The 230,686-nt window shown below is 31.5% G+C and carries 175 protein-coding genes and 3 tRNA genes (1 of these 178 cut by a window edge); 82 read left to right on the top strand and 96 right to left on the bottom strand.

Annotated features, from left to right (window positions below; translation table 11 throughout):
* The 6 genes from BTO06_RS02095 to BTO06_RS02070 all read left to right on the top strand — a co-directional run bounded on the left by BTO06_RS02095 (position 1) and on the right by BTO06_RS02070 (position 9,924).
* Positions 1 to 690 (top strand): hypothetical protein, encoded by a 690-nt coding sequence (locus BTO06_RS02095; RefSeq protein WP_100923741.1) that lies wholly within the window; start codon positions 1 to 3, stop codon positions 688 to 690.
* Between the two features lie 6 nt (positions 691 to 696).
* Complete coding sequence (locus tag BTO06_RS02090; RefSeq protein WP_100923740.1) at positions 697 to 2,670, top strand: hypothetical protein; 1,974 nt, start codon at positions 697 to 699, stop codon at positions 2,668 to 2,670.
* A 36-nt stretch (positions 2,671 to 2,706) separates the two neighbouring features.
* Entirely contained in the window at positions 2,707 to 4,632 is a 1,926-nt protein-coding gene (locus tag BTO06_RS02085; RefSeq protein WP_100923739.1) for a hypothetical protein, read from the top strand.
* 19 nt (positions 4,633 to 4,651) lie between these two features.
* A complete protein-coding gene (locus tag BTO06_RS02080; RefSeq protein WP_100923738.1) occupies positions 4,652 to 6,106 on the top strand; it encodes a M12 family metallopeptidase in 1,455 nt (484 codons plus the stop codon).
* 18 nt (positions 6,107 to 6,124) lie between these two features.
* Complete coding sequence (locus BTO06_RS02075) at positions 6,125 to 8,476, top strand: DUF7452 domain-containing protein (protein WP_100923737.1); 2,352 nt, start codon at positions 6,125 to 6,127, stop codon at positions 8,474 to 8,476.
* A gap of 74 nt (positions 8,477 to 8,550) precedes the next feature.
* Positions 8,551 to 9,924, top strand: coding sequence for a hypothetical protein (locus BTO06_RS02070; protein WP_100923736.1), 1,374 nt, complete (start codon positions 8,551 to 8,553; stop codon positions 9,922 to 9,924).
* A 2-nt stretch (positions 9,925 to 9,926) separates the two neighbouring features.
* Here BTO06_RS02070 and BTO06_RS02065 read toward each other — a convergent pair whose 3' ends face one another.
* Complete coding sequence (locus BTO06_RS02065) at positions 9,927 to 11,462, bottom strand: YifB family Mg chelatase-like AAA ATPase (protein ID WP_100923735.1); 1,536 nt, start codon at positions 11,460 to 11,462, stop codon at positions 9,927 to 9,929.
* Between the two features lie 176 nt (positions 11,463 to 11,638).
* On the opposite strand from BTO06_RS02065, the gene BTO06_RS02060 reads away from it, so the two are divergent.
* Both BTO06_RS02060 and BTO06_RS02055 read left to right on the top strand, forming a co-directional pair.
* Complete coding sequence (locus BTO06_RS02060) at positions 11,639 to 14,362, top strand: TonB-dependent receptor (RefSeq protein ID WP_232731499.1); 2,724 nt, start codon at positions 11,639 to 11,641, stop codon at positions 14,360 to 14,362.
* Positions 14,359 to 16,152: a YfiR/HmsC family protein gene (locus tag BTO06_RS02055; RefSeq protein ID WP_100923733.1), complete on the top strand. Its 1,794-nt coding sequence runs from the start codon at positions 14,359 to 14,361 to the stop codon at positions 16,150 to 16,152. Before BTO06_RS02060 ends, BTO06_RS02055 begins: the two co-directional genes overlap by 4 nt.
* Positions 16,153 to 16,658: 506 nt before the next feature.
* On the opposite strand, the gene BTO06_RS02050 is transcribed toward BTO06_RS02055, so the two are convergent.
* The 3 genes from BTO06_RS02050 to BTO06_RS02040 form a co-directional block, all read right to left on the bottom strand.
* Complete coding sequence (locus tag BTO06_RS02050) at positions 16,659 to 18,248, bottom strand: hybrid sensor histidine kinase/response regulator transcription factor (protein WP_100923732.1); 1,590 nt, start codon at positions 18,246 to 18,248, stop codon at positions 16,659 to 16,661.
* 674 nt (positions 18,249 to 18,922) lie between these two features.
* Positions 18,923 to 19,693 (bottom strand): hypothetical protein, encoded by a 771-nt coding sequence (locus tag BTO06_RS02045; protein ID WP_100923731.1) that lies wholly within the window; start codon positions 19,691 to 19,693, stop codon positions 18,923 to 18,925.
* A gap of 368 nt (positions 19,694 to 20,061) precedes the next feature.
* A tRNA-Leu gene (locus BTO06_RS02040) sits at positions 20,062 to 20,143 on the bottom strand.
* A gap of 148 nt (positions 20,144 to 20,291) precedes the next feature.
* Between BTO06_RS02040 and BTO06_RS02035 the strand changes: the two genes are divergently transcribed.
* Entirely contained in the window at positions 20,292 to 21,680 is a 1,389-nt protein-coding gene (locus tag BTO06_RS02035) for a dipeptidase (RefSeq protein ID WP_100923730.1), read from the top strand.
* Between the two features lie 31 nt (positions 21,681 to 21,711).
* Here BTO06_RS02035 and BTO06_RS02030 read toward each other — a convergent pair whose 3' ends face one another.
* Entirely contained in the window at positions 21,712 to 22,365 is a 654-nt protein-coding gene (locus BTO06_RS02030) for a DUF2490 domain-containing protein (RefSeq protein ID WP_157811710.1), read from the bottom strand.
* 4 nt (positions 22,366 to 22,369) lie between these two features.
* On the bottom strand, positions 22,370 to 22,939 hold the full coding sequence (locus BTO06_RS02025; protein ID WP_157811709.1) for a hypothetical protein: 570 nt from the start codon (positions 22,937 to 22,939) through the stop codon (positions 22,370 to 22,372).
* 103 nt (positions 22,940 to 23,042) lie between these two features.
* Here BTO06_RS02025 and BTO06_RS02020 point away from each other — a divergent pair, with 103 nt between their 5' ends.
* The 10 genes from BTO06_RS02020 (at position 23,043) to rimM (ending at position 36,227) form a co-directional block, all read left to right on the top strand.
* Entirely contained in the window at positions 23,043 to 24,953 is a 1,911-nt protein-coding gene (locus tag BTO06_RS02020) for a DUF3857 domain-containing protein (RefSeq protein ID WP_100923727.1), read from the top strand.
* 10 nt (positions 24,954 to 24,963) lie between these two features.
* Positions 24,964 to 26,991 (top strand): transglutaminase domain-containing protein, encoded by a 2,028-nt coding sequence (locus tag BTO06_RS02015; protein ID WP_100926686.1) that lies wholly within the window; start codon positions 24,964 to 24,966, stop codon positions 26,989 to 26,991.
* 7 nt (positions 26,992 to 26,998) lie between these two features.
* The gene (locus BTO06_RS02010; protein ID WP_100923726.1) at positions 26,999 to 28,948 is read left to right on the top strand and encodes a DUF3857 domain-containing protein; all 1,950 of its coding nucleotides are present in this window, start codon (positions 26,999 to 27,001) and stop codon (positions 28,946 to 28,948) included.
* 79 nt (positions 28,949 to 29,027) lie between these two features.
* On the top strand, positions 29,028 to 30,272 hold the full coding sequence (locus tag BTO06_RS02005; protein WP_100923725.1) for a DoxX family protein: 1,245 nt from the start codon (positions 29,028 to 29,030) through the stop codon (positions 30,270 to 30,272).
* A gap of 107 nt (positions 30,273 to 30,379) precedes the next feature.
* A complete protein-coding gene (locus tag BTO06_RS02000; RefSeq protein ID WP_100923724.1) occupies positions 30,380 to 30,751 on the top strand; it encodes a BlaI/MecI/CopY family transcriptional regulator in 372 nt (123 codons plus the stop codon).
* A gap of 77 nt (positions 30,752 to 30,828) precedes the next feature.
* Positions 30,829 to 33,525 carry a M56 family metallopeptidase gene (locus BTO06_RS01995; protein ID WP_157811708.1) on the top strand — a complete coding sequence of 899 codons (2,697 nt, stop codon included), beginning with the start codon at positions 30,829 to 30,831 and terminating at the stop codon, positions 33,523 to 33,525.
* Between the two features lie 95 nt (positions 33,526 to 33,620).
* The gene (locus BTO06_RS01990; RefSeq protein WP_100923722.1) at positions 33,621 to 34,721 is read left to right on the top strand and encodes a DUF4407 domain-containing protein; all 1,101 of its coding nucleotides are present in this window, start codon (positions 33,621 to 33,623) and stop codon (positions 34,719 to 34,721) included.
* Between the two features lie 82 nt (positions 34,722 to 34,803).
* Positions 34,804 to 34,995, top strand: coding sequence for a cold-shock protein (locus BTO06_RS01985; RefSeq protein WP_100923721.1), 192 nt, complete (start codon positions 34,804 to 34,806; stop codon positions 34,993 to 34,995).
* A 189-nt stretch (positions 34,996 to 35,184) separates the two neighbouring features.
* A complete protein-coding gene (locus BTO06_RS01980; protein ID WP_100923720.1) occupies positions 35,185 to 35,685 on the top strand; it encodes a 30S ribosomal protein S16 in 501 nt (166 codons plus the stop codon).
* 14 nt (positions 35,686 to 35,699) lie between these two features.
* Entirely contained in the window at positions 35,700 to 36,227 is a 528-nt protein-coding gene (gene rimM / locus BTO06_RS01975; protein WP_100923719.1) for a ribosome maturation factor RimM, read from the top strand.
* Here the strand turns inward: rimM and BTO06_RS01970 are convergent.
* Genes BTO06_RS01970 through BTO06_RS01955 form a run of 4 tightly spaced genes read right to left on the bottom strand, consistent with a single transcriptional unit; the run spans position 36,224 to position 38,001 of the window.
* On the bottom strand, positions 36,224 to 36,646 hold the full coding sequence (locus tag BTO06_RS01970; protein ID WP_100923718.1) for a c-type cytochrome: 423 nt from the start codon (positions 36,644 to 36,646) through the stop codon (positions 36,224 to 36,226). The two genes, rimM and BTO06_RS01970, sit on opposite strands and share 4 nt — an antisense overlap.
* 25 nt (positions 36,647 to 36,671) lie before the next feature.
* The gene (locus BTO06_RS01965) at positions 36,672 to 37,091 is read right to left on the bottom strand and encodes a c-type cytochrome (protein ID WP_100923717.1); all 420 of its coding nucleotides are present in this window, start codon (positions 37,089 to 37,091) and stop codon (positions 36,672 to 36,674) included.
* A 16-nt stretch (positions 37,092 to 37,107) separates the two neighbouring features.
* A complete protein-coding gene (gloA2, locus tag BTO06_RS01960; RefSeq protein WP_100923716.1) occupies positions 37,108 to 37,494 on the bottom strand; it encodes an SMU1112c/YaeR family gloxylase I-like metalloprotein in 387 nt (128 codons plus the stop codon).
* Between the two features lie 3 nt (positions 37,495 to 37,497).
* Positions 37,498 to 38,001 carry a GNAT family N-acetyltransferase gene (locus BTO06_RS01955; RefSeq protein ID WP_100923715.1) on the bottom strand — a complete coding sequence of 168 codons (504 nt, stop codon included), beginning with the start codon at positions 37,999 to 38,001 and terminating at the stop codon, positions 37,498 to 37,500.
* Between the two features lie 68 nt (positions 38,002 to 38,069).
* Between BTO06_RS01955 and BTO06_RS01950 the strand changes: the two genes are divergently transcribed.
* The 3 genes from BTO06_RS01950 to BTO06_RS18365 are packed head-to-tail and all read left to right on the top strand — an operon-like array spanning position 38,070 to position 39,480.
* Positions 38,070 to 38,495 carry a nuclear transport factor 2 family protein gene (locus BTO06_RS01950; RefSeq protein WP_100923714.1) on the top strand — a complete coding sequence of 142 codons (426 nt, stop codon included), beginning with the start codon at positions 38,070 to 38,072 and terminating at the stop codon, positions 38,493 to 38,495.
* Between the two features lie 43 nt (positions 38,496 to 38,538).
* Positions 38,539 to 39,117 (top strand): PhnA domain-containing protein, encoded by a 579-nt coding sequence (locus BTO06_RS01945; protein ID WP_100923713.1) that lies wholly within the window; start codon positions 38,539 to 38,541, stop codon positions 39,115 to 39,117.
* Positions 39,118 to 39,123: 6 nt separating this feature from the next.
* Entirely contained in the window at positions 39,124 to 39,480 is a 357-nt protein-coding gene (locus tag BTO06_RS18365) for a hypothetical protein (protein WP_157811707.1), read from the top strand.
* A 25-nt stretch (positions 39,481 to 39,505) separates the two neighbouring features.
* On the opposite strand, the gene BTO06_RS01935 is transcribed toward BTO06_RS18365, so the two are convergent.
* Positions 39,506 to 40,555 (bottom strand): nucleoid-associated protein, encoded by a 1,050-nt coding sequence (locus BTO06_RS01935; protein ID WP_100923711.1) that lies wholly within the window; start codon positions 40,553 to 40,555, stop codon positions 39,506 to 39,508.
* Positions 40,556 to 40,614: 59 nt separating this feature from the next.
* Here BTO06_RS01935 and BTO06_RS01930 point away from each other — a divergent pair, with 59 nt between their 5' ends.
* A complete protein-coding gene (locus tag BTO06_RS01930) occupies positions 40,615 to 41,142 on the top strand; it encodes a hypothetical protein (protein ID WP_100923710.1) in 528 nt (175 codons plus the stop codon).
* A 147-nt stretch (positions 41,143 to 41,289) separates the two neighbouring features.
* Here BTO06_RS01930 and BTO06_RS01925 read toward each other — a convergent pair whose 3' ends face one another.
* Entirely contained in the window at positions 41,290 to 41,892 is a 603-nt protein-coding gene (locus BTO06_RS01925; protein ID WP_100923709.1) for a ribonuclease HII, read from the bottom strand.
* Positions 41,893 to 41,962: 70 nt separating this feature from the next.
* Here BTO06_RS01925 and BTO06_RS01920 point away from each other — a divergent pair, with 70 nt between their 5' ends.
* Both BTO06_RS01920 and BTO06_RS01915 read left to right on the top strand, forming a co-directional pair.
* A complete protein-coding gene (locus BTO06_RS01920; RefSeq protein WP_100923708.1) occupies positions 41,963 to 43,930 on the top strand; it encodes a putative porin in 1,968 nt (655 codons plus the stop codon).
* 6 nt (positions 43,931 to 43,936) lie between these two features.
* Complete coding sequence (locus BTO06_RS01915; RefSeq protein WP_100923707.1) at positions 43,937 to 44,182, top strand: hypothetical protein; 246 nt, start codon at positions 43,937 to 43,939, stop codon at positions 44,180 to 44,182.
* On the opposite strand, the gene nhaC is transcribed toward BTO06_RS01915, so the two are convergent.
* Positions 44,183 to 45,667: a Na+/H+ antiporter NhaC gene (gene nhaC / locus BTO06_RS01910; RefSeq protein ID WP_100923706.1), complete on the bottom strand. Its 1,485-nt coding sequence runs from the start codon at positions 45,665 to 45,667 to the stop codon at positions 44,183 to 44,185.
* Positions 45,668 to 45,748: 81 nt separating this feature from the next.
* On the opposite strand from nhaC, the gene BTO06_RS01905 reads away from it, so the two are divergent.
* Positions 45,749 to 46,777 carry a metal-dependent hydrolase gene (locus BTO06_RS01905; RefSeq protein ID WP_100923705.1) on the top strand — a complete coding sequence of 343 codons (1,029 nt, stop codon included), beginning with the start codon at positions 45,749 to 45,751 and terminating at the stop codon, positions 46,775 to 46,777.
* Between the two features lie 38 nt (positions 46,778 to 46,815).
* Here BTO06_RS01905 and BTO06_RS01900 read toward each other — a convergent pair whose 3' ends face one another.
* Complete coding sequence (locus tag BTO06_RS01900; RefSeq protein ID WP_100923704.1) at positions 46,816 to 48,033, bottom strand: aminotransferase class I/II-fold pyridoxal phosphate-dependent enzyme; 1,218 nt, start codon at positions 48,031 to 48,033, stop codon at positions 46,816 to 46,818.
* 157 nt (positions 48,034 to 48,190) lie between these two features.
* Here BTO06_RS01900 and BTO06_RS01895 point away from each other — a divergent pair, with 157 nt between their 5' ends.
* Complete coding sequence (locus tag BTO06_RS01895) at positions 48,191 to 48,649, top strand: Lrp/AsnC family transcriptional regulator (RefSeq protein ID WP_100923703.1); 459 nt, start codon at positions 48,191 to 48,193, stop codon at positions 48,647 to 48,649.
* A gap of 48 nt (positions 48,650 to 48,697) precedes the next feature.
* On the opposite strand, the gene BTO06_RS01890 is transcribed toward BTO06_RS01895, so the two are convergent.
* The 4 genes from BTO06_RS01890 to BTO06_RS01875 form a co-directional block, all read right to left on the bottom strand.
* The gene (locus BTO06_RS01890; protein ID WP_100923702.1) at positions 48,698 to 51,031 is read right to left on the bottom strand and encodes a sodium-translocating pyrophosphatase; all 2,334 of its coding nucleotides are present in this window, start codon (positions 51,029 to 51,031) and stop codon (positions 48,698 to 48,700) included.
* 110 nt (positions 51,032 to 51,141) lie between these two features.
* Complete coding sequence (locus BTO06_RS01885) at positions 51,142 to 51,669, bottom strand: inorganic diphosphatase (protein ID WP_100923701.1); 528 nt, start codon at positions 51,667 to 51,669, stop codon at positions 51,142 to 51,144.
* 96 nt (positions 51,670 to 51,765) lie between these two features.
* Positions 51,766 to 54,303, bottom strand: a complete 2,538-nt coding sequence (locus BTO06_RS01880) for a DUF5686 family protein (protein ID WP_100923700.1) — start codon at positions 54,301 to 54,303, stop codon at positions 51,766 to 51,768.
* Positions 54,304 to 54,383: 80 nt separating this feature from the next.
* Positions 54,384 to 55,364 carry a pyruvate dehydrogenase complex E1 component subunit beta gene (locus BTO06_RS01875; RefSeq protein WP_100923699.1) on the bottom strand — a complete coding sequence of 327 codons (981 nt, stop codon included), beginning with the start codon at positions 55,362 to 55,364 and terminating at the stop codon, positions 54,384 to 54,386.
* 192 nt (positions 55,365 to 55,556) lie between these two features.
* On the opposite strand from BTO06_RS01875, the gene BTO06_RS01870 reads away from it, so the two are divergent.
* The 10 genes from BTO06_RS01870 (at position 55,557) to gldA (ending at position 63,332) form a co-directional block, all read left to right on the top strand.
* Positions 55,557 to 56,297: an electron transfer flavoprotein subunit beta/FixA family protein gene (locus tag BTO06_RS01870; RefSeq protein ID WP_100923698.1), complete on the top strand. Its 741-nt coding sequence runs from the start codon at positions 55,557 to 55,559 to the stop codon at positions 56,295 to 56,297.
* A 71-nt stretch (positions 56,298 to 56,368) separates the two neighbouring features.
* A complete protein-coding gene (locus BTO06_RS01865) occupies positions 56,369 to 57,322 on the top strand; it encodes an electron transfer flavoprotein subunit alpha/FixB family protein (protein WP_100923697.1) in 954 nt (317 codons plus the stop codon).
* Positions 57,323 to 57,471: 149 nt separating this feature from the next.
* A complete protein-coding gene (locus BTO06_RS01860) occupies positions 57,472 to 58,077 on the top strand; it encodes a bifunctional nuclease family protein (protein WP_100923696.1) in 606 nt (201 codons plus the stop codon).
* 14 nt (positions 58,078 to 58,091) lie between these two features.
* Entirely contained in the window at positions 58,092 to 59,816 is a 1,725-nt protein-coding gene (locus BTO06_RS01855; protein WP_100923695.1) for a NupC/NupG family nucleoside CNT transporter, read from the top strand.
* A 31-nt stretch (positions 59,817 to 59,847) separates the two neighbouring features.
* Entirely contained in the window at positions 59,848 to 60,207 is a 360-nt protein-coding gene (locus tag BTO06_RS01850; RefSeq protein ID WP_157811706.1) for a hypothetical protein, read from the top strand.
* A 281-nt stretch (positions 60,208 to 60,488) separates the two neighbouring features.
* Complete coding sequence (locus BTO06_RS01845) at positions 60,489 to 60,677, top strand: hypothetical protein (RefSeq protein ID WP_100923693.1); 189 nt, start codon at positions 60,489 to 60,491, stop codon at positions 60,675 to 60,677.
* 91 nt (positions 60,678 to 60,768) lie between these two features.
* The gene (locus tag BTO06_RS01840; protein WP_100923692.1) at positions 60,769 to 61,593 is read left to right on the top strand and encodes a thymidylate synthase; all 825 of its coding nucleotides are present in this window, start codon (positions 60,769 to 60,771) and stop codon (positions 61,591 to 61,593) included.
* Between the two features lie 83 nt (positions 61,594 to 61,676).
* On the top strand, positions 61,677 to 61,859 hold the full coding sequence (locus BTO06_RS01835) for a hypothetical protein (RefSeq protein WP_100923691.1): 183 nt from the start codon (positions 61,677 to 61,679) through the stop codon (positions 61,857 to 61,859).
* A gap of 16 nt (positions 61,860 to 61,875) precedes the next feature.
* On the top strand, positions 61,876 to 62,364 hold the full coding sequence (locus BTO06_RS01830) for a dihydrofolate reductase (RefSeq protein WP_100923690.1): 489 nt from the start codon (positions 61,876 to 61,878) through the stop codon (positions 62,362 to 62,364).
* 74 nt (positions 62,365 to 62,438) lie between these two features.
* A complete protein-coding gene (gene gldA, locus BTO06_RS01825; RefSeq protein WP_100923689.1) occupies positions 62,439 to 63,332 on the top strand; it encodes a gliding motility-associated ABC transporter ATP-binding subunit GldA in 894 nt (297 codons plus the stop codon).
* On the opposite strand, the gene BTO06_RS01820 is transcribed toward gldA, so the two are convergent.
* The gene (locus BTO06_RS01820) at positions 63,329 to 64,150 is read right to left on the bottom strand and encodes a hypothetical protein (RefSeq protein WP_100923688.1); all 822 of its coding nucleotides are present in this window, start codon (positions 64,148 to 64,150) and stop codon (positions 63,329 to 63,331) included. The genes gldA and BTO06_RS01820 overlap by 4 nt on opposite strands.
* Before the next feature lie 3 nt (positions 64,151 to 64,153).
* The gene (dnaE, locus tag BTO06_RS01815; protein ID WP_100923687.1) at positions 64,154 to 68,488 is read right to left on the bottom strand and encodes a DNA polymerase III subunit alpha; all 4,335 of its coding nucleotides are present in this window, start codon (positions 68,486 to 68,488) and stop codon (positions 64,154 to 64,156) included.
* 129 nt (positions 68,489 to 68,617) lie between these two features.
* On the opposite strand from dnaE, the gene BTO06_RS01810 reads away from it, so the two are divergent.
* Positions 68,618 to 69,622, top strand: coding sequence for a TlpA family protein disulfide reductase (locus BTO06_RS01810; protein WP_100923686.1), 1,005 nt, complete (start codon positions 68,618 to 68,620; stop codon positions 69,620 to 69,622).
* A gap of 31 nt (positions 69,623 to 69,653) precedes the next feature.
* On the opposite strand, the gene BTO06_RS01805 is transcribed toward BTO06_RS01810, so the two are convergent.
* From BTO06_RS01805 to BTO06_RS01785, 5 genes are read right to left on the bottom strand one after another with little or no spacing between them, the layout of a single operon-like run.
* Positions 69,654 to 70,496 (bottom strand): biotin-dependent carboxyltransferase family protein, encoded by an 843-nt coding sequence (locus tag BTO06_RS01805; RefSeq protein ID WP_100923685.1) that lies wholly within the window; start codon positions 70,494 to 70,496, stop codon positions 69,654 to 69,656.
* On the bottom strand, positions 70,489 to 71,217 hold the full coding sequence (pxpB, locus tag BTO06_RS01800) for a 5-oxoprolinase subunit PxpB (RefSeq protein WP_100923684.1): 729 nt from the start codon (positions 71,215 to 71,217) through the stop codon (positions 70,489 to 70,491). The genes BTO06_RS01805 and pxpB overlap by 8 nt, the downstream gene beginning before the upstream one ends.
* Positions 71,210 to 71,938: a 5-oxoprolinase subunit PxpA gene (pxpA, locus tag BTO06_RS01795; protein WP_100923683.1), complete on the bottom strand. Its 729-nt coding sequence runs from the start codon at positions 71,936 to 71,938 to the stop codon at positions 71,210 to 71,212. The genes pxpB and pxpA overlap by 8 nt, the downstream gene beginning before the upstream one ends.
* Positions 71,928 to 73,154: an Nramp family divalent metal transporter gene (locus BTO06_RS01790; RefSeq protein ID WP_100923682.1), complete on the bottom strand. Its 1,227-nt coding sequence runs from the start codon at positions 73,152 to 73,154 to the stop codon at positions 71,928 to 71,930. Before BTO06_RS01790 ends, pxpA begins: the two co-directional genes overlap by 11 nt.
* Positions 73,147 to 74,286: a DUF2891 domain-containing protein gene (locus tag BTO06_RS01785; RefSeq protein ID WP_100923681.1), complete on the bottom strand. Its 1,140-nt coding sequence runs from the start codon at positions 74,284 to 74,286 to the stop codon at positions 73,147 to 73,149. The genes BTO06_RS01790 and BTO06_RS01785 overlap by 8 nt, the downstream gene beginning before the upstream one ends.
* Before the next feature lie 111 nt (positions 74,287 to 74,397).
* Between BTO06_RS01785 and BTO06_RS01780 the strand changes: the two genes are divergently transcribed.
* Positions 74,398 to 77,190 carry a T9SS type B sorting domain-containing protein gene (locus BTO06_RS01780; protein WP_100923680.1) on the top strand — a complete coding sequence of 931 codons (2,793 nt, stop codon included), beginning with the start codon at positions 74,398 to 74,400 and terminating at the stop codon, positions 77,188 to 77,190.
* Positions 77,191 to 77,298: 108 nt separating this feature from the next.
* On the opposite strand, the gene ahcY is transcribed toward BTO06_RS01780, so the two are convergent.
* The gene (ahcY, locus tag BTO06_RS01775; protein WP_100923679.1) at positions 77,299 to 78,615 is read right to left on the bottom strand and encodes an adenosylhomocysteinase; all 1,317 of its coding nucleotides are present in this window, start codon (positions 78,613 to 78,615) and stop codon (positions 77,299 to 77,301) included.
* A 62-nt stretch (positions 78,616 to 78,677) separates the two neighbouring features.
* Between ahcY and BTO06_RS01770 the strand changes: the two genes are divergently transcribed.
* The 7 genes from BTO06_RS01770 to BTO06_RS01740 all read left to right on the top strand — a co-directional run bounded on the left by BTO06_RS01770 (position 78,678) and on the right by BTO06_RS01740 (position 84,928).
* The gene (locus BTO06_RS01770; RefSeq protein WP_100923678.1) at positions 78,678 to 79,304 is read left to right on the top strand and encodes a 4'-phosphopantetheinyl transferase family protein; all 627 of its coding nucleotides are present in this window, start codon (positions 78,678 to 78,680) and stop codon (positions 79,302 to 79,304) included.
* Positions 79,305 to 79,375: 71 nt separating this feature from the next.
* Entirely contained in the window at positions 79,376 to 80,365 is a 990-nt protein-coding gene (locus BTO06_RS01765) for a hypothetical protein (protein ID WP_100923677.1), read from the top strand.
* A 31-nt stretch (positions 80,366 to 80,396) separates the two neighbouring features.
* Positions 80,397 to 80,657: a hypothetical protein gene (locus tag BTO06_RS01760; protein ID WP_100923676.1), complete on the top strand. Its 261-nt coding sequence runs from the start codon at positions 80,397 to 80,399 to the stop codon at positions 80,655 to 80,657.
* Entirely contained in the window at positions 80,641 to 81,270 is a 630-nt protein-coding gene (gene pnuC / locus BTO06_RS01755; RefSeq protein ID WP_100923675.1) for a nicotinamide riboside transporter PnuC, read from the top strand. Before BTO06_RS01760 ends, pnuC begins: the two co-directional genes overlap by 17 nt.
* Positions 81,234 to 81,887 (top strand): AAA family ATPase, encoded by a 654-nt coding sequence (locus BTO06_RS01750; RefSeq protein WP_100923674.1) that lies wholly within the window; start codon positions 81,234 to 81,236, stop codon positions 81,885 to 81,887. Before pnuC ends, BTO06_RS01750 begins: the two co-directional genes overlap by 37 nt.
* Positions 81,888 to 82,295, top strand: a complete 408-nt coding sequence (gene arfB, locus BTO06_RS01745; protein ID WP_100923673.1) for an alternative ribosome rescue aminoacyl-tRNA hydrolase ArfB — start codon at positions 81,888 to 81,890, stop codon at positions 82,293 to 82,295. It begins immediately after the preceding gene.
* Positions 82,296 to 82,594: 299 nt separating this feature from the next.
* A complete protein-coding gene (locus BTO06_RS01740; RefSeq protein ID WP_100923672.1) occupies positions 82,595 to 84,928 on the top strand; it encodes a TonB-dependent receptor in 2,334 nt (777 codons plus the stop codon).
* 53 nt (positions 84,929 to 84,981) lie between these two features.
* Here BTO06_RS01740 and BTO06_RS01735 read toward each other — a convergent pair whose 3' ends face one another.
* The 5 genes from BTO06_RS01735 to ruvB all read right to left on the bottom strand — a co-directional run bounded on the left by BTO06_RS01735 (position 84,982) and on the right by ruvB (position 89,942).
* Positions 84,982 to 85,281, bottom strand: coding sequence for a hypothetical protein (locus BTO06_RS01735; protein ID WP_100923671.1), 300 nt, complete (start codon positions 85,279 to 85,281; stop codon positions 84,982 to 84,984).
* Positions 85,282 to 85,289: 8 nt separating this feature from the next.
* The gene (locus tag BTO06_RS01730) at positions 85,290 to 85,553 is read right to left on the bottom strand and encodes a heavy-metal-associated domain-containing protein (protein ID WP_100923670.1); all 264 of its coding nucleotides are present in this window, start codon (positions 85,551 to 85,553) and stop codon (positions 85,290 to 85,292) included.
* A 222-nt stretch (positions 85,554 to 85,775) separates the two neighbouring features.
* Positions 85,776 to 87,179: an MBL fold metallo-hydrolase gene (locus BTO06_RS01725; RefSeq protein WP_100923669.1), complete on the bottom strand. Its 1,404-nt coding sequence runs from the start codon at positions 87,177 to 87,179 to the stop codon at positions 85,776 to 85,778.
* Between the two features lie 12 nt (positions 87,180 to 87,191).
* The gene (locus BTO06_RS01720; protein ID WP_232731498.1) at positions 87,192 to 88,883 is read right to left on the bottom strand and encodes a solute carrier family 26 protein; all 1,692 of its coding nucleotides are present in this window, start codon (positions 88,881 to 88,883) and stop codon (positions 87,192 to 87,194) included.
* 36 nt (positions 88,884 to 88,919) lie between these two features.
* Entirely contained in the window at positions 88,920 to 89,942 is a 1,023-nt protein-coding gene (gene ruvB, locus BTO06_RS01715; protein ID WP_100923667.1) for a Holliday junction branch migration DNA helicase RuvB, read from the bottom strand.
* Between the two features lie 182 nt (positions 89,943 to 90,124).
* Here ruvB and BTO06_RS01710 point away from each other — a divergent pair, with 182 nt between their 5' ends.
* Entirely contained in the window at positions 90,125 to 92,815 is a 2,691-nt protein-coding gene (locus BTO06_RS01710; protein WP_100923666.1) for a GEVED domain-containing protein, read from the top strand.
* A gap of 34 nt (positions 92,816 to 92,849) precedes the next feature.
* Here the strand turns inward: BTO06_RS01710 and BTO06_RS01705 are convergent, their stop codons facing one another.
* The 9 genes from BTO06_RS01705 to BTO06_RS01665 all read right to left on the bottom strand — a co-directional run bounded on the left by BTO06_RS01705 (position 92,850) and on the right by BTO06_RS01665 (position 104,847).
* Entirely contained in the window at positions 92,850 to 93,170 is a 321-nt protein-coding gene (locus BTO06_RS01705; RefSeq protein ID WP_157811705.1) for a hypothetical protein, read from the bottom strand.
* Between the two features lie 119 nt (positions 93,171 to 93,289).
* On the bottom strand, positions 93,290 to 95,068 hold the full coding sequence (locus tag BTO06_RS01700; RefSeq protein WP_100923664.1) for a cytochrome c oxidase subunit I: 1,779 nt from the start codon (positions 95,066 to 95,068) through the stop codon (positions 93,290 to 93,292).
* 33 nt (positions 95,069 to 95,101) lie between these two features.
* Positions 95,102 to 96,118, bottom strand: coding sequence for a cytochrome c oxidase subunit II (locus BTO06_RS01695; protein ID WP_100923663.1), 1,017 nt, complete (start codon positions 96,116 to 96,118; stop codon positions 95,102 to 95,104).
* Positions 96,119 to 96,148: 30 nt separating this feature from the next.
* Positions 96,149 to 97,807 (bottom strand): quinol:cytochrome C oxidoreductase, encoded by a 1,659-nt coding sequence (locus BTO06_RS01690; RefSeq protein ID WP_232731497.1) that lies wholly within the window; start codon positions 97,805 to 97,807, stop codon positions 96,149 to 96,151.
* 49 nt (positions 97,808 to 97,856) lie between these two features.
* A complete protein-coding gene (locus BTO06_RS01685; protein ID WP_198517122.1) occupies positions 97,857 to 98,405 on the bottom strand; it encodes a c-type cytochrome in 549 nt (182 codons plus the stop codon).
* Positions 98,406 to 98,414: 9 nt separating this feature from the next.
* The gene (locus BTO06_RS01680; RefSeq protein ID WP_100923661.1) at positions 98,415 to 98,942 is read right to left on the bottom strand and encodes a DUF3341 domain-containing protein; all 528 of its coding nucleotides are present in this window, start codon (positions 98,940 to 98,942) and stop codon (positions 98,415 to 98,417) included.
* The gene (nrfD, locus tag BTO06_RS01675) at positions 98,932 to 100,332 is read right to left on the bottom strand and encodes an NrfD/PsrC family molybdoenzyme membrane anchor subunit (protein WP_100923660.1); all 1,401 of its coding nucleotides are present in this window, start codon (positions 100,330 to 100,332) and stop codon (positions 98,932 to 98,934) included. The genes BTO06_RS01680 and nrfD overlap by 11 nt, the downstream gene beginning before the upstream one ends.
* Positions 100,333 to 100,354: 22 nt before the next feature.
* Positions 100,355 to 103,513: a TAT-variant-translocated molybdopterin oxidoreductase gene (locus BTO06_RS01670; RefSeq protein WP_100923659.1), complete on the bottom strand. Its 3,159-nt coding sequence runs from the start codon at positions 103,511 to 103,513 to the stop codon at positions 100,355 to 100,357.
* A 32-nt stretch (positions 103,514 to 103,545) separates the two neighbouring features.
* The gene (locus tag BTO06_RS01665) at positions 103,546 to 104,847 is read right to left on the bottom strand and encodes a c-type cytochrome (RefSeq protein WP_100923658.1); all 1,302 of its coding nucleotides are present in this window, start codon (positions 104,845 to 104,847) and stop codon (positions 103,546 to 103,548) included.
* A gap of 215 nt (positions 104,848 to 105,062) precedes the next feature.
* Here BTO06_RS01665 and BTO06_RS01660 point away from each other — a divergent pair, with 215 nt between their 5' ends.
* Positions 105,063 to 105,428 (top strand): SPOR domain-containing protein, encoded by a 366-nt coding sequence (locus tag BTO06_RS01660; protein ID WP_100923657.1) that lies wholly within the window; start codon positions 105,063 to 105,065, stop codon positions 105,426 to 105,428.
* Between the two features lie 533 nt (positions 105,429 to 105,961).
* Here the strand turns inward: BTO06_RS01660 and infB are convergent.
* From infB to BTO06_RS01630, 6 genes are all read right to left on the bottom strand, one after another.
* Positions 105,962 to 108,823: a translation initiation factor IF-2 gene (gene infB / locus BTO06_RS01655; protein WP_100923656.1), complete on the bottom strand. Its 2,862-nt coding sequence runs from the start codon at positions 108,821 to 108,823 to the stop codon at positions 105,962 to 105,964.
* An 88-nt stretch (positions 108,824 to 108,911) separates the two neighbouring features.
* Positions 108,912 to 110,168, bottom strand: coding sequence for a transcription termination factor NusA (gene nusA / locus BTO06_RS01650; protein ID WP_100923655.1), 1,257 nt, complete (start codon positions 110,166 to 110,168; stop codon positions 108,912 to 108,914).
* 10 nt (positions 110,169 to 110,178) lie between these two features.
* Positions 110,179 to 110,640, bottom strand: coding sequence for a ribosome assembly cofactor RimP (gene rimP / locus BTO06_RS01645; RefSeq protein ID WP_100923654.1), 462 nt, complete (start codon positions 110,638 to 110,640; stop codon positions 110,179 to 110,181).
* 176 nt (positions 110,641 to 110,816) lie between these two features.
* A tRNA-Gln gene (locus BTO06_RS01640) sits at positions 110,817 to 110,887 on the bottom strand.
* A gap of 83 nt (positions 110,888 to 110,970) precedes the next feature.
* Positions 110,971 to 113,412, bottom strand: a complete 2,442-nt coding sequence (locus BTO06_RS01635; RefSeq protein WP_100923653.1) for a DUF4114 domain-containing protein — start codon at positions 113,410 to 113,412, stop codon at positions 110,971 to 110,973.
* 160 nt (positions 113,413 to 113,572) lie between these two features.
* Positions 113,573 to 113,643 (bottom strand) — tRNA-Gln (locus BTO06_RS01630).
* 194 nt (positions 113,644 to 113,837) lie between these two features.
* Here BTO06_RS01630 and BTO06_RS01625 point away from each other — a divergent pair.
* The 3 genes from BTO06_RS01625 to BTO06_RS01615 all read left to right on the top strand — a co-directional run bounded on the left by BTO06_RS01625 (position 113,838) and on the right by BTO06_RS01615 (position 120,655).
* Complete coding sequence (locus BTO06_RS01625; protein WP_100923652.1) at positions 113,838 to 116,972, top strand: glycosyltransferase family 117 protein; 3,135 nt, start codon at positions 113,838 to 113,840, stop codon at positions 116,970 to 116,972.
* Between the two features lie 187 nt (positions 116,973 to 117,159).
* Positions 117,160 to 119,586, top strand: a complete 2,427-nt coding sequence (locus BTO06_RS01620; protein ID WP_157811704.1) for a LodA/GoxA family CTQ-dependent oxidase — start codon at positions 117,160 to 117,162, stop codon at positions 119,584 to 119,586.
* A 4-nt stretch (positions 119,587 to 119,590) separates the two neighbouring features.
* Positions 119,591 to 120,655, top strand: a complete 1,065-nt coding sequence (locus tag BTO06_RS01615) for an NAD(P)/FAD-dependent oxidoreductase (protein ID WP_100923650.1) — start codon at positions 119,591 to 119,593, stop codon at positions 120,653 to 120,655.
* Positions 120,656 to 120,717: 62 nt separating this feature from the next.
* Here BTO06_RS01615 and BTO06_RS01610 read toward each other — a convergent pair whose 3' ends face one another.
* The 3 genes from BTO06_RS01610 to BTO06_RS01600 form a co-directional block, all read right to left on the bottom strand.
* Positions 120,718 to 121,011, bottom strand: a complete 294-nt coding sequence (locus tag BTO06_RS01610) for a thioredoxin family protein (RefSeq protein ID WP_100923649.1) — start codon at positions 121,009 to 121,011, stop codon at positions 120,718 to 120,720.
* 86 nt (positions 121,012 to 121,097) lie between these two features.
* Positions 121,098 to 122,321, bottom strand: coding sequence for a metallophosphoesterase (locus tag BTO06_RS01605; protein ID WP_100923648.1), 1,224 nt, complete (start codon positions 122,319 to 122,321; stop codon positions 121,098 to 121,100).
* A gap of 122 nt (positions 122,322 to 122,443) precedes the next feature.
* Complete coding sequence (locus BTO06_RS01600; protein WP_100923647.1) at positions 122,444 to 123,577, bottom strand: serine hydrolase domain-containing protein; 1,134 nt, start codon at positions 123,575 to 123,577, stop codon at positions 122,444 to 122,446.
* 122 nt (positions 123,578 to 123,699) lie between these two features.
* Here BTO06_RS01600 and polA point away from each other — a divergent pair, with 122 nt between their 5' ends.
* From polA to BTO06_RS01585, 3 genes are all read left to right on the top strand, one after another.
* Positions 123,700 to 126,513, top strand: coding sequence for a DNA polymerase I (gene polA, locus BTO06_RS01595; protein WP_100923646.1), 2,814 nt, complete (start codon positions 123,700 to 123,702; stop codon positions 126,511 to 126,513).
* Positions 126,514 to 126,942: 429 nt separating this feature from the next.
* Positions 126,943 to 127,173: a hypothetical protein gene (locus BTO06_RS01590; protein WP_100923645.1), complete on the top strand. Its 231-nt coding sequence runs from the start codon at positions 126,943 to 126,945 to the stop codon at positions 127,171 to 127,173.
* Between the two features lie 78 nt (positions 127,174 to 127,251).
* Positions 127,252 to 128,523, top strand: coding sequence for a DUF6734 family protein (locus tag BTO06_RS01585; protein WP_157811703.1), 1,272 nt, complete (start codon positions 127,252 to 127,254; stop codon positions 128,521 to 128,523).
* Between the two features lie 772 nt (positions 128,524 to 129,295).
* On the opposite strand, the gene BTO06_RS01580 is transcribed toward BTO06_RS01585, so the two are convergent.
* On the bottom strand, positions 129,296 to 129,661 hold the full coding sequence (locus BTO06_RS01580; RefSeq protein ID WP_100923643.1) for a Na(+)-translocating NADH-quinone reductase subunit F: 366 nt from the start codon (positions 129,659 to 129,661) through the stop codon (positions 129,296 to 129,298).
* Positions 129,658 to 131,016: a DEAD/DEAH box helicase gene (locus BTO06_RS01575; protein WP_100923642.1), complete on the bottom strand. Its 1,359-nt coding sequence runs from the start codon at positions 131,014 to 131,016 to the stop codon at positions 129,658 to 129,660. The genes BTO06_RS01580 and BTO06_RS01575 overlap by 4 nt, the downstream gene beginning before the upstream one ends.
* Positions 131,017 to 131,081: 65 nt before the next feature.
* Here BTO06_RS01575 and BTO06_RS01570 point away from each other — a divergent pair, with 65 nt between their 5' ends.
* Positions 131,082 to 131,543 (top strand): Na(+)-translocating NADH-quinone reductase subunit F, encoded by a 462-nt coding sequence (locus BTO06_RS01570; protein WP_100923641.1) that lies wholly within the window; start codon positions 131,082 to 131,084, stop codon positions 131,541 to 131,543.
* A 70-nt stretch (positions 131,544 to 131,613) separates the two neighbouring features.
* On the opposite strand, the gene tig is transcribed toward BTO06_RS01570, so the two are convergent.
* Entirely contained in the window at positions 131,614 to 132,936 is a 1,323-nt protein-coding gene (gene tig, locus BTO06_RS01565; protein ID WP_100923640.1) for a trigger factor, read from the bottom strand.
* Between the two features lie 109 nt (positions 132,937 to 133,045).
* Entirely contained in the window at positions 133,046 to 133,390 is a 345-nt protein-coding gene (locus tag BTO06_RS01560) for a phage holin family protein (RefSeq protein ID WP_100926684.1), read from the bottom strand.
* Between the two features lie 485 nt (positions 133,391 to 133,875).
* On the opposite strand from BTO06_RS01560, the gene BTO06_RS01555 reads away from it, so the two are divergent.
* The 4 genes from BTO06_RS01555 (at position 133,876) to BTO06_RS01540 (ending at position 136,329) form a co-directional block, all read left to right on the top strand.
* On the top strand, positions 133,876 to 134,070 hold the full coding sequence (locus BTO06_RS01555) for a hypothetical protein (protein ID WP_100923639.1): 195 nt from the start codon (positions 133,876 to 133,878) through the stop codon (positions 134,068 to 134,070).
* A 25-nt stretch (positions 134,071 to 134,095) separates the two neighbouring features.
* Positions 134,096 to 134,650 (top strand): hypothetical protein, encoded by a 555-nt coding sequence (locus BTO06_RS01550; RefSeq protein ID WP_100923638.1) that lies wholly within the window; start codon positions 134,096 to 134,098, stop codon positions 134,648 to 134,650.
* A gap of 85 nt (positions 134,651 to 134,735) precedes the next feature.
* Positions 134,736 to 135,539 carry a TerC family protein gene (locus tag BTO06_RS01545; RefSeq protein WP_100923637.1) on the top strand — a complete coding sequence of 268 codons (804 nt, stop codon included), beginning with the start codon at positions 134,736 to 134,738 and terminating at the stop codon, positions 135,537 to 135,539.
* 109 nt (positions 135,540 to 135,648) lie between these two features.
* A complete protein-coding gene (locus tag BTO06_RS01540; RefSeq protein ID WP_100923636.1) occupies positions 135,649 to 136,329 on the top strand; it encodes a hypothetical protein in 681 nt (226 codons plus the stop codon).
* Between the two features lie 54 nt (positions 136,330 to 136,383).
* On the opposite strand, the gene BTO06_RS01535 is transcribed toward BTO06_RS01540, so the two are convergent.
* Together BTO06_RS01535 and BTO06_RS01530 are read right to left on the bottom strand one after the other, a co-directional pair.
* Positions 136,384 to 137,154 (bottom strand): alpha/beta fold hydrolase, encoded by a 771-nt coding sequence (locus BTO06_RS01535; protein WP_100923635.1) that lies wholly within the window; start codon positions 137,152 to 137,154, stop codon positions 136,384 to 136,386.
* Between the two features lie 2 nt (positions 137,155 to 137,156).
* Positions 137,157 to 137,870 (bottom strand): pyridoxine 5'-phosphate synthase, encoded by a 714-nt coding sequence (locus BTO06_RS01530; RefSeq protein ID WP_100923634.1) that lies wholly within the window; start codon positions 137,868 to 137,870, stop codon positions 137,157 to 137,159.
* Between the two features lie 82 nt (positions 137,871 to 137,952).
* Here BTO06_RS01530 and BTO06_RS01525 point away from each other — a divergent pair, with 82 nt between their 5' ends.
* The 8 genes from BTO06_RS01525 (at position 137,953) to murI (ending at position 145,917) form a co-directional block, all read left to right on the top strand.
* Complete coding sequence (locus BTO06_RS01525) at positions 137,953 to 138,612, top strand: CBS domain-containing protein (RefSeq protein ID WP_100923633.1); 660 nt, start codon at positions 137,953 to 137,955, stop codon at positions 138,610 to 138,612.
* Positions 138,613 to 138,634: 22 nt separating this feature from the next.
* Positions 138,635 to 139,534 (top strand): NAD kinase, encoded by a 900-nt coding sequence (locus tag BTO06_RS01520; RefSeq protein ID WP_198517121.1) that lies wholly within the window; start codon positions 138,635 to 138,637, stop codon positions 139,532 to 139,534.
* A gap of 109 nt (positions 139,535 to 139,643) precedes the next feature.
* Positions 139,644 to 140,315, top strand: a complete 672-nt coding sequence (locus BTO06_RS01515) for a type IX secretion system protein PorG (protein ID WP_100923632.1) — start codon at positions 139,644 to 139,646, stop codon at positions 140,313 to 140,315.
* 3 nt (positions 140,316 to 140,318) lie between these two features.
* Entirely contained in the window at positions 140,319 to 141,071 is a 753-nt protein-coding gene (locus BTO06_RS01510; protein WP_100923631.1) for an isoprenyl transferase, read from the top strand.
* Positions 141,064 to 143,616: an outer membrane protein assembly factor BamA gene (bamA, locus tag BTO06_RS01505; protein ID WP_100923630.1), complete on the top strand. Its 2,553-nt coding sequence runs from the start codon at positions 141,064 to 141,066 to the stop codon at positions 143,614 to 143,616. The genes BTO06_RS01510 and bamA overlap by 8 nt, the downstream gene beginning before the upstream one ends.
* Before the next feature lie 61 nt (positions 143,617 to 143,677).
* Complete coding sequence (locus BTO06_RS01500) at positions 143,678 to 144,493, top strand: OmpH family outer membrane protein (protein WP_100923629.1); 816 nt, start codon at positions 143,678 to 143,680, stop codon at positions 144,491 to 144,493.
* Positions 144,494 to 144,542: 49 nt separating this feature from the next.
* The gene (locus BTO06_RS01495; RefSeq protein WP_100923628.1) at positions 144,543 to 145,052 is read left to right on the top strand and encodes an OmpH family outer membrane protein; all 510 of its coding nucleotides are present in this window, start codon (positions 144,543 to 144,545) and stop codon (positions 145,050 to 145,052) included.
* Between the two features lie 70 nt (positions 145,053 to 145,122).
* Entirely contained in the window at positions 145,123 to 145,917 is a 795-nt protein-coding gene (gene murI, locus BTO06_RS01490; RefSeq protein WP_100923627.1) for a glutamate racemase, read from the top strand.
* Here murI and BTO06_RS01485 read toward each other — a convergent pair.
* From BTO06_RS01485 to BTO06_RS01430, 11 genes are all read right to left on the bottom strand, one after another.
* Positions 145,914 to 146,885: a PorP/SprF family type IX secretion system membrane protein gene (locus BTO06_RS01485; RefSeq protein WP_100923626.1), complete on the bottom strand. Its 972-nt coding sequence runs from the start codon at positions 146,883 to 146,885 to the stop codon at positions 145,914 to 145,916. The two genes, murI and BTO06_RS01485, sit on opposite strands and share 4 nt — an antisense overlap.
* Positions 146,886 to 147,622: 737 nt before the next feature.
* The gene (locus BTO06_RS01480) at positions 147,623 to 151,252 is read right to left on the bottom strand and encodes an InlB B-repeat-containing protein (RefSeq protein WP_198517120.1); all 3,630 of its coding nucleotides are present in this window, start codon (positions 151,250 to 151,252) and stop codon (positions 147,623 to 147,625) included.
* A gap of 101 nt (positions 151,253 to 151,353) precedes the next feature.
* Positions 151,354 to 152,109, bottom strand: a complete 756-nt coding sequence (locus tag BTO06_RS01475) for a LytR/AlgR family response regulator transcription factor (protein ID WP_100923624.1) — start codon at positions 152,107 to 152,109, stop codon at positions 151,354 to 151,356.
* A complete protein-coding gene (locus BTO06_RS01470; protein WP_157811702.1) occupies positions 152,106 to 155,009 on the bottom strand; it encodes a sensor histidine kinase in 2,904 nt (967 codons plus the stop codon). Before BTO06_RS01470 ends, BTO06_RS01475 begins: the two co-directional genes overlap by 4 nt.
* A gap of 230 nt (positions 155,010 to 155,239) precedes the next feature.
* A complete protein-coding gene (locus tag BTO06_RS01465; protein ID WP_100923622.1) occupies positions 155,240 to 160,579 on the bottom strand; it encodes an InlB B-repeat-containing protein in 5,340 nt (1,779 codons plus the stop codon).
* A 221-nt stretch (positions 160,580 to 160,800) separates the two neighbouring features.
* Positions 160,801 to 161,877: a hypothetical protein gene (locus tag BTO06_RS01460; protein WP_100923621.1), complete on the bottom strand. Its 1,077-nt coding sequence runs from the start codon at positions 161,875 to 161,877 to the stop codon at positions 160,801 to 160,803.
* Between the two features lie 175 nt (positions 161,878 to 162,052).
* On the bottom strand, positions 162,053 to 162,799 hold the full coding sequence (locus BTO06_RS01455; RefSeq protein ID WP_100923620.1) for a LytR/AlgR family response regulator transcription factor: 747 nt from the start codon (positions 162,797 to 162,799) through the stop codon (positions 162,053 to 162,055).
* Position 162,800: 1 nt separating this feature from the next.
* A complete protein-coding gene (locus BTO06_RS01450; RefSeq protein WP_100923619.1) occupies positions 162,801 to 164,636 on the bottom strand; it encodes a sensor histidine kinase in 1,836 nt (611 codons plus the stop codon).
* A 102-nt stretch (positions 164,637 to 164,738) separates the two neighbouring features.
* Entirely contained in the window at positions 164,739 to 165,485 is a 747-nt protein-coding gene (locus tag BTO06_RS01445; protein WP_100923618.1) for a LytR/AlgR family response regulator transcription factor, read from the bottom strand.
* 38 nt (positions 165,486 to 165,523) lie between these two features.
* Complete coding sequence (locus BTO06_RS01440) at positions 165,524 to 168,469, bottom strand: sensor histidine kinase (RefSeq protein WP_100923617.1); 2,946 nt, start codon at positions 168,467 to 168,469, stop codon at positions 165,524 to 165,526.
* A gap of 339 nt (positions 168,470 to 168,808) precedes the next feature.
* Positions 168,809 to 169,030 (bottom strand): hypothetical protein, encoded by a 222-nt coding sequence (locus BTO06_RS01430; RefSeq protein WP_100923615.1) that lies wholly within the window; start codon positions 169,028 to 169,030, stop codon positions 168,809 to 168,811.
* Between the two features lie 909 nt (positions 169,031 to 169,939).
* On the opposite strand from BTO06_RS01430, the gene BTO06_RS01425 reads away from it, so the two are divergent.
* Positions 169,940 to 170,107, top strand: coding sequence for a hypothetical protein (locus BTO06_RS01425; protein WP_157811701.1), 168 nt, complete (start codon positions 169,940 to 169,942; stop codon positions 170,105 to 170,107).
* Between the two features lie 86 nt (positions 170,108 to 170,193).
* Here the strand turns inward: BTO06_RS01425 and deoC are convergent, their stop codons facing one another.
* The gene (deoC, locus tag BTO06_RS01420) at positions 170,194 to 170,859 is read right to left on the bottom strand and encodes a deoxyribose-phosphate aldolase (RefSeq protein WP_100926682.1); all 666 of its coding nucleotides are present in this window, start codon (positions 170,857 to 170,859) and stop codon (positions 170,194 to 170,196) included.
* A gap of 891 nt (positions 170,860 to 171,750) precedes the next feature.
* On the opposite strand from deoC, the gene BTO06_RS01415 reads away from it, so the two are divergent.
* The gene (locus BTO06_RS01415) at positions 171,751 to 173,115 is read left to right on the top strand and encodes a TlpA family protein disulfide reductase (protein ID WP_100926681.1); all 1,365 of its coding nucleotides are present in this window, start codon (positions 171,751 to 171,753) and stop codon (positions 173,113 to 173,115) included.
* Between the two features lie 15 nt (positions 173,116 to 173,130).
* On the opposite strand, the gene BTO06_RS01410 is transcribed toward BTO06_RS01415, so the two are convergent.
* The 3 genes from BTO06_RS01410 to BTO06_RS01405 all read right to left on the bottom strand — a co-directional run bounded on the left by BTO06_RS01410 (position 173,131) and on the right by BTO06_RS01405 (position 174,907).
* Complete coding sequence (locus BTO06_RS01410; protein WP_198517119.1) at positions 173,131 to 173,361, bottom strand: DUF2892 domain-containing protein; 231 nt, start codon at positions 173,359 to 173,361, stop codon at positions 173,131 to 173,133.
* Between the two features lie 159 nt (positions 173,362 to 173,520).
* Positions 173,521 to 173,679, bottom strand: coding sequence for a hypothetical protein (locus tag BTO06_RS18360; RefSeq protein ID WP_157811700.1), 159 nt, complete (start codon positions 173,677 to 173,679; stop codon positions 173,521 to 173,523).
* 595 nt (positions 173,680 to 174,274) lie between these two features.
* Complete coding sequence (locus tag BTO06_RS01405; protein ID WP_100923613.1) at positions 174,275 to 174,907, bottom strand: Crp/Fnr family transcriptional regulator; 633 nt, start codon at positions 174,905 to 174,907, stop codon at positions 174,275 to 174,277.
* A 341-nt stretch (positions 174,908 to 175,248) separates the two neighbouring features.
* Between BTO06_RS01405 and BTO06_RS01400 the strand changes: the two genes are divergently transcribed.
* Complete coding sequence (locus BTO06_RS01400) at positions 175,249 to 177,618, top strand: TonB-dependent receptor (protein WP_100923612.1); 2,370 nt, start codon at positions 175,249 to 175,251, stop codon at positions 177,616 to 177,618.
* A 3-nt stretch (positions 177,619 to 177,621) separates the two neighbouring features.
* Complete coding sequence (locus BTO06_RS01395) at positions 177,622 to 178,440, top strand: DUF4249 domain-containing protein (RefSeq protein WP_100923611.1); 819 nt, start codon at positions 177,622 to 177,624, stop codon at positions 178,438 to 178,440.
* A gap of 64 nt (positions 178,441 to 178,504) precedes the next feature.
* Here the strand turns inward: BTO06_RS01395 and BTO06_RS01390 are convergent, their stop codons facing one another.
* The 5 genes from BTO06_RS01390 to BTO06_RS01370 form a co-directional block, all read right to left on the bottom strand.
* Positions 178,505 to 179,371 (bottom strand): N-acetylglucosamine kinase, encoded by an 867-nt coding sequence (locus BTO06_RS01390; protein ID WP_100923610.1) that lies wholly within the window; start codon positions 179,369 to 179,371, stop codon positions 178,505 to 178,507.
* 22 nt (positions 179,372 to 179,393) lie between these two features.
* On the bottom strand, positions 179,394 to 181,466 hold the full coding sequence (locus BTO06_RS01385; RefSeq protein ID WP_232731496.1) for a beta-N-acetylhexosaminidase: 2,073 nt from the start codon (positions 181,464 to 181,466) through the stop codon (positions 179,394 to 179,396).
* 3 nt (positions 181,467 to 181,469) lie between these two features.
* Positions 181,470 to 183,404, bottom strand: coding sequence for a glucosamine-6-phosphate deaminase (nagB, locus tag BTO06_RS01380; RefSeq protein WP_100923609.1), 1,935 nt, complete (start codon positions 183,402 to 183,404; stop codon positions 181,470 to 181,472).
* Between the two features lie 153 nt (positions 183,405 to 183,557).
* Positions 183,558 to 185,147: a SusD/RagB family nutrient-binding outer membrane lipoprotein gene (locus BTO06_RS01375; protein ID WP_100923608.1), complete on the bottom strand. Its 1,590-nt coding sequence runs from the start codon at positions 185,145 to 185,147 to the stop codon at positions 183,558 to 183,560.
* A 5-nt stretch (positions 185,148 to 185,152) separates the two neighbouring features.
* Entirely contained in the window at positions 185,153 to 188,227 is a 3,075-nt protein-coding gene (locus BTO06_RS01370) for a SusC/RagA family TonB-linked outer membrane protein (RefSeq protein WP_100923607.1), read from the bottom strand.
* A 206-nt stretch (positions 188,228 to 188,433) separates the two neighbouring features.
* Here BTO06_RS01370 and BTO06_RS01365 point away from each other — a divergent pair, with 206 nt between their 5' ends.
* The 4 genes from BTO06_RS01365 to BTO06_RS01350 all read left to right on the top strand — a co-directional run bounded on the left by BTO06_RS01365 (position 188,434) and on the right by BTO06_RS01350 (position 192,698).
* Positions 188,434 to 189,492, top strand: a complete 1,059-nt coding sequence (locus BTO06_RS01365; protein WP_100923606.1) for a sensor histidine kinase — start codon at positions 188,434 to 188,436, stop codon at positions 189,490 to 189,492.
* Complete coding sequence (locus tag BTO06_RS01360; RefSeq protein ID WP_100923605.1) at positions 189,489 to 190,196, top strand: LytR/AlgR family response regulator transcription factor; 708 nt, start codon at positions 189,489 to 189,491, stop codon at positions 190,194 to 190,196. Before BTO06_RS01365 ends, BTO06_RS01360 begins: the two co-directional genes overlap by 4 nt.
* 105 nt (positions 190,197 to 190,301) lie before the next feature.
* The gene (locus BTO06_RS01355) at positions 190,302 to 191,600 is read left to right on the top strand and encodes a sugar MFS transporter (protein WP_100923604.1); all 1,299 of its coding nucleotides are present in this window, start codon (positions 190,302 to 190,304) and stop codon (positions 191,598 to 191,600) included.
* 6 nt (positions 191,601 to 191,606) lie between these two features.
* Positions 191,607 to 192,698 carry an acyltransferase family protein gene (locus tag BTO06_RS01350; protein ID WP_100923603.1) on the top strand — a complete coding sequence of 364 codons (1,092 nt, stop codon included), beginning with the start codon at positions 191,607 to 191,609 and terminating at the stop codon, positions 192,696 to 192,698.
* Positions 192,699 to 193,239: 541 nt separating this feature from the next.
* On the opposite strand, the gene BTO06_RS01340 is transcribed toward BTO06_RS01350, so the two are convergent.
* The 8 genes from BTO06_RS01340 to BTO06_RS01305 all read right to left on the bottom strand — a co-directional run bounded on the left by BTO06_RS01340 (position 193,240) and on the right by BTO06_RS01305 (position 207,287).
* A complete protein-coding gene (locus BTO06_RS01340) occupies positions 193,240 to 193,899 on the bottom strand; it encodes an META domain-containing protein (protein ID WP_100923601.1) in 660 nt (219 codons plus the stop codon).
* Between the two features lie 440 nt (positions 193,900 to 194,339).
* Positions 194,340 to 194,813 carry a hypothetical protein gene (locus BTO06_RS01335; RefSeq protein WP_100923600.1) on the bottom strand — a complete coding sequence of 158 codons (474 nt, stop codon included), beginning with the start codon at positions 194,811 to 194,813 and terminating at the stop codon, positions 194,340 to 194,342.
* Positions 194,814 to 194,815: 2 nt separating this feature from the next.
* Complete coding sequence (locus tag BTO06_RS01330; protein WP_100923599.1) at positions 194,816 to 199,492, bottom strand: DUF6443 domain-containing protein; 4,677 nt, start codon at positions 199,490 to 199,492, stop codon at positions 194,816 to 194,818.
* Positions 199,493 to 199,499: 7 nt separating this feature from the next.
* On the bottom strand, positions 199,500 to 202,907 hold the full coding sequence (locus tag BTO06_RS01325) for a hypothetical protein (RefSeq protein WP_157811699.1): 3,408 nt from the start codon (positions 202,905 to 202,907) through the stop codon (positions 199,500 to 199,502).
* 167 nt (positions 202,908 to 203,074) lie between these two features.
* Complete coding sequence (locus BTO06_RS01320; RefSeq protein WP_100923597.1) at positions 203,075 to 203,593, bottom strand: hypothetical protein; 519 nt, start codon at positions 203,591 to 203,593, stop codon at positions 203,075 to 203,077.
* Positions 203,593 to 204,771: a hypothetical protein gene (locus tag BTO06_RS01315; protein ID WP_100923596.1), complete on the bottom strand. Its 1,179-nt coding sequence runs from the start codon at positions 204,769 to 204,771 to the stop codon at positions 203,593 to 203,595. Before BTO06_RS01315 ends, BTO06_RS01320 begins: the two co-directional genes overlap by 1 nt.
* Before the next feature lie 2 nt (positions 204,772 to 204,773).
* Positions 204,774 to 206,891, bottom strand: coding sequence for a type II secretion system protein GspD (locus BTO06_RS01310; protein ID WP_100923595.1), 2,118 nt, complete (start codon positions 206,889 to 206,891; stop codon positions 204,774 to 204,776).
* 42 nt (positions 206,892 to 206,933) lie between these two features.
* The gene (locus BTO06_RS01305; protein WP_100923594.1) at positions 206,934 to 207,287 is read right to left on the bottom strand and encodes a hypothetical protein; all 354 of its coding nucleotides are present in this window, start codon (positions 207,285 to 207,287) and stop codon (positions 206,934 to 206,936) included.
* A gap of 84 nt (positions 207,288 to 207,371) precedes the next feature.
* Here BTO06_RS01305 and BTO06_RS01300 point away from each other — a divergent pair, with 84 nt between their 5' ends.
* Positions 207,372 to 207,770 (top strand): type IV pilin protein, encoded by a 399-nt coding sequence (locus tag BTO06_RS01300; protein WP_100923593.1) that lies wholly within the window; start codon positions 207,372 to 207,374, stop codon positions 207,768 to 207,770.
* On the opposite strand, the gene BTO06_RS01295 is transcribed toward BTO06_RS01300, so the two are convergent.
* From BTO06_RS01295 to BTO06_RS01270, 6 genes are read right to left on the bottom strand one after another with little or no spacing between them, the layout of a single operon-like run.
* On the bottom strand, positions 207,771 to 208,898 hold the full coding sequence (locus BTO06_RS01295; protein ID WP_100923592.1) for a type II secretion system F family protein: 1,128 nt from the start codon (positions 208,896 to 208,898) through the stop codon (positions 207,771 to 207,773). It lies immediately after the preceding gene.
* A gap of 2 nt (positions 208,899 to 208,900) precedes the next feature.
* Positions 208,901 to 209,353: a PulJ/GspJ family protein gene (locus BTO06_RS01290; RefSeq protein ID WP_100923591.1), complete on the bottom strand. Its 453-nt coding sequence runs from the start codon at positions 209,351 to 209,353 to the stop codon at positions 208,901 to 208,903.
* Entirely contained in the window at positions 209,343 to 209,678 is a 336-nt protein-coding gene (locus BTO06_RS01285; RefSeq protein WP_100923590.1) for a hypothetical protein, read from the bottom strand. The genes BTO06_RS01290 and BTO06_RS01285 overlap by 11 nt, the downstream gene beginning before the upstream one ends.
* Complete coding sequence (locus tag BTO06_RS01280; protein ID WP_100923589.1) at positions 209,666 to 210,916, bottom strand: hypothetical protein; 1,251 nt, start codon at positions 210,914 to 210,916, stop codon at positions 209,666 to 209,668. Before BTO06_RS01280 ends, BTO06_RS01285 begins: the two co-directional genes overlap by 13 nt.
* Before the next feature lie 5 nt (positions 210,917 to 210,921).
* On the bottom strand, positions 210,922 to 211,371 hold the full coding sequence (locus tag BTO06_RS01275) for a hypothetical protein (RefSeq protein ID WP_100923588.1): 450 nt from the start codon (positions 211,369 to 211,371) through the stop codon (positions 210,922 to 210,924).
* Positions 211,372 to 211,373: 2 nt separating this feature from the next.
* The gene (locus BTO06_RS01270) at positions 211,374 to 212,783 is read right to left on the bottom strand and encodes a GspE/PulE family protein (RefSeq protein WP_100923587.1); all 1,410 of its coding nucleotides are present in this window, start codon (positions 212,781 to 212,783) and stop codon (positions 211,374 to 211,376) included.
* A 1,210-nt stretch (positions 212,784 to 213,993) separates the two neighbouring features.
* Between BTO06_RS01270 and BTO06_RS01260 the strand changes: the two genes are divergently transcribed.
* Positions 213,994 to 216,180, top strand: coding sequence for a T9SS type A sorting domain-containing protein (locus BTO06_RS01260; RefSeq protein ID WP_100923585.1), 2,187 nt, complete (start codon positions 213,994 to 213,996; stop codon positions 216,178 to 216,180).
* A 1,454-nt stretch (positions 216,181 to 217,634) separates the two neighbouring features.
* Here BTO06_RS01260 and BTO06_RS01255 read toward each other — a convergent pair.
* From BTO06_RS01255 to BTO06_RS01235, 5 genes are all read right to left on the bottom strand, one after another.
* Positions 217,635 to 218,483, bottom strand: a complete 849-nt coding sequence (locus tag BTO06_RS01255; RefSeq protein ID WP_157811696.1) for a hypothetical protein — start codon at positions 218,481 to 218,483, stop codon at positions 217,635 to 217,637.
* A gap of 67 nt (positions 218,484 to 218,550) precedes the next feature.
* Positions 218,551 to 219,120: a hypothetical protein gene (locus tag BTO06_RS01250; protein WP_100923583.1), complete on the bottom strand. Its 570-nt coding sequence runs from the start codon at positions 219,118 to 219,120 to the stop codon at positions 218,551 to 218,553.
* Between the two features lie 1,540 nt (positions 219,121 to 220,660).
* Positions 220,661 to 221,137 (bottom strand): hypothetical protein, encoded by a 477-nt coding sequence (locus tag BTO06_RS01245; RefSeq protein ID WP_100923582.1) that lies wholly within the window; start codon positions 221,135 to 221,137, stop codon positions 220,661 to 220,663.
* A gap of 234 nt (positions 221,138 to 221,371) precedes the next feature.
* On the bottom strand, positions 221,372 to 221,971 hold the full coding sequence (locus BTO06_RS01240) for a hypothetical protein (protein WP_100923581.1): 600 nt from the start codon (positions 221,969 to 221,971) through the stop codon (positions 221,372 to 221,374).
* Positions 221,972 to 222,740: 769 nt separating this feature from the next.
* The gene (locus BTO06_RS01235) at positions 222,741 to 222,926 is read right to left on the bottom strand and encodes a hypothetical protein (protein ID WP_100923580.1); all 186 of its coding nucleotides are present in this window, start codon (positions 222,924 to 222,926) and stop codon (positions 222,741 to 222,743) included.
* Positions 222,927 to 223,014: 88 nt separating this feature from the next.
* On the opposite strand from BTO06_RS01235, the gene BTO06_RS01230 reads away from it, so the two are divergent.
* Positions 223,015 to 223,227, top strand: coding sequence for a hypothetical protein (locus tag BTO06_RS01230; protein WP_100923579.1), 213 nt, complete (start codon positions 223,015 to 223,017; stop codon positions 223,225 to 223,227).
* Between the two features lie 135 nt (positions 223,228 to 223,362).
* Here the strand turns inward: BTO06_RS01230 and BTO06_RS01225 are convergent, their stop codons facing one another.
* Together BTO06_RS01225 and BTO06_RS01215 are read right to left on the bottom strand one after the other, a co-directional pair.
* Positions 223,363 to 224,259, bottom strand: a complete 897-nt coding sequence (locus BTO06_RS01225) for an extracellular catalytic domain type 1 short-chain-length polyhydroxyalkanoate depolymerase (RefSeq protein ID WP_100923578.1) — start codon at positions 224,257 to 224,259, stop codon at positions 223,363 to 223,365.
* 1,362 nt (positions 224,260 to 225,621) lie between these two features.
* Positions 225,622 to 226,554, bottom strand: coding sequence for a class I SAM-dependent methyltransferase (locus BTO06_RS01215; RefSeq protein ID WP_100923577.1), 933 nt, complete (start codon positions 226,552 to 226,554; stop codon positions 225,622 to 225,624).
* A 1,513-nt stretch (positions 226,555 to 228,067) separates the two neighbouring features.
* On the opposite strand from BTO06_RS01215, the gene BTO06_RS01210 reads away from it, so the two are divergent.
* The 4 genes from BTO06_RS01210 to BTO06_RS01195 all read left to right on the top strand — a co-directional run.
* Entirely contained in the window at positions 228,068 to 228,745 is a 678-nt protein-coding gene (locus BTO06_RS01210; protein WP_100923576.1) for a hypothetical protein, read from the top strand.
* A gap of 85 nt (positions 228,746 to 228,830) precedes the next feature.
* Complete coding sequence (locus BTO06_RS01205) at positions 228,831 to 229,307, top strand: hypothetical protein (RefSeq protein WP_100923575.1); 477 nt, start codon at positions 228,831 to 228,833, stop codon at positions 229,305 to 229,307.
* Positions 229,308 to 229,375: 68 nt separating this feature from the next.
* Positions 229,376 to 229,885: a hypothetical protein gene (locus BTO06_RS01200; protein ID WP_100923574.1), complete on the top strand. Its 510-nt coding sequence runs from the start codon at positions 229,376 to 229,378 to the stop codon at positions 229,883 to 229,885.
* A gap of 244 nt (positions 229,886 to 230,129) precedes the next feature.
* Positions 230,130 to 230,686, top strand: partial view of a hypothetical protein gene (locus BTO06_RS01195; protein WP_157811694.1) — the 5' portion only. The gene runs 112 nt beyond the window's last position; 557 of the gene's 669 nt are visible here — the first part of the coding sequence; the start codon lies at positions 230,130 to 230,132; its stop codon lies off the right edge, out of view.

Below are 230,686 nucleotides of genomic sequence, written 5' to 3'. Positions count from 1 at the left end.
ATGAAAACAAATCTATTTTTTTTGATTATAATTTTTCTAGCATTTAAATGTCACTACAATAATGCACAAACACTTGATCCTAATGAAGAATTATTGATTACTCTTTCAGACCAGTCGACCATAAAAGTATATAAAAAAGCCCAAAAAATCGAAGAATGCTCCAACGAATATTATAGTTTACCTTCACATTTAAAATTTTCATTGAACCATGATCAATGCCAAGAGTTTTCATTCATTACTTATCATGATGAGAAAGGGAATCAAAGTTCAATTTTACACTTCCTAATTTCATGGGGATTATCACAATCTCAAACAAATGAAACTCAAAAATCACTAGTGAAAAAAGTTGGTGAAAATGCTCAATTTATGGGACCAATCGTTCCTGAAATTGATCAAAACCATCCCGAAGTCAAAATCTCTGGAGATTCAAACTTGGTCCACATACTTCGCAATTCAGGAACCATAATTGGACGCACAACAACGTTTCCAAATGTAAAATCAGCTTCTTCTTTCAAACTCAACAAAAATGATTCCAAAAGTTTTGAAGAAGTATTAAAAAATAACAAAAATGAACTAAAAAAGCTTTTCCTATCAATGAATTTCATCATTCAATTCAAAGGAAAGAAAGGAAAGGAAATAACTAAAGAACCTTATCAAATACAAGAGAATTTATACACATTATTAAATTAACAACCCATGAAAACAAAAATTCAATATGTTATACAAAAGGTAATTTTACTTTACCTATTAGTCAATTTAACATCGTCCTTCACACAAGTTATTGACGATACAAATAAGCTAAGTTTAACACTTAGCGATGGAACTCAAGTTATACTTTATGGAGAAGCATCAAGCTTGTCAGATAGAAAATCAAAAAATTATTACTATTTACCTGTTTCTTTAAGATTGGGGGTAAAACCTGATAAAACACCTGAGTTTCTTTTCTTAAAATACATTACAGAAGAAAAAGAAGAAGATGGTGGAATTGGTGGAGCTTTATTACATATGCTAATGGAATGGGGATTAACTGAAAAACAACAAAAAGAAGTGGAACAAATTTTAGCAAAAGGAGAACAAGGAGCAAGAAAAAAAAGTAAGCTTAAAGGTGCTCTTGATGTCAAACCTGACGGAGACAAATCTTTAAGAATTATATCTGCAACCTTATCTGATGATAAATTAGCTCCTTCTGTGATTCAATCATTAAGTGCACCTGTTTTACCTGGTGCAAAAATAGCTGTTGCTACAAACTTGAGTTCTAATGGAGCTCAATTACTTGCTGCAACCTTTGAAAAAACAAGATCTATCACTGACCTATCAATAGAAATGGGATTTAAATACACTACTCGAATTCCCGCAGCGAAAGGACGGGTTATTGTAAACTGGAGTGAAGTTCAAAAACATATGGAAAGAGACTACGCTAAATATTCAGAAGTTCGAGGAAAAAAAAGTCGTGGTGGACTTTTTGGTGGTGTTGCTGATGTTTTATTTGGTAAAAAAAGTGAAGTGAAAAGTAGGTCATATGACGAGGTACGAAGTGTAATTGATCAAATGGTTGAAAAAGAATACATCAAAGTAGATTTTGATGAAAATATTTCTGATGATAGAGTGACCAAAATTAGGGAAGCTTTCTTCGATTTCTTTTTACAGAAAATGACAGATTCTGGCGATTCAGATGCCTTAACTCCACCTACCGAAAAAGAAAAAGCAGCAATGCCAAATATTAAGTATGGAAAAAAATATACATATAATAGAAGATTCTTTGAAAGTAGCTTTAAAAAGAAAACTGAAACCTATTATTTAAACTACAGATTAGCTGTTGAAAAACCATTCACCCTAACGGCAAATCTGGCAAGCTGGTATAATGGTTTAAAAAACAATAGAAAATGTGTGGGAACTGTATTAATGAATGATAAATTCTTTACACACAGAGACATCAATTTAATTCTTGATTTACAAGCTAAAGAAATGTTCGATAAAGAAATAAACTATGTTACCGTAAATGTTAGAAAAAAACGAAGCTCTGGAAAACATTTCAATGATTCAAAAACTATCGATGCTGATCATTTAAAAAATAAAGGGTTGAAAGCTACAATTAGTTATGCCAGAGGAAACGATAAAAACTCAGAAGTTTATGAATACAAAACTCAATGGAGCTTACGCGGAGGAAATGTATTTCCAAAAAAACCAAAATGGAAAAAAGGTGATTGGCAAGGAGTAACTCTTGAACCGCCAATAGTTCCAAGAACTATTGAGTTTGAAGCTGATCTTGAAGAGCTGAGTTCGTTGGGAGTTGTTCGTGCAACCTTATTATTAAGATACTACAGGTTTGGAGAAGAAGTAGAAACAAATATTCCTCTTACAATTTCAAAAGATGAACCTCTTGTGGAGAAAATGATCTTTACTGATAGAAATACACAAGGCTATGCTTATCAACTTGTATTAACGCATAAAGAAAAAGGTAAAATGGCTTTAGGATGGGATGATAAAATTAACGATGACTATATCTATGCTTCTATCCCAGAAGAATTAAAAGATGAAAATCCAGATTATTTAGATAAAATTATTGAAGCTGGTAAAGTTATTGTAAAACCGGGGTCTGATGGAAAAGTTAGTAAAGAAGCTTCAATACTTGACAAATTCAAAGACGTAATTGGAATTGTGAAAAACTAATATTAAAAGGTTTTTAAAAAATGAAAAACTAATAAGATGAGAAAATTATATAAAACCATATATGTGTTTTTTGTTGTGTTTAGTTACTTAAATACAACCCATGCACAGCAACAAATTTTACTAGATAAACCAGTAAGGGCAGGAGAACTTATTCTTTTCCCTGATTTAAACAATAGAAGCAATTATTACTATCTTCCTGATAAACCTCAACTTGCTTCGCATACTACGGGAGATCCAATATTTTCCTTTTTACGTTACGTAAAAAATGAAGAATCTACGGTTGACTCAAATGATGGAATTTCTGAAAGCTCTGTTGGAGGAGGAATTGTTCATGCCTTAGTTGAGTTAAAAGTTCCTAAAAAAATGGTTAAAGATGCTGAAAGAGCTTTGGGCCGTATAGACAGCAATGGTAAAATAATTGGTCCAGTTGTATTCAAATCAGGAACCGTTTCTTTAATCTCTTCTGTTGCAAAACCGAATGGTGAATTTGAAGCAAAAGTATGTGGATTAGGTAATGCGCCAATTTTAGAAAATCAACGTTCTGCAGTTTCTGTCCACATCAACAAGTTAGGTTCAAAAATTCTTTGGGAAACCTTTAATACTCCTACTCCTGATTTTAGTGCTCATTTCGAAATGGAAGTTGAAGGATATCAATCGCCGAAACGAGTAACAATTGAAGCTAACTTTGATAGAATTTATAAACACCAAACTTTTGAGGCTGCTCTTGCAGCTCCTGTCTTATCAGCTGAAATTAAAGCAAGTTTCGACGACCTTTTCGATTCGGGAGCAATTCAACTAACGCAAATTGGAGATGATGAAGAGCTTAACAAGTTAAAAGAAGCTGCTTACACTCAATTAATGAATTTAATGTTTGATAAAGTTGGTGGTACAGGTGTTCCTCAACTAAATCAATTAACACCTAACGCACAAAAAAGTATGTTAGATCGAGCTACTGAACAACTGCAAAAAGCTCGAAAAGAAGCAAGAGATGAAAATAGAAGATTAGATGTATTAGAGCGATCGAGAGCTGAAAGAAATAGAGTGACTCAAAGAAGAGCACAAACAAGAGCTGACAGCATAAGAACTGTAGGTGGTCATCAACCAATTATAAGAAATCAAGACACCGCAGATAACAAAGACAATAATGAAACAGAAACACTTAAAAGAGAACCTATTCCGAGTTTAGCTGTTACTGTTTCCTATCAAATGAAACAAGTTAGAAGACGTGGAGTTTATAAGATTGACTTAAATAAATATACGCAAACAACCAAAACATTGCCTTTTGATTACAATTTAGGAAATGTAAAAATCAAATGTCCTTCTTGTTTTAGAGAAATCAATGCCGACGATCCTCTAATGAAACAGCGACAAATTAATGCAACTCTTGGAGGAATGAATGCGGATGATTTTAAACATGTAAACTTCGTAAATGTGATTATGCGCAAAAAACATGGAAATGATCAAGAAACTGTAGATGAAATAAAAATTGATAAATCTGAATTTAACAAGCAAGGAAATTTCTTCAAGATGTTATACGGTTGGAAAGGTGATAATGATAGAGACAAGTGGTTAGCTTATGATTTTAAAACTTTATGGAGTTTTAGAGGAAACCACAAAGTAGAATCAAATTGGGAAACCACAAAATTTGGCAGCATTGCCTTAGAACCACCTTTAGTTAAAAAACCAATTTACATAGAAGTTGATGAAGATTTCACACTCGAGAAAAACATAAAAGCTGTTGAAATTAAAGTGTACAGTAAACTTGGAGAAAAGAATGAAGTAAGGAGTACTAATCTTCGTGTAAACAAATCAGAATTATCAAAAACAATTGAAATTTTACTACCGAGAAACTCTGAAGATTACGAATATGAAATTACTTATTTCATAAGAGGAGAACGTCCTAAGAAATCAGGTTTACAAAAGTCAGACTATGGTAGAATAGATGTAGACAGATTTATGTAATCCTTAAAAAATTGAAATCATGAAATCAAACAAACACATCAAAAAAATAATAGCGATGCTATTCGGTTTCTTAGCTCAAGTAACCATAGCACAAGAAGGGTACCCAAACAACACTTCAGGTACAACTAAAGAAATTCGAGTAACGCTGCCATTTACGTCAGGAGAAACTACAATAAAAGTAACAGAAATTAATAACGAATACCTATTTGAAGGTGACATTGTGTTTCCTAAATCTGGAGGTCGTGGCGGAGCTACTTTAGCCTCTTCTAGTAGTAGATGGAGTGGTTCAAAAATGCCTTATGTGATTGCAAGTGGTCATCCAAAACAAGCAGATATACTTTGGGCTATTAATCATATCAATACAAATACTAATGTTTGTGTAGTTCCAAGAACTGCGGAATCAGATTATGTTGAATTTGTATATCAAGCAGGAATTTGTGGTTCTTCTAGAATAGGGAAAGTTGGAGGAAAACAAACAATTAGAATTGGTGACAGTTGTGGAAACACAAGAGGAAGTGCTGTTCATGAAATGATGCATGCTCTAGGTTTTTATCATGAGCAAAGTAGAGATGATAGAGATCGATATGTAACTATTAAAGATTCAGCTATGATACCAGGAAAGTCTCACAACTTCAAAAAGTACAATCAAAGTTGGTATCATCTTTTCTGGCCAGAGGGAAGAAATATGGGCAATTATGATTATGGTTCAATTATGCACTATGGCTCAACTGCCTTTGGTAAACCAAAAATAGGAGGTGGACGTATGACAACAATTGTTCCGAAAAGAAGTGGTGTTACTATTGGTCAACGAAATAGAATGAGTGCAACGGATATTGCAAGTATCAATGGTATCTATCCAACTGCTTGCGGGGCGTTATCATCTACAAGTACTGCTTCAAGCGATGATTCTGGAACTAGCGACACAGGTACAAGCACTTCAACTTCAAATAGTAGCTTTGATATTTCATATCCAATCAGATTAATCCCTCAAACTTCTAGAGTTTCTTGCTGGGCTACAGCAGCTGCAATGATTGTTGCATGGAGAGATAATGTTAGAAGTATCAGCCCAGAAGATATTGCAAATGGAGTCAACGGTTGGAGAACCTATTTCTACAAAAATGGACTCCCTCCAGACAATACAGAAATGTTCAGTGTATGGGGATTTCAATACGATCAGCCACAAAGTTATACAGTAGAAGGTTTCGCATCTCTTTTAAAAGGTGGACCATTATGGGTTGCTACTGATCTACAAAACAAAGCTCATGTGGTTGTAGTTGCAGGTATTAGAGGTGATGGAACACCAAATGGGACAATACTAAAAATTTATGATCCATGGGAACAAGGAATGACAAGCTTTAGAAGTTCAAATAGAGGTTCTGTATACGAATTAACTTATCAAGAATTTGTGAATCGACAAGAAACATTGGCTTTCAGGGAACTTAGCGAACCAAGTGCTTTTTATGTTGCTTACTAAAAACTTAAATGAAACATTATGAAAACCTACTTTGACAAAAAATCATTGTTATATCTAAGCTTTTTAGTTGCATTACTAATAAGTGTAACAATGGTAAAAGCTCAAACTGTATTTAAACATACAGTCAGCTCATCGAACACGAAACAACATATATCGTCCATAAACCATAGCAGTTCTAATGGAAAGAAAGATAAGATTCTTATTGTAACTCACGATTATGGAAAACTAGGACCCTATCAAACAAAAGCTGTTGGTGTTTGGTACAATGGAAAAAAATGGACTGTTTTTAATCAAGATAGAACTCCCATAAAAGCAAATACTAAATTCAACGTATTGGTAACGAACAAATCAAATAATGCTTTTATTGTGAGAGCAAAAACGAACACAAAATCAGTAGTTGTTTCACATCCAAAACTTAATAGAAACCCTAATGCTACATTTTTAGTGACTCCAAATTTGGGTTCTAGTGGTCCATATAACAAAAGTCCAATTGGTGTTTACTATTCATCTTCAAAAAAACAATGGAATATTTTTAATACCGATGGCAAAACAATACCAAAAGGAGCTCAGTTTAATATTTTAGTAAATTCTAATATATTCAAACACAAGGTTAATAGTTTGAATAAAAAGGGACATATTACTTATATAAACAACAGCAAAACAAACAAGAAAGATAAATCTTTAGTTTTCGCCACATTCAATTCTCAAACTACTATTAAGAATTTTAAAAATCCGATTGGTGTTTGGTACAGCAATAACAAATGGTGCGTTTACAATGAAAATAGAAGTCAACTAAAAGGTAACGAGGCCTACAATGTAATCTCTCTTTCTTCTAAAAAAGGTTTATTTCCCTTAATTACGAAACCTCCGGTTTTGGTAAAAACAGATACGAAACCTAATAGAATTGACAGCAAAGGCTTAAAAAATATTGGACTGGTAAAATATATTCCTTTTAGAACTTCAGGATCAAATACTGCAAACAACAAGGAAAGAAACGGACCAGATATTACAAAATATGAAGATATTGAAACATTGTTAGATGGAGACTCTTTTATTTCATTTATTGAAAAACTGAATGTATTCCGTAAGATTTATAAAGATAAAAATAATAACTCTAATGTCTATTATTATTTCCCATCTGAGTACACCTTAATGTGGAATAAAGAAACTAATGAATATGCTTTCAATATTTATTACATGTCGGCAGAAGGAACAAGAGGGAGTGTGTTAGTTAATGCGGAGTTAACTCCACAAGTTAGTAGTGAAGATATAAAACTTGCAGAAAAACTATTAGCGAGTAAACTTAGAAAACCTGTAAAATTAATGCCTATGGATTTAAGAGATGTTCCTAAAGTAGATTTTGGAGCAACACTAACGAATTTCAATGTGAAACCTGAAAGCATTAACACAAGTATTCCTTCTGATTATCATAAACCTATCATACTAGATTGGAAAATGGATAGTAATATAGATGATTTTGTGGGTGCAATGTTAAATAATATTGGAGTAAATATTAATCTAGAATTTAGACCTTACGGAGATGAAACTACAGTGATTAATGTTCCTGTAAATCTAGAAGTAAATTCTCCTTTAACTTTTGGTAAAATTGAATTTTCAAATACAAACGAACTTCTTGACGACTGGATTAATCCTATTGACTATCCAATTGTTCCGAAAAGTATAGTTTTATTAAGAAAACAAGGAAGTCGTAACTATTTTGAAACTATTAATTTAGAAAGCGAAGAAATCGCAACTGGTGAAACTCTAAATATTCCTTATGAAATAAGCAGTATACTAAACAGTAAAAACAATATCGTTAAACTCTGGTTAGATTATACTTTAAATAAAGATTGTAATACATGTAACCAGAATGTGAAAAAGAAAATTATCAAAGGTACATCTCATAATGAAATCACCAACCTAAGTGTTCAAATACTAAATGCATTATCATATTCTAATGCCCATTCAATGAAACTTATAATTAAGTCTACTCAAGCAGATCCGAATGGGGTAAATGAAATTACTTTTCCTGCATTTAGTATAAAAGAAGACGATCAAGAATTCGAAGGAATTCAATTATTTGTTCCTGAAAACAAGGAACTTTCTTATAGTTATCAACTTATAACTATTATGAAAGATGGAGAGGTTAAAACCAGTAAATGGGAAACGAGCAATTCAAGTTTATTGGTTATTGGTGAAAGTCAAATTAAAAAATTATACGACCATAAAGAAAAATCTGAACTTGAAAGACTCAAAGACTCTCTTCTTTCTGATCATAAAGATAAATTGATTGAAAAAGGGAAAGAATTATTAGACGAGATTCTAGAAAAAAAAGATAAAGAGGACACCCCTAAAGAAGACGAGGAATAAATAAAATTTTCATTCAAAGATAAACAATCATGAGGATCGGTAAGTTTTTAGTAAACATATTTAATTTTGTTTTCATGGCTAATACTTTTCATCTATTTGCACAAGTTGATTTCAGCTCAAAACAGATAATTGATGGTGTAGCAATTTTTCGTGATACCGCCGATCCTCTATTGTTTTATTATGAGCCTGGTAATTTAATTCTAAATACCACTGCAAATGGAGAGCCAGATTTCAACTTTTTAGATCTTCGTTATACAGGAACCAAATGTTCAAGTGATAGTGGAGAAAAGAAATTTATGAGTATTGTTCAATTTGGAGTAGCTATGCAAAAAATCCCTACTGAAAAACTCAAAAATATAAAGTCAGTTTTAAAGAAAAACGGAATTTATGCTCTTAGGCCTTTACCTATTTCGCACATTAATACAAGGCTAATTATTCCTGTTGAAAAAAACAACCAGAAAAGACATGAGCCAATTGAAAATGAAGGAGTTTTAGAAGCTAGTGATAAATCAGGTTTTAGTAGTTCAAATTCGTTTTGGACCAAAAGAACCTATACAATTCGTTTGAATCAATATGAATCACAATTATTAAACCAACAATTAAAAGATAATTTACTGGGTGTTAATTTAAACTATGTTTATCATTCGAATGTATCGGTTAATAACGAACAAATAATTGGGTCAAAAGAATTAGTTGAGAAATTTGAAAAAGACAGTTTAAATGACACATCTAAAAACATTCAAAATCGAGTTATTAAGAGTAATACATTGACCATAAATGTAAACACAAAAAAGTATCCCGACATTATTAAACAAATTGATTTAAACGAAGAAATACCTCCAACTTATGCAGCTATTGAAGTGAAATGTTATGACTTCAAGGAAAATTTACGTCCAGAATTATATATGAAAACCATTGAAATAGAAGCAACAAGTGTTTCCAATAATAAGAGAATCAAAATCAAAACTAAATTCAGAAAAAAGTATTCAGATTTATATGGTCAGTCAATTAACTTTCCTTATGCTATAAACATGAACGCTCCTATGCGCTATCGAATTACTGAAATAACTACAAATGGAAATCGAACTATATCAGAATGGATTGATAAACCAGAATGCAGTTCAATTATCGACATTACTTCCTCACAAAATGAGCAAAACATCAAAAACGAGATTATTGATATTGAAATGAATCCAACTATTTTTGAGGATGAATCCATCACAAAAGTTAAATTTAATCTACATTATTTTCAGCAAGAAAAGCAAAAAACAAAAACGTTAACCTTTTCAAGTAATGACGATTTACCCTTAAAATCAATCCGATTTGCACATGATAAAAACAGTTCTATTGCTTATTCAATTTCAAAGTACACTTCTTCAGATGAAGAGCTAATAATAGTTGATAAGGAAGAAATAAAAGAAAACTACATTTATTTCAACGATATATAATATTATCCTAGCCAACCTTCTCTATCTAAGCTTCTATATTGAATTGCTTCTGCAATATGAGATGTATTCACTTCTAAAGAGTTATCTAAATCTGCAATTGTTCGGCTGACTTTTAAAATTCTATCGTAAGCTCTTGCAGATAAACTTAATTTTTCCATTGCATTCTTTAACAAGGATTTACTTTCCTCAGATAATTTACAAAACTCACGAATTTGTTTGACAGTCATCTGAGCGTTATAATGAATATTTTCAAATTCTTTAAATCGCGCTGATTGAATTAACCTCGCTTTTATTACTCTCTCACGAATTGTAATACTATTTTCACCTTTACTTTCTTCTGATAATTTTTCGAAAGGAACTGGTGTTACTTCAATATGAATATCTATTCTATCTAACAACGGACCAGAAATTTTACTCATGTATCGTTGCATTTCTGCTGGAGAAGATAAAAACTGATTATTTTCATCATTAAAAAACCCAGAAGGACTTGGATTCATGCTTGCTACTAACATAAAACTACTTGGATAGGTGATTGTAAATTTTGCTCTAGAAATAGTAACTTCCCTGTCTTCTAAAGGCTGGCGCATTACTTCTAAAACCGAACGCTTAAACTCGGGTAGTTCATCTAAAAATAAAACACCATTATGTGCTAATGATATTTCTCCTGGTTGTGGATATTGTCCACCACCTACTAAAGCAACATCAGAAGTTGTATGATGTGGAGAACGAAACGGACGTTGATACAATACTCCAGAATCTTTTACTTTTCCAATAACAGAATGAATTTTTGTTGTTTCAAGGGCCTCTTCTAATGTCATTGGAGGTAAGATGGATGGTAATCGTTTTGCTAACATTGTTTTCCCTGCTCCTGGTGGTCCTATAAGAATAATATTATGTCCTCCTGCAGCCGCAATTTCCATGCATCTTTTAATCGATTCTTGTCCTTTTACATCAGCAAAATCAAAATTTAAATCATTACTGTTGGAATTAAAAACTTCAAAAGCATCAATTTTTGTTGGAACTAAAAAAACCTCTTCATTAAAATGATCAATTACTTCTTTGATATTTTCAACTCCAAAAACAGTCAATCCATCAACTATAGCAGCTTCTTTTACATTTTCCTTTGGTAAAATCAAATACTTAAACCCTTCTTCTTTGGCTTTAATTGCAATTGGCAATGCTCCTTTTACAGGCTGCAAGTTACCATCAAGGGAAAGCTCTCCCATGATAACATATTCGTCAATTGTTCTTGATTTTATCTGTCCAGAAGCTCCTAAAATCCCCACTGCAATAGTTAGATCATAAGCGGCTCCTTCTTTTCTAATATCAGCAGGCGCCATGTTAATAATGATCTTTTTCCCAGGTAATTTATAATGAACATTTGTTAAGGCTGCAGAAATTCGATATGAACTTTCACGTACTGCATTATCGGGCAAACCAACCAAATGATATCCGATTCCTTTGTCAATATTTACTTCAACGGTTATGGTAATAGCCTCGACACCGAAAACGGCCGAGCCATGCACTTTTACTAGCATATTTTTTCTTTTTACAATTTTATGCTAATTAAATAGTTTTTAACTTAACAAGCAAAAACATTGGGAAATTCATTAACACTTCACTTATATTGTTTAACAAAATTTTAAATATATTTGTCACTAAGTCTACCCCAAAATCAATAAAAAACCCTGTAAATTCAATTAAACAATTCTATTTGAAAAATATTTCATCCAAATATATGTTAAGGTTTTCCTTAATTGTTAGTGCATTAATTCATTTTAATATGTACTCACAAAATAGAGCTTCAATTTCTGGCACAGTTTCGGATGAATTTGGAGGGACGATTCCTGGAGCGAAAGTGAGCATTGAAGGAACTTCACTCTCAACATCTACTGATATAAATGGATATTATAAATTTAATGTTGAGGAAGGGGAATATGTTTTAAACGTGAGTTTTATAATGTATAATACTTTATCCAAAGCAATTAAAGTGAATGTTGGAGAAAATGCTCATTTAGACTTTACATTATCTGCAGGATTTTCAATTGATGAACCTATTTCATTAGGATCAAGAGCAAAGCCAAAGTCACTTTTAAAAACCACAGTACCTGTTGATATTATTTTTCCGGAGGAAATTTCAAATTCTTCACATATAGAGATTGGTCAAATTCTACATTATTTAGTTCCGTCATTCTATTCCACCCATCAAACTATTTCCGATGGTACGGATCATATTGATCCTGCGAGTCTAAGAGGATTAGGTCCAGATCAAGTTTTAGTTCTTATTAATGGAAAACGAAGACATTCAAGTTCTCTTTTAAACGTAAACGGAACTGTAGGAAGAGGAAGTGTTGGAACAGATTTTAATGCCATTCCAAAATCAGCGGTGGATAGAATTGAAATTTTGAGAGATGGCGCCACTTCTCAGTATGGTTCCGATGCAATTGCTGGGGTGATTAATATCATTCTTAAACAACAAACTGAAGTTATTAATTTAGATGGTCAAGTTGGTACTAACGATGCTGGAGACGGAAAAACACGATATTTTGGAGCGAATTTAGGATTAGAAATAGGAGAGAAAGGGTTTTTAAATATTACCGCGGAGTATAGACGAAGAGAAGCTACCAATAGAGCAGGAAAGTATACTGGTGAAGTATATAATAATGATCCTAGTGTAGACTCTCAATTGATTAATCAGAATAACTTTTTTAATTTAACAGGATTTACTGATCGCAGAGTAATGGAAATTGGTAATGCAGGAACACAAAATCTTAGTTTTTTCTTTAATGGTGAACTTCCTATAAGTGAAAAGACAAAATTTTATTTCAATGGAGGTCGAAATAATCGCCAAGGAAATTCAAGAGGTTTTTACCGTTTTCCAAAAGATGAAGACAGGGTTGTACTCGAGTTAAATCCAAATGGATTCTCTCCAAAGATCTTAACTGATATTCGAGATGATGCCATGACTGCTGGAATAACAGGAGTTAAGAATGATTGGAATATTGATTTTAGTCAATCTTTAGGAATTAACACTATAGGTTTCAATGTTGAAAACTCAAATAATGCTTCATTAGGCATTTCATCTCCGAGAGCTTTTAATTCTGGTGGATTTAGATATCAGTTGAGTACTACAAATTTAGATTTAACAAAAAACTATGATTATTTAAAAGGATTGAATCTTGCAATTGGAGGAGAATTGAGACTTGAAAATTATCAAATTATTGCTGGTGAAGAAGCTTCCTATATTGATGGTGGAAGTACATATATTGATAATAACGGAATGGAACAGCCAAGAATTCCTGGCGCCCAAGTATTTCCTGGAATTAGACCAGAAAATGCATTAAGTAGATTTAGAACAAATGCTGCTGCTTATTTGGATGTCGAATTAAATCCAACCGAAGCTTTACTTCTTAAAACCGCTGTGCGTTATGAATTTTATAATGATTTCTCTGGGCAAACTATATGGAAACTTGCTTCGCGATATAGCTTTTCTAACAACTTAAGTGCTCGTGCTAGTTTCTCAACAGGATTTAGAGCGCCTTCACTTCATCAGGTATATTTTCAAAATGTCAGTAATCAATTTATCGATGGTGAAATTAAAGAAGTTGGAACTTTTAATAGCGAAAGTGCTATTGTTAATGATGCTTTTGAACTAGATGATTTAAAACCTGAATTATCCAATCATTTTAGCTTAGGAGTTAGTGGTAAAATTGATAATACGTTTACCTTTTCTTTAGACGTTTATAAGGTTTCTATTAAAGATAGAATTGTTTTATCGGCAAGGCTAGAAGATGGTTTTGAAACCATACTCGAACCATTTAATGTAAGTTCAGCTCAATTCTTAACTAATGCAATAGACTCTAGTACAGAAGGTATTGATGCAGTGATTAATTTTAGAGATAAAATAGGGGAAGGAGAATTGTATGCATCATTAGCTGCAAACTTTAACAACACTAAAGTAGATAGAATCAACATAGAAAGTGGACAAATAGGAGGCATTAATGAAAATGCTATTTTCAATCGTGAAGAAGTCGCACGTATAGAATCAGCTCAACCTAACTTTAAAATAAACTCATTTTTCTCTTACGACTGGCGTAATTTTGGTTTTCAAATTCGTAACACGTATTTTGGTAAGGTTACTTATATACATCCGAATGATGGTGATCAAAATAACTGGGTACTAAATGAATTTACAGGAAATATAGAATCTAGAGATCAAACTTTTACTCCTAAAGTTTTGACAGACTTATCTATAAGCTATAAATTCAAAAATTGGATAAACCTTAGTTTTGGTGCAAATAATGTTTTCAATATATTACCAGATAAACACAAACATTCCGCAAATACAAGCCAGGGTAATTTTACGTATAGTAGGCGAGTTCAACAATTTGGAGTACAAGGAGCTCACTACTTTTTACGTTTAGATTTCAAATTATGACACAAGTAAGAACAAAGCTTCTATTTTTTGCACTAATCGCCCTTTTACACACCATAAATTCTTTCACTCAATCGGAAGAGGTAAAAAGAAGACAAAGAGCTTTGTTTATATTTAATTTTGCCGAACAAATTGGTTGGGTAAAAAATTTTAATAGTGATTTTACCATTGGTATTTTAGGGAAAGATCAGGTTTACTCAAACTTAAAAGACCTATCAAAATGGAGAAAAATTAAAAACAAATCTGTTAAAGTTAAACAGTTCTCTTCTATTAAAGACATTAAAAATGTTCAACTAGTTTTTGTAAACCGAAAATTTAATTACGACATTCTTTATCTTCTTCAAAAAATCTCAAATAAAAATATTCTATTAGTTACCGAAGATTATGGTTATAATACCTCAATGATTAACATCATGAGCGTTAACAATTCTTTTTCTTACGAAATAAATGAGCAATTACTTTCTAAAGAAAATTTTAAAATTGCCCCTTCATTAAAAAAATTTGCAATATCATCTTCGGAAAAATGGAAACAACTGTACAAGACGACCGAAAACGAATTAACGAAAGCAGAAGAGACAACCTCAAAACAAAAGGAGGTTATTGTAAATAAAGAACGAAAAATTCAATCTCAACAACAAACCATTAAAGTTCAGAAAAAAGAACTTACTGTTAAGGATGAATCTATCCAAGAACAAACAGAAGAAATTGAAAAGCTTTTTGATGAAAATGAGTTTCAAAAGAAAAAGTATAAAGAAAAGTTACTGATTGAAAAGAAACTTGAGAAACGAATACAAAAACAATTAGGGTCGATACAAAAACAAGAAAAAAACATTCATTTAATTAACCGTAAGATAAAGGAACAACGCAAAAAATTAGTTGAACAATCAGAAGACATTGACCTTAAAGAAACCATATTAAAAGAGAAAGATCATAAATTAAACACTCAAAAAACAATCAATTATCTTCTCATAGTTCTAGTTGGATTTATCTTATTAATTAGCTTTTTAATTTATAGAAGTTACGATACATTAAAACAATTTAACAAACAGCTCGCGATAAAGAACAATCAAATTCATAAACAGGCAGTCCAATTGGCAGCTAAAAACAAAGAATTAGAGCAATTTGCTCATATTACAAGTCATGATTTGAAGGAACCTTTAGCTTCTATTTTTAGTTTTGCTAACGAATTAGAAGAAAATCATAAAGAAGAACTAAGTGAAGATGCTAGTACGTTTGTAAGCTTTATAACCAGAGCTAGTAATCGTGGATTGCAATTTATTGATGCATTACTAGGTTACTTTAAACTCGGAAATTCAGAATCAACTGCGGATTTAATTAATTGTAACCAACTTATTTCAGATATAGAAACAGATTTATCGAGTCTTATATCAAGAAATAATGCTACGATAAATAAAGTAGAATTACCGATTATTAAAGGTTCTACAATTGAACTACGATTATTGTTTCAAAATTTAATTAATAACGCTATTAAGTTCAAAAAACCTGATACAGATCCTGTTATCAATATCTCTTATCAAAAGATTTCACCTGATAACAACCATTCATTTTATTGGAAGTTTTCGATTTCAGATAATGGCATTGGCATAGCAGAAGAACATAGAGAGCGAATATTTGTAATTTTTAAAAGACTTCATTCAAAAGAACATTATGATGGCACTGGAATAGGTTTAGCATATTGTAAAAAAATCGTAGAATCTATTGGAGGTAAAATTTGGCTTGAATCTGAAAAAGCCATCGGAACAACATTTCATTTTACTATTCCTGTTCTGTAAAATGTAACATAATTATAAGAAATCCCCATAAAACACACAGTAGCAAAAACTTATCTTAAAAGAGTTTTTGAAACAAATTTGAAACTACTATACATTAATAGACTATAATTTCGCGCTTGTAAAAAATGAGAATCTTAAGAGTAAAATATGCATTAAAATTACATTGGGGGATGAAGTTTTATGCGCAAATTAAGATTTAAATAACTAGAACAACAAGGCAGTTATGCTTTGTTGTTTTTTTATGAATTACTTTTAAGAAATAAAAAAAGTGCGATTTATTCACATCGCACTTTAAAATCTTTCGTAAAATATAATGAAGAATATATAATCCCCTAAAAAATCTTCACTAGTATTTCAATAAACCCCAAAAGACATTTTAAAATTATATAGATAGAGTCTTTTTCCCTTTCAAAATTGTTACAAATAAAAAAACCATTTTAACTCTTGAAAATCAATATCTTAACAGATTTTAATTCAATTAAGTTACATCAATAAAACTTTAGAACCTATGATCTTTTAAACTCATTTGGAGTTTTTCCAAACTTATTTTTGAATGCAGTAGAGAAATAATTTGGAGATGAAAAACCAACAGAGTAAGCAATATCAGCAATTGATAAGTCTCTATTTTCAGACAAAAATACCTTACTTTTTTCTAATCTTATGTTTTGAATATAATCGCTTATAGTTATTCCAAGTAAGGCTTTCGTTTTCCTGTATAACTGTACGCGAGATATATGTAACTCATCTGCTAAAATTTCAACAGAAAAACTTGAATCATCGAGATTAGCATTAATTAACTTGTTTATTTTATTGACAAATACAACTTGCTTATCTGACGCTTTGTCCTTTTCTTTTACAACATTCTGATTTGATTCATTAGAATTTAACTGAGAAAAGTATTTTTGAAGTTGCCTTCTATTATTTAGTAATGTTTCCACTGATTGTGATAAAACAGAAAGATTGAAAGGTTTGGTTAAGAACATATCAACTCCAGATTTCAGTCCTTTTAGATGAGCCTCATCAGTATTTAAGGAAGTCAACATAATAATTGGAATATGTGAAGTTCTTTCATCATTTTTAATAAACTCACAAATTTCAAAGCCATTTTTATCTGGTAAATTTAAATCGCTAATAATTATATCCGGAACAATTTCTAAAACCATATTCTCTACCGAAATTCCATCTGACTCAAACACATTGTAGTTTTTCTTCAGTTTACTTTTCAGAAAGAATCTTAGGTCATCATTATCTTCTATCAATAAAACAATATCTCTAGTATTTACTTCAAGTTTGTCTTCTATTTGACTTTTTGATTCTTCATTTTCTTTGAAAATATCGTCAGCTCTTAAGTCTTCAGTAATTATTAACTGATTTTTGTTGAAATGTGTTTCCCCTTTTGGTAATTTTATTGAAAAAATAATTCCTTTTTGCTCACCAGCTTGTACTTTGACTTCTCCTTTATGAAGTTTAACATATTGTTCTGTTAAATACAACCCAACTCCTGAAGTAGTTTTATTATAACTACTTTGCTGGTACAAGGGTAAAAATATTTGGTTTAAATCAACTTCGGAGATTGCTATCCCAGAATCCTCTACGCTTATAAAAACGAAATTCAAATCTTCTTTTATTGAAATTTGTATGACTCCTTCAAAAGTTGTCAACTTTATCGCATTTATGAGTAAATTATATATTCCTTTATAAATTAAATCTCTATCAATAAAAACACAGCTATCTATCTCATTATCAGTAAAAATAAAGTCAATCTTTTTCTTAGCCGCAGTACTTTTTAATTCACTGAAAATTTCTTTTACGAAATCGACAATATTTGTTTTCGAAATTTTTAACTCAAGTTCATCATTATACAATTTTCGCAAGTCTATTAAATGATTAATCATTTTAAGAAGTAACTTAGAATTATCTCGAATTAAATGAAGCTCTTTTGCATTATTCTTATCAGCTGACTCCAGTAAAAAGTCTGTAGATGAGAGTATTAAAGACGCAACTGTCTTAAAATCATATGAAATAGCATTAAAAAAATTAGATAAATCAATATTACGATACTTCTCTACATCCCCATGATACTTTATTTCTTTCATTCTATTTAATACTAGAATTAACTAAAAAAATTATATAAATATAAATTTGATTATTATTAATTTAATAATTACTTAAATTATCCATAAAAGTAAATCAATTTCGTTGTTCGCATATTGTTAGTATAAGAATTTTGTTTTATTCTTATGCTTGTGTAGGTCTAAAAAACACCTAAATAAATCTGATCCATAAGCAGAAACATCAACAAAGTTAATTCAATAAGTCTACAGAAAATCAATAGAATTAGCCTTAAAGTTAATACTATTAGTTCTTACACTTAGAACTATATTAATAAACTATCCACATAGAAAGTACATCTTTAAATTCATGCAAATTAAAACAAGGACATTTATAATACTTATTCAAAAATTAGTAATTAATAAAAGAGTACGTTTAATATTAATAATCTTGTTTAGTTCAAATTAAACACAAATAAACAAATGAGCTCAAATTGAATTAATTTTATGAAACAAATCAATCGTTGAAGTCATCATATAGTTGCTTTTGTGATTAATTATATAATAAGCTTGACGATCTAAATGGGACTATCAATAAAATCACCATACCTAAGTAAATTGCAAAACAACCAATTGATTAGATTATAAATTGACTTTCAAAAACATCATAACTCAAAATAAGAAATTATGTCACCTTCAGTATTTATATCTCCATAATCTTAATTAGATTTTTTGACACTACCGCGAGATTGTTTACTCCCACCGTTAAAACCTGATCCTCCTGAACCCGAATGCCAGTGAGCAGTATGCCAAGAACCATTGTGAAAGTATCTTCCATTAAAATTACTCGGTAACCTACTATGCCAACCACCATTATAATAATATCTTCCTTGATTTGACTGCCAACCGTTAGGAAATCCATTATTGTTGTTGTTAGAGTTTCCATGAGCAGTATGCCATGAGCCATTATGGAAATAAGAACCACTATAATTACTCGGAAGTCTACTATGCCAACCTCCCTGATAATAGTACTTTCCTTGATTCCATTGCCAACCCGAAGGAAAAGATCCGTGATTACCATTATTAGAGTTTCCATGCGCAGTATGCCATGCTCCGTTATAAAAATAGGTTCCTCTATAATTACTTGGTAATCTGCTGTGCCAACCTCTGTAATAGTAATATTTCCCTCTATTATATTGCCAATTAGGCGGATAACTTCCTTGATTATTATTTGAATTTCCATGAGCAGTTCTCCAAGTACCATTATGGAAATAGGAACCGTAGTAATTATATGGTAATCTACTATGCCATGCTCCTTGGTAATAATAATTACCTTGATTCCATTGCCATCCATCTGGATATGAGCTATTACCTCCATGAAAACCTTGTCCGTGGTCTGAGGAATTAGTCGTGTAAAGAGAACAGGAATTCAACGATATAATTATTAAAAAAGAGCTAACAACTATTTTAAGTGCATTTTTGTAATTCATAGTTAATATAGATTGTTTAAAGGAAAGTACTATAATATTTTGATAATTACAAGATATATTTTTAAATGTTAAAAGAATAGATTTTTTTAAACAAACTCATAATAAGCAACTATCTCAGTCGTCTTCTTGCATCTAATTAATTTTGAACTTGACTAGTAGATAGGTTTCTAACTCAAAAAAAATAAAACCGCACTTGTACAATTTTATTATAATTAAGCTATGTACTCAACTTTAAAATTACAATTCAAGAAATTAATTGTAGAGGTTTTTTTACTAATTAAAAATAGAATAAAAATTAAAGTAATCACTCACTAACTGTAGTATAAAAAAATGCAACGAACCAATTAATAGTTTGTTGCATTTTATAGTACGGGTGAAGGGAGTCGAACCCCCACGCCTTGCGGCACTAGATCCTAAGTCTAGCGTGTCTACCAATTCCACCACACCCGCATTGCTTAAATTTGGTCTGCAAATATACATAAAGAATTCAAAACACAAACGGAAATATACATTTTGTGTTATTTTTTTTATTCACTTAGAAATTGAAACATAAATTTCTTTAAAAATGAATTAACTTAGCCTGAAATAAATATTTACAATGCAAACCATTAAAGAATATATATCAACACATAAAGACAGATTTATTCAAGAACTTATTGATTTATTGACGATTCCTTCTATAAGTGCAGACACGGCTTATTCTCAAGATGTTTTAAATACTGCTGACGCAATCATGGAATCTTTAAAAAAAGCAGGATGTGATAAAGTTGAATTGTGCGAAACCCCAGGATACCCTATTGTTTACGGGGAAAGAATTATTAATGAAAGTCTTCCGACAGTTTTAGTATACGGACATTACGATGTTCAACCGGCAGATCCAATTGATTTATGGGATTCACCTCCTTTCAGTCCTATTATAAAAAAAACTGACATTCATCCAGAAGGAGCGATTTTTGCCCGTGGAGCTTGTGATGACAAAGGACAAATGTATATGCATGTAAAAGCATTAGAATACATGACTTCTCAAGGAAATCTTCCTTGTAATGTTAAATTCATGATTGAGGGTGAAGAAGAAGTTGGCTCTGAAAGCTTAGCATGGTTTGTTCCAAGAAACACCGAAAAATTAGCAAATGATGTAATATTGATTTCAGATACAGGGATGATTGCTAAGGATATCCCTTCAATTACTACTGGTCTTCGAGGTTTAAGTTATGTTGAAGTTGAAATAACAGGACCGAATAGAGATTTACATTCTGGTTTATATGGAGGTGCAGTGGCAAACCCTATTAATATTCTCTCAAAAATGATTGCTTCATTACATGATGAAAACAATCATATTACAATTCCTGGATTTTATGATAAGGTTGAAGAACTTTCACGTGATGAAAGAAATGAAATGGCTAAAGCTCCTTTTTCTTTAGAAGAGTATAGGAATGCTTTAGATATAGATGCTGTTTATGGTGAAAAAGATTACACAACTAATGAACGTAATTCAATTAGACCTACCTTGGATGTTAATGGGATTTGGGGAGGATACACAGGCGAAGGGGCTAAAACTGTAATTGCTTCAAAAGCATATGCTAAAATCTCTATGAGATTAGTTCCTAATCAAAATTGGGAAGAAATTACTCAGTTATTTAAATCTCATTTTGAAAATATTGCTCCAGCAGGTGTAAAAGTTAAAGTTACTCCGCATCACGGTGGACAAGGATATGTAACTCCTATTGACAATATTGGATATCAAGCAGCGAGTAAGGCTTATCAAGAAACATTTGGTGTTACTCCTATTCCACAAAGAAGTGGTGGAAGTATTCCAATTGTAGCATTGTTCGAACAAGAGTTAAATAGCAAAACTATTTTAATGGGATTCGGGTTAAACTCAGACGCTATTCATTCTCCAAACGAACATTTTGGTGTCTGGAATTATTTAAAAGGAATTGAAACCATTCCATTTTTCTACAAATACTTTGCTGAATTAAGTAAATAATAATCAAAAGGCACCAGATTATGGTGCCTTTTTATATCGATATATACCAAGTGGTTCGAAACCAAAGATTATTTTTCTTTTCTAACTCTAAAAGTGAACCCAAACGATAATCCAAACCAATTTCTATTTTATCTCTTTTGCTTAGTTTATATCCGAGATATGGACTAATCCTAGCTTCTAAATCCTTCTCATTAAACTGATATAGATATTCATTTGAAATTTTTAAATACCATTCTTTAACATCTACTTTTAAACCTTTCAGAGGTTTTTCAAAAGTAGCTCTATATCTTGTTCTATATTGAGGTTTCACAGTATTCTGAAAAAATTGTTCCATTCCTAAACGATGACCGATTTTCAAACCATCTAAATTTTGTACCATATTAAAGTGCTGTAATAATCGATGAATTATTTCGTCTCCCTCAATACGAATTATATAGCCCAAATTAAATGACTGATACACATTTGTTTTTATTGAAATAATTGAAGAAACATCTACTAAGTGATGAGAAAACATAAATGTATCCTTGTATAAATCTTCACGAGCTTCAATACTATTAACCCATTTGATAGAGCTAGATATTCTATTAGAAAAAGTTACTTTTGGAAGCCATCCAAAAGAGAAAGTACTTTGAGCCTTTAAACTTAATACTATTAGCAATAAAATAATTATAAAGATTTTTTTCACCTGTCTAAAATTGTAAATTGTCGAAGTTGTCTGGAGTAAATTTTAACTCTTTCAATATCCTTCCTCCCTTTTCATCAATTAATAATTCGTAAAGTTTATATGAAGAGTCCGTTTTACCCTTTAATACAATTTCATAATTAGGTTTTACAGAACATTCTTTCTTTATACAATTGGTAAGGTTTTCTAACTCTCTTTTATATTGTAATTGAATTTTTCTAATCTTAAATTTTCGAAAGCGTTTTTTCAAAGTTGAATTAATCTTATTCTGCGTTTCTTTTTCAATTTTAAAAAGTTTTGTTTCAATCTCCACATCTAAAATATTCCCTAGTTGATCAAATTCTAAACTGTGCTTTCTTCCATTAAAACACACTTTAGCTTCGAATGTTTTTCCATCTTGACTCTCCTCTAAATACCATTTAATCTTTTTCTTAAAGTTAACTTTACCCACAAATTCAATTGCTTTAAAAGGAACTTCGTGGGCCTTAATTCTTCGTTCCTTCTCAAATTTATATTGACCAGAAATTGAATTGACCATAAAAAATATAACTACAGTACAAATTTGAGTGAACCTCATTATTCTTCAGTTTATCACACAAATCTAAGAGAATATTGACTGATTTTCATGTACTTCTAGCCCATTTTAATTTTTTTTATAAATTTGCGTCAAAATTTATACTATGAGAAATAAAATTGCTTTTTTATCAGTATGTCTTTTGGCGTGTTTTTCTGTTTCGTTTGCACAAGATACCAGTTTAATGTATTTAACACTTTCTCCAGAATTAAAGAAAGATGCTAATGCCGTAATTCGAGACAATTACACCGAGATAACAATTGATGCAGTTGACAAAATGACTATCAAAGAAAGACGAATTACAACTGTTTTAAACAAACTTGGAAATAAACATGTAGACGCTTTTGCGAATTACGATAATGACACAAAAATTATAAATTTATCTGCTAAAGTTTATAACGCTTTTGGTAAAGAAATTAAAAAATACACCAAAAGTAAATTTACCGATGTAAGCGCTGTTGACGGAGGAACTCTTTACTCTGACTCAAGAGTAAAATACATTGAATACACTCCAACTGAATATCCTTACACCGTTGTATTTGAAGCTGAATATAAAACCTCTTCTACAGGTTTTATTCCAAAGTGGTACCCAATAAACTCTTATTATTTATCGGTGCAAAACAGTGAATACAAAATAATCAATCCAGAAAAGATTGAAACTCGTATTAGAGAACATAACTTCAAAGGGTATGATATAAAAAAAATGTCAGATAATGACATTCATTACATTGCAAAAAACATCCCTGCATTTGAATATGAAAACAATACTGTAAGCATTTCAGAACTTGTTCCAAGTTTAATTGTTGCTTTAAATGACTTCAGCTTAAAAGGAATCAAAGGAAGTGCAACGAATTGGAAAGAATTCGGGAAGTGGCGGTATGAAAATTTAAAAAATGGAAATGATATTTTATCTGAATCAGTAAAAAGTCTAATTCAACGAAAAGTTAATGGTGCGGAAAATGATATTGAAAAAGCTAAAATTGTTTATGATTTCATGCAAAATAGAACTCGATACATAAGTGTTCAAGAAGGAATAGGTGGATGGAAACCAATTCCAGCAGATGAGGTTCACAAAATGGGATATGGTGATTGTAAAGGATTAACCAATTATACAAAAGCCTTACTAGATGCAGTTGATGTAAAATCTCATTATTCTGTTATTTGGGCTGGCTCTGAAAAAAAGGATGTCATAGAAGACTTCTCTTGCATGCAAGGAAATCATGTAATTTTAAATATTCCTAATAATGGAAACGACATATGGTTAGAGTGTACAAGTCAAACGAAACCATTCGGTTTTTTAGGGGATTTTACAGATGATAGAAACGCCTTGGTTATAACTCCTGAAGGTGGAATTATAAAAAAAACACCATCGTATCTTAACGAACAAAATATTCAAAATTGTAACGCTAAGATTACCTTAGATAGCAAAGGATCAATAACTGCTGATGTACATATGAAATCAAAAGGTATTCAATATGATAATAGAGTTTTCATTGATAGTTATTCCACTGAAGATTTAATTAAATATTATAAATCAAACCTTTGGTCTTACAACAACAACCTAGAAATTAAAGATGCCAACGTTATTAATGATAAAAATAAAGTTTTTCTTAAAGAGGAAATTAAGGCCACGATTGCAGATTATGCAAGTTTAACAGGAAACGAACTCTTACTAAGAGTTAATGTATTCAATAAAAACTCGTTTGTTCCAAAAAGGTACAGAACTAGAAATCATCCTTTAAGAATTAATAGAGGATATAAAGATGTTGATCAATATACAATTACAATTCCTGAAGGATATAAAATAGGCTATCTTCCTGAAAAATATGAACTAACGAATAAGTTCGGTAGTTACACTATGGAAATAAAAAAAATAGATGATAAAACTATAAGCTACAATAAAACTCTCTTAATTAAGGAAGGTACATTTCCAAAAGAAGATTATAAATTATATCGAAAATTTAGAAAACGTATTGCAAAACAAGAAGGTTTAAGAATTGCACTACAAAAATTATAATACAAAAACTATGAAGAAAATTATTTATGCCCTTACATTTATTTTTACCATTATTGGTAATTCACAAGAAATTAAATTCGGAAAAATTTCTAAAGAATACTTACAAGAAAAATTTTATCCGAAAGACTCAACAGCAAATGCAGCTTACTTATTTAAAGAAAGAAAAACCTTTTACAGATTTAACAAGAACAAAGGCTTTCAAATTGTAAATGAATATCACCTTCGTGTTAAAATTTATAATAAAGAAGGATTTGATAATGCTAATTTTAACCTGGTTTATTATAAACCTGAATCAGGTGAAAAAGAAAAAATTACTTCAATCAAAGGCTATACTTTCAATTTAGATGAGAACCAAAAAGTTTCTAAAACTAAATTAACTAGTCAAAGTATTTTTGATGAAAAGTTAAGTAAATACAGAAGTGTAAAAAAAATCACAATGCCTAACATTCAAGAGGGAGCTATTATTGATTTACAATACAAACACACTTCTCCATACCGAACTAATATTGATGACCTAAAATTTCAATACAGTATTCCTGTAAAAAAATTACAAGTTAAGGTAGAAATACCGGAATGGTTCGTCTTTAACAAAATCAGTAAAGGTTACTTTGGAATATCTCCAAAGACTAGCGTTAAAGAAGGAAGAATTTCTTTTTCTCAAAGAGTAAGAACTAACACTAGAACGGCTGTAGGTTCTACAACTTCATCTGAAGTTGAAAATCAAAATATCGATTTAAAATATAATGTTGATGAATATAATGCAAATTACATTCCTGCTTTGGACTCTAGAGAGCCTTATATATCTAACATTAATAACTACTATGGAGGTATTAAATATGAGCTATCAGTCATAAAATATCCAAATTCTCAAATTAAAACCTTCACTAATACTTGGGAAAATGTTAGTAAAAAAATCTATGACTCAAAAAGATTTGGTGATGAATTGGAGAAAACAAAATATTTTAGAGATGATTTAGCCAACATTTTAACTACCGCTAAAGGTGATGTACAAAAAACGTTAGCCATTTTCGAATTTGTTAAAAGTAAAATCAAATGGAATAACTACAACGGAAAATACTCAGACGAGGGTACTAAGAAAGCATACAAGAACGGTGCTGGAAATGCTGCTGATATCAATTTAATTCTGACAGCAATGTTAAGAGAAGCGGGACTAGGTGCAAATCCAGTATTAGTAAGTACTAGAAATCACGGAATTCCATTATATCCAACTTTCGATGGTTTCAATTATGTAGTTTGCTATGTTGAATTTACTGACGGTAAAACAATGTTACTTGACGCAACAGAGAAATATTCAATGCCAAATGTACTACCTATGAGGGCGCTGAACTGGAACGGGCGTAAAGTTACAAAAGAAGGATACTCTGAATGGATTAACTTAAACTCTCCAAAACATTCTGCAGAAACAAATACTCTAAAAGTAAAATTAGATTCAGAAGGTTCTGTTACAGGATTACTTAGAACAAAAGAAGACTATTTAAATGCAATGTTAGGAAGAATTAGATATAATCATCTAAAAGAAGAAGATGTTATTACTAATTTAGAAGAACGTTATAATATTGAAATAGAAAACTTCAGAGTAAATAATAAAGAGAATCCTTTTAAATCATATAACAAAATGATTAAGTTCAACTCTGACGATTTAGTAGAAGGAATAAATGGAAAACTATTAATTAATCCATTATTATTTTTCACTGAGCGAACAAATCCATTTAAATCAGAAGAAAGAACATTCCCTGTAGATTATGGATCTGCTTGGAAAGAAACAAATAATGTATCAATTCAATTACCAGAAGGATACAAACCAGAATTTTTACCAGAGCAATTTGCCATTGGACTCCCAGAAAACTTAGGCTTCTTTAAGTTTAAAGTTTCTAAAAACGGAAACACTATTAATGTAAGTTCTATTATTCAAATCAACACTCCTGTAATTGCTCCAAACTACTATAGTAGTCTAAAAGAGTTTTACTCAAAAGTAGTTGCAAAGCAAACTGAAAAAATTGTCTTAGTTAAAGGATAAAACACTAATGAACAAATCATATTTAATACTACTTATTTTAACAATAAGTAGTATTTCTATTTACGGTCAAAGAAATTCTAAAACTCCAAAATTAGGTCAGATTAAAAATGAGGAATTAAAAATGACCTACTATGAGAAAGATTCTTCAGCAGGAGCTTTAGTTCTCGAGGAAAAAGGATATTCATATGTTGATGATCAAAACAATTTTGATTTCAGGAGAGACATTTATCGAAGAATAAAAATTTTTAATAAAGCTGAATTCGAAAGAGCTACCATAGAAATTGATCTCTATCTTAAAGAAGAAGTTCGGTATATTGAAGCTGTTACATATAATCTTGAAGACGGTAAAAGAACAAAAATATACTTGTTAAGTAGTCAAGTTTTTAAAACACAACTTTCCGAAAACTGGCGACGAACTACCTTTACGCTTCCTAATATAAAAGAAGGATCAGTAATCGAATATAGTTATAGTATTTTCTCTCCTTATAGTCAAATCGATGATTGGAAATTTCAATGGGATATTCCAAAGTTAAAAAGTGATTTCACCTCATCTTTCCCAGGGAACTGGAGATACAATATCAGAATTCGTTCTTCTCAAAAATTAGATCGAAATAAATCCTACATAAAAAGTGGCTGTATTACTGTGGGTGGTTTAGGAGATGCCGATTGTTCTATCATGGAGTACGGAATGGATCATATACCTGCGTTTAAAAAAGAAAACTTCATGGTTTCAGAGGAAAACTTTAAAGCCAAACTTATTTTTGAACCAATTTCCTTTACACAAACAAATGGTGTTATTAGAAAATATACTAAAACCTGGAAAGATGCCGATCAAACTATCCGTAAAAACTTTTTGGATGCACAAACTTCTAAAAAGAACTATTTCAAAAGGAACCTACCTAAAAAATTACTTAGCGCTTTATCTGAAACTGATAAAGCAAAAGACATATACGAATTCATTCAAAATAAACTTACGTGGAATAAAAAGTACCGAACAAAAACGATTAGAGTTAAAGAAATTTATAAAAACAATACAGGAGGTGTAGATGGTATCAACTTAGTTTTATACAACGCACTCCAAGCCGCAAATATTGAAAGTTACATCACAGCTTTATCAACAAGAAATAACGGTATCCTCACTAAACTTCATCCATCTGTGAAGCAATTCAATTACTACCTAGTAAAAGTGATTGTTGATGGAAATACTTATTTTTTGGATGCAAGTGATAAAAATTTAGCTTTTGGTGAATTTCCTTTCGCATGTTTAAATGGAGAAGTTAGAGTTTTTGATTTTAAAAAAGGAAGTTATTGGGAACTTCTTAAGCCTAAATATAGATCCTCAATTCGCCATAACATCTCATTAAATTTTAATGAAGATGGCGAAATGCAAGGAGATATAATTTCTACGGAAAGAGGTTATAATGCCTTGAGAAAGCGAAGAATGTTGAAAAACAAGTCAGAAGAGGAGTATTTAGAGGAATTTGAAACTGAGAATCCTTTAATTGAAGTAGCCGAATTTGAAGTAGTTTCAGATGAAAAAGACATTATTAAAACTGCTTATAAAATTGGCGTTCCCGATTTTACTCTCGACGATAATAATATTCGGTTAAACCCTTTCATTATTGAAAAAAACAGCAAAAATCCATTTAAATTAAAGGAACGAAATTACCCAGTTGATTTTGGTTTCTCATGGTCAGAATCGTTTTCTATTAGAATTAATATACCTAAAGGATATACTGTTTCTCAAATGCCTCCTGACAAAACATTAAGCTTACCAAACAATGGAGGTAACTTAATTTATAAAGTCAACAGAACCGACAAGGATATTATAATTTTTATGAAGTATAGCTTAAAGAAAGCGATTTACACAAATGTAGAATACCATTATTTAAAGGAATACTTTAATAATATTATAAAAGCTCAAGATGCATACATTGAATTCAAAAAGAATAATTAAAACACCTAATTATAAATAGAGTAACATTAGTTTATTTAATTCGTCGAACAAATAGTAAACCAAATAATTAATTAAACTAATGTTACTTTCTCAAGAATATAGAGAGCAATGGTCTGTTTCCTCTAAAGTTATTTTTCGTTTTATTTTTTTATACTTCTCCTTTTATATTTTATTCTTATTTACAGGTAGATTTTTCTTTGAAGATTTTTTTGCTTGGGTAGGAAAAAACATCTTAAAATCAGAAGGTCGACTAGAATATTTCCCGACAGGAAGTGGTGATACTACAATGGCTTATATTAGTATTTTTGTTCAGATTATTTTTACAATTCTAGGAACAATCTTCTGGTCATTTTTAGATCGTAATCGAAAATCATATAATAAACTTTCTTATTGGTTTATAGTTTTCATTAGAATAGTACTAGTAATATTTATGCTCGCTTACGGATTTGCCAAAGTATACAAAACACAATTTCCGGCACCTAACCTTACACAACTTTTGCAACCTTTAGGTAAATTTTCTCCCATGGGATTAGCTTGGACTTATATGGGACATAGTGAGGGTTTTAATTTATTTACTGGATTAATAGAAGTATTGTGTGGTTTATTACTTATTCCAAGAAGAACACAAACCATTGGTAGTATTCTTACCATGATGGTAATGTTTCAAATAGTCTTACTTAATTTATTTTATGATATTCCCGTAAAACAATTCTCAATTCATTTATTCTTAATGGCAACATTAATTTTCCTTACAGACTTTAAGCGAGTATGGCGTGTTTTTGTGAGAAATCGAAGTGTTGAGGATTATAAATTTTATCATCCTATAAATTCTAAAGAATATCATAAACTTATTTTCTGGTTTAAATTAGTAATGGTTATTATTTTTCTTTCAACCATGACCTATCAAGGCTACACAAGCGAAAGGAAATTTGGTGATAAAAGAGAAAAGTCTGAATTATATGGTATTTGGGAAGTCTCAAATTTTGAAATAAATGGAGAAAATAAACCTCCAATTTTAACAGATTCCACCAGATGGCGATATCTAATTTTTGACAAAAAAGGTATTGCTTCAATTAAATTAATGAACAATAAATCAAAATGGTATAATGCAGAATATGATAGCATCAAACATGAATTGGATATCTTCAGAAGAATAGATAGCGTAGACCACTCCCCATTTAAAACTTTTAGAAATAATAATAATTTATCATTAGAAGGAACCTTCTACGGAGACACACTCTCGATTCATCTAAAAGCCATAAATTTAAAAGAATTTCCACTTATAAATCGACCCTTCACTTGGGTTAAAGAGACTCCTAATTAAGTTTAAATCAGTATAGACTAGAAATTATATTCTATATTTTTTACTCTACAGTTGTAGAATTAAATTTTTATTTCTACATTTGTAGAGATAATTCTAACAATGTAGAAATGCAGTTAAGTAAAACCGAAGAACAATTAATGCAATTATTATGGAAACTAAAGAAAGGTTTTATGAAAGATATCCTTTCAGAATTTCCAGAACCAAAACCAGCAACAACGACTGTCGCAACTCTTTTAAAAAGAATGCGAGATAAAGGTTTTATTGACTACAAGTTGTATGGAAAGTCAAGAGAATATTATCCATTAGTTAAAAAATCAGATTATTTCTCTAAACATGTAAATGGCTTAATTAAAAATTTCTTCAACGATTCTGCAAGCCAATTTGCTTCTTTCTTCACAAAAGAGACAGATTTATCTGTAATTGAACTTGAAGAATTACGTAAGATTATTGACAATCAAATTAAAGAACAAAAGAAATGATTGCTTATTTAATTAAATCGTCAATTTGCCTACTACTCTTACTTGTATTTTACAAGCTTGTATTAGAAAAAGAAAAAATGCATCAATTCAATCGTGCATATTTATTGGGAATTATTCTATTTTCATTTTTAGCTCCTCTTTATGTAATTAATATTTACATACCAGTTGAAACGTTAGATTTTCCACTTGATTTTGACGAAGAGTTATTAAATGGGGAGATACTTCAACAGCAAAAAGAAATTAGTTATTGGACAATTGCTGGAATCTTGTCTCTAACTATTTCAACAGTCTTTTTTATTCGTTTCATCGTAAACCTATCTAAAATTATATTAAAGATAAAACAGCATACTAAAATCAAGATTAATAATGCTACGCTTGTTTTAGTTGAAGACTTCATCAGTCCGCACACATTTTGGAATTACATTTTCATCAATAAAGAAGAATATACAAACAAAAAGTTAGAAGAAGAGTTACTTACACATGAATTGACACATGTTACACAACGACATACAATTGATGTATTAGTAATTGAACTATTGAAAATAATATTTTGGTTCAATCCTTTATTCTACTTTTTGAAGAAACTTATTCAACTCAACCACGAGTTTATTGCAGATAACAAGGTGATTCACCTTCATAAAAATATTTCTGAGTATCAGCATTTGTTATTAAATAAAGCTACTTGGAACAACGATTATTACTTGGCCAGTAATTTGAATTATTCATTAACAAAAAAACGATTAGTTATGATGAGCACACGAACATCAAAAGTCAATAATTGGCTAAAAAAGCTAGCAGTAATACCACTGCTAACAGGAAGTATTTATGTTTTCGCAGAAAGAGTAGAGAGCTATGAAATGAAAAACAACCCACTTTTAGATTCAGATATTTCAAATCTAGAGTTTCCAAAGAGTGAAGAAACAAGCATTTCATCTTTGGAAGATATCAAGAAAAAAGTATCAAACAAAGAGGCTTTAAAATTTACTCTTGAAAACAACGATAACACGAAGCATACTTTCCTCGCTTCTATTGAAAAAAAAGAAGATAAAGCAATCTTAAAATGCTACAATTGTAAACGCTGGGCAAAACTAAAAATTCCAATGAATAAGGAATTTACTATCACTGATTGGGGTTTCACTAACAAAACAAATGTAGATCAAGGTGCATACGCTTTTACGATTAAAATCACAAATAATGAAGTGTACTTCAAAGGATTGAAAAATACCGCTTGGAAAACATTAGGTTTTACATTACAACCGAATAAAAAGCAATATATCAATCAGAATGGGACAGTTGTCTATAAAGAAAAGAAAAGTGAAAGAGCTACTAGAGTTAACTATCCAGTTTTAAACAATGATTTAAACCTGAAAAAAGTTAATTCTTTTAAAGTAGAAAATAAAGAAACACCACCTATTGCTAAAAGTCTTACAAACTCAGTCTCTAAAAAAGCATACGTAAATGAGTTAACTCAAAACAATACTGAATCTCTAAAGATTGAAACAGAAAAGACAGCTAAAAACTCTCCTAAGGAAATTAGTGAAATAATTATCGATCAATCCGAAGAGATTTCTGATTACAGAAAATTAAAAAGAAAATACGATAGATTAAGAAAGCAAAAGCCACATTATATTGAAAGCGAACCTGAACGTAAGAATGAACTAGATGAGATGTATTCCAACCTAGGTTTGATTTATTTCCAACTTTCTAAAGAGAACAGACGTAAACTTCAGCGTGCGGCTCGTCCTTATGCTCCTTATCTAAAAATTAAAAAAGGAAATGATTTCTATTATAGATTACCTAACGAGTTAACGGCAGAAGATAAGTTATATATTCCGCCACCACCACCTGCTACTGATTCTTCAGAAAAAGAAAAAGAAAAAGCAACAACGGAATTTCGTAAATGGGTGAAAAAAGTTAAAAAACATTCGGACAAAAAAAATCCTAAACCTGTAAAAATTGAGGTAAAAGAGAAATCTAAAAAAGGAATGGTTAAAGTAACTAACCAAGAGTTATACTACATTACCAACAGTAAAGGAACAAGATATTATAATCGTTGGGGACAAGAAGTAAATAAAAATGGAGACATTATTAATGCGGAGAAAAAATTTTCAATAGTAAGAGAAGGAGATAAAACAAATATTCCTGTGCCTCCGCCACCAAGAAAGAAAGTTCTAAAACAGAGGCCAAATAAAGGAAGTATAAAAGTAAACAATCAAGAATTGTTCTTCATCACCAACAGTAACGGAACCAAATATTATAATAAATCGGGGCAGGAAGTTACTAAAAACGGGACCATAATAAATGCGGAGAAAAAATTTTCAATAGTAAGAAAAGGAGATAAAACAAATATTCCTCTACCTCCGCCTCCACCTCAAAAAGCTTCAAAGAAATACAAGGATGTTAAGGTAATTAAGGGTAAAAAAGGAGAACTATACATGGTGCTAACTGGAAGTAATGGTAAAAAAGTGGTTAAAAAAATGGCTGATTTAACTCCAGAAGAGAAAAGACAGTTACCACCTCCGCCACCACCAGCCGATCCAAGCACTATTAAAAAACAAAATTCAAAAATTATTATTGACAAAATAGATAAGTTATCCAATAAAGAAATCCTGTCGATTTCAAATAATGGAACTGAGAAAGACCCAATTATATACTTAAACGGTAAAGAAATTAATAAGCAAGAATACTTAAAAATAGATAAGCAAACTATTAAAAAAGTATATGTAAATAAAAAAGAGGGAAAATACGGAGCAGTATATATCACTACAAAATAATAACCTCATTTAATATATGTTAAAAGCCTCATAAAAGAGGCTTTTTTTGTAACATTATTTACCGGAAGTCGTTCCTATAGTATAAGCTTATAACTATGATCAAACGATTTTTCCTCCTTTGTTCTGGTGTTGATCAAGATTTAATAAAGGATTGCTCAAACGCAGAACAAAACAAATATGCTGGTATTGGTGCCACTGTATTTTTCACTGCACTAATGGCTGCTATCGCTGCTAGTTATGCTTTATACACAGTTTTCGATAATGTTTATACCGCAATATTCTTCGGAGTCATTTGGGGATTACTGATTTTTAATCTAGACCGTTTTATTGTGTCTACTATCAAAAAACGAGACAAAAAATCACAAGAATTTATTCAGGTATTTCCACGTTTACTGTTAGCTATAATTATAGCAGTAGTCATTTCCAAACCTTTGGAGTTAAAAATATTCGAAAAAGAAATTAATCAAGTGTTGTTAACAAAGAAAAATCAAATGACACTTGATAATAAAACTCAAATTGCCCAACAATATACCCCAGAAATTACTCGACTTCAATCACAAATACAAGAGTTAAAAGAAGAAATAACAACAAAAGAAAAGGAAACAAATAATTTATATGAAACCTATATTGCCGAAGCAGAAGGAAGAAAAGGAACTAAAAAAGTAGGAAAGGGACCTGTTTATAAAGAAAAAAGACAAAAACACGACGCTGCATTGAAGGAATTAACTGAACTAAAAAAAGGTAATTCTGAAAAAGTAAATTCAAAAGAAAATGAAATTGCAGCTCTAGTTCAAAAACAAAAGGAAGCTGAAGTAAACACTCAACCTATTATTTCAAATTTCGACGGATTAATGGCAAGAATAGAAGCTTTAAACGAATTACCTACATTACCATCAATTTTTATTTTTCTATTATTCCTAGCTATTGAAACAGCTCCAATATTCACTAAACTTATTAGTTCAAAAGGTGAGTATGATTATAAATTCGAAAATCAAGAATCTCAAGTTAAATCATGGATTCAGCAACAAGTTGATCAGCGAGAAAAAATAGCGTCGACTGACATTAATATTAATACCAAAGTTTATGAAGATTTAAAATTAGAAGAAGAACTCTATAATTACAAACAGAAAATAGCAACTGACTTAATTAAGCTACAAGCTGACACTTTCTTCAAGAATCAAAAGAATATATTATGATTTGAAATAAATATTTAAAAAGAAGGTATTTCCAAAAATTTATGCCTTACCTTTATCCATAATTTTTTTAATACATTTTATAATGAAAGAAGGAACGGTAAAGTTCTTCAATGAATCTAAAGGTTTTGGGTTCATAACAGAATCAGGTTCAGGCACAGAATACTTTGTACACATCTCAGGTTTGGTGGATGAAGTTAAACAAGGTGATACTGTAGAGTTTGAACTAAAAGAAGGTAGAAAAGGATTAAACGCTGTAAGTGTTAGAGTAATTTAATATATAACAACATTTAATTTTTTAAAAGCATCTGATTTTCAGATGCTTTTCCTTTTAAATAAAGCTTCAAAAAGCATCTCAATATTAAAAAGATTTAATACATTTGCACACTCAAAATTCCGAGCTTTTTTGGGATTTAAAAATTAATAGATTAATAATCAAGGTCGCGTACCTTAAAAATTAACAAGTATGCCTGTAAAAATTCGTTTACAAAGACACGGTAAAAAAGGAAAACCATTTTATTGGGTGGTTGCTGCAGATTCTAGAGCTAAAAGAGACGGTCGTTTCTTAGAAAAAATCGGAACGTACAACCCAAACACTAATCCTGCAACGATCGACTTAAATGTTGATTCTGCTGTAAAGTGGTTAGAAAATGGTGCTCAACCTACTGACACTGCAAGAGCTTTATTATCTTACAAAGGTGCTTTATTAAAGCATCACCTAGCTGGAGGTGTTAGAAAAGGTGCTTTAACAGAAGAGCAAGCTGAAGCTAAGTTTAACGCTTGGTTAGAAGAAAAAGCTGCTAAAGTTGCTGGTAAAGTAGATGGTTTAGCTAAAGCTCAAGAAGATGCTAAAACCAAAGCTTTAGAAGCTGAAAAAGCTGTTAACGAAGCTCGTATTGCTGCAAAAGCTCCTGTTGTAGATAGCGAAGATGCTACTACTGAAGAAGGTGGAGATAGCGAAGAGTAAAAAACAAGACGATAATGCAAACTAAAGATTGTTTTTATTTAGGCAAAATCGTCAAAAAACACAGTTTTAAAGGCGAAGTAATTATTAAGTTAGATACTGACGAGCCTCATCTGTACAAAAATTTGGAATCAGTATTTGTCGAACTAGGCAATAATCTGATTCCTTTTTTTATTGAAAAATCTTCATTGAGTAAAAGCACCATGTTTCGAGTGAAATTCGAAGGTGTTGATACAGAAGCTGATGCCGAAGCAATTTTACGATCTGGTATTTACTTACCTCTTACCCTACTACCAAAACTTTCTGGAAATAAATTCTATTATCATGAAGTAATTGGTTTTACCGTAAAGGATGTAAACTTTGGTGAAGTAGGAAAAATCACCAACATAAACGATTCTGCTGCTCAACCTTTATTTGAAATTGATAGGGATGGAATTGAATTATTCATTCCAATGATTGATGATTTCATTAAAAAAGTAGATAGAGAAGATAAAACTATTGAAGTAGAAACTCCAGAAGGACTGATTGATTTATACATCAATTAAATGAAGCTTTCTAAATAATTCAAAATATCGGTTAATTCTTGATCGGTCAAAGCCTCCCTATTGTGCTCTCCATTAGCCCAATTAAACACTTCTTTTAATTGTAAAACATCTGGATCTTGTACTTCTACCAGAGATTTTTCATCCCTTATGAATTTGAATAACCATTCTCTAGAGATTTTACCAGTTACTACAGGTATAAATCCATCTTTTTTATCTGGTTTATGACAACGATAGCAACCTTCATTCAAAAATATAACCCTCCCTCTTTCAATTGAAAACTCCATAGCTTTAGGTTCTACAACTTTATTATTAACAGTAGGATAATCATTCTTTATTTGAATACTTACCATCCAAAAAATCATGAATAACATAATTACTGAGATTATAGTTCCAAAAATTGTATTCGCAGAGATTTTCATGGTAAATCTTTGTTATTTATTGTTATCAAAAACTATCCAAATAATTCAAAATATCATTTAGTTCTTGGTCTGTCAAATGTTTCTTATCATGTTTTCCGTTTACCCAATTAAACTCTTCTTTTAATTGTAAAACATCTGGATCTTTTCCTTCTACCAGAGATTTTTCATCCCTTATGAATCTGAATAACCATTCTCTAGAGATTTTACCAGTTACTACAGGTATAAATCCATCTTTTTTATCTGGTTTATGACAGCTATAGCAATCTTCTTTCTGAAATAAATCTTTTCCTCTTTTAACTGACAGTTGCATATTTCCCGCTTCTACAACTTTATCAGTGACATCGGGATATTCATATTTCGTTTGAATGCTTACCATCCAGAAAATCATAAATAATAAAACTAAAGAGATTATACTTCCTAATACGGTATTTGCAGATATATTCATAACAATGTTCTAATTTTCAAATTTCATAAAGCTCAATTGGTAAATCATCGGGATCATTGAAAAAGAAAAATTGTTTTCCTGTAAATTCATCAATTCTAATTTCTTGACAACTCACATTACTAGACTCTAAGTAATCCTTCCAAGATTTTAAATTTTTAACTCCGAAAGCAACATGACGTAATCCTGATGCTTCAGGAAATGAAGCTCTTTTTGGAGGATTTGGAAATGAAAACAACTCTATCAAATACATTCCATTTAAACTTAAATCTAGTTTATAAGAATCTCTTTCTTTTCTATAAACTTCCTGTTTTATCTCAAAACCTAAAACCTTTGTATAAAATCGTTTTGACATTTCATAATTAGAACAAATTATTGCAATATGATGTAGCTTTTCAATTTTCATCAACTAAAAAATAAATTCGTAAACACAATCCTCTTCTCCTTCAAAGACACTTTGCTTACCGATATATGTATATCCTAATTTTTCCAATAAACGTTTAGACTTTTCGTTTTCTGGTAAAGTAAAAGCGTATACTTTTTCTTGTTTGAAAGTATCTTTGATATAATCCATCATTAATAACGTAGCTTCACTTGCATAACCTTTCCCTCTTCCTTTCGGTAACAATGCGTAACCCAAATCAATAAAATCTAATTTTTCTCTTTGTAAAGCCGAAGACATACCTACTGGTTCATTTAATTCCTTTGAGAAGATTGTAAAAAAGCCTAACCCATTTAACTTCCCATTTTTCTCCAATATATCAATCAAGTACTTCTTTGTAGCTTCTACTGTTTTTAAACCTTTATCATTAATATATTTCAACCAATCAGGATCGTTAAATAATTCAAAATAAAAAGAAGCCTCTTCTGGTTCAACATCTTTAATAATTAATCGGTCATTTTCTAATTTCATTCTACTAGTTTATCTTCAATAATACGGTTTTTTAAAAAGTTTATATCTTTCAGAACAAATATTTTAAGATGAAAAAACTAATATTATCCCTTATCGTAATCTTTATATCGTGCGCTGCATCCAATGAAGAACGAGATAAAAAAGAAATCTTAGCTTTAATGAAAAACCAGGAATCAGACTGGTCGCGACATGATTTAGATGGTTTTATGCTTGGATATTGGAAATCAGACTCGCTAAAATTTCAAGGAAGAAAAGGTATTACCTATGGTTGGAAACAGACCTTAGAAAACTACAAAAAGGGTTATCCACATAAAGAAGATACAGGAAAGTTAAAATTTAAAATTAGATCAATCTCTAGAATTGAAAGCAACAGTTATTATGTAATGGGGGAATATCACCTAACTCGTGAAATTGGAAATGCTGATGGAATTTTTATGATTATTTTTAAGAAAATTAAAGGTGAATGGAAAATTATTGCTGATACTTCCTGTTAATTTTTCAATTTAAAGATTACTTTCGCAAGCACAATTATAAGCAATGAGTTTATTACAAGAATTACAAGATAGAAGTGGAAATCAATGTGAGTTATGTGCTTCAACAAAGAGTTTAAGTATTTATGAAGTCCCTCCTATTTCTACACGCGGTGTTGACAGAAGTATTTTAGCTTGCGAAGAATGTGTCGAACAAATTAATAATCCAGAAACTGTAGATTCGAATCATTGGAGATGTTTGAATGATAGTATGTGGAGTGAATTTTCTGCGGTAAAAGTTGTTGCTTGGAGAATGTTACATCGATTAAAAAAAGATGGTTGGTCGCAAGATCTTTTAGATATGATGTATTTGAAACCTGAGGAATTAAATTTCGCTCAAGCCACAGGAGACCATCTAGATGAAAGTGAAAGGATACTTCATAGAGATAGTAACGGAGCTATTTTACAAGCTGGAGACAATGTTGTTCTTATAAAGGATTTAAAAGTAAAAGGATCGAGTATGGTTTGTAAACAAGGAACAGCTGTAAGGCGAATTTCTTTAGATCAAGAAAATGCTGAATATATAGAAGGAAAAGTAGACGGACAGAACATTGTTATTGTTACGAAATACGTAAAAAAACTTTAGTAATAAGTGTCTATCATACATAAGAAAAAACATTTACAAGCCACGATATATAAAATTGAAAATGTAAAAAGAGAACATAACTTTCTTTTGCGAAACCTTTGGAAAGTGATAGTGTTGGGTGTACTTTTCTCGTTGTGGGCACCAACAAGAAGACCTGAAAGAGAGTTTTTACAACATGGAAAATCAATGTTAGATGCTGGAGAATATTCATACACTTCATCAGTTTTGATTTGTGCTGCTGTGTATGCTTCTCTTTGTTTTATTTATCATGTAGTTTCTAAATATCAGGATCAACGAAAATTAAAAAACCTAGAAGATTTAAAACGCAACTTAGAAAGGGAAATCAAAAAATACAACCAATAAAAAAGCAGCTTTTCAGCTGCTTTTTTTATTTCTCTGCGTTGTAATACACTTTGTAATATTTCATTTTCTTGTCTTCATCATACCCTCTTTCTAAATAGTCTGAAGCGGCATCTGGAGCATCAATATCAATCTTAATTTGAATATTAGTGTCGAGCTTAATTTCTGTTTTTAACTTTCCTTTCTCTTTCTTTAAAACAATATCAGAAACTTCAAAGTTATTTCTTACCAATACGTCATTCAATTTTTCGAAATGTTTCTTATAATCTTCAAACATATCTTTATGCTTATCATCTTCAAAAACTTCATCTTTGAATGTATGATAGTCAACACTTTCATGTTCTTTAAAATAATCAACAGTATTTGCTAGGAAATTTCCTTGCTCGTGCTTTCCATATTCTGGCTTTATAATTTCCTCAGAAAAATCACGACACAATTCTAAATAATGCTGAGTATGTAAGTTTCTATCATCAGCATATTTTACATTCAAGAAATTTTTAATCCAATATTGTGCATCGTAATTATTATTGTCTACCGATAACACAACCGTTCCTTCCGCATCAGAAGAATTTAAAATCAAACAACCTTTATCCAATCTCTTTGTTGAAATTCCTTTTTGAACCACTACATCAAAACTATCCTCATCTAAATAAGTTTGAAAAAAATCTACTTTACTTTCAATTTTAAAAATTCCAACCGCTTCAGTCAGCACATCTTTATATTCGATTCCTTCAAAAAGTACAACTAAAACATCTCCTGTTTTAATATTTGCCGAATTTGATTGCTCGTATAAATGATTTACAACATTCTTTGAGTTTTCAATAAATGTTTCTTCATCTTCAAAAATTTGAGAACTGTAATTATTAATTTCATTCAAACGAACATCAGCATGATGATTAAAACGATAACTTTGTGTGACTCCTCCAAATGGTTTAAGCAAAAACGGAACTAATAAATCATAACTTTCTTCATCAAAACGCACCAAACTTTCAGAAAATGCATTCTGTCCGCTATTGTATTTGTTTGCTACTTTGTGAATTATACATTTTGTTATTTCAACCCGAGTTCTTTTAATCATCTTTCTAAAAATTAGGCAACAAAAATACGTATTTTAGTATCGTAAAAAATAGTTGATTTATGAAATTATTAGGTATTGGATCTAGAATTAATCATCCTGAATACGGTTTTGGAGTAGTTACAAATGTTGATAGCCGCCATTATTGGGTTACATTTCAAGAAAATGGATTGGAAACTATTTCTCTTAATGACGAGTTCGAAACCATTGAAGCTGTGAAAGATGAAGTAGATACGATTAGTTTTTATGAAGTTGAATCTTCGTTACGAAAAATACTAAAACAATGGAGCGATGTTTCTGAAATTGTTCCTATTGCTGATAAATTTAAAGGTGGAAAGTTAATTATTGAACCAGCGGATAGCTCTTTAGCTTCCAAAGAAATTCCAATTGACACATTCTTTCACAAAATAGTGATGGTGAGAGATCGTATTCGTGTGATGGAACAAAAAATAAATTCAAGCAAAACGTTAGATGATCAAGATAAAATAGACTTACAACAATATATTACTAGAATTTACGGAAGTTTAACAACGTTTAACGTGTTATTCAAACTAAAATCCGATCACTTTGTAGGTGTGAAAACTAAATAAAAAAATGCGGCAACTAATAACCAGTAAAGTATTATGTTTGCCGCACACATTTATAATAGGGATTATTATAAAAAGGTTCTCCATCTATGCAACAAAAATAACTAATCCGTTAAATATCAAATGTTAAAACGTTAATTTTAACATAATTTAACTAAAGTCAAGACTTAACTGATCAGGTAAAAGTTTAAAAGATTTTCTGTGATATTTAGTAGCTCCGTGAGTTTTTATTCCTTCTCTATGCTCTTTTGTTGGATAACCTTTATTTTTTTTCCAGTTGTATATTGGAAACTCTTCATGAATTTTAGTCATAAATTCATCCCGATAGGTTTTTGCTAATATTGATGCCGCAGCAATACTCATAAATTTTGCGTCCCCTTTTACAATGGTTTCATGAGGAATTTCACCAAATGGTTTGAATTTATTTCCATCTACGATTATAAATTCGGGGGTTTCGCTTAATCTCGCTATTGACCTATGCATTCCTTCAATGGAAGCTTGTAAAACATTTAATTCGTCAACTTCTTCATTTTGAATGAAAGATACTGCATACGATACTGCTCTTTCTTCAATATAAATTCGTAACTCATCTCTTTTTTTCTTAGACAATTGCTTAGAATCATTCAAAAAAGAATGTTCAAAATTTTCAGGTAAAATAACCGCGGCAGCCACTACAGGACCAGATAAACAACCTCTTCCTGCTTCATCAGTCCCCGCCTCTAACGAAAATCCGCTATAATTTAATTTAAGCATACTACAAATTAACAGTTTTCGAAGATAACATTCACATTTATTTTCGTTTAATTATTTTACATTTGCCTTTATGAAACAATTGTTCATACTTATATTTTTTCTTGGTTGTTTAAGCATTCAAGGCCAATTTCGAACGGTTAATGGTGGTTTTGCAGGATCTGGTAGAAACAGAGTTAACGACTCACTCGCAAACGATGAAATTAGCGTAAAAATAAATGGAATAACTAAGTTTACTGATTACAAGATTATCAACTTAAAAAAGAGAGACACTTCTTATGTCGATACTACTCTTACAATTCAAAAAGAATACACACATAACTTTAGAAGAAAAGATAATTTCGAATTATTAGCTTTTCACAATCAAGGACAAACTTTCAATTCCTTAGGTTATGATTTTCGTTCAATTTCACAATTTCCAGATATTGGTTTTACAGCTAAGCAATTCAATTATTTGAATATTGATGATATCGATTATTACCGAGTTCCCACACCTACCACACAAATTATGTATAAAACGGGTCAGGAACAAGGTCAAGTTTTAGATGCGATTTTCACCTTCAACTTATCTAGAAGATTAAATATAAGCGTTGCTTATAAAGGATTACGATCTTTGGGACAATACAGAAGATCTTTATCTAGTTCTGGAAACTTTCGGGGAACCCTTACTTATAGCACTCCAAAAGGACAATACAATGTGAGAACCCATATCACAACACAAGATTTCAAAAACGAAGAAAATGGTGGATTAACGCCACAATCTATGGAAAACTTCATCAATGAAGACCCGAACTTTGCAGACCGTGGAAGACTTGATGTTAATTTAAATGATGCTGAAAGTTTATTAGATGGAACGCGATTTTATTTGGATCATAATTTCAAATTATTCAATAGTATTGACAGTACAAACACAAAAAACTTAACCAATTTAAAAGTTGGACACGAGCTTCATTATGAAAAAAAGTTCTTTACTTTTGAACAAGCTGGAATAACAACGGATCAGTTCGGAGAAGCGAGTAAAATTGCTGGTAGTTTGCGTGAATCGACTGATTACCGATTGATTAATAATCAAGGTTATTTAGAATTCAACTCTAAATATGTTTTAGGAAGATTTAGAGTGAAAGCGAACTACACAACTGTGAAATATGGATATGACACTATCTATAATAGTAATATTAACAACACTAATTTAACTAAAAAAAGAATCAGTGGAGACGCAATTTCCTTGGGAGGTGATTGGAATGGGAAAGTTGGTAATTTCAAAGTAAACGCCAGTGCACTGGTTACTCCAGGAAGCGGTTATTTAGCTGGAAACCATTTTAGTGGTGAGGCGATTTATGAAAAGGATAGTATTTTTAAGATAAAAGGTAGTTTACTCTTAACTTCAAAAGCTCCTAACTTTAACAAACAGTTTCTACAAAGTGTTTACAACAAATACAATTGGGAAAACAACTTCATAAATGAAGATACTCGAAATATAGGTTTTTCAATAGATTCAAAATGGGGAAATGCCAGTGTAGATTTCACTAATATTGAAGATTACACCTATTTTGGAACTGATAGTTTACCAAAACAATTTGATGGCTCCATTACGTATTTAAAAGTGAAAGCGAATAAAGAATTTAAATTCTTTAAAAAGTTTGCCCTTAATAATACGATCATGTATCAAAATGTATCCAGTGGAAGTGATGTGTTTAGAGTTCCTGAATTTGTAACTAGAAATACATTATATTATTCAGATCATTGGTTTAAAGGAAACCCGCTACAAGTTCAAATTGGAGCTACATTTAAATATTTTACAAAGTATAGAGCAAATGCTTATAATCCACTTTTAGGAGAGTTTATTTTACAAAATGACACAGAGATTGGGTTTCCTACTTTAGATTTATTTTTTAATGCGAAAGTGCGTAGAACTCGTATCTTTTTCAAAATTGATAATATCAGTTCTAATTTCTTGGAGAAAAACTACTTTTCAGCCCCAAACAATCCTTACAGAGATATGTCTATTCGTTTTGGACTTGTTTGGAACTGGTTCATTTAAAATTAAATGAAAGAATCAATTAAAAAATCATGGCCTTTATTTCTAATAGTAAGTTTAACCTTAGGTTTAGCTCCTTTTAAAGAACCTCATATTTTAGGAAAAATTCGATGGATTGCTGGCGGAAACGCATTTAGCGGTAATGAAGCTATGAAGCTTATAGATTGGTTTGATATCTTTTTACACGGAATGCCGTGGTTATTACTATTAACATCCACGGCATTACATATATTTTCTAAGTTTTCGAAAAACTAATTACTTTGTTGTTAATTGTCTAATCTTAATTCTGAAGGCAGCAAAAATTAAAGTCATAAATGGACTTAACCAGTTGAACATTGCATAAAAAGCATAATCTACAACTGGAACCCCCAAAACTCCAGAATGATAAGCTCCACAAGTATTCCAAGGAATTAACACTGAAGTAACCGTTCCTGAATCCTCTAACGTTCTACTCAAATTTTCTGGTGCTAACCCTTTATCTTTAAATGCTTTCGCATACATTTTACCCGGAACAACCAAAGCTAAATATTGGTCAGAAGCAGTTATATTTAATCCGATACAAGTACAAACCGTACTTGCGAATAATCCAAAAATACTATCAAACAGATTCAACATAAAACTACTAATTTTAGCTAAGGCTCCAATAGCATCCATAATACCTCCAAAAACCATTGCACATAAAATTAACCAAATTGTTCCTAACATTTTCTTCATTCCACCTGCAGTAAACAAATCTTTTAAAACTTCATTGTCAGTTCCAACAGAAGTATCAACGGTTATAGATTGCATTACCCCTTTGTATGCTGAATTAAAATCTAATTCTTCTACACCGGCAACTTCAGCTACTACTTGAGTTTGAAAAATAAGCGCAAAAATTCCACCTAAAATTGTTCCTGCCAACAACGCTATTAATGGTGGAGTTTTTTTAATAATTAAAACTACTACTATAACAGGAACTAAAAACAACCAAGGTGTAATATTAAATGCTTTATCAATATCTGCTAACATTTGTCCAGTATTCGCATCTCCACTAGTCGACTGAGTAAAGCCTAAAATTAAAAAGAAGATGAACGTCACTATAAAAGTTGGAACTGTTGTGTACGCCATGTATTTAATATGCGTAAATAAATCTGTACCTGCCATCGCCGGAGCTAAATTTGTAGTATCTGACATTGGTGACATTTTATCTCCAAAATACGCTCCAGAAAGAACTGCTCCTGCTGTCATTCCGAGAGAAATATCTAATGCACCCCCAATTCCAATTAAAGCAATACCAACCGTCGCTGCTGTTGTCCAAGAGCTACCTGTAGCAACAGAAATAACAGCACAAATTATTAAACATGCTACTAAAAATATTGTAGGATTCAATACTTGTAATCCATAATAAATCATAGAAGGAATAATTCCACTGATTAACCATGTTCCTGCTAAAGCTCCGACCATTAATAAAATAAGAATTGCACTGGCTGTTGATTTAATATTTTCAGCAACCTCATCCATCATCAACTGAAAACTTACTTTATTTTTGAAACCAACAACTGCTGCTACTACTCCACCAATTAATAAAACAAATTGATTACTCCCACTTAAAGCATCGTCTCCGAAAACATACACATTGTATGCTAACATTCCGATTAATGCAATTACTGGAATTAAAGCTTCCCAAATTGACAAGTTTTTATTTTGCTGAATTTTTTGATCTTGTATTTTTATTTCTGAACCGTTGTTAGTTTCTTGCATTGGTCGATTTTTTTGGTTTGTAATGTTACGATTTTGTTAAGACTTACGCAAGTGAAAACCGTTTGCTACTTTTGTATTTCTATGGATTCATTAACGCAAATAGTTTTAGGGGCTGCCTGTGGTGAAATTGCTCTTGGAAAAAAGATTGGAAACAAAGCATTATTATCTGGAGCCATTGGCGGAACCATTCCAGATCTAGATGTTTTTCTTGGACGTTTTTTCTATTCAAACTCTATTGATCAACTTATGTTTCACAGAGGTTTTATGCATTCTATTCCTTTTGCAGTTATTGGAGCTTTTTTCTTTGGATACATTGCTTATTGGCTCTACAATAATGGTAAAAGAAAAGACACAACAACACGTAAAGATTGGATTTGGTTATTTTTATTGTCCATATTAACCCATCCAATTTTAGATTGTTTCACTCCTTATGGAACACAACTATTCTTACCCTTTTCCAACTATCGTGTAGCATTTAATAATATCGCTGTTGCTGATCCATTATATACACTACCTTTTTTAATTAGTTTGATAATTCTTATGTTTTATCGAAGAGGAACATCAAAACGTAAATGGTGGTTAAAAGCTGGAATCTATGTAAGCTCTATATATATGGTACTTACTGTTTTCAATAAGTTGTATGTTGATGACGTTTTTGAAAAATCATTTGAAAACGCAGGAATTACCTATAATCGTTTCACGGTACAGCCATCAATTTTAAATAATGTTCTTTGGTATGGAGTTGCTGAAACTAAAACAGATTATAAAGTGGGTTATTATTCTATTTTAGACAAAAACTCTCATGTAACAGATTTTATTTCAGTTCCTAAAAACCAAGAGCTATTAGACATGTCTGATCTTGATTTGAAGAAACTAACTTGGTTTAGTAATGATTATTACAACTTAACTTCACTCCCAAATGGAGAATTTAGATATAACGATTTGCGATATCCATTAATTAAAAATGATGCCAGTAGTAGTTCTGTTTTTGGTTTTCGTTTGTATAAAAATGGTAAAAGATGGGAGTATAAAAATGACTCTGACCGTTTTAAAGACGCTTCTCCAGCAGATTTAATCGAGTCAATTTGGGAAAGAATGAAAGGAAAATAAAAGGTCTAAGTGTAAACCTAGACCATTATTATTTTTAATTAAACGAAGCTTTCTTCTTTTAAAACCCCTACTTGTTTCATACAATCCTTCATCATTTCATAGGTTCGCTCAATATCATTATCTAATCCAATTGAAAAACGAATTAAACCATCTGTTAATCCCATATCAGCTTGTTCGTCTTCTGGTATTTCCGATGAAGTTGACGAACCTGGAGCAGAGAATAATGTTTTATAAAATCCTAAACTAACTGCTAAATATCCTAAGTTTTTATTCTGCATTAGTTCCATAAGCTCATTGGCTTTATCTAATGAACCGACATCAATAGTCAACATTCCTCCATACCCATATTCTTCATTCATCATTGACGAAAATAACTCATGTGAAGGATGTGATGCTAAACCTGGATAAACAGTCTTTAATCCATCCTCTTCAAATTTTTGAGCCAAATACATTGCATTTTTACTATGCTGCTTCATACGAATATGTAAAGTTCTCATATTCTTCAAAATTGAAGACGCTCTTATACTATCCATAGTAGAACCTAACAACATACAAGCACCGTCATTTACGTTTCTTAAATCGTCTATAAATTGCTGCGTTCCGCAAACCACTCCACCAACGGTATCTGATGATCCATTGATAAACTTTGTTAAACTATGCACAACAACATCTGCCCCTAATTGTGCTGGCGCAATCGACAATGGTGAAAACGTATTATCCACCACTAATTTCAAATTATGTTTTTTCGCTAAAGCCGCTAATCCACGAATATCTGCAACTTCTAATAACGGATTACTAACAGACTCACAGTATAATACTTTTGTATTCTCAGTAATCGCATTTTCTACCACATCTAATTTAGTAATATCTACAAAAGTTGTGTTGATATTTAGTTTTGGCGTGAAGTTCTTCAAAAAAGCATAAGTTCCTCCATAAATAGTTCTACTAGAAACGATATGATCACCAGCTCCACATAATTGCATTAATACTGGAGTAATTGCTCCCATTCCAGATCCTGCAACATTTGCAGTTTCTGTACCTTCCATTTCTGCTAAGGCTTCTCCTAAATATAAATTTGAAGGAGAAGTATGACGGGAATATAAATAACAGCCATCTGCATTTCCCTCGAAAGTATCGAACATTGTTTTCGCAGAAAGGAATGTATATGTTGATGAATCTGAAATAGAAGGATTTACACCTCCGAATTCTCCAAAGTATTGTAAATCTTGAATTTTATTAGCTGGTTTGAACTTCATAAGAAAATAGTATTTGTTTTCTCAAAGCAACATAAAAACCTAATAAAATTCAAGTTTTTTAAACAAATACAGTTTTTTATTCTTTTAAAAACAATAAACACAGTTTAAAATTCATTTATTATTGAAATAATTTTAATTTTATAGAAATATTTTCAAGATGAAACTTGACAACACTGACAAAAAACTTATAAACCTACTGCAAGAGGATAGTAAACGTACAAACAAACATCTATCGTTATTACTAAATTTATCTGTTACTGCAGTTTTTGAACGAATCAAAAAATTAGAACGTGCAGAAGTAATTACACGATATATAGCTCAAGTAGATCCTAAAAAAGTAGATAAGTCCTTTATTGTGTTTTGCCAAGTAAAACTAATTCAACATTCAAGAGAATATTTATCTGTTTTTGAAAGTGAAATTTTAAAATTAAATGAAGTCTCTGAATGTTTTCATATTAGTGGAGATTATGATTACGTCTTAAAAATCTATGTAAAAGACATGGAAGAATACAGAGAGTTCATGGTAAACAAGCTTACCACAATTAAACATATTGGCAGCACACAAAGCTCATTTATGATAGGAGAAGTAAAAAACACCGCTAAAATAAGCATATAAAAAAAAGCCATTGCTTTCACAATGGCTATATATATTCAAAAGAAAGAACTATTCATGTTTTTGAATTTCCTTCTTTACTTCTTCATCAATTCCTTCTACTTCTTTAACTTCAGTTTTCGTTTCGCTGTTTTCAGCGATTTTTACTGCTATTTTCGCCTTTACTTGATCTCCACTAGCTTCTTTCATTTCGACTCTAACCTCTGTCGCAGTTTTATCAGAATGAGTGTTTGCTGAATGTCCTCCTAAAATTGGTGCAATTACTAAACCAACTAGACAAGTCAACTTAATTAATATATTCATTGATGGTCCAGAGGTATCTTTAAATGGATCTCCAACTGTATCTCCAGTAACTGCAGCCTTATGAGCGTCAGAACCTTTGAATGTCATCTCTCCATTAATTTCAACTCCTGCTTCAAATGATTTCTTAGCATTATCCCAAGCTCCACCAGCGTTATTCTGAAAAATAGCCCACATTACACCGCTAACACAAACACCAGCCATGTAACCTCCAAGCGCTTCTGCTTTAAATAATAAACCAATAATAATCGGAGTAATTATAGTAATTAAACCTGGTAAAATCATCTCTTTCAAAGCAGCTTTTGTAGAAATATCAACACACTTTGCATAATCCGGAGTTCCAGTTCCTTCCATAATTCCAGGGATTTCCTTAAACTGACGACGAACTTCTTGTACCATTTCCATTGCCGCTTTACCTACAGATTCCATTGCTAATGCTGAGAAAATTACTGGAATCATACCTCCAACAAATAACATTGCTAAAACATCGGCTTTAAAAATATTAATTCCGTCAATTCCTGTGAATGTAACATATGCAGCAAATAAAGCTAAAGCCGTTAGTGCCGCAGAAGCGATTGCAAATCCTTTTCCAACAGCCGCAGTTGTATTTCCTACAGAATCTAAAATATCTGTTCTTTCACGAACGTGGTCTTCCAACTCACTCATTTCTGCAACTCCACCTGCATTATCTGCAATTGGTCCAAAAGCATCAATTGCTAATTGCATTGCCGTTGTAGCCATCATTGCAGAAGCTGCTAGTGCTACACCATAAAATCCAGCAAGTGCATAAGAACCATAGATTGCAGCTGCGAATAAAATAACAGATAAAAATGTTGATTTCATTCCCACAGCTAATCCAGCAATAATATTAGTTGCTGCTCCAGTTGAACTATTCTTTACAATATCTAAAACGGGTTTTTTACCTAGACTTGTATAGTAAGCCGTTACTGTTGAAATTAATGCTCCAACTGCTAATCCTATCATACACGCATAAAATACATGACGAGAAGGAACTTCTTGTAATCCCTCCCCGAAATAATTCATTTGTAAAGTTTCAGGTAACATCCAACGAATTAAAAACCAACTCGCTACTAATGTGATTACGATTGATGCCCAGTTTCCTAGATCTAAAGCTTTTTGAACCTCTGGTTCTTTAGCTGAATTATCTTTAATATTAACTAAGAATGTTCCTACAATAGAAGCTACAATTCCAACACCAGCGATTACTAATGGCAATAAGATTGGTCCCATTCCATTGAAAGCATCAGTAAACTGAGTTGTAGCTGACATATCTCTAATCAAATAGTTTCCTAAAACCATTGCTGCTAAAACGGTTGCAACATAACTACCGAATAAATCAGCTCCCATTCCGGCAACATCTCCTACATTATCACCTACATTATCAGCAATAGTTGCTGGGTTTCTTGGATCATCTTCAGGAATTCCTGCCTCTACTTTTCCGACTAAATCTGCGCCAACGTCAGCAGCTTTCGTATAAATACCACCGCCTACTCTAGCGAATAAAGCGATACTTTCAGCACCTAAAGAAAAACCTGCTAAAGCTTCTAAAGCAACAGTCATTTCATCATAAAAACTTCCTTTTCCCGTAACAAACATTGCTACAAACAACAAAAAGAAAAGACTTAATCCTAAAACTGCTAAACCTGCAACTCCTAATCCCATAACAGTTCCTCCACCAAAAGAAACTTGTAAAGCTTTTGGCAAACTTGTCTTTGCTGCTTCAGTTGTTCTTGCATTTGCATCTGTAGCTATCCTCATTCCAATATTACCTGCCAGAGCAGAAAAAATAGCACCGATTATAAAAGCAACAACTATAATCCAGTGTGTAGTGTCAACGATTTGAGATATAACGAATAGTGCAATTGAGGCTATAATTGAAAAGATTAAAAGAAGTCTGTACTCTGCGTTTAAAAATGCTAACGCTCCTTCCTTAATACTTTTGGATATTGACTGCATTTTTTCATCACCGGCATCTTGCTTTTTAACCCAAGACATTTTGATGAACATAAAAATAAGCCCTAAAAGAGCCAAAATAATTGGCATATACACCATGTTTGATTCCATAATATTTAATTAATTGATTAGTTTATCGCCTTAAATATAACAAAATCAAATTCTAAACAAAAAAAGCTCATCACTTTCATGATGAGCTTTAATATTTCGTAATGGAAACCTTAGATCTTAAAGCTTCCTTTTTCTTTATGTTCGCTTTCTCGGTATCGTATGATACACTTATCTAAAATATCATAAGCTTCTTCAGCGTTACCCCAACCACCTACATCAACTTTCTTTTCTTCTAAATCTTTATAAACTTGGAAAAAGTGTGTGATTTCTTTTTTTCGGTGAGGGTTTAAGTCTGATAAATCGTTGTAACTATTCCAAATTGGATCAGATACGGGCACGCATACAATTTTCTCATCTGGACCTTTCTCATCTGCCATATGGAAAACACCAATAGGTTTAACTTCCATAACACACATTGGGAAAGTTGGCTCAGCGCCTAAAACTAATACATCTAAAGGATCTCCGTCTAAAGCTAGAGTTTCTGGAATAAAACCATAGTCTCCAGGGTACATCATTGATGAAAATAACATTCTATCAAAACGAATTTTCTTTAAATCAAAATCGTACTCATATTTATTTCTACTTCCTTTAGGTATTTCTATTAATACATCAACAGTTTGCTTCTCTTTTGCTGTCATAAATTTTTACTTCGTTTCAAAAATCGGATTGCAAAACTACGGATAAATTCGAGTATTTACGTAATCTTTCAATGTTATTTTTTGTTTAAATAAACATTAAAGTCCTGGTTTAATACCAATTCGGATTGCAAACTTTGGAGTAGGAACTGCAATACTATTTGCTGGAGCTCTATAATCACTTCTCCAAATGGCATCAACTCTAAGAAATCTTAAATTACCATAACCAATATTTTCAAATCCAAATCCATACTCATAGTACACCTTGTTTGGTGCATTGTATTGAATATTTTCTGTACCAACACTATTTATTACTCCGTCATTTAAAGCTCTATTTGCATTTGAAACTGTTCCGTAGGCAGCCCGGAATGTCAATAAACTTCTTAAGTTCAATTTCCTAACGAAGGGAATTCTATTTAAAATAAATCCATTAAAATGATGCTCTAAATGAGTAGAAATATAAGTATCTGTAACAAAATCATAAAAATTTAATAATGAGAATGTATTCGGAACCAATGAGAAAGACTGGTTTGCAGGAATTACATTCATAAGAGAAACTGGAACCTGTCCAAACGTTTTACCCCCTTCAACTGTGGTGTCTAATAATCCAAATTTACCAAGTAAAATTGGTTGATTGTATTTTAGTTGAATTCTATCATAATCATGAGTTCCATTTAAAACTCCTTTATATCCGTGTCGATAATTTAAAACAATAGATGGAAATATATTTCTTCCATATCGTTGCTCAACTCCTAAACCATATACGAATCTACCTGGAGTAAACGAAACATAAATATCTGAAGCTACATCTGTTACAGAAGAAACAAAATTTACATCCCCTGGATTAACTCTGTAACTCACTGAAAAATTTTCAGGGCTCGCCGAACTAATTCTCGAATGTGATAAATTAAATCCGATTCTTAAGTTATTATTAATTGCATAATCGAAATTCGTTGCATATTTCTCTACATTTGATAGGAAAAAGTTATTCCCTCTAGAAAATAACGCTGTAGACCCAAAAGTGTTTCCTAACAATTGAGTTGTATTAAACAATGAACTTCCTAACTGCTCTATATCCTTTTGATAAGCTGCACTAACAGATATTCTTGGGCTATACGACAACAAATACTTTGCCTCCAAACCATACTTAAACTCTTTATCTTTCGTTCCATAGGCGACATGACCAGATAATCTTACTCTATCATCTTTTGTCTTAAAAGTTCTAAATCCAATACGAGTTCTTAAACCTTCTACTTCGTTATTTGCTAAAGCCGTCCAAAAAGGACCAAATTGAATATTCAAAGCGTCCACATTAATATATCCACTTGAAATTGTATTAATAAATCCTGTGATTTTTTTAATACGTTTCTTACTTTTCACAGAAGTAATTAACTTATATGTATCCTTGTAATCCTCTTTCTCTTCTTTCTTCCAATATTCATCCGACTTGTAATATTGATCAGGACGAATTTTAACATTCTTAAAATCGTAAAAACTTTCAGGTAAAGGCTTATCTAACAAATAATCTTCATAATTAATTGTTTTCTTAATAGTTAAACCTTTGTTTGCATCATTTTTATCTAAGAAAGTAAAATCTCCTTCGTAAGCATTTTTTGTTGGAATATAAATACTATCATTTCTTATCTCAAACTCTTTTTCAAAAGTTAAGCCTCGTACAAAGTTTAGATTTGCTCCTTTAACAACTTGCATTCTTAGTTTCTTAATTGTGTACGCCTCATCAGCAACCCAAAAATTCCCTTTAAATGCTAAGTCTTGATCTCTAATGGGGAAAAAGTAAATATTGTATAGTTTCTTGTCGTTTTTAACAATACTATCGTATAACACATAATCATAAGTTGCAAACCCATCAGTTGACAATGGACTTACAAAAGACTTACGTAATAAAGTGATATTATTTCTAAAAACGTCAATATTTTGAAAAGTCATTGCCATTCTATCAAAAACAAACCCTTGGGCTCCTAACCCTTCTGCTTTTTCTGCTTCAATGTCTTCTCTTAGTTTATTCGATGAGTTATTTCCATAAACATTCGATACTTGCTCACTCAAGTAAATTGGAATATAATAGTTAATTCCATCACTATCGTATTGGATCTCACTTATGGCCTGTTGATATTGATCTTTAAAAATACTTTTGATGAAGGCAGTATCAAGATTATTCAAACCAATTTCAATTGTCTTATGCTTTTTGAATTGATAATGGTTCACGAGATCAACACCATTTTTCCTTTTTCTTTTCCAAATTTCTTTCAAAATTCGGTAGGCAGGATTTTCCTTTTTCTTTAATCGTTTCTTAGGTTTTGTAACAACAATTACCTCCTCTAAAACATCTGTACCTTCTTTTAAAACGATATTTAAGTACTTTGTTTTAGGACTGACTTTGATCGTTTGAGTTTGGAAACCTACGAACGAAATTTCTAAAACGCCGCGATTTTTTTTCGTTCTAAATGCAAATCTTCCCTCATCATCTGTTGTAGTCCCTTGAGTTGTACCTTTTATTATCACATTAACAAATGGTAAAGGACTTTCATACTCATCAACGACTGTTCCCCTTAAAATAATTTGTGCATTAATTACTAAACTCATAAACATGAGTAGCGCTGAAATTTTTACTTTCATAGGTGTTTTACTTCAAAAATCCTTTCAGTTTAAAACTAAAAGGATTTTTAACAATTATCATCTCTCTAATTATCAATACCTTAACTAATATACATTACTTCTTTTACTGCTTTAACAACATCATTAGCATTCGGCAACCATTTTTCTAATAAAACCGGCGAGTATGGTGCAGGAGTATCGGCAGTGGTAATTCTTTTGATCGGAGCATCTAAATAATCAAATGCTTCGTCTTGAACTCTAAAAGTAATTTCCGAAGAAACACTTCCAAACGGCCATGCCTCTTCTAATATCACTAATCTATTTGTTTTCTTAACTGATTCTAAGATCGTTTTATGATCCATTGGGCGAACAGTTCTTAAATCAATAACCTCTATTGAGATTCCCTCTTTCGCTAACTCATCTGCCGCTTTAAAAGCTTCTTTAATAATTTTTCCAAAAGAAACTACAGTTACATCAGTTCCTTCTCTTTTAATATCTGCAACACCAATTGGCAAAATATACTCTCCTTCAGGAATTTCCATTTTATCACCATACATTTGCTCAGACTCCATAAAAATAACAGGATCATCATCTCTAATCGCAGCTTTTAATAAACCTTTTGCATCATATGGATTTGAAGGAACAATTACTTTTAAACCAGGACAATTTGCATACCAACTTTCGAAAGCCTGTGAGTGTGTTGCCGCTAATTGACCAGCAGAAGCCGTTGGGCCTCTAAATACGATAGGACAGTTAAACTGACCTCCGCTCATTTGACGAATTTTAGCCGCGTTGTTAATAATTTGATCAATACCAACCAACGAAAAGTTAAAGGTCATATATTCAACAATCGGTCTGTTTCCATTCATTGCAGAACCTACAGCAATACCACCAAAACCAAGTTCGGCAATTGGAGTATCAATAACGCGTTTTTCCCCAAACTCATCTAACATCCCTTTACTAGCTTTATAAGCGCCGTTGTATTCAGCAACTTCTTCTCCCATTAGATAAATACTTTCATCACGACGCATCTCTTCACTCATTGCTTCGCAAATAGCTTCTCTAAATTGAACTGTTTTCATATGTATTTTATTCTAGTCGTTGTTTATTTAATTTGCAAAAGTAAAAAAATTACATTGAACACGATTAACAGAATGTTAAAAACCTATATATTTAGTCTTTTTTTTGATAGAAATTTATTATGCATGCATAATAAATCAAAAAAAATGCTTAAATTCGTAGCTCGAAATTAAGTGTTTTTAAAACAAACCTATATGAAAATATTAGTATGTATCAGCCATGTACCTGATACCACTTCAAAAATCAATTTTACTGAAAACGACACCAAGTTTGATACTAACGGTGTTCAATTTGTAATAAATCCATACGATGAATTTAGTTTAACACGTGCTATGTGGTTCAAAGAAAAACAAGGTGCTTCTGTAACCGTTGTCAATGTTGGAGGAGCTGAAACTGAACCTACATTAAGAAAAGCCTTAGCAATTGGTGCTGATGATGCAATACGTGTAAATGTAGAACCAACTGATGGTTTTTTAGTTGCTAAAGAATTAGCTGAAGTAGTTAAAAACGGTGGTTTTGATTTAGTATTAGCTGGTAAAGAATCTGCCGATTATAACGGCCAAATGGTCCCAGGAATGCTCGCTACACTATCAGGATACAATTTCGTAAACGGTTGCGTAGGAATTGAAGTTGACGGTACAAACGTAACTTTAGAAAGAGAAATTGATGGTGGCGAAGAAAAAGTATCTTCCTCTTTACCATTAGTTGTTGCAGGACAAAAAGGAATTGTAGAAGAAAAGGATTTAAGAATCCCTAATATGAGAGGAATTATGATGGCACGAAAAAAGCCATTAAATGTAGTAGAGGCTTCTGGAGCAGCTGCATCTACAAGTACGAAAACATTTGAAAAACCAGCACCAAAAGGTGAAGTGAAATTAGTAGATAATGTTGATGAGTTAATTAACTTATTACATAACGAAGCAAAAGCAATTTAAATTTAAAATCAAAACATTTTAGTGGATGTGTTTTTATCTCCATCCACTAAAATTCTAAAAAAATTAAGAGTATGTCTGTATTAGTTTTTGCCGATTCATCGGAAGGAAAATTTAAAAAAACAGCTTTTGAAGTTGTTTCATATGGAAAAAAAGTGGCAGAGCAATTAGGAACTAATGTCGTTGCCTTAACTATAAATGGTGGAGATGCATCACAATTATATAACTATGGTGCTGAAAAAGTAGTAGAAGTTAAAAATGATTTAAGTTCATTCAATGCCAAGGCTTATGCTGAAATAATTAAACAAGCTAGTGAAGCTAATGCTGCTGATACTATAATTATCGATTCTAGTATTGACGGTTTAACAGTTGCTCCTTTAATAGCGGTTGGATTAGAAGCTGGATACGCCTCTAATGTTGTTGATTTACCTAGCAGTACTGCACCGTTTATTGTAAAGCGTAAAGCGTTTTCTAATAAAGGTTTCAACAACACAGAGATTTCAACTGATAAAAGAGTAGTTGGTGTTGCCAAAAATTCTTTTGGAGCACATGAAAATCCCGTTTCTGGAACTACTGAAAACTTGGATGTTTCATTACCTGAATTAGGTGTTTCTTCTGTTTCAATTGACAAAGCAAGTGGAACTGTAACAATTGCTGATGCTGATGTTGTTGTTTCTGCAGGACGTGGTTTAAAAGGACCTGAGAACTGGGGAATGGTAGAAGAATTAGCGGACGTATTAGGAGCAGCAACCGCTTGCTCAAAACCTGTTTCTGATTTAGGATGGAGACCTCATGCTGAGCACGTTGGACAAACCGGTAAGCCAGTTGCTTCTAACTTATATATCGCTATCGGTATTTCTGGAGCGATTCAGCATTTAGCTGGTGTCAACGCATCAAAAGTTAAAGTGGTAATTAACAATGATCCAGAGGCACCTTTCTTTAAGGCAGCTGATTACGGAATCGTAGGAGATGCTTTTGAAGTTGTACCTCAGCTTATTGAAAAATTAAAAGCTTTCAAACAAGCTTAAAAAGTTAATTATATCGATAAACCTCAAAAGACAATAATCTTTTGAGGTTTTTTATTCTAAAGACCTTTCCATACACATATTTTTTATTAAATTGTGGCACCCAAAAAGCAGTCCTATTGAGACCGCTTTTTTTGTAGGAAGATAGATACATGAGCTTAGTAAGATTAACTATTAAAGGAATTTCATATAGTCAAACTCAGAGCGGTGCTTACGCATTAGTTCTCAGTGAAATGGAAGGAACTCGTACATTACCGATTATTATTGGTGCTTTTGAAGCCCAATCTATAGCAATAGCTTTAGAAAAAGAAATTAGACCTCCAAGACCATTAACGCACGATTTATTCAAAACTTTCGCTGAACAGTTTCAAATTAAATTGAAACAAATCGTTATTCATAAATTGGTTGATGGTGTGTTCTTTTCAAGTTTAATTTGTGAAAGAGAGGGAGTGGAAGAATCAATTGATGCAAGGACTTCAGATGCTATTGCTCTTGCGGTTCGTTTCCAAACTCCAATTTTCACTTACGAGAATATTTTAGATAAAGCTGGTATTTATTTAAAAGCTGAAGAAAAATTCAACGAAGAAGATGATGAATTAGAAAAAATTGAATTAATTCCAGACTCAGAAGTTTCTGAAATGGATGATTTTTCTCTATTATCTAATAGTGAACTAGAAACAAAACTACAAGAAGCTGTTAGTAATGAAGATTATGAATTAGCAGCTAAAATTAGAGACGAAATTGACAAACGCTCTTAAATCTGCTTAACGACATGAAAAAATTTTTTTCGATACTGTTAGTCCTTTTATCAATAACAGTACAAGCCCAATCGATTGAAAGAAACTGGAATTTTTCTTCTATAGAAAATATTAATAAAGAAGGAATTGTAAAAATTAATAAAGGAGATTACTTTAAACTTAAAGATGGTAAATTCTCTTATTTTCTCGAGAATAAAGATAGTTTGTATGCTTACGGAAATTATATTTCTCAAAATAATCTTTTAATATTCAACTACACCAAACCAAAAGATACTGTTCGATATTACAACATCATTAATTTAACTAAGGATAAATTATCTCTTTCAGAGAGAGATATCACTTATAACTTTGCAGATTTAGAATCAGAAGAAGTAATTCCTTCTAAAAAAGAAATTGTATCTGATAAAAAAAGTAACAATAAAATAATTGAAAGTCAAGGATTTACTTTTCAAAGTTTCTACAGAGGAATGCTAGGAATGATTGTTTTGTTGCTTGTTGCTTTTGTCTTTAGTTCAAATAAGAAAGCTATTGACTGGAAAACAGTTGGTATAGGATTGGCAACTCAATTGTTAATTGCTTTTGGTGTTTTAAAAGTAAGTTTTATACAAAAAGTATTTGAAGCTATTGGAGGAGTATTTGTTGTAATTCTCGAATTTACGCGAGCAGGGAGTAAATTTTTATTTGAAGGCCTAGTAGTTGATATGGATACCTTTGGTTTTATTTTTGCTTTCCAAGTTCTTCCTACAATTATATTCTTTTCAGCTTTAACATCTTTACTTTTCTATTTAGGAATAATTCAATTTATTGTGAAATTATTAGCCTGGACACTTTCTAAAATCTTAAAAATTTCTGGTGCGGAAAGTCTATCTGTAGCTGGGAATATTTTTTTAGGGCAAACAGAAGCTCCTTTACTCATTAAAGCCTATTTAGAAAAGATGAATAAGTCTGAAATGCTTTTGGTTATGATAGGTGGTATGGCAACCGTAGCCGGAGCTGTACTAGCTGCTTACATTGGTTTTTTAGGTGGAGATGATCCTTTATTAAGATTGAAATTTGCCAAACACTTATTGGCGGCTTCAGTAATGGCTGCTCCAGGAGCAATTGTAATTTCTAAAATTTTATATCCTCAAACTGAACTTGTAAATACAGATGTTACTGTTCCAACAGAAAAGATTGGAAATAACGTGTTAGATGCCATTGCAAACGGTACTACAGAAGGTTTAAGACTGGCTGTTAACGTAGGAGCGATGTTGCTAGTTTTTGTTGCGTTTATAGCAATGATTAACTATATATTAGCTTTAGCTGGTGATTTTACTGGGCTTAACTCATGGGTTGTTGCTAATACCCCATACGATAGCTTTTCTCTTGAATTTATCCTTGGTTATATTTTTGCTCCACTGATGTGGTTAATTGGAGTTGCCGGAGAAGATACTGCATTAATGGGACAATTATTAGGAATTAAACTTGCGGCAAGTGAATTTGTTGGGTACATACAATTAGCGGAACTTAAAAATATTGCAAACGCAACACACTTAACATATAACAAATCAGTTATAATGGCTACATATATGTTATGTGGATTCGCAAATTTCGCTTCAATTGGAATTCAAATTGGTGGAATTGGTTCATTGGCCCCAGGTCAAAGAAAAACGCTTTCTGAGTTTGGTATGAAAGCCTTAATTGGTGGTACAATTGCATCATTAATGTCGGCTACAATTGCTGGTATGATAATAGGATAAGAAAAATAAAAAACACAAAACCCCCAAAATTGTGGAATCAATTTTCGAGATAATATTGATCGGCTTTTCCGTTATTATGATTTATGATATCATAGGATCATTGTTATCAAGATATTTAGGTTTTGAATATGTTTGGTGGGCTTTTGGGTCTTTCATAATTTACGCTGTTTTTACTATATATATAGATCAGAATAACGGTTTAACTTTAGCTTTAATAAGTGCTTTTTCACTCGGTGTCTTTGACGGAACCGTTGGTCTATTAATAGCAGATAAACTTAAAGCTACTATTAGAGAGAAAGATCGTGAAGTAATTAAAATTAATTTTTCCTTAATTTTTCAAATGGGAATCATCGCAGTTGCAATAGGTTTAATAGCTATTTTAGCTTTCTAGAAAGCAATATCAATCTGACTTTATAACACTTACTATCTTTTTGTTCATTTTTTTATATATTTATATCACCCGAAATCTAAATAAAATGAACCACTTATTTACTTTTGAAAGACCACTATCTTTCCAAGCAAATCATTCAATTTTTTACTTCTTACAATCATTCAAATTATCATCATAAAAAATTGATATTCATTTTTATTTGATTACATCACTTAAACAAACGAATATTTTTAATTAACCTCGGCGAGTCTCATTGACTCCCAAATAAATCAATTTTTATCATGAAGAAAATTTCTGAATTAACAGGATTTAAAGTTCTTTCTAAAAAAGAACAAAGCGAAATTAATGGATCTGTAGTCAGCAGACCTTATTGTGGTGGACCAAGACAATGCTGTGTTAGAACTCCACAAGGTTTTGAGTTTTGTGATTACGGATATTGTATCGGACACGGACAATGTATCTGGGCATAGTTATCGGTTGATAACTTGCTGAAAACAATTTTTAAAGCATCAACATTTTTTGTTGGTGCTTTTTTATTTTTACCATAAATTAAGACGATATATGAAGCAGTATTTAGATTTAGTAAAACACGTTTTAGAAAACGGTAATGAAAAAAGTGATAGAACAGGAACTGGAACGAAAAGTGTTTTTGGTTATCAAATGCGTTTTGATTTAAGTAAAGGCTTTCCAATGGTAACGACGAAAAAGTTACATTTAAAATCCATTATCTACGAACTTTTATGGTTTATAAAAGGCGATACTAACATAAAATACTTACAAGAAAACGGAGTTAGAATCTGGAACGAGTGGGCAGATGAAAATGGTGATTTAGGTCCAGTTTATGGTCATCAATGGAGAAATTGGAATAGCGATGAAATTGATCAATTAAAAGATGTTATAGAAACATTAAAAACAAACCCGAATAGCAGAAGAATGCTAATATCTGCTTGGAATCCTAGTGTTTTACCAGACACATCACAATCGTTCTCTGCTAATGTGGCAAATGGAAAAGCTGCGCTACCACCTTGCCATGCTTTCTTTCAATTTTATGTAGCTGAAGGTAAACTTTCTTGTCAATTATATCAAAGAAGCGCCGATATATTTTTAGGCGTACCATTTAACATTGCAAGCTATGCTTTATTTACAATGATGGTTGCTCAAGTTTGCGGTTATGAGGCAGGAGAATTCATTCACACATTTGGTGATGCCCATATTTATAACAATCATATGGAGCAATTAGAATTGCAACTTTCTAGAAATCCAAGACCATTACCAACGATGAAGATTAATCCAGAAGTAAAAGATATTGAAGCCTTTACTTTTAATGATTTTGAATTATTAAATTATGATCCACATCCTCATATTAAAGGAGTTGTTGCTGTATAATGTTTTTTAACGTTCTTTTATTAATTTTTGACTTTTAATTAGTTAAAATCTAACTAAATTAGTAACCAAACAACTAAATTAAAATGATAGCAGAAATAGACACAATTAAAGAGCAGATATATGATATCGTAGCTGAGATAGATGACGAAAATGTTTTGTTAGCTGTTAAGACTATTATTACAAATATTCATTCCAATTCTATTGATCACGTAACTGATAAGAGAGATTTAACTGGATATATTAAGGAATGGGTTAAAAACATGTAACCGTTCCCAGAATTTTATGATTACAATTATTGCCGCTATTGGTAAAAAGAACGAATTAGGAAAGAATAACGACCTAATTTGGCATTTACCTGAAGACTTAAAAAGATTTAAAAGAGTAACTTCTGGACATCACATATTAATGGGAAGAAATACTTTTGAAAGTATTGGAAAACCATTACCTAACAGAACTACCGTAATTATTACAAGAAATAATGACTATTTTAAAGATGGTTGCTTAATTGCAGGAAGTATAGAGGAAGCTATTCAACTGGCACAAAATGATGAGGAAATTTTCATTATAGGTGGTGCTCAAATTTACAAACAAGCTATTCAAAACCCTTCTGTTAAAAAACTAGACATGACTATTGTTCATGAAAGTTTTGATGCCGATGTGTTTTTTCCAGAAATTGATTCAACTATTTGGGAAGAGACAGCTAGAGAAGATTTTAAAGCTGACGAAAAAAATAAATACGATTATAGTTTCGTTACTTACGTTAGGAAATAAATAGAGTTTAACTAAAAATAGATTCCTATTTACTGAAACAAATTCAGTATCAAAAACAGGAATAACCATACTAAATGTCTATTCAATTTACATCAGTTACCAAAACATACGGCAAACAAAAAGCCGTAAACAACATATCATTTTCTGTTCAAAAAGGAGAAATTGTTGGTTTTCTTGGTCCTAACGGTGCTGGAAAATCAACAACTATGAAAATTTTAACAGGTTATATTCAACCAACTTCAGGAACTGTTATCGTAAACGATATTGATGTAGTTTCCAATAGTATTGATACTAGAAAAAGTATCGGTTATCTTCCTGAACACAACCCTTTGTATCTTGAAATGTACGTCAAAGAATATCTTTCTTTTCATGCAGCTATTCATGACACACAACAAGAAACAATAATTGACGTCATTGAAAAAGTAGGCTTAACAAAAGAATCACACAAAAAAATCCGTCAATTATCCAAAGGATATCGTCAAAGAGTTGGTTTAGCCGCAGCAATTTTACACGATCCTGATGTCTTGATTTTAGATGAGCCTACGACGGGATTAGATCCAAACCAATTAGTTGAAATTCGTTCTTTAATAAAAGGATTAGGAAAAGATAAGACGGTTCTTTTATCGACTCATATAATGCAGGAAGTAGAAGCAATTTGTGATAGAGTTATTATTATAAATAATGGAGAAATTGTAATTGACAAAAATTTAGCTGAATTAAAAGACTCTAAGGAACAAGTAATAAAGGTTGGGTTTGATTATAAAATTGAAGAACAGTTTTTACAGCGATTACCTCATATTACCACTATCAAAAATAACTACGATAACTCTTGGACATTAACTTTCAACACAGAAGAAGACATGCGTCCAAAACTATTTGATTTTGCTCAGGAATACGGACTAAAAATTCTTGAATTAAATTCTGAAAACAAAAATTTAGAGACTTTGTTTAGGGAAATGACTTCTTAAAAATCAAAATCTCCAAAATCCATTCCAGAGTCATATACTCCAGGTGTATCGAGGTATTTAAAATCAAAAAGCTCTTCTATAGAAGCTAAAGATTCAAATAGGATTTCAAAAGTACTGTCTAGAAAAAAGTCTAATAGCAAAGAAGATTCTTCCTTCTCTAATCCTTCTAAATAATTATCTTTAAATCTCTTATAGAATTCAGAGTCAACATCAGTTAACAGGAAAATGTTCCCTTTAATTTTTTTAACAATATTCGCTGCTTTTTTAGGATGGTTATCTAAAAGATAAGGTAGTGAACTATTCAGCTCTTCTAAATATTCAGTGACTTCTGTTTTCAACTCTTTACCTCTATAATTCAGAGTTTGATAATTAAAAAAGTTTCTAAGTAAATTTAACTCAAAGAAATCACTAAGAGTTTTCTCTTTTAGCACAATTTTTAAATAATTGTTCTTTGAAAATGCACTTCTATAAACACTCTTTAAGTAAGGAATTAAGTTATAATAACTTTCATCATCAATTTGACTCACGAATATACTTTCATAACCATTTATATTATAATCAAAAAATCGATCACCTGTTTCGACTACAAGACATTCCCTTAGTGGGCTTTTTCGAGAAGATCTTAAGTATCTCTTTTTTAAAACAAGGACTTTATTAAACAACAAATTACAGAAGGTAAGTTTTAAAAGAGTCTTCAACTCAACTTTTTTAAAATTTACCAATAGTTCCGTTTCCGTTGGACTTAATTTTGATAAGATTTCAAGTATTGGCTTTTTATCTATATAAAATAGACTGTCTAAAAGTTTTTCTTCTCGCAATTTCTAATTCAACTTATAATTTATATGTTGTTTATCGAGTTCAGCCAGAAACTCGTTTGTAATTTTAATTTTCGTCGTTCTACTTGGAACATCTAACTCTAACTTCTCTTCAACGTCATAAATTACAAATCGTAGTCCATGCTTCCCTGAATTTGTAACGAATAAATGTTGCAAGTTCTTAATTGTGTCTTCCTTTACATCACTTAATGGCATTTTAATGGTAATTTTCTTACACATCTTTTCCATGATATCATGAAGTAAATTAAATTCTGTAAAACCAACTCTAGGATCTCCTTTTACACCTTCTTTATTGATCCATCCAGGCTTAACAATGGTTTTTATATACAAAAACGAATTTGGAACTAAAAAGTGCTTAAACTTCAAATATTCTTCACCAAAAATTCTAAACTCAAAACTGTCATTATAGTCTTCAATTGTAAATGCAGCCCAACCCTTACCAGCCTTCGATACTCTATGCTGCACATCTGTCACAATTCCTGCAAATGCCAACCCTAAACCTTCATATTTTTTAAGATCCTTAAAATGACTTACAGCAGCATTACAAAAAGTTAATTCATTCTTAAAATCATCTAAAGGATGAGCCGAAATATACATTCCAACCATCTCTTTCTCTTTGGCTAACAACTCCATAGTTCCCCAACTATCACACTTGGGAATTATTGGCTCTGGTAATTCAACATCACTCGCTTCCCCGAATAAAGAAACTTGAGATGAATTTAAATTTTCCTGATATTTATTTCCAAATCGTAATGCCTTTTCCAAAAAAGTTTGTCCTTTCTCATCTTCAACATAATATTGTGCTCTATGTGTATTAGTAAAAGAATCAAATCCGCCTGCTAACACCAATCCTTCAAATGCTTTTTTATTCGCTACACGTAAATCAACTCGTTTTGCAATATCAAAAACAGAAGAATAAGAACCATTTTCCTTTCTCTCATCAATTATAGCCTTCACTGCAGAAGCTCCAACACCTTTAATTGCAGCCATTCCAAAACGAACAGCACCTTCTTTATTTACCGAAAACTTAGAATACGATTCATTTACATCTGGACCTAACACTTCTAATCCCATTCGTTTACATTCTTCCATGAAGAACGAAACTGATTTGATATCATTCATGTTATTAGAAAGTACAGCTGCCATATACTCTGCTGGATAATGCGCTTTCAAATAGGCAGTTTGATAGGCAATCCAAGCATAACAGGTAGAGTGAGATTTATTGAAGGCATACGATGCGAATGCTTCCCAATCTTTCCAGATTTTCTCAAGAGCCTTTTCATCATGTCCATTTGCTTTAGCTTGATCAACAAACTTAGGTTTCATTTTTGCAAGAACCGCGGCTTGCTTTTTTCCCATTGCCTTACGTAAAACATCAGCTTCCCCTTTTGTAAAATCTGCCAATTTTTGCGACAAAAGCATTACTTGCTCCTGATAAACCGTAATTCCATAGGTTTCTGCTAAATATTCTTCCATTGCAGGAAGATCATACTGAATCTCCTCATCTCCATGCTTTCTTCGAATAAATGAAGGAATGTATTCTAACGGACCCGGACGATATAATGCGTTCATTGCAATAAGATCCGCAAATACTGTTGGTTTCAGTTCACGCATGTATTTTTGCATTCCCGGAGATTCATACTGGAAGATACCAACGGTTTCTCCTCTTTGGAATAATGCATATGTTTCTTCATCATCAATTGGAAAATTCTCTGGATCGAGTTCTATACCATGACGAGCTTTTACAATCTTAACTGTATCTTTAATTAGAGTTAATGTTTTTAACCCTAAGAAATCCATTTTTAATAATCCCGCACTTTCCACAACCGAGTTATCGAATTGTGTAACGTACATATCGGAATCTTTAGCCAACGATACTGGAACGAACTTGGTAATATCATCTGGAGTGATAATTACACCACAGGCATGGATTCCTGTATTACGAACAGATCCTTCAAGTACAACCGCCTGATTAATTGTGCTTGCTTCTAAACCTGTTCCTTGTGCGATGGCTTTTAGTTCATTTACATTCTCTTTTTCATCAGCACGTAAACCTGCTACTTTTCCTTTACTTTTTTCATCTTCCCCGAAAATATTCTTTAGCTTAATACCTGGAACAAGTTTGGCAATTCTGTCGGCTTCAAATAAAGGTAAATCTAAAACTCTGGCAGTATCTCGTAAAGATGATTTTGCCGCCATTGTACCATAAGTTATAATTTGTGCTACTTGATTTGCTCCATATTTTTCAATTACATAATCCATAACTCGACCACGACCTTCATCATCAAAATCAATATCAATATCGGGCATGGACACACGTTCAGGATTTAAGAAACGCTCAAAAAGTAAATCGTATTTAATCGGATCAATATTGGTAATCCATAAACAGTAGGCAACTACAGAACCTGCAGCCGAACCACGACCAGGACCAACGGAAACTCCCATTTTTCTGGCCGCTCGAATAAAATCTTCTACAATTAAGAAATATCCAGGATATCCTGTTTTTGCAATTACATCTAACTCGAAATCTAGTCGTTCTCGTATGCTATCCGTAATTTCTTCATAACGAATTTTCGCTCCTTCGTAGGTTAGATGGCGTAAGTAGTTATTTTCACCTCGTTTTCCTCCATCAACCTCATCTTGTGCGTCTTGAAATTCTTCTCCAATTTCAAAGGCCGGTAATAATACATCACGAGCTAAAGTAAATCCTTCAACTTTATCAACTATTTCTTGAATATTACTAATTGCTTCAGGTATATCAGCAAACAGCATTTTCATTTCTTCGGTAGATTTGAAAAAATATTCATCGTTCGGTAAACCATAACGATAACCTCTACCTCTACCTTTCGGAGTTGCTTGTTTTTCCCCATCTTTTACACATAATAAAATATCATGTGCATTGGCCTCTTCCTTTCCTAAATAATAGGTATTATTGGTAGCAACAATTTTTACATCATGCTTTTTAGAAAATTCTAATAACGTTCTGTTTACAGCATCTTCATCTTCTTGTCCGTGACGCATTAACTCAATATACAAATCGTCACCAAACTCTGTTTTCCACCAAAGCAACGCCTCTTCTGCTTGTTTTTCACCAATATTCAAAATCTTATTTGGAACTTCCCCATACAAATTACCAGTTAAAACAATTATATCTTCTTTATACTGTTTTACAACTTCTTTATCAATTCTTGGAACGTAGTAAAATCCATCAACGAATGCAATGGAAGACATTTTAGCAAGATTATGATAACCTCTTTTGTTTTTAGCTAAGAGAACAACTTGATATCCATTATCCTTTCTAGATTTATCTGTATGATCTTCACAAATAAAAAACTCACAACCAACAATTGGCTTTAAAGGATTTTCCGCAGTTTTATTGTAATTCGCTACAGCAGAAGTAAAATGAAACGCCGCCATCATGTTCCCCGTATCGGTTAAGGCGACTGCACTCATATTGTCCTTGGCGGCAGCGTTTACTAATCCGTTAATTTGAATTGTTGACTGTAATACTGAAAACTGAGAGTGATTATGTAAATGAGCAAATTGTACACCTTCAAGCTGCGCTAGACCATCTGAAGTAGATTTTATATTAGCACTATCAGATTCTGCTATTAGACGTTTTCTGATTTTATCACTTTCAGCCTTTAAGTTTAAATGTTTTAAACCTATTAACTGAATCGGCATCGGATTATTCTCCGAATATTTCGCATAATAATCATCTGCAACATCTAACTTTTCAAGAGGATAATGCTTTAAACGCAATAACTCTAAAAAACAACGAGTTGTTGCTTCTACATCGGCAGTTGCATTATGCGCTTCATTGAAACCTACTGCGAATAAATGTTGATGTAACTCGGTAAGTGTTGGTAATTTAAACTTTCCTCCTCTACCCCCAGGGATTTGACACATAGAAGCGGTTTCCTCCGTACACGTATCTAAAACAGGTAAACTCTCCAGATTGTTTTCAACTCCCAATCTATAAAATTCACAAGCCATAATATTGACATCGAACCCAACATTTTGACCCACTATAAATTTGGTTTTTGCTAATGCTTCATTAAATAACTCTAATCCTTCGCTTAAAGTTATTCCTTGTTCATTTGCTAAATCTGTTGAAATTCCATGAATCCTTTCTGCATCAAAGGGAATGTTAAATCCATCGGCTTGAATTAAGAAGTCATTATGCTCGATAAGTTTTCCCATTTCATCATGTAACTGCCAAGCAATTTGAATTGCTCTTGGCCAGTTATCAGTGTCTGTAATTGGTGCATTCCAGCTTTTAGGTAAACCTGTAGTTTCTGTATCAAAAATTAAATACATTCAGCAAAAAAGTTCTTGTGATTTTTAAAGGGGGTAAAGTTACGATTTATTCGCAACATGATAAATCATTTCATTTTTTAGAATAATTAATTATTTCCACTATTTTTACTCAACCTAATTTTATATAAGATGAAGAATGTATTATATGTATTCTTAGCAATGTTAGCGTTAACATCGTGTAAGAAAAATGACTTTGTTAATTTCTCAGGAAAGATAACAAATCAAAACTCAGACTCAATTGTTATTGCAAATCGTCAGACAGGATACAACAAAGTAATTAAATTGGATGAAAATGGAACTTTTAAAGACACTTTAAAAGTTAATGATGGATATTTTGCAATATTTGATGGCAAACAATATGCAAGCGCTTACTTACGCAACGGTGATGAAATTGTTATGGACGCAGATGGGAAAGATTTTATTAATACAATTATTTTTTCAGGAAAAGGTGCTGCAGAAAGCAACTTCATGGTAAAAACTGCAATTAACCAATTAGAATTTAATAAAGGCTTAATCGCTATGATTGAATTACCACAATCGGAATTCGACACAAAACTAACTACTTATGTAACTGACTTTAAATCTCGTTTAACGAATAAGGTATTAGACACTGCTTTTACTTCTGCACAGACAAAGAACATAGAAGCTTTAGAAAAACAAGTGAAGTCAATGCATGAAGAAAAAAGGTATCTAAAAAATGAATTAGGACAAGGAAAAGTGGCTCCTAAATTTGTTGATTACGAAAAGCCAGATAGAGAAACTGTTTCTTTAGATGACTTAAAAGGTAAGTATGTTTACATTGATGTTTGGGCAACTTGGTGTAACCCTTGTTTAGCTGAAATTCCATCTTTACAGAAACTTGAAAAAGATTATCACGATAAGAACATTCAATTTGTAAGTATTTCAATTGATAAAAGAGATGATTATTTCACTTGGACAGACATGGTTGAAGAAAAAAATCTTGGAGGAATTCAATTATATGCAAATGAAGATAAAGAATTTCCTAAAGCATACAGAATTAGCTCAATTCCTAGGTTTATTTTAATTGATCCTGATGGAAACATCGTTAATGCAGATGCTCCAAGGCCTTCTGACCCGAAACTTGTTGAATTATTTAATTCACTTAACATATAAAATAAAAGCCTCACAAAATGTGAGGCTTTTTTTATATTCTAAAATTAACAAGATCATTTGTTGTTTTTTGCGCCAATCTATTTATTGCTTCTTCCGTTAATTGAAGTACTCTTGGATATCCTCCAGTAACTTGACAGTCTCTCATTAAAATTATCAATTCCCCGGAAGGAGTTAATTGCACTGTTCCAGGTAAAACTCCCGAAGACAAAATTGAAGGCAAGTCATTTTCTAATTTTTCGGTTAACATATATCCCATCCTACTATTTTTTGGAGAAATTGAAAATGTTGTTTTATTTAGTTTCTCCTGCTGTTCTCTTGATAACAAATCAAATTCTGGTCCTTCAAAACATTTTATAATTGAACTTGCGAAATGTTCTTCGTCAATTTTAAACTTTGTGTATGTATCTTCTAATTTTTGGTTTAAATTTACTGTAGAAATTATATCGCCCTTACTAAGTTTAAATGTTTCAGTAATTCCATTATACATACTTCTACTTTTCAACTTTACTTCAGAGTGAATTCCTCCTTTAACAGCCAAATAAATTCTAAGACCGTAGATTCTATTACGAAAAGTGAGTTGATCTCCTTTCGACACAAAGATTCGTTTGTTTAAACTGATTTCTTTATTGTTGATTTGAGGGGTGAAGTTAGCTCCTGAGATACAAATTTCATGATCTTCTGAAAACTCAAACTTTGCATTTCCATATGTAATTTCAAGTACGGCAGAATTATGTTCATTATTTAATAAAGCATTTGCTAGTCGATATGAACTTATATCCATTGCTCCGGAGGTTGGAACACCATAATGAGCGAACCCTGATCTACCTTCATCTTGAATTGTAGTTAAAATACCCGGTGAAATAACTTTAATCATGAATTACGGTTTTTGTTATTTCATATTGACTCAAAGCCATTTCAACTTCTATTCTTTTAAACTCTTCTAATGAAATAGGTTTAAAACGCAGCTGATCTCCAGAATTTACAAAACAAGGAATATCTTCATTTTTATTAAAAAAGTCAATCGGTGTTCTTCCAATAATATGCCAACCACCGGCACTTTCATTTGGATAAATTCCTGTTTGTTTACCTCCTATTGCCACAGAACCTTTAGGAACATTTAAAAGTGGAGTTGCCTTTCGATTGATTTCCAAAGAAGTATTCAAACCTCCCAAATAAAGAAACCCTGGTAAAAATCCGATAAAGTAAACTGTATAATCTGCACTGGAATGTTTACAAATAATCTCATCAACAGACAAGTTGAACTTCTCTGATAAATTCTCCATATCGAAACCAAAATCAGTATCATAACAAACTGGAATTTCCCAACGGAATTTTATGTTTTGTGATGTTACATTTCTCTTTTCATAGAAACCTTTTAATTCTTTTATTTCTTGAGAAAAGTTAAAATCGTCATTATATTTTATAAGCAACGAATTATAGCCAATGATGAAATCAGCAATTTGAGTTTTCCTTTTTTTTAGAATACTACTTTTGAAGTTATTAATGTCTTCAATAATCTTTGGAGATATTTCATTTTTCCAAGTTAGTAAAATTGCCTTCTCTCCAAAACGATTAAATTTGACTTCGTTAATCATTTTGTGAAAGTTTCATTCGAATAAACTGAAGTAACTCCAAAGCATTTTCATGATCGCCATGAATACAAAATGTATCTGCTTTTATCTTTACTTTTTCTCCTTGTATAGAAATTAACTCTTCATTTTCAATCATTAATTTTAATTGAACCCAAGCAGTTTCATTTTCTGCAATAATTGCATTTGGGAGTGTTCGAGACACTAAAGACAAATCACTATTATAATTTCTGTCTACAAAAGCTTCAAACATTACTTGAATCCCATTCTCTTTAGCCAAGTTTGAGATTACAGAATTATAGGGTGCGTATAAAAAAACTGGATATTCCAAACGAATCAACTCATCAATAATAACTTTTGCGTACTCTGTATCTTTTGCTGCTATATTATATAAAGCTCCATGCGGTTTTACATGATGCAAACGTTGTCCCTGTTCCTCCGTTTTACTTTTTACCAATTGAATCTGATTTCGAATACTTTCTTGAAGTTCCGAAAAGGAAATATCCATAATTTTTCTCCCGAAATTTTCTATGTCCGGAAATGAAGGATGTGCTCCAATTTTGACATTATATGCTTTCGCTAATAAAATCACCTCATCAATTATCTCTGGACTTCCTGCATGTGCGGTACAAGCAATATTACATGAATTGATGTAAGGCATTAAATACTTTTCATTACCTAATCCTTCCGCTACATCACAATTAATATCTATACTTTTAGTAAACATTTAAAACTTTTAGAATACTTTTTAAGCCTAAGAAAATAGTGAACACTAGTAAACATAATCCAATAAAGTTTTGTGTTTTGGTATTCTTGAATTTCCCTAAGACTGATTCTTTATTCATTACCCAAAGTAAAATTCCAGCTATTAATGGTAACAATAAGCCATTCGCTACTTGAGCAACTTTAATTATTTGTATTGGTTTTACTCCTAATGATGAAAATAGAATACCTAGAAGCAAAATAAAACTCCAGACTCCTCTAAAGTTTTTAGATTTCAAATTTCCTTTCCAGCCTAAACATCCTTTTGCAACATAAGCCGCAGCTAAAGGTGCTGTTATTGCAGAAGTAATACCAGCTGCAAACAATCCAATTGCCAAAAAGTATTTTGCAAATGCTCCATATAATGGTTCTAATCCTTGTGCTAAATCTGAAACATTTGCAATTGTATCTGAGTTTATACTTGCTGCAGAAATGATAATAGCCATCGATACCAATCCTCCTAATGCAATCGAAACAATAGTGTCTTTTTTAACGCTAATGATATCCCCAGGTTTGTTCCACTTTTCTTTCACAAGAGAAGCATGTAAGAATAGATTGTATGGAACCACAGTTGTACCAATCAATGCGATTACGGTTAATAAACCATTTTCCGGAAGTTTAGGAACAACTAATCCTTTGAAAATTTCAATTACATTGGGTCTTGTTATAATTGCTGTGATTAAGAAAGATATACTCATAATAAGTACCAAACTCACTAAAACTCTTTCTAAAAACTTATAGTTACCTACATATAATAATGCGAATGCGATTATTCCTATTAAAATACTCAATGCATTTACATAAAATGGACCCATCATATAGTTTTGGCTTCCTAGAACAGTTTCTAGACCTAAAACTCCACCACTAATATTTCCCGCTTCATATAAAGAATTCCCAATAACAATAGCGACTAATATCAGCGCAATTAAAATACTTTTTAAAACCGGACTTTTAACCTCTTCTTTAATAACTTCTGACAATCCTTTTTGAGAAATAATTCCCAAACGAGCGGCCATTTCTTGCAAAAAAATCGTAGCTAAAATCGAAATGAGCATCGCCCAGAGTAAATTAAATCCAAAATTAACTCCTGCAATCGTACAAACAGTTACTGTTCCTGGACCTATAAATGCTGCTGCAACTAAGGTTCCTGGACCAATATTTTTGAATAACTTTCTAATCATTCTTAGAAGATTTTAATGCATAAATAGCAAAGCTTCCAAGCCAATGTCCTCCTTCATAACTATCACCCACTAAATTTGGTAATGAGTATTCTATATGTTGATTTGCCATTTTCTTTAAATGATTTAATTCTGGAGAGCCTTCTATGATTTTATTCAACGCCCAAGCTCTAGAAAAATTCACACCATCTAAATGAACCAGCTTTCCATCTGTTCTATCCGAAACTTCTCCCACAGGAAATTGAAAATTTATATCTTTCAATTGTGGTAAAAATTTATCAAACCAATCATCAAATAATTCTTTAGATAAAACTCGTTTCATGATTGCCGCTTCTTGTAAGCATGGTGAAAGAAAATCAAACCCACTTGGTTCCCAAGATAAAGGGCAGTTCTGATCTTTCAAATAAAATGCTTTTGCTCTAGTTTCAATTAACAACTTCAATTCAGTATTGCTAACAGTATTGGCGTAGTCCCAAGCAAAAGTTAATCCAAATGCAGTGTTGGTATGCTCTCCAACTCTTATTGGATATTTTAGCTTTGGTAAAAACTCAAAGTATTTTCCAACTATCAAATCTGTAAGAGGTTGTAAGTTTTTTTCTAAGATTCTGGCAGTTTCATCATCCCAAGTATGTAATTCTTCGGCTAATTTTAATAACCAAGCCCAACCATAGGTACGCTCATAGCTTTTATTATATTTTCCATAAAAGTATTTTACTTCTTTTTCTATGTTTTCTTTCGAGATATTTTGAAGCAATTGCTCTTTAATTGTTGCTGCATTCTCAATATTAGGGAATTGTTTCAACAGTGCAACTAAACTCCAGTGGCCATGCACAGAAGAATGCCAATCAAAACAACCATAAAAAGCAGGATGTAATTCTTTAGGAGATTTTAAATCTTCTCCACTTCCTATAGTTTGATTTAACTTATTGGGATATTCAACATTAATACAATGTATAGGTAAAGTTGCTAACTTATTTGCTTGTTCAAGAGTTAAAGACAAGCTCTCCACTTCTATTACCTCAACAGTATCAGAATCTGATGATTTTGTTCCTTTTGTTTTTTTTGACTCAGATTTTTCAGCCTGTCCACAAGAAACAAGAACTAATGAAACTAGGGATATAAAAAAAGATTTCATTTACATATAATTTGGTTGTTATAAATGTAGTGAAATGAAATTACAATTGGTTTTCTAATTACCTAAAGGAGTTAATAATATTTTGATTATGATTTCTTAGTTTTGTCGCCTATGAAAAGAATAATATCCCTTACGCTAATCTTCTTTGGAATCCATACGCTGTTATCTCAAGTTGAATTAACAAATAATATCGGTAATGATGTAAAGTTTAAAGGTATGTTCTCTTGTTATCAACCAGAATTTTGGGCAAGAGAGTTTACATTAAGTGATTTCGGAATCGGAGAAAATGAAGAATTTATTATTAACAGCGGCAAATTTGCAGTAAATTATTCTTATGGAGGTGCGTCTTATCAATTTAATATTTATGAAATTGATGATAATTTCCCTAGTTCTTTTGATAGTAATTTACTCATTGGTAGTAGTAAAATCTATACTATTCCCTATGCCAATGGTATATCAAAAATTGTAGATAAAACTTTTGAGACTCCAATAGTCGTATCTTCTCATATAAAAAAAATTCTAGTAGAAATCAAGAAAACTGTAACCCCCAATAATCCTACAATACCACTTGCTACAATCGCAGGAACAGATAATGATACTGGCAAATCTTGGTATAAAGGATGTTTGGGAATTGGAAATGGAACTGGCTATCAATCCACAGATAATTTCCCTGGGTCTCTTAAAAGACCAGATGCACGCTTTTATATAGTTGTTACTGGTGAAAAACATATTGTGCTACCATTTGAAATTACAGAAAATTCAGTGTGTCAAGGAGAACAAAGCAATTTTAGTTTAACAAATCAATCAGAAGTTAGTTCAGTTATTTGGAATTTTGACGAACCTTCTTCTGGAACTAATAATGTCTCAAGTAATTTAAACGCCACACACACATACACTTCTAATGGTACTTATAACGTTACAGCTATTGTTACCCATACTGATGGAACAGTTTATACAATTGAAAAAGAAACTACTATTCATTCCATTCCAACCGTAAACACAAATTTATCCTTAAATCAATGTGATAATGATACTGATGGCTTTTCTTTCTTTAACCTTAATGAACTAAATGAGCAATTAATCAATAACTCTGATAACTATACTATCTCTTATTTTGAGAGTTTAACAGATGCTGAAAACGATAATAACCCAATTCAAAACATTAATACCTATCAAAATCAAAATGTAAGTGTAGATAATATTTGGGCAAGAGTTGAAAATATAAACGGTTGTTTCGCAACAAGTGAAATTCAATTGACTGTTTCTACAACACAAATACCAGCGTCTTTCCAAAAAACTTTTTATAAGTGTGATGATGGATTAAATATAAATGATGGCATTGCTACTTTTGATTTTAGTAGTGTGTCTGAAGAAGTAAAAAATCTATTTCCTTCTAATCAAAATATTTCAATTAGTTATTTCGAAAGTGAAACAGACGCCTTATTTGAAACTAACCCCATTACTGAAACTACTCTAACCAATTTTCAAAATACAAATAGTCCATATCAACAAGATATTTATGTTAGAGTAGAGAGTTCATTAAACAATGAGTGTATAGGTTTTGGTAACTATATCAATTTAATTACTGAAAAAGTACCAATTATAAATCCAGTAACAATTACTCCTGAATGTGATAATGATGGTGACGGGCTATTTTCTTTTGACACTTCCAACATAGAAAATACTATTATAGGTTCTCAAACTAATGTTACAGTGAACTACTTTGATGAAAATGGTGATAGTTTACCTAGTCCTTTGCCGAATCCATTTAGCACTCATAGTCAAACCATAAAAGTAGTCGTAGAAAATAGCAGTTCACAAGATCCTAATGGTAGATGTAGTTCTGTTACGACCATCGACTTTATTGTTAACACTGTACCTACTGTTACAAAAATAGAAACACAAGAAACTTGTGACATAGATTTTGATGGAATAGCTTTATTTGATACATCACAAATTGAATCAAAAATAATAGGAAGTCAATCAGGATTAATTATTAAATATTTTGATGAAAATAACACAGAGCTTTCAAGTCCTCTACCCAATCCTTTCTCAACTCACTCACAAACAATAAGAATTAGAGTTGAAAATCCAATTTATACCACTTGTTTTCAAGAAACAACCGTTGATTTTATCGTAAACCAAAAACCTAATTTTGAAGTTGAAAACTTAGCTATTCTATGCTCTAATTTAAGACCGACAATTAAAATTAATATTCAAAATCCTACTGGAGATTACACATATGAATGGAGAAACGAACTCAACGAAATTATTAGTAGTTCGGAAAGTATGACAGTGGATAAAGGAGGAATATACTCTGTTAAAGCTTTCTCAGATAAGAGTTGTCAATCAGATATTAAATTCATTACTATTCAAGAATCAAGTATTTCATCTTTAGTAAAAGAAAATCTTGAAATTGTAGACGATTCTGATAATAATAGTATTACCATTAACACTGGTAATATTGGAATTGGCAATTATGAATTTAGTTTACTTGATAACAATAATAATACGATTTATGATTATCAAGACGATCCTTTTTTTGAAGAGTTAGATGGAGGATTCTATACAATTCTTATCAAAGATAAAAATGGATGCGGTATTCAGTCTTTTGAAATTTCAATTATAACTTACCCTAAATTTTTTACTCCAAATGGAGACGGAGTAAACGAAGTTTGGCATATTAAAGGATTGGGTGAAAGCTTTTATACTAATGGAATAGTTAACATCTATAATCGATTTGGTAAACTACTTCAAACGTTAACTATGAATGATTCTGGGTGGGATGGTAATTATCAAGGAAATCCTCTACCATCTAATGATTATTGGTTTGAAGCAAACCTTACCACTCCTGCTGGTAATAGAATTATAAAAAAAGGAAGTTTTAGTCTATTAAGAAAATAAAAAAGACTCGCTAAAAGCGAGTCTTTATAATTGTTTTATTATTCAATACATATTACGAATAAAGAGATTACTTCAGTCGTTTCTCTTCTTCGTAATGACGTTTTATTATTAGTATCTGTAGTGTTCTGGTTTATATGGACCTTCAACAGTTACACCAATATACTCAGCTTGATCTGTACGTAACTCAGTTAACTCGACTCCAATTTTAGCTAAGTGTAATTTCGCTACTTTCTCATCTAAGTGTTTTGGTAACATATACACATCATTCTTGTACGCATCAGCATTATTCCATAATTCGATTTGTGCTAATGTTTGGTTTGTAAATGAATTAGACATTACAAAACTTGGGTGACCAGTAGCACATCCTAAGTTTACTAAACGTCCTTCAGCTAAAATGATAACGTCGTTTCCGTTTACGTTATACTTATCAACTTGGGGCTTAATTTCAACTTTAGAATCTCCATACTTTTCATTTAACCAAGCCATGTCGATTTCATTATCGAAGTGTCCGATGTTACAAACAATCGCTTTATCTTTTAAAGCTTCGAAATGCTCACCACGAACGATATCTTTGTTCCCTGTAGTTGTAATAACGATATCCGCATTTCCAACAACAGTTTCTAATTTCTTCACTTCAAATCCGTCCATTGCAGCTTGTAAAGCACAAATTGGATCAATTTCTGTTACCGTTACGATAGATCCAGCTCCACGGAAAGAAGCAGCTGTTCCTTTTCCAACATCTCCATATCCACAAACAACAACTCTTTTTCCTGCTAACATAACATCAGTAGCACGACGAATTGCATCAACTGCAGATTCTTTACATCCATATTTGTTATCGAACTTAGACTTAGTTACAGAATCATTTACGTTGATTGCTGGCATTGGTAATGTACCATTCTTTACTCTTTCGTATAAACGGTGAACTCCTGTTGTAGTTTCTTCAGATAATCCATTGATTCCTTCAGCTAACTCAGGATATTTATCTAATACCATGTTTGTTAAATCACCACCATCATCTAAAATCATGTTTAATGGCTTCCTATCTTCTCCAAAGAATAACGTTTGCTCAATACACCAGTCAAATTCTTCTTCGTTCATTCCTTTCCAAGCATATACTGGAGTACCAGCAGCAGCAATAGCAGCAGCAGCTTGATCTTGAGTAGAGAAAATATTACAAGAACTCCAAGTAACTTCTGCACCTAAAGCTTGTAAAGTTTCGATTAAAACCGCAGTTTGAATGGTCATGTGTAAACATCCTGCAATTCTAGCACCTTTTAAAGGTTGCTCATCTTTATACTCTTCACGTAAACTCATTAAACCTGGCATTTCAGCTTCTGCCAATTCAATTTCTTTTCTTCCCCAATCTGCTAAAGAAATATCTTTAACTTTGTAAGGAACATACGCAGCGGTTTTTGTGCTCATATTTTTGTATATTTATTATATTCTGTTTTGAGTCGCAAAATTACAAAATAACTTTCTAAATCATGCCTCTATATAAAACAATCAATATTAACAAACATTCTAAAGTTTTGATTTGGAAGATTGAAGAGTCTTTCGACACACTTTCTGAAGGAATTCAGTTGACTTCACAAAGTGCTGATCGCGTGTCTCAAATGAAATCAGAAATACATCAAAAAGGCTTTTTAAGTGTTCGTCATTTGTTAAGAGAAGTGGGGTATTCGGATAATGATTTGTTTTATGATGAATATGGAAAACCATATTTAAAAGACGGGACTCATATTTCTATTACCCATTCATTTATATTTTCTGCTTTAATTATTTCTAAGGAAAACAAAGTGGGAATTGATATCGAAAAAAGGCGTGATAAAATTGTAAAAATTGCACATAAGTTTACTCCAATTGAAGAGTACAAATCCATTGCCAATCATGATGCTTTAGTTAGTAAATTAACTATTGTTTGGGGAGCAAAAGAAAGTTTGTATAAAATTTACGGAAAGAAAAAGTTACTTTTCTTAAATCACATGTATATTGAAGATTTCTCTTTTGACACCAGTTCTACTACGGGAAAAATATTATATGAAGGTGTTACTTCTGAATATGATATTCATTTTGAGGAAATAGAGGATTTCACATGTGTATATGCTCTTTAATTTTTTTTAGTATGATAGTTCTGGTATGAGTTTTGATTTTATCCTGCTCATCACTTAAAAACTAAATTACTATGAAATTAAAATACTTACTACTTATTGGTTTGGTTACCACTCTATTTAACTGCAAAACAGATAAATTAGAACAATTTATTCCTGAAAATCACTTAGCAAGTTTTCAAACTGAAAAGCCACAGTTTTTTGATTTAGATACTTTAGAGTATAAAACAATTATAGGGAAACATGGTACAAAAATTATGTATTACCGAGAACTCTTTGATACTATTTATAAGGATCCTATTCAATTAGAATTAACTGAACTATATGACTTTAAAGAAATTCTTTATCGAAATATACCAACCATAACAACAAAAGATGAATTATTAGAAACATCGGGAGTCTTAAAAATCAAGTTCACTTCTAATGGAAAAGAACTAGAAATTCGTGAAGGTGAAAAGTTAATAGTTTATCCTCCTGGAAATAAACTTAAAAACAATAATATTTTCTTGTCAGAAAAAGATTCTATAACAAATATAAAATGGAATCTTACTGATCAAAATTATGTTTATATTTCTATATTACTAGGAGGTGGTATTTCGAAAAGAATATATATTCCTTTTGATGCATTGTCCGAAAATGAAAAAAGCAGAATTAAAAGTAAACAAATAATTAATGCAGATGAATTAATTCACCTAGAGTTGAAAAACGAAATTAACTCCTTTATTTTAGAAAGTATAAAAGAAAAATGGATTAATATTGATAAATTCATTCAACCAGAGAAGAAAATTTCTTTTAATATTGAAGAAAACATTGACTTCTCAGGTTATAATACGTATGTACAGTATGAAGACCTCAACTCTTTTTTGTCTTACACGGTGACCGAAGACATGTTAACTCTTAAAAACATTCCAATAAAAGGACGAGTTAACTTGATTGTTGTAGGTAGAAATTTAGAGGGAATATTCTTTGATAAAATAAATCTAAATACTATTTCTGATAATTCTGAGATTAAATTAGATATGAAAAAAACTTCAAAACACGATCTGAAAAAACTATTTGAATAATAGTCTTTATTTTTGCAGGAAATACTATTCAATGAAAATATCAGTAGAGTTAACACTTACTCCGCTTCAAGATAATTTTGAAGAACCTATTATTCATTTCATCAAGAAACTTAGAGCTTCTGGTTTAACTATTCTTGAAAATCCTTTGAGTACTCAAGTTTATGGAGATTATGATACAGTAATGCAATTATTAACTTCTGAAATTAAAGAAGCTTTTGGTGCAATAGACAATGGATTACTTCAAATGAAAATTGTAAAAACCGATAGAAGCGATTATGAACCAAATTTTTGATTTCTTCTTGAATGCGTATCATAATACCCCTACTAGTTTTATTATTTTAGAAGCTATTGCTTTTGTATTTGGAATTGTAAGTGTTTGGTATGCTAAAAAAGAAAATATTCTTGTATATCCAACTGGATTAGTAGCTACTGTTATTACAGTTTATTTATTGTATAAAGCCGAATATTTTGGTGATATGATGATGAATTTCTATTACTCGGTAATGAGTATTTATGGTTGGTGGAACTGGAGTAGAAAAAAAGATGAAAAAATTGTAGTTCCAATTTCTAGGACAAATAAGAGAGAAAAAGTTATTGGCTTTGTTTTATTTGTAGCAACGGTAGCAATAACATATCTAGTATACCAGTATTACGGTTATGAAATTAAAACTGAAAATTATATAGATATTTTTACTTCAGGTGTATTTTTCACAGCAATGTGGTTCATGGCAAATAAAAAGTTAGAAAACTGGACTTTATGGATTTTCGCTGATTTAATCACAGTTCCTTTATACACTTATCGAGGTTTAGGAATGTTATCCCTACAATATCTTATCTTTACAATTCTAGCCGTTCAAGGATATATTACATGGAAGAAAAGCTTAGACAATCCGAAATTAATTTAGTTAAAGTAGTTTTATTTGGTCCAGAAAGTACAGGTAAAACAACACTTTCTCGTCAGCTTGCTCGACATTATAATACAGTTTGGGCACCAGAATATGCAAGAGAATATTTACAATACAAATGGAATAATGAACGTAAAACTTGTGAAAAAAGTGATCTAATTCCAATTGCTATTGGTCAAATGGACTTAGAAAACTCTTTAGCAAAAAAGGCGAACAAATTATTAATTTGTGATACTGATTTACTAGAAACCAAAGTGTATTCAGAAGAATATTACGGTGGATTTGTTAATCCGCTATTGGATGAATTTGCTATCAAAAACACCTATGACATTTACTTCCTAACCTATATAGACACACCTTGGGAAGAAGACGATTTAAGAGATAGACCTGAACAACGTGAAAAAATGTTTAACGCGTTTAAAAATGCTCTTGAAAAATACAATCGTCCTTATGTTCTTTTAAAAGGAGATAAAGAAACCAGATTAAAAAAAGCTACTCAAATTATTGAGGATTTGATTGCTAAAAAAGATAATTTATATTCTTATTCAGATACATTAATCGATTTAGATTTACATTGCTTACATCAAAATATTGATCCAAATACCTTAATGCATTAATTGGCGAATAAAGAAATTCTTTTATCTGAATTACAATTCAAAGCAACTAAAAGTTCTGGGCCAGGTGGGCAACATGTAAATAAAGTTGCTTCTAAAATTGAATTACATTTCAATCTCGATAATTCAAAAGGTTTATCAGATGAAGAAAAAAACTTGATTCGAGCTAAATTGAGGAATAAAATTTCAAAAACAGGATTTCTAATTTTATATTCACAAGAAACCCGTTCTCAACATAAAAACAAAGAAACTGTAATTAAATTATTTTTTAAACTATTAACTGCCAGTTTAATAAAACCCAAAAAAAGAAGAGCTACAAAGCCAACTAGAAGTTCTTTGGTCAAAAAAGCAGAATATAAACAAAACCACTCACTCAAAAAACAATTAAGACGAAAACCAAACGTCGATTAACTTAATTTCTTACACGTTATATTAAAATTCCACCTTACCTTTGCAATGTTCTCAAAAAAGGGGTGCCACTAATACGGCTGAGATCATACCCATTGAACCTAGAACAGGTAATGCTGTTTAGGGATTGTGAACTTTTGTAGTAGCATTTTTTTAAATGTTTTTAATGAGTAGAAAGGGTTGTATCCTTTTAACTCCTACTAAGTTCACCCATATTTTTTCAAACAAAAACAACGAATAATTGCCTCTTTTTATTCACTTATTTTAAAATGACGTTTTTAAACATTTGTAAAAGAGTGAAGATGTTAGTATCTCTTTTACTTTTTACTATCTCATTAGCTGTCCAAGCTCAATCAGGTTCAATTTCTGGTAAGGTAGTTGACAGTAATTCTAATCCACTAAATGGTGCAAGCGTAATTATTCGTGATATCAAAAAAGGATCTATCACAGATGCTGATGGAAATTTTACTTTAAGAATTCCAGAAGGAAATTATTTATTAGAAATATCTTTTGTTGGATTTAGAACAATTAAGAAGGAAATTGCTTCAGGAACGAAAGATATTGTAATCAAATTAACTTCCGAAGATGAAGTTTTAGACGAAGTTCTAGTTTCTTCTATTCGTGTGAAAGCAGATGCTCCTGTAACACACTCGAACTTGTCTAAAAAAGAAATTGCCAAACGTAATTTAGGACAAGATATTCCTGTATTATTAAATTATTTACCATCTGTGATATCTTCTTCTGATGCAGGAGCTGGTATTGGTTATACGTATATGAGAGTTCGTGGTTCAGATGCAACAAGAATCAATGTTACTATTAACGGAATTCCATATAATGATCCAGAAAGTCAAGGAACATTTTGGGTAAATTTAGGAGATTTTGCTTCTTCAACTCAAAGTTTGCAATTACAACGTGGAGTTGGAACTTCGACTAACGGATCTGGAGCTTTTGGTGCTAGTTTAAATATTTTAACTGATGCTATTTCTGAAGAAGCTGGTGGAGAAATTTCAAACGCTTTTGGATCTTTCGGAACTCGCAAACACACAGTTAAATTTACCACTGGAAGAGTAAATGATCATTTTGAATTCTCTGGTCGTTTATCTAATATTTACTCTGATGGATATGTAGATCGTGCTTTTACCGATTTAAAATCATACTTTTTACAAGGAAGTTATTCTGATGACAATACCCTAATTAAAGCAATTGTTTTTGGAGGATCAGAACAAACTTACCAAGCTTGGTTTGGCTTAACTGCAGAAGAATTAGCAGAAAATCGTCGTCAAAATCCTTATACTTATGATAATGAAACTGATAATTATTGGCAAGATCATTATCAATTACACTGGAATGAAAAGTTCAGTGATAAATTATCTACAAATATTGGTTTAAACTACACACGTGGAAAAGGATATTTTGAGCAGTATAAGCCTGGTGAATCTGCTCCTGACTTTAATAATTTAATTATTGATGGTAGTGATATTGTTGTTCGTCGTTGGTTAGATAATCATTTCTATGTTTTTAATGCTGCAGCAACATATACTGTTGATGGTTTAGAAATAATTGCTGGCGGTTCTTATAGTAATTATACAAATGATCATTACGGAGAAGTGATTTGGGGAAGTGATTTAGCTCCGAATGTTAATATTAGAGATCGTTATTATTTTAGTGATGCGAAAAAACAAGATTTAAGTTCTTTTGTTAAAACTAATATTAGACTTAATGACAAATTAAATGCTTATATTGATTTACAGGGAAGATTTGTAAGCTACAGAACTGGTGGATTAAACTCTGATCGAGTTCCTTTAGATATCGACAAAGATTTCAATTTCTTTAACCCAAAAGCAGGGTTGACATACCAATTAAATGATGCTAATAGTTTCTATTTATCGTATGCTAGAGCGAATAGAGAACCAAATAGAAATGATTTTGAAGGAGGAAATACGCAACACGAAACATTGGATGATTTTGAATTAGGATGGCGTTTGGCTACTGATAAAATTAAGGTAAACACTAATTTATTCTATATGGATTATACGAATCAATTAGTTTTATCAGGAGCGATTAATAATGTTGGTGAACCATTAAGAGAAACCAGTGGAAGTAGTTTCCGCCTCGGTTTAGAAATTGATGCTGATATTACTTTAACTGAACATGTATCGATAAAACCTAATTTAGGATTGAGTACCAATAAAAACAGAAATTTTAATGCTCCGATTGATGGAATAGTCGAAAACTTAGGAAATACAAATATCTCTTTTTCTCCTAATGTAATTGTTGGAAACTCATTGGTGATTACTCCAACAAACAATTTACAAATTGCTTTCTTATCGAAATTTGTAGGAGAACAGTTTATGGGAAATTTAGGTGGTAGAATTTCTAATAATGAGAAATTAGAACGCTATTTTACAAGTGACTTAAACATTGTTTATGAACTTGAAACGAATAAAATATTTGATTCAATAGTATTTACTGGTTTAGTAAATAACATTTTTAATAGAGAATACGTAGATAGAGGATATTATTTCTTCTATGACGATACGTGGTCTAATCCTGGTGTAACAACTACGGTTGATGGAGCGGGATATTACCCACAAGCTACTATTAACTTCTTAGCGGGAGTTACATTTAAGCTCTAATTATATACTAGCATTAACCAAAAAGGCTGAGTTTTCACTCGGCCTTTTTATTTCTATAATAAAATTGGTACTATTATGCTTATCAGAAAAAATATTGGATAACCATAAACTGATACTTTATACTTGTAATCTTTTTTTTCTTTATTTCTAACAGAAAAGAAAGTTAATATTACTCCTGCGATAAACAATAACATCGCTAATACTGATAAAATTAACATTCTAATGTAAAACCTTTCTCCATCATGCACAAAAGGAATAAATTGAATTGTTAAATACATGGTCACTAAATTCAGCAACAAAACATAAATTAAAAGTCGGAATGACCAACTTCTATAATTTGTTTCCTTTTTCATCTAACGAACTATTTAATTCTTCCTACAGCACAACTTATAAATGATTTCGCCTTGTGCAATAAGTTGTTCTCATCTCCTACTTCTGGATATCCGAGCTTCGATAATTTTGCCTTAATAGTTTCAACTATTTTTTCTGGAGCGTTAAAACTAACTTTTGACTCTTCAACATTTACTTCAACATTATCAACTCCTTTAATTTCATTTAGTCCGTTTTTTATAGTATTTGCACAACCACCACATTTTAAATTTTCTATATAAATTTCTCTTGTCATTTTACTTTTATTTATTTAAACACCTTATTATATCCTCCTTTAACACAATTACCATTAACTATTAAAACTGAAGCAGCTATTTTCCTTCTCCCTCTATAACGACACTACTTATTTACAGGTTTCTTTTTATCTAAAACTTCAATTGCTGTAGATTCAAAATCACTAGCTACTATATTGACTTGCATTGCATCGAATACATTTTCATTTTTTGTTTCTTATGATTTATGAAGATATATTACAAACAGGTGTTGTTGTTTTTATATTTGTTTTACGTATTGCTGCAAAACCACCAGCAACATCAATTACATTATTAAAACCTTTGGCCTTTAGAATAGATGCTGCAATTACAGATCTGTATCCTCCAGCACAGTGAATAAAAAAGTCTTTGTCTTTAGGAAATACACTAAGGTAATTATTTAAATAATCTAACGGAGTACTTTTGACATCTTTTATATGCTCATTTTCAAACTCTCCCGGCTTTCTTACATCAAAAACAATTGCATTATTCTCGATGTTTTTTTCTAATTCCTCAGCAGTAATTGATTTCAACGTATCAATAGTTTTACCTGCTTTCTTCCAAGATTCAAATCCACCTTCTAAATAACCAATTACATTATCAAAACCAACTCTCGCCAAACGAGTTATTGTTTCCTCTTCTTTACCTTCTGGAGTAACTAAAACAATTGGTTGATGGATATCTTTTATTAAAGCTCCAACCCAAGGCGCAAATGTTCCGTTTAAACCGATAAACATTGATTTCGGTATAAAACCTTGAATAAAATCAAATTGATGACGAACATCTAAAATTAAAGCATCGTATTCTTCAGTTTTTTCAACAAACTGACCAACAGATAAAGACTTAGAACCCTTCTCTAAAATTGTATAAATTGATTCGTATCCCTCTTTATTTAACTTCACATTCAAAGGAAAATAATCTGGTGGTGGTAACAAACCATCAGTTACTTCTTTGATAAACTCTTCACGTGTCATATTCTCCCTTAACGCGTAATTTCTTTTCTTTTGGTCGCCAATAGTACTAACAGTTTCTTTACTTAAGTTTTTACCACATGCAGAACCTGCTCCATGAGCTGGATATACAATTACATCATCATTCAAAACCATTATCTTATGCCTAAGACTATCAAACAAAAAGCCTGCTAAATCTTCTTTTGTAATATCTCCTTTTTGAGCCAAATCTGGTCTCCCAACATCTCCAATAAATAGAGTATCTCCACTAAAAATTGCATAATCTTTACCAGATTCGTCCTTCAATAAATAAATTGTACTCTCCATGGTATGACCTGGGGTATGAATTGCAACTATTTCTAAATTTCCAACAAAGAACGATTCATTATCTTTCGCTATATGAGCTTCGAAATTTGTTTTCGCTGTTGGACCATAAACAATTTTGGCACCAGTTTTCTCTGCCAATGTAATATGCCCACTTACAAAATCTGCATGAAAATGAGTTTCGAAAATATACTTAATCTTCGCACCATCCTTTTCTGCTTTCTCTAAATACGGCTGTACTTCTCTCAAAGGATCAATGATTGCTACCTCTCCATTACTTTCAATGTAATATGCTCCTTGCGATAAACATTTCGTATAAATTTGCTCGATCTTCATATTCTTTGTTATTTATTCATACGCCTGATGTATATACTGAGCGTATTTTTTTTGATTTTGATTATCTCCTGTTTTATAAAATAGTACAGCCCAATTTGCTCTCATAAAGAAATGGTCAATACTTACAACATCTAACATACCGGCCTTAAAAATAGCATCTCTTACTGGACCTTTAATTCCTGCAAAATAAAAAAGTATTTCTTTTCTCTTATAAAATACAATTTGCTGCTTCAGCATTTCTATCCCAGTACTATCGACTCTATTGATACTCTCACCATCTAAAACAATAAGTTTTAGTTTGTCTCCTTTATCTTTCACCATTAATTCTAGCTGCTCTCGAAAGTAATTTGAATTCGCATAAAATAATTGCGCATCAAAACGAAAAACTAACACTTCATCTTCGATAACAACTTCTTTAAAACGAATTTTATTTCTGTAAAAGTCAGAATCAGGAACCTTTCCTAGCTCTACTACATTTGGTCTTGATGTTCTGAAAATTAATACAATTAATGATAATCCCACTCCTATTAAAATTCCGTATTCAATTCCAAAAAATAAAGTGGCGCAAAAAGTAGCTAATAATAACCAGAAATCTAAATTATTTGCTCTCCATAAAAAGCGAGCTTCTTTTACATTAACCAATCTGAAAACGGCTACAATAATTATGGCTGATAGTACTGTTTTTGGTAAAAAATAAAAAACTGGTGTCAAAAACAATAAAGTTACCATCACTAATCCAGCTGATATAAAAGCTGCAATTCCAGTTCTAGCTCCTGCATCGAAGTTTATTGCTGATCTCGAAAAACTTGATGTAGAAGGATAAGCTTTAAAAAATGATCCAACAATATTGCTCAATCCTAAAGCTATTAATTCTTGGTTAGAATCAATTTTATACTCTTCTTGCTGAGTCTCGATATATTTTCCAATAGAAATTATTTCTAAATAACCAACCATTACCAGGGTAAAGGTCATTGGAAGTAACTCTTTTATCAACCCAAAATTAAACTCTGGAACTTCAAATCCAGGTAGTCCAGAAGGAATTCCTTCTACGATTGCAACTTCGGTAAAATTACTCCTAAAAAAGTACATGATAATAATTCCAAGAACTACTACTATTAGTGCATTTGGAATTTTCTTATTAATCCGCCTACAAACTATGATAATAAGACTTGCAATACAACCTATAATCGTGGTCTTTAAATCGAATTCAAAAATTCTAGATAAGATATCGTCCAATAAAATATGAATTTGATCACTTTGTAAAAAATCAACTCCAAAAAAGTTTCGAAATTGATTTAAACCAATTGTAATTGCCACTGCAGATGTAAATCCAGTGATTACTGGTTTAGATAAAAAATTCACAATAAACCCAAGTCGAAAAACTCCCATTAAAAATTGAATACAACCAACCATAAATGCTAAAAATATTGCAATGGCAATGTAACTTTCCGATCCCATTAAAGCAACAGTAGAAATACTAGCTGCTACAATTAATGAATCCGTTGCTACAGGACCAATAGCAACATGTCTGGAAGAACCGAAGATTGCATAAACTACTTGCGGAATTAATGCTGAATATAAACCATAAATTGGAGGTAAACCTGCAATTAATGCGTATGCAATTCCTTGAGGAATTAAAACTGTTGCGACAGTTATTCCAGCGATTAAATCGCCTTCAAACTGATCCTTTCTATACTTAGGCAACCAATTTAAAATAGGTATGTATTTCTGAAATCTCACTTAAAACAACTCTCCTTGACTACTTTCTTTTATTTTTCCTAAATGTTTGTAAGCTAAATCTGTTACTTCTCTACCTCTAGGAGTCCGCATAATAAATCCTTCTTGAATTAAAAAAGGCTCATATACTTCTTCAATTGTTTCTGCATTTTCACCAACAGCTGTTGCCAAAGTTGTTATACCCACTGGCCCTCCTTTAAACTTATTTATAATTGTATGAAGAATTTTGTTATCCATTTCATCCAATCCGTGTGCGTCTACATTAAGTGCTTTTAAAGCATATTGAGCAATGCTCAAATTAATATTCCCATCTCCTTTAATTTGAGCAAAATCTCGGACTCTTCTCAGTAACGCATTTGCTATCCTAGGAGTACCTCTACTTCTACCTGCAATTTCAATAGCCGCTTCCATTGAAATTGGAACACCCAAGATCATTGCACTTCGTTGGATGATAGTTGTTAAAAGCTCAGTAGAATAATAATGTAAACGACTACTAATGCCAAAACGGGCTCTCATTGGAGCTGTCAATAAACCAGATCTTGTTGTTGCACCTACCAAGGTAAAAGGTTCTAAACTTATTTGAACAGTTCTAGCATTTGGACCTGACTCAATCATTATATCGATTTTATAATCTTCCATTGCTGAATATAAATATTCTTCAACAACTGGACTTAATCGATGAATCTCATCTATAAAAAGCACATCTCTCTCATCTAAATTTGTAAGTAAACCAGCTAAATCTCCCGGTTTATCTAAAACAGGACCAGATGTAACTTTAATTCCTACTCCTAACTCATTTGCCAAAATATTGGCAAGCGTGGTTTTACCTAACCCTGGAGGCCCATGAAACAAAGCATGATCCAAAGCTTCATCTCTTTGATTTGCCGCCTCCACAAATATTTTCAAATTTTCAATTGCTTGCTCCTGACCTGTAAAATCATCAAAGGATAAAGGACGTAATTTCTTTTCAACATCCATTTCTTCTCTCGAATAATTTGTACTATCAGGATTTAAGTGATCATTCATAAATGCAAATATACTTTAAAACAAGTTTTATGATTGTAACAATTGTTACTTTTAAGAAGAATAAAACTACGTAATCAAATAAACTTCATTTTTTCTACAGAAAAGTTGTTGAAATTTTAGGTAAAACCTGTATTATATTGATAATAATGTATATTTGATCTTCAACTAATTTAATTGAAAAAATGCAATCGAGATTTACCCATTTACTTTGCCTTCTTTCACTTTGTTTATTAACAAGTTTATATGGACAAGAGAAGGTACCTAACACACCACAAAAACTATCATGGAAAGGTAACTTAACATATCGTTATGTACCAAGTATAACAGAACAATTGAAGAAAGGGACTTTTATTCCTGCTTCTATAAATAAGAATAACTATTACGGTAAAGACAAAAGAACCCAAGGTAATAAAGTAGTACCAGGAAAAGGTTTACCAAAAGGATTAGACCCACTCTTAAATAAACAAAAGAGTGCTTTATCTAGAAGAGTTAAGTCGACGAGTTTAACTTTCGAAACCACCTCCAGTACGTCAACTCCCTCAGATCCAACTGGAGCAGTAGGAAGAGACTATTACATCGCTTCATGGAATACTTCGTTTAGAATTTTTAATAAAAATGGAACACCAGCTACTCCAGCCGCTAGTTTAACTACATTATTCCCTGGTAGTCCTAACGGTGACCCAATAGTACTTTATGACGCTCAAGCAGATCGTTATATAGTTACAGAATTTGAAAATTCACCTAATGGTTTCCACGTTGCTATTTCTCAAACTAATGATCCAGTAAATGATGGATGGCATACTTACAGTGCAACTGGATTTCAAACTGGAACGTTCCCTGATTACACGAAATTCTCAATCTGGTCGGATGGATATTATGTTACCGCAAATATTTCTGAAGCAGATAACAGTGGTAACACTCGTAATGGACAAGTTTGGGTACTAGAGAGAGATAAAATGTTAAGTGGTGATCAAACAGCTAGCATTCAAGCATTTTCTTTACCAGGAATCGAAACAAACGGATTTTACAGTCCACAAGCTTTTAACGTAACAGATGGTAATTTACCAGCTAGAGGAAATGCTACAATTGTTTACATGCAGGATGATGCATGGACGAATGTAAATTCTGATCATTTAAAATTATGGACCATAAATGTAGACTGGACAACGCCGGCTAATTCAACAATTTCTGCAGCTACTGAAATTACTACAGCACCATTTACTGGGGTTTTTGATGGTGGTGGTTTTTCTAACCTTCCTCAACCATCAGGGCCGGATATTGATGCTATGCAGGCTACAATAATGAATCAGGCGCAGTTTAGAAAGTTTGCTACACATAATTCCGTTGTATTTAATTTTGTGGTAAATACAAACGCTAATGGTAAACTAGCTGGTATAAGATGGTATGAATTAAGACAGAGCGGTGATGGTCAACCATGGTCTATTTACCAAGAAGGAACTTATACAGCTCCCGAAAATAGACATGCCTTTGGTGCAAGTATGGCAATGGACGCAGCAGGTAACATTGGTATGGGCTATTCATCTGTAAGTTCAACAGAAAGAATTAGTCTAAGGTATACAGGAAGACTTAATGGAGATCCATTGAATGCCATGACTGCTATTGAAGAATTAATTGTGGAAAGTAACTCGGATAATCCAGCTGTCAGATATGCAGATTATTCTCATTTAACTGTAGACCCTTCAAATGACTCGGACTTTTGGTTTGTAAGCGAGTATTTTAACAACGGTAACAGAAGTAATATGGTGGGTGTTTTTAGACTAAGTCCTGCTCCACTTAACGATGTTGGTGTTCTTAGTATTGATAGCCCAACAAGTGGAACTCTATCAAATTCGGAGCAAATAACTGTTACAATCAAAAATTTTGGACGTTCTGATCAATCAAACTTTCCGGTAAGTTACAGGATAAACGGTGGTACTACAATTACTGAAAATTACACTGGAACAATTTCACAAGCACAAACCGATACATTTACGTTTTCATCGCTTGCGAACTTATCTACTTTAAACCAAACTTACAATATAAAAGTATTTACAGAATTAGCTGAAGATGCCAATGATTTTAATAATTCAACAAATATTCAGGTAATTAATGAACTTGGAACATGCACTCCAACCGCAGGTGGATGTAATGTTGATGGTATTAAAAGATTTATTTTAGAGGATATTGATGTTGATGACGGTAATAGCGGATGTAACTCTACAGGTAATATTACTGGATATGTTAACCGAAAAGATTTAACTACCGATTTGGATAGATCTGTGGGGGCGGCTTATTTATTACGAGCTCAACATAACTGGTCAGATAATCCATCTGGCGAAGGACTATCTGCATGGATTGATTTTAATGATAATGGTGAATTCGAAAGGAATGAACAATTAATTCTTGGTGAAAGTTTTTCAATTGCTAGTAGTTTACAGAATTTCGATTTGAACATTCCACAAACTGCACCTTTAGGATTACATATTTTACGAGTAAAAGCTATTGATGTTACCGCAACAGGTGATATAAATGAGCCATGTTCAAATTTCGATTATGGTGAGGTTCACGATTATACCGTAAATATAGTAGATACAACATTAAGTACTGATGACGCTATTTTAGAGAATTCGGTATTAGAAGTGAAGTCGCTACCTAATAGGCAATTTGACATAGAATTAACTACGGATTATGAAGATCTGATAAGCTTTAGGGTTTATAATATGCTAGGGAAGCAAATTGTTTTTAATAATATAACTAAAGACGGTAAAAAATTTAAATACTCATTGGATATGTCTTTTGCAAGTACTGGTGTATACGTCGTAAGAATGGGTACAACAAGAGCATTCAAAACAGTTAAACTTTTCGTCAAATAAAGAATGAATTAATATAAAATAAAAAAGAGATGAATTATTCATCTCTTTTTTTTATGGCTATAACATTTATTGGACGTGCTACTTCACATCTATTTTGCATTCTTAGTGAATTATACTTTAACCAAATATTCTTCCCCCATTTTCCTATTATATTTTCTAAATTAACAGGGTCTAATATATCCTTAGAATCGACTATACTTATTAAAACACTGCCACAAGGTGAATCGCTTTTATTATCCTTTATAACGGCTTTTACATAGCCATCTTGGATATATGACTCCTCTGAATATAATCCTGTCTGAGAATCTACCGACTTCTTACTGGAATTGCAATTACAAAAACAAATACTTGACATTATTAATAAAGTAAGCTTTATAAGATGACTCATATTACTAAATTTAATTTTACTGAAATATAAACAAAAAAAAACCTTTCAATAAAATTGAAAGGCTTCATTATAATATGTTAAACCAATTAGGATGGCTCTTCTCCGTCTTTTAATGGTGTAGACTGCAACACAAAATCTTGACCATGAATATAATTACCATTATCGTCAGTTTTACTGTAATCATACGCCCATCTATGTACTTCTGGAATTTTCCCTGGCCAGTTACCATGAATATGCTCTACAGGTGTTGTCCACTCTAATGTATTCGAATTCCATGGATTTTGAGATGCTTTCGGACCTCTATACATTGATATAAAAAAGTTCGCTAAGAAAATCAACTGTGCTAGTCCTCCAATGATTGCCATAACAGTCATAAATACATTGATATCTGCTAAATCATCGAACATTGGAAAATAAGTGTTGGTATAGTAACGACGTGGTAAACCAGCTAATCCGATAAAGTGCATTGGAAAAAACACTCCATAGGCAGCAATAATTGTTAACCAAAAGTGCCAATATCCCATTACTTTATTCATCATTCTTCCATACATCTTAGGATACCAGTGATAAACACCAGCAAACATTCCAAATAAAGCAGATACCCCCATTACTAAGTGGAAGTGAGCCACTACAAAATATGTATCGTGGATATTAATATCTAAAGCCGAATCTCCTAAAACTAATCCTGTTAATCCACCTGTAACAAATGTTGAAACTAATCCAATTGAAAATAACATTGCTGGATTTAACTGTAGGTTACCTTTCCATAATGTAGTAACGTAATTAAAAGCTTTTACCGCCGAAGGTATTGCAATTAATACTGTTGTAAAGGTAAAAACTGAACCCAAGAATGGATTCATTCCTGATACAAACATGTGGTGACCCCATACAATAGTTGATAAGAATGCGATACCTAAAATCGAACCAATCATTGCTCTATATCCAAAAATAGGTTTCCTCGAATTTGTTGATATTACCTCAGATGATATTCCTAGTGCCGGTAATAAAATGATATATACCTCAGGGTGTCCTAAGAACCAAAATAGGTGTTCAAATAATACTGGTGAACCTCCTTGATAATGTAATACTTCTCCTGATATAAAAATATCCGATAAATAGAAGGACGTTCCAAAACTTCTGTCAAAGATTAATAATAAAGCAGCTGATAATAATACTGGAAACGAGATTACACCAATGATCGCTGTCACAAAAAATGCCCACATAGTTAAAGGTAATCTTGTCATTTTCATACCTTTTGTACGCAAATTTAATACAGTAACAATATAGTTTAATGATCCAATTAATGATGAAGCAATAAAAATGGCCATCGATACTAACCATAACGTCATTCCCATTCCTGATCCCGGAATAGCTTTTGGTAATGCCGATAATGGAGGATAAATCGTCCAACCTGCCGAAGCTGGACCTGCCTCAACAAATAAGGACACTACCATTACAACTGATGAAATAAAGAATAACCAATATGAAACCATGTTTAAGAAACCTGATGCCATATCTCTTGCTCCAATCTGTAATGGAATTAAAAGATTTGAAAATGTACCACTTAAACCTGCAGTAAGTACAAAGAATACCATAATAGTACCGTGAATAGTAACTAGGGCTAAATACGTATCTGGATTCATTACCCCGTCAGTTTGCTGATGAGAACCTAAGAAAGCTTCTATGATAGAAAATGACTTCTCTGGCCAAGCGATCTGTAAACGAAATAACATGGACATGAATACACCGATGATTCCCATAAACATTCCTGTAATCAAAAATTGTTTCGAAATCATCTTGTGATCCGTACTAAAAATATATTTAGTTACAAATGTTTCTTTATGATGGTGATGTTCTCCTGACATAATTTAATTTATCTAATAAATTTGTTTAAAATCTTACTTAATAACAACTTGAGCTAATGTTTTTTGCTCACCTAACCACTTTTTGTAGTCCTCTTCTTCTACAACAGTTATTTTCATCTGCATATTGTAATGTGAAGCACCACAAATTTTATTACATAATAACAAATAATCGAATACATAAGGATCTTCACCCTTAGCTTGACGAATTTTATTTATCCCTTTTGCCTTAGCCATCACCTCAGGATTACTACGCATCTCTTCGGTAGTATACTTTGGTGTAAATGAAAATTGAGTAACCATTCCCGGAACACAGTTCATTTGTGCTCTAAAGTGAGGCATGTAAGCCGAATGTAAAACATCCTGTGAACGGAATTTAAAAAGTATTTTCTTTCCTTTAGGTAAATATAACTCAGTTACCTGCTTATCATCCTGTGCCTTCGGATCACTCATGTCAACCCCCATAGTATTTCGGTTGTTGATGTCTATAAAATTTACATTTCCTAATCCTAATTCATTATCTGAGCCAGCATAACGAGCATCCCATCTAAACTGTTGCGAATATACCTCGATCACGATAGGATTCTCATCATCTCCTACGTACATAATGTTGTTCCACTGCCATAAACCGTAACCGATGAGTAATACGATCGTAACTGCAGGGATAACGGTCCAGATTAATTCCAGTTTGTGACTATCAGCAAAAAATAGTGCTTTCTTATCCTTTCTACCTCGATATTTAAAAGTGAAGTAAAAAATTAAAAACTGCATGATAAACTGAACGATTCCTATTAAAATGAAAGTCATATTAAAAAGAGTATCATCGTGTTCACCTTCTAATGAAGCACTCTCTGGAAGCATGATAACATTCATTGCTAATAAGCAATAAATCATCATTGCGTATAAGAAAACCATAAATCCAAGAGCTATCTTTCCTTGCTTGTTGTTGTCTTCATCCGTTGCAATAACTTTACGTAAATTCATTATGCGTGTTATTTGCCAAAAACTTACTCCTAGTGCTACTGCAATGAAAATATAAAATAGAGCTAGCATACCTATATACTTATTTTTTTATTCTTAATTTTAATGATGCGCGTTATTATCTTCCCCTCTGTGTTCAATGATGTAATAGTGATGTGTTTCACTCTCATGCAGGAACGGATTTCCTTTTGCGACTGGATTTGCTTTTGAGAAAGCAGTAAATGTCGCGTATATAAAAAGTCCCAAGAAGAAAAGAAATGCACTCATTTCTCCAATCCCAAAACCCCATTGACCCCCAACAGTACCAGGCATAATCATTACAAATAAATCCACATAATGTCCAACAAGTATAAATAACCCACCAATTACTAATATCCAAGGTATTGTTTTAAAATCACTATTAATTAATAAAAGAATTGGAAAGATAAAGTTAAAAGCAAGCATACCAATAAAAGGTACAATATACTCTTTGAATCTTAAAGCATAATAAACTGTCTCCTCTGGCATATCAGCATACCAAATAAGCATGAACTGAGCAAACCACAAATATGTCCAAAACACAGAAAATCCAAACATAAACTTAGCTAAATCATGTATATGACTATCATTTACCATAGGTAAATAACCCTTAGATCTTAAATATAATGTTACTAAGCATATTACGGTTAAAGCCGAAACTAAGAAAGTAGCTAACACATACCATCCAAATAATGTTGAAAACCAGTGAGGATCAATACCCATAATCCAGTCCCATGACATCATACTTTCAGTAATCATAAATAAAACTACAAATCCTACGGATAAATTATAAATATTCTTGTGTAATTTTAAATCACCATTATCTTGTTTAATCGATTTTTTTCGAATGATATAACGAAACCCATTCCAAATAGCTAAATAAATAACACTACGAATTGCCCAACCTGGAACATTCATCCACCATTTCTTTCCATCAACGATAGGATCATAATTTTCGTGACCTAAAGTAAAAGTACCTTCTGCCATCCATGGAAATAAATGATTTTTGTGCATAACTGTTAATATGATGAATATTAACATAAAAACACTAACATAATGAATGTTTGCTGTAATCGCTTCCATTACTCTAAATAAAGCAACCGACCAACCCGCATGAGCAATTCTTTGGGCCGCATAAAATGCCATTACAAGTAATGTAATACCTAAAAAGAATAACAGGGATACATATACAGCAGACCAAGGTCTGTTTTGCATTTGGTGAAATACATGTTCAGCATGGTGATCTCCGTGATCTGTATCATGAGCTGAATGTGCCACGTCATGGGAAGGATTAGCGTGTACTTTGTCAGCTACGTAACCATTTAAACTATCGGTTAATCTTGTATCTTCAGCGTGCCCTTCTGAGTTGTGTTCATTTGAAATAGCATTGTAATTAGAATCTGAATGTTCCTCATTCTTTACTGTTAAATTATTCTTTGTTACAACATCATGATTCTCGGAAACTTTTAAAGAATCTTCTGAATGACTCTCCTCACTATGAGTTTCAGATTTGTAAGAATCTTTTGTCTCTTCCTTGTGATTAGTTACATGTTTATCTTCTGCTTTATTAACAGGATTTGCATGATGAGAATCATCTCCGTGATGAGATGACCCATGACCACCATGATGTGATGCCTCCTGTTCTGCTAAAATAGCTTTCGCTTCTTCTAATGAACTAGGAGTGTTTACAAAACTTAATATCGTTCCTAACAAACCTACAGCCATTAAAATTATAGCTAGCATTTTTAATTTTCCTGAAAACTGGTACATATCTTAACTATCTATTATAGACTTATTTTTTTAATTCGCTTCTTAACTTCTGCACGTATTGTACTACTTGCCAACGTTCTTTGTATGTCAATTGACCTGAGTGTGACCCCATCATGTTTTTACCGTACATTAATACGTGATAAATACTTCCCTCGGTAATGTCTCTATCTTTATAGTTCGGAATACCTAAGAATTTCTCTCTTTCCATTAATATTCCGTTTCCATCACCTTTCTTTCCATGACATACTACACAGTAAATACCGTACATTTTCTTACCATTTTCAAGGTTTTTCTCGTTTTTAGCTAAAGGATTCTTCAATTCATTCTTAGCCTTCTCGTAACCAGCATTTGTATCTGGAATATCATAAGCCACAATGCCACTTCTGCTAACAGTTCCTGCAACAGGTAATCTGTTAACTGGAACTTCGCCCGCAGATGAAAATCCATTTGCATCGTATGGTACAGAGACATACATGTCTGGCATATATTGTACTTGAGATTTACGTTTATCGTTACAAGAAGCAATAACTGTAACAATAACTAAAGCAATAACTATTTTTATACTCTTCATATCTATCTATTAGTGCTTATCTACTACTTTGATTTCTAATGCTCCTGTTGATTCTAATAAAGTTTTTAAATCTTCTTCATTATCACTAACTGAAATTTCCATTAAAAAATGATCATCTGTTGTTCTAGGATCAGGATTCTCAGCTTCTTTAAACGGCCAAATTCTACTTCTCATATAAAAAGTAATAACCATTAAGTGAGCTGCAAAGAATACCGTTAATTCAAACAAAATTGGAACAAATGCTGGCATATTCTCATACCATGTGAAACTTGGCTTACCACCGATATCTTGCGGCCAATCGGCGATCATTGTATACCAAGTTAACCAAATCGCAATTGACGTTCCTGTAATTCCATATAAGAACGCAGTAATTGCTAAACGAGTTGGAGCTAAACCTAAAGCTTTATCTAACCCGTGAACTGGGAAAGGAGTATATACTTCTTCAATATGATGATGTTCTCCTCTTACTTTCTTAACGGCATCCATTAAGATATCATCATCATTGTATAATGCGTGAATTACTTTATTAGTGCTCATTGTTCTCGTCTCTTTGTTTTTTATAATTCTCTCCTGAAGATTTTAAAATCGTCTTAATCTCTGCTGTTGGAATTACTGGGAATGTTCTAGCATATAATAAGAATAATACGAAGAAGAATCCAATAGTTCCGATGAAGATACCTACATCAACAAATGTTGGCTCAAATCTCCACCAAGTAGAAGGTAATTGACCTTTACTTAATACAATCGCGATAATATCAAAACGCTCAAACCACATTCCGATGTTAATTGCAATAGATACTAGGAAAGAAACAACGAAACTTCTTCTAAACTTCTTAATCCATAAGATTTGAGGAATGATGATATTAAATATCATTAATGACCAGAAAGCCCATCCGTAAGCACCAGCTTCTGCACCAAATGATAAATATGTATAATTTTCATATGGTGAACCTGTATACCAAGCGATGAAGAATTCAGTAGCATATGCAACAGCTACAATACCTCCTGTTAAAATAATTACGATATTCATATACTCGATATGTAAACGAGTAATATAGGCTTCCATGTTCGTTACCTTACGCATTATACCTAATAAGGTTTGTACCATTGCGAACCCTGAGAAGATCGCTCCAGCAACGAAGTAAGGAGGGAAAATTGTTGAGTGCCATCCTGGGTTTACAGAAGTAGCGAAGTCAAACGATACAATTGTGTGTACAGAAAGTACTAATGGAGTTGCTAAACCAGCCAACACTAAAGATACTTCTTCAAAACGTTGCCAATCTTTTGCTCTTCCTGACCATCCGAATGATAATAAGGCATAAATCTTCTTTTGGAAAGGTTTCACTGCTCTATCACGTATTGTTGCAAAATCAGGTAATAATCCAGTCCACCAGAAAACTAATGATACCGATAAGTAGGTTGAAATTGCAAATACATCCCATAATAATGGCGAGTTAAAGTTAACCCATAATGAACCAAATTGGTTTGGAATAGGTAATACCCAATAACCATTCCATGGACGCCCCATGTGAATAATTGGGAACAATCCTGCTTGAAATACAGCAAAAATTGTCATTGCCTCTGCAGAACGGTTGATTGCCATTCTCCATTTTTGACGGAATAATAATAACACGGCTGAAATTAATGTACCAGCATGACCGATACCTACCCACCAAACGAAGTTGGTAATATCCCAAGCCCATCCAATGTTTTTACTTAATCCCCAAACACCAATACCCGTTCCTACTGTGTAAAAGATACATCCAAACCCCCATAACATTGCTGCTAAAGAAATGTAGAATGCAACATACCAGTGTTTATTAGCTTTTCCTTCTATAGGTCTAGCTATATCTTCTGTAATATCATGGTAACTCTTATCACCAAGTATTAAAGGTTCTCTATAAGACGATTCGTAATGACCCGACATAATCTATATTCTTATAATTTAATTAAGCTTCGTTTGTATTTCTTACTTTCACTTGATACACTACGTTTGGTTTTGTACCAATGTAATCTAACACGTAGAAAGCTCTTCTATCTTCTTTTAACTTCGCAACAGCATCTTTATCGTTATTAACGTCTCCGAATACCATAGCACCAGTTGAACATGCTTGTGAACATGCGGTTTGGAATTCATCAGCTTTAACAGCTCTACCTTCTCTCTTAGCTTTTAAGATGGTAGCTTGTGTCATTTGAATACACATAGAACATTTTTCCATAACTCCACGAGAACGAACGACAACGTCTGGATTTAATACCATTTTACCGTATTCGTTATTCATATTGAAATCAAATTCCTTATTATCTGCATAGTTGAACCAGTTAAAACGACGAACACGGTAAGGACAGTTGTTCGCACAATAACGAGTTCCTACACAACGGTTATATGCCATTTGGTTTTGACCTTGACGACCGTGAGAAGTTGCAGCTACCGGACAAACTGTTTCACATGGTGCGTGATTACAATGTTGACACATCATTGGTTGGAAAGTAACCTCTGGATTCTCAGCAGGATTTTCTAAAGCATCGAATAAGTCTCCTTTACTTAATTTTAATACTTTCTCAGTATATCTTCTTTCAATATCTTTATTAGGAATATTTGGATTCTGAGCTTTGAACTCATCCATAGTAATGATCGCATTACCATCTTTATCCTTTGCATATTGCTTATCTTCTACTGTTGAAGAATAGTAACGATCAATACGTAACCAGTGCATATCTCTACCTACACGAACTTCATCTTTACCGACTACTGGAACATTGTTTTCAGCATGACACGCTACAACACACGCTCCACATCCTGTACATGAGGTTAAATCAATCGATAAGTTAAAGTGATGACCTAAACTTCTATCGTGATCATCCCATAAATCAACCTTTCTGTCAGTAGCTTCAGTTTCTTGGTGATCGTAAGATACCATGAAAGGTTGGTTCCACGTATGTTTAGGATCTAAAGATTTATCATTCACTTCTTTTAAAGTAGCTTCTCTTAAGATGTCGTGACGACCAGCTAACGTACTTTGAACCTGAATACAAGCGAACTTGTGAGTTCCACTTACTTTCTCAACAGATACATTATACTGTACGTTTTTACTATCCGCATATAACGGGTAAGCATTTACACCTACTTGCATTTCTTCTTTTAGTCCTTGCTTCCTACCATAACCTAAAGCTAATCCTAAAGAACCATTAGCTTGACCTGGTTGAACAATCACTGGTACTGTAACTTCTACTCCATTTACAGCAACTTTTGCGTAGTCACCATCGATAGCTCCGTTATCTTTAACAGGATTGGTAAAACCTAACTTCTTAGCATCTGCCATAGACATTGTTAAGTAGTTATCCCAAGAAGCTCTAGTAATTGGATCAGGTAATTCTTGTAACCAAGGGTTATTCGCTTGTTTACCATCTCCTAAAGCTGTAGAAGTATATAATGTTAACTCGAATTGAGTTGATTTTACTTTTGATAATTCATTTGCCGAATCTACTGGATTAACAGCAGTTGTTTCCTCTGCATTAACCTCGTTATTTACTTCAGCAACTGAAGTCATAAAGAAACCATCATGTAATGCTTGATTCCATGAAGCGCCATTTAACACGTTGGTACTCCAGAACTCTTTTAAAGTATCATAATAATTTTGAGTTGCTCCAGACCACTTTAATAACACATCTTGAAACTGGCGTGTATTAAAAATTGGAGCAATGGTTGGTTGTACTAAACTATACTTCCCAGCAGTTGCCATAACATCTCCCCAACTTTCTAAGTTGTGAGGTGCTGGTAATGTAAATTGAGTTGAATTTGCGGTAGCATCATCTTGCGTAGAAATTGCTACAGAGAAATCTAATTTTTTAGTATTCTCACCAAATCCTGTAATGGAATAAGCAGGATTTACGTTATAAGTAACTAATCCTTTTGCTTTTCCAGATTTAATATCAGCTAATAGCTCAGCAACCTTTGCATCATTTCCTTGACGTGTTAGGTTCACTGCTTTCGTATCAATGATTTCACTATTTAATGCTTTATTAATTGCTAAAGCAACTAATTGAGCATTTTTATCGTTGAATCCGGTTACAACTACAGCCTTACTCCCTGCTTTCTTAAGATCAGCAGCTAATTTAGCTACTTGAGCATCAATTGAAGTATTCTCAGTTGCGATATTCTGACCTGTAATTGCGTTAAATAATTTAACTAACGCATTTACTTGAATAGAAGGTTTAGCAACAATACGTTTATCTGCATTTGCTCCAGACAAAGACATATTACTTTCTATTTGCACATGGTAAGACATCTTACCAGCATCTGCTCTTCTGCCATCAGCATAAGACTTTTCGTAACCTCCTTGCCAATCTCCAATGAAATCTGCACCTATAGAAGCTATTACTTCAGCCTTACTGAAATCATAATTTGGTAATGCACGAGTACCATACATTGCTTCCATTGCATCAGCCGTTCCACTTTCTGAAACTGCATCATATGTTACATGCTTTACGTTTGGATATTTCGCTAAGAAATCAGCAATTACCTTTTCAGTAGATGGACTTGCTAAAGTTCCAGTCATTAAGTAAACTAATGCGTCTGCACTTTTAAGACTCTCTAATTTAGCGATGATTTCTTTATCTGCATCTGCCCAAGTAAATTGAGCATCACCTTTTCTTGGTTCTTTTACACGTAAGTCGCTATCGTATAATGATAACACTGAAGCTTGCGTACGAGCACTTGTTACACCACCCGCCTCTTTGTTCGGCATTACCTGAATTGGACGCCCTTCTCTAGTTTTCACTAAAACATTCGCAAAATCAAACCCATCTGCAATTGTAGTTGCATACCAATCTGCTACACCTACCACTAAATCGTTAGGTTGAACTACATAAGGGATTGATTTTCTAACAGGTCCTTCACATGCTGCCAATGAAGCTGCAGCAGTTGAAAAACCAACATATTTTAAGAAATCTCTACGTGAAGTAGAGGAACCTTCAAGAGTTTCTTGATCTCCTAAAAACTCTTCTGTCGGTATTTCCTGTACAAACTCTTTATTACGTAGCGTTTCAACAACAGAACTATCATTTAGTTCTTCAACACTTTGCCAGTATTTTTTGTTTGAAGCCATTTATATAACGTGTTTTTCTACTTTCTTAATTATTAATAGTGGCACTTACCACATTCTTTACCACCTAATTGAGCGATTGTCACTTGATCTACCCCATATTTCTTAGCTAAATCTGCATGAATCTTAGCGTAGTACTCATTTCCTTTCAAGTCAACATTAGTTTCCTTGTGACAATCAATACACCATCCCATAGTTAATGGAGAATGCTGATATAATTCTTCCATTTCCTCTACTGGACCGTGACACTTTTGACACTTAACCCCTGCAACTGTTACGTGTTGTGAGTGATTGAAGTAAGCAAAGTCTGGTAAATTATGGATTCTAACCCATTCGATTGGTTTAGTATTTCCTGTGTATTCCATTTCAACTTTATCCCAACCTACGTGCTCATATATTTTTGCGATTTCTTTATCTAATTCAGTTTTACCTACAACACGTCCTCCATCTTCTAAAACGACTTTAGTTCCTTCGGCTACTTCAGCAATGTTTTTGTGACAATTCATACAAACATTTAAAGAAGGAATCCCTGAATGTTTAGAATGTTTAGCTGCTGAGTGACAATACTGACACTCAATTTTATTGTCACCTGCATGAATTTTATGGGAAAATAAAATTGGTTGAACTGGTTGATATCCTTGATCAACACCTACCTTAAACAACGTTCCAAATAAAACATATGCTGTCATTAATGCTCCAAAGATCACGAACATCACGTGTAGAAACGTATTCTTTTTAACACCTTCCCACAACTCAGCTGTTTGCCCTAACAAACCAGGGGTTTTAGGGGCTCCTTTTAATTCACTAACCGTTTTTAATAAACTTGCGATCATTAAGAATGCAACAACGATAGCTCCTGCTAGAATCCAGATTAACCATTTTGGAGCTTGATCCTCACTGGCTAAATCATCTTCAACACCACCTGAACCAACCACAACCTTCTTTGGGTCACCAACAGTGGTGTAATATAAAATATCATCGATATTTTGATCGGTTAACTGCGGAAACGCAGTCATATTTGATTGACCCCATTCCTCGTATAAAGCAATAGCATCAGCATCACCTGAAGCCCTAAGCTCCGCATTATTACGAATCCACTTCTTTAACCATTCGTTTTCTCTTCTTTTTTCAACTCCACCTAAAGCAGGTCCAGTTGCTCTTTTGTTTAGCTTATGACAAGAAGCACAGTTAGCGTTAAATAATTTTCTTCCTGCCTTTTGACGAGCTTCATCAACTTCCTGGGCATTTACCGAAACACTTACTAGAAATGCAAATAAAAGAGTAAAACTACTTAAAAGAATTCGACTAATTTTGTTGTGATAATTCACACTTTTCATACTGTAAAAATATAATTTTTTGTATCTATTATGTATGTTGCTATAAGAATGGAAAATTATTTATTTCACTCCCATAAACTCGGACAAAATTACTACTTATCTGCAAAATAGGAAGTGTTAAGAGATTCCTAATTTACAATTTATATCAATTCTAAATAACAGTTATCAGCAATCTATTAGCCCACAAGTCGTTACTTTTGTAAAAAACATGTAACATGCATCTATATTGTAAAAATTTATTTTGTTTAGCCCTATTACTAACTGGTTTTTTATATAGTTTTTCTCAATCTAATTATACAGATAATGAGAAGATTAATTCGCTCTTAGAAAAGAAAAGAGAATACAATAAGAACAATGAAACTATTTACAAGATACAGTTGTATAATGGCAATGAAAAAATAGCACGTACTATCAAACAAAATTACATGATGAAGTTTCAGGGCATCCCAAAATTAAAATATGAAGCCCCAGAATGGAAAGTACATGTTGGAGAATACTATTCAAAAATTGAAGCTGATCGTTCATTAAATAAAATCAAGGAAAAATTTACAGGAGCTATCGTTATCCGATTTAGAAAATAGTTTAAAACATTCTTAAACACGTAATATAAGACTCTTTCATTTTTTTTGAAAGAGTTTTTTATTGATCAGAAATATTATTACATCATAATCCAGCGATCATTCATCAGTACTAATTTCACCAATGGATTAACAATTTGTGTCATTTGTCATTCATTTACAATTAGTAATTTAAAATACACCTTTCGTGCAGTTTACAATACAGAAAAATAGAACATATATTCTTTAATAATCTTTAATATTTCAATTTATCATACTTCTGTTATCCATATTTCATTGCTTTAATCAATTATATCACAACAACTAAAACGTTCTCCATATTTTAGTTTTATCAACCTTACTGGTGATTATTTGCAAACGACAAACTAGATGAATAAAATCATTTAACGCATCTTTTCGAGACTTGAATGGAGGTCAATACTTGCTACTACGCTGGATTTACAGGAAATCAATTTTCACAAAACACTCAAAACTTAAAAGATAAAAAAAGGCCTTGAAAAATCAAGACCTCCAAATTTATATATTGTTACTTAAGCCTATTTAAGCTTTTTCTTCACTGCTACTTCAATGTAAACTTCAATTACGTCTCCTTCTTTAATATCATTGTAACCTTTAATTTGTAAACCACAATCATATCCTTTAGTAACTTCTTTTACATCATCTTTGAAACGCTTCAAGGAAGCCAAAGTACCGTCATGTACAACAATACCGTCTCTGATTATACGAATATTGGAGTCACGAGTAATTTTACCGCTCATAACCATACATCCCGCAATATTACCAACCTTTGAGATTTTATAAACCTCTCTGATTTCAACATTACCAATAATCTCTTCTTTCATTTCAGGAGAAAGCATACCTTCCATTGCATCCTTAAGATCATTGATTGCATCATAGATAATAGAATAAGTTCTAATATCAACCTCTTCTCTATCCGCTACATTTCTTGCATTACCTTGTGGTCTTACATTAAATCCAATAATGATTGCATCTGAGGCTGAAGCTAACAACACATCAGACTCTGTAATTGCACCAACCCCTTTATGTAAAATATTTACTTGAATTTCTTCAGTAGATAATTTCTGGAAAGAATCGGTTAATGCTTCTACTGAACCATCTACATCTCCTTTTAATATAATATTTAACTCCTTAAAATCTCCTAAAGCAATACGTCGTCCGATTTCATCTAATGTTAACGTCTTCTGAGTTCTTACAGATTGTTCACGTTGCAATTGCGAGCGCTTTGCAGCGATTTGTTTTGCTTCTCTTTCATCTTCAAAAACATTGAATTTATCACCTGCCTGAGGCGCTCCATCTAGCCCTAAAATTGACACAGGAGTTGACGGTCCAGCTTCTTTAATTTTATTTCCTCTTTCATCGAACATGGCTCTTACTTTTCCACTATGCTTACCTGCGAGCAAATAGTCACCAATTCTTAATGTACCAGCTTGAACTAAAATGGTAGAAACATACCCTCTTCCTTTGTCTAACAATGCCTCTACAACTGTACCTACAGCATTCTTATCTGGATTAGCTTTTAATTCTAAAACTTCCGCCTCTAATAAAACCTTTTCTAATAACTCATCAATACCTTGACCAGTTTTAGCCGAGATTTCTTGTGATTGAATATTTCCTCCCCAATCCTCAACTAATAAATTCATTGAAGATAATTGAGTTCGGATATTATCTGGATTTGCGTTTGGCTTATCCACTTTATTTATTGCAAATACGATTGGCACATCTGCAGCTTGTGCATGTGAAATAGCCTCTTTAGTTTGTGGCATTACGTCATCATCAGCAGCAATTACAATAATTACCAAATCTGTAACCTGTGCTCCACGTGCACGCATCGCTGTAAAAGCCTCATGACCAGGAGTATCTAAAAAAGCAATCTTTTGACCATCCTCTAAAGTAACACTATATGCTCCTATATGCTGAGTAATTCCCCCACTTTCACCGGCAATTACGTTTGCCTTACGAATGTAGTCTAATAATGATGTTTTACCGTGATCTACGTGACCCATTACTGTGATGATCGGAGCACGTGGTAATAACTCTTCAGGACTATCTTCAACTTCTTCGATAGATTCCTCTACTTCTGCACCTACAAACTCAACCTTATAGTTAAATTCTTCAGCAACGATTTGGAGTGTTTCTGCATCTAAACGCTGGTTCATAGTCACCATCATACCAAGCATCATACATGCCGAAATAATATCGGTAACGGGTTTATCCATCATAGTAGCAACCTCACTCACTGTTACAAACTCAGTTACTTTTAAGATATTTTCCTGAGCTGCTTGCATTTCTGCTTCAACCTGTTGCCTGTGTTGATCTCTTTTCTCTCGTCTATACTTAGCTCCTTTGCCCTTGTTAGATTTCCCTTGAAGCTTTTCAAGAGTTTCTCTTACTTGTTTTTGGATTTCAGCTTCCGTTAACTCCTCTTTTTTAACCTCAGGTCTTCTTCCTCTTCTATTCCCTTGGTTTCCTCTCCTATTTCCCTGATTACGGTTTGCTTGGTTTCTATTTCCTTGACCTTGACCAACTCTGTTATTTCCTTGTTGATTGTTATTAGCACTGGTCCCTGGTTTAGTAATTCTTCTTCGCTTTTTCTTATCAGCGTTATCATTACCCTTATTTGCATCAGGTTTCTTTTTCTTCGGTCTTTCAAATTGTTTCAAATCAATTTTTTGACCTGTCATTTTAGGACCATCCAATTTCTGGTACTTTGTCTTAATTTTCTCCGCATTCTCTGGAGTAATCTCTTTTTTCGACTCAGTTTGTTTCTTAGGCTCTTCCTTTTTCACAGGTGGTTTACTAATCTGGGCCACCTTCTGTTTTGGGATTTCAGTTTTCTTTGGCTCTTTCTTTTTAAGCTCTTGCCTTCCAACCTTTGGCGTCACAGTTTGCACAACTTGTTTAGGTGATTCTACCTCTTTTTTTACTTCGCTGTTAACAACTGCTTCTTTAAGTTTAACAGGCTCCTTAACTTCTTGTTTAGGTTCCTCTTTTACTTCAGTAGTTGGTATAGATTTTTGCGTACCAATATCTATTTTACCAACAGTTTTTAATTTAGGCTTATCTGCTCTAGCTTTAAGAATCTCTTGTTTCTTTGCTTCTTCTTCAGCTCTTTTGGCTTCTTGTTCAGCCTCGATTCTTTTGCGTATTTCTTCTTTCTCCTTACGCTTTTCTTCGCTTACTTCTTTAGAAGCAACACGCTTAGACTTATCCGTTTGGAAACCATCTAACAACACTTGGTATTCTGAATCAGAAATCTTAGTAGTTGGACGCGCCTCGATTTCGTGACCATTCTTTGCTAAATGTTCCACTGCTCTATCTAAAGAGATATTTAATTCTCTTAAAACTCTGTTTAGTCTTAATTTTTTAGCTTCAGCCATAAATAGTTTAATACTTTATATTCTATAAGTAAGTTATTTTACTCACTTACGTTATATCGATTTAAAGGAACCGATCAACCTAATATTATTAATCTTCGAATTCTTCTCTTAAGATTCTCTGAACTTCTACTATTGTTTCTTCCTCTAAATCCGTTCTTTTTACTAACTCAGTAACATCTTTATCTAAAACACTCTTAGCAGTATCTAATCCTATCCTCTTGAATTCTTCGATCACCCATGCTTCAATTTCATCAGAAAATTCAGTTAACTCAACATCTTCTTCCTCTATTCCTTCTCGTTGCACATCAATATCGTAACCCGTTAACTGACTTGCTAAACGAATATTTACACCTGACCTACCAATTGCTTTAGATACTTCCTCGGGCTTTAGGAGAACATTTACACGGCCTTTCTTACCATCTTTCTCCTCATCAAACTTGTCTATAGTAACGGAAGTTACTTTAGCAGGACTTAATGCTCTTGCAATATACAACTGTTCGTTCTTAGTATAATTAATTACATCAATATTTTCATTTCCTAGTTCACGAACAATTCCATGAATACGAGATCCTTTAACACCAACACAAGCTCCTACTGGATCAATTCTGTCATCATAAGAATCTACCGCAATCTTTGCTTTATCACCGGGGATCCTTGCTACACCTTCAATAGTAATTAAACCGTCGAATACCTCAGGAATTTCTTGCTCAAACAATTTCACTAAGAATCCAGGTGCTGTTCTTGACAACACAATAGATGGCTTATTACCTCTTAGCTCCACTTTTTTAATAACACCTCTTACAGAATCGCCCTTTCTAAAGAAGTCAGAACGAATTTGCTCAGTTTTCGGTAATACTATCTCGTTCCCTTCATCATCTAACAAAATAACTGCATTATGACGAATATGATGCACTTCAGCGCTGTAAATTTCTCCTTCGAGATCTTTAAACTGTTTGAAAACATTGGTGCTATCATGCTCGTGAATCTTAGAAATTAGATTTTGACGTAACGCTAAAATAGCTCTTCTTCCTAAATCAATCAATTTAACTTCTTCAGACACATCTTCACCAATTTCAAAATCGGGCTCAATTTTTCTCGCTTCTGACAATTCAATTTCCTCATTGTCATCCTCTGACATTCCATCAGCTACAACAATACGGTTTCTCCAAATTTCTAAATCTCCTTTATCCGGGTTGATAATAATATCAAAATTATCATCAGAACCGTATTTTCTTTTTAATGCAGAACGAAATACCTCTTCTAATATAGACATTAAAGTTACCCTATCTATACTTTTATTGTCTTTAAAATCTGAAAATGACTCGATTAATGCAATATTTTCCATTCCTGTATTATTAAAATATGATCTTCACTTTTGCTTCTGTTATACTATCAAACGGTATTTCTTGAACTTTTTCTACCGTGTGTTTTCCTTTGCCAATTGGTTTAGGCTCTCTTACCTTCCAAGTTAGCACAATATTTTCTTCCTGAATTTCAATCAGTGTACCTTCAAACTCGCTTTCTCCAGTTTTCACGTTAAGAATTCGGTTTAAATTTTTATTATACTGACGTTTTACTTTTAACGAATCCGATATATCAGGAGAAGTAACCTCTAAAGAAAAGTCTTCTTCTTCCCTATCTAAATTATGCTCAATATTTCTACTAATTCGAATGATTTCACTAAGTGGAACTCCTGAATCTCCATCAACAATTACTTTAATCTTACTATTGGCAGTAAATTTTAAATCAATAAGAAATAATGACGGATTTTCATCCAGTGCTTCCTGTAATAATGCTCTTACTTTATCTTGATTCATTTTAGGTATAAAAAGAGGGGACTTTTGTCCCCTGCACACATCTTATTTAAGAAATTCCGTGCAAATATAAGAACTAATTCTGTATAATACAAACTATCTATTCTTATGAAAATGATATTCAAGACACTAAAAAATTAAAAAACAAAAAAGCTTCTAACAAATTGTTAGAAGCTCTGTTGGCCCACTAGGACTCGAACCTAGAATAACGGCACCAAAAACCGGTGTGTTACCATTACACCATGGGCCAAAATAGTGGGTGCAAATATAATACAAACTTACAAATTACAAAAACAAAATTTATTTTTTTGCAAAAACCACCGAATTGGACCGTTATTCTGCTATCAGCGTACCTGTGTAAACTGTGCCCTCACCATCGACTACCATGTATTTGAAAACTCCCTTTTTATTGGAAGCCAAGTTAAATAATACTTCTTTTCTATTAGTGTTTTGTGTTTCTATATTATCATTAAAAATAGTTCTACCTAAAATATCATAAACCATTAATGAAATAACGTCAGTACTTTTTGGTAACCTTATAGTTGTTTGCCCTCTAAAAGGATTTGGATAATTAACAACTTTATCTCCATCATCAATTGCAACATCGTCAACCGACAACACTGAACTATTTGCCCTAAAGGCGACATTATTAATATCAACCTCAAAGGCTACGTCATTTATATAATCTCCTATTACTGAGAAGACAATCGTTTTAACATCATTGATACCAACCTTGTTGCCGTTTCCATCGACAAAATCATTTAAGGAAATTTGGTATTCGGTTAAATCTTCACTAGCTGAAATCACATATCTCATTCTATTATTCCAATCCGATAAACTTTCATTCATCAAAACGATTTCAATTTGGTGGGTAGATTTCATCTCAAAAGAGAGATAATTATAATCAGAAACGTCAAGAGTTTGATCACCTGGCAGGATATGTCTAAATATATTCATTGTACCTAAAACCTGGCCGTTAACATATAAGTTTCTATTAATTTCATGAACTTCTTCTTCTTCAAAAATCTCATCGTTTGAAATATCTAATACACTTATTGATGCATCCGAACTTAAATAATCTAAACCCCAAGGACCATCTGCCAAATACAGTCCATCTGTTGCTGCAGATGTTGCTGTAGAAAGTGAAAATCCAACATCAAATAACACGCCCGTATTCACAACAAGATTCTCATTCCATTCTCCTGATAAAGTAATAGTCTCTGTCATATTTGTTATTTCAGAAATTTCTGTAGCTTGTATATTACCATTAAATAATGCCTCCGTGGCTTCCTCTTTATTAATAATATCTAAATACAGTTTTCCGTTTGAATAATTACCTGAGCTAACAAAAACTGACGGAATTGCATTATTTTCCCCATTACTGACAAGAGATTTCTCATTTGAAAATGCATCTAAAATATAATTTACATTAGAAAAAACCTGAGAATATGTGCTCCCCCATACTTGGAAGTTGTAATAATTACCTGGCGGGTATTGCTCTATATTCCAATAGCTATGTAATTCATTTTGAGCGTCTCCCAACTTGATCGAAAACCCTACTGTATATTCAACTAAACCATTGGCTCTCCTGATTTTAGAACTAACTAGTCGGTGACCTCTTGAAGTAATTAACCTAATATCCTCAATAGTTGAATTATTCAATCGATCACATATTGCTTTGGAGTGATCGTAAACAGCACCCTCAGTTTTTGTAGCCAAAATCGCCGATACTCTATTATTACCACTGTAATAGTCAGCAGCAAATACTTCAATAGCATTAGTAATACCTAATAAATCATCGGGACTTGAAATCGAAGCTGTTTCAACACCATACATACCCGTTTCAGGTAAATAATTAGCAATTGAACTTAACCCCTTGTTTTGAATTAGTTGTTTGTCGAATCTTTCTTGGAATTCTTTCAAATTTTTAAATGTCCTGTTTTTACTTCTTTGTAAATTTCTTTTCGCAATTAATCCAGCCAAATCTCCGTTACTCTCCAATCCACCATCATAAGAAGAAGTAACATCACTACTAAGACTCACGTCAGCAACATTATTAGTAGTAATTGCTTCATAAGGGGAAGCAGTTATGTAAAACACAGCATCATTAAAATCATTATCACAGCTATTCAAATCTCTCCTAATATCTTCAAACCCTAAAATCACCCTTTCATTTTCTGGATCTGACAATAAAACATTATGATGCCTTAGTTCTGGATCTGATTCTGGATTAAAGTCTGGATCGGAAAACACAGTCCAATGACCAAAACCTACCTGTTGTTGTGATGCACTCCAAGCATTTGCTAATAAAACCCAACCAATGCCAGTATTAGCTGGGAAGGAACCTATATTAACTTTATCACCAACTTGTAAGCCACCGCCGCTTCCCAATGCGGACGCATTAGGGAAAATTATTGTAATATCCTCTTCTCCAGGGGCAGTTGTTGGTGGATTACTTAAATCATAAGTATAAAAACCAAGTACATTTCGGTAACCTGCTCCTTCTGCAATGAAAGTAACATATACGTCTGCTGCTTGAGATAATTCAATATTTGTATCATATCCCGCAGTAATATACTGAGGGTTGAAATCTGGAACTGGATAAGACTCCGGTATAGCATTGCTAATCATTTCCAATGTTTCGACTGAAACTGAATCACCAGGAACTTCCAAATAATCAGGAGTCCCATTCGATGAATATGTACCTAAATAATTATAATTTTGAGCAACAATGACTTGCGATAAAAAAACGATGAGGAGTAATATTTTTTTCATGGTATCTAGTTTTTGTATCCTAAATTTAACTCCATCCTTATTAAAAAAATACGTTTTCAGCTGAACGGTAGCAAAGTGATGCCTAAATAAAAAAAAGTAATGAACAACAAAAAATAGAATATAAAAAAAAGCTCCAGTTTTTAAACTGAAGCTTTTTACGTTGGCCTACTAGGACTCGAACCTAGAATAACGGCACCAAAAACCGGTGTGTTACCATTACACCATAGGCCAATTGCGGGTGCAAAAATATAACTTTTTTATAAAATACAAAACATTTTTCTGTTTATTGTTTTTTAACAATAATTTAGTTCGGTTGTGAATTTATAAAATCAGATAACAGTTACTTTTGTTAACAGTCTAAAAAAAAGATTGGTTTAAATTAAGAATAAAATATAGTACATTCGCATTGATTTTTTAACACTATTATGAAAGACTTTAACTACAAAAAGTGGAACGTTATTTTAGGATGGGCAGCATTTTTCATTGCTTTAATTACTTATACATTAACTCTTGAACCTACAGTGAGTTCTTGGGATTGTGGTGAATATATTTCTACTGCTGTGAATTTAGAAGTGGGTCATCCTCCTGGAGCCCCTTTATTTCAAATGCTTGGTGCATTTTTTGCAATGTTCACAAACGACCCAAGTAATTGGGCTTATATGGTGAATTTTATGTCTGGGTTAGCAAGTGCTTTTACTATTTTGTTTATGTTCTGGACTATCACGAATTTAGCTAAAAAAATTGCTCATAAAAATGACGTATTTTCTACCAGTGAAAAAATCGCAGTATTAGGCAGTGGGCTGGTAGGATCCTTAGCATACACATTTTCTGATAGTTTTTGGTTTAGTGCAGTGGAAGGTGAAGTTTATGCTATGTCATCTTTTTTAATGGCAATACTTTTTTGGCTGGCCTTAAAATGGGAAAGTGAAATTTATACTTCAAGAGGTAACAAATGGTTATTAATTATCAGTTTTGTTGTTGGATTGTCTTTTGGTGTACACATTCTTTCTTTATTGGTAATCCCTTCAATTGTTATGATTTATTTCTTTAAAACCTATAAAGATATTACAATCAAAACTACGACAATAGCTACAATAATTTCTATTTTAGTATTGGCCTTTGTCTTTAAATTCTTATTTCCATTTACTTTAAAATTCTTCAGTGTTTCTGAACTTTTCTTTATAAACTCAATTGGGTTACCTTACAACTCAGGAACTATAATTGCTGGAATTGCATTGATTGCTCTATTTTATTTCGGTCTTAATTATACACGTAAGAAAAAACAAGTGTTTGCTAATACCATAATTTTATCTCTTTTGTTCATAATGATCGGATTTTCGACGTGGTTAATGCTACCAATTCGAGCAAATGCAGATACTATCATAAATGAAAATAATCCTTCAAGTGCACGTGAGTTGTTAGCATACTATAATCGTGAACAATATGGTGATGCAAATGTATTTTATGATAAGTATTATTCGTTTTCTTACAAGAGAGAATATGAAAAACAAAAAGACGAGTATGGAAATATTGTAGATGTGTATGTTGATGACAAACCTAAATACGAGAAGATTAATGGACGATATGAAATCGTTAATAAATATAAAAATGTAATTCCTGAGTATTCGAGTAAGCATAAAGGGTTTATCCCGCGTATGGTGGACCCTGGTGCAGAACAATTTTATAAACAAATCGCTGGGATCCCTCAACGAAGCATGCGTAAACCAACATTTATAGAAAACCTGAGGTTTATGATTAATTTCCAATTTGGATACATGTATGGAAGGTATTTTATGTGGAATTTTGTTGGAAGGCAAAATGACATTCAGGGACATTTAGATAATAACGGAAATTGGTTAAGTGGAATTAAAATCATAGATGAAGCCAGATTGGGGTCTCAAGAAAAACTACCTGATAGTGTAAAAAACAATAAAGGAAGAAACACCTACTTCTTTTTTCCACTAATATTAGGAATTATCGGACTCTTATATCACATAAAGGAAGATAAGAAAAACTGGTATACATTAGCCTTATTCTTTGCTTTTACTGGTTTTGCAATTATCTTTTACACCAATCCTAAACCTTTCGAACCAAGAGAGCGAGATTATGCAGTTGTTGGATCATTCTATGTATTTGCCATCTGGGTAGGTTTCGGCGTATTAGCTTTATATGATAGCCTAAAAGGATTTATGGATAAGAAAATGGTTGCATTAGGTGTTTCCATATTCTCTTTATTAGCTGTACCAGCTTTAATGGGATTCCAAAACTGGGATGATCATGATAGAGGTGATCGTTATTTAGCTCAACTTAATGCTCAGACTTATTTAGAGAGTTGTGATCCAAATGCTATTTTATTTACCATTGGTGATAACGACACATTTCCTTTATGGTATATGCAACAAATAGAAGGTGTTCGTAGAGATATAAAAATTGTTAATACAAGTTTATTCGCTACTGACTGGTATATTGATCAAATGAAAAAGAAAACTTATGATGCAGATCCAATTCCTTCAAAGTTAAAACATCATCAGTATAAATATGGAACACTCGATGTTGCTTATCATATGCCGCACCCTCAACTAAAAGACTCAGTTATTTCTTTGAGTACTTTTATGAAATGGATTGCGAGTAGTAATGACGCCACTTATTATGAAACTGAAAATGGTTTAAAAGAAAAAGTATACCCAACAAATAGAATTAGAATTCCAGTAAACAAAGAAAACGCTTTAAAATATGGAATTGTAGCTGCTAAAGATGCTGACAAAATGGTCGATTATATTGATATCACCATAGACGATGCCATAGCAAAAAACAGAATTTTAATGTTAGATATTCTGGATAATTTCGATTGGAAAAGACCAATATACTTTACTGGAGGAGCAAATGCTTCAGAAGAATACATCTGGTTAAAGGATTACTTGCAACTAGATGGTATGGCCTTTAAACTAGTTCCTATTAAAACTCCAATTGCTAACAAATCAATGTTTGATATGGGACGTATTGACCCAGAGAAAATGTATGATAATATTAAGAAATGGGAATGGAAAACTATCAACAATGGAGAAATTTACTTAGATGAACAAGCCAAAAGAAACGCTATTTCTATCAGAAATAACTTAATGCGTTTATCTGAGGAATTTTTAATTAAAGGAGATACAGCTACAGCCAAAGAAGTATTGGATCTTTCCTTACATAAAATGCCTATTCCTGACTTTGACCACTATAGTATTTCTCTAGGGTATCCTGAATTATATTATAGAATTGGAGATAAAGATAAAGCTCGAGAAACTACAGAAATTTTAATTAATCTTTTCCAACAAGAATTGGAACATTATAGCACTTACAACAACATTGATTATATCTTCGATAATTTAGACACTAACCTATATATGTATAGGAATATCATTAGCCAAGTGTCTAGATTTGACAAAGACAAAGAATATGTGGAAAGTCTTGAAAATGGATTCTTTGAAAAATTAAGACTATTTAAAGATCTCTTACCAGAACCAGAAGATGAATCTGGAATACCAGAAGAAATTTTGGATTCAATAAAACCATAATAAAATAAAAAACGCTGCTAATTGGCAGCGTTTTTTATTCTCCTTTATTTTCACTTGAAATAATTCAAGAAAACATTTATACTTAAAATAACCATTCTTATAACTCATTTTTAAAGCCTTGTTACATTTTTCCACCAGCAGAGTATAACTGATGGTAAATTTGGTTGTAACCTTAAATCAAATTAAAATGAAACTACGTATATATCCTTCAATAGGAATTGCAAGACTTGGAAATGGTCCAACAAACAAGAAAGACGTTGTGTTTACACCAGAAGTTCCATGGGCAAACTTATATGAAGAAAACTTAGAATTTCATACCAACGACGGCGCATTAAAAAAGCAGGCTCAACGTTTTTATATTTATGAGTGCGATGATAATGGTAAACCTATTCGTAAAATTGATCCATCTTCTTGTACTATAGAATGGACAGTAGAAGTAGCAAATAAAAAACCGTTCTGGTATGATTTTAATAACAGTTTAGATTTATCAGTAAATACTGACAATCACAATTTGAGTCCTAATTTTTTCACGAAAAACATTGCTCCAGGAATTAGTACATCACGAAGAAATCCAAATGTTTTAAACGAACAATTAATAAATAATAAGGATTACGATTATAGACAAGAATTAGTAAATAGTCCTAGCCCTACCAAGATTAACTCAACAAATACTTCACCTGTAAAATTAGGTGGTAAATTTCCATTTCCGTTAAAAGGTGAAACTGAAAGTAAAATTGCAGCTGCAATGAATTTAAATGCAAAAGATGTAAATTTAGGCGCAGTTGAATATGATGAAGGAAGCCTTATATTTTATCCTGGAGACGGAATTTCTGCTGCTTTAATCGCATCAGACTTAAACACTGATTTTGCCGACAACTCGAATTGGTACGACGATATATGTGATGGAAGAATCACAGCTAAAGTAACAATGAATGGAAATACGTATGAATTGAATGATGCTGACTCAGCTGCCTGGGTTGCTACTGCTCCACCAGATTATGCTCCGCAAATTCAACCTTTATCAACAATGTATGATCTTATTTGTGGTATAGCAAATGAAGATTTCACCACAGACTTTAGTTTGATTTTCCCTGTATTATATCGTTTACATAGAATGCAATGGGTAAATTTAAGTGATTTCTTAGCCCCTTCTTTCAGAGAAACTATAGACGAACTAACACCAGAAGAATTTAAAGCTCTTTATAGTAACTCAAAAGCGGCTCAACCAGTAAGAAATAAAATTTTTAACTTATTTAGAGATCCATTATACAACTATACAAATGAACCGATAATACCTAGTAAAAGTAAAACTGACATTACTAATATTGGTAGCGGTACACAGGAGCTAAAATATCCTTTTTATCCAGGAGATGGAATTAATTATCCTGGTAGTCCTGCGCAATGGTTTGCTATACCCCCAGTTTTATATCATGAATTAAAAAAATGGAGAGATGGTAATTTCAGCTCATTAGAAGGTGATTTTACTAATATGGATGAATTAGGAAAACATTATCAAAATCAATATCTCGAAGCTGCACAAGATCCAGCTAAATCTGCTTTATTGATGACAAGAGCTGTATTGGAAACTCTTTATGGAGGTGGATTTCACCCTGGAGTCGAATTAACTTGGCCAATGCGACATGCTCAAATGTATGCTGAAAACTCGTTAGCATACGCTGATATCACTCCTGGAAATTCATTCTTTGGATTAAGAGAAATTCGAGTTGCTGCCGCTACAAAAGAGGAAAAAGAAAAGATTTTTTATAATGATTTTGGATTTCAAATGAATTCAGATGATGTAAAAGCCTCTATGAATGATGGAGATGCTAAAAGTTGGCTATGGAAAAGTACACCAGGAGATTTAACCAAATGGATGGGAATTCCTTGGCAATCTGATGCCGGAAGTTGTCAAAAAGTATTTTTAGACAGTCAATACCCAATTCCAGCTTGGTGGGCAGCAAACCTACCAGTTGATGTATTAACTGAAGAAAGTTTAGTAGCCATGAGAAATACTGAATTAAAGTCGGATACTATTCAATACGTTTATGCAAACAGACTTCCTTGGTTAATGACAACAGATACTGGATATGTAGGATATCATGCAGAAGGAGGATACATGAATGGCTTGATAAACATGGTTTACAAATGGAAGAACGTAGGAGTTGTAGCAGGAAGAAAATCTAACGTCAGCGGTATTCCTGAATTAGTATATGTTGCTGCAGAAAGTAAAAACGTAAAAAATAAAACATCAATATTTATAGGGAAGGCTATCTCTGGAAAGCCTGTAACATTAAATCCTCCTAGTACCTTTTTTACAAACACTAGAGAGATGGTTTGGATTCCAGACAATGCTACAATCGTACTAGCTTCTAACTTAGACGGTACCGGAGAAGTTTTTGTTGATGATGTTTTCGAAATGAAAGTAAATGGTGAATCAGTTTTTAAACACGATTTTAGTAATAATTGTAGTGGTAAAATAACACCTCAAGGACCAATAGATATAACTTCTAATCTACAAAACGTAGTTAATTCTTTTGTAACCATTGAAGTAAATTATATTGATAAATGTGGAGGATATGAGTCTTCTTCAGAATTTTATTTAGTGATAAAATAGAAATATGGGTCCTGAGACATTACATACCGATACACTAATTGTAGGAAACGGAGTTTCAGGACTCATTTTACATTATGTATTGCAACGAAAAGGAATTAATAGCATCCTGTTATCAAAAAGCAAAAATCAACAAAACTTACCACTAGCGGAGACTTTGCCACCTAGTACTTTGGAATTGTTAGAAGAGATTAAACTACTTCGCTTGTTCGAATCAAAGGCTAAGAAAACATATGGTTACCAATCAAAATGGGTTGGTACAAATATTATTGATGAATCTTTCTTTTTGAAAAGTAAATTCGGATATGGGTTAAAAATTGACAAGAAAAAAGTTAGTCAATCTTTAAAAGAACAATGCAATCAAATCATTGAAATTAATGAAGTCAATATTGATTCTAGAACGAAATGGAGTAGTAATATATTCGTAAAGAATAATGAGAATAAAAGTTTAAACATTCATACGTCATTACTAATTGATGCCACTGGAAGAAAAAGGTACATATTGAAACAAGCAAAGATTAAAGAAATATCATACGATGATACTTTAGCATTTCTATGTTATGTTCCAAAAACAGGACCTAATTTAAAGTATGGTTTTTTAACTGAAGTTTTTTCGAAAAATTCTTGGGGAACAGTTTCGGACCTTAACGAAACAACAAGAATTATATCACTATATACTTCAAAAGAAAACAAACAAATTTCTCTATTCAAGCAATATAATCAATGGAAAAACCTATTACATAAGACAGATGTTTTAAAGCATTGTATTCCAAAACAAGGAAACTTTAAAGTGTATGGAAGACAAGCGAACTCATCGATTCCAGAAAAAATAACACATAATAATATACTCAGTATTGGAGACGCTGCTTTAGCTTTTGATCCGATTGCATCACATGGAGTTTCTAATGCAATATATACGGCAAAAGAAGCTGCATATTCTATTGAAAACTATTTAGCTAATGATCATAGGAGTTTAGTAAACTACGAGCAAAAATTATATTCAATTTTCAATGAATACATTTCACAAAAAGAGAAACTTTACGAAATGAACTTTCATAAGTTAACAAAATAAAAAAGGCTGCCAATTGGTAGCCTTTTTATTAAAAATATATTTTTTTTAGTATAGTTCGGAGCTTAAACGTATTGTTGCACTAAACCAATCAAAGTATTTGCATCTTGCTCTCCTGTCTTTCTCCACATCATTTCTCCTTTTTTATAAATCATAAAAGTAGGATTTCCTTTTACTCTAAGTGCATCAGCTAAAATTTCATTCTTTTTAATATCAATCTTAATAACCTTTGCCTTATCTCCTAAAGCCGCAGCAACATCTCTTAATGTTTCTACACTGTTTTCAGCATCATCCCAATCAAAGTAAAAATCGATTAATACGGGGATATCGATGTTAATGATTTCGCCAAACTTTGTCATTTTTTTAATATTTTATTTAAAAAACATGGGTAAATTACTATTTTTTTATTAAGCATCAACGATTATACTTAGAAAAAACCTCAAAATCAAGCTTTTTTCAACTCTATAACAGTAATTTCCGGCCAAATTCCAACTCGACCCGGAAAAGCGTGATAACCAAAGCCTCTATTAACATTTATATATCGACCAAATTCTTTATATAAACCAGCCCATTGTTTATAAACATATTGGGAAGGGCTCCATCTAAAAAAACCAGGAATTTCTATACCAAATTGAAGTCCATGTGTATGACCACTTAACGTAAGGTGATAATTAAAATTGTTATCCTTAACTTTCAAATCCCAATGCGTAGGATCATGAGTCATCAATATTTTAAAATCTTCTTTATTTATTCCTTTAGAAGCCTTTTCCAAATCTCCTTCTTTTTTAAATCCTCTTCCCCAATTCTCAACACCAACTAAAGCAATTTTTTGACCATCTTTTTCAACATATCGATGCTCATTCAACAAAAGTTCAAAACCAATTTTTGGATGAATACCCTTTACTGCATCAAAGTTTGCTTTTTTATCTGCCTCTGTTTCCCATTGAGAATAATCTCCATAATCATGATTTCCTAAAATAGAATATTTTCCCATAGGAGCTTTCAAAGTACTGAACATATCTATCCAAGGATCCATCTCCCTAGCGAAATTATTTACAATATCACCAGTAAATAAAATCATATCTGAATTCTGTTCGTTAATTAAATCAACACCGTATTGAATCTTTTCTTTATTGTCGAAACTTCCAGAATGAATATCTGTTATTTGAGTGATTGTAAATCCATCAAAAGCTTCTGGTAAATCTTCAAAGGCCAATTGATATTTTAAAACTTTATAATTGAATTTCCCTTTAAATATTCCATATAACATGCTCGCAAAAGGAATTGCCGCTAAACCTAACGCTATTTGAGAAACGAACTTTCTTCTACCTGCAACTGATTGTGTAGTTTCCGATGAAAAGAATGAGATTCCTTTTTTAATATAACGAAACACATCTTCACCAAACATTACAATTAAAATAAATAATTTAGGCAATAATGCTAGTAACATGAAACCAGCTGCCCATTGAAACTGTCTAGTCTGACCCGAAGTCCTATCAGACGAAACCATGACATAGAAAAAATTAAAATATGCCAATAGTCCAAAAGCAAGCCAACCATACTTTATTAATTTATTTTTGGTTAATGTTTTAATTGCTTGGAATGCATATAACTCTAGAACAATTACTAGAGTAAGAGTAATAAAAACAGGGATTACCCAACGTGGCATGATTTTATGTTTAATTTAACCGAGCAAAGATACAGCTATCTTGTAATATGTTATATACTTCTAAAACCCCGAATATGATAAATAAGTGTTAATAAAAACCATAATCACAGTAACAAATTCAGTTATTTTAAAACTTTTACCAACTGTTTCTCAATTGCATCAACATTCATACTTGCAGAATTATCTAATAAAACAATTGCATTCTTTAATTTTGTATTTCTAGCGAAACTCGTTCTCGCTCCTAACCAAGAACCATTATGAGCATGTACATCTTTTCCAAAAATAACCCAACCAAAACCATAATTGATAACTGTTCCATCATTTAGAATTGTTTCCTTAAAAGCTTCTTGCATCGTAATTTTGGATAACAGTTGATTATCATACCAAAATTGATTCCAAATTATAAAATCATCAATACTAGAAAAAACTCCTCCATCCCCAGCAATTCCATCTAATACCCCAGACTTTAATTCTACTAAATCTCCTAATATATTTTCAAAAGACCATGTTTTATTTGGAAAAGTCTTTTCTTGGGAAAGTAAATTCCAAACTCTCGTATTCTTCATCCCTAATTTATCAAACAACTCGGTTTGCATAAATTCTTCAAATGATTTTCCTGAAACATTTTCTATAATTGCCGCTAATAGCACATATCCTGTATTGTTATATGAATGAACTTCATTCGGGTTATGTTCTAATGGTAAGTTTTCTTTAGCTAATAATTTTACCATCATAGATATAGTTAAGGCACTTCCTACTTCTTTACTATATTTTTTCGGAAAATCCATATATACATCTGGAATTCCTGAAGTATGGTTTAATAAATTTCTTATTGTTACTTTTTCATAAGGTAAAACAGGTAAAAACTTTTTTATAGAATCATCAAAATTCAACTTTCCTTGTTCTTTCAATAACATAATACCAACTCCAGTAAATTGTTTTGAAACAGATGCTAATCTGAACGACGATTGAGATGTTAGTCTCTTTCTTCGAGTATGATCTGTAAAACCATACGTGTTTTTTAGTAGCAGACTATCATTTTTAATCAACAGTACTGCACCATTAAACTTATTGTCTTTTTGAAGCTTAGCCAACCATTTATCTGTTTTCTCTATTTTTTCGGTTAGGTTATCATTCTCACCAAGGACTAATTCATCAATTTTTGCCATTTTATTAAATGCCCAAATACTAGCAGCTCCAAAAGCTAGAACACCAAGTATAACAACAGCAATTATAATTTTCCATATTAGTTTCATTAGTTTAGATTTTAAGGTTAATTGTATGACGTAAATTCCAAAAGTTTGTTTCAATTTCTACTCTTTTTTTTCGAACGGCAGTATTATTTTGTAGTTTTACAATCTTCAATTCGTATACATTTATGACTACCAAAAAAAGACTTTTTTTATTAGATGCGTATGCTTTAATTTTTAGAGGATATTATGCTTTCATAAAAAATCCAAGAATTAACTCTAAAGGAATGGACACTTCAGCTATTCTAGGTTTTACAAACTCATTACTAGATGTGATCAAAAAAGAAAAACCTGACTATATAGCTGTTTGTTTTGATAAAGGTGGTAGTGCAGATCGTGTTGAAATTTTTCCTGAATACAAAGCAAATAGACAAGAAACTCCAGAAGCTATTAGGATTGCTGTTCCTTATATTGAACAAATCCTACAAGCAATGAATATTCCTGCGATTGTTAAAGAAGGATTTGAAGCTGATGATATTATTGGAACTTTAGCAAAGAAAGCAGAGAAAGAAGGATTAGAAACGTATATGGTAACTCCAGATAAGGATTATGCTCAACTCGTGTCTGATAGTATTTTTATGTATCGTCCTCCAAGAATGGGAAATGGATATGAGAAATGGGGAGTTGAAGAAGTACAGAAAAAATTCGAAGTTGAACGACCTGAGCAAGTAATTGACTTCTTAGGAATGATGGGAGACTCTGTTGATAATATTCCAGGATTACCAGGTGTTGGTGAAAAAACAGCTAAAAAGTTTCTAGCCGCTTATGGTTCTATGGAAGGTTTATTTGAAAATATTCATGAGCTAAAAGGAAAAATGAAAGAGAAGGTTGAAGCTAATCAAGAATTAGGTTTACTTTCTAAAAAGTTAGCTACAATTATGCTTGATGTTCCTGTTGAACTGGAACAAGACAAACTTATTTTTGAGCAACCCGATATTGAAAAAACGAAAGCAATTTTTGCTGAATTAGAATTTAGAAGATTAACAGATAATTTCTTAAAAACATTCTCTCAAGAGAGTTCTACATCAATTTCTGATACTAAACCACAACAAACGGAAAGTACATCTGGACAATTTGATTTGTTTGCTACTCCTGGTGCTGGAAATGCCACGGTAGAAAGCATCAATGGATTTAAAACAGTTGCTAACACCTCACATTTCTATCAATTGGTAAACACACCTGTTTCTAGAAAGTTATTATTAGACAAACTTATGATCCAACAATCAGTTTGTTTTGATACAGAAACTACTGGTTTAAAGTCATTAGAAGTTGAATTAATTGGAATTGCTTTTTCTTGGGAGGAAGGAAAAGGATATTATGTTGCTTTCCCAGAAAATCAAGAGGAAACACAACAAGTTTTAGAAATGTTTAGACCATTTTTTGAAGCTGAAAACATTGAAAAGATTGGTCACAATATTAAGTACGATATAAAAGTTTTATCAAACTATAATATGCCTGTAAAAGGTAGGTTATTCGATACCATGATTGCTCATTATCTGATCAATCCTGACATGCGTCATAATATGGATATACTTTCTGAAACGTATTTAAACTATCAACCCGTTCCAATTACAGACTTGATTGGTAAAAAAGGGAAGAATCAACTTTCTATGAGAACCGTTGAATTAAATAAGCAAACAGAATATGCAGTTGAAGATGCTGATATTACTTTACAGTTGAAAAATCATTTCACTAAAGAACTCGAATCAGGAAAATTAACTGAATTGTTTACAAATGTTGAAATGCCTCTAGTTTCGGTTTTAACGAATATGGAAATTGAAGGAATCAATCTAAATACAGATTTCCTAAAAGAGTTTTCAAAAGAACTTTCTTCAGATATCACTTCTTTAGAACAGAAAATATATGAGCAAGCAGGTGAAGAATTCAATATTGCTTCACCAAAACAATTAGGTCCAATTTTATTTGAAAAATTAAAATTAGTAGACAAACCCAAGAAGACAAAAACTGGTCAATATTCTACAGCAGAAGATGTATTATCTTCTTTGAAAGAACATCAAATTGTAGCAGACATTCTAGAATATCGTCAATGTAAAAAATTATTAAGTACATATGTTGATGCACTACCTAATGAATTAAATCCAAAAACAGATAGAATTCATACCGTATATGCACAGGCAGTTGCAGCAACTGGAAGATTAAGTTCTAACAATCCGAACTTACAGAATATTCCAATTCGAACAAAAAGAGGACAAGAAGTTCGAAAAGCATTTATTCCAAAGGATAAAGATTATACATTATTGGCAGCAGATTATTCTCAAATTGAATTACGCATTATTGCTGCATTAAGTGAAGAGGAAACAATGATTAAAGCTTTCCAAGATGGAGAAGATATTCATGCATCCACTGCAGCTAAAGTTTTCAATGTGTCTTTAGATGAAGTTACACGTGAACAACGTAGTAATGCGAAAACAGTAAACTTCGGAATTATATATGGTGTTTCTGCGTTTGGACTAAGTAATCAAACAAATTTATCTAGATCAGAGGCAAAAGAATTGATTAACGCGTACTATGAAACATATCCGAAATTAAAGAACTTTATCGCGCAACAAGTAGACTTCGCGAGAGAGCATGGTTATGTTGAAACTATATTAGGTAGAAAGCGTTATTTAAAAGATATAAATTCAAGAAACGCTATTGTTAGAGGTGCAGCTGAAAGAAATGCCGTAAATGCGCCAATTCAAGGTAGTGCAGCAGATATTATAAAACTTGCCATGATTAATATTCAAAAGCGATTTGAACAAGAACAATTCAAATCTAAAATGTTATTGCAAGTTCATGATGAATTGGTTTTTGATGCTCATAACGATGAACTAGAAACAATAAAACCTATTATTAAAGAAGAAATGGAAAATGCATTTAAACTTTCTGTTCCTTTAGATGTAGAAATTGGATTAGGTACAAACTGGTTAGAAGCACATTAAAGTCTAATCTACTCATATATTAAAAAAAGCTCACGAAATAGTTTCGTGAGCTTTTTTAGTTTAGAACGATGTCTATCTTATCAAAGTTATTAACACGAAAACGTATGCGTGATTAATTTTAACCTTTCTCCTTAAAATATCTGACTTCTTTTCTATTACATTTAAGGAAACAAAAGGAATACTCATAAGTAATTAGGTGATGTCCCTTCAGAAAGAGTTATGAAAGATTTGAATGAAAATTGACCTCCCAGTCGCTTGAAAATATCTTTTTAACTTCTATTTATTTTGATAAGTAAATTGATTTCAATGTAAATCAATCAAAACAAATTGCGCAATTCTGACCAAAGAAGTTATGTCTGTAAACTAATATTTCACATTTAGCGGAAACCGAAAAGCTTAAGAGTAGGTAACATTTAAATCAATCAAATCATGAAAAAAGACATTTTAAAACAGATTAAAGCGACAGTTCTAAGTAAAAAAGAAACAAAAACTATTATTGGTGGTTACGATGGATCATTTACTGGAAATTGTTCATTCATCATTTGTGGTGGAGTTGGGAATACAGCAGGCTGGGCATTTAAACAAGGTTGCCCAACTACGAGTTCTGGAAGAAGATTATACATTTATAAACCTAACCCGGCGTTATTCTGCTGGCAATAAACCAACCGCAAAGTAAATACAATGAGGTTTTTATATTTATAAGAACCTCATATTCTGTTATATATTCCAAATTAAATTATGAAAATAATTCAAAGCTTTTGGTCTAAACCAAGCATGAATCAATCAGATGACCCAAATTCAAGATATAAAGGCGGATGGTTAAAAAAGAAATATTCTTTCTTCAGTCAAGCTTTAAGTTGTTTATCATTTAAAGAGTTTTATCCAGAAGTAGAGCTTTACACTGACACTCACGGAAAAAAACTTTTATTAGATCAATTGAAACTTCCATACACAAAAGTACATGTTACACTGGAGGAAATTAACTCTTACAACCCAAAACTTTGGGCACTTGGAAAAATCGTTACTTATGCACAGCAGGATAAACCGTTTTTGCATGCGGATACAGATGTTTATATCTGGCGAAAATTCGATTCTGAATTAACCTCTTCAGAATTATTTACTCAGAATTTAGAAGTCAATTTCCCAGCTTATCAAGATGCATTTAATGAAATTCTGAAAAGATTTGATTGGATTCCTACTGAACTCATAAACGTACTTTATCAAAATCAAAACATACAAGCCTTTAATGCTGGAATTATTGGCGGAAGTAATTATTCATTTTTTAAACAATTAAAAGACAGAGCCTTTGATTTCATACATAAAAACGAGCATCTCTTAAATACAATAGATATTGGCATCTTCAATACTATTTTTGAGCAACAACTTGGTTTTGCAATAGCTCAAAAGAAAAAGATTCCTATATCATACTATTTAAACAAGGTAGATTCAGATTTCTCCCAAGTAATCAATTTTCATACTGTACCAGTTTCATCTAGTTATGTTCATTGTATTGGGTATGCGAAAAAATCAATCTTCGCTTGTGAACAGTTAGAAGCTAGATTAAAATATCACTTTCCAACTTATTACAATGATTTAATCGAAAATTTAAAAGCAACGTTTCCAGAAGAAGAGTTCGAATGTGATTTTTCAGTGGAAAGAATGAACAATCTGTTTAGAATTTACGACTGGCTTTCAACAGTTTCAATAAATGATATTTTCGAAACTAGATTCTCTCTGAGTAAAAATGTAGCAATAATTAATGAAGAAGAAAAATACTTTCTTTCTTACTCATTACCACAGAACGGTTCATTACAAAAAGAAGAAATAAAAGATTGGTTAGCTATAATATTATATTTTGAAACCCCTACATCTATAAAAGAATTACATACCGAACTATGTAAAGATGAAGATTTTCTAAAAGACATGAATTCCGAAGAATTAAAATCAAAATTAATCTCATTTGTTATGGATAAATATGTGCTTCTAGAAATACTAGAAGTTAAAAACTAACCAATCATTGATAATTACACCAAAAAGTTTTTGTAAACCAGGTACTACATGCTCTTCTAAATATAGTTTTATAAAGAAATATAAACTGACTTCTTGCAATGCAAACAGGCATCTCAAAAGACTCAGCAAATAATTTTCATTATAATTTACAAATCAGAAAAGGATTTCTCTTTGTTAAAGATCAGTTCACCAGACTTTCCTTGGATGGCTAAATCGCATCGGAATGATAATAAAGAGATTATCGTTCTAAAATTTTTTGTCCGATATCAATAATTATTTTTGAGGTTATGTCCCACTTATGTAATACAATCTAACTTCTAAAGATTCAGAATGTATTCCTGAACCTTACCTAGAACAATAGTTTTCAATTAATTTGAAACCTACATCACTAGACTCAGTATACGTAATTACTCGAAAAGTGTACAACTATTTATGTCATGAAGTAAATGGATTGTTATATCAAACAAAAAAAACACCTACTATTTTTCTAATAGTAGGTGAATTTCGTAAAATAGTTTTGTTTTTTTTAATGTCTGATTGCGTAGCTAGCTCCGCTTCCAAACTCAGATAAAGTTGTAAACAACTTCTTAAAAAAACTATTTACTCTTTTAAGTAATAATTTCCCCATGATGTTAATAATTTAAAATAATCCCAGTGCAAAGATAAGACACAATTCATTGATTTTCATAGGTTTTCGCCCCTTTTTGTATCAAAAGCCTAAAAATCAACATATTTGGATAACAAATCCACCTAAATTACATAGTAAAAACTGCTAACTAGTTAATTTTAAGAAGTTTTCAAAGGCAACATAATATGGTTGATCCTTCAAAACAGGCAAATCAATACTCTCTGCATTTGCCAAACCAACACCAGCGAACCAAACCTCTGCGTTGCGTTCTTTTGCATGAGCTTTAAAAGTTTCCATCCAAATAGTATCGTAATCATTTGGATTTTGAAGGTTATTTGTAGCTTTCACTAAAACAAAAATTGTACGTTCCCCTTTTTTGAAAAGAACAAATTGAGGATGCTTTTTCAATTCGCTGTTTACTGCAACAAATTCATAACCCATTTCTTCTAACTTTTTACCAGCAATGTTCATGGCTAAGTTATGTAGTTCTTGTTCTGTTAAGACTCTCATTTTCTCTTTTTATTTCTTTTATTGAAATTTTTATCTCCTCTTGTCTTTGGTTTTTTATATTTCTTTGCTATTTCTCTTCGATAACTCCCACCAAGGTTTACCTTTTTATTCTTTTCCTTCTTTTCATGAAAAGCAGGACCTGGAACATACTCTTGGGAATTTCTATTTCTTGATTGTGACTGATCTTCTTTCGGACGCTCTTCTTCAGTTAATTGTTTTGAGATTTCAACTGGTTCTGGAATTTCTAATAAAGGGATTTCATAATTCATTAATTCCTCAATTCCTTTTTTCGCCTCTTGTTCTTTTTCCGTAACTAATAATATCGATTTACCTTTATGCTCGGCCCTACCCGTACGTCCAATTCGATGCATATAATTTTCTGGGTAATTGGTAGGGTTAAAATTTATGACATGTGAAATTTCTTGTAAATCCAAACCACGCGCAATAACATCTGTAGCTATTAAAATTCTATGTTTTCCTTCATTAAAATTTTCAATAGATTTTATACGGTAATTCTGAGTTTTATTAGAATGAATAACACAATTTTGACCAGGAAATTCTTCTTCTAACAAGTTAAATATACGATCTGCATTTCTTTTATTGGGCGCAAAGATTAAAACTTTATCAAACTCACTTTTATCAAACAATAAGAAATTTAAAAGATTCATTTTTGTGTAGAAGTTGGGAACATTGTAACATGTTTGTTCAATATTATCCAACGGAGTTCCGCTTACGGCAATGGCTATTTTTTTAGGAGCAATAAAGAAATCATCAATTAGAGTTTCTACATCCTCAGTCATGGTAGCAGAAAACATAATATTCTGTCTTCTATCTGGAAGTAAATCAAAAATGTTTAAAAGTTGAAATCTAAAACCTAAATCTAACATTACATCAACCTCATCGATCACTAACTTTTGAATAGATTTCATCTTCAAAACTCTACTTAACGCTAAATCATATAATCTACCAGGAGTTGCTACAATAATATCACATCCTTCGGCAACAGCCTGTTTATGACGATTCAGATTTACACCTCCATAAACACCGAGAACCCGTAAAGTCATATATTTTGACAACTTTTCTATTTCATCTACAACCTGCAATACTAGCTCACGTGTAGGTACAAGAATTAATACTCTAGGATTTAATTGTTTTGAAAATTTTAAATCTCTAAGAACAGGTAAAATGTAAGCAAAAGTTTTACCAGTACCTGTTTGTGCTATTCCTACTATATCTTTTCCTGATCTCACAACAGGAAATGCTTCTTCTTGAATTGGCGTTGGATGTTCAAAGCCTAAATCATGAACTGCGTTTCTTAATGGATTCGATAAATCTAATTCTTCGAAAGTTGTCATTTAACTTAATTTCCGCAAAGGTACAACCAATATTTTGTATATTTAGAGAGATAAATGATGAAGATATGACGACACCAAAACGTTTAGAACAAGCCCTAATCAAACTCTACAACGCTTTTCATAACAATCAATTAAACCCAGAATGCTGTTCAGCTTGTGCTGTTGGTAATATTTTAGATAATCACGATAGCTGGAAACACTTATCTGATGAGCACGGATCTACGGAATTAAATTATGTAGGTAACATCCATCAAAAATTGGGAAGACGTTTTAATGGTTATACCCCATTAGAATTATTACAAATAGAAAAAATATTTTTAGAAGCTTGTGGTTTTGTAGTTCCATTAAGTCATTACAATCCTAAACCAAAAAACAGTACCGATAAAGATAATCTCTTTAATGGACTCAATGCAGTTGTTCGGTACTTATGTGAACTAGAAGGAATAAATAATGTGATGGATTACTCTAAAATATTTCAATTTGAAAATGAAGATCCTGTTTATCAATTTGACGTGATTTATGAATAAACATTTTAATTAAAACATAAAAAAAGCCGATGCGAATGCATTGGCTTTTTTTATCTCTTCATTGTAAAGACTATTTGTAAACTTCTTTAATAAAGTCTTCGTAGCTTACTTCCTTACTCTTAAACTTCATATTTTCCTTGAAAAACGTTAATAATTTCTGTGAAATTAATTGAGTTTGTAATCGTTGAGCCTCTTCTTGATTCGATAGAACTCTACCAGCAATATTGTTTAACTCCTCCTCTTCTGGGTTCAAGTTACCAAATTGAGCCATTTGAGCTTTAATAAATCCTTTAGTGTAATCTAATAACTCTGGGTACTCTAATTTGATATCGTTATCCTTCATAATCTTACCTTCGATTAATTGGTAACGCAATCCTTTTTCAGATTTAGTATATTCTTCTTTAGCTTCATCTTCAGATAATTCTTTTTCTCCAGCAGTTTGTAACCACTTTTGTAAGAATTCTGCTGGTAAATCAAATTTAGTACTATCAATAAAATGCTCAGTTACTGCGTTTAATAATTGTTGATCAGCTTGTTGTTGAAATTGTCCTTCAGCATCTTGCTTTATTTTTTCCTTTAATTCAGTTACCGTAGTAACACTTCCGTCTGGAAACACCTTTTCAAATAAATCTTGATCAAGATCAGCTGGTTCAGTTTTGCTGATTTCTTCGATAGTGAAAGTTACTGTTACATCTAACTCATCAGCTACTTCTTTAGTAACACCTAATGCTGGAGCTAATTTCACATCTTCTTCAAAAAGTTTTTTGGTATTTAACTCAACAACATCACCAACTTTTGCTCCGATGAATTTTTTTTCGTTCTTCTTTCCTTTTAAATCGTTTACTAAGAACGTAGATTTTTTGTTAATCTCCTTTTCTTCATTTAAAAAAGTACCTGTTACATTTGCATGTTCTTCACCTTCTTCTAAAGTGATTAATTTACCGTAACGGTTTTGAATATTTTCAAGCTCTTTATCGATTAACTCATCAGTAGCAACAATTTTATATTCAGTAATCTTATTTTTACCTTTTACATCAACATCGAACTCTGGAGCTAATCCTAATTCAAACTCAAATGAAAATTTATCAGTATCCCAAGAAAAATCGTCTTTTACAACTGGTAATGGATTTCCTAAGATGTCTAATTTTTCCTCAACCAAGAACTTGTTTAAACTATCTTGTAAAAGTTTATTTACCTCGTCAATCATAACCGCTTTACCGTACTGCTTTCTTACCATACCCATAGGAACATTTCCTTTTCTAAATCCAGGAATATTTGCTTTTTTACGGTAATCGTTTAAAACCTCTGTTACTTTGTCTTTATAATCTTCAGCAACAATATCAACCTTCACAATGGCATTTAATGCGTCTACGTTTTCTTTTGTAATATTCATTTGACTATTATCTTCTTAAAAAATTGGGTGCAAAATTACTATTTTTAAATTAGTCTAACAAGCATTTTATACAATTGAAATAAAGATACTTATATAAAACTAATAGATTCTATTTTTCTTCTTTGAGCAAACCGAATAAAACCGACCTGAATACTGACAATAAAACACTAAATAAAAGTGCAGTAAAAAATCCTTTTACGTAAAATCCTTCAACTAATTCTCCCGCCATTAAAATAATAATAGCATTTACAACTAGTAGAAACAAACCTAGTGTTAAGATGGTAACTGGTAGTGTAAGCACTATCAAAATTGGACGTACAAACATATTCAGTATAGCAATTACAAATGCGATTATTACAGCCGTAACGTAATTATCCACAACAATTCCTCTTAATAAATTTGACAAAACCAATACTGCGAATGCCGTTAATAATAATTTTGTTAGAAATTTCATTTTTTTATTTTTCTTGTTAATGACCAAAACTATACCAAACTCAAAAACAAGAACTTTTGGCATAAAGTATTTGAAATTCATGTAAAAAATGGCACTTAATTTAGAGAAAGTTTTATTTTTACGAAAAAAATTATGGAAACCTATAATGATTACAGTTTCGGATTAATAATTGGTCAATTAATCTCTTTCGTTTTTATTATCTTTTTATTCTATGTAGTATTTAGATTCGTAAAATACTTAAATCTTAGCATAAAAGAAATGAGCAAAAACAAATAATCAATAATCCGAAATAACTTTATTTTAAATAAGATAAATTTTTCATAACAATACTTGAACTGCTAATGAAAAGCATCTTCAAAAAGTATAATCTTGCTATTAAGAACAATATCGTTACTTCTGAAGATAGTAGCAAATAAATTTTAGTTCATTTTCTATCTTTTTGGGATAAAATCAAAGACATTGAGGAAGATTTATTACCTGAACTTATGTTAGTAATTAATGAAGTATTTGATTTTAATGATATTAGAGCTGATGTTGTAGGTTTAGCCTATGTTGAAAAACTAAACACAAAGTTAATCGGAAGTGATTTTGAGCATTTCGACCTTACCCTTCCTACGAGTGATTTTCACAAAATAATTATGGAATGGTTTACAATTTTAAGAAACACGATCAAAATATAAAGAAAAGTTAACCTATAGAACATTCATGAAAAAAGGTTTCGAACTATTAAGGTCAAGAAGTATTTCTGATCAAGTCAATTTGATTAATTTGGAGAAAAAGTACAATCTTGAAATACCTCCTATTTATAAAATATTCGCTAAAAACTTCTTACTTAGAAACAATTCTTTAAGTTATGAAACTTATATTCATCCAGATCATAATGACGAAAGATATCTAACCTATTATAGTTACACTCTAAAACCAGAAATCGATTTTACAGGATTTAATTCCATTGAAGATTCCATGTTATTTGCTAAAGAAATTGAACAAAAAGACGACATTGATTACTTAACTGTAGGATATTGCACAATTGGAGGAATTTTATTAGGATTAAAAGGAGAGCATAAAGATAAAACTTATTATTACGATCCAGACGAATATCCTCAAACTCACATAGAACTAACCAATGATATTTTTGATTTTGTTCGCGGCTTAGAAGAAATACTTCTATCAGAAAATGAACTACCTAAAATAAAGTTCTCTCAACTTTATAAAACATGGGGAACTCATTCTTGGCTAGTAAAAAAAATAGACAACTAATGATTTCGAAACAGAATATAACTCCACTTTGAAACTTTGTATTATTTCCTATAAATTAGCGCAAAAAAATTAAACACTTTCACAAATGGTTGGAATCATTTTTACTCTATTAATGCTTGTAATGCTTCAAGCTGTATTAGGATTCGATAATTTATTATACATTTCTTTAGAATCTAAAAAAGCACCAGAAAAAGAGCGTAAACGCGTTCGTAAAACAGGAATTTTAATCGCCATTGGATTACGTATTGTTTTACTTTTTGTTTTGGTTTCTATTATTGATTTCTTTCAAGAGCCTTTTGCATTCCTATCAGGAGGAATTGATAATGTTGTGAAATTTGCTTTCAACGGTCATAGTTTAATTGTATTAGCTGGAGGTGGATTCATTATTTACACTGCAATTAAAGAAATTTGGCATATGATTTCTATAAAAGACTTAGATCATAATGTGGAAGGTGACGGAAAAAGAACTAAATCAGCAAATGCTGCCATTGTAAGTATTGTTATTATGAATTTAGTATTCTCTTTCGATTCTATTTTAGCAGCCATTGGTTTGACTAGTGAAATTGAAAATTCAACGACTGCTTTTATTGTTATGGCTATTGCTATCGTAATAAGTGGACTTTTAATGCTTTTCTTAGCTGATAAAATTTCAATTTTCTTGGCTAAAAACAGAATGTATGAGGTACTAGGACTATTCATATTACTCGTAGTTGGAATTATGTTAGTAACAGAAGGTGGCCACTTAGCCCATATTAAATTATTTGGAAACCCAATTGAACCAATGAGTAAAACAACTTTCTACTTTGTAATTGTGATTTTAGTAATTACTGACATTGTTCAAGGACGTTATCAAAAGAAAATATTCGCTGAACAGAATAGTGAAAACTAGTTTCGTGAAAAAAATAATAAAAGGCCAGTATATAATTATACTGGCTTCTTTATTTATTTAATTAAACCATTTTACATTTTTATTGTCTTATTAAAAAACAAGTTAGATTATGAGAGTAATTAAATCCATTTTAGCAGGAGTTTTAGTTGCAGCAACTAGCTCTTTAAGCGCCCAAAATTTAGGTAATACTAAAGAAGCAATTGATAACAACAAAGCAATGCTCTTGAATCAAAAACAGTTGAAAAAAGACATTGCACAACTCAAAAGTTTTAAAACCAAGATTAATGCATTTGAGGAAGCGTTTATTGAACATGATAATAAACTTGTGAAATCACTAAAAGCTGAAATTTTATCTGATATGAAACGTGAAATCAAAGAAAGTAAACGTAAAATCAGACAAGATCAAAAGGAATTACAACAAAGTCGAAGAGAGTTGGGTCGTTCACAGAGAGAAGCTTCCAATCACACGAACAGTAGAAGAAGAGCTTACAGAGATGATGTTCGCGACAAACGAGATGACCGAAGGGACAAAAAAGATGACAGAAGAGACTTAACAAGACAAATTAAAAGAACTGACCGTCAAAAAGAAATTATGAAAGCAATTAAAAAATATAATTTCTTAGCAAAAAGAGCGCCTGGAAAACATCAATTAATTACAAACTCTAAACTACTTCAAGAATTTGCTCAAACTATGGCAGCAGATATCGCCGAAACAAAGACAGAAATCGTTGAAGATAAAAAGGAAATGATCGAAGATCGAATAGAAAGAAGAGAAGACAGAAGGGGATAGATTTTTGAAAATTCCTTGAATATAAAAGCATCTTGTTATTTTTCAAGATGCTTTTTATTGTATAAAGTTCATCACCAATTTATAAAAATCTTTCGGATTTTCTGCATGTAGCCAATGTCCGGCATTGGGCACAGTAACAAGCTTATAATCTGAAAAATGTGCGCTTAACAAAGGAGCATCTTGATCTAGAATGTACTGTGACTTCCCTCCTCTTAAAAATAGAACTTCACCTTCAAAGGTTGCACCTGTTGGTAAACCTACAATTACTTCATTATAATTCTCAGTTAACGATTCTAAATTAAAACGAAAGCCTAGTTGACCTTTCTCAACCCAATAGGTGTTTTTTAGAATAAACTGTCGAACACCGATTTCAGGAATTAGCTCCGACAATTTTTCATCAATTAGTTTACGTGAGTTATGAATTGCAAAATCAATAGAGTTTAAAGCTCTAATTATATCTTGATGATGCGGTGGATATTCCTTTGGAGCTATATCCGCAACTAATAACTTCTCAATTAACTCAGGATATCTTGTAGCAAATAACATTGCGGTCTTTCCTCCCATTGAATGACCTAATAAAATTACCTTTTCTAATTTATGATAGTCGATATAATTCTTTAAATCTTCAACCAATACATCATAATTAAATTCATCCGAATGAAAACTCCTTCCGTGGTTTCTCTGATCAACTAAGTGTACTTGTAAATTCTCCTCTGAAAATTTATTTGCCAAACTTTTCCAATTGTCTCCCATTCCGAAAAAACCATGTAGAATTAAAAATGGTTTTCCTTCGCCAACCACTTTAGAATGTAAGATATTCTCCATGACTATTTCAATCGATCTAAATACATATTTACCACATTCTCCAACCCAAGATAAATACTTTCAGAAATTAACGCGTGACCTATAGATACTTCTGCTAAATTTGGAATGTTATTTTTAAAGAATTCAATATTCTCTAGATTTAAATCATGTCCTGCGTTTATACCTAAACCTAATTCATTTGCCAAAACAGCAGCTTGAGTGTAAGGATTTACAGCATCTTTATTCCCTCTTTCAAACTCCTTTGCAAAATCTTCCGTATACAACTCAATTCTATCCACACCTGTTTTTGCTGCAGCTTCAATTAATCTTAAATCTGTTTCTATAAAAATTGAAGTTCTTATACCTGCATTTTTAAATTCAGCAACTATTTCTTGCAAGTATGACTGATGCTTAACAGTATCCCAACCAGCGTTTGAGGTAAGTACATCTTCTCCATCAGGAACTAAAGTCACTTGAGTTGGTTTTATCTCTAGAACCAAGTCTGTAAACTTTTTAATAGGATTACCTTCTATATTATACTCTGTAAAAACAATTGGTTTTAAATCATAAGCATCTTGATAACGAATATGACGCTCGTCTGGTCTTGGATGAATTGTAATTCCATTAGCTCCAAAACTTTGAATATCTGACGCTACCTTTAATAAATTCGGCACATTACCTCCTCTTGAATTTCTTAAGGTAGCTATTTTATTAACGTTAACACTTAATTTTGTCATCTCTGTATTTTAAGAATACAAAAATAACCTATTAAAAGTTTTTAAACTATATTCGTATCAATGAATATTTACGTTTGTATCTATGAATATTAACGACTACATTTTAAAAGAAATTAAAGCACTTACTTCAGAAGATTCTGTAAGTAGTGCATTACAATTGTGTGAACATTTACCCATTACACATATACCAATTGTAAAGGACAATAAGTTGATAGGATGTTTCGCTGAGGACGACATCCAAACCATAGAAAACAAAGACACTGCTTTACATGAATATATTCATTTGATTCAACATTTTCATGCGGATAAAAAATCTTCTTTACTAGAGTTAATTTCTCTTTTTGCGGAAAACGACTGTAATATCATTCCAGTTTTGGATGAAAAACAAGAATACCTTGGATATTATGACTTAAGAGATATTCTAGATGTTTTCGCTGATAGTCCGTTTATGCATAACGATAATATAACGTTAATTGTTTCAAAAACGAAAGCAGATTTTACCATTAGTCAAGTTGCACAAATTGTAGAAAGCAATAAAGCTAAATTATTGGGGCTCTATGTTTCAAGAGAAACGGTAGATAATGTTGAAATTACATTAAAAATTTCTTCTGAGGAAATGAATGAGATTATTCAAACCTTCCGAAGGTATGATTATAACGTTATTTCTCAATTAGAAGATGATATGTTTTTAGAAGAACTTAAGGATAGAGCAAACTACTTCAAGAAATATCTTGACATGTAAATTAAATTTAATAGAAGACCGATTGAAAAAAGTAGCAATATACGCGCAATCTTACTCCTTATCGAGCGAGAAAGAAATCAAGGCCTTAATAAAGGCATTAGAAAAGTATAACGTCGTGGTATTTATAGAAAAAGAATTTTACGAACTACTTTCTCAACACGATCTTCTAAACAAAAAATATCCTGTATTTGCTAGTTTTGACGATTTATCAGATTCATTTGATGCTTTATTTTCAGTTGGTGGTGATGGAACAATATTACGAGCAGTTACCTATGTCAGAGATTTAAAAATTCCAATTTTAGGAATAAATTCGGGTAGATTGGGCTTTTTGGCAACTGTTCAGAAAAAAGAAATAAAAGAAGCCATTGATCTTTTAATGAAGGGAAAATTTAGTGTTCAAGAAAGAACATTACTCCAATTGAAAACAACACCTGAAACCAATACATTCTCTGATGTAAACTTTGCCTTAAATGAAATAACTATTGCTCGAAGAAATACCACATCCATGATTGGTATAAAAACATACTTAAACGAAGAGTATTTAACCAATTATTGGGCAGATGGTTTAATTATTGCGACACCAACTGGTTCAACAGGTTACTCATTAAGCTGCAATGGACCTGTAATTTTACCAGACTCAACAAGTTTAATTATTACTCCGATAGCTCCGCATAATTTAAACGCAAGACCAATTGTAATTCCAGAAGAAACAACTATTCAATTAGAGATTAGTGCAAGAGAGAAAGATTTTCTAATTTCTCTAGATTCAAGAATAACTACGGTTCCACAAGAGACCAAAATATACATTGAAAAAGCACCTTTTACCATTAAAACTATACAATTAGAAGATCAATCATATTTAAAAACATTACGCAAAAAATTATTGTGGGGTGAAGACATAAGAAATCAAGCCTCTTCTTAAAAGGTACTTTCACTACAATAATTCTCTGAAAAAGAAGTTAATCAAAAAGACAGATTATTAACTTTTTAAAGCAAATTCAATTCCATATATTTGCACGCTATTTCTAACAATGAGGAGGTATATATTAATATTATTTACATTTTTAACAAGTGTTTCGTATTCTCAAATCCATGAGGTTGGTGTTTTCTTAGGGGGCTCTAATTTTATTGGGGATATAGGAAGGACTAATTATATTTTTCCAAATAAATTTGCGGGAGGATTAGTTTACAAATACAATTTTAATCCAAGAATCGCTATTCGAGCGAATTATAATACACTTCCTGTAAACGGTAATGATAATGAATCTGATGACATATTAAGGGAACAAAGGAACTTTAGTTTTAACAATACAATTCACGAATTAGCAGCTGGATTAGAATTCAACTTTTTTGAATACAATGTTCGTTCTTTGGGTCATACTTTTACTCCTTATATACTGGCTCAAGTAGCAGCATATAATTACAAAACTCCTGAGTCTGTCGTTGGAGGGAATGTTCAATTTACAAGTGATATTTCTTTAGCAATACCAATAGGAATCGGGGTTAAAGGAAGAATAACTGACCATTTAGCTTTTGCTTTTGAATCAGCTGTAAGACTGACTTTTACAGATGATATTGATTATACTACGGATAAAATTACTTCGCTAAATTTTGGAGGTAATGGTAATGATTTTTATACTTTTACGGGATTCTCATTAGTATATACTTTTGGAAGACCGGCATGCTACGCTGATAACGAATGATTTATGAATGAAAAACTACAAAGTATAAACCTACATAAAGTCCCTAATCATATAGCCATAATTATGGATGGTAATGGACGATGGGCAAAGAAAAAGGGCATGCAACGCGTTTTTGGACATCGCAATGCTTTAGATGCGGTTAGACAATCTGTGGAAGGAGCTGCAGATTTAGGAACCAAATATATAACACTTTACGCTTTTTCAACTGAAAACTGGAATCGTCCAAAACTAGAAATAGATGCTTTAATGAGTTTACTGATTAACTCGCTTAAAAAAGAACTTCCAGATTTTCACAAAAATGGAATTAAAGTGAATAGTATCGGAGCTATTGAAAACTTACCTAAAAAAGCACAACGAGTACTTCAAGAAGTAATACACGAAACAAGAAATAATAGTACCATAACCCTAACATTTGCTTTAAGTTATGGCAGTCGAGAAGAAATTGTTAATGCTATCAAAAACATATCTAAAAAAGTTGTTAATAACGAAATCGACCCAAAAAAAATTGATGAAAAAATTATAAATAATCATTTATATACATTTAATTTGCCCGATGTTGACCTTATGATTCGTACAAGTGGCGAACAGAGAATCAGCAATTTCTTATTGTGGCAAATGGCCTATGCAGAACTGTACTTTACAGATGTTTTATGGCCAGACTTTAGAAAAGATGATCTTTTCGACGCAGTAATAAACTATCAAAACAGAGAACGTAGATTTGGAAAGACAAGTGAACAGATTGGTACAGATGTATAGAGGATTTTTATTAGTAGTGTTATTCTTCACTACAACGGCAATTTCAATAGCGCAAGAAACAACAAAAGATTCTATCCAGCCTAACCCAAAGGAATCGAGTAAAATTAATTACGAAAAGGGAAAAGAGTATATTTTAGGTGGTTTTACAGTCACTGGATTACAGAAATTCACAGAATCTACCGTTAAAGTTTACACAGGATTATCTGAAGGACAACCTATTAAATTACCTGGAGATAAATTAACAAGTGCTATCAAAAAGTTATATGAAAGTAAACAATTTAGTGCTGTAGACGTTTATCTTTCAAAAATCGATGGTAATACAGTATATCTACAATTCGATGTAGTTGAATTACCAAAGTTGAACACAGCGACCATTACAGGTGTTAGTAAATCAAAATCCAGAGAATTAATCAAGGAAACTGAATTAAAAAAAGGAGTACAAGTTACCGATAACTTAATTGTAACAACACGCAACTATATCACGAAAAAATATACGGATAAAGGATATTTAAAAACAAAAGTTTCTCTTAACACTAAAAGAGATACGACCGATACGAATACTGTTAACATGTATATTCATATTGACAGAGGAGATCGTATTAAAATTAAAAATATTGATTTCGTCGGAAATAAAGCGTTATCTCAAAACAAATTGAGAGGCTTAATGAAGAACACTAAGAGAAAATTCTTAGGACGTTTTTGGAAATCATCGAAATACATTGAAGATGATTTTAAAGAAGATTTAGAAAATGTTTTAGAACGTTACAGCGAATTAGGTTTTAGGGATGCACGTGTATTAGACAATCGTTTGACATGGAACGAAGATAACACGATTAACTTAGAAATTGACATAGAAGAAGGTAAGCAATATCGCTTTGGAGATATACTTTTCGTTGGTAATAAAAAATATACTGATGATTTCTTAAACCAATTTTTAAAGATTGAAAAGGGGGATGTTTATAACGGAAAAGTCTTAAAAGAAAGAATTTCTGGCGACGGAACACCAGACTCACAAGATATCCAAACATTATACCATAATAACGGTTATTTATTTTCACAAGTAAACGCAGTTGAAACAAAGGTTAAAAACGACTCTATTACAGTTGAAATCAGAATTAGAGAAGATGAACCTGCAACGATTAGAAAAGTAACTGTAGCTGGAAATGATAAGACCAATGATCACGTTATATATAGAGAATTAAGAGTAAAACCCGGTGATTTATTCAGTAGACAAAATATAATTCGATCTATTCGTGAAATTGGACAGTTAGGATTTTTCGACACAAACGTAATTCCTGATGTAAAACCTGATTATCAGAATAAAACTGCAGATATTGAATTTTCTGTCGTAGAAAAAGGAGGTAGTCAAATTGAATTACAAGGTGGATTTGGTGGAGGATCTTTTATAGGTACGTTAGGATTATCGTTTAACAACTTCTCAATTAGAAACATTTTTAATAAAGATGCATATACACCACTTCCAATGGGAGATGGTCAGAGTTTATCTTTACGTTTACAAGCTAGTCGAACTAACAATACATACAGTTTATCATTTACTGAGCCTTGGTTAGGTGGTAAAAAACCACAATCACTTTCATTTTCTATTTATTTCTCAAATCAGTATCGTTTTGACTTTAGAACAAATCAAGTAGATAGAAGCCAAAGTTTAGGTATTTTAGGAGCCTCAATTGGATTAGCTAAAAGATTGCAATGGCCAGATGACTTCTTTACTTTAGCGCAAAATATAAGTTTCCAAAGAATTGCCTTAGATAATTTTCCATATAGAGTTGGTAATTCTAATTCCATCTTAAATAATGGTAATTTAAACAACTTATCATATACTGTTTCATTCAGTAGAAATTCAGCTGGACCGAGTTTAATTTTCCCTACTTACGGATCTGAATTTACATTGAGAGCAAAAGCAACTTTCCCTTATTCATTAGTGAATGGTAAAGACTTAACTGAACCTGATAATCTAACCGATGAGGAACGTCAAGACTTTTTAGCTGATCGCTACAATTGGTTAGAATACTATAAGTTATCTGCAAAAGGTAAATGGTATACTTCTTTAGCCAAAAAGCTAGTGTTGATGTCTAACTTCGAATTAGGCTACTTAGGAACTTACAATAATGAGTTAGGACTTACTCCAGTTGAAAGATATTTCGTTGGAGGAGATGGAATTGCTCAAGGACAATTAGATGGAAGAGAAATAGTCGGTTTACGAGGTTACGCCAACAATAGAATTTCCTCGTTGGAAGGAGGTTCTATCTATAATAAATTCCAGTTAGAATTACGTTATTCAATCACAGATAAACCATCTGCGTCAATATATACTCTAGGATTTTTAGAAGCAGGTAATGCTTATGACAATTTTAGTACTTTTAATCCGTTTGAATTGAAACGATCTGCTGGATTAGGTGTAAGAATTTTTATGCCAGCTTTCGGATTATTAGGTATTGATTTTGCCCACGGATTTGATCCTTTACCAGGAGAAACAGAAAAATCTGGATGGCAAACGCATTTTATTATTGGAAGACAATTCTAAAAACTTACATTTGTGATGTGTATAGCTTTTTGGCACGGTTTTTTCAAAACACATTATAAAGATGAAAAAAAACATTTTAACATTCGCTCTTTTACTTATTGTAGGTAGCGTTGCAGCGCAGAAAAATCAAAAAATTGCTTTTATTGATATGGACTATATTCTTCAGAATATACCTCAATACATCGAAGCTCAAAACGCTTTGAACGATAAAGTGGCCAAGTGGAGAGCAAACCTTGATAAAGAGGCTAGGGCTATTGAGCTATTGAAAACCGACTTAGGAAATGAAAAGGCAATTCTTACTCCAGAGCTTATCGAAGAACGCGAAGAAGATATCTTAGTAAAACAACAGGCCTTCAGGAAGTTAGAGTCTCTGTATTTTGGTACGAACGGGGATATGTATATTTTACGTAAGAAACTAATTCAACCAATTCAAGATCAAGTTTACAATGCTGTTCAAACAATAGCTGCAAGAAAAAAATATGATTTTGTTTTTGATAAATCGAGTGAATTAATAATGTTGTATTCTAATAAAAAACACGATATTAGCTCACTAGTTTTAAAGTTGATAAATATTGACCAGAAGCAACAAGCTAAACGCGATAAGATTGCTGCTAAAAAAGAATTATTAAGTAATAATGAACTCTCTGAAGCAGCGAAGCAACGTCAAGCTAAAAAAGAAGCCCTGAAACAGAAAAAACTTTCTGATAGAGAAAAAAAGCTTCAGGAAATAAAAGATAAACGTGAAGCTAAGTTAAAAGCTAGAGAAGAAAAAAGAAGATTGTTGAGAGAGAAAAAAGAGGCCTTAAAGAAAGCTAAAGAAGCGGCTAAAAAGAAAGAAGACGAAGACAAAAAGAATCAAGAATCAAACGATCAATAAATAGATAATTAACAAGAAAAAAGAACATAAAATTTAAATTAAAACAAAGATGAAACATTTTAAGACGTTATTATTAGTTGCGATTTTTACGATTGGATTAGGTGGTGTGGCGAATGCTCAAAAAGTTGCACACATTAATACGGACAAGTTATTAGCTGAGATGCCTGAAACAAAAGCATTGAAAGCGGATCTTGAAAAATTAAGAAACACTTACAGAAGCGATATCGAAGGAATGTTTAAAAAACTTGAGGCTAAAGTAAAAAAATACGAAGCAGAAGGTAAGACACAAACTCAAGAAGTTAACGTAAAAAGAGCTCAGGAGGTTCAACAAGATAGAGCTAAAATCGCTCAAGCGGAGCAAACTATGAATCAAGAAATGGCAAAAAGATATCAGGAAAAAACTTTACCTATCCTAAAGAAAGCTGAAGAAGCAATTAAAGCTGTAGCTGCTGAAAAAGGATTTATTTACGTTCTTGATGCCTCTCCTGGTAAAGGATTACTAGTATTCGAAAAAGGAGATGATATTTTTACTGCTGTAAAAGCTAAATTAGGATTCTAATCAAGAAATCAATATATTATTTAAAAATCCTGCTTAATAAAGCAGGATTTTTATTTTTGCAGGAGTTATAATGAAGGCAACAAAACAACAACCAATAGGTATTTTTGATTCGGGAATTGGAGGTACTTCAATTTGGAAAGAAATCCATACTTTACTTCCACTTGAACAAACCATTTATTTATCTGACAGTAAAAATGCACCTTATGGACACAAATCAAAAGAGACGATACTTGACCTATCTATCAAAAATACAGAGTTCTTGTTAGGTCGACAATGCAAAATTATTGTCATTGCGTGCAATACTGCTACTACAAATGCAATTTCATATTTGCGTAAGAATTACGGAGTTCCTTTTATAGGAATAGAACCCGCAATTAAACCTGCATCTATACAAACCAAATCGAACAAAATTGGAATTTTAGCAACAAAAGGAACATTAAACAGTTCTTTATTTGAACAAACTTCTTCCAAAATTAATCAAGAAGTAGAAATAATAGAACAAATTGGGGAAGGTTTAGTGGAACTAATCGAGAATGGGAAAATTGATTCGAATGAAATGGACACTTTACTTAATCAATATCTACAACCTATGATTACTCAAAATATAGACTGCTTAGTGCTCGGTTGTACACACTACCCTTATCTTATACCAAAAATTCAAAAAATCACAGGAAATAGTATTAAAATTATCGATTCTGGTGAGGCAGTTGCCAAACAGACAAAAAATATTTTAGCTCAAGAAAATTTATTAAGTACCTCTAAATCCAAAACTCGTAACACTTTCTATATAAATAAAGAAGGAACAACCTTAAAAAACATTTTAAGAAAACACATGGATGTTATTATTACAGAAAAAAACTTTTAGAATAGTTGGCCGTTAATATTGGGACATGCTGCCAATCTCTTTTTCCTGCATAATACATTCATACCTAAAGTTACTTGGTGAAATCCTGAATCAGCAAATAAAATATCTCCTGATTGTTTCGTGTAAGTGTATGAGAACATAAAACGATTGAAATTGACACCTACTATAGGAGAAATGTATTGAGCATTACCGAAGGTATTTCCGCCAAAAGAAGATCTGAAAGAAGCAGCTAACCAAAGTCTAGTTTTTCGAAAGTTCTTGTAAACCTTTACGTTTAGATCAAGAATTTTTTCTTGCGTTTGTTCCTTGAATTGGAACATAAAAGACGGTTCATATTGAAGTTTAGTTTCATTTCCAAAGAAATATCCTGCACCTAATATGTAATTTCTGAGATTTAGCGCTTCAAACTCGTTTCTAAGAACATCTTTAGCCGATAAGAATATATTTTTGATAGTTAAATAACTTGATAACCCTTTATAATGATACCCCAGACCAAAATCAGCATTTACATATAATTCACTTTCGATGACTTGTCTTACCGTAGGGTCTCCGGTAAAAGTACTTTGATCAACCTGATTTTGAACTCCTGAAAGAGATAAACCAAAAGATAACTGATTAAAAGTATTTCCTCTATCTAAATCTAAATGATAAGCATATGTACCTTGAAAAGCTAACTGGGAATGAAATCCGTTTTTGTCATTGAATATTATAGCTCCATACGCAGCTTTGGAGTCTGCATTTACCTTTGCATGAAAACTTAATGTTTGAAGTTCGGGAGCATTTTCAACACCTAACCATTGTGTTCTTGCAGTTAGACGAATTTTTCCACAATCTCCAATACCAGCTGCAGCTGGATGGATTAAGTAAACATTATCAGATAAGTAATCTTGATAAATTGGCAAGGTTTCTTGGGCCTGAATCCCTACTACCGAAAGAAACAAACAAATAACTCTAATCAAAAATTTCATTTAGTAACATTTACTTTAAGCCCGCAAATATATTTCATTTCAAAACAATTAACTAATATTAATTGTTAAAGAACCCTAATTCATTGTGTTATATACAAAACCAAGAAAGAAAATTAAGTAACTTTATTATAAAAACACTATAATGAATGCTTCTTATAGCGGATTGAATCGATTATTTTTAACGAAAGTGTAAATAATTTGTTGTTTACAAAACAAAAAACAACATAAAGAATGAAATATTCAATAACTTTTTAAAGTTTAAGTGTACTCCTCCTTTTTTGTATGTAATCTGAAAAATCGTTATTTTTAATGGCATTCTTAAATTGTTCCTCCAAAACACCAAATACTAAAGAGCCCTTACATTTCCTAGATGGGCTCTATTTTTTTATAACAAAAGTATTAGAACAAATATTACACTATACATCACAAACAATGTTATCTCAAAACCATAGTTATCTTTACTTTTCTTCATAATTAATTTATACGTATCAATAATTTCATAATAAAATTTTACATAATTGTATGTGAAAATCACCTCATCAAAAAATAAAACAGTTCAATTCCTATTTACCCTAATGCTTTGTCAAATTTTATTTATTATTCATAAAAAAAGCCCTTCTAGTTTAGAAGGGCCTTATGGTTACAGCAAAGTTATAAGGTAAAAAATGACACTATACATGATAATTAAAGTCATTTCGAATCTGTAATTATCTTTACTCCTTTTCATGTATTGTAAATTACTTCTTAATGAATCTTCGAACTCCTTTACCTGTTTCAGTTTCAATAATCATAAAATAAATTCCTTGTGATAAATTAGATACATTAATTGTCTCTTCATCAAATGAATTCTTGAATAATACTTCTTTCCCTAAAGTATTGTAAATTTTAACTTTATGTACTACTTCCTGAGATTCTATTCGTAAAACATCTGTTACTGGATTTGGATATAATTTAAATGGAACCTTAAATTTATCCTCATTTACTCCCAGGGTTGCAGAGAACGTAGCCGTAACATTTTTATCTGAATCCATTGTAATAGTTACCTGTGTAGTTGTTCCTGTAGCATCTCCACTCCATGCATCAAATGAAAAACCTGAGTCTGGAACAGCCGTTAAAGTAACAACAGTTCCTTGATCATATGTACCATTAACTGGATTCGGACTTGTGGTTACATTTCCATCAATTGCAGTAATAGTTAATGTTCTCTGAATTGGTGCAAAAGTAGCTGTAATAGTTTTATCAGCATCCATTGTGATTATCAACGGATTTGTTGTTCCTGAAACATCTCCACTCCATTCTACAAACTCATAACCTGCATCTGGTGTTGCAGTTAACGTTACAGAAGCACCATCACTGTATGTTCCGTTTGTTGGATTCGGATTTATAGTTACTGCACCATTTGTAGCGTTTACAGTTAATGTTCTCTGAATTGGTGCAAACGTAGCTGTAATAGTTTTATCAGCATCCATTGTAATTATCAACGGATTTGTTGTTCCTGAAGCATCTCCACTCCATTCTACAAACTCATAACCTGCATCTGGTGTTGCAGTTAACGTTACAGAAGTACCATCATCATAAGTTCCGTTTGTTGGATTCGGATTTGTAGTTACTGCACCATTTGTAGCGTTTACAGTTAATGTTCTTTGAATTGGTGCAAAAGTAGCTGTAATAGTTTTATCAGCATCCATTGTGATTATCAACGGATTTGTTGTTCCTGAAGCATCTCCACTCCATTCTACAAACTCATAACCTGCATCTGGTGTAGCTGTTAATGTAACTGAAGTACCATCGTCGTAAGTTCCTCCAGCTGGATCAGGTGTTATGGTTCCATCAGTAGCATTTAATGTTAATGTATATTGCGTTATTAAGCTTTCATAAGCTCCCATATCAACAGAACCTCCTGAAATTCTAGCATTGCCTGCTAAATCCTCAGTAATCTCTGAAGGAACATCTGAACTGCTTCCCGCATCAATCGCAGGAGAACCAGATTGTAAAGTAAAATCATTATTTGCATCGTCAGTAAACAAAGGATTACTGCTTAATGTATTTGTATTAGTCACATTGAAAAAACCATCAAAAGAAAGTGAGTTTTTAACTTGAATATTTCCATTTGGAAAAGTAGCATGTTCATTTCCAACTGATCTTAACTCTTGATTATTTGCATTTAAATTATTCCAAAAAATACTGTTATAAACATTAAGATTGATTGGTCCGTTGTTAAAGAAGGTATTTCTATTTACGTTAAATAACGTTGCTAAATTACTACTGTTAGAAGTATTTTTATTATTGACCAAAGTAGAGTTTATTAATGTTACATTGGTAGTTCCATTTGGTGTTCCACCTCCATCATTTCTAAACCATAAAATTCCATTACTTCCAGTACCTAATACAGAGTCACTTACTGTATTCCCTTCAATTAAACAATTTGACATTATAACGTCCAAACCAGGATTGAAACCAAAAACAAAAATTGCTGTTGCGCTTTGAGCCAAATTATTTCTTATAATAGTATTGTGTAATGCTAAATCTCCTCTTAACCCTCCTTGAATTGTACCACTGGAAATTGAAACATTATCTTCGAAAATTACATTTGATACACTTGCATTTGAATCAAATGAAGCAATGGTAGATCTGTATGCCAAACCTGAACCTCTTCTTGTATTTGAAGTGGCTCCATCGGCTTGACCGCCAGAAATGGTAAATCCATCAATAGTTGTTTCTAGCGTATTAACGGTAAGTACATTATACGCATTTTCACTACGATTATTACCTGTAAAAGAAACACCAGTATCATCATCATTAATATCTCCGGAAAGAATTGTTTGATTAACACTTAAATCTCTTTGATTAAAATTACTTTCTGTACCCGCAAAACCTCCGTAAAGCTTTGTTCTATTAACTGAAATTTCGAAAGTATTATTTCTTCCATTAGAACCTGATGGATGATATGTTCCTTTTGCTACCCAGATTTCTTTACCTGTTGCATAATTATCTAAAGCATCTTGTAAATTTGAATAAGCGTCGACCCAAGTAGAGCCATCATTATTACCCCCCGCATCCGTATCTACAAAAATTATGTTCAAAGGAGTATTAGCTGTAGTGTGAGGGGATTCATAACATCCAAAATCTACACCTAACGATTGAATTCTATCATTCCCCAAAATATCTGTTGTCACACCACTTGGTATTTTTGAATTATCTCCGTTGTTTACAACTGGAGAAGACGATTGTAAACCAAAATCAGTTGTACTATTAAATAAAGGATCTACATTTGTAATGGCAATTTTAGAAGCACTCGTATTACTGATAGCATTAAGTGTTGCAATATTATCAAACCCTCCATCTTCACCTACTGAAGTTTCTACAATATAACTTTTACCGCTTAATTGATTTGTATCATTTCCTATGGAGTGCATAACATCTCCAACCCCATTTCTATTTCCCCAAAAAATAGAATTATATACTCGTACATTCACAGGCGGGTTTGAAGTTATTCTTGAACTATTTAATAAAGTCGCATCTGTAGTATTAGTATTGTTATTATTGTTTACAACAGTACAATTTGTTAGAGTAACTGTTTGACCAAAATTGGAGTTATTAATATCTTGTCTGAACCATAAAATACCAGTTTTTCCAGCTCCAGAAACTGCCTCTAAAGTATTGTTACTAACAAGACAATTAGTAAGATTTACATTTAATATTCCACCGCTTGCTCTAGTATATAGTGCAACACCACCATTTCCGAAATTTTCATTAAAAACAGTATTTTCAATATTTAAAAAACCTTTATAATCAATCATTTGTACAACACCTAATCTTCTGACTAAGTTTTTTTCAATTATACAATTTTTAATAGTCATATTGTCTGCATCAATTAAAACAGCACTACCTTCTTGTCTATCACTAGATGAAGTATCATCAGCATGACCATTTGCAATGGTAACTCCATCTATTGTACAGTTAGTCGACTGAACTTTGACTATATTAAGGATGTTATCTGATCTGTTTACACCGAAATAATTAATTCCTGTATCATCACCATTTACATCTCCATCTAAAATTGTTTTATGTAAAGTAATATTTCTTTCAGATAAAAGTGATTCGGTTCCATTAAAACCACCATAAAGTTTAAGACTTGTTTGATTTAAAATAAAACTATCTGTTCTATTTGTACCCGGTATATAATTTCCTTCCGCAATCCAAATTTCATCACCAGTTGAATCATTTGCAAGTGCATCTTGTAAACTTGTGTAAGCATTCCCCCATGAAGTTCCATCGTTACTTCCTGTTGCATCTTTATCTACATAAATTTGAGCTTTAACAAGAAAACATGTAAATAAAAACAATAAGCATAATTTTACTTTCATAATAAATTTCATTTTTTATATTATGAAAACAAAGGTGTTACATTAAGCTGTTGATTATTTTTTTATTTAGTGAACTGTTAGGTTTTGTATGTGAAATGTAATTAGTTAAACACTCTATTCACCATTTGAATAAACTCATCTTTTCTATCTCTTGCTATGGGAATAGTACTAAGATTTTTCATTACTATGTGGAAACCATCTTTTTTAACTAATTCCTTCATGAATTTCAGATTTATAAGATAGGACCTGTGAGGTTTATAAAATAAAGGTTGATTCACTAACTGCTCAGTAAAGTGTTTTAACGTTCTACAGATTAATTCAGTTTTACCATTTTCTAAATGAACTTTGGTGTACACTCCATCGGCTTCGAAGTAAATTATATCTTCATGGGAAACAAAAATAATTCCTTTTGGTACCTCTAGAGCTATTTTATTCAAAGACAATTGATGTAATGCTTTTTCAAGATTCTCTAATTTACTTTTAATTTGTTTATCATTAATTACTTGTTTAGCTCTATCTATCGCTTTAATTAATTCTTTCTCATCAATTGGTTTTAGTACATAATCAATTGCGGAAAGTTTGAAAGCTTCCACCGCATATTGTTCATAAGCAGTTGTGAATATAATTTGGAAATCTATGAGATCATTTCCGAAAAAATCCAGAATTTCTAACCCAGAATGTTTTGGCATTTCCACATCAAGAAATACAATGTTAGGTTTTTCTTCCTTGATAAGTTGAACACCTTCTACTAGATTAGGTGCCTCTAAAATTATACTAACCTCTTGACAACTATCTTCTAGTATTGATTTTAGTACACGTCTTGATCTATTTTCATCGTCTATTATAATAACTTTCATAGGGGTAATTTTATGATAACTTTAGTGCCAATTGAATTTCCATCTTTATCGTAGAGATCAAGTATCTTTACTTGGATATTTTTACTCATCGCAGTATTCAATAGTTTAACTCTCTTTTGATTTGCAGATGTAGCAAAGGAAACATGACCTTTTTGTCTTTTCTCTTTTATTTTCGACGCTGCCTTTCTTCCTATTCCATTATCTAAAATAATACATTTTAAACTTTTCGTTTCATAATCCTTTGTAAATGAAACTTCTAATTTCTTATCTTCAGTTTTGTGCAGCAAGCCATGTTTGAGTGCATTTTCTACATAAGGTTGAATGAATAATGAAGGAATATAAATACTACTCAATTCTAAATTGTCATCTACATTAACCTCGTAATCAAATCCATTTTCAAATCGTTCTTGTTCAAGTTCTAAATATAATTTAAGGGTACTTAATTCATCTTCAAGCAAAATTTCTTTTTTCCTGCTTTGATCTAAATACAAACGAATAAGTCTTGCAAACCTAACTAGATATTCTCTAGCTAATTTTTTCTCATTTATTATAATATAATCTTGAATTGAATTTAGAGCATTAAAAATAAAATGAGGATTCATTTGAGAGCGCAAATTCTCTAACTGAGAAAATATCAAATCACGATTCATCTCTGCTTTCTCCAATTTTATTCTTTGGGCAGCTTCTAATCTTTTGGTAATACGCTTATAGTATAAAATCACAAGTAATATGATAAAAGTAAATGAAACTATCCTGAACCATTCTGTTTTGTAAATTGGAAGAGTTATTTGAATATTTATGCTATCTCCTTCTCTACTTATATTTTTACTTTCATCTATAATTCTATATCTTAATTTAAAATTACCTTCCGGTAGACTATTGTAATTTAAATAATCTGATCCTCTTGTAAGTGTTTTCCAATCGCTGTCCAAACCCTCTAAGAAATATTGGTAAATAATGGATTGATTGGAATGAAAACCCTTAATATTAAAGTTAAATTGGATATTACTAAACTCCTGAGGTAATATATAATTAGATTGAACTAAAGTATCCTTCTCTCGGATCTTAACCGATCTGACGTACGGTTTTTGTAGTTCACGTTCTTTAAAAATACTGTGCTTATTAAAACTATACAAACCTATATTAGATGAGAAAATCACATCATTTTCCAACACTTCAAGATGTTTAATTGCATAAGAATTAATACCATCTTGTTTTGTTAGTATTTTAAAAATACCATTTTTAATATCATATCGCTGTACTCCTTTTTCAGTAGCAATCCACAAATCATTTCCATATGCACTAATTGTATTTACATAATTGGAAGCAAGACCGTTGTCTTCGTTAATCTTTTTTACAACAACATCATTCTTAATTCCGTAAACTCCATTATCATAAGTTGAGACCCAAACAATTCCATTAGCAGACTCTGCCATTTTAAATGTATAAATGGAATTATCGTCAATTTTAATCTCCTTTTTATTACTCAAATCTTTTGAATATGCGTGCAAACCATCCACATCACTCACATAAATCATATCGGAAAACTTTGCGCTTAAACATGTGTAAGCCCTTTTAAAAGTAATTCGATTTTTATAATTTATTCCTTGAGTAACATACACTCCATTGGCAGCACTAATAATGTAGGTAGAATCATTTATTACACTGGTATTTTTAATTCCCGAAGTATTTTCTATTTCTATGTTTTCTTTTTTTCTATAATTATCTAGTGTAAAAAGGCTATTGTCAGATGCATAAAGTAATCTTTTTGCTTTTCTATTATAAGAGAGACTTCTTATATAGAAACCATCAGAAAAGGTGTTTTTTTGAATAGAATTAGACAATTTATTGTACTCTAGAAGTGAACCTGAGCTTGTACCAATGTAACATAAAGTATCATTCTTCTTTTCTAAAACAGAAACATCACTAATTTCTGAAAGTCTTTTTAATTGTTCATTTGGAATTATGTAAATACTATTATCTAATGTAGCTATCCATAAATTATTATTAACATCTATTAATGACTTAGTTACGAAAACACCCTTTAGATAGTGATCTTTTATTTCTAGTGAATTATTCTCTTCATTACATATATACAAGCCGTTAGAAGTTGAAAAGTAATAATTACAGTCACTTTCAAATAGTCCTTCAACTCTATGAGTATTTATTTCTTGAGGAATAGCAAGTTTTTGTAAATCCTTCTCAAATTTATACACTTGAGTATTTAGATGTTGCTCATCACTCCTTATTATCCAAAGTTTATTTTTTAATCTATAGAGATTTGAAAAAGTGATACGATTATCATTAATCTTACTACTAATCAAACTATCGCTTGTTGTACTTAAGTTATATGATTTAATTTTAAATTTTTCAGAAATATAAAGTAGTTTATCGTCAAATACTAAGCCCATTGTAGTCCCTCTCACATTTATAGGTATAGTTTTCTTTTCTTTCGTTTTTAAATCAATAACAAAAGTGGTTGGTATTGGTTTAGTGTAAATTTTGAAAGCTAATTTATCCTTTAGAAAAACAAAATCTGTATAAGCTCCTTTGATAATATTTTGATAGTTTCCAAAGAGTTGCAATTTATTATCCTCAACATAGAAAAATTGACCTGCTAAATTGTTACACCAAACCCTTCCTTTTGGATCTAATGTTAAGTTAAAAAAAGATCGTCCTTGTTTTTTAGGATGCGTAAGCTGTGTGAAAGTTTTACCATCAAATTTAAAAAGTCCTTTATTCGCTGCTATCCAGATATTCCCTTTTTTATCTTGTAATAAATCATACACCTCATTATCTGGAAATCCATCTTTATCAGAAATATGAATTGCAATTGGTTCTTGAGCATAAACATCCAAGAATATAAATAGCAAGTAAATATGAAATAAGGACTTTTTCAAAATATTACAATTGTATTTCAAATTTACAATTAAATAAAAACTATAAATTAAAAAATTAATGAACTGTTCCTATTTCTTAATAAACAGTAATTAAAAAGAAAAAAGCCCTTCTGGGTTTAGAAGGGCTTTGTGGTTACAGCAAAGCTATTAGGTAAAAAATGACGACGTAAATGATTACTAAAGTCATTTCGAACCTGTAATTATCTTTACTCCTTTTCATGTATTGTAAATTACATCTTAATGAATCTTCGAACTCCTTTACCTGTTTCAGTTTCAATAATCATAAAATAAATTCCTTGTGATAAGTTAGATACATTTATTGTCTCTTCATCAAATGAATTCTTGAATAATACTTCTTTCCCTAAAGTATTGTAAATTTTAACTTTATGTACTACTTCCTGAGATTCTATTCGTAAAACATCTGTTACTGGATTTGGATATAATTTAAATGGAACCTTAAATTTATCCTCATTCACTCCCAGGGTTGCAGAGAATGTAGCCGTAACATTTTTATCTGAATCCATTGTAATAGTTACCTGTGTAGTTGTTCCTGTAGCATCTCCACTCCATGCATCAAATGAAAACCCTGAATCTGGAACAGCCGTTAAAGTAACAACAGTTCCTTGATCATATGTACCATTAACTGGATTCGGACTTGTGGTTACACTTCCATCAATTGCAGTAATAGTTAATGTTCTCTGAATTGGTGCAAACGTAGCTGTAATAGTTTTATCAGCATCCATAGTGATTATCAACGGATTTGTTGTTCCTGAAGCATCTCCACTCCATTCTACAAACTCATAACCTGCATCTGGTGTTGCAGTTAACGTTACCGAAGTACCATCGTCGTAAGTTCCGTTTGTTGGATTCGGATTCGTAGTTACTATACCATTTGTAGCGTTTACAGTTAATGTTCTTTGAATTGGTGCAAAAGTAGCTGTAATAGTTTTATCAGCATCCATTGTAATTATCAACGGATTTGTTGTTCCTGAAGCATCTCCACTCCATTCTACAAACTCATAACCTGCATCTGGTGTTGCAGTTAACGTTACAGAAGTACCATCATCGTAAGTTCCGTTTGTTGGATTCGGATTTGTAGTTACTGCACCATTTGTAGCGTTTACAGTTAATGTTCTTTGAATTGGTGCAAAGGTAGCTGTAATAGTTTTATCAGCATCCATTGTAATTATCAACGGATTTGTTGTTCCTGAAGCATCTCCACTCCATTCTACAAACTCATAACCTGCATCTGGTGTTGCAGTTAACGTTACAGAAGTACCATCATCGTAAGTACCGTTTGTTGGATTCGGATCTGTAGTTACTGCACCATTTGTAGCGTTTACAGTTAATGTTCTTTGAATTGGTGCAAAAGTAGCTGTAATAGTTTTATCAGCATCCATTGTGATTATCAACGGATTTGTTGTTCCTGAAGCATCTCCACTCCATTCTACAAACTCATAACCTGCATCTGGTGTTGCGGTTAACGTTACAGAAGTACCATCATCATAGGTTCCATTTGTAGGATTCGGATTTGTACTAACTGATCCATTAGTTGTATTAATAGTTAGCGCGAAAGTTAATGTTTGATTTACACCTTCGTATGCTCCCAAATCTACTGTTGTATTTTGAATTCTATCTTGTCCTCCAAGATCTTTTGTTAATGCTCCTGGTACTTTAGTATTGTCTCCTGAATCCAAAGCTGGTGAACCAGTCAGTAATCTATAATCACTTCTTAATAAAGGATCAGCATCTGTTTGACTATAATGACCACCTTGAACAATATTATTAGCAAAAGTAGCAGAAGCTCCATTAGTTCCTAAAACCGCTATAGAAGATGTACCTCCATTATTATATAAAATAGAATTATAGAATCTTACTGGGTAAGAACTAGCTGACTTTAAGTCAATTTCAACAGCCATATTATTAGTAGAACTATTGTTTGCTATGGTTGTATTCGTTACAGTAACATCTGACGCTGGAGTACTTCCTGTTGTTCCACTACTTTTGATAAATAATGCAGAAGGTTCATCTGCAGCTCCCGTAGTATTTTCTGCAATTAGAGAGTTTGTTATTTTACCAAACGCTCTGATACTATACTGTTGACTTCCAGAAAAAGCGATATTAGCCGTATTACTCGAGTAATTATTTTTTATAATACAGCTCTCAAAATCCATATGCACTTGAGTACCCGAAGCTCCACAAGGATTAAATCTATTAAAAACCGCATAATTTGTAGCAGTATTATTTCTAACAATACTATTTTTTAATACTAACCTCACTTGCTCACTTACATTTCCAGTATGAGCATTAATTCCAGCACCACCTCTATGATCATATTGACTAGGTTTAGAAGTACTACAACTGTTACTTAAACTTCCATTAGCATTACCATCTTGAATTATAAATCCATCTAAAAAACCTAAATTTCCTCCTCCTAATCTTTTAACTGTAAGAACATGGTAAGCATTATCTTGTCTTGTAGCTTCGGCAGGAATTAAATTAGCATTATCATCTCCATTTAAATCACCTGATAAAATTGTAGCATTTGTAGTATGAATTAAATTCATATCTCTTTCAGATAATTTAGTTTCAGTTCCTGCAAAACCTCCATATACTTCACCTAAAAGGCCAACAGTAAAAGTTGCATTTCGTCCACTTCCTGTAGGTTTATAAGTTCCTTTTGCCACCCAAACTTCTTTTGAATTCGCTCCAGCGTTCATTGCTGTTTGTAAATCTGTATATGCATCTGCCCAAGAAGTACCATCATTATTTCCGGTTGCATTTACATCAACAAAGATTGGTTTTTCAACAAAAGTTGCTGTAATATTCTTATCAGAATCCATTGTAATGGTTAACGGATTTGTAGCTCCCGTTGCATCTCCGCTCCAACTATCAAACTGATATCCTGCATCAGGCGTAGCTGTTAATGTTACCGATGTTCCATCATCATAAGCTCCATTAGTTGGGTTTGGGTTTGTAGCAACAGAACCATTAGTTGATGTAATTGTTAAAACTTTCGGCGTTTTTACGAAAACTGCCGTAACGCTTTTATTAGCGTCCATAGTTACATTTACAGGATTCGAAGTACCTGTAACATCTCCAGTCCACTCACTAAAAACATAACCAGCATCTGGAACTGCAGTCAATTCTACAACAGTAGCCTGAACAAATGAAGATCCATTTGGATCGTTAGTAACAGAACCATTAGTTGCATTCTTAGACAACGTAAATACACCTGGCGTTCCTGCTCCTAATTCATACACTCCCAAATCAACAGTAGTGTTAAAAATTCTAACATTACCTAATAAATCTGTTAACGTATTTAATGGTAATTTTGAATTGTCACCCGAATCTATTGCTGGAGATGTTGCTTGTAATGTAAAGTCGTTATTTGCAGCATCAGTAAATAATGGATCATTATTACTTGTGTTTGTTTTATCTGCAGATGCTAAATTTGTAAAATCATCATTAGCAATACTGTTATATACACTAAGGGTACCGTAGTCTGAAACAGTACCACTAGAAATTGCTCTAGATGCTATTCCTCCCGTTGCTTCATTTCCCCAGAAAATAGAATTTGTTACCTCTGAAATAAATACATTACTGTTTTTTTCAAGTACTAATGGAGATCTATTAAAGTTGTTTACGTTTGTTGCTGTACCTAAATCTTTATTATTAACAAATGAACAGTTAATAAACTTTGATGCTAATGTAGCACTTCCTGCACTTGTAGCTCTTGAACGTATCCAAGCAACACTTCCGAAATATCCTTTTGAAGTACCTCTGTCTTTAGCCTCATTATCTTTGAAAAGTGTATTTACTACTTCAATAGTACTAACTCGATTATTTACTCTAGCATCATTCACATAAATTGTTCCATATCGTGATAAATTATTTTCTATTATTGAATTCTTCACCACTAACTTCATATTAGATGAACTAGAAAATGCTGTTTCATTTCTTAAATAAGTAAATGCTGCTAAATCTGCCACATTATTTTTAACAGTACAATCTACCATTGTAAATCCGTTTAAATTATTTGACATTAAACGAATAGCTGCAGAATGTGATCCTGATGTTGTACTATGACCATCTGAAATAATCAACCCATCAAAATAAATATTATTTGCTGTTAATTTTATAATATTGTTCGTGTTATCTGTTCTATTCACCCCTGAATAATCTACACCTGTATCATCTCCATTTAAATCTCCAGATAATATTGTTTGGTTACTGGCAATATTTCTTTGTAATATATCGCTCTCTGTACCAGAAAAACCTCCATAAAGTTTCATGCCATTTTTGGTAACTTCAAAAGAAACTGTAGGATCTGAAGCATCTGCTTTGTAAGTTCCTTTTGCAATCCAAATTTCCTGACTGTCAACCGCAACGGCAAGCGCACTTTGCAAATCTATATAAGCATTTGTCCATGAAGTCCCATCATTATTTCCAGTTGCGTTAACATTTACATATAATCGACCATTTGTACGAACCTCTTTTTCTAGTGACCAATTTGACTTTGAACTACCACCACAATCTTTTCTTAAATACACTTTATATATTGTAGAAGGTTGAAGTCCTGTTACTGCAACTTTATTTCCAGAAGTATAATTAATATTACTTTGTATTGTAGCACTACTAAATGGAGTTCCAGTTGGTACATAAGCTAAATCAAAAGTCCCATCTTCTGTCCAAGCAACATTAAAGCTATTTTGAGTAATATCACTTTCTGTAATTGTACTTGGAAGTGGAGGGAAACAGAAATTATTTCTTGTAGCTATTTGCGTGATTTCCTGTTCTGTTAAAACTCTTCCGTAAATATTAACTTCATCAATTTCATCCAAATATGTCTCTGTAGTTGTAAAACCTGAACTCGCATTTTTTCCAAACCTTATTGAAGCATTTGTATCATAAGGTCTAAATGAAGTACCTGATCCTAAACTAATGCTTCCAGAACCTGTTCCATCACCTTGATGAACGCCATCAACATATAATTTTACGCGAAAAGAATATATATCAGATGCTCCTGTAAAACTTGATGTGTAATAATATGCCACTACAACATGATGCCAATTACCATCACTAACTTTGGTATTACTTACCTTTCCTGCTCCTCTGTATGTTGTACTAGCATTTCCTTGAAAACCTGTACGTAATGTAGCACCAATATTTCCATCTCTTAAGTAAACATAAACTCCTTCCCATTGAGTATCTGTTTGTGAACTCCTACCGCTGGTATCATCAATAATAGTTCTAATGTTAGCATCATCAGTGGAAGTTCTTATCCAAAAACTTATAGATGCTACATCTTGTTGTGTAGCAACATTCGGGTAATTAATATTTGCCCTAGTTAAATAATCTCCGTTCAAACTTACTGCCAAGTTTGACGACAAAAAACGATCGTTTACTTGTGTAAGGGAACTTCCCGTTTGAGTAAAATTAGCTCCATTAGCCGCATCTACGAGAGAACCATTGTCTAAGTCATATTGCGCTATTATCCCATTAGTAGGAATTTGCGCATAACTTACACTGGTTACAAAAAATAATAAATAAAGTAATTTTAATTTCATGATAGTGTATATTATGTTACTTAATGACACAAAATTGTTCCATTTTACTAGAAATTCAGAACTACAACTTCTGAAAGTATGTTTTCAACTGCTGAATTGTAACTCAAGTTTTTTTTAACTCTATTAAAACATTTTTATAATTAAAAAAGCCCTGCAACTGACTAGATTGCAAGGCTTCATCTCCTAAAAATGTAAAGACTGTTATTCAATAATAATTTTCTCTATTTCTTAAAATATTTATTCACTAAACTTACAGGAATATCTTTTGAAAACTTATCAGAATATAATTTTTCAATTACTAATTCTTTTGAAAAACCACTATCTGTATTTTTCTGATTTATTTTTGCTGCATTAATATCGGTGTCATCACCATTTACATACACATAATAAGCAATTAATTGTCTATCGGTAACTTCATCAGTAACTCTATCCATTTTTTCTTTCCACTCATCTGAATATACCACTAGCTTTCTTATCTCTAAATTCGCATTGTTTCTATATTGCTTTAATTTTTTGTAAATAGCTTTTTCACATAACTTTGCTAACTCTGGAGAATGCAATTTACCTTCTTTTGGCATGAACTTAAAAGAGCCTAACTTTACTCTCTTTTCAAAATCTTTTACATAGCTCATTGCTTTTTCTCCGCTCCACTCATCAAACTTTTCAGCACTAGGTGCAGCAATCACAAATGGTCCTTTAATATTTGATTTTGATGAGGCATAATAAGGATACTTTCCTCCAATTTTTTTACCACCATCAAAAGCATATACTAAATACACACCGTCTGGAGTTTTTAATACTCTTTTTGAAGGAGATGGAACTGGTGTAAATGAGTGCTTTGTTCCACTTTGATCGGTAACGTCCTTTAATTCATCAATATGAAAAACTTCTTCTCCCTCTTTTACAAAAAGACTACTATACACTCCGTCAACACCTCTACTATACTCATCTTTTGCAAATCTAGGATGTAACACAAAAGCCAATTTTTTTCCTGACCCGAAGTAATAAGCTGTATATTCTTTTCCGCTTCGTTTTTCTGTTTTTGTACGCATTTCCAAATTAGTAAATCCGCTTGCAAATCTTGAACTCATTTTGTTCTTCGAAACAAAATTTGCTCCTCCTTTTGTACCTCCGTTATCAGCACGTGCTTTACTAGATTTTGACTTATTAGAACTTGATGTTTTTGATAACGATTTCTTAACTTTTTTAAAAAATTGAGCGTTCACCTCGTCAGCACCAAACATTGTGATTAATGCTAATGCAAAAAACACAATTCCTTTTTTATTTAAATTTCTCATGTTATAATAATTTTATAAGTTTTCCTTCCTCAAAGTTGCATTTATAGTGTTGAAAATTATACACTTACTTTCCGAAAAGAGGGTTTCAACTTCTGAAAAATATAAAAACAATTAAATTATAGCCCATAAAAAAAGCCGAATTATCGGCTATTATAAAAAACTGAATAATCAAGTATTAAATGCATTGAACTATCGCTAGAAATTCATCTCTTTTATCCTTTGAAATAGATACACATTTATTGTTTTCCATAACAATATAACCACCATCTTTTTTGACATATTCTCTAAGGTAAGTGAGATTCACTAAATAAGACCTGTGTGGTTTATAAAAAACTTTAATATTTAATAATGCTTCCACAAAATACTTGAGTGGTTTACTTACAAAGATATTCCCCTCGGTTGTAGATACTCTTGTGTACATTCCATCTGCCTCAAACATTATAATTTTATCTACCTCCACGAATTTTATACCGTTCGCATTTGGTAATCCTATTTTCTTGAAGTTAGACTTTTCTAAACTAGATTTTAACTCTTTTAGTCTGATATTAATTTGTGAATCTCCAACAAAATTTAGCACTCGATCAATTGCGTCTTTTACCTGATTTGGTCGAACTGGTTTTAATAAATAATCGATGGCAGACAATTGAAATGCTTGGACTGCATATTCGCTGTAAGCGGTCGTAAAAATAATTTCGAAATTATAGGAATCTTTTTCAATAAAATTGAGAAGCTCTAATCCTGAGTGTTCTGGCATCTCAATGTCTAAGAAAACGATTCTTGGTTCTTCTTGTTTTATTAACTCAATACCAGTGAGTAAATTATCAGCTTCACAAATTTCTGTAATTTTAGGACAATTTTCTTCTATTAAAATTCGAAGAACATTTCTCGCTCTTTTTTCATCATCAATTATTAATACTTTCATCTTAAGATTTTATTATTGGGATGGTTAATATCACTTTGGTTCCTTTTGGTTCATGATTTTCCATCAAATCAATTATTTCAATACCAATTTTTCGTTCCTTACCATAATTCAATAAATCCAATCTTTGAGTATTTGCATCTAATGCGAAAGATTTATGATTTGGTTTAAGTCTGCTTTTTATTTCTTCAGATTTTTTTCTTCCTACTCCATTATCCTCAATAATACACTGAACTAAAGAACTAGAAAGCTTAGAAATACTAATATTCAGTTTTCGGTTATCTTTTTTATGTAAAAGTCCATGTTTTAAAGCATTTTCTACATACGGCTGAATTAACATTGTCGGTATTTTTATCAATTCAAAACTCGCCTTTTCTTCAACATCAAAAGAATAACTGAGCTCATCTTCAAAACGTAATTTTTCAAGTTCTAAATACAAGTTTAAATTATGAACCTCTTCTGGAATTGAAATGAACCCTGTGTCACTGTAGTATAAATAATTACGAATGAGATCTGCAAATTTTCCGAGATAATCACTCGCTAAAGACTTTTTATTTAGGACTATATATTCTTGAATAGAATTTAAAGCATTGAAAATAAAATGCGGATTCATTTGTGCTTTCAACGCTTTTAATTCAGCATCTCTATATTGTTTTTCCAATGCTAATCTTTTCTGCGTTTCTTTTAACTCTAGAGTAATTACCTCAGCTTTTTTCCTTGCTTTTATTCTACCTAAATAAAATAATGAAGCAATTAATATTAAAATTCCGATGATAACTGAGCCAATAAATAGATTTCTATTTTTTGAACTTTCTAACTTGGCATAATTTTTCTCTTGTTCTATTTTATCTGTTTCATATTTTATCCTAACGTCTTCAATTATTTGTTTTTTTTCCTTACTATCAATGCTATCTCTCGCAGCGATATATACCTTATTAATAGAATCAGCTAATTGATTTTTTTGTTGAATACTATAGTTTACATATAATATTTGAGTAATTCTCTTTTTCCAAAACAAATTACCTTGCGATTCATAAATTTTTAAAGATTTTAAATACCAAGGTTCTGCTTCTTTATGTTTAAACTGCATAGAATATAAGGTTGCTTTAGAAAAATAAGGGCCCGCTAATCTTGCTTTATTATTGGTCTCGTAATATTTTATGATGTCATCAATTACAGACTCTGCTTTATTAAATTTCCGATGATCTTTATATAATGATGCTAAAGGAGTCTTGAATATATATTCTATCTCTTTATTATTAGCTTTTTTTGAAAGTTCAATCCCTTCTATATATCTCTTTTCTGCACCTTCAAAATCTTTATTCATTCTTTCTGCTTCTGCATAATAATACAGATTTCTGAAATGCCCTCTACTATTCGGATTTGACTTTGATATATTATAATTCTCCGCTGCCAAGTCCTTCGCTTGGTCGTAATTCATATTATTTGAATACGCGCTAAGTAATTGAACATTTGCCTCTTGAATTAAAGTTTCGTTTTGTAAAGAGTCAGCAATTTTTTTTGAGTTTATTCCTAGCTCCATAGCCTTGGTTAATTTGCCTAATTGTAAATTAACTCCAGCTAAACCTGATAAACTTAAAGATTCGAACTTTTTAGATTTCAATTCTTTTGATAAGAATAATGCTTCTTGAAGTTTTGTTTCGGCTTCTTTATAATTCGATCTTTGAATTCTCTTAGCAAAGGAGAGAAGTTTCTGAATTTTAATTGTATCATTCGTCTTATAATTGACAATTTCAGCTCTTAAACTGTCAATTATTTTGTTTTGACTAAACGAAAAATTAAAACATATTAAAGTAATCAGAAGTAATAGTTTTCTCATACAGTGTTTTTAAGCTATGTTAATTTCCATAAAAATAGTTAATAACCTTACTTACAACTTCTAAAACCTAAAAAACAACTTCTAAATATGAGTTTTAAGAGGCTAAATATTTTGTACGATGGTTAGAAACTCTTCTTTTTTGTCCTTTGAAATAGAAACTGACTTATTATTTTCCATTACAATATAACCTCCATCTTTTTTTACATATTCCCGCAAATAGGTAAGATTTACTAAATATGAACGGTGCGGACGATAAAAAGTATTTATTTTCTGTAATGTATCAACAAAAAACTTTAAAGGTTTACTTACTAAAACATCCTCTGAAGTTGTAGATACTTTTGTATACATTCCGTCGGCTTCCAACATAATGATATCATTAAAATCAACGAATTTAATTCCGTTACTATTTGGTAAACCAATCTTCTTGAAATTAGACTCGCTTAAACTCAACTTTAATTCATTTAACTTTTTGTGAATGTCTTTATTTCCAAGTAGGTTTTCTGCTTTATCAATTGCTTCTTTCAACTCTTCACTATCAATTGGTTTTAAGAGATAATCAACCGCGTTTAGTTTGAATGCTTCAATTGCATAATGATTGTAAGCTGTTGTGAAAATAATTTGAAAATCTACCTCATCTTCATTTAAAAAATCTAAGATTTCTAATCCAGAGTATTCGGGCATTTCAATATCAAGAAATACAATTTCTGGTTTAAACTCTCTAATTAACTTTACTCCAGAAAGTAAATCATCAGCATCTTTAATTTCTTTAATTTTAGGGCATTCTTCTTCTATTAAAGTGTTTAAAACACTTCTCGCTTTTAATTCATCATCAATTATAATTGCTTTCATATGAGCTGATTTTTTTTATGATAATTTAGTTACAATATTTAAATTGGTATATTAATGGTAACTGTTGTTCCAATTGCTTTGGAATACTTATCATATTTGTCTTTAATATCTAGTTCTATCGGTTTTTTTCGAGTTTTATTTAATAAATCAATACGTTTTGCATTGGCTTCTGATGAAAACGAAACTGGTTTAAAGGCTTTTCTTGTATTAATTTCATTTGATGCTACTCTACCAACTCCATTATCATCTATCTTACATTGTAATACACTTTGGTTCTCATTTATACGAAAGCATACTTTCAATCTTCTATTTTCTCTTTTATGCAAAAGTCCATGTTTAATAGCATTTTCAACATAAGGTTGAATTAGAAATGTCGGAATTTCTATGGTCTCTTTATTTATATTATCGGCAACTATTACTTCATAAGTAAACGAATCTTGAAATCGATCTTTTTCAAGTTGTAAATAAAAATTCAAAGCTGCTAATTCTTCCTCAAGAGAAATCTTATTTTTTTGACTATGTTCGAGATACATTCTAATGAGTCTAGAAAACTTGACTAAATAAGTTCTTGCTAATTTTTTCTCATTATTTAAAATATAATCTTGAATAGAATTTAATGCGTTAAAGATAAAATGGGGATTCATTTGACTACGTAAACTCTCAAGCTTTAAGAATATATTTTCTAACTCTTTACTTTGTTTATCGATTATAAGCATTTGTTTTTCTTGAATTTCTTTACTCTTTTGTTTGAAATAACTCCAAAAAATAAAACCAAATAATCCTGTTAGTGCTAAAAAAAACCACCACTGTTTATAAAAAACACCAGCAACATTAAATTGTATTTCATTTATATCTGAATATACATCACCTTTTTTAGCTCTCAGTTGAAATGTATAAGTTCCTTGAGGAAGTTTATTAAAAATAACCTTATTACTTTTTGAAGTCTCTTCTTCCCAGGATTTTTCATTTTCAAACGCATCTAGTAATCTATATTCATAAGAAACATTTTCACTAGATAAAAATCCAGTAGTATTAAAACCTATTTCAACTTTTTTACCACCAGTAGGAATATTGTAAGTAGCTGCATGTTTTTTCTCTTTATTATCTATGCTTATAAAGTTAAAGTAGGGCTTAGGTTTTACCAAAGTATTATCATCAAAAACCATTTTTGTATCGAATGAAAACAATTCATTTGATGTACTCGCATACAATCTACTGCCAATTATCTGTAAACCCGTAAACTCATAAGAAGGAATCCCGTTTTTCTTCGTTAAATTTTGAAATGTCTCAGTTTGTAGATCAAATTTCTGAATTCCCTTTTCACCTGCAATCCAAATTGAATTGTTTATTTCGTCAACTTGAAAAAAGCTATTGATATTAGACAACAAACCCTCTTTCATGGAGAAATGCTTTACCACTTTATTATTTTTAACCTTATAAAAGCCATTTTTAAATGATAAACACCATATCGATTTATCTTGAGTACTTATAATGTCTCTAATATAGATAGAGTGCTTCTTCCACAATAGCTCTTTTTGATTTTTTAAATCATTGCTGTAAAAAAACAACCCTTTTACACTACCAATATAATAACCTTTTAGAAAATTATCACCAAAGGTACTGTAACACCTAGAATTCGTAAGTGAAATTGAATTTTTCCAATTTTCTTGGGCTTCATTTATATTCATAATAATTGCTTTATTACCAGAAGCAATTAATAGACTATCAGATGTGAAAAAATGATGATCTTTGATATTTAGGTTTGAATATGATTTTAATCCTTTAATTTTTCCATTTGAAAACTTAAAAGATTCAACTTCTCTGGATCCTTGTATGAAATAATTATCTTTTGATTTATTATAAACGATATATCTTATATATTCAAAATTTGGTCTTTTAAATTTCTTTACAGAGTTTAAAGTTGAATTATACACATAAAACTCATCATCTTCACCTAATAAAAAAAGCTCGTTCGGCTTACCCTTTAGCATTTTTAAAACAGAGTTTTCTTTAACCTTAAAATTTGATTTAAAATCAAGGTTGGGAAATACATGTACTCCTTCAAAATGAGTTGTAATCCACAAATAGCCATTTTTATCTAAAATAACATCAGTTACAGAAACACCATCTAACATCTTTCTATTGAACACAAGTTTTCCTTTTTCAATTTTGTAGATGTAAACACCTTTGTTGGTCATGATAAACAACTCATTATTTATCACTTCAATTTCCTGAATAAAATAATTATCTTTTGTATTACTAGAGATAAGCTCAAAATTATTTTCGAAGTCTTTGTTTAATATAATTTTATCAGAAGTACCATCGTTATTAAATGAAATTAAAAACAACTTATCCTTTAAAACTTGTAAAAAAGCCCTGCGGTGACGTTTTTTGTTTAATGGTGCCTTTTTATGTAAATCATGAAAAATAAAATTACTATCAATTTTAGAGAGAAAGCCTTCAGAGCTGAAAGAATATGCCTCATTATTTTTTACTAATATGGTACTATGAAAAAGTTTATTGTTATCGTCCTTTTTAAAAAGAGTTTCTCCCGTGTTTTTATCATAGATAACTATTTTACCTACTTGAGATAAAAACAAATAATTTCCGTTTACTTGTAATGTTGGCAGATTCCCCTCAAAATAATTTTTTAGACTTTTAAACAAAACAACCTTGCCTTCTTTAACATAAAAGATTTGATTTGCTAGGTTTGTGTACCATATAATATTATCGTCATCTTTTGTTAATGAAAAAACGGATAACCCAACTTGATCTGGATGAGAATAAAAAGTAAACTCAAAACCATCATACCTATACAAACCTTTGTCTGCAGCCAACCAAATAAAACCCTTTTCATCCTCTATGATACAATAAAACTCTTTATCTGGCAATCCCTCTTTTTCTGTGAGATGTATGGAGATTGGTTCTTGTGCTGGCAATATTCCAACAACAAATAAAACAAGAAGACTTAATAATATCCTCATATATCAAAACTACATTAAAAAACGGATTTTAAACAATTTAGTTAATATGCAAAGATACTTGTATTGTTTCAGAATTTAGTTTTTGAATTTCCAAAAGTTAAGTTTGGGTTTCTAAACGATGGTATTAAAACAAAAAACCTACTCAACACAATGTTGAGTAGGAAAATTGCTATGAAAAAGAAGCTAACACGTCTGTTAGCATATGATGTATTACAATTAGCGTACCAAACTGAGTTACTTTTATAAAAAATAAACATGTCCAGTGATTGTAAAAACCTTCCGAACATGTTTACGCCTAACTAATCAACAAAAACTAAATTGTAACTATCTTTAGTATTTTTATATTAAAGGTTTCCCTTTTAATCTTGATTCTATTCTACGTTTCTTAGCCGTAATTCGTTTCATAATGTCCATTAGCGATGAATCTTTTGTTTTTTTATAAATTTCATTCAAGGCTAATACTAATCTTTTTGCTTCTCTAGATGCCACAACCCTGTCACTAGTGGACATGTTTTTCATTTTTGCTTGCTCAAATGCTAACGCTTCATTAATGATTTCCATAAAAACCTACTTTGTTTAACTTTAATCAAATATACATAAACAAAATGGTTTATGGAAGTATAAATTAGTATTTAACAGAATTTTAAAATTTTTAATAGCGGCTTAATACAAGCCTTTTTATTGCAAGATTTACTTTGTAGCAGGTGTAGATTATGTTTTTTTAGCAGTTTGAAATTAGAAGCAATTGGCCTAGGTAATTGCAAACGGAATATAATGCAGGGAAGCAATCTTAAATTCGAAAGTGAAAGATTACTTCGTCCTTTCTCCTCGTAATGACGTTATTGTTGCTGTCATTGCGAACGAAATGCAATGCAGTGAAGCATTCTTAACTTCGAAAATGAAAGATTACTTCGTCGTTCCCTCCTCGTAATAACGTTATTGTTACTGTCATTGCGAACGAAATGTAATGCAGTGAAGCAATCTTGACTTCGAAAAGAAGATTACTTCGTCGTTCCCTCCTCGTAATGACGTTATTCTTGCTGTCATTGCGAACGAAATGCAATGCAGTGAAGCATTCTTAACTTCGAAAAGAAGATTACTTCGTCGTTCCCTCCTCGTAATGACGTTATTGTTGTTGTCATTGCGAACGAAATGCAATGCAGTGAAGCAATCTTAACTTCAAAAATGAAAGATTACTTCGTCGTTTCTCCTCGGAATGACGTTATTGTTGTTGTCATTGCGAACGAAATACAATGCAGCGAAGCAATCTAAACTTCGAAAAGAAGATTACTTCGTCGTTCCCTCCTCGTAATGACGTTATTGTTACTGTCATTGCGAACGAAATGCAATGCAGTGAAGCAATCTAAACTTCGAAAAGAAGATTACTTCGTCGTTCCCTCCTCGTAATGAAGTTATTGTTGTGTCATTGCGAACAAAATGCAATGCAGCGAAGCAATCTTAACTTCGAAAATGAAAGATTACTTCGTCGTTTCTCCTCGGAATGACATTATTGTTGTTGTCATTGCGAACGGAATGAAATGCAGTGAAGCAATCTTAACTTCAAAAATGAAAGATTACTTCGTCGTTTCTCCTTGTAATGATGTTATTCTTGATGTCATTGCGAACGAAATGGAATGAAGTGAAGCAATCTTAACTTCGAAAATGAAGGATTACTTCGTCTTGTTACCAAACTAAATTTGATAAAAATCATGAAGGTTTTTAAATTAATATTCTTTTAAATTTGAAATTCCAGAGGTAACTAATGCAACACCTGATGATGTTCCTAATCGAGTTACTCCCATTTCAATATATTTTTTAGCTTTTGCAATATCTCGTATACCTCCAGCGGCTTTAATTTGCACTTTATCTTTTACTACATCTTTCATCAATTGAACATCTTCAAAAATTGCTCCGCCAGTTCCGAATCCAGTAGATGTTTTAATAAAATCAGCTCCAGCTTTCAATGCTAATTCACTCACCTTTTGGATTTGCTCTTTGCTTAAATAACAGTTCTCAAAAATGACTTTCAATAGGTTCTCTCCTATTCCTTCTTTGATTAAACGGATTTCGTTTTCTACATAATCAAAATCTCCCTCTAATAACTTTCCAACATTAATGACCATGTCAATTTCTGATGCGCCGTTTTTAATACAATCTTTCGCTTCAAAAACTTTAGCTTCTGTTGTCATTGCTCCCAAAGGAAAACCAATAACCGCAGCTACTTTCACATTTGTTTCCGCTAATTCTTTTACTGCTAACTCAACATAAGAACCATTTACACAAACTGCATAAAAATTATACTGTTTTGCTTCTGCACATAATGCTTTTATTTGTACTGATATTGCTGTAGCTTTTAACAAGGTATGATCGATATATTTATGTATTTTCATAATCATTATTTAATTTTTCTTCCTAGATTGTAGTAAATACCACAATACTAATTGAGCTTATCGGCAAAAATTGCTGCAATAACGGGAACTAATTGTACGATTACAGCAAAATACAGCCTGATAATACCATAAAATATAGAAATAATAAAACAATAATTGAATAATTTGAGTCGCTTGCTTCGATGCTTTTACAAAAGCTGGTAAATGTTGAAATTTATTTTAATATAAAGTGTTATGCCACACAAGCGAAAACGAAACCCTATCAGAAGTTTTGAGAAACGAGATAAAATATTTTGTCACATCATAAAGTAACACCCACTAATTTGTAAATGATAATTAGATTTTTTTTGTTATTAACACAGTAAAATACTCTAAAAACTGTATTGTAATAAAACTTAATAATTCTAATTTTTATTTTATTATAATTTCATTTTTTAAAATAGAGCCTTGTACAGCCATTTTTTGAATTTCACCTAGTTACTATACAAAAGTTTTGGTTTTGAAAGGATGAATACAATGAAAACCATTGATTAATGTGATACCTAAGTAATAGCTACATAATAAAAAAAGCAAGACTCTAAAAGTCTTGCCTTATTTATCGCCTTTAGAATTAACTCATCAAGTTAAATCTCTGAATTACTCGTTACGAAATTACAAGAAAGATTAAACTCCAAAAATCTGTGAAATCATTATGAAGTTATTTAGTATGAAACTAAATAAAAATAATTTTCTAAAAAATAGTTAGGCCTTAACCTTGTAAAACAAAAAATAATACAAAAGATCAACTGAATACAATTACTCTTTTTTGTGAATATTTTATCACAGCTATCAAATAAAAAAGACTACATTTCGTTATTCATTAATATAAACTCTAAAAACCAAACACATACTATGAGAAAGCTTATACTGGGTATTACTGCCCTAAGTCTCGCTTCATGTAACAATTCTGAACCCGTAAATTACGCCTTATTTAAAGGTTCCATTAAAAATCCAAATAGCAAAAGTGTTATGATTATTGATGGAAACAATAAATTGGTTAAAAAAATTGAAGTTTCAGATGCAGGAACTTTTTCTGACACCATTTTTGACGTAACTAAAGGATATTACAGTTTAAATGATGGTAAAGAAGGATCATCATTATATCTACAAAATGGATATGATATCACGATGGATTTAGATGCTAAACAATTTGATGAAACTATTTCTTACTCTGGAGAAGGAAGTGACGTTAACAATTACCTAGCACAAAAATTCTTAATCAAAGAAAAAGCAGGATCAACATTTAAATTATATGGTTTAGATGAAGCAAAGTATTTAGAAACTATGAATACTTTAAAAGCTGATTTAGAAAAATCTTTAGACAATGTAGATTCTAAATTTGCTGCGGAAGAAAAAACAAATTTAAACTACGAGCATATTGGAAATGTTTCCCAATATGAACTTTACCACGGATACGTAAGTAAAAATAAAGATTTCAAAGTTTCAGATTCTTTCCCAAATGTACTTGAAGGAGTTGATTTTTCTAATGAAGACCATTATAAATCATTTGATTCTTACAAAAGTATTGTAAGTGCTAACTTCAATAAAGTAGCCAGAGAAAACTCGAAAAAAAATGGCACATCGTATGAAGCTGAAGCTATCGCACAATTAAAAGAATTAAAAAGCAATGTGATTAAGGATGATATCCTTCAAAATATGGCAGGTCAGGTAAGTGTTATGAATCCAAATGCTGAAGCATTGTACAAAGGAATCATGGAAATTTCAACTGACGAAAAATTCAAAGAGCGTTTAACCAAACAATACAATACCGTTTTAAGATTAGCAAAAGGAAAAGATTCACCGGCATTTGAAAATTATGAAAACAATGCAGGAGGAACTACTTCGTTAGCCGACTTAAAAGGTAAATACGTATACATTGACGTTTGGGCGACTTGGTGTAAGCCTTGTAAAGATGAAATTCCACATTTGAAAAAAGTTGAAGAGCAATACCACGATAAAAATATTGAATTCGTAAGTATCTCTATTGATCAAGCGAAAGATTATGATTTATGGAAGAAAATGATCAAAGATGAAAGTTTAGGCGGAATACAATTAATGGCTGATGCCGCTTGGGGATCTAAATTTGTTCAGGACTATCAAATTCAAGGAATTCCAAGATTTATTTTAGTTGATCCTAATGGAAAGATTGTTAATTCTTTTGCTCCTAGACCATCAGACAAAAAATTAATTGAATTATTTGACGGATTAAAAATCTAATATTGCCCATATTCCTCAAAAAGAATAAAAAAACCGATTCATAAAATGAATTGGTTTTTTTGATACGTGAAGAAGTGTTACAACTCCATATCTAGCTAAAATAGTTTCCATAAAACACCATTTAGTAAAAGGGAATTTTAATAAGTTCACTCCAACGAATTCAGTAAACCAAAACCCATCGCACTTCACTTTATAAGCCAGTGCCATACTTATTAATATCAATGTTTCAGGGATTACTCGAATCATTTATTCTATTTTTATTTTACTTATCATTTTTTCGTTCTGTTAAATAATACAGAAGTGGAACCACTAGTAATGTCAGAATAGTTGTTATAAATGTTCCACCCATTTTTGAAATTGCTAATCCTTGAAAAATGCAATCGATTTTCTATTTCATCCTTTACGTTATAGAATTTCTTTCAACTTTATTTCTATTCCTAAAATTGAATTTGCAGGACTTTCCAATACTCGCGCCATATAGGTCATTACATAAACAACTCCCTTTTGATTTTTACGATAAATACTTATTTTAATATTCTTTTCTTGAACTTCTACTAAGTTCACAATAACACCAAATGATTCTGCGATATTCTGAATTGATCACGCATTGATTTTACAATTCCATGACTTTGTTCATCTTTATCACATTTCCACGTTAAGTTCAGATCAACATCCGCCATGTTACTTCCTCCACGTACATCATAATGACTTACTCATTCCATTAACACAACATACGTAGATATGCTTACATAACTTTGATAATTCACAACATTCGTTTTTGTTGATCAATACTCAGCTATTTCTTTTATTATCTAAGCAATTCTTACTAAAGTTGTTCCTTCTTCCATATCAAAGAAAACTTGGAACTTATTCTTATAATCAAAAGACAACATTTTTACAGCTACAGATTTTATTCAGAACATTTGTAATTACCCAAGTATTAACGAAGTGGTAACTCCTAAGAAAATCTATCTTTTGGTAGGACTTTCAATTAACCGAAACTGAAACTTTTCGTTCATGTATTCCAACTATATTCGCTAAAGGTTGATGAATTTCTATAACTTAGGGAAGCTTCTTGTCTTATTTGGATCATTTAATCTTGCTAGATCAAAATCATTTTGAGTTAAAATTTCTTGATTAAAATTAGTACCAAAAGCCACTAAATGTTTAACACTGTAATATGACTCCGATGCAATTCAATTTTACTTTCTTTTTCCAATCCTTTGAGCAATCTTGAAATTACAACCCTTGAAGTATGTAAATCATTCGCAATTTGTTGATGTGTGACTTGAATTACTTCACTATGATTTACCAGCACCTTATTTTGTAAATATTTATATAAGCGTTCATCCATTTTTAAAAATGCAATAGAATCAACTGCTTTAATAAATTCTTCCATTCGGCTGTGATAACTCTGAAGTACGAACTCTTGCCAAGATAAATATTTACTTAACCATTCGGTCATTTTCTTTTTCGGAATCATAAGCAGTTCTACATCAGTTTCAGCTACAGCTCTGATTTGACTTTTCACTTGTCCCATACAACAAGAAAGTGTCATCGCACAAGTATCGCCCACTTCTAAATAATACAACACCAATTCATCACCATCATTATCTTCTCTCAAAATTTTAATCGCTCCATTTAAAACCAATGGCATAGATGTAATGTAACTATCGACATCGATAATAGTTGAATTTGCTTGAATTTTCTTGTAAACTCCAACCTGTTTTATTTCTTCTAGAAGTTCTTTCTGAAATAAAAATTCATAGTTCTGATATAATAATTCTACCAATGCTCTGATATTTAAAGTAAAAATAACACATCTATTCTATTTTCAGAAATTCAAAGTAGTATTGTGACCATTTATAAATTACTTTCCACGGAAAATTTCACATTTTTTTAATATAATAAATAGATTCAAACTTTTGATTCTAAAATCTAAACACATAATTTTGTTTAAGTTTTCTTAAAGAATCATTAAACAATATTTTGTCTTCTAGTTTCAAATTCTTCTAAATTCAAAAAACATAAGAAATGACAATTATAACGAAAGTGATATTTTTTGAAAAGAAGAAATTCAAATCGCCTATTAGAAATTATTTAGGCTTTAAATAAAAAAAGCAAGAATTAATTATGAGAATTTACGCAATTATCATGTTACTTTTAGTTCACCTTAGTGGTATTTCACAAAGTAAATATACTATAAGTGGAACTTTAAAAGACAACGCCAACGGAGAAACCTTATTTGGTGCGACGGTTTTTTTAAAAGGAACATCTATTGGTACCATGACCAACGAGTATGGATTTTACTCTTTAACAGCTCCAGAAGGAAAATACACTTTAAGTATTTCGTACGTTGGTTACGCTCCTATTGAAAAAGAAATTCAACTTACTCAAAATATAAAGTTCAATACTTCTTTAAAAGAAGATACAAATGTTTTAGATGAAGTAGTAATTACTTCTGAAGAAAGTAAAAAAGTAGATCTGAGAAGTCCTCAAATGAGTACGACAAAGATCAGTTCACAGACGATTAAACAAATTCCTGTTGTTTTAGGAGAAGTTGATATTATTAAATCTATTCAACTACTTCCTGGTGTTACCAATGCTGGTGAAGGTGCTTCTGGATTTAATGTTCGTGGTGGGGCTGAAGATCAGAATTTAATATTATTAGATGAAGCCATAATTTATAACGCATCGCATTTATTCGGATTCTTCTCTGTATTTAACAACGACGCAATTAAAGATGTTAAATTATACAAAGGTGGAATTCCTGCTAAATTTGGTGGACGCGTTTCTTCTGTGTTAGACGTTCGTCAAAAAGATGGAAACAATAAAGAATTCAAATTGACTGGTGGGATTGGTTTAATTTCAAGTAGATTAACTGCAGAAGCTCCATTGTTTGGTGATAAAGGTTCATTTTTAATTGCTGGACGCGCTTCTTATGCAAACATTTTTTTAGCTTTAGCAAACAATGAAAACAGAGTTGGGTTTTACGATTTAAACTTAAAAACCAATTATCAACTTAATGAGAAAAATCGTTTATACTTGTCTGCTTACTTCGGAAATGACGACGTAAGTTTTACCAATTCTTTCTTTAACTCCTATGGAAACTTATCGGCAAACTTACGATGGAATCATATTTTTAATGATAAACTATTTTCTAATCTTTCAGCAATTTACAGTAGATACAATTATGATTTACAACTTGAGTTTGTTGGCTTAGATTGGTTATCTCGAATTGATAATTACAACTTAAAATATGATGTAGATTATTATTTGAATGATAAACTAAAGTTTGATTTTGGTGCTAGTGGAATTTATTACAAATTCAATCCAGGAGAAATTAGAAAACTAACTCCTGAATCATCAATTAACGAAGACTTTTTAGATAAAAAGTTTGCAGTAGAAACAGGAATTTATGCAAGTTTAGAACACAAAATTTCAAATAAATTAACTGCGATGTATGGTTTACGCTATAGCTATTTTAACCGATTTGGAAGTCAAATTTTAAATACCTACGCTAATGATTTACCCGTAGTTTACAATACAACTTTAGGAATTTATGAGCGTGCTGAGCCAACAGGTCAGATAAACTATGGTGACAAAGAGAGTATTGCAAGCTTTGGAAATTTCGAACCTCGTTTTGCTTTGTCGTATCAACTAAATGACAAGTCTTCCATTAAGACAAGTTATAATAGAATGGCCCAATACTTACATTTAATTTCTAATACAACTTCTGCTACTCCTCTAGATATTTGGGCGCCAAGTGGTGAGTTTTTAAAACCACAAATTGCCGATCAAGTTGCTTTAGGATATTTCCGTAACTTCAAAAACAACATGTACTCAATTGAAGCGGAAACTTATTTTAAGACGGTAAAAAACCGTGTTGATTATATTAACGGAGCTGAATTAATTGCTCAAAATACCATTGAAAGAGAAATTTTGAATGGAGATGCAAGAGCCTACGGATTAGAGTTTTTGCTTAGAAAAAACAAAGGAGACTTAACTGGATGGGTTGCTTATACCTTATCAAAGTCAGAGCAAAAAACTCCGGGAGGCACAGCAGGAGGTCCAGGACTAAACAATGGGGACTGGTATAACACTCCTTTTGATAGAACTCATGATTTATCTGTTACCGGAAATTACAAATACAATGAAAAGTGGACGTTTAATGCGAATTTTGTTTTTCAAACAGGACGACCTGTAACTTATCCTAATGGACAATTTCAATACAATGGTTTATCTATTCCAACTTATTCAACCAGAAATGCAGATCGTTTACCATCATATAATCGTTTAGATATTTCTGCTACGTTAACACCAAGAAAAAATAAAAATAGAAAATGGCAAGGAGAATGGGTTTTTGGTATATATAACTTATACTCTAGAAGAAACGCTGCTGCTATCCGATTTGGTGTTAATGATGAATCTGGAGCGAACGAAGCTGAAAGAACTTCTATTTTCGGGATTACTCCTTCTGTAACTTATAACTTTAAATTCTAAAAAATGAAAAAATCAATATATACTCTGTTTATCGCTATCAGTACTATTTTTTCATCTTGTACTGATATTGTTGATGTTGATGTTCCAAATGGAGGAGCAAGATTAGTCGTAGAAGCTTCTATTAATTGGGAAAAAGGGACTTCTGGAAACAATCAAACCATTAAATTAAGTACTTCTACAGCATATTTCGATAGTAATCTTAATGTTCCAGCCACAGGAGCTACAGTGACCGTAACGAAAGTAAATGATGGCTCCCAATTTATTTTTTCTGATCAAAACAATGGAGATTATACTACTGCAAGTTTTGTTCCTGAAATTGGTGCTGTTTACAACTTAACTATTGATTATGGTGGAGAAACTTATGCTGCAACTGAAACATTAATTGGCTTTACAGAAATTAATGGTGTAACTCAAGAAGAAGGATTTAATGAGGACGAATATCGATTGCGCGTACGTTTTGACGATCCTGTTGATGAAGTAAACTACTACTTAGGAGAATTTATTCAAGATAATTTAGCCGTTCCTTCCTTATCCTCTATTCGAGATGAGTTTTTAAATGGGAACGAAGCTTTTGTTTTACATTCGGACGAGAAGAACGTAACTGGAACAGAAGTAGACATCAAGGTTTTTGGAATATCAGAACAATTTTATTTTTACATAGAACAACTAATTGAACAATCAGGAACACAAGGAGGTGGACCATTTCAAGCAACTCCTGCTCAATTAAAAGGAAACTGCAAAAATGTAAACAATTTAAATGAGGAAGTTCTAGGCTACTTTCGTTTAAGTCAATTTGCTAGAACAACATATACAATTCAATAATAACCTAAGTATTTAGATCCTTTCTGAAGCAGGTAATTACTTTTAATCAAGTAATTCACTTGCTTCAGTTATTTACAATAATTTGTGCTTGCAGAATATTATCAATCACATTTTGAATAGGTCTTCGAACAAAGCTTTTGGCACTCAGGTCGAAACTTGCTAATTCCTCATTGATAATCTCTTGTATATGGTATGCAATTGATCCAACAAAATGAATCGGTGCATTAATATATTCTTTAGAATATGGTAAAATATGATTTTGAATAAAGACTCTCATTCCATTTCTAATCATACTAACAATATAAGGATGTTCAATATTATAAATTAGAAACCTTGCGAAATTTGCCAAATATTTATTTGGATATTTTGATTTATATATTTTATCTAAAACCTTTTGTGGATTTAACTTATACGATTGTTCAAATGAAACTCTCAACTCATTCGGTAGTTGATTGTAATAATAACTTTTTAATAATTCCTTTCCAAAATAATTACCACTAGCCTCATCCATTAAGACATAACCTAAAGAAGGGATTTTTGTTTGAATATGTTCTCCATCATAATAACAGCAATTGGAACCTGTTCCTAAAATACAAATGATAGCTGGTTCATTTGTTGTGGCTAAAACAGCAGCCATTAAATCCTCCTTTACATTAATAGTTATAGCATTTTGAAAAGTTAACTTAAGAACCTCAATAACTTTTTCTTGATTCTTGATTGTTCCACAACCAGCTCCATAGAAGTACACTTTCTCCACAATGTTCCTAATAGCAAACAATTCATTACTCTTACGAATTATATTAGTAATTTTTTTTTCTGTTAGGATATTCGGATTTAACCCTTTTGTTCTTGTTCTAGAAAGTTCATTGGTTACATTATTATAAATTACCCAATCACATTTCGAGGATCCACTATCTGCAAATAAAATCATAATAAGTTCTAAAAAAAGTCGATTATTTATGAACGTTCTCCCTTAAACCAAATTTTTGATTTAAATGATTTGAAAGTGTTTTTAAGGAATCAATAATTACTATTTCCACATCTACAAATGGAGTTGCTATTTCATTTAGTAAACTATCAATTCTTTCTTTGTCTTTCTCTGAGTATTTTCCGCTTTTAATGGCTTTATTGAGATGAACAGATATTTCAGCAAGATTCTTATAGTGAAAATTTAATCCTACTAAATTTGGCGAATGATGTAGCTCTTTAAAATTGAGATAGCCTTTCTCCCATTTATTCAAGAATAATGAAACATTCTCAGCATTACTCGAATTTGAATTTAACTTATATGCCGATACAACTTTTTTAAATGCATACGCATCGGGAGCATCTGCCGAACATGCATCTGCAAACAACGTAAATGGGGAAAAGGTTTTATACTCTATCCCACCTTTATTTCTTTGATAAACTTTTAATGGCTCAGAAATTCGCGATAAAATTTTTAAAGATAAAATCTCCTGATTGTCCGAAATATTCCTCAGAATTACATCAATATTTCGGATATGAGTTAAACCTATTCTTTCCAGTTCATGATTTACTTTATCTAGTCGTTTTCGCATATTCTCAACATTCGTAATATGCTTTGAAGACCAAAATCGTTCTGCTATGGCTGCTGTTCTTGGCCAAATACGACTATCAATAGTTAACGGTGTTACCAACTCACTCCACATGGTCACTTCACCTCCAAGTACTCTATCTTCCTCTTCTTTTGTTAAGTTGGCATTTGCGATAGGATCACAATTATAATAGTGTTCAACAGATAACATTCTATCAATATAATAATCATTAGATAAAATCGCGTGATAACCGTTCTTAAGTGCGGGAATTAATGTTCCATTTTCAAAACCTTCATTCTTTCCTCTCCAAGAATGAATAATAGCACTTTTAGGCATACTTGGAGTTCTTATTTCATCCCATCCAACTAATTTTTTTCCGTATTTCCTTAATATTTTCTCAAGCTTTATATTGAAATATGTTTGTAAGTCATGATTAGTATCTAACCTATATTTCTTTTTAAATTTTTGAATTTCTACATTCGAATCCCAATGCTTACCTTCATTTTCATCCCCACCGATATGAAAATATTCGTCTGGAAACAAAGGAGTTACTTCCTTAAATAAATTATCTAAAAACGTATATACTTCGGGTTTAGTAGGATTTAATGTGGGATCAAAAACTCCGGAATCTCTTACTATTTTATAATCGTAATTATCATTACTTCCTAATTCTGGATAGGCTGCTAAAATTGCCGCCGCATGACCAGGAACATCAATTTCTGGAATAACTCGAATTCCTAAGTTATTAGCGTAGGCCACTACATCTTTAATTTGTTCATGTGTATAATATACTCCATCCGAACCCTGTTGATGTAGCTTCGGATAGCGTTTCGACTCAATTCTAAACCCTTGATCATCTGACAAATGCCAATGAAACACATTCATTTTGACATAAGCCATCGCATCTAAATTTCGCTTAATTAAATCGACAGGTTGAAAATGACGAGACACATCAATCATAAGGCCTCGCCATTTAAATCGAGGAGCATCTTTTACATAAAACCCTTCAAAATTATAGTTACTCCCGTCACTTTTAATTAATTGTAATAGTGTAGACAATCCTCTAACAATTCCAACATCTGTTTTTGCCGTTAATTCAATTTTATTATTCTTTACTACTAACTCATAAGACTCGTCAGTATTTATAGACAAATCTGCCACCTCCTTAAAAACTAAACTTAACGTTGCATTTTCACGATTATAAAAAGGAAATCCTTCGTTGATAAAAACACCCGTTTTATTAGCTAAATTTCTAAGAAATTTGGTCGCAGCGTTATAAACCCTGCTTCCTTTGTTATTGATGCTAATAGTAAAATTCTCATCTAACTTTGTGATACTTCCATTAGATGTAATTTCCTTTGGCCAAGGCATTAAATCGAGCTTTTCATTTAATAATTCTTGAGAAAAACATGAATTAAAAGAAAGAGTAAAAGAAGAAAAAGCTACTAATAAAATTGAAAATACTTTCATTACTTAAAAATAATAACGTTTAAATGCTTCAATAGCAGCATAATCTGCCATTCCTAATTGATGATATTTTTTTGCTGTAAGTCTGTTTCTATCTTCAGCTCTTACCCAAAACTCTCTTGAATCATCACCTCTAAACATTACTTTGTCTTTTTGAGATTGATGAAAGAAAATAGCGTTACGTTTTTTTATCACTTGATCTGGACTCATTGGAACTGCCATATCAATTTCATGAGAATCCCATTCAAACCAAGCACCTCTATACAACCAAACCCAACAATCTTTGACAGATTCGTCGTGTTTCATTCTTTCCAATGCTAAAAACAAGGCATCTAAACAAACTTTATGTGTTCCATGAGGATCAGCTAAATCACCAGCTGCGTAAATCTGATGAGGTTTTATTTCATCAATTAAGTTACACATGATTTCGATGTCTTTTTCAGATAGATTATTCTTTTTAACAGTACCTGTTTCGTAAAAAGGAAGATTCATAAAATGAACATTCGTATCTGGAACTTCCAAATATCTTGTAGCTGCTAAAGATTCTGTTCTTCGAATTGTTCCTTTTAAAGCCCTAACCTCTTTAGAGTCAACAGCATTTAATTTTTTGTTTTGAATGTTTTTTAGAATATCTTGAATTTTATTTGTATCGGAGGTTAATGTTAAAGCTGTTTCAGCAAACTTTCGTGCATCTTCATCGGTTACAGCGATATTACCTGATGTTTGATATGCAATATGAACCTCATGACCTTGTTGGACTAATCGATCAAATGTACCTCCCATTGAAATTACATCATCATCAGGATGAGGACTGAAAATTATAACTCTTTTTTTTGAGGGGAATGCTCTTTCAGGTCTATTAGAATCATCAGCATTAGGTTTGCCACCAGGCCAACCTGTAATTGTATGTTGTAATTTATTGAATATATCAATGTTTAAATCGTAAGCACTTCCTTCTTTTGCTATCAATCCAGACATTCCATATTCATTATAATCTTTATCCGTAAGTTTTAGAATTGGTTTGTTTACCTTTTCACTTAACCAAAAGACGGCCTTCTTCTTCAACTCATCCGTCCAAACACAAGAAGTAACTAACCATGGTGTCTTTATTCTTATTAATTCGGCACTTGCCTCTTCATCTAAAATAAATGTTGTGTTTTTGTGCTCTTGTAAATACGTTGCTGGAATTTGAGAGGTTACCTCTCCTTCAATAGTTTTTTGAACAACTTTTGCTTTATTCAAACCCCAAGCTAGAAGAACAATTCTTTTAGCGTTTTTTATGGTGTTTATTCCCATAGTGATTGCTTTTTTCGGAACATTATCAATTCCTAAAAAAGCTGAAGCAGCATCTTCTCTTGTGATATGATCTAATGTAATCACTCTTGTTCCAGAGTTGTAGTGTGAACCTGGTTCATTAAAACCAATATGACCAGTTCTTCCAATTCCTAATAATTGAAAATCTAAACCACCTAACGATTTAATTTTTAATTCATAATCTATACAATATTGGTAAATATCTTCTGGTGAAATTGTACCATCTGGAATATTAATATTTTCAGGAAGAATATCGACATGATTGAATAAATGCTCATGCATAAAATGATAATAACTTTGTAAATCATCTGATTGCATTGGAAAATATTCATCTAAATTAAAAGTAATCACATTTGAAAAACTTAACTTGTCTTCCTTATGAAAGCGAACTAACTCTTCATACACTTTTATTGGAGAAGAACCAGTTGCTAGTCCTAAAACACACATAGCACCTTCTGCTGCTTTTTGCTGAATTAATTCTGCTATTTCAAAAGCAACTTCCTTCGATGCTTTTTCAGAGTTATCAAAAATTACATTATGAATTTTTTCAAAACGAGTTTCTTCGAATTGACCTGCTGGCTTAAAGGATAAACTTTTGGTATTGTTCTTTTTTGCTTTTACAATCATTACGAATATTTTTTTGATAAAATTATTTAATGGAATATGCTTAGTTCAATTTTTTCGACAAACAACATATTATCTCTAATAAAAAACAGGTAAGAACAAAAACTCTTGTTCTTACCTGTGATACAAAAGTATAATGGAAAAAATTATTAATTATTAAAAATTATTACTCCCAGTATCCCACCATAACCTAGTTCCTCCATTATCCGAACCCTTTAAGAAAGTTCGTGCTTCCTCTACATTTTCTAAATTTGTGTTCACTTCAGAATTCACGAAGTTGATTCTTCTAATTTGGATATTGGTATCTATATTTCCTCCACTGTTGTTTAATACAACTGGAAAAATTCTTGGGTATCCTGTTCTCCTAAATTCACTCCATGCTTCTTGACCATCAGGAAACATTGCTATCCATTTTTGTGTAATAATTTGCTCTAACTTGTATTCATTTGTAGCAGAATTATCAAATGCTATTTTCACATCACTACCATAGTTAATGTTATTATTTGAATCAATAGCATCAACAAAATTGTTAGGTGTACTCGTATTATCAGTTAAATATGTTTCCGCATTGGCAATACCATGCTGATTGAATGAAGCTCTAATTCCATCATCATAATTTGACTTAACATCTCCTGCTCCAGCCCAATTTCTAAGTCCAGCTTCAGCCTTCAAGAAATAAATTTCAGCAACCGTCATCCAGGTTTTTGTTTCCGTATCAACTACGGCTCCTATCAAAGAATGGCTTGCATATTGGGATTTTGATGTAATATCAATTCCCTGTCTTATTCCTTTATAGTCACCTAAACTTGCATCAGCTGGCACATTAAAGTATCTCTCAGCTCTTCCATCATTAAAACCTTTGAGAATAACTTCCATTTCTGCACTCATACAGATATCATTCCACGTTCCACTAATGGTTGCAATTGGATGTCTAAATCCTGGAGTATTAATAACCATATCTGATGATAAAAAACCTGCATCACTTGTTAACGCTTTTTCACCTTCTGTTTTTGCAAGGTTTCCATCGACATTCGAAACACGAATAGCTAATCTTAATCGTAAACTGTTTGCAAAAGCTCTCCATGAAGCGATATCTCCACCTAATTGAGATTGATCAAAAGGAATAAACTGCTCATTTCCTTCGAACTCTTTTAAGCCATCTATTGCCTCATCTAAATCCTCAAAAAAGGCTTTGTACGCAATTTCTTGACTATCATATTTACCAGTAGTATCAAAATCATCAAACTGAGAATAACGAATTGGACCAAATACATCTGCTACTCTATGCATTGCCATTACTCTCATAATATTTGCTAAGTACACAAATTTTTCTCCGCCATCAGAATTAGATATTGCAACTTGATTCTTAATTTCTCGAACAAAAGGCATAACACCGTTTCCTCCACTTCCATCGTAAGCATCAATCCAAACAAAAGCGTTCCAGCCATCAACCAAGGCGTAGGTTTGATTGTTTATATTTCCTGCAAATGGAGTTGGACTTGTCATGTAGCCTGAAAACACATCTCCATTTAAACCATGCTGTAATTGATAATTCCAAGCTGGTTCATTTCGTATAATATTTGCAAAAATTGGAGTAAACCTTGATCCAATATGGTTATTTAATTGGGTTAAACTCTCTTGAGAAATACCATTAGGGTTTGTATTTATATTTTCAAAGTCACCCGTACAAGCGTTGAAAATAATTACAATTATAAAAAGCTTTATATATTTTATATTATTCTTCATTTTGTTTAAAAATTAATATTAACATTTAAGCCTAAACTTCTTGTTGACGGCTGATTAAAGATATCTACACCCTGAAGTCCTAAACCAGTACTTGCAGTGATATTAGGATCAAAAGGAGCTTCTTTATATAAGAAAAACAAATTATTTGCTATTAATGATAATCTAATACTTTCGAAGAAATCAGATTTGATTGGTAATTTATATCCTATAGATAATTCTCTTAAACTCACATTAGTTGCATCATATACATATTCTCCTAACATTCCGTCGCGACCTCCAATTGCATTATAGTATTCTTGCGCAGTAATTTGTGAAGCAACTCCGTTTTCATCCACAACATTTATTTGTCCTCCATTTGTGTTTCTGGCATCTGCAGTAGCTTGAGAAACCCCATATTTATCATTTACTGCTTCAGTAACACTCACAACATTTCCTCCAAACTTACCATCAATCAAAAATGAAAATGAAAAGTCTTTAAAGGTAAAAGAGTTATTCCACCCTAAGGTAAAATCAGGTTGAGCGTGAGCCACTGTTGTGAAATCGGTTGACTGAAGTGTTCCTGAGCTATTAACTACTGGAACTCCATTTTCGTCTCTCACTAAAGATCTGGCTTTAATACTTCCAAAATCTTCTCCTTCTATTAAAGAAAATTCATAGCCATTTACACCTCTACCTGTTATAATTGCTTCCCCGTTTTGTAATGAAGGATGTACTGATACTACCTTATTTTCATTTTGGGCAAAATTTAAAGTAGAGTTCCAAGTAAAGTTATCCGTTACAATAGGTTTTCCATTAATAACCAATTCTATACCTTTATTTGTAATTTCTCCTGCATTTACAATATTTTGAGTGTATCCTTGTGGATTTGGTGCGGCTTGTATAAAGAAAATCTGGTTTAATGTTTTAGTATCATAATACGTAAACTCAACTCCTAAACGATTATCGAATAATCTAAATTCAGCACCAATTTCAAAAGACTTTTGTCTTTCTGGCTCTAAAGTTTCCCCTGGGATTGGCGCAAAAGGAGCATTACTGATACCGTTATTCGTTGAATTTATAGAATTTAATGGAATGGTTGCATACACTGGAATATCCTTACCTACTTCTGCATAAGAAACTCTAAGTTTTGCAAAATTGATAACTTCTGGTAACTCGAACATTTCTGAGAATATTCCTGTTAAACCAACAGATGGATAAAAGAAAGAAGTACTATTAGTATTTACTAATGTTGAAGACCAATCTGTTCTTCCTGTTACATCTAAATATAACATTTTCTTGTAGCCAATATTTGCTGAACCAAAAATAGATTGTACTTCTCTATTGGCAACTGACTGTGCTATGTTATTTGTGTTTTGAAAATTAGCTAATGTAAATACATTCGGGAAATTAAGTCCATTGCCATCTCTACCTGAATCTAAGAATAATTTATCTCCAATTTTAAACTTAGTTAAACTTGTTCCTAATAATCCTGTAAAACTAATGTCTTCACCAAAATCACGTGAATAATTTGCAATAAGATCGATATATTGTTGTGTGTTCTCTGTTTTTTCTAAAATATATCTACCATTATCTCCTGAATTAACTGGATCTGTTCCCGCATACTGACGCTTATCAAAAGTGAAGAATGTTTTATCATAACTTCCTCTAGTTTGTAATGAGAAATTCTCTGTAATCTGATATTTTAGCGATAAGTTTGCTAGTACTCGTTGTACCTTATCATAACTTGGATTTCTATTAATTAACCAATATGGGTTTTGTTGAATATTCTCATCAAAAGAAGATGCAAACTGATCGTAAATATTTCTTGAGGTATCAAAATATTCGTATTTGTCCTTATAAATATTTCTATCAATACCAACTGGATGCAGATATACTCCCGTAAGTGGATTAGAATACAAACCATTGGTTGGTCTATTCCATATAGATTGATCAGATAAATTAACGCTAGCAGAAACATCTATTTTATCATTCAAAAATTTTGCTGTTTCTCTTAATGTTAATGAATTTCTTACTAATCTATTTTGTGGAATCACACCAGAACCTAAAGTATTAGCAAATGAAAAATAAGTTTGTGCTTTTGCATTTCCAGCTGTTAATGATAAAGCATTTATTGAAGTATATCCTGTTTTGAAAAAACCTTCTGCATCATTCGACAAACCTGAAGCTCTACTACCCCACGATTTTGGATCAGAAACCCTACCATTTTCAGCTATTGGATTATTAACTGAAGCCGATTGATACTCGGACTGCAACTTTGGTAAAGACATTACTTCATCCATCGTTATACTAGAATTTACATTCACTGACAACTTCCCTTCTTTTCCCTTTTTAGTTGTAATTAATATTACACCATTTGCACCTTGACTACCATATAATGCAGAAGCCGAAGAACCTTTTAATACTGTTATAGATTGAATATCATCTGGATTAATCAACGACATTGCATCTCCTCCATCTCTATTACCAGTTTGGCTACCAAAGATATCTGTTCCAGGTTCTGATCCATTAGAACCATTCCCTTGATTTAACATTGGAATTCCGTCTATAACATAAAGCGGATCATTATTGGAAGTGGAAGCGTTACCTCTTAAAACAACTTTGGCTGTTCCTCCTAATCCTGACGAACTTCTGTTGATAGTAATACCAGCTGATTTACCCGATAAACTATTTAAAGGATTCGTTTGCTTTACTTTTGTTAATTCATCTCCGCTAACTTCTTGTGCAGAATATGTTAAAGCCTTTTTCTCTTTCTTAATTCCTAATGCAGTTACAACAACTTCGTCAAGTACGTTTCCTTCTTGTAATTCTACATTAATTATGTTATTGTTTCCAACTTTAACTCTAAAGGTTTCCATTCCAATGAATGAAAATTCTAAAGTATCTCCAGATTTTGCTTCGATTGAATATTGTCCGTCAAAATCTGTTTCTACACCTTTATTTGTTCCTTTAATTACTACGTTTACTCCTGGTAAAGGTTCACCATCCATTTTAGATGTTACCTTACCTGATATTTTAGTTTGAGCATTTATCCCCCAAAAAGACATCAACGAAAAACATAGCAGTAATAGTATTTTTTTCATATGTAAAAAGATTTGAAATAGTTGATATAAAACTATGGTATTAGCCTCTTTATCGAAAAAAAAATATCTGAATGACTTCAAAAAAGGAATGAACTACATAATTTTACGGATAAGAAATAATAAAGTCAGATAAATTGATTTTTTCAAAAAAAAACAACATTATTGATATAATTTTATCAATATTAATTGCAAACAAGCATAATTAAATGAGCTTACATTTCAATAAAGAAAACTACAAATCAATTCCGTTAAAATATCATTTTTTATTTTGGATTTGCTACTTTACTTTCAACATAATTAGGTGGGGAAGTTATTTTAATGATTACTATTATTCTCTGAAATCAAACCTTGTTGAATTCCCAATACACATTGCTTTAGTTTATACTAATATATACTATTTTATCCCCAAGTTTTTAGTAAAGAAGCAATATAAAACCTATATACTTTGTTTATTTCTTTCATTAGGAATAGTCTATATAATTCGAACTGGTTTAATTTATTTTTTGGTTACCGAAAACATATGGCCAGAGGCTTCTGGGAATCAAAAAGCATTCACATTTAATCATATTGTTGCAGTAATTATTGGTGAACTTTATGTTGTTGCATTAGTAACTACTATTAAATTAACTGTAGTTTGGATCAATCAAAGAAAGTATGTTGAAGAATTATCAAAGGTGAATTTACAAACAGAATTGAAGTTTTTACGGATGCAAATTCAACCTCATTTTTTCTTTAATACGTTAAACAGTTTATACTCTTTAACATTAGATAAATCGGACGAAGCTCCTGAAGTTGTTTTAAAGCTATCAAACATTATGGAATATGTAATTTATGAAGCAAAAGAAAACAAAGTAAAACTTATAAAAGAAGTTCACCTTATTGAAAATTATGTTGATTTACAAACAATACGTCGCTCTAATGATATTGATTTAAAAATTGAAACAGCTGGAGATTTAGAAAAAGCAGCAATTCCTCCTTTAGTACTCTTATCTTTCATTGAAAACAGCTTTAAGCATGGTAAAAAAGATGATGATTTTTATATCCATATTTTTATAGAAAGGAAAAAAGATGGAGATATCTTTTTTTCTATAGAAAATAATTATGTAAGTTTCGAATCAGAAAAAAAATTAAATGGTGTTGGAAACGACAATGTGAAAAGAAGGCTAGAATTATTGTATGGAGAAAATTATGATTTAAACATCACGCAGGATAAGGCTAAATTTAAAGTAGAGCTACTTATTTTAAATAAGGACAAATTAAAATGAATTTAAACTGTATTATAATTGACGATGAACCTTTGGCTATTAGGGTTATTGAAAACCATTTAAAAGAATTCAAAAACTTCTCACTAATTGGAAAATTTAATAATCCAGTTGATGCTTTACCCATTATAGAAAACGATATAGTAGATGTTATTTTCTTAGATATTAATATGTCTAAAATGAATGGATTGGCTTTTCTTCGAAGTATTCCAATTTCATCCTATGTTATTATCACAACTGCTTACCGAGAATATGCTGTGGATAGTTTTGAATTGGATGTTTTGGATTATTTAGTTAAACCCATTCCATTTAACAGATTTATGAAATCAATCAATAAGTTAAATCAACAAATTTATTTAAGACAAAACGCTCAAAAAACACAAACAGATCTCGAAACCTTTATCTTTTTAAAAGTAGACAAAAAATTAGTAAAAATAAGGTATCAGGATATATTGTATATAGAAAGTTTAAAAGACTATATAAAAGTTTTTACTATTGATAATAGTTTTTTAGTCCATAAATCTTTATCAAGTATTACGGAAGAATTGCCAAGTAAAAAATTTATACGCATTCATAGATCTTATACAATTTCATTAGATAAAGTAGATTCTGTAGAAGGAAATCTTATTGAAATTGGTAATAAAAAAATTACTATTGGCAGAAAATATATCAGTTTAACGAGAGATGTTATTTTAAATAGAGAATAATTGCTTAAAATATATTCTTGGTCGTTAAAATGATGTCGTACGTAGATTTTTTTTTAATTCTCAGAAGATAGTTTCTAGTATTATATCCCTAAAGGATAAATCTAGATGAATAAAAACTATCGAACAGCAATCTTAATTATTATTGGATTATTCTTCATATTCGGTTTTGTAACTTGGATAAATGGAGCATTAATTCCGTTTATGAAAACTATAAACGAACTTACAGAAGCTCAATCATACTTGGTGGCTTCCGCCAGTTATATCTCATTTGTTGTAATGGCTTTACCTGCATCGTTTTTAATTAAAAAAACAGGATACAAAAAGAGTATGTCTGTCGGGTTAATTATTATGGCTGTAGGCGCTTTATTGTTTATTCCAGCTGCGAATACTAGAACGTATTGGTTATTTCTTCTGGGGATTTTTATTCAAGGTACGGGAATGGCAATTTTACAAACTGCTGCAAACCCATATGTAACTATTTTAGGTCCTATTGAAAGTGGTGCGAAACGCATTGCTATCATGGGAATTTCAAACAAGGTTGCTGGAGCTCTTGGTTCATTGCTATTTGGTTCTTTGCTCTTATCTGAAATTGACGGTGTTGTAGAAAAGTTATCCGTTGTAAGTAATGCTGAAAAAACAGAGTTGTTAAATGTAATGGCAGGTAATATTATTATGCCATATATAGTTATGGCTATTATTTTATTTATTCTTGGAATTCTAATTCGGTGGAGTCCTTTACCAAATATTGATACCGCAGAAAATGCAGGTGATACAACTACAAATACTAATAATAAAACTTCTATTTTTCAATTTCCGCATCTATGGATAGGTGTCTTAGCTTTATTTGTTTATGTTGGAGCTGAAGTAATAGCTGGTGATACCATTATCGCTTATGGGATTTCTTTAGGTATTTCTGTGACAGAAGCCAAGTTTTTCACCACATTTACTCTTACTGCTATGATTGTAACTTACGGTTTAGGAGCATTGTTGATTCCAAAATATATTAGTCAAGGATTAGCGTTAAAAGTAAGTGCAATCCTTGGAGTCATTTTCACCATTTGCATTATAAACACTTCTGGTTTTACATCAATTTTATTTGTAGCTGCATTAGGAATTGCAAATGCTTTGGTTTGGCCAGCAATTTGGCCTTTATCTTTAAAAGGGTTAGGGAAATTTACAAAAACAGCCTCTGCTTTGTTGGTAATGGCTATTGCTGGAGGTGCAATTATTCCACCGTTATATGGAAGGTTGGTGGATAGTACTAAAGAAGATTTAATTTCGAGTGGTATGAATGAAGCTACTGCATTGGCAGAAGCATCAACTAATGGATATTGGATATTAATTCCTTGTTATTTAATTATCTTATATTATGCTATTTACGGACACAAATTAGGTAATAAATAAACTCAAATGAAACGAATACAATCCATAGATGTTTTTAGAGGATTCACTGTTGCAGCCATGGTATTAGTGAACAACCCCGGTGATTGGTCTACAGTTTATGAACCTCTTTTACATGCAAAGTGGCATGGATTGACTCCTACTGATTTAATATTTCCTTTTTTCATTTTTATTGTTGGTATTTCTATATCACTAGCTTACAACGATACAAAACCCTCTAAAGTAATTTATCGGAAAATTCTCACACGAAGTTTAAAATTATTTGGACTCGGATTATTCTTAAACTGGTTTATAACTAGTTATCCTTTTTTAAGTAGCTATTCAACCCTTAGAATATTAGGTGTATTACAACGCATAGGAATTGTGTTTTTTGTTACTTCCATATTGTATCTCAATTGTAGTAAAAAAGCATTACTTCTAATTTCAGTATTAATACTAGTTACTTACAATGTTTTATTAGGAGTAATTCCACTACCTAATGGCTTACTTCCGAGTTTTGATAGAGTTCCCAATAACTGGGCTAATTATATTGATGTAAAATTACTTGGGAATCATTTATGGAAACCAGACTATGATCCGGAAGGAATTTTAAGTACAATTCCAACAATTGTGAGCTGTTTAGCGGGAATATTTATCGGAGAAGTTCTTAAGATACATAACAAACAGAAGTTACTTAAACTATTATGTATTTATAGTCTTTCCTTTTTAGCTTTGGGATATATCTGGAACAGCTTTTTCCCGATCAACAAATCTTTATGGACAAGTAGTTTTGTTTTAGTTACTGCAGGATGGGCTTCATTATTTGTACTGGTTTTTTACTATTTATGTGATATTAAACAAACATCCTATGTGAACCTATTTACTTATGTAGGAATGAACGCTATTGGTATTTATTTTTTATCGTCTTTCATTTCTAAAGTGTTCTACTTAGTGACGATTAATAATGGGGAAAATGTTCATAGCTTTTTATATAGCAACTTCTATAATAGCATTATTAATAACAATAACCTTGCTTCTCTATGCTATGCATTAACGGTATTGTTAAGCTACATTTTACTTAGCTATATTCTGTTTAAGAGAAAAATATTTTTCAAAGTTTAAAAAAACAAATGGCCTTGGTTTCCAAAAAAATACATCAAGAAAAACATGTACTTTCAAATGTGCAGAATCACGATTTTTCAAAATTGATTAACTGGACTAGTGCCTATTTCGATCTTTTTCTTCAAGAAGACTTAAAAAATAAACTAATTATATTTTGTCCTAATGGCGCTATTACTATTCAGCATTGCGAACACACATTAGAACTAAAAATAGTAGTAGAAAATAAAATTACTGTTGCTTGTTCAAGGTATTGCCAACAAATACTTCACATATATAACTGCTGTATCTAAAACAATAGAATAAATGACAATAGAATTAATCGTTACAATAACCAAAAAGTAATAACATATCTTATTCTAACATATGTAGGATATTGTTGAATATTGTACACAACTTTGTAATCGTTTCTAACATATACCACTTGTATTCACGTTTCAATATTCATAGTAAAAGTATACATACACTAAACAACAATATAAAAGCTCTAAAATAGTTTGGTAGAGAATTTAATTTTTCCTTATAACAACTATTAAAACATAAATTACCTGCAACTTTCCAAGACTAACAGAGTTGTATCTTTCGCATATAGGAAAAGTTCACAACCAATAATTTTATAGCTTGTTGCATTCTGCAACGCAGTCATAAAAAGATTTTCTTGTTTGGAGTTTTTACATATCATGCGTGTTGACATAATATCTGAAAAATTAATTGTATCCCCCGATATTGAAATTTTACCTGAAATTTTATTACAGCCACCATTCCCATTAAATCTACTAGCTCCTTTAACTAATGTTATTTGAGAGGTTTTAATGATCGATGAATTAAACGTTGATTCGCCACCAAAATTAGAGATGATCCAGTTGTTATATATTGAAAGCCCTTTTTGTTCATTTTTTGATTGGCTTAAAATTTTGACTAACTTATATTGTACCTTAGTATCATTTTTATTTGATGATTTGACTTTACTTTTCTGAACTTTCAACTCATAATTGTATCCATCTTCTAATGTGAAGCCATCTATTTGACCATCATAGACTTTCCAATCTTCCTTATTTTTTGTTTTAATGTAGTAACACTGTTGATTAGTATTAACGCATTTTCCTTCTTTGGAGGTAACCAAAATATACTCAGTTGTGTAAGACGAATTGCATGATATAAGAAGCCCTACTACAAGTAAAAATGATGAAATTAATGTTTTCATGTAATTATCTTTTATTTAAAATTAGTCATAATAATCGAGATCATAAACTAATATTTTTATCACTAGTTATTTTTATAACATTCATAGTATTTTTCTAAACTAGTACCTCAAAGTAAATTTAATAAAGAGAAAAAACTATTTACTAGTACTAACCAAGATATTCATCGATAAATTTATAGAATAACATTTTGAAAAATCTAATATGAAGTATAATGTAACTTAATGTAAAAACTCTAAATCTTACCTACTACATAAAGATTATTGAAAAGGCTGAAATGTCGAAAATAATGTTGAAATCTAAAATGAATTTGCTTTTTGTAAATTAGTTCTTATTTTTTTAATAGCATAATTTGTACTTCGCAAAATAACCACGTTACTCAAAAAATAACGTGGCTTAATTCTTATTTAAATCTCGGATTACAAATCCGAGCTATCGGGTCTTAATTGTCAATTTCAAAACAAATAATTTTTGGATCATAAATGATAGGAGGATTGTCTAAATTGTAAGACGGTAATTTACCTGTAACATCATAGAAATGATGATCAGTTTTCTTAAAAAAAGAATGATCTATTTTACCATACAATAAAACAGGAATTTTATTATAGGTTGTATATCCTTTTAGTTTCTCGAAAAGTTCAGGTCTATGATTTTTGAAAACTTTATAGTCTGTTATAGTTATGCAAATTTTATTTTTTGATAATTGTTTTTCAACATTTAATACTAGAACTTTACTTTTAAATTCTCCAAACAAATTATTATCAATAATTAATTCATTTAGAGCATCTATTAATTTATCATTATTAATTTCATGTGTTGAACTTAATCCTAAAAATTCTTCGTAACTGTAATTCTGATTTTGTGATTTACAGCATATAACAATTGTGCTTAATATTACCAAAAGATACTTTTTCATATTTAATCTAAAACTTTTTTATAATTATATTTTGTTAATTTCAACCTTCCAGCTGTTTTTATATACCAATCTATCTTAATTCCTGGGAACTTTTCCTTGTAATAAAGAGCTACTTTCTTATCACCGTCTTTTGAATGAAAAATAGAATAGCCTGATGGAGTACTATTACCTGAAGGATGACTGTGAGTAAATGAGAACTTCTTAAAAACTCCTTCCAATATAGTTTCTCTAAGTATATCTAACCCACCTGCTTCACTATCTACAGAAAAGGAAGTTGAAATATAAGCATGATTTGGATAAGTAAGTAAAGAAAACTCAACATTAGTATTATATACTAACCAATTATATAATAGCTTTGTTTTACTAGAATTTGGTGCATAAAAGTATTGATATAAAGGATTTCCCTTTGTATAAGAAGTATCTTCGTCTACATGATTTAAAATTCCTTTATCAACAAATTTCTCTTTTTTTGTTTTTTCTGATATAAGCTTATCAACTTCTTTCCCATTTTTATCAAAATACTTTTTATCATCAACTTTTGTAATTTTACCATCTTTCGAAACTTTATAAGTGTCATCTGGTGATTCACTTGATTCAGAATTTGATGATTGATTCTTATTCCTATAAAATTCTCTACCAGCGCCTAACTCAAATCCAGACCAATCAGCTCCACCAGTAGTAGCATCAGCTCCACTAGGATCAGCCCAAAATATAGGGTTATTATCAAATGCTACACTTGTTCCGAAAGAGTGATGCGTAACAGGATCTATTCCATTAAATCTACCAATTGTAGGATCATACATTCGCACGTCCATTTCATGAAGATTTAGCCCTAAACTTTCATTATATTCAACTCCATTATACCCAAACTTTTGCGCCGTACTGTTTCCTATGGAGTTTACGGTATTGTTATATCCTTTATGTTGCAGTCCAAATGGATAGTAATTCTTTTCTTCAATAATTTCAGTACTTGCTGTAATTACACCATCACCATTTACATCGGTATATGATAAACGAATGTTTCCTAAATGGTCTTTGTATTGGTAAACGTAATCAAATGATGAGATTGCCGCGCTACCGCTCGCAATGACAGGTTGTATGTAACCTTCTGCGTGGTTAAAGAATTGTAAATCTCCATTTTCGTAAATGTGATTACCAGCGTATTGTGTTATGATAGCTGGAGGTCTTGTACTACTTACTTCTGTTACTGTTTTAGAAAGTTTTACTCCACTTGCATCGTAAACATAATCAATAGTACCCGTAAGTGTTGTACCTGTTTTACCAATACTTCCCATACTAACTTTTGTTGGTAAATTCAAATGATTGTATTCAATACTAGTGATACCTTTGTTAGCATCGGATATCATATTTCCATTAGCATCGTAGGTATAATCGTTACCTGAGTTTGCGCCATCTTTAAAACCGTAGGTTTTATTAGCAATATCGGTAACTTTTAATAATTTATTTCCATTATCATAGGTGTAGTATAAATTATCCATTCCTCCAAATGTCGTCGCTCCTGCATTTGTATGACCATATCTATATAATCGCATTATATTTCCATTCTTATCATATGAAATTGGAATATTGTTATGTCCTACATCATAATTTGATGTTGAAACACCTGAAGCATTTGTAATACGATTCAAAGCATCATAGGTATAGTTGTAGGTTTTTCTAGTATTATCTACATTTTGAGTTTGCCAGCTGGTTTGGGCAATATTACCATTATATAAACGCTTGTTTAGCTCCACACTTGGGTCGTTGTATTGTATGCTAAAGTTAAACAAATCATTGTCATTTGAAACATCATCATTAATATTTGTTAACCATCCACGTACATTGTAGTTGTAATCAACTTTTTGTAATCCTTTACTGTTGTCTACGATTTTGAAATCTTTGATTTTACCTCCTGTGTGATACATACTCACATCTCCAAATAATTCTTCAGTAGACTTCTTTGTTGAAACATAAAAAGTTTCTCCATTTTTTTTGTAATGAATGGTGTTTCCTATACGTTCTACTCTGAATATATCCCCTGCGTTATAGCTTAAACGTATGCCTTTATTTGCTCCAGATTCGTAGATATAAACTGAGTGATTTATATAAATAGCAAATTTTATACTTTGAAATGATGCTGTATTATTATTATTTGATAATCCTGCCATGTAGTATTTCCCTTTCGTCTCTGAGATAAATTCAACATAACCATCTCCATTAATACTTCCTTGAGTAGAAATATCACCATCCCATGAGGTATTTCCTCCACCAACTTTTGTAATGATATTATCAGAAACCGAAACAACTGACTCAATATTATATCTATATCCTGCTTTCGTTCCGTTTCCTAATACTTTACTTTCTAACTGACCCATATCATCGTAATTGTTCTTTACGATACGCTCAGAAATTTGATCATCTATTTGTTGGTTTTGACTTACTAAACGATCCATATGGTCGTATTCAAAACGATCAATGGTTACAATAGGGTCTTTACCCGCTTTTGTGTGTGTGGTTTTTGTTTCTAACACTTTTCCTGTAAAATCATCTAATTTACTTTCTACAATATCTGTGGTTTGTAAATAATCGTTTTTACTATATACATAAATAGGTCGTGCTTTTTTGTCGTAATACGTAGCTGTGGTAATCCAACTACTAGTTCCTAAAACTTTTACTTTTGAAACTGTTGCTAATCCTTTCGTATTGGTGGTAACATTGTCAGTATCACTATAGACTTTTTTAGGAGCTACGAAATCAGTCGGTAAATTTATATAGGTATCATAATAGTTAATCGTATAAACTTCACTAACAACTCTCGGAATTGCTGATTTTGAATAATAAATATCGACTCCTCCGTAGTTTTGCTTACCTGTTGTTCTGTTTTCGTATTGCTCATAATCTCCTGTGTTAGCCGTATTTTGCAAAGTTGTTCTCGAAGAAAGGTTCTTCGTAATTCCTGTATATACAACTCTTCCTAACTGATCATACTTTGTAAATAACAACTCTCTATCTAATTGACCATTTGAATTTGTTTTAACATGTTGATTAGCATCTTGAGTTAATACAGGACGATCTAATTTATCATATACGATATATTCCCATCCTTTGCCTGGTATTTTCTTTTCAACCAAACGGTTTCTATAGTCATAGACATATTGATAACATAATTCACTTAATTGTGTTGAAGTTGGTTTTGCAACTGTTCCTTCTGCCTTTGGAGGAATTACATAGGTTAAATTCCCAAAGTCATCATATACATAATACGTATCGTGTTTTTGATTTTGGTTATACGTGCGTTTTAAAACTACCTGTCCACTTTTGTTTTTAAACTCTTCTGTAGTATGGTCTTTGATGTGTGTCTGATCCGACTTCCAATTCTCATCTTTCGTAACGGTTTTTGACAATTCTCCTTCTCCATAAGAAGCAGTTCCACCTTGTAAGGTTGGTGTATAGGTATTATTAGCAAAAGTTGTTGTTACAGAATAAACTTTAACTTCTCCAGTAGAATTTACATCATAATCAAACTTAATCTCATGTCCGTTTCCTAATTTCCAATCGGTTCCTGGAGCAGCTTGTTGTGTAACTCTATTTAACGGAGAGTAATCATATGCTTTTTCTGAATATGCATTTACTTGAGATGGTAGAGTTACTCCAGCAAAGTCTTTCGCATATTTATTTGCATAATATCTTTGCGTTTCTATTCCCATTTCACCCGTACGAAAGTTCGCATCACCACTTCCATTAGTAAGTGGTAAATACTCTTTGGTCATTCTGCCTAAATTATCGTACTCTACATGTGAGACAATATCTTTGATATTCTCCTGTGCAATTACAGGTGAACTTTCAGTAATCACATCATCTAACGGGATTTCTCCTCCATCCATCTCTTGAAACAATGGACTCCAAAAGTATTGACGAACGCTGGCATCTGTACAGTAATACAAATAATTTCTTAATCTGGTAGATGTTTTATCTGAACGCCATCTAAATTCTATTCCATCCAAAACCTTATTTCCATTCGTATCGTATACACCACTTACTCCTGAATCTGAACCTCTATAAGTGTGAGGATGTACAATACCAACTAATAAATACCATTTGTTTGCCTCTGGTAAGAAATTAACGATAAAATAAGGATTGGAATTAATTGTTCCACTTAAATTGTTAACATCATTCCAACCAATTCCATGATATGTTCTCCCATGAGATGTTGATCCGGTTTTATTTTTCTTAACCCAAATTGTATAACGATAGGTTTTGGTATTATCAATCGTAAAAAAATCTGTATTCCAGCCTCCATCTGCTCCACTAGCAGCATCTGGTATACATTCCCATAGTAAATCTGTACCTCCAAATGGGGTAGTTCCGCTTACAATTTTGTTCTCAGTTGAAGCTCCGTTTCTGTTAAAAAAATCAGTAGCAGTTGCATTTACTGTCCAATCAATTGGAATAGTATTCTCAGAAACTGTATTTCCTCCCGCATTAACGCCAACAGTTTGTTTTAAACGACCTAGTCCATCAAAATACTGGACGCTAGTCATTACTTCATCTTTATTATGTCCTGTAATAGGTGTTGTAGTTCCTTTCTTATACACCTTAGTTACTACATGATTCTCATTAGTGCTTTGTGCGTACATCACAAATGGCAACACTAAAAGTATAAATACTAACTTTTTCATCTTTTTCTTAATTTTTATAGTTGTACGTGTGTTCTTTTAAAATCTCTTCCTCTGTGTTTTTAACAAATTTTAATCTGTTAAATTCATCGTACTCATAATACATTACCTCTCCTCTTGGATCGGTTATACTCGTTACTCCAACCAATGGATCATAAGTAAAAGTTGTAACCTGTGATGCAGCAAAAGCATTACGTAAGGCAGTTAAATATGAACGCAAAGTATTCTCCTTAGCTTCATTTGTATCATTATTAGAAGCATTAATTGCATTTACAATTGCTTGGTTTTGTTCTGGAGTGAAATTATAACTCACATAGTAACGTTTTTTATCAGGCTGATAAACTGAAGTCATCTGTAATCCCTCAATTTTAGCAATTGGTTGAGTTTTATTATACCCCCAAACATAGTAAATCATTGATCCATCTTTTTTACTCACTACTTTTGGATTTCCATAATCATAATCATGAAAAATAGCTCTATCTTCTACTAAGGCTTGGTTTCCTTTACTTGTTTGTATTACAGATGGTAATAAAACTCCATTAAAAGGACCATATTCCGAATGTTGAACACCTAATTTGGTGCCATTTTTATAAGAAGTAGAAGTTACAGGTTGCATTCTATTTTGAGCCATTAAAGATGAATTATACCCGTTCTCTGTTTTATAGACATCTCCTCTACTATCAGTCATTTCAGTACGCTTTAACTGGTAATGCCTAGGGTAATCATAGAAATACTTCGTTTCACTCTCCAATACTTTGCCATCGAAATAATTGCGTTCGGTAGTGCTATACAAATCTACTGTTCCTCCTGTTAAATAATATACACGCAAACCTGAAGTATACCTGTCAAGAGGATTAACAGGCCTTTTCCTCATAAATAATGGTAGCTTAAATAATGTTCTACTTTCATTGACTCCAACTTTTCCTAAGGAACTCTTTTCTTCAGTCCAACCTAAATATTCTGCTGGTGGATTAAATTTAAAATCAGGATAGGTAAAAGTACCACCAACAAGGTCAAAACCATAAAAATGATCTCCATACAAATAATTAGTGATTACTTCTTTTTCTAAAACATACCCTCTGGAAGGAACATTACTATAGGTTAATGTATTTACGTTTTTACCTCTTAACCATTCGTTATCTGTCGGGGGATGATAAGGAAACTCATAATAATCTCCTCCTCCATCAGGTAAATTTGTAAAATAATATTCTGTCTTACCTTCATTTATATCTTTTGTACCATTAAATTCTGTTACAAAAGAATAACCAATAGTATTAGCCTGATAAGAACTAAAAGCACTTGTCTGGTCAAAATAAGCAATTATAAAATTAGTACAAGCACTATTATTTTTATACTTATCGATAAGCAAATAAGAAGGTAAACCTATTACAACACCACTAGTATTTCCGCCTCTATTATAATCAAATTCTTTGATTCTTGTATCATGTTCAGTAATATACTCTATCTTTTTAATTCTTTTACCACCAGAGTATAGCATAGGTATGGGTTGATCATAGGTAATGGTTAATTTGAAATCATAATCAGGATTTAAATGTAAATCTACTGGAACATTAGGATGCCTTGGGACTAAAGGCTTGAAACTAACTGTTCCACCTCCTCGGCAAGTACTAAAGCTAACTTCTCTACCTATTTCCATTTCATAACCATCCTTCAGAACTTGAAAAATACAGTCTGGAATATTTGGATCTCCGTTAGCTTCTCTTACATGAAAACATTCTAGTTTGTAAGTTGCAGTAACTCCTGCAGGAATATCATAATTTAATACCTTATAAGTTCCAGTAGAACTATCAATGAAATCACTCTTTGTTAATTCTATTTTTACTCCTACCTCAGACTCTGGATTAATATCAGGTGTAACTACCTCGTTAATAAAAGAAGGTGACGCTCCCGTATTATGTTCATAAGTGAACTTAGTTATTCCTCCTGTAGGATACTTAATCTGCTCTAGAATACCTGCTTTAGAGTTTTCTAAATGAACCCTTCTATCTGGTTTGAAAGTACCATACTCAAACATTCTTAAAAAAGGACCGTTACGCTCTGCCCCATTGTAATATCCCCAATAATCTTGACGAGTTGAAAAACGACTAGGTAAAACAGTAGAATTGTATGTAAATTCATATGGAGGTAATTTCGCCTCCGAACTACCTTCTTCATCAATACTGGTTAAAAACATACGTTTTAACGACTTCCCAAATAAATTTAAATTGGTAATATGACTTAATACATTTGAATAATCAGTACTTGTAGTATATGTATAATTTAAATCAAATGCCTTTATTTTTCTATTATTTTGATCGTAAACGGTTATTTTATCAAGAGCGTGCCCTTCATAATCTTCTCTTAAATTAGTTTCTTTTGTAAAAACAATACTTCCTTGGTTATAGGTTATTCTACTTAATTGATAAACCGTCTCATCAATCCTATTTATTTTAGAACTCATTGTTAAAATATTCGTCATATCTCCCAAATTAGTAGTTGATGCAGGATATGGGGAATGTTTATCATAAGATTTATCGTATCGCTGTATACTTTCTACTTCATAGTGGTAGCTAATCATCTCTCCATAAGCAGTTTCTATATCCATGAGCTTCCAAGAACTGAAGTTTTGTTCACCAGATCCATGACCATCTCTAACAACATTTCCATTATAATATATTGATTCTCCTATTGAAGAGCGTTGATAATCTCTTGCTTCTCTTTGTCTATCTTTAGAAATCCCATAGTAAAATGTATTACCCGATGCATCTATAACTTTGAATCCAATTATTCGCTTCTTTATCCTATTAATAACTTCTCGCTCTGAAATTATCTTTACATCACCAAAACTTTGAACAACAGGCTCTAAAGTTTCATAATCAAAAACAAACTTTCCACTTGTTCCTCCTCCACTAAAAGTAAATTGATCTGGATAATAATCATAATCTGTTATTTGGGTCTCTCTTGAGAAAAAATTAGCTCTGGCATCCTCGCTTAATGGAACAGACATAAAGTCTGAAGCATTTCCTAAATAACCTGACTCATCAGCCTTCCCTCTAATTTGACGTGAAATATCACCGCCATACGTTAGAGACCAACCCATTCCTGTTCTTGGAGCTGTCTCAGAAACTTTAACTCCACGACCATGATAACTTAAACTGATTGGAATTTGGATTCCTTTTACCGAAATAGTATGGATAGGAATTGAAACATTTGCCATTCCCGTGTAATGAGATACTGGCACTTCAGTAAATCTTGATAATGCCGCCGCTTCTGGTGATGGCGGAACTACTTCAGGTAAAAAATTACCCTGAGAAGATGTACTTCCTCCTCCAATAGGACTTCCATTTGACCCTGTGAGTTGACTATAACCCATAAAAGATCCAAGCGTTATAGCAACGCTTAACAATAATTTTTTCATAAGATTAATTGATTTTTTAGCAATTTTTAATTAAACAATTATTTCTCCGGCGCAAATATACATACTTTTAGTTATTTAACTAATATGTTGTCACTTTTAAAAATTGTTACCCAAAGTTTTATAGCTTTTTTTACTTATTGTTATCATATTGAATATTGAGGGGAAGGTTAATCAGAAAGTACTCTTTTTAAAATAACTTCTAAAACTAAATACTCTTTTCGCCTAGCATAATTTTTTTTCTTCAAAAATTTATATGACTTAATTTCTCCTAAACTCTCTCTTTCAAAAAAGTTTAAAAACTGCAATAAATTATTAAAATCCCCCTTTAACGTAATCGGGTACAAATGTGATTTGATAGAATTATCTAAAACCTCTATTGGGTTGTTAAACTCTAGAATTTGAATTTTTGATAATTCTTGATGAGAATTGATTTTTTTTAATAAAATTTGTTGAAAAGAGTTATCCACAAAAATATTCTCTTTCGCCAAAACAGAATCTATGTATTTGCCTTCTTGATTATATGCGAACATTTTTGACGTAACATTGTCAATCTCTATCTTTTCCTTTACCAATTTTTGGTATCGGTTTTTTAAATCTAACGTACTTTTAAAGGCAGTATAATACAATAAGGGTAGTATTATTAAAAAACCTACTAGTAAGATGATATTCTTTCTCCTATAATCCATTACTTTAGTTGAATTAAAATATGAAAACTAGATCCCTTTTTTCGTTTCTCTTTTTCGGTTGCCAACTTAAGTAACTGACTAATCCATTTTTTTTGCTCAATAGAATCTATCCAAGATGTAAATTCATCATAATTATTTAACACTCCTTTTACTTCAATTTCTCCTTCTTTAAACACCACTTCTTTTCCTTTTCTTAAAGTTCCTTTAATTGGTTGATAATTTATCTCCTTTAAAACAACCGATTCAGGGATGTTCTGTACTATTTGATCGGTGTATTTAGACACCGATATCAAACTTGAATTTTCTAACTCAGATAGTAACTTTCTTTTTTTACCTAATGTAACTGAAATTTTCTTCAATTTGACTTTTACATCTTTTTTAAGCTCTAATTCTTGTTGAAGATCATTTACCTTTTTATTATAATTGTTAAAATACAGAAAGTTAATGAGTACTAAAGAGAAGATAATTCCTAGGGCTAATTTATAGCCTATGTTGAATTTTCTTTTTTCCTTAAACCTTTTAAAGTATTCATTTGAAAAATGAATATTGCCTTTTATGTAAAACCCAACAATTGCTGCTAACGATAAAAGGTATGAATTTTGAATTTTTAAGCCATTTATGTTATAAACTTCCTTGTGAAACTTTCTCCCATCAATTTCTTCTATATATGTGTTTTCAATTAATATTTTGGCATTAGAAGTATAAATATTTGCATCTTCAATTAATTCTCCAATATTTAACAGAGATAGATTCCCTAAAAAGACATCTAAAATATCTATTTCCTTAGAGGAATACTCTTGAACAACTTGATTTAGATATTGGTTCCTTGCGATTGAAATAAACGATGTACTTTTTGAATACGCTACCTGTGCATGAAAATCGTTTCTTACTAATGTTGGATATGCACTTTTGAATACTAAATCTTTCTTCGTCTCAACAATCGGGATTGATTTTGATAATACTTGGTTATTATTAATTACTAAAACCAAATGAACTTGTCTGATTTTTTTAAGATAATTGATAACATCCTCAATCGACAAAAAACTCTTTGAATCCTCTACAGTTAGTTCATTCTTTATTTTACGTAATTGTAAAAAATGAAATTCTTCTCTTCCGTTACTATCAAAAGAATGTTCGACCGCACCGTAAGTATTTCCATATAATAAACGGTCTTTCATTTCTAACGTATAATTGTTGGTTTAATTAACACTGAAAGTTTTTTCTTTGAATCGACTCTTGTTTTTTTACTAAAAAACCATTTTATAATAGGTATTCTAGCTAGAAAAGGTACTCCAGAACCTGAATCACTTTTAAGGTTTTCTTCGAGCCCTCCTAAAATAACTATATCTTGATTTTTAACCCGAACGATAGAATTGAACTCTCTTGAATTTATTCCAGGAGGGGCTTCGTCGTCATTATTGAGACTATTTACAAAATTTGATTGTAGCACATTAATAGTCATGGTAATTTGATCGTCTCCAGCAATCATTGGTCTTATTGAAATCGATAAATCCGCATCAATAGGAACATAATTTTTAATCTCTCTAATTTGTGGGTTTTGAGAACCAATAATATCTCTTCTGATTACAGCATAATAAGTTCTTTCACCATTTGATAAAACGGCTTTATGCCCGTTAAGTGTTGAAAGTTTAGGAGTGGATCTAATTTTGAGATTTCCATTTGTTTCCAAAGCTTGAATTTTTGCATAAAAGTTTGGAACTACTTTTCCTATATTTTTTGATCCAAAACCGTTAAAACCTCCAATAATATTATTAATTGTATTAGCCCCTAAAGTAACATTTCCCGATGGAAACAAAGTACCAGAATCCTCTACAGGCGCATCCCCCAAGCCAAGTTCTACTCCTGTATCTACAGTGGCTGTTTTATTTACTTCGATAATCATAACCTCGATAAGGATAACTGGTATAGGTTTATCAATTCCTTTAATAAACTTTTTAAATCTTTTGATTTTTTCTGGATCTCCTGAAACAATGAAGCTATTCAACTCAGGATCTGTTTTTATATCAAAATTCTTAGTATCTTTATTTGTAAATTCTTCCGGAATTAAATCTTTGAATGATTTTAAGCCTTCGAAAGGATTATCTTCTTCAGTTTTATATGTTGGATTTGTTTGATAATCAGTACTTCCTTTATTTCTATCGTTACCCCAACCATTAGTAGTACTTCCACTTAAATTTTGAATTGAGCCGTCTGTAGAGCCAATATTACCGTTATTAGAACCTCCAAATAAAGAACTATAATCATAATCGTTTTGTTTAATTCCAGATGGAGTAGTCATCATTTCAATTGATCGATGCATTAAAGGAATAACCTCATAGGTTTTTACTGCCTTTTTATCACCTTCAGAAAAATAATAAACTCCGTTTTCCTTCTTATAGGTTAGACTATCTTGGTCCTGTAATATTTTTGTTAATAACTCATCAAAAGAAATTTCTCTTCTTTTTAATGTAACCGTATTCGTTACTTTAAAATCAGTAGTCGTATAATAATCGATATTTAAAGCCTTACTAAATTCTTTAATAATTGTTCCAATTTCCTTATTTTTAAAATCTACCTCTAAAATTTTATTTATTGAATCCTTAACAGTGTAGGAGAAATTTGAGGATCTAAAAACCCTTAGACTTGAGTTATTATTCATGTCACTTCCTCCATTGGCTGAATTATTGTTTTCCTTTGATTGAAAAATGTAATAATCGTCCTTGGTTTTGGTTATAACAAAATTATTAACAAAGGCCAGTTTTTCAATTGCGCCGTTTAAAGGTTTATCCTTAATAAATCCTGTTATCTTTTTTTGTCGCGCTGTTTCATCTGGAATTAAATTTGTACCTGTAACTTCTGTTATTCTTCTTAAGGCCTTCCATAATTCGTCATCATTAAATTCCGCAGAAAACAAATCATTCACCTTATCATACTGAACAAATAATTCTTCTTCGATCTTTGGCTGCTCTGGCTCTTCATAATCTGTCAACGATAATATGTTACCCACCATATTAATTTGTAGATTGAACTTATTACAAATATGAATTAATAAGTCCTTAACAGTTACTTCCTCAAAATAATAAGTGATCTTCATATTTGATAACTGAGGAGTATCCGAAAAGTTTATTTTATGATCACGTGTAACTTGATTTAATAATGTACGTATATTAAGACTATCAGTATCAATATTTGAAACCTTTTCATTTAAAGCAGGAATGAAAGTAGCTATACTATCCAATTTCTTTTCTAATAGTACTATTCGTTCATTTTTAGTTTGACCGAATAAAACTGTACTCATAAATAGTACAACTATCAAAACTATACCTTTTCTCAATTTCAATTAATTTAATGTTAACTTATACATTTCTTCTTTCGACTGGTACTCCGAATTAATACCGAATACTACCCATTCATAGTCTCCAGCTGCTAAATTGTTCATAAAAGTTGTTTTTGTTACCAATGTATCAGCTAAAATTTTAGTCGCATTTAAAAAATTAGGTGTGGCAATTCTCACTTTATATTGATCTGCACCTTCAAGTGATTTCCAAGAAAAGATAATGTCTCCAGAAGTCATTACTGTTCCATTTATAGGTGCTAATATTTCAACATTTTTATCCGAAATGTTATCAACGAAAATCGCTTCACACCCCACAAGCAACGTTACAAAGAACATTACTATTATCATCTTTTTCATAATTGATTAATTTAAAACGGATGTAAAAGTAAAAAATAAATTCTTTTTTCTAATTTTGTAAGTGAAAATTATAATTATATTGAAATGAAACTGAAAGTATTAAACAAAAAAGTAGACGCCTTTAATTTACAAGAATTATTAGTTGTAATGGTGATAATTGGTATTTTAGTATTAATTGCTATGCCTAACCTTATGAAAAATGTTACAAAAGCCAAGGCTACTGAAGCAAGATTACAATTAACCCATTTACACAGCCTACAAGAAGGTTATTTCTACACCAATTCTAAGTATTCCAATAACTTTAATGATATTGATTTTGAACCTCCTGCAAAAGATGCATATTATAGTTATGAAATAACTGAAGCATCAAACAGTACTTTTAAAGCTCGAGCAATTGCTAATACTGATTTTGATGGAGATGGAACACTAAATGTTTGGGAAATTGATCAAGAAAAAAACTTAAAAGAAGTAACTAAAGACTAACTATCCTATTACGGTACTTAAATTAAACATCGGAATATACATCGCAACCAATATTGTAGCTACGACAGCTCCTAGAAACAATATCATAACTGGCTCTATTACGGAACTGAGCATTTTTGACCTGTACTCTATTTCTTTGTTATATTGTTCTGTTAAACGTTGAAAAATAACTTCGTTTTGATTTGTTTCTTCAGCAACTTTAATAAGAGAACTCATCTTAGAATCAAAAACGTTATGCTTTGCTATGCTTTCCGATAAAGACTTACCTAAAAGTATGTCTGACTCAATCCGTTTTAAAGCGTTTTGTAAAGGATAAAATGTAATCATCTTTTGTGTTAATTGTATTCCACTTAAAAGCGGGACTTTTGCACCAATTAATAAAGAAATAGCCTGAGTGAACTGGGCTATTTTTATTTTTCTAATAAATTCTCCAACAAATGGGATTTTAAGTAAAAAAGATGAAGAATACTTTTTATACCATATTTTATCTTTAACTAATCTTTTTGAAATTAAAGAAACACTAAAAATTAAGATAAAAATCCAATAATAGTCTCTGAAAAAATTGGACGCATTTATAATTTTACTTGTAATCCAAGGAAGCTCAACTTTATTTTGCTTAAATATTTCGGCAAACATAGGAACAACAAATTGCATCATAAAAACTATTGCTATGATAGCAGTTAGTAAAATAACTATCGGATAAGATAAAGCTCCAACAATAGTTCTTCTTTGATCATTCTTACGTTTGTAAAAATTACTCAACTCCTCAATTACAGCGTTTAAGGTACCTGTACGCTCTCCTATCTGTACAGAATAAAATTCATAATCCGTAAAAACCTTTTGATGATGCAATGCCTCTGAAAAGTTTTTTCCTGAAATTAATTCTTCAATGACATTTTCGAAAATTTTTTGATCATTTTCCTTTTTTTGCTCCTTAGAAATTAGCTCAACAGCATCTTTTAATTCCAAACCTGCTTGAAGTAGTACGAAAAGTTCTGTATAAAAAGCCTCTTTCTTTTTATCTGAATAAGGTGAACCAAATAAATTGATTTCTTTCTTCAATAGCGCATCTATATCAAAGCCATCATTTCTTTTAGCTTTTTTAACCTTCTTAATTTCAAATCCCATAGTTAATTGTTTAGATAAGATGCAGCATCTTTAATAGTGTAAATAAATACCTCTCTATTATTTATATTTTCTGATGAAAACCGTAAAGCATCTATCTTACCACTTTTCACTTTTTGACCGTTCAAAAAAACCGTAAATTCATTCACAACTACCTTAAATGTATCTTTATTTCTTAAAACCTGCTTATTATCAATTTTGTAAAAAATAGAATCTAATGGGTTTTTTAGTTTCAAAATTTGATTTTTGTAATCTGCAATTCCAAATGTATTTAAATCTCTATTTAATACTTTTTCTAGGCTTAACAACTCCTCTTTTAACGTTAGTCGATTTTGAATATTATTTACTTGTTTTCTAACCATTGAAAAAGCCATATAACTCAAAGAAATAACAATAGTAGAAATTATCATTACAACAATTAATTCAGTTAATGTAAATGCTTTTAATTTACTTTTCACGAATTATTTTTTTTACCAAACTTTTATTATTTCTCTTTGTAGTTACTTCAAAAGTAATCCAATTTACAGCTTTATCTATTTCTTCAACAACACTGATATTATACTTACTATTATTTACATAATAAGGAGTTTTTAGTTGATCATTTTGATACATGTAAATTAATTCATTTAACACTACTCTTTGATCTGAATTATTTTTAAGATTTAAAGTTTTCATCAAGTTCACTAAAACACTCATTGCAATAGCAAAAACAGTTATTATTATTACAGTTGCTACTAGTACTTCATTTAAAGAAGAAGCTTTTACTTTTTTTAATATAACCATTTACTCACTCCTTTTCTATTATCATTACCTAGGATACCAATATAATTATCTGATAACTCACGAGCATTCATAACCCCGTTGTAAATATGATTTATATACCTTCTTCCGTTTTGTTTTGCGATGAAATTATTTGTGTATAATTCACCTATGACTGTCCCTAATATTTCAGTATTACCCTGACAATATAATTCTCCTGTAATTACAGAACTTGTATTAATCTTAATCTGAGGATCCAGATTCCTTTCATTAGATTCTTTCTGTAAAAAATAGACTCCTCCACTTACATAAGTTCCACTATCAATAAAAATTCCATCCTTTTTATCTATCCTATCTGAATCGTATTTTAACACTAAACATGATGGGTACGTTAATTTCACATTTTTTTCTATGATTATTCTTTTTGAAGCAAATGCTTGAAAACTTCCTTTAGTTCCCGATTTAACCTCAATTTCTGGAGCAATCAAAATAACATCTTCAAGAGATGTATTACCAGCCACAACTATTTTAGAAAACGACTGAATAATTATATTACCTTTTAATGAAACCCCTTCTAGTAAAATTGGTAAATAATCTTTGTAAACTAATGTTTTACTAATATATGAATTAACAACCTGATCTTTTATATTAATATCTAGAGCATCAGAATCTGATTCACTTATAATATTATTATTTGTGAAAAGACGCTTTACAAATCTATTTTCTGGTAAATTAGAACTACTTGTTCTAATTGCTCCATAAACAAGCTCATCTCCATAATAGGATACTCCTGATATATTTCCTCTTTTGACACCTCGCCTTGGCAAATAAGCATTTCCAATAATCCTAGTCTTACCTACAATTACGAGAGGTGTGTTATTTTCCACCAAATAAATAGACTTTCTTTCTTTATTGACGCTACCCATCAAAGCAATCTTACTAAACTCTTCGTTTTTTACTTTCGAAGTAACTTTCACCAAATCATAAACTCCCCACTTAGCAACAACAAAAGTAGTTTCTTCATTTGCATTATCAGAAAATTGTATTGTTTTAGACAAATCTTCAAAAGAATTTAAACTTAAAAACTTGAATCCGTTAGCTGTGTTTAAAATAGCTTTTCCGTAATGATCTCTTTTTTTCTCTAATTTTTGTTGAAGATTAATAAATTGAATGAAGGAAAGAAGAATTATCAGAATGATTATTCCGATAACAAGCACATATTGTAATGCTCCAGCCGATACTTTCTTATTATACTTAAACATGTTCTTTATCTGTAGAACGTTTGGATCTCTCCTTTATATTTTATTTCAATCTTTTTACTAGTACCACTAATAACTTGAACTTCATTTATTACCTTATTTATTTTGAAAACCTGCTGAACGCCATCTACCTCAATAATAAATAATTTTTTATCTCCATTCTTAATTATTCCTTTAAATAGTATCGAAGGAAAAATAATAGGCTCTTTAGGAACTACCTCTTTTCTTCGAATTACTTTTTTAGGTCTTGAGTATTTATCTAAAAAAGGATCTCTTTCATGTGTACTGACCGTATATAATTCCTTTTCTTTTGCTTCCTTAGGAACAAATTTTTCGTACGGAATTTCTTCTGGTAATTCATTTTCAGAATCTACATACCCTAAAAACTGAAAACCAACAATACTCCAAATTATAATTACAGCAACTAATAAAATATATGTTTTCCTTTGTTTATTCATAACTAAGAGATTAATAAAGAATATACCTCATCGATTGAAGTAACTCCGTTTTTAACTAATTCAATTGCATTACTTTTTAAAGTATAAATATTATTCTCAACTAAATAATCGTCGATTTCTAATTCTTCCTTTTTAATTGCCTTCTCAATAGTTTTTGTTACTGGAATAATTTCGTAAATAGCTTTTCTACCTTTATACCCTGTTTGATAGCAACTTTCACATCCCACTGATTTGAAATGAGTCTTTATTAATCCTTCTTGGTATAATTCTTCAGGAATATCGTCTCTTTCAGTAGTAACTTCAACTTTACAATTATCACACAATTTACGCACTAATCGTTGTGCAACGCTGACATTTAAAGTACTAGCTATTAAAAATGACGGAACACCCATATCTATTAATCTTGAAATTGTTCCCCAAGCTGAATTCGTATGAATCGTAGACAAAACCAAGTGCCCAGTTAATGCAGCACGAATCGCCATATTAGCCGTTGCTACGTCCCGTATTTCACCAACCATAATGACATCAGGATCTTGGCGTAAAAATGTTCTTAAAGTACTGGCGAAATCTAATCCGATATCTTCCTTTAGTTGAACTTGGTTCACACCTTCTAAAGTATATTCAATCGGATCTTCAATGGTTAAAATGTTAGTATCTTCTTTATTCAGTTCTTTTAAAGTTGCATACAACGTAGTCGTTTTTCCTGACCCAGTTGGACCAGAAATTAGAATGATTCCATTGGGCTTCTTCACTGCATTTTTATAAATCTTAATTTCCTCTTCACTGAATCCTAATTTTTCAAGCTGGATAGCAACATTATTTTTAGATAAAATACGTAACACCAATTTTTCACCATGCAACGTAGGTAGAGAAGAAACCCTGATATCAAAATCTTCATAAGATGTTGAAATATTAATTCTTCCGTCTTGAGGAAGCCGTTTTTCCGAAATATCCATTCCCGACATGATTTTCAACCGGTTAATAATTTTAGGATACTCACTCAGCGAGATTAAATACTTCTCTATAAGTTTTCCATCAATTCTGAATCTAACCTTATTTGTTTCTTCAAAAGCTTCAAAATGAATATCACTACTTCCTATTTCTTTGGCTTCATGGATTATATTCAACAAAAAATCATCAGAATAAGTTAATGTAGTGGTACTTTTATTTCTTTTTCTATAATTAGTAATTAAATACTTATTGATATGATCGGGTTCTTCCTTTTTTAGAAGAACAGAAGTCCCTATTACGATTTCTAATTCATTTTTCAAATCTTCCAAAAACTCATTGTCAGACAACAATAATATTACTCCATTGGAATTTTCAAATGGAACAATTCTATATTGGTAGGCCAACTCAGCAGGAATTAATTGAACTAACTCTGTGGGAATATCATAATTTTTCTCTTTCATTTAAATAGCATATAAACTGTGTATATTAAATATCAAATTTATAAATAAAATTAAGAATAAAAACAGCGCTTGAAACCCAGCTAAAGGAACCGTTTCCTCTTTCATTTTGGATTTGGTTATAAAGTAAAGAATCATAGAGAAAACTAAGGAACTAACAAATAACCATAAAAATGTTTTTACAGGGAAACCAAACACAAAAACTAAGAAAAATAATATATCCCCAAAACCTAATGCTTGTGAAAAACTTAGTCTCATTTTATACTTAACGTAAACAAATAAAATAGAGATCATTATTATCATAACAGTAATATTAATAGAAATATTTAATAGAAATAAATCGAATACTGTATGGCTAAAAAATATGGAACTACTTAAAAGGATTGCTAAAATCAACAACCATATGTAAACTTTTCTCTCTTTTATATCTTGAAGAAAAATTAGAAACAATAGCAATAATAAACAATACAGGTACATTCAGTGATAATATTGATGCAAAAATAAAAACTACAAATTCAAAAAACATCCAAACAAGACTGTTAAAATAAACTAGAAATATGTAATCTTTCAAAAGTAAAAAAATGATTTAACAAATAAAAAATGACAAAAGCTCACTTTTTAAAAAATACACCTTGAATTTATGAACTAAGAATACTTTGATAGAGAAAGTCAACAATTATAGATTTACCATTGAGTAATTGAAACTTTCGGTTGCAGAACGATATTCTTTAATAAACTCTCATTATAGAATATTACATATAATATCGATTGAATTGCTTTAAAATTGACTAATATTTACGTTGGAAATCGTTATGAACTTAATGCGAATTGCTGATGAAATCTACTAGTAAAGATTTATTTTTATTTAAAAATTATAAACATAAAAACAACTACAAATGAAAGTTTGTAATAGATATAATTAGTTTCCTTATTACTACCCCAAACATCGCCCTAATCAAAACACTTCTATTTTCTTTATTTCTTTCCATTTAAGCATAATAAACAATTAAATTCAACTTTTTATCGCCAAGAATTCAAAAAAACACCATTAAAAGGTATTTTTCTCAATAAATAAGATCTTTTTTTGAATCTTTAAATATTAAAACTATTTGACATGCTTAAAAAACAATTAATATTCTTAATTTCACATACACTATCAGCCATAAAAATGGATTTCTGATAAAATTAACTTTAGTGAAAAATTGATAAAAGAATGAAAAAAAATGGTTTTTTAATTGTAGTACTAACGATAGTTTTTGGAGTTATAAATGCTCAAAATTCAGTTGCTAGGGATTGGAACGAAGAATTGTTACATGCGATAAGAAATGATTTCGCTAGGCCTACTGTTCACGCCAGAAATCTGTTTCATTGTTCTGTGGCAATGTATGATGCATGGGCAATATTCGACAATACCGCAGAAACAGTTTTTCTAGGCAAAACATTTGGTGGATATACCTTTAATTTTAATGGAATTGCTACTCCCACTGATATAGAGGCTGCTCGACACGAAATTATAAGCTATGCTATGTTTCGAATTATAGAACATCGGTTTAAATCGTCACCTGGTTCGGTAGATATAATGACAAGCATTAGAGCGTTATTTACTAATTATGGATATGACGCTAACTTTACCGAAGTTGATTACAATACTGGTTCTTATGCAGCTTTAGGTAATTACTTAGCCCAAGAAATTATTGCCTTCGGACTAACAGACGGTTCAAATGAAGCAAACGATTATGAAAACATATATTACACCCCCGAAAATGATCCTTTGATCTTAAACCTTTATGAGAATAATGTTTTAAATAATCCTAATCGATGGCAACCTTTGTCCTTTGATAATTTTGTTGATCAAAGTGGAAATACTTCTCCCACCAATATCCCAGAATTCCTAAGCCCTGAATGGGGACAAGTTATTCCTTTCGCTTTAAAAAACTCTGACTTACAAATTCTAAATAATGGTTTTGACAGTTATGTTTATAAAGATCCTGGACCACCAACTTATATTCAAAACTCAACTGCAAACGGTATTGATGATCCTTATAAATGGAATATGGCAATGGTTATAGCATGGTCTGCTCATTTAGATCCTGAAGATGATGTAATGATAGACATATCTCCAGGAGCTCTAGGAAATATAGAAATTTCAGAGTTTCCAGAAACTTTCGATGAATACAGGGCCTTTTATAATTTTAACGATGGAGGGGATATTGGAACTGGACATACTTTAAATCCGTTTACCAATGAACCTTATGCTCCTCAAATGGTAAAACGTGGTGATTATGGAAGAGTTCTGGCGGAGTTTTGGGCAGATGGACCAGATTCCGAAACTCCGCCAGGTCATTGGTTTACTATTATGAACTATGTAAGTGATCATCCTGAAACAGTGAAACAATTTAACGGTCAGGGGATCGTACTTAGTGATTTAGAATGGGATGTAAAAAGTTACTTAGCTTTGGGTGGCGCTATGCACGATTCTGCTGTAACAACTTGGGGAATTAAAGGTTATTATGATTTCACCAGACCCATTTCTGCAATAAGATATATGGCGTTTAAAGGTCAGAGTACAAACCCAAACTTACCTAGTTTTGACCCACATGGATTGCCTTTAATAGACAATTTAATAGAGTTGATTGAAGTAGGTGATCCATTAGCTGGAGCTAAAGATGAAAATGTCGGTAAAATAAAGGTAAGAGCTTGGAAAGGTCCTGATTTTATTAATGATCCGGCAACAGACATTGCTGGTGTAGATTGGATTTTAGGAACTCATTGGTGGCCATATCAAAGAGCAACTTTTGTTACACCGCCTTTCGCAGGGTATCTTTCAGGACATTCAACCTTTTCGAGAGCAGCTTCAGAGTCACTTACCTTGATCACTGGAGATAAGTTTTTCCCCGGTGGAATGGGAACTTTTAATGCTAGTAAGAATTCATTCTTAGTTTTCGAACAAGGACCATCCGAAGGTTTTGTATTACAATGGGCAACTTATCAAGATGCTTCAGATCAGACCAGTTTATCTAGGATATGGGGAGGTATTCATCCACCTATCGATGATATTAGAGGGAGAGTTATTGGGGAGCAAATAGGAAAAGATGCATTTGGTAAAGCTATCGCCTACTTTTCTGGAGATATCGCAAGCATTAACGATGAACAAACTCCGATGGAAACAATTGTGTTTCCAATTCCAGCTGAAAATGAGGTAAAGGTTAGAACTACTTTTTTGCAAGAGTTGAATATCGAAATAATTTGTACTACAGGAGCAATTGTTTACAAAAAATCATTTAATAATCATAATGGAAGATTTGAAGTAAATACGGCAAACCTAACAAATGGTGTTTATATATTAAAGGGAACATCAAAGACTAATCAAACATTATTTCATAAGAAGATTATAAAATAACTGCCATTAATATAAGAATTTACTTAGTGATATAGATTGCAGCCTACAAACTGGATAAACACAACTAAAAATGATTGTAACAGTAAAAAAAGAATATCATCTCTTTGTCTTTATCGTACAATTCAAGAATGAATTAGAGTAATTTATTCGATAAATTTAGTTAATGTTATAGGGTATCCCCATTTAGTACATATAGCTCCACTGGGACTTTTAGTCTTTATTGGAAAAATAATTTATTGTTCATTTTTATTCTTTCGATTTGTAATCAAATCATTTAAAACTTGAGTTTAAAATTTTACATTCCGTAATATGCTTTATGAACGACTTAAGTGAGTTTTTTCACTTTACAACAATTCTAAATATTGTAGTTACACTAATTTAAAAATTAATCAACCCATGTTGATTCAAATAATTGTAAGTAAAATATGAGTTGATTCCTAACAAAATTACGAGAAATAAAAGAAATGGAACGAACGAAGCAGACCTTAAAAAATAATCAATTCAAAAGGCAAAAAATATGAAAAAACAGATTAGCAATATATCCTTTTTATTAGTATTTATTTTTTTTCATGTAATACTATAAAGAATAAAAAAACAATAAACAATAAAGATGAATCTGTTATTGAATATTTAGACTTATCTAGGAAAGAATTATATTCTATCCCAGATTTATCTGAGTATAAGAAGATTAAAAGGCTTAACCTATCGTATAATAACATTAATAAGTTAGACTTAGAAAAACTTCCTAATGAAATAGAACATTTAGACTTATCCCACAATAAATTAAGTGGTTTTATAATTTTTAATTCACCAATTAAAAAAATTTTAAATCTTAATTTATCGAATAATAAAATTGATACTCTTTATTACAGAAATTGTGTGAAAAATGTAGACATTTCAGATAATAACTTGGATTTTATTCAATTCGACTGTCACGGTATAAGAAAAATGGATACGTTGAATATATCTAATAATACTGAATTAAGTAATGTAATAGGTTTCGATCCAAAATTTTTTAAAAAATTAATTCATAATAATATTAAAAATAATAGGGAGTTAATATTTAGCTTGGATGTGCCAATTACTAATTAAATCATTTTATTTTTAACTCAGTAAAGTAAGCAAAGGATTTATAGTCTGAAAAATCCTTTGCTTTCATTAAAAAACCTTCTACTTTTTGAATTACAATGCCTATTGAAAAGATTAAATATAAATTGTTATTTTTAATACTAAGCTTGAATTTTTGCTACTCACAATCTAAAAGAAAACTATCTTCTTTTGAAAGCTTCTCAACTTACCTAAAACAGCGTGTAAAATATTGGCATAGAAACCTATTCGTTCGATGGTATCTTTTTTAAGCAGTAGTTTTTGCATCTCTAAAATCGTCTGAGATTTTGTGTGTGATTCTAAATAAAAAAAATCAGAAGCCGATAATTATATACTTTTTGAGTTAATTATTCTTTTTTTATGCCTATTCGTTTGCTTTTAAAATCTAATAATAAAACCTTATCTAAAAAGGGTCTGTTACCTATTATTCCACTGACACCAGCATCTTCAAATGTTTTTTCAAAATTATCATTAGCATTGTACCAAATGTATTTCATTTGATTCATTAAGTCATTATTAGTATTAGTTTTTTTCAATAATGACCTGTATGATTTATTTATTTTTCCCCAAGAACTAATTGGAAATTCATCTGCTACAAACGATTCACTTTTCCATTCTAACCAAAGTTTTTGGGTAGTCCATAAATCAAACAAACTTGAGCCTGTATCATAAAGAAATGAATAGTCTTTCTTATCAATAGTGATTGTGATAACAGGACGTCCACGTGAAAGTTTCATTTTATAGATGCGATACTCTTGCAAATCATACTCACTCAAAACAGTTAACTTTTGTTTTTTTAAATCAATCTCAAGGATTTGATTTTGGAGTATATCAGAACCAATAGTACCAATAAAGGTTTTACCATCTTTTACATATGTATTATTGGATTTTATTGAGAGTAATACAACATCGCCTATCGATGTAGATAATTGCGTATTTGTTTTAATTCTGTCTATAATCTCAGGATTACTTTTTGGTCCTGTATATAAAAAAGACTTATTTGCCCCAGTATCAAATTGAAAATAATAAGTTGTTGAATCATTCTCGAATCTAACAGGTATATGCATCGACGATTTTTCAAATAGCTCATCATTTAAAGTAGAATTAAACCATATAAAGTCTGTTGATTTAAAATTTTTGCTGGTCGGGGCGCAGGATGTCACAAAGACCAAAATTGTCAGTAAATATCTTTTCATTTTATTTTTTTAATTTCATATTATATTCTTGCTAAACTAAGTTTTAATGTAGTTTAGATTGTATTGTCTACTTATTTTTCCACTGCTCAATATCTTCATAGGAGATTGAAGGAATATATAATGTCCATGGTACTTTATCTGTCCATTTCAGTTGGGAATTTCCTTCGATAAAATTTTTAGTAATTAATCGACTTATAACTTGTTCTCGATTTTGTGATCCGAGTTTAGGATGTTGAAGTTCCTCTAATGCTTGATTCAATAAAAATATATCTCTATTTATACATTCATTTGGTCGGCTCCCACCATGTTCTAGATAATAAGCGTAGGAATCTGTGGTATATGCTTCATTGAAGCCTCTATTCATAATAATACTACTTGGATCTAAACATTTAAAAGGCTCAAACTCGACTACTTCTGATAATAAAGAATTTTCAGTTACAAATTTTTGAAAAGTTTCGTAAATATTTTGCCATACTTTCATTACTTCTTTTGTTTTAAAAACTAACAACCAACAACCACATACATCTTTTTTTTGCAAAGGACTATATCTCACTGGAATTAAAAACTCAGTATAAATTCCGTTATACAAGTGAGCAGATTGGAATACAGATTTTTGTGTTAATTCTTTAACTATCATTTTATTGTAAATAAGATCTCCTCGAAATTATACTAATATGACGATGGCTGCAAATGCAATATACAAAATGTTAGCAAACGTTATTTTTCTTCATATAACTTCACAATTTGATTGAACTACATAAAAACATTCCGAATACTGAAGCAGGATTAAAGTTGTTAGATCGATTTCTTAAAGCTTAATTTGCAACAATTCAAGTAGAATACAAAAAGAGTACCGATAACTTTCTTTATGTAACGTTATTTGAATTGATGGAGGTTTGGATTTAAAGGTCGTAAATAAAATATTTTTGAAGTTTTTATTCAAGACCATAATTTACATTCAAATCATAATGCCTTTATTCAAACCATGATTAATAAATTTCTTGCTAAAATTGAAATATTCGTTAACATCTTATTTCAGCAGCAATTACGCAGTTAAGCACAAAACCTAGCAATTAAAAACCAAACGGAAAATCCCTAAGAATATTAAAAAAAGCATAGAAGGAGGAATTAATAGTAGCCTTTATTAGTTATATTCATTGAAGATCATTAATATATTTTTCGGAGCAGCTCTTTTCAATTATATCTGTAACATTCAACTCACAAATCTACCTCCGACTACTCAGCCCATTTTTCTCCACTTATTTTTCAATTACTTGTAAGCCTCACCAATAATTAAGACCTTTTGATGCATCTTCAAACCATTTTATTTTATCATTACTCAATAGTGGCTTTTGGCCACTTTTATCATCAAAATATTGTTTCAACTCCGTTAATAATTGTTTTTTTCGTATTCCAACTACCACTTCCAATCATTTTCTGTCATATTTTCAACGGTTTCATATTTTGAAACTTGTCCATCGAAAAATACCCAAGTAAAATAACAGGCAAATCCCTCGTCTATAGTCTGTCTTAACTCGGAATTCTTATTAGGGTCATTTTCTCGAAAGGAGTCGTAGACAAGATGATTTAATTCATGATGAATTAATTGAATAAATTTAAAAGATTATTTTCTACGATCTAGTCAAGGTTCATATTGATAAGCGCATTTGCTCTTTTATCAAATCAGGTTTTATTTTTTAATATAAAGTTCCTTTCCATTCAATAACCCTTTTTGGTGTTCTAAATTTATCGCTGTTCTCCTAACAGAAAATTATCCCACAAAAGCCGTTTCAAATTACTTTATGCAGACGATAAACCTTTTTTACAATCATTGTACTGTCATAATTCTTTTCTTGTTGACCTTCAATTTGATTTTTGAACAAATTCTTTATTGTTATTCCTTGAATACTTTCACTACCCTATAAATCTTTGATATTTTCTTTATAAGTGAGCTATCAATGTAAAGACTCCTTTTTACTATTTTTTTACTTACAAGAAAAAAAAACCTAATAACATTTCAACATTTGACACCTCTGGTATTATTTCTATACTTCATTGCTAACCTATAATTTAAAAAATATTACTATCCCGAAGTGGGGTTATATTTAATAAACATCATTATTTACTTTTTCAGTATTCATTTTAGCTAATCATTATTATTAAGTCTAACTTTCAACCTATTCAGTTATAACTTTTTTTATTGTTCTTGTTGAAAGATATATCATTATTGCAGAAATTATGAATAAAGGCAAATCTACATAAGTTCCTGGAGGATTACTTTCAAAGTAATTTGGTGTCAAAGGGTGAATAAATACTACAATTTTTCTAAATACCGTTTCAATAAGTAATAAAACAAACATCAAGGGAATTAGATTTCGATAACAAAAAAGGACTATTGCATATACAATAACCATAATTAGTTGCATAGCGCCCCCTAGTGAACTAAACATGTAGACGATTCTGTTCGGGTCTGGATTGCCCTCAAATTTAACGATTGTAGCAATCATCTGAACTCCACTATCGGGTGCTAAAAAATGTATCATCGAACGAACGAAAAATATTATTGTGATAAGAATCAATGTGTAATAAGCTATTTTACTACCCTGATAATCATTATTCGCCTCTCTTGGAAGTATTTTATCTCGTATCTTCATATTAATTAGGTTTAAAACTTTCTAATTGCCCATAACTTTTCAGCCGAACCGTCAGTTACCTTCAAAATACTAATAATTAACAAAACACCGATGGCTAAAAATAAAAATGGATTTGAACTTAGTCGAATCAGTCATAATTACCACTTATCCATTGATATATTGCGTGTCTACAATCCTGTTTGAAGTTTGTTTTTGGTATGATAAGAATATTTTTATGGACTCAATACATTCGGTTTATGTACCAATTAATCCAATGAATATTAGCACTAATCCCAAAATCCATTTCAAATTCAATCCAGGTAATACAGGTAAAGATGGAATTACGGTTGTGCTTTGAATAGTTGATAATTTAAATTTCCAAGCTTTTTGAAATGCAGGGTTAGTAACTACTTTATAAAGATCTCTTCTGCTTCGATATCTTATGATGAAAATAGCGCTCCATTCTTCTTCAATTGCTGGTTGTGAAAAAGTATTCAATGGTTTTGAAACTAGAACTGGATGACAAGCATGCCTAAACAAAAGAGGGAAAACGACTTTAGCGTAGTTTTTGTCTATACTTTCAAATGCTCCAATATCCTCATTTTTTTGATTTTTAGTTTTGTCTTTAATAAGATTGAGCATGTAAAATTGCTTTCCATTGTCGGTATTAGTAAATACTTCGACAGATTTTGGATTAACACTAGATTTAGCCTGATCTTCTACACGTTTTCCGCTCAAAGCTTTATATAAAACTTTTCCCTCCTCTTTAGTGAGTGGTGAAATCCACCAGCCATCGTACCAGCAAGCAAAGGATAGAAATATTACCAAAAGAATTATATGTAATATCATTGGCATTTAAAGATTAAGTTAGATATTTTTCTATGCATAATGTTTAAACTATGTAGTCTTTATTCAGGATAAGTCAAAATGCTAGACAACGGTTTAACTATGTTGTTTTAGAAAAATCCGAAAGACTCTTTACACCGTAACTGAAAGATAGTAAAATTACAATGAAATCGGATAAAGAATTTAGCCGTAGTAATTATAACTATTGTTGGCTGTAGGTTTTCTTCTTAACTTCCACAACATATTGCAGATATATAAATATTAATGAATAATTCCTTAGTCATATTACTAAATCCATAATCTTGGACATTAAATGATGCAAATTCTGCTGTAGGAAGAAATTACAATTTATCTATTGCCTCATTTAGGAACTCAATAATTCTAGAAAAATGAATTTCTATCTTTCCAAAATTACATTGATCGGGTAACTTTTTATACATTATAATCATTTGCTCTAAACGTATTTTACAAATTATATTGCCTTTAATTAAGACAGATCAATAGCTGAACTAAAATATTTGTGTATGACAATTTGAATGTTTGGGATAATTGATTGAGTAAATACAAAGCGAATAAAAAATACTTATAGATTATCAGAAGTAAGCAATAGCTGCCAGTTATTTAAAGCCATTGTTACAACCAGTTTCTATTTCTATTCCCGTCTGTCAACCACTTCCAATTTGCCTTCAAAAAAAACATTTACAGATTTTCCGTCACAAAACATAATATAGTCAAAAGTGTAAATACTTTTATTTTTTTACACATTTAAAACAATGTTCTAATAGTCAGAACCATATAATCCTTCAGAACTGAAATAGCTACTATCTGTATTTTTACAGGTAACTAAAGATTCATTAGGAATTACACGATTCCAATCTGCAATATAAAATGCAACGTTTTGTATATCAACATCACAATTTAAAGTATAAGTACCTGAAGGAATTATCAACCAAATGTCAACCAAATATTAACAAAGTTTATATTAGTATTCCGTTTTTCATAATAGAAAGCTATTCCACTACAATTCGGAGCGTTTACAAATTATGACTTACATGATGCAGTTTCAAATTCAATTGATGATAATATTCAAACGTCCAAAAGGTGTTTCATATCTATTACAATTTAAGGTAAATCCACTTCCATTTGGTTCTAAAATTTCATTGCAATTATCATGTGAAGAACAGGATCAAATGATAATTCCGATTAATAAAGTAAACAATGCTTTTGGTTTGTTCATTTGTGATTATGATGTAAATTGTTTGTGAGAGTTTCGGTTGTAGTTAGTTCGGATTTTCTCAGCATTTCACTGTCCACTTTCTTAAATAACTATTAACGTTCAACTACTTAATGAAAATACACAACCTTAATTTGATTTAGCCGTTGTGATGTACTTTTATTATTTATCTCAATCCATTTATGTCATATCGTGATACGAAATTCCAAACCAATGCAGATGTGTTTTGATCTTGAAAAGTTGAATTAAACCAAACATGGTCTCCTCCGATATATTTGTAATGCTCAACAGAAACTAAGCCGTCTCCCTGATCATAGACATAATGCTCAATTGTAATTCCTCCACTATTATCAACAGTTATTGTTGGGCTAATATTTGTGTTGTTGAAATTTATCCAATAGTCTAATGTACTTTGTACAGAATTCCAGCCATTACCTCCATTGTAGGGTATAACTGCGTCGGAGGTACCGTGAAGATGGACTACTGGCATAGGATGGTTTGTAGCTCCCGTACAATCTAACATTGCACCAGAAACAGATGCTACTGCAGCAATTAAGTCACTTTTGTAATTCGCAAGCCCATATGCCATCATACCTCCATTTGAATATCCAGCAGCATAAATTCTTTCCATGTTTATGTTATATTGCGATGAAATTTCATTAATTATTGATTCAATAAAACCAAAATCATCAGCATCACTTTTATTATCCCCTCCATTTGAACAAGCATTCCAGTGAGAAGAGCCATCTAAACAACTTCCTTGTGGATAGACCAAAATAAAAGTTTCTGATTCTGCCAAGGAACGCATATCTGCTTCTTGCATGTAATCACTTGCACTACCACCAAATCCATGAAAATTTAACATTAATGGAACAGCGGATGTCCCATCATATGAGCTAGGTATATAACACAAATACTCTCTATTGAGACCGTCGTGAACTAAGGTTTTTACATTGGAATTTAAATAGCAACTCTCTGAATTGTTTGTTTCAGCATTTTTACAACTACCCAGAGTTATTAGTAGAATAGCAAAAAATAAAGCTTTTTTTCTAGCTTGAATCATGTTATCTCTTTTGTATTATGTATAACGATCATGATAAGTAATTTAGAGTGGTTAACAAGCACTTTCATTATTATCTATATAAATATAAATATTTTGCATTTATATTTTATAACTAAAAAAACTAAATTTAAATTTTAGCGGACTTTCTTAAAATTTACAAACATCTGAATTCACGACATAAGCTCTTTATCTTTAAACAAATTCTGGAACTCAGGTTTAAATCCTTGTCTTCTAATTCAAACAATTACAATTCATTTACACTTTTAGCAAATATTTTAGCTAATTTCAAAGCGAGAATAGTTGATGGCACATATCTGTTTTTTTCAACAGAGTTAATAGTTTACGTAGAAACTCCAATTGTATTTGCTAATGATTCTTGATTTAATCTTTAATCGCTATTTGTATTCTAATATTATTCTTCACTACCTATTCTTTTTCATTATAAATATAATTATGAAGTACAATAAGAACATGCTAATTAAAAGTTCAGTTGCTCCATTATATGTTATGGACTATCTTCTATCATCAGATTGATAAATGTCTCAACTATTATAATTGCAACTCCATAAATAAATGAAGTAGAAAATGCTGTAAGTTTAATCCTTAATGTTAGCTCATCTTCTAACTTTTATCCGATTATCACTAACAATAATGAGAAGATTAGAAATCCTGATTTTGCTACTGTCTTAATAATTCCATGTCAATCAACATTAATGTTATATTCAAAGCACCACTAATCAAAAAAACTAATTAACATAATTTCTAATGCAAGTTTCTTGAAGTTTATTAGTACTAATTTTAAATAATGTTGAATTTTATTCATTGACCTTAATCTTAAACATGTAAAACAAGTTGTTCTATTTTACAAAAACACTTTACATTTATGAAGATTCAAAAGATAAACACCTTTCTTAACGTTTAGAGTACTTATCCGTTTCTCCTTCTTTTTTTGAAGTATATGCACTTCTAAGTAAAATTTAATTGCTAATTAACCGCAAGTCCTTCAATTCAACTTCCAGTTTTAGTCTTACAACTTATAAACAGCAGCGTATGATGATCACTCGTGAATATTCCTTTTTTATCTTTTAATATTTATTAATGTTACGAAGTTAAAATTTTAAAATCTAGTATTCTCGTCCCAACATCCCTATTTATCCAATAATAGAGCTGCCAAAATAAATCAAATTAAAGTAGGATTTACATTCATTCTTTCGGAAATGATAGGTTTTGGAATATTCGATTTGTTAAATCAGATTGATTCATTTCTTATACTTCTGCGCATCGAGCAAATGCCGGATATGAAGTTAAATCTGAGCGTAGTAAGATTTTTGACACTTCCTTTTGAAAATTACGTAGAACGTTTTAATGCAGTTTAGATTTAGTTACAAGCTGTTTTCTTTCAGCGTGTACTGAATGTTCCAGATTAAATAATTCGCTATCGGACAGTTTTCTACCGACAGGAATAAAATACTCTGAATTGAAATCAACCAGAGTTTTGTCTTCAATTAGCGTAAATCCATGTTTTGAAAGGATTTCTTTTATTTCCATTGGCGAATAGAAGGATATCCAAGGTTCTCCTACTTTTGCCGCTAAGTTCATAACTGTTTTTACCTTCTCTTTTGGGTAAGGATAATCCTTACCAAAGCAAAGTTTGGGATCTTCCTTTAACTGAATGTCTACATATGAAATATAAAAAATAGCATTCGTGTTTTTTGTGAGTTCCTCTATTTCTTCTAAGGTTGATTTTAATGCTTCCTTTGAAATATACTGCGAAACACCTTCAAGGGTAAAAATGGCTGATTTACATACATCAAATCCAGCTCCTAAAAGCTCTTTCTTAAGTGATTGATTATTAAAATCTATGCTCACATATTTTATATTTTCAAAATTGGGAATATTTGAAGTAAGTTTTGTTCGCTTTCTATTTTGAACTTCTTTTTGGTCCACTTCAAATATTTTCAATGTAGATGGAAGATTGAGCCTATGTGCTCTTAAATCATATCCTGCACCGAGAATAACATATTGTTCAAACCCTTTATTCGCTGCATTTTTTACTAAATCATCAATAAATCGTGTTCGAGAAATAAGGTGTTCGTGAAAACCAGGTGCAAACTGTTTAGTAATCCATACGCTCAGTTTATGACCCATTAGTTTTATCAGACTCGAGCCAAGTACAAATTTATCTGCATAGGGGTCATATATAATACGTTTATGAGGTTTAGCTAGCGACTCAATAAAACGCTGTTTTGCAACACCTTGGGCTGTTCCATCTTTCCGAAATATTGAGTTACTCATGACGTTATATTTTTAAATTGTATACAAGTAATATATCTGTTTTTTCTTTGCAATAATAAGAGGCAAGCCATTTTCCGATGTTGAGGAAAAATTATTAATAAGATTGAAGTTTCGATGAGGAAAATCAATCGTAATTAATTACACATATCTTAGTAAGCGTTATATCAAATTTGTTATTTATTTAAAATGAACCTAAGCGAAATAAGGTTTATAATTAAGAGAGCTAATAATCAGCTTAACATTAATAATATCTACTCATTTTTTATATTTAATTCGCCCAGTTTTCTATGAATCCACTTAAGTCTTGGCTTTTAAGCTTCAAAATTCTCACTAGTTTGGATCTTTAAAATCTTTTTATCTTGTTTTTAAAGATATAAAATATTTCGGTTTAAACATTGGTAAAGGTTTCTTTGAAGTATGCGATAATCCTTCAACTTTATCGATAAGATTGAAAGCCCAAAGAAACCAAATAAAAAAATGCAGAGTATCCTAAATTTGCAAAAGCCTTACAATACGGATTACAAATTTTTACGCATGCAAAAGAAAAAAAATAAAAACAGGAATTGAAAAACGTTTTGCAGAACTAGAAAAAAATAGAGGTAATGGTTTAGAAGTTACTTATAACATCTTTTAGAAGAAATCGACTTTATCTGAAGGTGTAAGTAGGAATAATGTAATTATCGATTTATAAACTTTGACTTTCTTTTGTTCATTATAACACCCTATCCAGTATTTCTGTGGAGTGTTTTTTTGTGTTTAAAAAACTATTTGGAGTTAATTAAATTTTCAATACTTTTGAAAAAATACCCGATAAATAAAAACACTAGAAAAACACAAAAGTTCCTGTTATCCGGAATATTTAATCGATAAATAGGAATATTTATACAGATATAACGAGTTAACTATCATTGTCGAGAATTATATGAAGTTCTCTTTTTGAAAAATCAAAGTCAGTTGCAAAATTGTACTTTTCAAGAGTAATTCCAGCTTCGTCCTTTTTTTAGAGAACTAAACGTTTGATGGTTTGGATAATTTGCCAATCTCCTAATTTCTTGATTGTCGGTTCTTGTTTTGTGTTTGAAAAGTCTCTGGCTCGTTCCGATAACTTAGCTTACTTTTTATTTTTGAGTAGAACCTCATCGTATTTTTAGCCAATTCTCGCTGAACGTTCTGATCCGTTCTTTTTCTAAAAAAAGGCTTTTTACAAATCTTAAAATACACAAACTAAATGCAAGTAAGGCTTGTGACTATTTATCTTTTATTGACTGACAATTGTTCTTGTTTATAAACATCTAGATTTGCATTCTGTCTCGTTTGCTTTCAGTACAAAATTTTCTAAACGCTTTGAATTTTGGCTAGTGTTCTCCAACATTAGTTAACAGCGTGTATAAAAAATTGCTTCTTTCTCTATAAATCAAAAATTATATTTACTTTTAAATCATGAAAAACGAATGAAAAATTGCTGCCAAAATCATTGCAACTTTTCATACACAATTACGTTGGCAAACATTAAATGAAACATTATAAAAAGGATTTACTGAAAGGATTTGAAAAAAGAAAATTCGAGCTGATTGAATTACAGGATGGAAATTCTTTGCCTTGGTGGATTGAAGAAAAGTGGATTCTGAAAGGAATGAAATCAGAAAGTCAGAATGACAAACTGTACGTGAATTTTTTGACCGATAAGCAATGGGAAAGTGGGACTAAAACTGTAGACGAAATTATAGTGAGTGAATTAGAAATGAAGAATTATTCTGATTTTAGCTCAAAGATTGCTGAGCTGGATATGAGAAAAGGAATTTTCAGTGAAAAACTTGAACAGTTCTGGATTAAATTTGATAATATAAAAGAACTAGATAAAAATAATCAATGGGCTTGGTATGAGGTGAAATATGAAATGGCTGAATTTATTTTAAGCCGACTTGAAGACTATAAAGAGAATTATAACATAAGAGGATATTCATTACCAGATTGGATTTTAGACGTGTCTGAAAAAAAAGATTCATATTCAGACAAAGATGAACTTGAATTGAAGCATGCTTGGAATAAGGAACTTGATAAAATGATTGATGCTTTTAAACAACTCTTGAATTATACATTACAGTTTGATAAAGAACTTGAATATAATGAGGAAAAAATCCAAGAAGGTTTAAATAAATTCTCAAAGTATTATTTACATTTATGGGATTAAAAAAAATAAAAACGATTTGCCAACAAAGTATAAATGGCATTAAAACGACCATTTATACCAATCGTTAGGTTTAATTAGAGAAAGATTGAGAAAGGAAAAAGAGAAAATAAAAACACAAATTATTAAGTCACTTGAAGTTTACAAAGGGAAACCTAGATTCAACTTTTTTGACTCTTCAGACAGCAATACCCGACTGAATAATGTTGCCCTTGATGATAATGATCTAGAAGTTTTACTTATGGATTTGGGTAATTCAAATTGGATACTCCTAACAACTAAATGTTTGTTTGTTAGGCAAAATGGAATAGATAATAGAATAAACGGGATTGAAATTGAAGACTTTAAATTTCTTAATCTTGAAAATGGCAGAAACAAGGAAAAAGCAGCTGAGTTCAAAAATCCCAGAGAATATAAAAGTTGGCTCTATTCGGGTGATTTTAAAATCATAAAAAAGGACAATACTGAAATAATCGTAAATCTGCCTCACCATGATTTTGGATTTTGCCTGTTTAACGCAATTAAAAAACTCCGATTTGTAACTAACAAATATGAAGGAATATAAAACTAAACCTAACACTGTGTAAAAATGCATTAAAACGCATTTTACACTAAACGTTGGCAAACATTAGAATGAATACTAAAAATTTTACCAAATTAATCAACAAAGATAATTTAGCAACCAAATTTATATTTGATGAATTGGGTATGACTTGGCAGATTAGTTTCACTCGAATTGTTGGCGGTACTAAAGAGATATATGAGTCACCTGAACATTTTTTTTTAAGTTTAATTAAAGCAGTAGAAATGCATACGGATTTGACCTATGGTTTGTCTAATTGGCAATTCGAAGTTGATTTAAAAGAATGGTGTAATGGATTGAAAATTGAAAAAATAGACATATCAACTTTTGAAAGAGATTTAAAAGGAGCATTAGATGAAATTGAAGAATATAAAGATGATTGGACAGGAGAAAATGAACCTAGATTTAATAAGCATAATGTAATAAAGCCAAATGGTCTAATGAATTACTGGAAAATTGAAGAAACTATTAATCCACGTATGCCAGTAGGACCTACATATGGATATTTAGCTGAATTTAAAGAATCGTATTTTTATATTGAATATCATCTTGAATCTTAAAAACGATTTGCCAACAACATGTATAAAACATAGCTAATAAAGGCTTTCAAAAAGGTATGTGTTTATTTACAAAGTCCGCCAAATTTTTAAATTTGGCTTTTAGAATAGAAAAATTAAAAACAAAATATAAAATTCGGCTCTGTGTTAATCTGAAAAGTTAGTGCCTTCTTGAACGCTACGTTTCATACACAATACCGTTACCTGCAAGCTAAAAATGAGAATCCGAAAGAACATATTGATAATAATGACATTGCTTCTTTGTGCTTGTAATGAAAAACAAAAAACTGAACAAAAATCAAAGCTAATAATTGAATCTAAAACTGAAATTAAATCTAATTCAGAATTGAACAATGATTACTCAAAATCTGCTGAACTTTTCGCAAACGAAGTATTGAAAGAAAATATCAGAATTCACTCATTTAATATAAAAAATTCTGAAAACCCGAGACATTTGAAAATTTTCCAATCAAATGGACTTGAAAAAATTGTGGCTTATTCAGATAAAAATTATCCAAAGAAAACAAATCCAATAAATTATCAACATTTTATTTTATTTGTTGCAACATATTCTAATAACCAAAAAGCTGAGACTGCTTTTAATCAAATAAAAAAAGACGCTTTGAAATATGAGATGTTTGATAATTTGGAAAGTTTAGATAAAAAAGATTATGAGAGAGTAATTGGATTAATTATCGGAGTAAAACCTGGAGGTCTAATTACTCAAAATGGAAAACAGATATTTAGTTTAGTCGAAACTTGCAGAAATACACCAATTGGTGGGACTTGGTATGAGTATGAAAG

The sequence above is a fragment of the Tenacibaculum sp. SZ-18 genome, assembly GCF_002813915.1.
In the GTDB taxonomy this organism is placed as follows: Bacteria; Bacteroidota; Bacteroidia; order Flavobacteriales; family Flavobacteriaceae; genus Polaribacter.
Note: the sequence above shows the minus strand (reverse complement) of the source record. Positions and strands in the feature narration are given on the sequence as shown.

What these genes read in the sequence shown, in the direction of transcription:
- BTO06_RS02095 (WP_100923741.1), top strand. Translation starts at nt 1, where the DNA reads ATGAAAACAAATCTATTTTTTTTGATTATAATTTTTCTAGCATTTAAA.
- BTO06_RS02090 (WP_100923740.1), top strand. Translation starts at nt 697, where the DNA reads ATGAAAACAAAAATTCAATATGTTATACAAAAGGTAATTTTACTTTAC.
- BTO06_RS02085 (WP_100923739.1), top strand. Translation starts at nt 2,707, where the DNA reads ATGAGAAAATTATATAAAACCATATATGTGTTTTTTGTTGTGTTTAGT.
- BTO06_RS02080 (WP_100923738.1), top strand. Translation starts at nt 4,652, where the DNA reads ATGAAATCAAACAAACACATCAAAAAAATAATAGCGATGCTATTCGGT.
- BTO06_RS02075 (WP_100923737.1), top strand. Translation starts at nt 6,125, where the DNA reads ATGAAAACCTACTTTGACAAAAAATCATTGTTATATCTAAGCTTTTTA.
- BTO06_RS02070 (WP_100923736.1), top strand. Translation starts at nt 8,551, where the DNA reads ATGGCTAATACTTTTCATCTATTTGCACAAGTTGATTTCAGCTCAAAA.
- BTO06_RS02065 (WP_100923735.1), bottom strand. Translation starts at nt 11,462, where the DNA reads ATGCTAGTAAAAGTGCATGGCTCGGCCGTTTTCGGTGTCGAGGCTATT.
- BTO06_RS02055 (WP_100923733.1), top strand. Translation starts at nt 14,359, where the DNA reads ATGACACAAGTAAGAACAAAGCTTCTATTTTTTGCACTAATCGCCCTT.
- BTO06_RS02050 (WP_100923732.1), bottom strand. Translation starts at nt 18,248, where the DNA reads ATGAAAGAAATAAAGTATCATGGGGATGTAGAGAAGTATCGTAATATT.
- BTO06_RS02045 (WP_100923731.1), bottom strand. Translation starts at nt 19,693, where the DNA reads ATGAATTACAAAAATGCACTTAAAATAGTTGTTAGCTCTTTTTTAATA.
- BTO06_RS02035 (WP_100923730.1), top strand. Translation starts at nt 20,292, where the DNA reads ATGCAAACCATTAAAGAATATATATCAACACATAAAGACAGATTTATT.
- BTO06_RS02025 (WP_157811709.1), bottom strand. Translation starts at nt 22,939, where the DNA reads ATGAGGTTCACTCAAATTTGTACTGTAGTTATATTTTTTATGGTCAAT.
- BTO06_RS02020 (WP_100923727.1), top strand. Translation starts at nt 23,043, where the DNA reads ATGAGAAATAAAATTGCTTTTTTATCAGTATGTCTTTTGGCGTGTTTT.
- BTO06_RS02015 (WP_100926686.1), top strand. Translation starts at nt 24,964, where the DNA reads ATGAAGAAAATTATTTATGCCCTTACATTTATTTTTACCATTATTGGT.
- BTO06_RS02010 (WP_100923726.1), top strand. Translation starts at nt 26,999, where the DNA reads ATGAACAAATCATATTTAATACTACTTATTTTAACAATAAGTAGTATT.
- BTO06_RS02005 (WP_100923725.1), top strand. Translation starts at nt 29,028, where the DNA reads ATGTTACTTTCTCAAGAATATAGAGAGCAATGGTCTGTTTCCTCTAAA.
- BTO06_RS02000 (WP_100923724.1), top strand. Translation starts at nt 30,380, where the DNA reads ATGCAGTTAAGTAAAACCGAAGAACAATTAATGCAATTATTATGGAAA.
- BTO06_RS01995 (WP_157811708.1), top strand. Translation starts at nt 30,829, where the DNA reads ATGCATCAATTCAATCGTGCATATTTATTGGGAATTATTCTATTTTCA.
- BTO06_RS01990 (WP_100923722.1), top strand. Translation starts at nt 33,621, where the DNA reads ATGATCAAACGATTTTTCCTCCTTTGTTCTGGTGTTGATCAAGATTTA.
- BTO06_RS01985 (WP_100923721.1), top strand. Translation starts at nt 34,804, where the DNA reads ATGAAAGAAGGAACGGTAAAGTTCTTCAATGAATCTAAAGGTTTTGGG.
- BTO06_RS01980 (WP_100923720.1), top strand. Translation starts at nt 35,185, where the DNA reads ATGCCTGTAAAAATTCGTTTACAAAGACACGGTAAAAAAGGAAAACCA.
- rimM (WP_100923719.1), top strand. Translation starts at nt 35,700, where the DNA reads ATGCAAACTAAAGATTGTTTTTATTTAGGCAAAATCGTCAAAAAACAC.
- BTO06_RS01970 (WP_100923718.1), bottom strand. Translation starts at nt 36,646, where the DNA reads ATGAAAATCTCTGCGAATACAATTTTTGGAACTATAATCTCAGTAATT.
- BTO06_RS01965 (WP_100923717.1), bottom strand. Translation starts at nt 37,091, where the DNA reads ATGAATATATCTGCAAATACCGTATTAGGAAGTATAATCTCTTTAGTT.
- gloA2 (WP_100923716.1), bottom strand. Translation starts at nt 37,494, where the DNA reads ATGAAAATTGAAAAGCTACATCATATTGCAATAATTTGTTCTAATTAT.
- BTO06_RS01955 (WP_100923715.1), bottom strand. Translation starts at nt 38,001, where the DNA reads ATGAAATTAGAAAATGACCGATTAATTATTAAAGATGTTGAACCAGAA.
- BTO06_RS01950 (WP_100923714.1), top strand. Translation starts at nt 38,070, where the DNA reads ATGAAAAAACTAATATTATCCCTTATCGTAATCTTTATATCGTGCGCT.
- BTO06_RS01945 (WP_100923713.1), top strand. Translation starts at nt 38,539, where the DNA reads ATGAGTTTATTACAAGAATTACAAGATAGAAGTGGAAATCAATGTGAG.
- BTO06_RS01935 (WP_100923711.1), bottom strand. Translation starts at nt 40,555, where the DNA reads ATGATTAAAAGAACTCGGGTTGAAATAACAAAATGTATAATTCACAAA.
- BTO06_RS01930 (WP_100923710.1), top strand. Translation starts at nt 40,615, where the DNA reads ATGAAATTATTAGGTATTGGATCTAGAATTAATCATCCTGAATACGGT.
- BTO06_RS01925 (WP_100923709.1), bottom strand. Translation starts at nt 41,892, where the DNA reads ATGCTTAAATTAAATTATAGCGGATTTTCGTTAGAGGCGGGGACTGAT.
- BTO06_RS01920 (WP_100923708.1), top strand. Translation starts at nt 41,963, where the DNA reads ATGAAACAATTGTTCATACTTATATTTTTTCTTGGTTGTTTAAGCATT.
- BTO06_RS01915 (WP_100923707.1), top strand. Translation starts at nt 43,937, where the DNA reads ATGAAAGAATCAATTAAAAAATCATGGCCTTTATTTCTAATAGTAAGT.
- nhaC (WP_100923706.1), bottom strand. Translation starts at nt 45,667, where the DNA reads ATGCAAGAAACTAACAACGGTTCAGAAATAAAAATACAAGATCAAAAA.
- BTO06_RS01905 (WP_100923705.1), top strand. Translation starts at nt 45,749, where the DNA reads ATGGATTCATTAACGCAAATAGTTTTAGGGGCTGCCTGTGGTGAAATT.
- BTO06_RS01900 (WP_100923704.1), bottom strand. Translation starts at nt 48,033, where the DNA reads ATGAAGTTCAAACCAGCTAATAAAATTCAAGATTTACAATACTTTGGA.
- BTO06_RS01895 (WP_100923703.1), top strand. Translation starts at nt 48,191, where the DNA reads ATGAAACTTGACAACACTGACAAAAAACTTATAAACCTACTGCAAGAG.
- BTO06_RS01890 (WP_100923702.1), bottom strand. Translation starts at nt 51,031, where the DNA reads ATGGAATCAAACATGGTGTATATGCCAATTATTTTGGCTCTTTTAGGG.
- BTO06_RS01885 (WP_100923701.1), bottom strand. Translation starts at nt 51,669, where the DNA reads ATGACAGCAAAAGAGAAGCAAACTGTTGATGTATTAATAGAAATACCT.
- BTO06_RS01880 (WP_100923700.1), bottom strand. Translation starts at nt 54,303, where the DNA reads ATGAAAGTAAAAATTTCAGCGCTACTCATGTTTATGAGTTTAGTAATT.
- BTO06_RS01875 (WP_100923699.1), bottom strand. Translation starts at nt 55,364, where the DNA reads ATGAAAACAGTTCAATTTAGAGAAGCTATTTGCGAAGCAATGAGTGAA.
- BTO06_RS01870 (WP_100923698.1), top strand. Translation starts at nt 55,557, where the DNA reads ATGAAAATATTAGTATGTATCAGCCATGTACCTGATACCACTTCAAAA.
- BTO06_RS01865 (WP_100923697.1), top strand. Translation starts at nt 56,369, where the DNA reads ATGTCTGTATTAGTTTTTGCCGATTCATCGGAAGGAAAATTTAAAAAA.
- BTO06_RS01860 (WP_100923696.1), top strand. Translation starts at nt 57,472, where the DNA reads ATGAGCTTAGTAAGATTAACTATTAAAGGAATTTCATATAGTCAAACT.
- BTO06_RS01855 (WP_100923695.1), top strand. Translation starts at nt 58,092, where the DNA reads ATGAAAAAATTTTTTTCGATACTGTTAGTCCTTTTATCAATAACAGTA.
- BTO06_RS01845 (WP_100923693.1), top strand. Translation starts at nt 60,489, where the DNA reads ATGAAGAAAATTTCTGAATTAACAGGATTTAAAGTTCTTTCTAAAAAA.
- BTO06_RS01840 (WP_100923692.1), top strand. Translation starts at nt 60,769, where the DNA reads ATGAAGCAGTATTTAGATTTAGTAAAACACGTTTTAGAAAACGGTAAT.
- BTO06_RS01835 (WP_100923691.1), top strand. Translation starts at nt 61,677, where the DNA reads ATGATAGCAGAAATAGACACAATTAAAGAGCAGATATATGATATCGTA.
- BTO06_RS01830 (WP_100923690.1), top strand. Translation starts at nt 61,876, where the DNA reads ATGATTACAATTATTGCCGCTATTGGTAAAAAGAACGAATTAGGAAAG.
- gldA (WP_100923689.1), top strand. Translation starts at nt 62,439, where the DNA reads ATGTCTATTCAATTTACATCAGTTACCAAAACATACGGCAAACAAAAA.
- dnaE (WP_100923687.1), bottom strand. Translation starts at nt 68,488, where the DNA reads ATGTATTTAATTTTTGATACAGAAACTACAGGTTTACCTAAAAGCTGG.
- BTO06_RS01810 (WP_100923686.1), top strand. Translation starts at nt 68,618, where the DNA reads ATGAAGAATGTATTATATGTATTCTTAGCAATGTTAGCGTTAACATCG.
- BTO06_RS01805 (WP_100923685.1), bottom strand. Translation starts at nt 70,496, where the DNA reads ATGATTAAAGTTATTTCACCGGGTATTTTAACTACAATTCAAGATGAA.
- pxpB (WP_100923684.1), bottom strand. Translation starts at nt 71,217, where the DNA reads ATGATTAACGAAGTCAAATTTAATCGTTTTGGAGAGAAGGCAATTTTA.
- pxpA (WP_100923683.1), bottom strand. Translation starts at nt 71,938, where the DNA reads ATGTTTACTAAAAGTATAGATATTAATTGTGATGTAGCGGAAGGATTA.
- BTO06_RS01790 (WP_100923682.1), bottom strand. Translation starts at nt 73,154, where the DNA reads ATGATTAGAAAGTTATTCAAAAATATTGGTCCAGGAACCTTAGTTGCA.
- BTO06_RS01785 (WP_100923681.1), bottom strand. Translation starts at nt 74,286, where the DNA reads ATGAAATCTTTTTTTATATCCCTAGTTTCATTAGTTCTTGTTTCTTGT.
- BTO06_RS01780 (WP_100923680.1), top strand. Translation starts at nt 74,398, where the DNA reads ATGAAAAGAATAATATCCCTTACGCTAATCTTCTTTGGAATCCATACG.
- ahcY (WP_100923679.1), bottom strand. Translation starts at nt 78,615, where the DNA reads ATGAGCACAAAAACCGCTGCGTATGTTCCTTACAAAGTTAAAGATATT.
- BTO06_RS01770 (WP_100923678.1), top strand. Translation starts at nt 78,678, where the DNA reads ATGCCTCTATATAAAACAATCAATATTAACAAACATTCTAAAGTTTTG.
- BTO06_RS01765 (WP_100923677.1), top strand. Translation starts at nt 79,376, where the DNA reads ATGAAATTAAAATACTTACTACTTATTGGTTTGGTTACCACTCTATTT.
- BTO06_RS01760 (WP_100923676.1), top strand. Translation starts at nt 80,397, where the DNA reads ATGAAAATATCAGTAGAGTTAACACTTACTCCGCTTCAAGATAATTTT.
- pnuC (WP_100923675.1), top strand. Translation starts at nt 80,641, where the DNA reads ATGAACCAAATTTTTGATTTCTTCTTGAATGCGTATCATAATACCCCT.
- BTO06_RS01750 (WP_100923674.1), top strand. Translation starts at nt 81,234, where the DNA reads ATGGAAGAAAAGCTTAGACAATCCGAAATTAATTTAGTTAAAGTAGTT.
- BTO06_RS01740 (WP_100923672.1), top strand. Translation starts at nt 82,595, where the DNA reads ATGTTAGTATCTCTTTTACTTTTTACTATCTCATTAGCTGTCCAAGCT.
- BTO06_RS01735 (WP_100923671.1), bottom strand. Translation starts at nt 85,281, where the DNA reads ATGAAAAAGGAAACAAATTATAGAAGTTGGTCATTCCGACTTTTAATT.
- BTO06_RS01730 (WP_100923670.1), bottom strand. Translation starts at nt 85,553, where the DNA reads ATGACAAGAGAAATTTATATAGAAAATTTAAAATGTGGTGGTTGTGCA.
- BTO06_RS01725 (WP_100923669.1), bottom strand. Translation starts at nt 87,179, where the DNA reads ATGAAGATCGAGCAAATTTATACGAAATGTTTATCGCAAGGAGCATAT.
- ruvB (WP_100923667.1), bottom strand. Translation starts at nt 89,942, where the DNA reads ATGAATGATCACTTAAATCCTGATAGTACAAATTATTCGAGAGAAGAA.
- BTO06_RS01710 (WP_100923666.1), top strand. Translation starts at nt 90,125, where the DNA reads ATGCAATCGAGATTTACCCATTTACTTTGCCTTCTTTCACTTTGTTTA.
- BTO06_RS01705 (WP_157811705.1), bottom strand. Translation starts at nt 93,170, where the DNA reads ATGTCAAGTATTTGTTTTTGTAATTGCAATTCCAGTAAGAAGTCGGTA.
- BTO06_RS01700 (WP_100923664.1), bottom strand. Translation starts at nt 95,068, where the DNA reads ATGTCAGGAGAACATCACCATCATAAAGAAACATTTGTAACTAAATAT.
- BTO06_RS01695 (WP_100923663.1), bottom strand. Translation starts at nt 96,118, where the DNA reads ATGCTAGCTCTATTTTATATTTTCATTGCAGTAGCACTAGGAGTAAGT.
- BTO06_RS01690 (WP_232731497.1), bottom strand. Translation starts at nt 97,807, where the DNA reads ATGCTAGCTATAATTTTAATGGCTGTAGGTTTGTTAGGAACGATATTA.
- BTO06_RS01685 (WP_198517122.1), bottom strand. Translation starts at nt 98,405, where the DNA reads ATGAAGAGTATAAAAATAGTTATTGCTTTAGTTATTGTTACAGTTATT.
- BTO06_RS01680 (WP_100923661.1), bottom strand. Translation starts at nt 98,942, where the DNA reads ATGAGCACTAATAAAGTAATTCACGCATTATACAATGATGATGATATC.
- nrfD (WP_100923660.1), bottom strand. Translation starts at nt 100,332, where the DNA reads ATGTCGGGTCATTACGAATCGTCTTATAGAGAACCTTTAATACTTGGT.
- BTO06_RS01670 (WP_100923659.1), bottom strand. Translation starts at nt 103,513, where the DNA reads ATGGCTTCAAACAAAAAATACTGGCAAAGTGTTGAAGAACTAAATGAT.
- BTO06_RS01665 (WP_100923658.1), bottom strand. Translation starts at nt 104,847, where the DNA reads ATGAAAAGTGTGAATTATCACAACAAAATTAGTCGAATTCTTTTAAGT.
- BTO06_RS01660 (WP_100923657.1), top strand. Translation starts at nt 105,063, where the DNA reads ATGCATCTATATTGTAAAAATTTATTTTGTTTAGCCCTATTACTAACT.
- infB (WP_100923656.1), bottom strand. Translation starts at nt 108,823, where the DNA reads ATGGCTGAAGCTAAAAAATTAAGACTAAACAGAGTTTTAAGAGAATTA.
- nusA (WP_100923655.1), bottom strand. Translation starts at nt 110,168, where the DNA reads ATGGAAAATATTGCATTAATCGAGTCATTTTCAGATTTTAAAGACAAT.
- rimP (WP_100923654.1), bottom strand. Translation starts at nt 110,640, where the DNA reads ATGAATCAAGATAAAGTAAGAGCATTATTACAGGAAGCACTGGATGAA.
- BTO06_RS01635 (WP_100923653.1), bottom strand. Translation starts at nt 113,412, where the DNA reads ATGAAAAAAATATTACTCCTCATCGTTTTTTTATCGCAAGTCATTGTT.
- BTO06_RS01625 (WP_100923652.1), top strand. Translation starts at nt 113,838, where the DNA reads ATGAAAGACTTTAACTACAAAAAGTGGAACGTTATTTTAGGATGGGCA.
- BTO06_RS01620 (WP_157811704.1), top strand. Translation starts at nt 117,160, where the DNA reads ATGAAACTACGTATATATCCTTCAATAGGAATTGCAAGACTTGGAAAT.
- BTO06_RS01615 (WP_100923650.1), top strand. Translation starts at nt 119,591, where the DNA reads ATGGGTCCTGAGACATTACATACCGATACACTAATTGTAGGAAACGGA.
- BTO06_RS01610 (WP_100923649.1), bottom strand. Translation starts at nt 121,011, where the DNA reads ATGACAAAGTTTGGCGAAATCATTAACATCGATATCCCCGTATTAATC.
- BTO06_RS01605 (WP_100923648.1), bottom strand. Translation starts at nt 122,321, where the DNA reads ATGCCACGTTGGGTAATCCCTGTTTTTATTACTCTTACTCTAGTAATT.
- BTO06_RS01600 (WP_100923647.1), bottom strand. Translation starts at nt 123,577, where the DNA reads ATGAAACTAATATGGAAAATTATAATTGCTGTTGTTATACTTGGTGTT.
- polA (WP_100923646.1), top strand. Translation starts at nt 123,700, where the DNA reads ATGACTACCAAAAAAAGACTTTTTTTATTAGATGCGTATGCTTTAATT.
- BTO06_RS01590 (WP_100923645.1), top strand. Translation starts at nt 126,943, where the DNA reads ATGAAAAAAGACATTTTAAAACAGATTAAAGCGACAGTTCTAAGTAAA.
- BTO06_RS01585 (WP_157811703.1), top strand. Translation starts at nt 127,252, where the DNA reads ATGAAAATAATTCAAAGCTTTTGGTCTAAACCAAGCATGAATCAATCA.
- BTO06_RS01580 (WP_100923643.1), bottom strand. Translation starts at nt 129,661, where the DNA reads ATGAGAGTCTTAACAGAACAAGAACTACATAACTTAGCCATGAACATT.
- BTO06_RS01575 (WP_100923642.1), bottom strand. Translation starts at nt 131,016, where the DNA reads ATGACAACTTTCGAAGAATTAGATTTATCGAATCCATTAAGAAACGCA.
- BTO06_RS01570 (WP_100923641.1), top strand. Translation starts at nt 131,082, where the DNA reads ATGACGACACCAAAACGTTTAGAACAAGCCCTAATCAAACTCTACAAC.
- tig (WP_100923640.1), bottom strand. Translation starts at nt 132,936, where the DNA reads ATGAATATTACAAAAGAAAACGTAGACGCATTAAATGCCATTGTGAAG.
- BTO06_RS01560 (WP_100926684.1), bottom strand. Translation starts at nt 133,390, where the DNA reads ATGAAATTTCTAACAAAATTATTATTAACGGCATTCGCAGTATTGGTT.
- BTO06_RS01555 (WP_100923639.1), top strand. Translation starts at nt 133,876, where the DNA reads ATGTTAGTAATTAATGAAGTATTTGATTTTAATGATATTAGAGCTGAT.
- BTO06_RS01550 (WP_100923638.1), top strand. Translation starts at nt 134,096, where the DNA reads ATGAAAAAAGGTTTCGAACTATTAAGGTCAAGAAGTATTTCTGATCAA.
- BTO06_RS01545 (WP_100923637.1), top strand. Translation starts at nt 134,736, where the DNA reads ATGGTTGGAATCATTTTTACTCTATTAATGCTTGTAATGCTTCAAGCT.
- BTO06_RS01540 (WP_100923636.1), top strand. Translation starts at nt 135,649, where the DNA reads ATGAGAGTAATTAAATCCATTTTAGCAGGAGTTTTAGTTGCAGCAACT.
- BTO06_RS01535 (WP_100923635.1), bottom strand. Translation starts at nt 137,154, where the DNA reads ATGGAGAATATCTTACATTCTAAAGTGGTTGGCGAAGGAAAACCATTT.
- BTO06_RS01530 (WP_100923634.1), bottom strand. Translation starts at nt 137,870, where the DNA reads ATGACAAAATTAAGTGTTAACGTTAATAAAATAGCTACCTTAAGAAAT.
- BTO06_RS01525 (WP_100923633.1), top strand. Translation starts at nt 137,953, where the DNA reads ATGAATATTAACGACTACATTTTAAAAGAAATTAAAGCACTTACTTCA.
- BTO06_RS01515 (WP_100923632.1), top strand. Translation starts at nt 139,644, where the DNA reads ATGAGGAGGTATATATTAATATTATTTACATTTTTAACAAGTGTTTCG.
- BTO06_RS01510 (WP_100923631.1), top strand. Translation starts at nt 140,319, where the DNA reads ATGAATGAAAAACTACAAAGTATAAACCTACATAAAGTCCCTAATCAT.
- bamA (WP_100923630.1), top strand. Translation starts at nt 141,064, where the DNA reads ATGTATAGAGGATTTTTATTAGTAGTGTTATTCTTCACTACAACGGCA.
- BTO06_RS01500 (WP_100923629.1), top strand. Translation starts at nt 143,678, where the DNA reads ATGAAAAAAAACATTTTAACATTCGCTCTTTTACTTATTGTAGGTAGC.
- BTO06_RS01495 (WP_100923628.1), top strand. Translation starts at nt 144,543, where the DNA reads ATGAAACATTTTAAGACGTTATTATTAGTTGCGATTTTTACGATTGGA.
- murI (WP_100923627.1), top strand. Translation starts at nt 145,123, where the DNA reads ATGAAGGCAACAAAACAACAACCAATAGGTATTTTTGATTCGGGAATT.
- BTO06_RS01485 (WP_100923626.1), bottom strand. Translation starts at nt 146,885, where the DNA reads ATGAAATTTTTGATTAGAGTTATTTGTTTGTTTCTTTCGGTAGTAGGG.
- BTO06_RS01480 (WP_198517120.1), bottom strand. Translation starts at nt 151,252, where the DNA reads ATGAAAGTAAAATTATGCTTATTGTTTTTATTTACATGTTTTCTTGTT.
- BTO06_RS01475 (WP_100923624.1), bottom strand. Translation starts at nt 152,109, where the DNA reads ATGAAAGTTATTATAATAGACGATGAAAATAGATCAAGACGTGTACTA.
- BTO06_RS01465 (WP_100923622.1), bottom strand. Translation starts at nt 160,579, where the DNA reads ATGAAATTAAAATTACTTTATTTATTATTTTTTGTAACCAGTGTAAGT.
- BTO06_RS01460 (WP_100923621.1), bottom strand. Translation starts at nt 161,877, where the DNA reads ATGAGAAATTTAAATAAAAAAGGAATTGTGTTTTTTGCATTAGCATTA.
- BTO06_RS01455 (WP_100923620.1), bottom strand. Translation starts at nt 162,799, where the DNA reads ATGAAAGTATTAATAATTGATGATGAAAAAAGAGCGAGAAATGTTCTT.
- BTO06_RS01450 (WP_100923619.1), bottom strand. Translation starts at nt 164,636, where the DNA reads ATGAGAAAACTATTACTTCTGATTACTTTAATATGTTTTAATTTTTCG.
- BTO06_RS01445 (WP_100923618.1), bottom strand. Translation starts at nt 165,485, where the DNA reads ATGAAAGCAATTATAATTGATGATGAATTAAAAGCGAGAAGTGTTTTA.
- BTO06_RS01440 (WP_100923617.1), bottom strand. Translation starts at nt 168,469, where the DNA reads ATGAGGATATTATTAAGTCTTCTTGTTTTATTTGTTGTTGGAATATTG.
- BTO06_RS01430 (WP_100923615.1), bottom strand. Translation starts at nt 169,030, where the DNA reads ATGGAAATCATTAATGAAGCGTTAGCATTTGAGCAAGCAAAAATGAAA.
- BTO06_RS01425 (WP_157811701.1), top strand. Translation starts at nt 169,940, where the DNA reads ATGAAAGATTACTTCGTCGTTTCTCCTCGGAATGACATTATTGTTGTT.
- deoC (WP_100926682.1), bottom strand. Translation starts at nt 170,859, where the DNA reads ATGAAAATACATAAATATATCGATCATACCTTGTTAAAAGCTACAGCA.
- BTO06_RS01415 (WP_100926681.1), top strand. Translation starts at nt 171,751, where the DNA reads ATGAGAAAGCTTATACTGGGTATTACTGCCCTAAGTCTCGCTTCATGT.
- BTO06_RS01410 (WP_198517119.1), bottom strand. Translation starts at nt 173,361, where the DNA reads ATGATTCGAGTAATCCCTGAAACATTGATATTAATAAGTATGGCACTG.
- BTO06_RS01400 (WP_100923612.1), top strand. Translation starts at nt 175,249, where the DNA reads ATGAGAATTTACGCAATTATCATGTTACTTTTAGTTCACCTTAGTGGT.
- BTO06_RS01395 (WP_100923611.1), top strand. Translation starts at nt 177,622, where the DNA reads ATGAAAAAATCAATATATACTCTGTTTATCGCTATCAGTACTATTTTT.
- BTO06_RS01390 (WP_100923610.1), bottom strand. Translation starts at nt 179,371, where the DNA reads ATGATTTTATTTGCAGATAGTGGATCCTCGAAATGTGATTGGGTAATT.
- BTO06_RS01385 (WP_232731496.1), bottom strand. Translation starts at nt 181,466, where the DNA reads ATGAAAGTATTTTCAATTTTATTAGTAGCTTTTTCTTCTTTTACTCTT.
- nagB (WP_100923609.1), bottom strand. Translation starts at nt 183,404, where the DNA reads ATGATTGTAAAAGCAAAAAAGAACAATACCAAAAGTTTATCCTTTAAG.
- BTO06_RS01375 (WP_100923608.1), bottom strand. Translation starts at nt 185,147, where the DNA reads ATGAAGAATAATATAAAATATATAAAGCTTTTTATAATTGTAATTATT.
- BTO06_RS01370 (WP_100923607.1), bottom strand. Translation starts at nt 188,227, where the DNA reads ATGAAAAAAATACTATTACTGCTATGTTTTTCGTTGATGTCTTTTTGG.
- BTO06_RS01365 (WP_100923606.1), top strand. Translation starts at nt 188,434, where the DNA reads ATGAGCTTACATTTCAATAAAGAAAACTACAAATCAATTCCGTTAAAA.
- BTO06_RS01360 (WP_100923605.1), top strand. Translation starts at nt 189,489, where the DNA reads ATGAATTTAAACTGTATTATAATTGACGATGAACCTTTGGCTATTAGG.
- BTO06_RS01355 (WP_100923604.1), top strand. Translation starts at nt 190,302, where the DNA reads ATGAATAAAAACTATCGAACAGCAATCTTAATTATTATTGGATTATTC.
- BTO06_RS01350 (WP_100923603.1), top strand. Translation starts at nt 191,607, where the DNA reads ATGAAACGAATACAATCCATAGATGTTTTTAGAGGATTCACTGTTGCA.
- BTO06_RS01340 (WP_100923601.1), bottom strand. Translation starts at nt 193,899, where the DNA reads ATGAAAACATTAATTTCATCATTTTTACTTGTAGTAGGGCTTCTTATA.
- BTO06_RS01335 (WP_100923600.1), bottom strand. Translation starts at nt 194,813, where the DNA reads ATGAAAAAGTATCTTTTGGTAATATTAAGCACAATTGTTATATGCTGT.
- BTO06_RS01330 (WP_100923599.1), bottom strand. Translation starts at nt 199,492, where the DNA reads ATGAAAAAGTTAGTATTTATACTTTTAGTGTTGCCATTTGTGATGTAC.
- BTO06_RS01325 (WP_157811699.1), bottom strand. Translation starts at nt 202,907, where the DNA reads ATGAAAAAATTATTGTTAAGCGTTGCTATAACGCTTGGATCTTTTATG.
- BTO06_RS01320 (WP_100923597.1), bottom strand. Translation starts at nt 203,593, where the DNA reads ATGGATTATAGGAGAAAGAATATCATCTTACTAGTAGGTTTTTTAATA.
- BTO06_RS01315 (WP_100923596.1), bottom strand. Translation starts at nt 204,771, where the DNA reads ATGAAAGACCGTTTATTATATGGAAATACTTACGGTGCGGTCGAACAT.
- BTO06_RS01310 (WP_100923595.1), bottom strand. Translation starts at nt 206,891, where the DNA reads ATGAGTACAGTTTTATTCGGTCAAACTAAAAATGAACGAATAGTACTA.
- BTO06_RS01305 (WP_100923594.1), bottom strand. Translation starts at nt 207,287, where the DNA reads ATGAAAAAGATGATAATAGTAATGTTCTTTGTAACGTTGCTTGTGGGG.
- BTO06_RS01300 (WP_100923593.1), top strand. Translation starts at nt 207,372, where the DNA reads ATGAAACTGAAAGTATTAAACAAAAAAGTAGACGCCTTTAATTTACAA.
- BTO06_RS01295 (WP_100923592.1), bottom strand. Translation starts at nt 208,898, where the DNA reads ATGGGATTTGAAATTAAGAAGGTTAAAAAAGCTAAAAGAAATGATGGC.
- BTO06_RS01285 (WP_100923590.1), bottom strand. Translation starts at nt 209,678, where the DNA reads ATGGTTATATTAAAAAAAGTAAAAGCTTCTTCTTTAAATGAAGTACTA.
- BTO06_RS01280 (WP_100923589.1), bottom strand. Translation starts at nt 210,916, where the DNA reads ATGTTTAAGTATAATAAGAAAGTATCGGCTGGAGCATTACAATATGTG.
- BTO06_RS01275 (WP_100923588.1), bottom strand. Translation starts at nt 211,371, where the DNA reads ATGAATAAACAAAGGAAAACATATATTTTATTAGTTGCTGTAATTATA.
- BTO06_RS01270 (WP_100923587.1), bottom strand. Translation starts at nt 212,783, where the DNA reads ATGAAAGAGAAAAATTATGATATTCCCACAGAGTTAGTTCAATTAATT.
- BTO06_RS01260 (WP_100923585.1), top strand. Translation starts at nt 213,994, where the DNA reads ATGAAAAAAAATGGTTTTTTAATTGTAGTACTAACGATAGTTTTTGGA.
- BTO06_RS01255 (WP_157811696.1), bottom strand. Translation starts at nt 218,483, where the DNA reads ATGAAAAGATATTTACTGACAATTTTGGTCTTTGTGACATCCTGCGCC.
- BTO06_RS01250 (WP_100923583.1), bottom strand. Translation starts at nt 219,120, where the DNA reads ATGATAGTTAAAGAATTAACACAAAAATCTGTATTCCAATCTGCTCAC.
- BTO06_RS01245 (WP_100923582.1), bottom strand. Translation starts at nt 221,137, where the DNA reads ATGAAGATACGAGATAAAATACTTCCAAGAGAGGCGAATAATGATTAT.
- BTO06_RS01240 (WP_100923581.1), bottom strand. Translation starts at nt 221,971, where the DNA reads ATGCCAATGATATTACATATAATTCTTTTGGTAATATTTCTATCCTTT.
- BTO06_RS01230 (WP_100923579.1), top strand. Translation starts at nt 223,015, where the DNA reads ATGATGCAGTTTCAAATTCAATTGATGATAATATTCAAACGTCCAAAA.
- BTO06_RS01225 (WP_100923578.1), bottom strand. Translation starts at nt 224,259, where the DNA reads ATGATTCAAGCTAGAAAAAAAGCTTTATTTTTTGCTATTCTACTAATA.
- BTO06_RS01215 (WP_100923577.1), bottom strand. Translation starts at nt 226,554, where the DNA reads ATGAGTAACTCAATATTTCGGAAAGATGGAACAGCCCAAGGTGTTGCA.
- BTO06_RS01210 (WP_100923576.1), top strand. Translation starts at nt 228,068, where the DNA reads ATGAAACATTATAAAAAGGATTTACTGAAAGGATTTGAAAAAAGAAAA.
- BTO06_RS01200 (WP_100923574.1), top strand. Translation starts at nt 229,376, where the DNA reads ATGAATACTAAAAATTTTACCAAATTAATCAACAAAGATAATTTAGCA.